Here is a 230,686-nt window from a genome sequence, read left to right on the forward strand (position 1 = left end):
CATTTCTATTACAACTATTATGTCTTTCAATATGCAACTGGTTTTAGTGCAGCTGCATCTCTTTCCAACCAGATTCTTGAAGAGGGAGACGAAGCAGTGAAACGCTATATTGACTTCTTGAAGGCTGGAAGCTCAGATTATCCAATTGAAGTGTTGAAGAAAGCTGGAGTCGATATGACGTCATCAAAGCCAGTTAGCGATGCGCTTGATGTGTTTGAGTCCATTCTTGATGAAATGGAAAGTCTTCTATTTGAATAAAACAAATGCCTTCTCCACTACGGAGAAGGCATTTCTATTGATCAAACCCGCGAAATTGATGTCTTGTATTAAATAGACTAACGGTAAACAGAATGGAAATAAACAATAGAGCCGCTCCAACGATTGTCGGGATAAATTTAAGAAGGCTCATGATGAAGAGAATGAAACTAACAGCAACAAAGGCAACACCTAGCAATAATAAGATTCGTGGCATATTATTACCTCCTCCTCTTAAACGTATGAAGATTTTTTTTCGTGTAGACCGTTAGAGGTTAGAGGACTGACAATCGTTACATACAGAAAGGGGAACGGAATAAGAAATTCCGTTCCCCTTTCTGTCATATATTACGTTATACATTAATCGTACGCCAGAAACAACCGTGTTTAACAGGTACTTTTTCTACCTTTTGTTTGAGAGCAAGTTTTTTCATTTCTGCATCTGCTTCTTCACAAGTTAAATCATAGACAACAGCAACTTCTTTTGTTGCCACGAAGTGATAGAGATTCATGAACTCCTCAAGTGAAGGGAGTGGTTTAGGTTCTGGCTTTGTTTTCAACATTTCGGTAAGAATTCGAACATATACTTCATAATCATAAACACCTGTAATTTTAAGACCTTCTTCTTCAATATTTTCATTAAAGAAGACGAGTGTAGGAAGTTCTTGAACTTCCATCTCAGTGGAAATTTTTAAATCACATTGTAGTGCTTTGACAGCTGCTTGGGAATGAAGGTCCTTTTTGAATTCATCTACATCAAGACCTGTTTCTCTTGCAGCTTGAATAAGGTTTTCTTCCTTTGTCATGTTTTGTTTTTGGATAAAGAGTAGCTCTCGCATTTTTCTGAGATAATGAAAACCTGGAAGCTTTCCCTGAAGCTCAGCAGCCTTAATGGCGATCGAAGCGATATAAGGGGTGTCCATAGGGTCTTCATACCATAAATCACCGTCACAGGACATGCCAGAGCGACTGGCAGTGCGTTCCCAACGCTGTGCAACGTCTGCGTGAGTCTTAATTCCTTCATTCTTTCTTTTAAAGGAATTAAAGGTTTGAATATTTCCACCAGCTAAATGCCTTAAGCGGAAAGTATGTCCATATTCTAGATGTAATTTTTTTATAATGGGTTCGAGCCCCCAGCAGTCAGGACAGAGCGGATCAATAAATGAATAAATTTCGATAGGCTTGCCCTTTTGAGATGGAGCCGAACAGGCTGAATCGGTTTGTCCATTTGGATTGTAAGAATCGCAATAGGAACCAACTACATTCGGTGTCAATTCGATTCTCCTTTCTCTTCCCGATCACTAGTGTTAACCATATGATGGGCAGTGAACGTCAATCTTGTTAGTAGATGTTCTTTTAGTTCTTTGTCTAATTCCACCTCATCCATTGCTTCTTGCATACACGCAAGCCAAGCGGTTGCTCTACTAGGTGTAATTTCGAATGGAAGATGTCTGGCTCTTAACATAGGATGCCCATGTTCTTCAGAATATAGAGAAGGTCCTCCAAGAAATTGGGTTAGGAATTGAGTTTGTTTTCTTGCCGTTTCAGTTAAATCATCTGGAAAAATTGTTTTCAATTCGGGATGTTGTGAAACGCGATTATAAAAAGCAGTCACGAGTTGTTCTAACTTCTGTGACCCGCCTAGATGATCATACATGTTTTGCTTCATAGTACTTTTCCCCTTTGGAAAGTAAAACCTTATTTCATGTTCATTTTAGCAACCTCCCTACGTAACAGCAAATAATCCGATTTGAAATGATTGGTAAACAAAAAGAACAGAGCTGTTTTAGCCCTGTTCTTGTGATGCGAGAAAGAAACGAAGAATTTTGTTTTTAGCGTTGCGTTCTTTAATATGATGTTGCTTTAGTAGGTTGTGGAAGGCACGCTTTCCTTCTTCATATTTAGTTACTTCGAACTCAAGCTCGAAATCTTCCCTATCGAGGTACTCACTACGATCAAGAACAAGTAGTCCTGATTCAATGGTTCGTTCAGCGCGATGTGTTGTTAAACTGCCAAGGTGTAATAGTTCAGAATGAACACCAAGGTTATGAAGCTGATCTTGAACTTCTCCTTCAGGCAGTTGTCCTTTGGACTTAATGAAATCAAATGTATCTTGTGTAATGGATTGGTGTGTCTCGAGTAACCCATCACTTGCTGGTTCTTTAAGCGTTAGAAAAAGTGTATGATTCTTACTTCTGACTCTGAGTGCAGCTCCTTTTTCACGTAAAAGAAACTCTTTCGTATCGAAATAGTCATTCGTTTGGGTTTTAATATCTTCTTTTCCTAGTTCATAAGCGGATAATAATGTATCGTATTCTTCTTGCGTCAACATATTTTTAAATTCGATTTCAACTTCCTGTGACATCTCTAAATCCTCCATTCGCGTAATCATAAGAGAATTATGGCATATGTGCGTATTCAGGACAACAACGATGAAATCCCCCCGTGCAGTGTGATAAACTAGTATAGAATACATAATGGATATAAAGAGAGGGGAGAGGTCATTGTGTCAGAACAATACTACATTATATCAGGGGAATTAACAGATCAAATGCTAACTTTTAATCTAAATGAGGAAGTCGATTTGACTACATATACAGCAACAGGAAATATGTTGGTGGATTCAGATTCGTTATCATTCGTTTATTTGCTTGACGGAGGAGAAGGCTATTCTTATATACGTTTTCAGGAAGAAGTTTGGCCAATGCTTAACAATATTCTAATCAATGATCTAAAAGTAATTGCTACTTCAGAAGGTGGGAATTCTCTGGAACTTATTGAAATGAAAGAGGAACTATCGTATTTAGTTGAGAATATAAAAGATAACTCCAATTATGGAGAAGAGATGAATCAAGCTGTTGAGAAAGTATTTCTAACAGCCTCATAATAGATATCGTCGGTGGTGGTTGGATGAGAAAAAATTGGGAAGAATTTTTAGCACCTTATAAACAGGCTGTAAACGAGTTGAAAGTGAAACTGAAAGGAATCCGCGAACAGTTTGAAAAAGCTGATGATCATTCGCCAGTCGAATTCGTTACAGGACGAGTAAAGCCGATTCCAAGCATACTTGATAAGGCAAAAAGGAAACAAATTTCAATGGACAGGCTACAAGAGGAAATGCATGATATTGCGGGCGTACGAGTGATGTGTCAGTTTGTTGAAGATATTAACAAAGTCATTCATCACCTTCGTGGGCGGAAAGACTTCGATATTGTAGAAGAACGTGATTATGTGACCAATCAGAAGGTAAGTGGATACCGTTCATATCACGTAGTAGTTCAATACCCTGTACAAACCATTCAAGGTGAACAAATTCTACTTGTAGAAATTCAGATCAGGACGCTCGCAATGAATTTCTGGGCAACGATTGAGCATTCTCTTAACTATAAGTACAATAAGAAAATTCCTGAAGAGGTTCAAAAGAGACTTCAGCGAGCAGCGATTGCTGCCTCGAAACTTGATGATGAGATGTCCGAAATTCGTGGTGAAATTAAGGAAGCTCAGAAAGTTTTTATGCAAAAGAAGGAAAATGAAAGAAAGAAAGCTGAAAACTAAAATAGACGAGGTGCCTAAATTGAAATTTGCAGTTAAGTCAAAAGGGGATCAAACTTCCAATCAGCTTCAGCAGCGCATTAAAAATTACTTACGTGATTTCGACCTAGTATATGATGAAGCAGAGCCGGATATTGTGATTTCAGTAGGTGGAGATGGTACGCTCCTTCACGCCTTCCACCATTATCAGGATCGACTTGCTGAAACGGCATTTGTTGGTGTACATACTGGGCATCTTGGTTTCTATGCTGATTGGACACCGGAAGAAGTAGAAAAGCTTGTTATTCACATTGCTAGAACACCATTTCAAATTGTAGAGTATCCATTACTAGAAGTGACAGTTCGCTATCTGAATAGCGCTAAAGAAAATCGGTATCTTGCTTTAAATGAATGCACAGTAAAAAGTGTAGAAGGCTCTCTCGTGATGAATGTGGAGATCAAAGGTGATTTATTTGAAACGTTCAGAGGAGACGGACTATGTATCTCGACACCATCTGGAAGTACTGCGTACAACAAGGCGCTCGGAGGAGCGATTATTCATCCAGCTCTTCCATCCATTCAGCTTTCTGAAATGGCATCGATTAATAACCGTGTCTTTCGAACTGTCGGCTCACCGCTTGTGCTACCACAGCATCATACGTGCTTGCTTCGACCAGTGAACGATGTTGACTTTCAAATTACAATCGATCACTTATTCTTGTTGCAAAAAGATGTAAAATCAATTCAATACCGAGTGGCAGAAGAGAAAGTGAGATTCGCTCGTTTTCGACCGTTTCCATTCTGGAAGAGAGTAAAAGAGTCTTTCGTGGACGAAGAATATTAATTGTAAGCAGTACTGTTCACTGGATGAACTGTACTGTTTTTTGTTTGAGGTTACTTATAGGATGTTCTCTAGCTATAATTAGGAATCGAAAGGGCGGAGTTGGATGTCATCTTTCATGATGAAATGGATTGTAAAACAAGAAGAGGAGGGGATGCTTGTAAGAGAGTTTCTTTTACAAGGAAAATCCCTTTCTAGAAGTATGCTGACGGATATTAAATTTAAAGGCGGGCGCATATGTGTGAATGGGGTTAGTTGTAATGTGCGTACCGTATTACACGATGGTGATAACGTCGAAATTACGTTTCCTGAAGAAGAGATAAGTGAAAGTATGACACCTATGGATTTACCACTTCACATCATTTATGAAGATGAGCATTTCCTGTTAGTGAATAAGGAAGCGAACCTGCCAACAATTCCTTCACGGCATTCAGTTGGTTCTCTTGCCCAGGCAGTGCTTTACTATTATAAGAAAATGAAGCTAAATCGCACAATTCATGCTGTAAATCGGCTCGATCGTGATACTTCAGGTTTAGTGTTATTTGCAAAGCACCGATTCGCTCATGATCTACTGTCAAAGCAGCAGCGCACTAAAGAAATGAAACGGATGTATCTTGCCTTTGTTCATGGTGGTTTGCATGGTAATGGTAAGGTTAATGCTCCAATTGGTCGACGTGAAGGGAGTATCATTGAACGAACTGTTCGATCTGATGGTCAACATGCTGTTACGGAGTACAACGTGATAGAAAGTGATGAAACTTATTCTTTACTCGAGTTATCCTTACAAACGGGAAGAACGCACCAAATCCGTGTCCATATGGCTTCAATTGGACATGCTCTTCTGGGGGATGATTTGTACGGAGGGACAAACGAGCTCATCTTAAGACAAGCTCTGCATAGTGCGAAGCTTGAATTTTATCATCCTTTTCTTGAAAGAAATCTTACATTTGAAGCAGATCTTCCAGAAGATATGAAGAAGCTTATTCAAAAGAGGTGAACTTTTCTTTTACAAGAGGCATCGAAGAAGAAACCGAAGTTGTTTTCAACTCTGGGTAGCTAATAGCAGTGAGCTTACCACCGAATACGCAACCTGTATCTATGTTAACAGTGTGGTTAACCCATCTCGGTTCTAGAACTGGCGTGTGACCGTATACGATCATTGAGGCACCTTTATAATTCGTAGCCCAATCTCTTCGTACAGGCATGCCATTTGGGTGAGATTCACCTGTGATATCTCCGTATAAAACAAACGTTTTAACTTTTTTATCTGTATCACCTATATAGTGCTCGGGAATGCCCGCATGAGCTACGATTAAATTCCCATCATCAAGGGACAAATATAGTGGTGCGCATTCATATAGGGAGATAAAGCTTTTATAAATGGCATCTCTTTCAGGATGATTAACACTATTTAATTCAGCTACTGTTGTTTCTAGGCCATGCTTTTGTTGCACGTTCCTGCCAAGCATATACCTGTACAATTTATTACAATGGTTTCCTGGGCAGTAATAAGCCTGCTTGGTTTTCACGAGTTCGAATACAACTTTCAGAACGGAGATAGAGTCTGGTCCACGATCCGTTAAGTCACCTAGAAAGACAAGCTTTCTTCCGAATGGATGAATAGGTATTCCATTCGTCCATTCGTAATCAAGACGCTCTGTTAGAGAGACCATTTCATCAAAACAACCGTGAATATCCCCAATAATATCAAACAATGGAATGTCCTCCTTTATCTTCGTGCGCTGGTCGACTATACGTTATTTTTATCTTTTCCCTTATTGAGTAGAAAGTATCATCGGAATTATTAATTATAGAATGGCTATGTTAATGAGTGAAACTAAGGTTTAAGGTTTCACTCGAATGAGTCAAAAATCGAGAAATCAACAATGGAAGCTAGCATAGCCTTCAGAATAAATAAATAACCTGCCAGAGGCAGGTTATTCGAACATATATGTCTTGGTACGTGAGCGAACGTTTAACACGAGCCCGACAGCAATCATATAGGTTAGTAGAGCACTTCCTCCATAGCTTACGAATGGAAGTGGTATTCCAGTAATCGGAAGGATACGTATTGTCATACCGATGTTCTGAAACACCTGAAATGTTAGCATCCCAATTACACCAGCACATAGGTAGCTTCCAAAAGACTCATTGCTTTCAAGAGCTGTATGAATCATTCGGTAAACGAGAAGGAAGAAGATTGAAATCGTAATACTTGCGCCAATAAACCCGAACTCTTCTCCAATAACCGCAAAAATAAAATCTGTGTGCGCTTCAGGGAAATAGACTGTTCCATCAGAATAACCTTTTCCTTCTAATTTCCCAGATCCTATAGCGAGGATTGCTTTTGTTGCCTGATATCCTGCATCTGCATATTCTTCAGGTGCAAGCCAGCCGTAGAATCGGGCGAGCTGATAGTCATCGAGAAGATGTTCTTTAAAGAAAGCAGGAAACTTGAAAAAGATAAAGACGAATGTTGCTATGCCTGCAACTCCTAGTAAGCTTAGGAGTGAGAGTAACCGCCAACGAACACCTGAAACGAGAGTGATACTAACCACAATGGCCGTAAATACCATTGCTGTTCCAAGGTCTGGTTGAGCCATTACAATGAGCAGCGGAAGTGCCGCTATACCAAAAATTTTTGCTAGTAGAATCAAATCCGTTTGGATCGTTTTGGTTTGGTGTTTTTCATGATGATTCACACTTGTCGAAGCAATGGTGATAATCAAGAAAATCTTCATAAATTCTGAAGGTTGAACGCTACCTAGACCAGGAAGGACAAACCAGCTTTTTGCCCCGTTTGTCACAGGAGCGATTTGATAGCTCCCTATGTATTCCGGCATTATGGCAAGAAGGATGAGAAGAAAGACACCAAATCCATATAAGTACCATGATAGCTGTTTAAAGCGATCGAAATCGATAACGAGCGTAAGAGAAAGAACAAATGCCCCAATGAAATACCAGGTTAACTGTCTTCCTGCGAAATTAAAGTTTTTTAACTCTCCTGGAAGTGAAGCTTGTGCACTATAGATTGCGACAGTGCTGATACACATCAGAAGAAATACAAAGAACAATAGAGTGAAATCTATTTGTTGCCATGGTGTTTGATTGTCATTGTTCATGATATAATCCTTTCTAAAGAAAAGCGTTACTGGCCATCACATTCCCTATCTTATCTGAAATCCTTCCGTTTGCAAATCGGTTACTGTATTTATTTTTGACAAAATAACTACACACCGACTAAGATAGGAAGGTAATTTTACTTTATTGACTCATTAAAGAACTGATTTGACTACCTTAAGGGAAGTTTATCGAACTATTAAGAGAAATGAAATAGCTATATTTGAGCATTTATGATCACTTTGTTTAAAAAACATCAGGGAGGTGTGCAGAGTGGCTTACCAGGAGCAAGAAACTCAAGCTTTGTACGATGCATTAATACATCACTTAGAACAAGAAAGAATTGATTCATTTCGAGAGTTGTTTCTCGATATCCATCCATATGAACAGTCACAATTCTTTCTTACCGTATCTGAAGAGATCAGACTACTTGTGTACACCTATTTATCACCGAGAGAAATGGCTGAGATCTTCCAGAACTTCGACATTGAGGAGCAGGAAGAATATATATCAGAAATGGAACCTACTTATGCAGCCAAGATGCTTGCTGAAATGTACGCGGATGATGCAGTTGACGTTTTAAATGAATTAAATCCCGAGCAAATTGCAAGCTACCTCACGATTATGGATGATGATGCAGCTGATGAAATTAAAGAACTGCTTCATTATGAGGAGAAAACAGCCGGAAGTATTATGACTACTGAATTTGTAGCCATCAGAGCCCACCAGACTGTGAAGCGCGCGATGCAAATTCTAAGGCAGGAAGCTCCGGAAGCTGAGACCATCTATTATATATTCGTACTTGATCAGCAAAAAAGGCTCGTCGGCGTCATTTCTCTTAGAGATTTAATTATTGCAGAGGAAGATACATTGATTGAAGACATCATGAACGAACGCGTTGTCTCCGTCTCTGTTGGAGAAGACCAGGAAGAGGCAGCAAGGATAATGAGAGACTACGATTTTCTTGCATTACCAGTTCTTGATTTCCAGAATCACTTGTTAGGTATCATTACACATGATGATATTGTCGACGTAATTGAAGAAGAAGCTTCTGAGGACTACTCTAAACTCGCGGCAATTTCAGACGATGGGACGCTTGATCGTAACCCTTTTTCATCTGCAAGAAAGAGATTACCATGGCTCATCATATTGTTGTTCCTTGGTATGATGACAGCGAGCTTGATTGGGCAATTTGAAGCAACGCTTGATAAAGTGGCTTTGTTAGCCGTTTTTATTCCGTTAATTGCAGGTATGGCTGGAAATACAGGGACTCAGGCGTTAGCCGTAGTTGTAAGAGGAATTGCAACTGGTGACTATGAGGAAAATAGCAAGTGGGCATTAATTTTAAGAGAAGCTGGCACTGGATTAATAACCGGTGCAACGTGTGGCGTTCTCGTTACAATTATTATCTTTTTGTGGAAGGGAACCTTTTTCCTTGGCATGCTTGTTGGATTTTCGTTATTATGTACATTGATTGTCGCAACTCTGGCAGGTGCTCTTGTGCCACTCCTAATGCATAAGTTAAATATAGACCCTGCAGTGGCTTCAGGTCCGTTTATAACCACGATTAACGATATTATAAGTATTCTTATTTATTTTGGAATGGCGACAGCATTTATGAGCCACCTCGTGTAGGTAGCAATGCAGTCGTTTTGAAGGAGGAAAGACATGGAACACGGTGCATCCGTATCATCACTAGTTATCGTAGTTGTTATCGCATTTCTCATACCGTTCATTTTACATCGTTTTAGACTAAATTTCCTACCGGTAGTAGTCGCAGAAATTATCGCTGGTATCTTTATCGGACAAAGTGGTTTAAACCTTGTTCAAGGAGATACATGGCTCGATACGCTGTCGACACTTGGATTTATCTTTCTCATGTTTTTGAGTGGACTGGAAATTGACTTTACTGTTTTTGCGAGTAAAAAGAAAAAAGTAAAGCTTCCGAGTGGTAAGTTAGAACCAAACCGTGTTTTTGTTTCATTCATTGTTTTTCTACTCGTATTTATTGTGTCCTATGCACTATCGCTCCTTTTTGTCGTGCTTGGTTACACTGATAATGCCTTCTTCATGACGTTGATTATTTCAACCATTTCATTAGGTGTCGTTGTACCAACGCTAAAAGATGCAAATATAATGAAAACGAGTATAGGTCAAACGATTCTTCTAATTGCTGTAATCGCTGACCTCGCCACAATGATCCTACTTGCGATCTTCGTCTCATTAAATTCAGGCGGGGAAGGCAATATGTGGCTGCTTCTTATCCTATTTGGAGCGGGGATTTTACTGTATTTCCTTGGAGCCTATTTCAGACACCTCTCATTTATTGAAACGATGTCTAAAGGTACCATTCAAATTGGTACAAGAGCCGTTTTCACGTTAATTATTGTACTAGTCGGTATATCTGAAACAGTTGGGGCCGAAAATATCTTAGGTGCCTTCCTTGCAGGTGCACTCGTATCCCTTCTCTCACCGAATACAGAGCTTGTTCAGAAGCTTGATTCATTTGGATATGGTTTTTTGATTCCAATTTTCTTTGTTATGGTTGGTGTGGAGCTTGATATATGGTCCCTATTTAAGGAACCGAAAGTACTTGTTCTCATTCCGATGCTACTAATTGCATTATTCGTATCAAAGCTTGTACCAGTTGTGGTTCTCAAAAAATGGTATGGTACAAAAACGGTGTTAGGTTCAGGTTTATTGCTTACTTCAACCTTATCGCTCGTTATTGCAGCAGCTGAGATCGGTGAACGTATTGATATTATTGATGATCAGTTCTCATCAGCACTCATTCTAGTTGCCATCATTAGTTGTATTCTCGGACCGATTTTGTTTAAGAAAATCATGCCGAAGCCTGAAGAGCGTTCGCACGCAAAGAAGCTTGCTATAATTGGAGCGAATCAAATTACGCTTCCGATTTCCCTTGAATTAAATCCGGCCAACTATGAAACGTCGATTTACCATACAAAACAAGAAAAAGTTGATTCTGAGAAGCAAAGTAGCCACTTTAGCGTTACGGAATTATCGGATTACAGCATAGACACTCTTAAGAAGAGCGAAGTGTTTGATGCAGATATCCTACTTATATCATCAGGTGACGATGAGACGAATTCCGATATCGCGGTATTTGCAAAAGAGTACGGTACTGAACGAGTGATTGCGCGAATTGAATTAACTGAAATTGCAGATCAGCTCCGCGAACTTAATATTGATGTTTTCTCAGTGTTCTTCTCAACGAAAGCTTTGTTAAAAGCTCTTATTGAATCACCAGGTGTGGTTAATATCTTTACAAGAGAAGAGAATGCCCTTTATCAAATCAATATGAACAATGTTGAATACAACGGTGTGCCGTTAAGAAGCTTTCCATATCTCGGTGATACGATCATTGTCCGCATTTTCCGTGGCAAAGACTCGATCGTTCCACATGGAGATACTGAGCTTCGCATAGGTGACAGATTGATTGTGACAGGTAGTAGTGAGAGTGTTGAAGAAGTTCGTACGCTTCTGAGCTACTAGCGAAAGAGACCTCCCTTACAAATTAAGTAAGGGAGGTCTTTGTTATTTACACGATTGAACACCTCTAAATGAATAATGAGAGGGATGAAGGTGATACTTCATATCATAAGAGAAGAGAGGAAGTGTGCGGATGATTAACGAAACACCACAAGTCATTTGTCCAGAATGCCATAAACAATTTACTTTGGAAGAGACGATTACAGCCCAGTCGAATCAAAATGTCATATTTGAATGTCCATCCTGCGGACATGAGAAACGTAATATTCAAACGAGTAAGGGATAATGAAATCCACATACGGTACGTAAAGCATGTTATAATTAGCACGTGGTGCTAATAACTAATAATAAATTCGAGGAGGAGCATGGATATGAACCTGTCTCTAGAAAACCGTACATATGTTGTAATGGGCGTTGCCAACAAACGAAGCATTGCCTGGGGAATTGCGCAGGCGCTTAGCAGTGCTGGTGCACGATTAATCTTTACTTACGCAGGGGAGCGTCTTGAGAAGAATGTTCGAGACCTTGCAGCGACACTCGATCGTGATGATTCGGTCATTTTGCCGTGTGACATTACAAACGACGAAGAGATCGATGCAACATTTAATCAGATCAAAGAAGAAGTTGGTGTGATTCATGGGCTAGCTCACTGTATCGCATTCGCTAAAACAGAAGAACTTAAAGGTGAGTACCTGGAAACAACACGTGAAGGGTTCATGCTTGCGCACAACATCAGCTCTTATTCCCTAACAGCTGTTTCCAAAGCTGCACGTCCACTTATGTCTGAAGGAGGAAGCATTCTTACAATGACTTACCTCGGTGGCGAGCGCGTCGTGAATAACTATAACGTGATGGGCGTAGCGAAAGCTTCTCTTGACGCAAGTGTTAAATACCTTGCTAACGATTTAGGTAAAGATAACATCCGCGTTAACGCAATCTCTGCAGGGCCAATCAGAACGCTTGCAGCAAAAGGAATTGGTGATTTCAACTCTGTTATTAAAGAGATTGAAGAAAAGTCTCCAATGCGTCGTACTGTGACGAAAGAAGATGTAGGAAATACAGCGTTATTCTTAATGAGTGATCTTTCTGGTGGAATTACTGGAGAGATGATTCACGTAGATAGTGGATATAACATTATTGCAACGTAATAAAGAAGACCATGTTTCAGCTTAGCTGAAACGTGGTCTTCTTTGATTGCAGAGCAAGATGTTCGGTTACTCCCAGTTTGGTGTAGCTTCATAGCCGAATTTAAGTAAAAGATGGTTAGCGTTTGCTTTGAATGCTAGCTTAATCTCACTGTCAAATTCTTGTTTCCATCCACCAATTTTCCCTGAACGAAAAGTATTGGAGGTTGAGGGGTTAATATTCTGAACAACTTGTGAATACATGTCTCGATAAGACATAGGGGGAGTAAGTCCTTCCCATAGAAATTCAATAATGTTCATTATGGCTTTTTCTTTGGATTGTTCGTTAATCACTAGTTCTTCATATGAAACATGGTGTGTTTCCGCATGGTTTAACCATTCATAGTAATGGTGGAAGTATGCATTAAACCCTGGCCACTTTCCAGGGACACCGTTAATAATCCCTAGATGTCGTTGTTTGTTCGTTTGAAATAGGGTATTGAAGTCATTATGAAGTGGATGGGTTTTCCATTTGTCTTTAATAAAATAAGACAATGAAACACACACATCTCTAGGATCTCGATAGATAAAAACATGTTTCATTTGCAGTTCTTTAAGTAGTTGAGCATAGGTTGAACTATACCGAATATGTCCTAAGCCGAACTCATTTTCTGGAAGTTGAGAAAGTCGGTTTTTATGATCATCTATATATGTTTCTGGCAAGAGGGAATTCGTGAAAAATAGTTTAGAGCGGGTTCGATCAGAAGAAATGCCCGGGAGACCTGTAAGAATTTGATGGAGCAAATAGGTGCCGCTTTTTGGAATGGAGCTCATTAAAAAGGGAGGTAAGCGATCATAGTGTTTTGGTTCAGTCATCCATCTCACCTTTCTTTAAGGCTATAAATACGTTTTTTAAATACATATTCTTATGTTAGTTAACATCAAAATTATGAAGTAGAAAAAAAAGACTGTTTTGGCTTGCGATGGTAATCCAAACCAGTCTTCGTAAGGTTAATAACTTTATTTAACGATTCTTATCGCTTGAATTTGTTTAGTGTCCGCCATAAAAGTGAAGTTCCCATCAAGAAATGTTGCAGTTGAACTATTTGAATCCATAGCAACGTATTTCAAATTAGTGAAATCCTGACCACTCATAACGAGGTCTATTATTGTTCCTGTTGATAATTTTTTTAGTTGCTCCGACATTGCTCCATTTTCGGGTTTTTTATCACAACACTTGTGATTGCTGCCCTTGTCTTCACATTTATGGTTTGACATTTTGTCTTTCTCCCACCCATCATCGCACTTATGCTTCGACTCTTTGTCGTACTCCCATTCGTCATCACATTTATGCTTTGACTTTTTGTGGCAGTACTCCCACTCATCATCGCAACGATAAGACTTTTTCTTACAACATTCCCAATCATGATTGAAAAGACTCACAGCCATCCTCCTTAGTTAAAGATTTACCCTATTTTCACAGCAAGGGGTTTATACACTATATTGAAGCTTGGCTCCATTGGTATAGTTAAAAACCTATCTTGCGCTAAAATGGTTCGTTCGCTCACAAGTATTCTAACTTTTTTTGTATGAACAAGTACGATTGTCCATTCATTGATTAAATTAATACATAAGAATGTAATAAGTCTTGTTTTATATTTTTTTAAAGAAAGGAGCGATCTCATGGCAAGTAAATTATTTGTTTTGCTACGAGGATACATTGGAAAAACATTCTCCGAAATGCGTTTTATTAACAGTGGAGAAGAAACGGTCTTAATGAATGCCACAATAATAAACGTAGGTAGCGACTTTGTCGTTGTAAGCCAACCTGGTTCTGGTGGTGACGGGGAAGTTACTGTTCCTCTACGTAACCTTGTAGCCTATTATGAATAATAAGTAGAAACTCCAATTCTATTGGAGTTTTTCTTTTAATTCTTTACTTTAAAGCTAAGGATTAGTTAAAAGAAGAAGGGATTTCTCATGATGGCGAGGGTAAAGCTCCTATTTATTACAAAAGATCATACGTTTCATATCGAGAAGAGTAGTGTTTATTTGATAGAGGAATTAAAGAAGCTTACCGATTTAACAGTTTGGTCAATGGATGGAAACATCAACGAGATCGTTTCCCAAATTGGCGAAAGACCTGATTTTATCCTCTTGAACGATTATAAGCCTGACTATTGTCCTGAAATCACTGGATTACAGGAGGTCGGGATTCCATATGGCCTCATAATGCATGATTTACAGTATAAAATGCATCAAAGAAGAAGGTTCATTAAACGGGAGAATGTTCAGCATATTTTTGTTAATTATCGTACGGCTTTCGAGAAATGGTATCCTGCCTACATTAATCGAATGATTTGGTTTCCTCATCATGTTCCACGTTCTATATACAAAAATCATCATTTAAGTAGAGACAATAATTATGTAATGATTGGGGCTATTTATAAAGAACTTTATCCATTAAGGGTTGCGATTCTAAATAAGTATCATAATCATCCTGATTTCACTTACTTTCCTCATCCAGGTTATCATGCAATGGACCATAGTAAGAGGGGGTATAAGGTAGGTGTGGATTACTCAAAAGAATTAAACAATGCCAAAATCTTTTTCACTTGTGACTCAAACTATCACTTTCCATTACTGAAATATTTTGAAGTTCTTGCATGTGGAACACTCCTTCTAGCTTCAGGTTCTGAAGAATTAAGGGAGCTAGGATTTATCGATGGCAAAACGTATGTGGAAATTAATCAAAGTAATTTCGCTGAAAAAGCAAAATACTACTTAGATAATGAGGAAGAGAGGATTACAATAGCTAAACGAGGAGAAGAGCTTATTCGAGAAAGACATTCTACAGAAATAAGGGCGCAGGAACTGATTGCCCATATTACAAAAATAATTAGTTAAAGAAAAAGGCGTACCAATTCAGGTACGCCTTTTGGATTACCCGATGGAAAAGCCGCTAAAAGTAATTGGGCCATTAACCTGTGCGTCAGCTAAGAGAAGGGAAGAATCAATCTCCGCTCTAACGGAATAAGAGTGAAAACCTGTCGGTGCGTTAGTTTCAATTGCTTCAAATGAAACAGTTTGAAAATCATTCAGACCTTCATCTAAAGTGATTCGTGTGGTAAATATAACTCCTGTATTTCTGTAAATTGTAAACAAAACCGTAGGTGTTAAGGCTGTCGCTTTTAAACCAATTGTAGCGTTTAGTTGAACTTTGTTAGCTTGATCAGGTACAAAGAGTCCGAAAGAGGCAAGTTTAATGGATTGTGGGGTCATAGGAATGGATCGATTCAGAGACTCACTTGAAGAGGTTGGCACACTTGAGCTATAATCAAAAATTTGTTTCGCCAAAAGAATTCTCCTTTCTTTATTAGAATAAGATAGGATATGGAATTGGCATATTTTTGTATAGACAAGCTCCCTAAATGATGCGTTTGATTTGGAAATGATAAAATAGCACAAAAGCTCGTCCAGTACATTAATAGATGGTAATCATATAATAGTGAAGTAGAAGGTTTGGAGGTTATTTGATGGTTAATAAAAATAATTCTACTTCATTGTTACCTTTTTTTATGTCATCCGTCCCTAAGAGTGGGACCCATTTGCTTCATCAACTCTTAAATGGACTACCTGATGTTTCGATGGATATTAAGGATGAGACAAAGAAGTTTTTTCTTGGTGCAGTTCTTGCTTCTGATTCTTACTATGCATCCTTATATCAAGATCATCGCTCTAGACTTAACCTGTTAAAAGAAAACGAATTTGGGTTGGGACATATCCGTTATTCCAGTAAATATGAAGAACTGCTTAAACAAACGAATATAAAGCATGTGTTTCTTTACAGAGACCCGAGAGATGTCCTGGTTTCACTCGCTTATTTCATTGGTGAGAAATGGTTATTTCACCCTCTACATCATCAGTTTCAAACCACAACAGATGTTAAAGATCGACTACGGATGCTCATTCAGGGAGTGCCAGGACTATGGCCAGACTTCAACACATATATTTCGAGCTTTTATGGCTGGGTGGATGTGGAAGATGTTCACAAGATTCGTTTTGAACAACTTGTTGAATCCTCTAAGTCAAGGAGAGTAGCATTAGGAAAGCTACTTGACTTTTTGTATGATCATGCTTTACGAGATCAATTAAAGGAGCAGATTGTGAATGATATGATAGCTAATATTAATACTAGCAAATCATTTACCTTTCGTTCAGGCAAGATCAGCGGTTGGAAGAGGGAATTTGATGAGGAACTTAAGGAGCTATTTAAGTCGAAGTCAAACTTACTATTAACGAACCTCGGTTATGAGACAGATGATAATTGGTAACAAAAAAACACCTTGGCAAGGTGTTTATTTTTGTACTCCAAGATCATTCATCATTTGTACGAAATTGGTAGAGTAGACGAGTGGGCTTAAGTGCTCTTGTACATAAGAGAGTCCAGCAGAGCGTATTCGTTCTCTAAGCAATTTATTCTTCATAAGAACAAAAGCTTGGTTTACTGCTTTATTTAATTGATCTTCATTGAAAAAAAGCCCTGTTTGCTCGTGCATTATGAAACTTCTTACACCATCTGAATCGGTGGTCAGTACAGGGCAACGGCAGCTAAGTGCTTCAACAATAGCGTAACCGAACCCTTCTACTTTCGAAGTTGAGCATAGGAAACCACCTGAGTCACCAATTCTAGAATAATAGTTGGCCATTTGGGAGTGGGGTACATTTGAACGAATGGTTAATTTATTTGTTAACCCATAGCTTGCTACAAGAAGCTGGAATTCCCTACGTTCTTTAGGAGAAGCAAGAGTCGCATCTTCAAATATCCAAAAGTGAATCGATGAATCCTGCTTAGAGATTAAGTTCGCAAGTTCAATAAAGCCACGCCAATTCTTGTTCAGCTCAAGACGACCTACCCACCCGATAATAGGTGATTCTTCCTTTTGACTAGCAAGGTAAGTAAAGTTTTCGGTGTCAAAACAATTATGGAAACAGAATTTTGGAGTGTGGGGAAAATACTTTATGCAAAGTTCTTTGAGATGTGATGTTTGCGGAAATAGCAGTGCGTCAGCATTTAAAGTAATAATATTTTGTGCATTTCTCAACCATTTATTTGCTTCAATCTTGGTTCCAAGTCCCTGAATTTCGTAAATGATTTTCCCTGAGTAACCAATTTTTTTCAGTCGAGGTAGAAAAGTGTGATCTGAACAAACAATTACTGCATCGAACAGCCCTCTCTCTAAAATGGCTTTGATTTCAAAGTCTTTATTTGTTATATGGATAGGCGTATTGACATTATTCTTCTTTCCTTCCCCGTCCTGAAGGTAAAGTAATTCACACTGTATTCCTTGCTGTTGGAGTGCAAAGCAACGCTGGCGGTTTAACGTTTCAACTCCTCCACTTGGCACATAAAAAACAAACAATAATTTCATAGCTAAGCTCCTTTTTGTTCGTTAGTGATAGCTTATGACGTGAGGTGAGAAAAGTAGATTGGTATTAGCCCGGGGAATCACCAAAATAAGAAAAAGCTGTTGATTTGGTTATAAAGACCAGTCAGGTACAAAAGGACAACATATACTATCTTAACTTGTGTAGAAAGGAGACTGTTTTGATTGCCTGTGTTTAATAATGAAAAAAATAAAATTCCTGGGTTCCTCTTAAACTCTGTTCCTAAAAGCGGTACACATCTTCTAAAACAAATTTTGTTAGGTCTTCCAGAAACGTTTCACATTCCAGGAAACGTAATCTATGAAGGACTAGAGAAAGATCATAATAAGCATTTACAGAAAATGAAAACACTTAGAGACAATGAAATCATAATGGGACATATTTATTATTCTGAACGATGGGCAAAATTGTTGTCAGATAATCAAATTAAGCAGGTCTTCATTATTAGAGATCTTCGGGACGTTGTCGTCTCTTTAACCTACTTTATAAAAAGTAAGCTTCCAGATCATCCTCTCTATCCTCTATTTACTCAATCTGGTACAACTCAAAAAGATTGTTATTTATCTCTTATAAATGGTGTGAAAACGAAAGACACAAAATATGGTAATATAGTTGAATTTTTTCACGATTTCAGAGGTTGGGTCAATCACAATGAAGTTCTGACTGTGACGTATGAAGAACTTATGGAGTCAGCTCAATCGCGCCATAAGAGTCTTAAGAATATTGCACAATACTTAACAAAGGAACTGAACTATCCACTATCTATAAATGAAATGATTAATCATATGGAAGCAAATATACTCCCTTCACAGTCCCCAACTTTCCGTAAAGGTAGCATAGGTAGCTGGAGAGAAGAATTCGATGATGAGGTAAAGGAAGCGTTCAAAAAGGTTGCCGGAGATTTACTCATTCAATTAGGTTATGAGAAAAATCATGTTTGGTAAGAAGGGACGTTTAGTGAAAATGTTGCAAAGTAAACCTCAACTTTCTGCGTTTCTAATGACATCCATGCCAAAAAGCGGAACACATTTAATGAAGCAGCTATTATTAGGTATTCCTGGGGTATCTCACGATTTAAAAGATAGATTTTACCCGGAGAAGACAACCATTCTGATGGAGAAGCTTAACCAAATCAATTCAAATCATTTTGGACAAGGGCACCTTTTCTTTTCAAAGGAATTGTCAAATTCTCTTTCGGACGCATCCATTAAACATATCTTTATTAGTCGTGATCTCCGTGATGTCGTTGTCTCCTTTGCCTATTTTATAGAGAGCAAATATCCAGCTCATCCTCTTCATTTTTTTTTCTCTGAGCCAACCACTACACAAAAAGATAAGTACATGGCACTGATAAAAGGTGTAGAGAAAGATGGTTTATCTTATCCCGACATTGCAACATGGGCAAGTTCGTATGAAGGATGGCTGTCAGATGACCATACGTTAACAGTAACGTATGAGGATTTAATGAGTTCGACTGAATCAATGGATCGTCAGTTAATACGAATTGTCACCTATTTATGGGAAGAAGATCTTCCTTCTTCATACCATTCTGTATTAATTCAATTGATGAAAAAAAATCTTGATCCATCTGCATCCCCAACTTTTCGTAATGGACATATAGGAAATTGGAAAGAAGAATTTGATGATGAATTGAAAAGTGCATTTAATAATGTGGCAGGAAAATGGCTGATTCGGAACGGATACGAAAAAAATCAAGACTGGCTATGAATGACCTTCAATAACAAAGTGACATTCTATCGGGTGAATGTCACTTTGTTCCATATTTGGACAGTAAACCATATCATGCTTGAATTCACTTACATAATCTATCAGTAAGCTGTCCAAGGAGATTCGTGAAAGGAGAGAAAGATGAAGATTGTAACTGTACTCGGTACAAGACCAGAAATCATTCGCTTAAGTCTAATTATTAAGAAGCTCGATCAATTAGCGGATCATCATGTTCTTGTGCATACCGGTCAAAATTTCACTCAAACCTTGAGTAATGTATTCTTTGAAGAACTAGATGTGAGAAAGCCTGATTATGTCCTTAACAATCAACAACAATCGCTAGGGAATCAATTAGCAACGATGTATAAAGAACTTGAGAAGATCTTCTTGAAAGAAAAGCCGGATAAAGTTCTTGTACTTGGCGACACAAATAGTGCACTTAGCGCTATCCTTGCTGAGAGAATGGGGATTCCTGTAGTCCACATGGAGGCTGGGAATCGCTGTTTCGATTGGTCTGTTCCAGAAGAGAAAAATAGAAGAGTTATTGATGCAATTTCAACATTTAACCTCCCATATACACCACAAAGTAGAGAGAACTTACTAAAAGAAGGAATGGCTAGCAACCGCATTTATGTGTCAGGTAATCCGATTTATGAGGTCTTGAAACACTATGATCATAAAATCGCTGTAAGCACGGTACTTGATAAATTACAACTAACAAAAGAATCCTATTTCCTTGTAACAGCGCACAGAGCAGAAAATGTAGATAATGAGAACCATTTATCAGAAATACTCAAAGCCCTTAACCTTCTTGCACAAACATACTCCAAAAGAGTGATTTGTAGTATTCATCCTAGGACGCAATCGAAGCTTAAACAGAGAGCTGATCTAACGATGGACTCTCTTGTAGAATTTCATGAACCATTTGGTTTCTTTGATTTCGTTAAGCTCGAGAAAAATGCTAGGTGTGTGTTGACTGATAGCGGGACTGTACAGGAAGAGTGTTGCTTATTTCATGTACCAACTGTGACCATTCGAAGAACGACAGAAAGGCCAGAGACAATCGCTTGTGGTAGCAATATTGTCACGGGATTAAATGCAAGTCACATTCTGCAATCTGTCAGCGTTATGGTGAGTCAATCACCACAGTGGTTATTTCCAGTAGGTTATACAGATGAGGATGTATCGGATAAGGTAGTTAAATTTCTAATGGGAGGGTTAACGATTGTTCCACAATAAAACAATATTAGTAACCGGAGGCACAGGTTCTTGGGGACATGAACTTGTGAAGCAGCTAGTAGACAAGCAGCCTAAAGAGATTCGTGTGTTCTCAAGGAACGAGTCAAGTCAGGTAGCGATGAAAAGAGAGTTTGACCAGCATAAAACATTAAAATTCATCATTGGTGACATTAAGGAAAAAGAAGCACTAATAGAAGCAACCAAAAACGTCGACTTTGTATTTCATCTTGCTGCTCTTAAACATGTACCAGTTTGTGAGGATCAACCGCTTGAGGCAATGAAAACCAATGTGATCGGAACGCAAAATGTGATCGATGCATCCATTTTAAATAATGTTGAGAAAGTTATTTATATTTCAACTGATAAAGCAGCAAACCCCTCTAATTTCTATGGATTTACAAAGGCGATGGGTGAACGACTTATCATTCATGCTAATGTTTTAAGATCCAACACGACTTTCGTTTGTGTAAGAGGCGGAAATGTTCTAGGTACGAATGGAAGTGTTATTCATGTGTTTAAAAACCATATTGAAGAGAAGGGTAAGATTGGGATAACGGATATGCGCATGACCCGCTTCTTTTTAACGATACAAGATGCCATTAAGTTACTATTTAAAGCAACTTATGAAAGCAAGGGCGGCGAAATTTTTGTAATGAAAATGCCTACTTGCAAAATAGTAGATCTTGCTAAAGTTCTAATTGAAGATTCTGGTAAAGAAAATGTGGACATCGAAGTCCTTGGCATCCGCCCTGGGGAAAAACTCCACGAGCTTTTATTCTCTGATTATGAAAGCCAAAGCACAGTCTATTATGATCATGAATATTTCGTCATTCTCCCGGCGATTTCAGTTGACGGTCTAAAAGAATATTATGCTTCCTTTAAACCTGTAGACCTAGAAAACTATAACTCTGGTGAAAACTTAATGTCTCGTCAGGAACTGAAAACATTGTTACAAAAGGGCGGGTTTATCTCATGAAAATGCTCGTCCTCGGTGGTAAAGGGATGGCCGGGCATGTCATTGTTAAGTATTTTAAGGAAAAAAAGGAATGGGATGTTGCTTATACCTCACGAGATCGAAACGATCTTGATGGTCTTTATTTGGACGTGTTTATGCAATCCAAATTAGAAGAACTAATTGATGATCTTAAACCGGATGTTGTTATTAATGCGATTGGATTATTAAATGATAACGCCAATCGGAATAAAGCAGCAGCTTTTAAAATAAACAGTCTTCTTCCTCATCAGATTTCTAAACTAACTGAGCGTTATGGGGGAAAGTTAGTTCACATTAGTACAGATTGTGTTTTTTCAGGCAAAAAGGGAGATTACACAGAGACGGATATGAGGGACGGCACTTCCATCTATGCGAAATCAAAGGCAGTAGGAGAGGTGATCAGTGATCGTCACCTTACGATTCGAACATCAATTATTGGTCCTGAACTAAAAGAAGATGGGATAGGATTGTTTAAATGGTTCATGGACCAAAGTGGTGAGGTTAAAGGCTATCAAAAAATGCTCTGGAATGGGGTAACAACTCTTGAGCTAGCAAAAGCGATTGACGTCTTGCTACAAGAACAAATCGTAGGACTATATCATCTTGGAGCAGATAAGAAAATTTCAAAGCATGATCTATTAATTACGATTCAGAACGTCTTTCAGAAAAACGATGTTGTGATTGTTCCTGATGACGAAGTTGTACTGGATCGCACGATAAAAAATACAAGAACGGACATTCACTATCATGTTCCTCCTTACAAAGAGATGTTGATTGAGCTGAAAAACTGGCTTGATCATGAATGAAGAATGCACCTACTATTCTTATAACGGGGGCATCAGGTTTCACTGGCCAGCATGCGTGTCAGCATTTCGTACAAAAGGGCTTTCACGTAATTGCGGTCGTACGAACACATCACTTTAATCTTACAAGGGTTAAAGTCTGTAAATGTAATGTTATTGATAAATGTGAGGTTACTGCATTAATTAGTAAAGAGCAACCTGATTTTGTCCTCCATCTTGCAGGACTAAATTCAGTTGCTGCATCCTGGGCGGACCCTGATCAATCGATTGAAGCAAATGTTCTATCCACGCTCTACCTTCTTGAAGCGATACGTAAAGAATCTCCCAATACGCGAATAGTGGTTGCTGGATCCGCATTACAACACGACTTCATTCAGGATGGACACCCGCCGCATCCTTATAGTCTTAGCAAATCGATGCAAATGATTATAGCAGAGAGCTGGGCTAGTTTATATCAGCTGAATGTAATCATGGCAAAACCTTCCAATTTAATTGGTCCTGGTAATTCGAATGGTGTTTGCTCTGTCATCGCTAGGAAAATCGTTCAAATGGAAGAGAATCAGCAAATGGCCGGGAAACTTTATTTGAATGATTTATCCATCCAAAGAGATTTTCTAGATGTTAGAGATGTTATTACAGCATATGATTTATTATTGCATTCTGGAGAAATTGGGAAAGTATATGAAATTGGGTCAGGCAATAGTCATTCACTTGAAGAAATTGTTACCCATATGAAAAACTTAACCAAAATAAACATCACAGTTGAAGCTAAAGAAAACAGAAATAACGAAAATAAAGTTAAGATGACCATTAAAGATATCAAAGCTCTAGGCTGGACTTCAACGCGATCACTACATTCATCACTTAGCGACACGTTGAACTATTATAGAAATCGTCCACTTGAGCAATAAGGAGGGGAAAGCGGTGGAAAAAGTATCAATTATTATTCCTTTTTATAATTGCGCTTACGTGGACCGAGCGATTAATTGTGCACTTGCGCAAACGTATACAAATATTGAAGTAATTGTCGTTAATGATGGATCGAAAGTAAACGAGGAGAAGCTAACACCTTTTTTGAACAAAGTTCGGTATATCAAGAAGGGGAATGGTGGCACTGGGAGTGCATTAAATACCGGTATTCGAGCAGCAACAGGTGAGTATTTTAGTTGGTTGAGTTCTGATGATTTGTATAGGCCAGACAAAGTAGAGAAACAATTGAACTTTATGAAACAACATCAAGCTTCTGTTAGTTATTCAAATTATGTTCTAATGGATGAAAATGATAAACCTAAAGGCGGTAATGTAGGTGTTTCGTTTCCAAGTCGACTTCAATTCTACAAAACGTTGAGAGCTGGATGCCCTATTAATGGCTGTACAGTTATGATGAAAATGAATATATTTCAAGAGGTCGGATTGTTTGATGAATCTCTTAAATATGCACAAGATTATGATTTATGGCTTAGAGTCGTACAAAAGTATGATTTTCATTACGTTGAAGAACCACTTGTGTTTTATAGAGTGCATGGAGAGATGGGTACCAAAAAGCATGCCGCTGATATTCCGAGAGAAATTAAGCTTGTTCGAAATCGACATAGAAAATCACTATTGGATCTGATCTCAAGGGAGACTTCACCATGAAATTCACATTTCCAATATTGACGCTTTGTAAAGGTGGTGCACAGCGAATGCTTGCTGAAGTGACTAACGGACTTGTTGATAAGGGACATGAGGTTATTATTCTCATGCCACCTCAAGGCGATGTTGAATTTAATATCAAAGCAAAACTAGTCAGGACAAAGTCCAGCATGATTAGCGAATCGGATTATCCTGTTAGTGATGTAATTGTCTCGAATTATTATTCAACGGTTCCTCAAGCTCAGCAGGCAAGCATAAATGGAAAAGGAGTGCATGTCCGTTTTAGCCTATGCTACGAGCCTGCTTTCTTGCCAGATAATCATATAACTTTCCCTACGTACCATGTAACGCCACGCATGATTGTTTTATCTAAATGGCACCATGATTTAATTAAGTTAAACCACGGTATATCAGGTGAAATTGTACCAGTAGGTGTTAGCTCTTCGTTTAAGAATTTGAACATAAGGAAACCAGACGATCGACTAGAGGTATCTGCTGTTATTCGTAAGGCTGAAGGAGGTTTTTCGTGGCATAGAGAGCAGGCTTACTTAATTCAACAGCTTGAAATGGTGAAAAACCGCTATAACCATATTCAAATCAACCTCTTTTGTCCTCCGGCCGAATTAGCTAGCTCATCTGATCTCCAAAAGCTGAAGAAAAACGGGAAATTTAGGTTCTATACACCAGCAGACGATACAGAACTATGCTATCACTACAATCAATCAGATATCTTTGTAAATTCATCAACTTACGACACAGCTTCACTACCTGGACTTGAATCGATGCGATGCGGAGCTGCACTTGCAACAACGTACGCAGGTGGGAATGCCGATTATTGCAAGCACGAACAAAATTGTCTCACTTCATATAGGTACGAAAATAAACTTTCAGAAGATATTTTGCGACTCATCCATAACCCTAAGTTGCGTGAAAAATTAGCTAAACAGGGAGAACAAGATGCTGCTGCATGGACCTGGACGAGAAGCGTTAATCTTTTCGAACAGGCGATTACTAAACTAGTTACGATTAAAAATTAAGTAGATGATAATTAAATCAGAATACCAGCAGAACAATCACCTTCCAATGCGAAAGGTGATATTTTTTGTTAATTAATAATCATTTAACCGTACTAGTAATGGATTAATCCTGTGAGGGCTTCCATGTTACTTTTCCACAGGATTTGCAGCCGGATTTTGGTATAGGTTTTGCGGATTGACCTCTTGGACGCCGCTTGGCTTGTTTATAAAGAGCTTGTATGTCCTTTTTCTTCACTAGGATCCTCCTTGTCAAAGAGTGTAATGGTACACAATAGTTTATTCAACAAGAAGGAACGGAGTGTCATAATGGTTATTTTTTATAATGGAACGGTTTGATGATTGATGTTTGTTTAGAGTTGTTCTGAAACTTGAAAGGGTTAAATTTCTCTTTATGATCGTTATCTTTTGGTTTAAATGGGTTAAAAGATTCTTCGTTATACTCTTCTTTCATCAGGCTACGGCTCTTTGAGGCAGAAGTTAAAGCAGACGGCGGTTCAGGCCATTCCTCCTTTACTTGCTTGTTAGGGTTTAGCAGAAAGTGAGCAAAATCAGCGTTAATCCCCAAAAGTACACTTGATACGAGTTCTTCATAATCTATAATCGAGATACCTGATACTGGTTGAAATGAAGAACGGAGGAAAGATTGAATAATTATATAACTCAGCCACTCGACAATGTGCTGCTTCTCTCTAGGATGAACGACAAAATTATAGGAAGAGCTTTCAACTGGTAGCCAAATCCTCTTATGGATAGCTTTCTGTAGATCAGCTGATTGCGTTAGCAAAGGTTTCATATTATAGGTCATGTTCATTATTGTAAAGGTGATTTGAGAAGTAGGAATATCCTCAAAAGAGACAGTAAGAGAAAGACTTAAATGTTGTTCTTGCTCTTCTCCAGACACGGATACGCCAGTGTGTTGAAGAGCAGTAGACACTTCTCTGATTACTTGCTGTTTCAATCCTCGAATTACAACATCACAATTTGCTAAACCGGGTAGAATTTCGTTTGTTTCTTCATCAAGCAATAGACCCCAATAAGGCAAGATGTAGCTGAGATCCACTTTCTTTTCCTCAGGCAGTGAAAGTATTCTTTTCTTTTTCCAATAAATCGGTATCATCAGTTATCCACTCCTTGATAATGGAAGTTGAATTGAACAAACGGTCAAAACACTAGAGATTCCTATATATTGATTGTTGAAAAGAAGACACAAGTAGACTTTTAGAAAATTTGGGCAGCCTATACAGTTGCAAATCTTAGCTATCTCCATAATATGTAGGGAATCAACCTATAATGTGAAAGAAAGGAAGGAACGATATGGGTCACAAACCACATAAGAAACGCACCGTAGCTACAGCTGCTAATAGCTTGCAGGACGAGTGCATTCGCGTTCAAAAAGTATACGACTGGGTGACCGATCAGCTTTCTGTAAAGAAGACGATTGAATTTACAGATAGGCAGCTTAAAGAGATCGAATGCGCCATGGAAGATCCCAGCCGACGTCCGCTTCGTATTGTATGCAATACACCTGAAGCGCCTCCATTGTTCCCATTAACAGGAAGCGAACACACTGGAGATGATTTCTTCTGTGAACAAATTGGAGAGAAGAGAGATGTTAGCGTACCTATTCCTGGAGGAGGGTTCGCAGATGCTCAGCTAGTTGATCTCCTCTTTACGACAGATGTGAAAGTTAAAGTTGTCGATCGTCATGGGAAGCTCGTTACCCATTTAGATTGCAATGCATCTGTGCTCGAATCATTTGTCCTTTGTTTCCCGAGCGGGACTCACCTTTACTGCAGAATTACGAAGATTGTTTGTCGAATTCCTTCAGGAACTGTGCTATTAAACTGTCCTGCTCCACAATCATTTGATCTTGAAGTTATCTTCTGTGTAGATATTCAAGTTGAAGCTGAAGTTAAGCTAGAAGTGCTTGCTAAATTCTGTTCACCTCGTGATAATGACTTGATAGCACCTGACTTAATCGATGAATGTCCGACAATTGAATTCCCAGAACAATGTCCTGATATTTTCCCGCGTCCAAACTGTGATTGCTCATTAAGTGGGGAAGCAAGTGGTGAAACGGACTCTGATGAAGAATCAGGTAACGTTACATTAAAAGTTAATATATGTGATGATTGTAGCCTGAATGGTAGCTCAATGAAGCTCAACTTCCATGATACAGACTCAAGTGATGGAAAGCGTGACTTTACTTTCACAGCTACTAGCTTCGATCAAGATACGCTTGAGTGTCATGAGTGTGGCGAAGGATTGAAGTTCATCATCGAAGGATCAGGAGAAACCGATCGCGGTCGAGAGCTTGATTTCAAATTAGCAGTTGTTGACTCTGAAGAAGATCAATGGTTCGAAGTGCATTTATTGAATCGTCGAGGCAAAGTTGTATTTAATTCTGGAACAGTTGAAGTTGAAGAAGGCGAACTAGCAGTTGACGATTGCATTAGTTTTGAAGACCTAAAGTACAAAAGGCAACCATAAATGAAAAGTGCAGGAGAACGTATCCTGCACTTTTTTGTTATGAAAAGAGACATTCCTTTCATACATATATAATAGCAGGTGAGCTTCGGGTAGGGAGGGGGAGGAACAATGCAGGGAGAAAAGCTTAGCTACTCTCGTCTTATCACACGTACAAAATACTTTCAGGAGAAGTCATTGGAGCTTGAGAAAGAGCTCATTTTTGCTAATGATCAAATTTCTTCGCTTGAAAAGCAAATCGAAACAAGCAAGGAAAATGATGATATCATTATTCACTTAAAAGAAGAATTGAGTATGCTTAAGAAGGAGCTCGAAAAACAGACCGGTGAGCATGCACTGTTACAGGCCGAATTAGAGGCAAAACAAGAGACTGTCTTCCAAAAAAACGGATCCGAATCTCAAGCGAAAATTAAAGGTTACGAAGACCTTCTTGCGGCAATGCAAATTGAAATTAATGATAAAGATAAACGCCTTCAGCATTATCAGGGCAGAATTAAAAATCTTGAAAAACGTGCTCAGTATCAGGAGAACCATCCTATAAATGAAGATGAAGAGCAAAATGAAACCGTAGATGATCTGTATGCGATCAGCTATTTTAATACGTCACTCATTCTGGATAAAAAACACTCCGTCATTATACGGGGTGATTTGCATATTGAGAACTGCGGAAAGAAGAATTTACGCAATCCACTAGTATGTTTCCGTTTTCGACCAACTGAAACGGCTGTATTAAAAGGGAAAATCTATCCGATTGAACAAGCTGAAACACGCTCACTTGACTACAAGGAAGGTGTTCAATGGGTATTTCCAGATCATGACTGGTTAGAAAAAGCAAAGGATAAAGGTGAAATCTGGATCTCACCACTTCATCCCGTTACGTTAGTGCCAGGAGAGCAAATTGGTATAAAGAGTTTTCAAATTCCAATCAGGTCTGAATTTAAAGAGCCTGTTATCGTTGAAGGATTTGTGTATTTCCAAAAAGAAAACTATCGAATTAAGGTTTCAAATCAAATTGTTATTAGTTTTTAAAAGAAAAAATGTGCCCATACCCAGCTCCGTCAACCTGCATAGGATACAGTGTATGAGGAGTATAATTCTGGGAGGGGAAAGCATGTCTGAGAAGAAACGAAAACCAAAGGTTATTCATGTAGATAAAGTGATTATTAAAGCAAATGAAGTTATTATTCAAGATGATAAGGATGATCACAGAGGAAGAGATGAGCGAGGTCAACGTCAAGATCCTTGGTGGTATTTCGGCGTTAATGATGTAGATAGTGAGGACGATCGTCACAGAGAATACAAAGATGAAGTCGCAGGAGAAACAGAAGAGAAAGAAGACAAAGGTGGTTTTTCTTGGTTTTAAGAGCAGAGTAATCTGCTCTTTTTTTGTTTTCTTTTAATCCAATTTCTGTATGTACACACCTTCATCCTGTTTCCACTCAAGAAGCAGCACTTCTTCAGGATGATCAATATGATGTTCTTTTAACGTTTTATAAAGCCACGCTTCATTTAAACCAGCTTCTTTAAGATTTCCATAGTCCACTTTTCCATCGGAAATGATAGACACAGATAAATACCCTCGAGTCGCTTTAAGATTAAAGTCCTGCTTAGTAGCTTCTTGATAATCCGATTTCTTTAAGATACTAATGCTTCCATTTGTTTCGAGTATGGCAAACTCCACTTCTCTCATCGAAAATACATCTTTCTGTCTTAGGAGATTTTGAAGTTGGTTAATATCGAGTTTATTCTTCTTAAGCTGTTCGCGTATGATTTTTCCATCATGAATGATGATTGATGGACTTCCTTCAAGAATAGAACGTGTACCGCGAAATTTCTGGGTCAGCCATTCCACGAAATAAATAAGCACTCCCCAAAGAAACACAGCGTACAAGATGGAGTAGATATTAACATGCTTATCGTAAATCGCATTTCCTACAAGCTCACCAAGAACGAGGGAAGAAATAAAGTCGAACGGTGTGATTTGTGTTATCTGCGTCTTTCCAAGAGCTTTAGTTAATATGAGTAATGCTAGGAAACCCACAAGCAGCTCCATGGTTATCGATCCAATATTCAAAGGATCACCTTCTCCGTTTCAATTTGCTTCCTTAGCATGTGCGAAAGAGAGGTGAAATACTTATGAAGCAGTTTTTTTTTGATTACCAAGAAACTTGAATGTAAACTGAATCAATTCAAAAAGGTGCTTAAATCGTTTAAAAAAGAGCGATAAAAAAAGACACTGGTATTCACCAGTGTCATAGCTCTTTCGTCATTGTAACGTGAGGAATACCTGCGTCCATAAATTCTCCAGAAACCGTTTCATATCCAAGCTTCTTGTAGAACCCGACCGCAGTCAATTGAGCGTTAAGCTTCGTTTTGGAAAGTTCCAATTTCTTTGCTTGTTTTTCAATTGTATTCATTAGCTCTTGGCCTAGTCCTGTCTTTCGATACGATCTCAACACGCAAATGCGTTCGACTTTAGCCTTTTGATCCAACACTCTAATACGACCAGCAGCCACTGGGGTGCTATGATCATAAGCTACGAAATGAATCGCATCTTTTTCATGCTCATCAATTTCAAGATCAGCCGGAACGTTTTGCTCTTCAACAAAAACGGTATACCTTACTTTGAAGGCATCATCTAACTCTTTTTTCGATTCAACAACCTTAATGACCATTAGCGCACTTTGCCGAGGTGGAACGTTTCAAAAACAGTCCACATTCCGTTCTCAAGCTGGTACAAAAGCTGGAATCGATCAATCAATTCTTCATGATTTACTTCTTTCATTTTCATACTGCCATATACGTCTGAATGCTCATCATCCGAAAGGTTTTGAGCGATTGTTATGTGAGGGACGAAGTTATAGTCCCTCTCTGACAACGCTTCTTCAGGATTCAACTGTCGATGTAAGTCATCTAGCACTTCGTTATCCTTCACTTTAAGGTAAATGACATTATTAACAGGATTAAAAGATCCAACTTTATAAACATGCAATGAAAAAGGTTTCGATTCGTCAGAAATTTTGTGTAGAACAGGTGTTAGTTTCTGAATCTCTTCTTCTGTTGCTTCAAAACCTTCCCTGAGCGTCAAGTGTGGTGGAATGAGCGCATAATGCGGATCATAACGTTTACGGTAGGAGTTAGCAACGTCTTGTAGTTTTTTCGATGGGAAAATTGCAATGCCGTATTTCATATTCCATTCCCTCCTGGTTGATGTACTCGATTGTCAAAGATGGACGAGTCATATAATGTTCCATTTATAATTATACCAAAAATTCAAAAATAAGAAATGGTAGAGATACTTACAGTTTAAACATGTGCATAAGCGCACGCTTCATGTCTGGCTGCCAATTCTTCCACAAATGGCCACCCTCAAATTCATCATAAAAGTAATCAAAACCCTTATCGTTAATAATCTGATTTAACTCACGATTTGGATCAATAAAGTTCTTAGTCTTACCATCAGTTGTAGGGACTTCCGTTTCCTCCGTTCCAATAATGTGATAGAGGTCTATTAGCTCGGGTTCAGAGAAATTCTTCACTTTCTCCATCATTTCCTCATTCACGAATGGCGAATGAAGAATGGCTTTCCCAAATGTACGCGGGTAATCAAGTGCAGCCCGTAATGCGACTGTTGCAGCGAGCGAATCACCAATTAAGGCTCTTCCATATCCAAGATGATATGTTGCATATTCCTTATCTAAATATGGAACAAGTTCATTCGCAAGAAAACGTAAGTAATCATCACTCTGCTCACCATCGGGGTGATACTTTCTCCAACGGTCTTCAACACTCTTATACGGTATGCCTATAATAATTAGTTCTTCAATCTCATCATTCTCAATTAGCTCATCAGCCGTGCGACCAAGTCTGCCTAATTGAAAGTAATCGCTACCATCATTTGCGATAAGAAAGGAATATTTATAAAGCGGTGAATAGTTGTAAGGTAAGTAGACCTGAAATGGAATTTCTTCTTTTAGATAATCACTGTATATCGTTTCATCTTTGTATGTACCTCTGTTCATGTCACTGCCTCCTGAATCGTCGTTGAAAATTTGACGTGAATTATAATCACATTAGATCAATAAAACAAGATGGATAAGTTGATAAAAACGTGCTAACATGTTTGGTTTGAAATTTTCACTTTATTTGACAATGCAAATTTCATAAGTGATATAATGATTTTAACATAGATGTATTATGTGTTTACAGAGAGGGGTTTTATCATGAAGAAACGTGTGCATAGTAGAGAGACAGAGGCAGCAGCGAAAGCCCTTATTAAAGAACGTGGCGTTACAATCGAAGATATTGCTGAGATTGTATTTGAAATGCAATCCCCTTATGTAGAAGATTTATCAATGGCTGACTGTACAGAAAGTGTGGAAGCTGTACTAACAAAACGAGAAATTCAACATGCGGTGCTTGTTGGAATTGAACTGGACAAGCTAGCTGAACAAGGAAAGCTTTCAGAACCGCTTCAATCCATTGTTGAAACGGATGAAGGACTATTCGGCGTAGATGAAACGATTGCTCTTGGTGCCGTATTTGGCTATGGTAGCATTGCCGTTACAACGTTTGGCCACCTTGATAAACAGAAGTTTGGTATCATCGAAAAGCTTGATACGAAAGAAGGCAATGGCGTTCATACTTTCCTAGATGACCTAATTGCTAGTATCGCAGCGAACGCTTCAAGTCGCCTTGCTCATAGATTAAGAGATCGTGAAGAAGCACTTGATAAAGAAGAGCGCGAGAAGAGAGATAAGGAAGAAAGAATTGGTTAAATAGATGAGGCTGGGACATAAGTAAATAACCATGAGAAAGACCCGAACAATTCATTTGAATCAGATCGGGTCTTTCGTAATTTACAGATAGGAAACAACCGCTTCGCCAACATACTGTGCTGTTCCCGCAGGAGTCTACGTATGTTGGCTACGCTAAGGTCTTACTCTTACCATTCAAATTCGCGATTTCCTTCATGTATTTTAGTTTTGTCCCAGCCTCATTATCATACTATATTATAAGAAAGTATTGACAGAAATTAAGTCTCTCAGGTATATTAATATATGTCTTAAATTGATCCGTTAGCTCAGTTGGGAGAGCGCTACCTTGACAGGGTAGAGGTCGTTGGTTCGAGCCCAATACGGATCACCATACATAACTATTTCAAGCGGTATTCCGATTATTTCGGGATGCCGCTTTTTTGCTAAAATTAAAACTCCGGCAAATGATCCAGATTATTTTCTTTTGTTCCATCTGGCTCGCTTCGAATAATATCTCGTCCGTATTTTTGAAAAACGTCAACTCCTGATAGTGTTCCATTTTTCGCTGCTTCTAACGCTTGTTTATAATCAAGCTCTTCCCCAGTATTTGTTTGAAACGCAATAAGATCACCATCGTCATTTTTTCGAACTGCTGTAATTCTCATGCCATCTTTATTCTCTATAGGTGTTATTTCTCTATGTTCATTACTTAGATAATCTTGATAAGCTTTGTCAAAGCGGTCCATCTTTTCATCTCCTTATGATTGATTAGCGATTTGAAGCAATGCTGATATATCAACTCGCCACCGACTCGATAGTGGATCCCGTTTAGCAGGAAGGTTTATGACTGTCGTAATCGTTCCGCTTTCTTCAATGTAGATTTCGACTTTGGCTACAACTTCATTGTGAAAGAGGTTTTTCTTCGAATGTATATTTTTCATCACCTTCCAATTAGTGACGTAAATACCAGATAGAGCTTGTAGATCCAACTGCTCATGTGGAACAATTTTACGTAAGAGCGAGGTATCGGTATTGTTAATGGCAATCATAAGCGAATCCACTAATTCTGAAGGGCTTTGTTTATTTAGATACTCATCTATTTTGCCTGCTGCTTTTAATACCATTAAGTTGTGTGCGGGATCAGGACTAGATGACCCATGAGTAGTACTGTTTAGGAAGTGCAAACAAAAATGCCCATTGAATCCATTGTCCAAAGCACCTGCTCCATGTGGCATGCCATTCATGGATGCAGCTATCATTTGGCCATCCATGACTACAATGGCAGCTCTCCTCTTCCAACTCCATTCTGGATATATTTCTTTCATTACTTCCGTATCCTTATTTGTTAATGGCTGAATATCAGCATGCTGACTGCCTGCTCTTCTTTGGACTTGAAAAGACTTGCCGCTTTCGACATCAACAATTGTGAAAATGGACTTACGTGGGATGATTTCATCTACTTCCTTCCAGTTAAGAAGCTTAATTTCATCATCGATTGGGAGCAATTGACTAACGTTTTCTTTGGCATATCCTTGGACGGGGACTACAAAAAGTAAGAGTACAACTAGTGCAAAAGCTGGTCGCTTCATTTTCCTCACCCTTAGTTTTAGAATCAATTCTTATTTTGTACAACCGTACATTCTCTATTCTTATTTAAGGTGTAAGAAGGTTTCAGTAATATTGAATTGTGATTGGAAGAGAAAATTTCAAATATTGCATAATAATCATCAGGTTTTTAACACATAAATGATATAATGACGCCAACGACACCAAAAGGAGACCGCCTATGGAACATAATGAGGAAGGAAAAGGGACTTTTTCCTTAAATGAAGACGGCTCTAAGGAAACAAGTGAACTACGAACCGAGCTAACCGAAAAAAATCGTAAGCTTCATCATATCTTTAATCATTCGAGAGATGGGATGACATTATCAAATCAAAATGGGACGCTGATTGAAGTAAATCAGGCATGCTGTGAAATATTTGAACTTGATAAAGCAACAATCAAAACGAAATTAATTGGATACCATGTAGCACCAGAAGGAAGAGAAGCATTTAAACAAATGAGAATCGATTTACAAAAGAAGGGGTATGTTGTAGAGAAACTGCCGATTATTCTGATGAATGGAAAACGGAAGGTTGTTGAACTCTCTATTACCCACCAAGCCTATAGAGACCTGAACTTATCCATCATAAGAGATGTTACTTCAGAAACCGATCTCTATAATAAAATGATGGATAATAAAGAGAAATTAGCAAGTGTTTTTGAGTGTGCTCTGGATGGTATTCTCCTATGGAACGAGGATCGTTGCATAGTTGATGCTAATCCTGCAGCGTGCGAATTATTTAATGTGAGCAGAGAGGAAATACAATCTTATAATTTGTTTGACTTCCTCGAAGGGACAAACATCTCAATTGGTAAATCGTTTCAAAAAATATTAGAAGAACGTGGAGAAATTCGAGGCGATATCCAATTTACGATGGCTGGCGGGAACAAAAAGGATCTTGAATTCACTTCGAAGAAAAGTATATACGGAAATCTATACATGACAATTTACCGTGATATTACCGAGACGAAAAGAATGATCGTTGATTTAAAAGAAAGTGAAGAACGGTTTCGGAGATTATTTGAAGGCGCACTGGATGGCATGGCAATATTAAATGAAGAGGGGATAATTGTTAACATTAATCGTGCGTGTTGTCGATTGTTTAGTCTTGATTCTAATTCTGTCATTCATTCTCATTATTCCGAAGTTGAGAATGACTGTGAGATTATCTGGGATCACTCATCGGAATATGGTATGAGCGGGGAAGGAAAGCGAGTCAATCCTGTTACCAATCAAACTCAAGTGTTTAATTTCACTTTAAGCTATCATATCTACCCGGGCCATCATCTTGTCATTATACGTGATGTGACTGAGATTAAAAATGCTGAAGAAAACCTTCGAAGGACCGAAACGAGTCATGTTCTTGGAGATTTAGCGGCAGGCGTTGCTCATGAAATAAGAAATCCACTATCAACGATTAAGGGATTTCTCCAACTTTTAGATGGGAACGATTCCGTTAATCAGGAACTTTTAAAGGTAGTTGAGGTTGAGATGGAGCAAGTTGAGGAAATTGTGAACGAGTTTCTTCTTCTATCAAAGCGGGAATTTTCTTCATATGAGTCAGTCAATATGAACATTCTTCTTAAAGAAGTTATTCAGCGTTTATCTACGAAGGCTGTAGATAATAGTATTGATATTGTAGAAGTATATGGAGATATAGACATTTATTGTGTGTGCATTCGTTCACATATTAAGCAAGTTCTTTCAAACATCATAGAAAATGGTATCGAATCGATGTCTAATGGTGGTGCCTTACGAGTTAAACTGAGTGAAAAAGGAAGCTTCGTTATGATTGAAGTTGAAGATAAAGGGAATGGAATTCCACTTCATCTCATTGATCGACTAGGTGAACCATACTATCAAATCTCCGAAAAGGGAACCGGCCTTGGCTTAATGGTAAGTTATAAAGTTGTCAAAGAGCACGGAGGGCATATTGATGTATCGAGTAAAGAGGGATTAGGGACCATCTTTCGAATTACATTGCCATCTAAAGTAGAGCAGAACAAGAATAGTATAGAAATGAGGAGAGACAAAATTGATTACGATTGAAAATCTTCATCATGTAAGTCTTGCTGTAACTGACCTTGAAAAAGCGAAATCTTTTTATCAAAACGTTTTATGCTTAAATGAAATAGAAAGACCTGATTTTGATTTCCCTGGTGCCTGGTATCAAGTAGGCAGTCAACAACTGCATCTTATCGTTTATCCTGAAGCCTCAACACTTAGAGGCACAGAAGAACTTACCTCGAAAGAAGGTCACTTTGCATTTCGGGTCAAGAGCTATGAAGAGTCGTTAAGATGGTTGAAAGCAACTGGAATCGATATTCACGAAAACTACTATAGTAAAAGTGGTTTCGCTCAAATATTTGTCTCCGATCCTGATGGGAATTTAATTGAATTAAATATCGAACGATAAGTAGAAAAGATGTCCCTCATCAATGATATGGGGCATCTTTTTTAATCATTCATTTGAAGGAAATTCATTGTGTTCACGCTGGGGATTCGCATTCTTTCTGAGCATCTTTCACTACCTTTTTAGCTTTCTCTGCTAGGTGCTGGTCTTCTTTCACTGCCTTTGCTTTATAGTATCCTCTTAACCAATCATACCCAACACTAAAAAAAATAACCTAATTTGCTGTTTATTCAGACATTTACTTCCTCGGACAATCATACCTTGATAGAAAAGAGTTTGAGGAGGTAGGTTATGGCATTAGTCATGCTCATATTACTCGTAATGTTTTTAGGACTGGCCTTATTTATGAATGTAATTTGGAATGGCATCAAAACGGATTCTGCTGCATATGATCGGGAGTTCTTGTGGATGGATTATGAGGAAATTATGAAAAAAGAGGATATTTTCTAACCCGCAGTGCGGGTTTTTTTAGTTTTATCATAATTAAAAAAGATTGAACTTATCAGCTAGATTGTATGTGTAACCTTGCACTAAAAGTAAGATTAAGAGGTTTCTTATCCACCCCTAAAACGAAGCATGTTTAGGGTTTTTAAATGATGATAATAGGGTATTTTAGAAATGAATTGAGGTGAAATAGTGATGGGAATTCGTAAAAAACTTAGAAAAAATCGCACACAGAAGAAAGGCATGCCTCCAGGCTCTCTTGTTTACATAGGTGACGAGAAAACAGAGAAAGTAACAGTTACAGCTGTTGAGTTTGATGACCAGGAAATAAACGAATATCAAGACATTTCAATGGACAAATTGAGCGAAGTGTTTCACTCAGAGAAAGTGACCTGGATTAACGTGGATGGTGTACATAACGTTCAATTAGTAGATGAAATAAGTAAAATGATCGGTTTACATCCATTAACGACAGAAGATATTTTAAATACGGAACATAGACCAAAGATCGATTTTTTTGAAGATCACTTACTAGCGATTGTAAAAATGCTTGATTTAGCACCAGATAGCACTGAGCTCGACATTGAACAGGTAGGCTTTATTCTAACAGAGAACACCGTTATTACTTTTCAAGAAAAACACGGAGATTTATTTGATCCTGTTAGACTTCAGTTAAAGGAAAGTAAAGGGAGAATAAGGAAGACAGGAGCGGACTTTCTCTTTTATTCTTTGATGGATGTGATTTTTGATCAGTATCTAATCATTATGGATGAGATGGATGATCGAATTGCTGAACTTGAAGGAATGATCATGGAAAATCCGGATAATCACTCTTTGCAGGATATTAATGAATATAAAAATACAATTTTACAACTTAAGAAAACGGTCTGGCCCGTTCGTGAAGTCGTTAATAAGTTAATTAATCGAAAAGTACCGTATATAAGAGAAAGTATTTCGTTCTATTTACAGGACATCCATGACCACATTGTTCAGGCAAACGACATGGTTGAAACTTCGAGAGGTCAACTTTATGGTTTACTTGATGTGTATTACTCTAGCTTAAGTATGAAAATGAATGAAATTATGAAAGTACTCACAATTGTATCCACGATTTTTATCCCTTTAACATTTATTGCAGGTATATATGGGATGAACTTTACAAACATGCCAGAGTTGGACTGGAAGTGGAGCTATCCAACGGTTTGGATTGTAATGATTATCATTACTGGCCTAATGCTTGTTTACTTTAAACGTAAAAATTGGTTTTAGGAGGAGCATATATGAAGGAAGTTGTGATTGTAACAGGCGCTGGTCACGGAATTGGAAGAGGAGTAGCAATTGCTTATTCCAATAGAGGTAGTCAAGTAATCTTAGCTGATGTAAATGAAGAAGGGTGTAAAGAAACTGCTAGTTTAATGAAAGGTGAATCTCCTGATATCATCCTGACAGATGTTAGTAATCCTGAACACATTCAACAATTAATGAACCAAACGGAGGAGAAATACGGTCGTCTAGATGTCCTTATTAACAATGCTGGTTTAACAGCTTTCAAACAAATGGATGAAATATCCATTGGAGAATGGGATCACATTATTAATACGAACTTAAGAAGTGTTTTTCTAGGCTCTCGTGCTGCTGCAGCACTCATGAGAAAGAGTGGAGGCGGCTCTATTATTAATATAGCTTCAACAAGAGCTTCAATGTCTGAACCGAATAGTGAAGCATATGCTGCTACAAAAGGAGGGATTGTTGCTCTTTCACATGCGCTAGCAATTTCACTTTCAAAAGATAATATTACAGTTAATTCTATCAGTCCAGGATGGATTGAAGTAGAAGATTATGATTCTTTACGAGATATAGATCACAAACAGCATCCTTCTAGAAGAGTTGGTAAACCGTCCGATATCGGAAGAGCTTGTCTCTTTTTATCCAACCCAGATAATGATTTTGTGACAGGAGAGAATCTGGTAGTTGATGGTGGCATGACACGAAAAATGATTTATGAGCATTAAGTGAGTAACAGTTAACGGACAATCCCCTTTCGTGTTACTATAATAAAAGACCTTCCTAATAGAAATAATACAAAGCGAATTATGCTTGAGGGGACGTTTTAAATGGCTAAACATATGGATTTACCTAATTTGTATGAAACAGGAATTGATGAACTCATCATTTCCGCAGAAAAAGTCGCGCATGTTCAACTAAATAACCCGTTGGAACACGCCATGCTTATTTTAATTAAATCCGGCTATTCTTCTATACCTGTTCTTGATACTCAGTATCGGTTAAAAGGATTAATTAGTCAGCCGCTCATTTTAGATTCCATTCTAGGCATCGAGCGAATCGAATTTGAGAAATTAAGTGAGTACGTAGTGGAAGATGTTATGAATACAGAAATTCCTTGTATTAATGAAAAAGAGGGCTTTTTTAAAGGATTAAAGCTTTCAATTGATCATCCTTTTTTATGTGTTGTTGATGATGAGTTTATATTCAAAGGAATCTTAACGAGAAGAGCGCTATTGAAATTTGTGAATCGTTATTTGCATGAATCTTCTGTTAGAGGATCTTAGAAATTTAACCCGGTAGTTACACCGGGTTTTTTACATATACGGAGTTGAAAATATGAAGCCGTTTACAAATCAAATTGTGCAAAGTTATAAGAGAAAAGAAACCAATCGACCACTTGTACTTGTTGCTATTATTATTGGTATGTTTATGGCTGCAATTGAAGGGACAATCGTTTCCACAGCAATGCCAGGAATTGTCGGTGATCTCGGGGGATTTTCAAAGTTCAGTTGGGTCTTTTCAGCTTATCTTCTTATGTCAGCAATAACCGTTTTGTTGTTTGGTAAACTATCAGATCTTTTCGGTCGTAAACCTATTTATACAATTGGTATTGTCGTCTTCCTGATCGGTTCATTATTGTGTGGATTTGCAGATTCGATGGAAGCACTCGTTATTTACCGTTTAATTCAAGGTGTTGGTGCAGGTGCTGTTCAACCTATTGCGCTTACAATCGTTGGAGACATGTATTCAATGGAAGAAAGGGCGAAGATTCAAGGTTATTTAGCTAGTGTGTGGGGGATTTCTGCTATAGCTGGCCCTGCTTTGGGTGGTCTTTTCGTTCAGTATATTGCTTGGTCATGGGTTTTTTGGATGAATATCCCACTTGGTATTCTATCACTTATTGGCATTTTGCTTTTGTTGCATGAAACAATTGATAAAGAAAAGAAATCAATTGACTATGCAGGAGCAGGGTTGTTACTCGTTTCGGTTAGCGCTTTAATGATTGTATTAATAGAAGGCGGAGTACACTGGGAGTGGACTTCGTTACCAATCATAGGGCTGATTACTTTATCGGTTGCTGGCATTTCGCTGTTTTTACATGTTGAAAAGAAAGCGAAAGAACCTTTAATGCCGCTTGGTATTTGGAGTAGTCCTATTATTGCTATTTCAAATTCTGTAACATTTACGACAGGGATCATATTAATTGGTGTCTCAAGCTTTTTACCTACCTTTGTACAGGGGGTGATGGAGCGTTCACCAATTGTAGCAGGTTTCACGTTAACAACAATGTCTATTGGGTGGCCGATTGCTTCAACAGCTGCTGGAAATCTAGTTATCAAAATTGGTTTCAGATCAACATCCGTACTCGGTGGCATTTCTCTTATCGTTGGGTCTAGCATTTATCTATTTATGACGCCTGCGCTAGGTCCTATTTTTGCTGGGGTGGGCTCTTTTTTCATAGGAGTTGGGATGGGATTAACATCCACTACATTTATTGTAGCAATCCAGGGCTCAGTATCATGGCAACAAAGAGGAATTGCGACAGCTACAAATATGTTTATGAGAACATTAGGAAGTGCAGTTGGTGCAGCTCTTCTTGGTGGTATCCTAAACAGCAGGCTTCAACACTACTTAACAGAAAGAGCGGGTAATCCAGATATTTCGATTAATACGGCTAATCAACTACTCGATGAAACAAAAAGGAAGTCACTTGATCCTTCCCTACTTGATCTTTTACAAAACGGTTTAACCATTTCACTTAAATGGGTATACGGTGGTGTGTTGGTACTTGCCCTTGTTAGTTTTGTATTGGTCCTGTTCATTCCAAAACCATCTAAGAAAGAAAACCCGGCTCGTACATGAGCCGGGTTTAAATGATTCGTGTTAGGAATTCAATTCGATTATCGAAAGGATCAAAGAAGGAAAACCGTTCATACCCTTCAATTTGGGTCTCTTGTTGAATGGGAACATTCTTCTTTTCTAGATGCTTTCTTGCTTCCTCGATATTCACTACTTCAAAAGCAGGGTGCCTTTTCCCTGGGACTCCCATTTTTTCTACGCCAATGTGTACTTCAATGTTTGCTACCTTTAACCAAAATCCACCGTTATTCCTTAATTGTTGAGGTTTGGTTATTTCTTGAAAACTAAGAGTGTTTAAATAGAAATCTCTTGCAACGTTTTCTTGATCGGGTGGTATGCAAATCTGGATGTGATGCAGACGTTTATACTGTATAGACATGTAACTCACTCCTAGAATTGTTTAGTGAAAATGTTATAACATACTTGGAAAATGAGAAGTATTGTCATGGATCGTAGTAACCAATTAACTTGACTAAGTGTAAGCTTTTCTGCAATCCTGACTGAAATTTGAGCACCTGTAATTGAGCCAATAGCAAGTGGAATTGCAATCATCATATTTAAATGGCCACTGAAGAAGTAGACGACAACCGCACCTGTACAACTTAGAAAGGTATTAAATCTAGTTAATCCGATTGAAGCAAGGTAGGAGATTCCAACATGGCGAAATAAATGCATTTGAAGCGTTGCTTGACCAGGACCAAATGTTCCATCGTACCAACCAATCATTCCAACGAATGGAAGTGCTCTTCTTGGAACAATTCTTGAGGAATAATTGGTTTTTGTCTTCTTTAAAAAAGATAGTCCAAGCGCTACAATAAGCATTCCACCTGCGAACAATTGAAGCGATTGTTGAGAGAGAGACGAAGCGAATAATCCTCCAAGTATACCTCCAGCAAGTGCAATCGGACCTGTTTTCATTGCTTCTTTGAACGCCAATTCTTTTCGTCTAAGCAGTACGTAAAAACTTGAAAAAGAGCTGAGCATATTAGAGAATTTATTAGCTGATATGATGGAATGAATTGGAAGGTCAAGTAACATCATAGCAGGTACATTAATCAACCCACCGCTTCCAGATAACGTTCCAACGAACGTTGCAATAACACCAATTCCGAATAACCATATCCATTCCATGAACATCATCCTTTAGTGGTTCTTACTACAGTATATTATCCTTCCAACGATAACGAAATTAGATTATAATGATGATTTGTGATAAGAATAACTTATGAATACATGTTGTAAAGGTAAGGGAGTGGTGATTGACCATGAGTTCAGAGTATCAAGTTCTTTCCATTTTGGCAGAAGAAAAGAATATGAGAAGAGCTGCTGAAAGGTTGTATGTGTCGCAGCCGGCACTTAGTCAAAGGCTTCAGTCAATTGAGAAAGCATGGGGGGTTTCGATTTTTCTAAGGTCTCAGAAAGGTCTTACGATTACGCCGGCTGGTGAGCGGATTATTTCATTCGCAAATGACACATTGCGTAGAGAAGAGAAGGTGTATGAAGCGTTAACTGCATTAAGCTCTGAAGTTCATGGAACCCTAAAGCTTGCAGTAGCCTCTATTATTGGGCAGTACTGGCTTCCTGCAGTTCTAAAGAAATTCGTTGAGCATTATCCTAGTGTGAAGATATCACTTGTAACGGGGTGGAGCAGTGACATATTACGTTACTTATATGAAGATGATATACATGTAGGAATCATTCGAGGTAAACCTGATTGGAGAGGAAAGAGTCAGTACTTACTTTCAGATGAACTGTACCTAGTTGATACTACGATACAATCCATTGATGAATTGCAAGTAACAGAAAAGCCTTTTATTCAATTTAAAAGCGATTCGACTTACTTTCAAGAAATTCAAGCTTGGTGGCAAACTCAGTCATTTGCTCCACCGAAAAAGACGATCGTAGTTGATCAAATTGAAACATGTAAGCAAATGGCATTGAACGGTATCGGGTATGCGATTTTGCCTTCTATTAGCATCACGGAGGATGATAAAGAGTTTTTCCGCATCCCGCTTTCAGATCGTGAAGGCGCTCCATTGAAAAGAGACACTTGGTTATTAACAAATGACACAGCGATGCAGCTTAAGCAAGTTCAGAAATTCATGGAATTGATTAATAACTAGCCTTTAGATTAGACTTCACGATTTCGATCATGTACGATAAAATGAGTAACATGCTGATGCAAAAGATAAGCACATGCATAATGATTAAAGGAGGAATTTACACCATGAAAATGATGGATGCAAACGAAATTATTAGCTTTATTCAAAACAGTGAGAAATCAACTCCTGTAAAAGTACATATTAAAGGAAACCTTGAAGGGATTGACTTTGGTAGCAACACTAAGTCTTTCATTACTGGTAATACAGGTGTTCTTTTTGGTGAGTGGAAAGAGATTAAGAAAGCACTTGAGTCTGAAGCTTCTAAGATTGAAGACTATGTGGTTGAAAACGATCGTCGTAATTCTGCCATTCCTATGCTTGATCTCAAAGGAATCCAAGCTCGTATTGAGCCGGGTGCTGTGATTCGTGATCAGGTTGAAATCGGCAATAATGCTGTCATCATGATGGGCGCGATGATTAATATCGGTTCTGTTGTAGGAGAAGGCACGATGATTGACATGAACGTTGTTCTTGGTGGACGTGCTACTGTTGGTAAAAACTGTCACATTGGTGCAGGTTCTGTCCTTGCAGGCGTAATTGAGCCGCCTTCCGCAAGCCCTGTTATTATTGAAGATGATGTTGTAATTGGAGCAAACGCGGTTGTTCTTGAAGGAGTAAAAGTTGGTAAAGGAGCAGTTGTAGCAGCTGGCGCAATTGTTACAGAGGACGTTCCTGAGTACACACTTGTCGCTGGTACTCCTGCACGTGTTTTGAAGAAGATCGACGATCAAACACGTTCTAAGACAGAGATCAAAAAAGAACTTCGTCAGCTTCAAAACGATTAATACTGATGGATAAGACTGTTGTACGAAGAGATTTGCACCGAATTCCTGAGATCGGCTTTAAGGAATTCAAGACGCAGCGCTATCTTCTTCAGTTTATTGAAAACCTTTCTCAAGAACGTCTTGAAGTGAAGACTTGGAAGACAGGGATCCTGGTTAAGGTTCGTGGACAAAAACCAACGAAAACGATTGGTTACAGGACAGATATAGACGGTCTTCCAATTGCAGAAGAGACAGGATACCCTTTTCAGTCAGAACACGAAGGATATATGCACGCATGTGGGCATGATTTTCATATGACAATTGCTCTATCGCTTCTGGAGTATTATTCAACACACGAGGTAAAAGACAATTTGTTATTTATTTTTCAACCGGCAGAAGAGGGTCCAGGTGGAGCGCTACCTATGCTCGAAAGTGAAGAGTTTAAAGCGTGGAAGCCAGACCAAATTGTTGCGCTTCACATTGCACCAGAGTATCCGGTTGGTACAATTGCTACGAAACCTGGTCTGCTATTTGCGAATACATCTGAATTATTCATCGATCTAAAAGGTAAGGGTGGCCACGCGGCTTACCCTCACCATACGCGTGATATGGTAGTTGCAGCCAGTCACCTTGTGACACAATTCCAGACTATTGTTGCGAGAAATATTGACCCACTTGATTCGGCAGTTGTGACGGTAGGTAAAATTGTTGGCGGTACAAAACAAAACATTATTGCTGAAACAGCAAGAGTAGAAGGCACAATACGCAGCCTCTCAGCAGAATCCATGACTCTTGTAAAGCAAAGGATTGAAGCAATCATAAAAGGGATTGAAGCTTCCTTTGAATGCACTGCGTCGATTGATTATGGATCAAACTACTACCAGGTTAACAATGATACTAACCTTGTAGTAAAGTTTATGGAAGAAACTAGGGATCTTTCTGATGTATCTGTGATTGAATGTCGAGAAGCAATGACCGGTGAAGACTTTGGATATTTCCTTAAAGAAATTCCAGGGTTTATGTTCTGGCTAGGTGTTAACTCGGATTCTGGTCTACATTCTTCTTCTTTAATGCCAGATGAAGCAGCAATAGATACAGCATTTCAAGTTATGACAAGTTACTTTAATCGTAGTGCGAATTAATGGTAATAACCCCCCCTGAGCATTGGCTCGGGGGGTTATTTATGTTGAAAGCATCGAAGTGGAATGAGAGTTTTATCCACTACATACATATTTTCCATAAATGTGGAGAAAATAATCTTGTTGGTAAAGATACATAATTGAAAGGAGTGAAGAGTATGAACAAGAGAATTGCTGTTGAAGATACGCTTTCTGACGTAGCACAGGCGCTTCAGGCGAAGGGATACGATGTGGTGTCATTGAAACAGGAAAGTGATGCTAGTGGATGTGACTGCTGTGTCGTTTCAGGACAGGATCAAAATGTAATGGGCATGCAATCGGTATCGACACAAGGTTCTGTTATTAACGCAGATGGAATGACAGCTGATCAGGTTTGTCAGCAGGTGGATAGCCGTTACCAGTAATACGATACAAAAATGCCCCTCTCATTAATGAGAGGGGCATTTATTAATTGCTTTTCTTTACCCAGTTTCCATTATCGTTCTTTTCATACTTCTCCTCAACAGCGCTCCAGGCTACTTTAAAAGCTGTTTTCTCTTGATCATACTGCTCGGAAGCAGAATTAAAAGCCTCTTTAAAGATATCCTGGGCATGTGCGGGCAAGTTGTCTTTCACTTGATCTGGTAAATCGTTTCGTGAATTGTAAGGCAAGATAGTCACTCTCCTTTGGAAGGTCTGTGATTACCTTACCCATGATGTAGACTGAATAAACGATTACTGTTCTTTCTTCTCCACATATACTTGATGGGGGAAAGGAATTTCAATGCCATTTGCATCAAGGGCTTCTTTAATTTCTTTGCGCAACTGTCGTTCCACGCCCCATTGTTCCATATTCTGAGTTCTGCAGAGGACGCGTAGTACAACGTCTGATGATCCCAAGTTTTGTACGCCAAGTACATCAGGGCCTTCGATAACAGCTTCGTTTGTAGCTGCTACGTTATCACAAACACCTTGAATCACTCGAATCGCGTCATCAATATTATCATCATATGAAATCCCGATATCAACAAGCGCGCGCATGTTTCCTCTTGAGTGGTTACTTAATGCACTGATTTCTCGGTTTGGTACATAGTTTAGTGTTCCGTCAAATGATCGAATATGTGTTGTTCGCAATCCAACTTCTTCCACGATGCCCCCAAATCCACCTGCAGTAACATAGTCTCCCACATCCATTTGTTTCTCAAGAAGGATGAAAAATCCGGTAACAACGTCACTTACAAGTCCTTGAGCACCAAAACCTACTGCAAGACCAATAATACCGGCGCCGGCAATGAGTGCTTTAATATCAAATCCGAACGTTTCAAATATAATAGCTGCTGCCATGAAAATGAGAACATAAGACAAGATGCTTTTCGCTAAATTCATAAGCGTATTCGCTCTTCCCTCACTCATATTCTGCTTTTCTGATACTTTTCCAAAAGTCCTTTCAATAAAGCGATTTCCAATCGCTTTTACGATCGCATAAACAATAAGAATTGCGATGAGCTTCAATAAGATCAAACCTGTCTGAACTAAAAGACCGGCCCAATCAATGTTTTCAAAAAGTTCCAATTAACTTCCTCCTTTATTTATCTATTACTTATGTACAAATAACACAAGTCAAAGTATATCGAAAATTGTTGTGTGAATTCAAGTAAAGTGTTGATACGAGACGAACATTAGGATTTTCGTTATACTTAAAGTACCCTGTTTATTTGCCTATAAACGTGGGTACGATAGAAAAGTCACGGTTATACCTTAGATTAAATTAATTATTATTTAACATTGACTAAAAATAACTCGTGTACTATAATGGCATTTGTGGGCGAAAGCCGCAGGATATTTTCTAGGAGGGATTTACACATGGTAGAACGCATGGTAGGTAAACAAGCACCTCGCTTCGAAATGGAAGCAGTTATGACAAACAAAGAATTCGGTAAAGTAAGTCTTGAAGAAAACATGAAAAACGATAAATGGACAGTGCTTTTCTTCTATCCAATGGACTTCACTTTTGTGTGCCCAACTGAAATTACAGCACTAAGCGATCGTTTCGAAGAATTCGATGATCTTGATGCAGAAGTAGTTGGTGTATCAACAGATACAATTCATACTCACCTAGCATGGATCAACACTGATCGTAATGAAAATGGTCTAGGCGACCTAAACTATGCACTTGCTGCAGATACAAACCACAAAGTTTCTAAAGAATACGGCGTATTTATTGAAGATGAAGGTGTTGCACTACGCGGACTATTCATCATCAACCCTGAAGGTGAACTTCAGTACTCTGTTGTTAACCATAACAATATTGGCCGTGACGTAGATGAAACACTACGTGTACTACAAGCACTTCAAACTGGTGGACTTTGCCCGGCTAACTGGAAGCCAGGTCAAGAAACACTTAAATAAATTTACAACTCATGCTCCAAGGAGGACAACCTCCTTGGAGTTTTTTTTATTAAATATAAGGCTATGTTAGCTCTTATTGTTGATTTCTCGATTTTTGGCTCATTCGAGTGAAACCTTAGTTTCACTCGCCTTTCAGCAGAGCTGAAAGGTCGTCCTGCGGTGACCAATCGTCTGAGCAAATGAATTTGCTCGAAGCGATTGGTCACCGCAGGGCGTAAATGAGCCAAAAATCAACACTGCTTACTAACATAGCCAAATATAAAGGAATATGCTTCAAAGATGATGAAGAATTTTAATCGAAGGAGTGACGGTATTTCATTTAAATAATTCCGAATTTTAGGTCTAATAGGTGGTTATTTATTTCGAAATCCGATATATTATGTATATTGTCATTTAATTTTAATTCTTTATTGTCAGAGGGTGGTGTCAGGATGGAAACATTTAAAAGGTTGAAAGAGTTCTATTGGCCATATAAAAAGCTTTTCCTTTGGTCAGTTTTCTCACTGATTTTTGTTACGGGAATCACGGTACTTTACCCCATGCTTTTACAGTTTACAATTGATGATGTCATTCTTAAGCAGGAATACAAATGGGTACCGTATCTTGCGTTTGGATTTATCGGCATCATGTTAGTGAAGGGAGTAGCGACGTTCTTTCAGCAGTACCTAGGGGATTTATTTGGCGTTACTGCAGTCTACCGTCTGAGAGAAGAACTTTACAAAAAACTTCAATATCTACCTTTCCGTTACTACGACAATGCTAAGACGGGGGATTTAATGTCAAGATTGACAGCGGATGTGGAAGGGTTTCGCTTTTTCCTTTCATTCGGCTTCGCTCAGGTAATCAACTTCATTCTACTCGTTAGTTTTAGCCTTGTCGTTATGTTCAGTTATTCTGTTCCGCTTGCATTCGTAACATTAGGAATGCTGCCGTTTCTTGGGGTTGCAGTTTATATGTTCGATAAACGTGTTCACCCGGCTTTTAGAGGTATACGAAAATCGATGGCAAGACTAAATACGAAAGTACAGGAGAACATCAGCGGTATAAATACAGTGAAATCTTTATCAAGAGAAGATTTTGAGATCGATAAATTTGTCGATAGCAATACAGATTACAGAGATAATTACTTAACAACTTCATATATATGGGCGAAATTCTTCCCATTGATGGAGTTTATCGGCAATCTTTGTGTTGTATTCCTTCTATCTTATGGAGGGTATCTTGTTTTTCAAAACCAGCTCCAACCTGGTGAACTCGTGGCGTTCTTTAGTCTTGTCTGGTATATCATATGGCCAATTATGAACCTTGGATTTGTGATCAATACGTTTTCACAGTCTAAAGCGTCAGGTGAACGACTGCTAGAAATACTTGATGAACCAGAAGATATATATAATCGAAAAGATGCGCTAGATATAGAGCGTATGGAAGGTCATGTTTCCTTTAATCAAATTACACACAAATATGCTTCAGAGGATGACGAAGCATTAAAAGATATTTCATTTGATGCGCCGAAAGGAACGACAATTGGTCTTCTTGGAGCCACAGGCGCTGGGAAAACAACCATTACTCAATTAATTGCACGTTTTTATGAGCCTACGAGTGGAGAGGTGCTAATTGATGGAAGAAACATCAATCAATACACTGTAAAATCACTACGTAGAAACATAGGTGTTGTATTACAGGAAACGTTCTTATTCTCATCTACGATTCGAGATAACATCGCCTATGGTGATCCGGACGTATCCTTTGAAACAATACAGGAAGCTGCGAAAAGAGCACAGGCGCATGAGTTTATAATGGAAATGCCTGATGGTTATGACACTGTTCTAGGGGAACGTGGGATGGGACTATCTGGTGGACAGAAGCAGAGAATTGCTATAGCGAGAGCAATCCTAACTGACCCTAGTATATTAATATTGGATGATGCGACTAGTGCAGTAGATATGCAAACTGAAGGGAAGATTCAGAAAGCATTTCAGGAAGTGATGAAAGGAAGAACTACATTTATTATTGCGCACAGAATTTCTTCATTGAAACACGCTGATGAAATTATCGTCTTAGATGAAGGGAAAGTTGTCGAGCGTGGTAAACATAGTGATCTTATTGAAGATGATGGCTACTATCGTAGTATCTATAACATTCAATATCAAGATCGGGAGGAAATCATGGCAAGGCAAACAGGTTGAAATGGGGTGAAGAGTTGAAACAAAATCGAAGAGCGAGGTTCCATTACTCGCAAGATACAGCTATAGAAAAACAATTTAATTGGAAGCAAATGACGCGTTTACTTGGTTACATGGATCCTTATAAAAAGAATTTGCTGCCAAAAGCAATTATCTCCATGCTGTTATCAACAGCGGTAAGGTTAATTGTCCCTATATTTATAGGGGTATTACTTTTTGATCATGCCATCAAGAATCAGAATAAAACGCTTTTAATTCAATTAATTATCGGAATTGCGGTCCTATACTTATTATCGTGGGTTGCTAACACCTATCGTATCAAATGGACGAATCAACTTGGTCAGTATATTATTTATGACATTAGACAGGGGCTCTTCAAGCATATCCAGCGATTGTCCCATGGTTTTTTTGATAAGCGATCTGCAGGATCCATTCTAGTAAGAATTATTAATGATGTGAACTCGATGCAGGAGCTATTCACAAGTGGCGTTATAAATCTTTTGATGGATATTGTTCTGCTGTTTGGAATTATTGTTATTATGTTTGTCCTTAGTCCTCAGCTAACACTAGCCATCATGATTATCCTGCCATTAATGTTTTTCATTTCAACAAGCTTGAGAAAAAGAATCCGCCGATCGTGGCAGCAAGTTCGAATTAAACAAGCGAAACTCAATTCTCACTTAAATGAAAGCATACAAGGAATTCGTGTTACGCAATCTTATACGCAGGAAAAAGGAAACATGGAATTCTTTGAAGGAGTTAATCACGAGAATTATGCTAGTTGGAAGGATGCAACAAAAAAAAGTGCATTCTTTAGACCTTTCGTTGAAATGTCCAATGCGATTGGGACTGCGATTTTAATTTGGTTTGGCGTCTATCTCATTCAGAATGGGATGGACTACGGTGTATTTGTTACATTTGCTTTCTATCTTGGGATGTTTTGGGAGCCTATTTCACGTCTTGGTCAAGTTTACAACCAACTGCTCGTTGCAATGGCTTCTTCAGAACGAATTTTTGAATTTCTAGACGAACAACCGAACGTACCTGAGAAGAAAAATGCAATTGAGCTTAAGGAAATGAAAGGCGAAATTACATTTGAGGATGTTGAGTTTTCTTATGATGAAAGTCGTAAAGCTCTTCATGAAATGAGCCTTAGAATGAAAGCAGGGCAAACTGTTGCGCTTGTTGGGCATACGGGTTCAGGTAAGTCGACAATCGCCAATTTAATTAGTCGATTCTACGACCCTACGAAGGGGACTGTACGGATTGATGGAACCGACCTAAAAGATGTTAAACTTGATAGCTTAAGAGAGAAGGTTAGCGTTGTTCTCCAAGATACATTCATTTTCTCCGGGACAATCATGGAAAATATTCGTTTCGGTCGGCCGGATGCAACCGATGAGGAAGTTGTTGAAGCGGCTAAAGCTGTTGGCGCTGATCATTTTATAAAACGTTTAAGTAATGGTTACGAAACGGAAGTGGAAGAGCGAGGCAATATCTTATCTGTAGGTGAACGTCAATTGTTGTCTTTTGCTCGCGCTCTTCTTGCCGATCCTAGGATTCTTATTCTTGATGAGGCAACAGCTAGCATTGATACAGAAACAGAGTTAAAAATCCAAAAAGCTTTGAACGTAGTATTAAAAGGTAGAACTGCTATTATGATTGCTCACCGTCTTTCTACAATTCGTGAAGCAGATAATATTATCGTGTTAGATCATGGCCGGATATTAGAACAAGGTAATCATAGCGAATTAATGCGAAGTGGTGGTACGTACTATGAGCTTGTTAAATCCCAATTTAATATGATGGACGCAGGATAAAGAAGCCGGTAGCGGCTTCTTTTTTTGCTTATGTTAATAAACAGTGTTGTTTATCGGCTCATTCGTACAATATGAGCTAACATGGCCAATAAAAAAGGGTCGCGCAATCATTGCGCGATCCTTTTTTAATAGGCTCTTTACTAAAAGATTGTTGCTTATGAAAGAATTTCTTATATTAAAAGCCACACTTCGCTGATTAGAGCGAAAGGATGCTCGACTCCTGCAGAACTAGCGGGACAGGTGAGACCACACTGGAGCGGAAATAAACTCGCAATAGCAACTATGTCTTCGAAAAGAGTCTAAATTATATACTTTGTGATACTTGTCACAAAGTTAGAGATAGGTCATAATAAGGTTATTAACAAGCATAATATTTCAATCGTTTCTATTGATAATAATGAGGGAAACAGAATAAGAGATAACTAGAAAACGGATTAAAAGGGGATGGACGAGTTGGAATTGGATTCAGCGATGCTAAGTCGTATGTTAACAAGCTTAACGCTCGGGTTTCATATTATATTTGCAACACTTGGTGTTGGTGTTCCATTATTAATTAGCCTAGCGGAATTTATCGGTATTAAACGAAATGATCCTTACTATACATTACTTGCTCGTCGATGGACGAGGGGATTTGTGGTAACCGTAGCTGTTGGTGTTGTAACTGGAACAGCAATAGGTCTACAATTATCTCTTTTATGGCCGAATTTCATGCAGCTTGCAGGACAGGTCATTAGTTTACCATTATTCCTAGAAACTTTTGCATTCTTCTTTGAAGCAATCTTTCTAGGAATCTATCTATATACTTGGGATCGGTTCAAGAAGCCAATTTATCACTGGATTATTTCAATACCGGTTATTATAGGGTCGACGCTTTCAGCAGTGTTTATATCAACAGTTAACGCATTTATGAATGCTCCGCAAGGATTTACAATGGTCGGTGGTGTTTTGACAGATATCGAGCCCCTCGTAGCTATGTTCAATCCAGCTACACCGACAAAAGTAGGTCATGTTGTTATGTCTGCTTATTTGACGTCTGCTATGGTCCTTGCCGCTATTACGGCATTTAGTATGCTTAAAGGTAAGAGGAGCATCTATTATAAAAAAGCTTTGAAACTTACAATGACTGCTGGATTTATTTTTGCCATTGGTACAGCAGTTATCGGAGACTTCTCTGGTAAGTTTCTTGCAGAATATCAGCCTGAGAAATTAGCAGCTGCAGAGTGGCATTTTGAAACGACGGAAAATGCTGATCTTGTCGTTGGAGGAGTTTTAGATCGGGAAACGGAAGAAGTTAAGTATGGTCTTGTTCTACCTAATTTCTTAAGTATTCTTGCTCATGGTGATCCCAATTCAGAAGTGATGGGGCTTGATCAAGTTCCTGAAGATGAAATTCCGCCACTATTTATTCATTATCTTTTTGATGGAATGGTAGGTATAGGAATGTTCCTTGCAGCACTAACCTTTTTCTACATGATTGCCCTACGCATAAAGCGATTTAACGTAGAGAATAAGTGGTTGCTTCGCTTAATTGTCCTTGCTGGACCACTTTCTGTGCTTGCTATTGAATTTGGCTGGATATTCTCTGAAGTTGGTCGTCAACCATGGATACTGTGGGATATACTCAGAACAGGACATGCTGCAACAACTTCTGATAGCGTTGGATTAATGTTTATCCTATTCTTACTGCTATACATCGTGCTAGGTACGCTTTGTGTAACAGTGCTTCGTAAAATGTTTAAATCGAATCCAGCTGAAAACGAGCTAGAGGACATTGCGAGAACGAAATAAGAAGAGGTCAGATCGAGAGGGGTGAAGCAATGGACATTCAATTAGTAGGAATAACGGTACTTTGGGTTTTCCTTTACGGGTATTTAATTACAGCTTCCATCGATTTTGGAGCAGGTTTCTTTGCCTACTATGGGGAGCTTACTGGACGTGAGCACATTATAAATAAAATTATTAATCGTTACTTATCACCGGTTTGGGAAGTAACGAACGTATTTTTTGTATTCTTTTTTGTTGGACTAGTCGGTTTTTTTCCAGATACAGCATATTATTACGGTACAGCTTTACTCGTACCAGGTAGCATCGCGATTGTTCTTCTCGCAATTCGTGGGTCCTTCTATGCTTTTGGTAACTACGGAGCGAAGAAAAGTAGAGTGTACACATTTCTATATGGTGTAACAGGGTTATTAATACCAGCATCTCTTTCAACAGCATTAACGCTATCTGAAGGTGGATTCATTGAGGAAGTAAACGGTAAGGTGGTTTTTCTAGCGGGTGAACTTTTCTCAAGCTTCTATTCCTGGTCAGTTGTGCTATTAGCAATTGTTTCTGTGCTCTTTATTAGTGCGGCCTTCCTTACGTATTATGCGAGTAGGGCAAATGACGAGCCGGCGCTAGAGTTGCTAAGAAAGTACGCTCTGTTCTGGAGTGCACCAACGATTCTTTCGAGTATACTCGTTTTCGTGGCGCTTCAGCAGCATAACCCAGTTCATTTTGAACGAACACTGGACTACGCGTGGTTTTTTATTGCTTCGTTATTATGTTTTTTAATTGCAACATACTTTATTTTTAATAAAAAGCGATATGGAACGGCATTTCTTTTCGTTATGTTACAGTTTTTCTTCGCGTTCTTTGGATATGGTATTTCACATTTACCATGGATTTTATATGATTACATCACAATTTACTCGGGGTATACAAATGAAACCACCGGTGTTTATCTTGTCGTAGCCTTTATAGCTGGCCTCTGCCTCCTGGTGCCGTCGCTTATTCTGTTAATGAGGTTATTCCTTTTCGATGCAGAATATGTAAAGGGTAATAAGTCATAGTCAACAGTATTGACACTGTTAATCAAAGTGGTAGGATAGAATGGATAGTGCACCGGCTTTCGTGCTGGTGGCGTTTCTTTCTGGATAAGTAGGAGGAGTGTACGTTGAAAAAGCAATTTGCTGTAATTGGACTCGGCCGTTTTGGAGGCAGTATATGCAAGTCATTAAGTCAGCAGGGGATGGAAGTTCTTGCGATTGATATGGATGAAGACAAGGTGAATGAATTCTCTTCTGTGGCCACACATGCTGTAATCGCTGACTCTACAGACGAGAGTGTCTTGAAGAATCTTGGAATTCGAAACTTTGATCATGTTATTGTTGCCATTGGAGATAACATTCAATCAAGTATCTTAACAACACTAATTCTAAAGGAATTAGGAGTTAGCAAAATTACTGTTAAAGCACAGAATGATTATCATGAAAAAGTGTTAAATAAAATTGGTGCGGATAAAATTGTCCACCCTGAACGTGACATGGGTGTTAGAATTGCGCACAACATCGTTTCAAATAGCGTATTAGATTATTTAGAGCTCTCAGATGAGCATAGCATCGTGGAGCTTATTGCTAACTCTAGAATGGACAACAAATCGATTATTGAATTGGATATACGTGCTAAGTACGGGGCGAATATCGTAGCGATTAAAAATGGTGATGAAATTATCGTTTCACCACAAGCGGACCAAAAGATCTATAAAGGTGATATTCTAATCGTTATTGGATCTGACCAGGATATTAACCGTATGGAACGCCAATTATTGAATCGGGATTAAAAATAAAGTAGTAAACGTACAAAACAGCCTGTCATTTTGACAGGCTGTTTTTTTCATTTATTAAATTTCCATAATGATCGGTAGGATCATTGGACGACGCTTTGTTTTTTCATATAAGAAAGGTGCTAGTGTATCTGTGATTTCATTTTTGATTTCTGACCACTGACTTGTGCGTTTTTCCATTACCCCGTTTAAATGCTTTGATAAAAGCTCTTGAGCATCATTAATAAGGTCACCAGATTCTCTCATGTATACAAACCCTCTTGAAATAATATCTGGTCCAGAAAGAATTTTGAACTCCTTCATGTTAATGGAAACAACAACAATGACAAGACCTTCTTCAGAAAGAATTTTGCGATCACGTAGAACGATATTTCCGATATCGCCAATTCCTTTTCCGTCTACATAAACAGAGCCGGATGGAATTTTTCCACTAATGGATGCTTCGTTTTCGCTAAGTGCAAGTACTTCACCATTATCCATGATAAAGGAGTGGTCTTGCGGAATGCCACAATCTTGTGCAAGCTTGGTATGCATTTTTAGCATGCGATACTCACCGTGGATCGGCATAAAGAATTTTGGCTTAATGAGACGAAGCATAAGTTTCTGCTCATCTTGACCACCGTGACCAGATGTATGAATGTCACTAAGCTTATGGTGAATTACGTCTGCACCAGCACGAGAAAGTTGGTTGATAATTCTCGAAACACTAACCTGGTTACCAGGAATAGGAGAAGAAGAGAATACAACCGTATCTCCAGGAATGATCTGAATTTGACGATGTGTTGCATTAGCAATTCTAGAAAGTGCCGCCATCGGTTCACCCTGACTACCTGTACAAAGGATCGTAACTTTGTTCTCCGGTAGTCGATTAATTTGGTGTGCATCAATAAACGTATCTTTAGGAGCGCGAATATAACCAAGCTCCTGACCAATTGTTATGTTTGCTTCCATGCTACGTCCAAATACAGCGACTTTACGGCCGTTTTCTACTGCAGCTTCAACAACTTGCTGTAGACGATGAATGTTTGATGCAAATGTTGCAAAAATAACTCGTCCATCCACTTTTCTGAAAATGTCCTGAATGGTTTCACCGACACGGCGTTCTGACATTGTGAAGCCAGGAACTTCACTATTCGTACTATCTGAAAGAAGAGCAAGAACGCCTTCTTTACCGATTTCAGCCATCTTTGTTAAGTTTGCAGGTTCTCCAACAGGAGTGAAGTCAAACTTAAAGTCACCTGTATGAACAATGTTTCCTGGTGGTGTCTTAACTACAACTCCATAAGAATCTGGAATACTATGAGTTGTTCTAAAGAACATGACAGATGTCTTTCTGAATTTAATAATGTCTTCTTCTGTAATTTCATTTAACGAAGCACCACGTAGAAGGCCATGTTCTTCAAGTTTATTACGAATAAAGCCAAGTGCTAGCTTCCCGCCGTAGATTGGTACATTGATTTCACGAAGCAAGTAAGGGATGCCGCCTATATGGTCTTCGTGACCGTGGGTTATGAATAACCCTTTAATCTTGTCTTGATTTTTTACAAGGTAAGAGTAATCAGGAATAACATAGTCAATTCCTAATAACTCTTCCTCAGGAAATTTAATGCCTGCGTCCACAAGGATAATTTCATCCTGGAACTGAATACCGTACATGTTTTTACCGATTTCTCCGAGTCCGCCTAATGCGAAAACGGCTGTTTGATGATTTTTAACAAATTTCATAGTCTATACATTCTCCAATTCAAAGTGCTCTGATTTTTGCTCAAACTCTAGAAATTCATCTTCTACGGTTTGAATAAATTCGATATTATGGTTACGTTCCTTTAATTTGTAACGAACTTCCCGTTCAGAATTAGCCTCAACGTACAGGCTCTTTGTTCGTTCTCTTACAGGAACCTCCTCTTTGGTGTCCTGATAAAAAACTTTATAAATCATTCTTAATCTCTCCTTAACTCAGACAATTTGTGTGCATCTCCGTTCATTATATAGGAAATTGGTTTCTTTTTCATGTTTCTAGTGATATTTCCATGATAAATAGGAGAATTCGCATGAATTTTTATGAAAAAATCATTATTCAATCGAGTGTTTAGGTTGTGGGAATAGCATATTTCTCCACGTTTGTTTTAACTTTCTCTTCATTTTTCGATACAATTTTCTCATCCTTTCTTTTTTAATAGCTATTGTTATTATTTATCAGTGATCTTGGAATTAGTTTGGGAAAAGATGGGAAAGTGTGCCGAGAGACAGAAGTTTGCATTTCCTGTAACATATATGAGGACGATTGTGTAGAGGAGTGGAGCCGTGAGACTTTATGCAGCACCAGTTTCATTAAGTTTAATTTGGGGCATGTCTTTCATGTTCATTAAGTTAATAGTACCTGTCGTTGGTCCGTGGGGAGTTGTATTCTATCGATGCCTACTTGGTGCTAGTGCAATCTTCATCTATCTTCTTGTAAGAGGAAGGATTGGAGAATTAAAGAATAAGCTACCGTGGGGGAGCCTTGTGCTTGTCGGGATAATGAACGCTCTCATTCCCTGGGGAATGATTGCATTAAGTGAAGAACGCATATCAAGCAGTCTTGCTGCAACATTGAATGCAACAACTCCACTTTTTACAACAGTTCTAGGTGCAATATTTTTTGGACGAATTTTAATAAGGAAACAATGGTCAGGAATTATTGTCGGTTTTATTGGAATTCTCTTTCTGATTGATCTCGATCTAACGACCTTACTTGAAGAAGATTGGCGCGGTATTTTTCCTATGTTGTTTGCTACTGGCTGCTATGGCTTTGCATCTCAATATACAAAGAAGAACCTTAAGGATGTCCCTGTAGATGTTCTCGCACTTGTTACACTTTCTGTTGGAGCGCTTGGGGGATTCGTTCTTATGTATTTAACGGGGCAAGGGAGCATGCAGTTTACGGTACTCTTTCAACGTGATATTCTGATATCGCTATTTGGTCTAGGGGTACTTGGCTCAGGCATAGCATACTTGCTGTTCTATTATATGATTCAAAAGGGAAGCGCTGAATTTGCGACGCTTGTAACCTACCTTGTTCCGGTTACCGCCTTGATTTGGGGGAGTGTCTATTTAAATGAAGACATTACCATACCAATGATTATTGGGTTGCTCTGTGTTTTTACAGGGGTGTACATGTCTGGTCGATCAGCGAAGGTTGAGCGGAAATCATATAGTAAATCTGCGTAATTAAACATTATAAAATAATAAAGTTAGGTGAAAAAAGTTGAACAATGAAAAAATTGTATTCTTTGATATCGATGGAACACTTTTAGATCATGATAAACAAATTCCGGCATCAACAAAAGATTCCCTGAAAAAACTTACTGAAAAGGGAATTCATGTAGCGATTGCAACAGGCAGAGCACCTTTCATGTTTGCCAATCTTCGTGACGATCTCGGAATTGATACATTTATTAGTTTTAATGGGCAATATGTAAAGCATAAGGAGAATGTTGTGCTTACAAATCCTCTTAGTAAAGAAGAAATTACTTCGTTAGAAGAAGCAGCTAAAGAGAATGGTCATCCAATGGTATTTCTTGATCATGAAGCGATGATGAGCAATCATGATCAGCATCCTCATATTATGAAGAGCATGGATGATCTCAAAATGCACTATCCTGGCTATGATCCATCTTATTATCACTCAAGAGAAATATACCAAGCGTTGTTATTCTGCGAAAGTAAAGAAGAGGCTAATTACCGTGATACTTACGGCAACCTTGATTTTATTCGTTGGCATGATTTCTCAATGGATGTGATACCTCCTGGTGGTTCAAAAGCAAGAGGGATTGAAGCTATGATTGAGCATCTTGGATTTAAACGTGAGAATACGTATGCTTTTGGAGATGCGTTGAACGACATTGAAATGCTAAAGTTCGCTGGAACAGGTATTGCGATGGGAAATGCATACGAAGAAGTGAAGAAGGTAGCGGATGTGATCACTGATCCTGTTGATCAAAACGGCATACGAAGTGGCCTTGAGAAAGTTGGACTACTTTAATAAAGTTCGTAGACATTGTTGCAGCTAGAGTAGTGATTAATCTTCGCTCCTACCATCTATGCGTGGTATTTATACAGTTTAAGAGCAACAATCTCTTTTAAAAAGCTATGTTAATGAATAGTGATGATTCATGGCTTATTTACGCCCTGTGGTTACCAATCAGCAGAGCTGAATGACACAAATAAGCCAAAAATCGATCAATATGAGCTAACATGGCCAATAAAAAAGGATCGCGCAATGATTGCGCGATCCTTTTTTTTATTGGCTGTTTTCTAAAAGATTGTTGCTATTGAATGATTTTTTATATAAAAAGCCACACTTTGCTAATTGGAGCGGTAATTAACCAACTCTTATAGCAGCAATGTATACGAAAAGAGCCTTTTAGTAAGATACTTATCGATTGAGGGGGGATAATTCACTAGCTTCCTCATTATTAATGCGATCATAAAACATGATCCCGTCAAGGTGATCAATTTCGTGTTGGACAACGATCGATGGTAGACCCTTTAATCTGACTTTTACAGTTTCACCCTCAGCGTCTATCCCTTTCACTGTAATTCTTGCAAACCTTGGTACTGCCCCTGGCACTTCACGATCAACAGATAGACAGCCTTCGCCTCCATCAAGAAATGTTTTCTCAACTGAATGACTGATGATTTTGGGATTCATTAATCCATAGCTATATAACGTTCCTCTATGGTCTGTTACATGTACAGCTATCATTCGTTTTCCAATACCAATTTGTGGTGCTGCAATTCCAATTCCTGAACGTAGCTCGTATTTTGAAGCAGTTTCTGGATCCTGACTATTAATTAGAAATTGCTGCATGTCGCGAAGAATTTGTTTCTCCTCATCTGTAGCTGGCAATTCAATCTCCTTAGCCTGCTCGGTTAGAATCGGATCTCCTTCTCTTTTAATATCTTTCATTGTTAACATGTACTGTTTCACTCCTATTCAAAACGGTCTTCCTACTATATAAGTATATTCAACTTTATTGAAGGAATAAAGGATAAAGTAATGAAATAAACTGATTAACCCCAATTTAACATATCAGCCAGAGGTATAAATGTTTTTGCAATTAGTAAGCGATTAAGTATCCTATTTATTTGAATATGTGAGAGCGTTGTTTCTGTGAAGGCGAATTAAAACAATATAATATGAAAAATGGACTGTTCTATTGGTTACCGTATTATGGTATAGTAATCAAGGTATAATTATATTGGAATCAATTGGATATGTGGGGGGACTTCTTTTGTTGCGTAAATATCGTTTAGGAATTATTTCTCTATTTTTCTGTTTTCTCATGGTTGGTTTAGCCGGTTGTCAATTTGGTAGTAGTACAGAGGAAAAAATGTACGACCACTTAGAGGAGACAGTTGCTCTCGAAGATCAGTTTAGAGAACAGCAAAAGCCATTGGCTAAAGCAGAAAAGAAAGAACAAGATATTTATAATGAAATTGTGGCACTAAGTATGGACGAGTTTGAAAAAATCGAGAAGCTTTCTAAAGAAGCTGAAGAATACACCGATAAAAGACTTGAGTACTTAAAGAAAGAAAAAGAAAGCATAGATGAAGCTTACAAAGAATTTGAGGAAATTAAAGACTTAAACGACGACCTTGAAGGCAAGGTAAAGGAAGATGCAAATACGCTTATCGACAAAATGGACAAGCGCTATAATGCATATAAAAAGTTACATAGTGAATATAAAGCTGGTATAAAAGAAGATAAGAAATTATATAGCTCACTTCAAGATAAAGAGCTTACTTTAGAACAACTTCAAGATCAAATTAAAGCAATCAACGAACAATACAGCAAAGTAGCTGAACAAAAAGACGCCTTTAATAAGTTCACAAAGGAATTTAATGATGCTAAAAAAGATTTTTATAAATCAGCAGAATTAGATGTTAACTACGGTGAATAATGATGGAAACCACTCAAATTGAGTGGTTTTTTTATTTCATAGGCTTTCGGACATTATCTATTTGCGTTTGATTATGTATATCTTTCCTATTATTTACACTAATACAGTTTCGGTAATTAGAATGTAACAGATAATATTTGGTAAGTAATATGTAAATAAGAAATCAATCAATTGACTTGAAACTTACTGTATTGTAAACTTAAAAACGAACTTACTCATGAAGAGAAGCACTCCCTTATTCTTACTGATACAGACTATTAAACGCAGTAATACATAGTACTAGGGATTATTTCTTCAGAAATAAGGGTATGACATTGAGTGATGTCTTAAGTAAAGCAATTTAATGAATGAAATATGTCATTTAATAACGTTGAAATGGACATGCTAGTTATGTCTGTAAACTGAACGACCCACTCACAATTGCTAATGCAATTAAATAATCTATCTCTTTATGAATGAAAGGATGAGGTGAAAGGTATGGGAACAAAAACCATCGAAAACATCGAAGGCCAATTTGAAATGTTCCAGATTCTAAATGAAAATGGCGAAATCGTTAACAAAGAAGCGATGCCTGAACTATCAGACGAGCAGCTTCAAGAATTGATGCACCGTATGGTGTACACACGAATTCTTGATCAGCGTTCAATCTCGTTGAACCGTCAGGGGCGTCTTGGTTTCTACGCGCCTACTGCTGGACAGGAAGCATCACAACTAGGAAGTCAATACGCACTTGATAAGGAAGACTGGATTCTTCCAGGTTACCGTGATGTTCCACAGATCATCTGGCACGGTCTTCCATTATATAAAGCATTCTTATTCTCACGTGGTCACTATGTAGGAAACCAGGCTGACGGCCTAAACGTGTTAAGCCCACAAATCATCATTGGGGCTCAAATCACGCAAACTGCTGGTGTTGCACTTGGACTTAAGAAAAAAGGCAAGAAAAACGTAGCAATTACTTACACTGGTGACGGTGGTGCTTCTCAAGGTGATTTCTACGAAGGAATGAACTTTGCAGGTGCGTATGCTGCTCCAGCAATCTTCGTTGTTCAAAACAACCGTTTTGCAATTTCAGTTCCAGTTGAAAAGCAATCTGCAGCGAAAACAATCGCTCAAAAAGCTGTTGCTGCTGGTATTCAGGGAGTACAGGTAGACGGTATGGACGTTCTTGCTGTTTATAAAGCAGTAACTGATGCTCGTGAGCGTGCAATTAACGGTGAAGGCCCAACTCTAATTGAGACAATGACTTACCGTTATGGTCCACATACAATGGCTGGCGATGATCCAACTCGTTACCGTTCTGAAGATCTTGATAGCGAGTGGGAAAAGAAAGATCCAATCGTTCGTTTCCGCAAGTATCTTGAAAGCAAAGACCTTTGGAATGAAGAGAAAGAAAACGAAGTTGTAGATAAAGCGAAAGCTGAAATTAAAGCTGCAATTAAGCAAGCTGATCAAACTCCGAAGCAGAAAGTAACGGACCTCATTTCTCATATGTATGAAGAGCTTCCTTACAACCTTCGTGAGCAATACGAACAATATAGTGCAAAGGAGTCGAAGTAAGCTATGGCGCAAATGACAATGATTCAAGCAATCACTGATGCGATGCGTACGGAGTTGAAAAATGACGAGAACGTACTCGTATTTGGTGAAGACGTAGGTCAAAACGGCGGCGTTTTCCGTGCGACAGAAGGACTTCAAAAGGAATTTGGTGAAGATCGCGTATTCGATACTCCACTTGCAGAGTCAGGAATCGGTGGCATGTCTATCGGTCTTGCATTAACTGGATTCCGTCCAGTACCAGAAGTTCAGTTCTTTGGATTTGTATACGAAGTAATGGATGCTATTTCCGGTCAAATGGCACGTCTTCGTTATCGTTCAGGCGGCTCTTTCCACGCCCCAATTACTGTTCGTTCACCATTCGGTGGTGGCGTTAAGACACCAGAACTTCACGCAGATAGCCTTGAAGGGCTTATGGCTCAACAGCCAGGACTTAAAGTCGTTATTCCTTCAAACCCATATGATGCGAAAGGTCTTCTTATTTCTGCGATTCGTGATAATGATCCAGTTATTTTCCTTGAGCACATGAAGCTTTATCGTTCTTTCCGTCAGGAAGTTCCTGAAGAAGAATACACAATTGAAATTGGTAAAGCTGAAGTGAAGCGTGAAGGTACTGACATTACAATCGTTACTTACGGTGCAATGGTACAAGCATCACTTAAAGCTGCAGAAGAGCTAGAGAAGGATGGCATTAGCGCTGAAGTAATCGATCTTCGTACGGTTAGCCCGCTCGATATCGATACAATCATTGCTTCTGTTGAGAAAACCAATCGCGCAATCGTTGTACAGGAAGCTCAGAAACAAGCTGGTATTGCTGCTAACGTCGTTGCAGAAATTAACGATCGCGCAATTCTTAGCCTAGAAGCTCCAGTGCTTCGTGTAACGGCTCCTGATACAGTATTTGCATTCTCGGCAGCAGAAGATGTATGGCTTCCAGATCACACTGACATCATTGAAAAAGCAACACAAGTTGTTAATTTTTAATTAATCGTTAATAAAAAAACATGAAGTGAAGCTGCGATCCGCGCTTCGCTTCAGAATTTATATAAGCTAAATTTTTCTACAATTAGGAGGCGAAGTCCCGTGGCATTTCAATTCAAGATGCCGGATATCGGTGAAGGTATCCATGAAGGCGAAATCGTAAAATGGTTTGTTAAATCCGGAGACGAAGTTAAAGAAGACGATATTCTTGCAGAAGTACAAAACGACAAAGCTGTTGTTGAAATTCCTTCTCCAGTAGACGGAACGGTTAAAGAAGTTCACGCAGAAGAAGGCGCGACTGTTATCGTTGGCGATGTAGTCATCACTTTCGACGCAGAAGGTTATGAAGATGCAGAAGAAGAACCAGCAGCTGAACAGCCACAAGCTGAAGAAGAAGCTCCTAAAGCAGAAGCTAAATCAGAAGCGAAAGAAGATAGCGCTGGATCTAAACCACTTCCTGAAGACGACGAAGAAACGGATCCAACAAAACGCGTCATCGCAATGCCTGCCGTACGTAAGTATGCTCGCGAAAACGGTGTTAGCATAACTAAAGTTTCTGGTTCAGGTAAAAATGGACGAGTTGTTAAAGAAGATATCGATAACCACGTTAATGGCGGCGGAGAAGCAGCACCTGAATCAACTGAAGCTCCGAAAGCTTCAGAAGAGAAGGCTGAGACATCTACTCAAGAAACAAAACAACAGCCTGCTGCAGCATCAGCACAGCCTGAAACACGTGAGAAGATGAAAGGTATGCGTAAAGCTATTGCGAAGGCAATGGTTAACTCTAAGCATACTGCACCACACGTAACGCACATGGACGAAGTTGTTGTAACAGACCTTGTAGCACACCGTAAGAAGTTCAAGCAATATGCTGCAGACAAAGATGTGAAGCTAACTTACCTTCCATATGTTGTTAAGGCACTTGTTTCTGCACTTCGTGAATTCCCAATGCTTAACGCGTCAATTGACGATTCAACTGACGAAATCGTACACAAGCATTACTACAACATCGGTATCGCTGCTAATACTGACGCTGGACTCGTTGTTCCAGTTGTGAAAGAAGCAGACCGTAAGCCACTTCTTAATGTTTCATCTGAAATTAATGAGTTGGCTAAAAAAGCTCGCGATGGTAAACTATCAGGGGACGATATGAAAGGTAGCACATGTACAATTTCTAACCTGGGTTCTGCTGGTGGTCAATGGTTTACACCAATCATCAACAATCCAGATGCTGCTATTCTTGGTATTGGTCGTATTGAGGAGAAGCCAGTTGTTATCGACGGCGAAATCGTTGCTGCACCTGTACTTGCTCTATCGATCAGCTACGACCACAGACTTATTGATGGCGTAACAGCACAACTTGCTCTTAACCACATCAAGCGTCTGTTGAACGATCCACAACTCTTAATGATGGAGGCGTAATAATATGGTAGTAGGAGATTTTCCAATCGAATTAGACACACTTGTAGTAGGAGCTGGACCAGGTGGATATGTTGCTGCAATCCGTGCAGCACAGCTTGGTCAGAAGGTTGCAATTGCTGACAAAGGTACTCTAGGCGGTGTTTGTTTAAACGTCGGCTGTATTCCTTCTAAAGCATTAATTAACGCATCTCATAAATACGAATCTGCAAAACATTCTGATGATATCGGAATTACTGCAGAGAACGTTAACGTCGACATGAAGAAAGTTCAAGAATGGAAATCTTCTGTAGTCGATAAACTTACCGGCGGTGTTGCTGGACTTATGAAATCAAACAAAGTCGATGTTATTAGCGGCGAAGTTTATTTCGTAGATAAGAACACTGTTCGTATTATGGACGAGAAGAACTCTCAAACATATACGTTTAACAATTGTATTATTGCAACAGGATCACGCCCTATTGAGCTTCCAAGCTTTAAGTGGAGCAAGCGCGTTCTTTCTTCAACAGGTGCACTTGCACTTGATGAAGTACCTAAGAAAATGGTTGTTATCGGTGGAGGTTATATCGGAATCGAGCTAGGTTCTGTTTATGCTAACTTTGGTACTGAAGTAACAATTCTTGAAGGTACTAAACAAATCCTTCCTGGATTTGAAAAGCAAATGAGCTCACTTGTTTCTCGTCGTTTGAAGAAGAAAGGTAATGTTGAAATCATTACTGAAGCTCTTGCTCAAGGCGTTGAAGAAACAGAAGATGGCGTAACAGTAACTGCAGAAATCAAAGGCGAAACAAAAACGTTCGACGCTGATTATGTACTAGTTACAGTTGGGCGTAAGCCGAACACAAATGAAATTGGTCTTGAAGAGCTTGGTATCGATATGACAGACAAAGGACTTGTTAAGATCGATAAGCAGTGTCGCACGAACTTCGATAATATCTATGCAATTGGTGATATTGTTGAAGGTCCTGCACTTGCTCACAAAGCTTCTTATGAAGGTAAAGTTGCTGCTGAAGCAATTAGCGGTGAGAATTCTGTCATCGACTATCTTGCGATTCCTGCGGTTGTCTTCTCTGAGCCTGAATTGGCATCAGTTGGCTACTCTGAACAGGAAGCAAAAGATGCAGGATTTGATGCGAAAGCTTCTAAGTTCCCATTCGGTGCTAACGGTCGTGCTCTTTCTCTAAACGATAGTGAAGGCTTTATGAAGCTAATCACACGTAAAGAAGATGGACTTGTTATTGGTGCACAAATTGCGGGGCCTAACGCTTCTGACATGATTGCAGAGCTTGGACTTGCAATTGAAGCTGGTATGACAGCTGAAGATATTGCACTTACAATTCACGCACACCCAACACTTGGAGAAATTACTATGGAAGCTGCAGAAGTAGCTCTTGGTACTCCAATTCATATTGGTTAATGCGAATACTAAGACCCGGTGAATTACTCACCGGGTCTTTTTTCTAGGTTCTTTTCATAAGTATAAGGCTCTTTTCTGAAAGTTTGTTGCTTTTGAAATAATTTTAAAAAGCACACTTAGCAAATTTGAGAGGAAATTAACCACAAATCTAATAGCAAAAAAGGCCTGCGAAAAAATTGTTGTTCTTGAAAGAGGTATTGTCTACGGAAATAGCTTTTTTCTATCTTTAATTTGTTGTTAAATTAGATAAAGACACATACTGAAGACTATTCCTGCATATATGTTCAGCGTAAGGAGGGAACCGCTTGCTAAGACATGGGGGAGTTCTATTCATTCAACTATGTATTTGGTTCGCATTTTTTCTTATTATCCACCAATCTGGACATGATCACTTATCATATAAAGTCATGCTATTCTTTGTATTTCTTTATCTAATTTGCACATTAACAGTTAGACTTATTTCTAAAAACAAAGTGATTCTCATATTGATGATTCTTTCTACTACACTTTATCTCATTACAGAACTAGTATTAGTCATTAGTTAACAGTCAATCATTGTACATAAAAGAGCCACCACCGAACAATCGGTGGTGGCTACTTGCCGTTAGTTAGAATTGTGTTCATCTTTCTTAGGACGTGGTGGAACTTTCTCTTCTTTGAAGGCTTTTATAAGTGAAATAATCATACCTATAATGATAATAGCGAATGGAAAAGCAGCTATTATTGATGCCGTTTGAAGCGCTCCGAGTCCACCAGACCAAAGGAGTACAGCAGCTGCAGAAGACTGAATAACTCCCCAAGTTAATTTCACTTTCGTGGAAGGATTCATGCTTCCATTTGTTGTTTGCATGCCAAGTACAAATGTTGCAGAATCGGCAGAAGTGATAAAGAATGTGCTAATTAGTAAAATCGCAATAATGGACATAACCGTACCTAATGGATATTGCTCTAACACTGCGAAGAGCGCTACTTCCATTCCCTGATTGTTAATGATGTCATAAATACCGGTACCAGCCATATCAAGTGAAATGGCAGATCCACCGAATACCGAGAACCACAAACCACCAAAGATTGTAGGGACTAATAGAACACCTAGAACAAATTCACGTATCGTTCTACCTTTAGATACACGTGCGATAAATGTACCAACAAATGGTGCCCATGCAATCCACCAGGCCCAGTAGAAGATTGTCCAACTTTGGATCCAAGATGAGCCTTCAAAAGGTCTCATGCGAAGACTCATGCTAGGCAAATTCTGAATATATGAACCTAACGTAGAAGTGAAGAGATCCATAATAAAGTTTGTTGGTCCTGCAAAAAGTAAAAAGAACATAAGCAATATCGCAAGAACGATATTAGTATTACTTAAATATTTTATGCCTTTTGAAATTCCAGTGGAAGCGGAAATCATGTAAAGCACAGTTACAATCAATATAATAATCAACTGTGTGTTAAATGAATTCTCTATTCCAGTTAAGTATGAGATTCCTCCACCGATTTGAGAAGCACCAAACCCGAGGGAAGTTGCCACACCAAATACGGTTGCGATAACAGCGATAACATCAATAATTTTACCGATCGGTCCATTAACACGATCACCGAGAATTGGATAGAAAATGGCGCTAATAAGACCAGGTGCACCTTTTCTAAATTTGAAGAAAGCAAGTGCTAGTGCAACTACCGTATAGATTCCCCATGGGTGTAATCCCCAATGAAAGAAACTGTACTGAAAAGCCAAACGAGCTGCTTCATCAGATTCGGGTCCTGCACCTGCTGGCGGGTCATAATAGTGGAACATCGGCTCTGCTACACCCCAGAATACTAAGCCTATTCCCATACCGGCTGAGAAAAGCATAGCAAACCAAGTAATCAGATTGTACTCTGGTACATCTGTTTCTTTTCCAAGACGAAGTCTGCCGTATTTCGAGAAAATGAGATAAATGGCAAAAATCAGAAATCCGGATGCTGCTAATAAATAAAACCAGCCAAACTTCACTTGTAGAAAACTTTGAAGTGAGGAAGTCGTAGAATCTAATGACTCTGGAGAAATTGTTCCCCATGAAATAAAGAGGACAGACAGTACGACAGAAATAATAAAGACTGCAGTAAGTTTATTCATATTACATCATTACCTTTCTAGATATTCTTTTTTTAGACGAGGCATTCATTTAAAGTACGATTTATATAAGATACTGTTCTAAATGTTGCCCGCTGTTGCCAAAACTATGCAATTTACCAGACCATTCCCAGTGATTTACAGAAACCTTATGAACTCAAGAAAAAAGGCACGTTCTCTAGTATATTTGTTGTAAACATTGATGTAAAGGGAAAACACATGGCAGCTCCTTAGTCAGAATTATAATTAAATTAAGCAACTTAGATGGTTAAATGTGACATTCTGCTCTTTATCCTACTCATTACTTGGTATATGATTGATAGAGACTATAGAGGGAGAGAGAGAGATGAAGAATTTACTGAAATGGGTCACACTAGCCACTTTGCTTTTCGTAGCAGCGTGTTCAACAAATACGGCTTCGGAAATAGACGAAACTAGTGATCAACAAACAAATAGCAAGGAAGAAACAAATGAGGTAACGGCTAGTAAAGATAGTGAGGAAACTAATAATAAAGACGAAAAAGAAAAAGAAAAAGAAAAAGAAAAAGAAGAGGTAGTAACGGAAGAGGAGGTAGCTCCTGAATATCGATTAAATGAAGCGTTTTGGGGGTTTGAACCGATAAACGATTCACCAGCTGAAGCTGTACTCCTCACAATCGATGATGCGCCAGATAACAATGGAGTTGAAATGGCAAAAACGCTTAAAGAACTTGATGCACCAGCTATCTTTTTTGTTAACGGTCACTTTCTTGATACAGAGGAAGAAAAAGCTCGTTTAAAGGAAATTCATGATATGGGATTTGCAATCGGAAATCACACGATGACTCATTCAGATCTTAAAACATTGTCTGAAGAAGAGCAAAGAGAAGAAATTGTGAAGTTGAATGACCTAATAGAAGATATTATAGGGGAAAGGCCAGAATTTTTCCGAGCGCCGTTTGGTTCTAATACTGATTACTCCAAATCTCTTGCAGAAGAAGAGGGAATGCTTGTCATGAATTGGACCTATGGGTATGACTGGGAAAAGCAATATCAGGAGAAGAATGCTATTGCAGACATTATGGTGAACACACCACTTCTTCAAAACGGTGCAAACCTCTTAATGCATGATCGCGATTGGACTGCAGCTGCACTAGAAGATATTGTAACTGGATTAAGAGAAAAAGACTTTCAGTTAATTAAGCCTGAGGAAATTGAACCGCTACAAAAATAAACAGCCCAACGGGCTGTTTATTTTTGTGAGTGCTGAATAACTCGTCCATTGAAAAGTGTCAAATTTGCCTTCAATTTAGTAGCAAGGAATTTACACAATTCATTCGCTTTCGCTTTATCTCCATGAGTTGATTGATCTGGCAGAACAACTTGAATACGCTTGTCTGATATTCCGATAATAATCATTCTGTAATTTTCATTTTTTCCTTTTAAGTAAAACCATGAATCTTCGGACTTTTCAACCAGGTCATATGGGTAGGCAGAGTCTCCATATGACCATGATAATTGCTCACCCGTTTTTTTCATTAGTTCTTCGTAATAGATGAGAAGAGCTTTGACTTTGTTAAGAGTGATGTCTTCTACTTCACTGGGAGCGAGATAAGCACTTTGAGGCATAGTATTCCCCCTTCTTCATAGGTATAGTGTACATCCAAATTAGTTTTCTGACAATTAACTAATTCCGAAACAAAGGAACACATAATGATCATAAAAAGAATATAATGTGATATACAATATAGTGTTGACAAAACAATTGTGACACACTATTATGGAATTAAGCGAAACGGAAGCGTTTTCAAAATTACTTAAGGGGTGTTGAGAATGGGTATTATTATTTGTTCTACTTGTGAGAAAACAATTGATCATGTAAATGAAGAGAAAGTAAGCACACTTTATAGCAGATGTCCGGAATGCAACAAGAAAGATAGAAAATAGGGTGAATAATAAGAGGCGGCCAACTGGCCGCCTCTTATTTAATTGCCTTATATTCTTTAATGACACGTATCATTTTTAATTCATCATCTTCAGGACCTTGTACAGGAAGACCAGCTTCAATATTCTCATCTATATATTGAAGGTTTTCTACTGTAATAACTTCACCTGGGATGAAGATAGGGATTCCTGGTGGATAAACCATAACGAATTCTGCAATCGTTCTACCTGCAGATTCTTTAAACGGAATGACTTCTGTTTCTGAGTAGAAAGCATCACGAGGTGAAACCGCTAGTACTGGAATGTCTGGAGCATGAACATCAAATTTCTTCGCTGTTCCTCCTCCTGATTCCCTGAATGCTTCCACCATATCTTTTAACGCATAAACAAGCGCACTTGTCGTTTCCTCAGTATCTCCTGGAGTGACAATGCAAAGAAGGTTATATAAATCAGAAAGCTCAACCTCAAGATTTGCTTCTTTACGTAACCATACCTCTGCTTCGTATCCTGTAATTCCAAGGTCATGTACAGAAATAATGAGTTTCGTAGGGTCGTAATCATACGTAGCATCTGTCCCTAGAATTTCTTTCCCTACACAATACAGTGGGGAGATTTCATTGATTTGATCACGCGCTTTTTCTGCAAGTTGAATGGACTGTTCCACAAGCTCATAACCGTCCATCACAAGTCTTTTTCTCGCTACGTCAAGTGAAGCGAGGAGAAGATAAGACGTAGAGGTAGTGGTTAACATGCTAATAATGGTTTGTACACGCTTTGTTGATACAAGACCTTCCTTAACATTTAGCACGGAACTTTGAGTCATCGACCCACCGAGTTTATGGACACTTGTAGCCGCCATATCAGCACCAGCTTGCATAGCTGAAAGAGGAAGACGATCATGAAAATGAATATGAACTCCATGAGCTTCATCCACTAATACTGGTACATCATAGTGATGGGAAATGGCAACAATTTCTTCAAGATTCGCTGATATTCCAAAATAAGTTGGATTGATCACAAGAACACCTTTAGCGTCTGGATGTTGTTCAAGAGCTTTTTTAACAGCATTCGGTGTAATACCGTGTGATATGCCAAGCTTTGGATCAATTTCAGGATGAATAAAAACTGGAGTTGCACCCGAAAAGATGATGGCAGACATAACGGACTTATGAACGTTCCTCGGAACGATAATCTTATCTCCTGGTGAACAAACCGTCATAACCATCGTCATAATGGCTCCGCTTGTCCCTTGTACTGAAAAGAATGTTGCATCTGCTCCAAATGCTTCCGCTGCAAGATCTTGCGCTTTCTTAATCATGCCATGAGGATGATGAAGATCATCCAGAGGTTGAATATTGATTAAGTCAATAGATAGGGCATTATCCCCAATAAAAGAACGAAATTCAGGATCCATCCCTTTTCCTTTTTTGTGACCTGGTATATGAAATTGAATCGGATTTTTAGTAGCATGGTTTACTAGACCGGTAAATAGTGGTGTTTCGTTTTGTTGCAAATCCAGCACCTCTTTATTTATACTTTAATAGATAAAGCTCTCCACAATAAGAAGTGGAAAGCCAGGTTTTTATGGAATTAAATATCATGTAGTATATCTTTATGCTACAGTGGCATTCTTACCTACGTATTCCTTAAACAAACTGAGTATAATCACCCCGAACACAATTTGCAAGTTTTATTTTCTTTGAGTACGTGATTACTAGTGCAAAGAGGACTTTTTATTCGATTCTCGAATTGTCTATAGCAAGGAGAGGATATGAATGATGTGGAATACTCGTCTTACTAACTTACTCGGAATCGAAAGACCAATTATCCAGGGGGGCCTCGCATATCTTGCTTACCATGAGCTTGCTTCTGCCGTAAGCAATGCAGGTGGTCTTGGACAACTAACTGCTATGTCTATGAACTCAGAAGAACAACTAAGGAAAGAAATTAAGCTTACTAAAAGAAATACAAATAAGCCTTTTGCAGTGAACTTTGCAATTGGGCAACACGGAAGGCCTTATGCACATATGATCGAAGCAGCATTGGACGAAGGGATCGGAATTATTTCTGTTACAGGTGGGAATCCAAAACCCGTTTTTGATCTTGTAAAAGGAACGGATGTAAAGGTTCTAGTTTTAACAGCAGGGAAGCGACAGGCGCTCAAAGCTGAGCAATTAGGTGCCGCTGCAGTCATGGTTGTTGGTCAGGAAGGTGGTGGTCACCTTGGGAAAGAAGACACTGGTACAATGGTTCTTGTTCCTCAAGTGGTGGATGCTCTTTCCATTCCTGTCATTGCATCAGGGGGAATTGCTAATGGTCGAGGATTGATGGCTTCTCTTGCACTTGGAGCTGAAGGTATTGAGATGGGGACAAGGTTTATTGCAACGAAGGAATGCACTCACGCTCATGCTAACTATAAGGAAAGAATTCTAGCGAGCAGCGAAACAGATACCGCTATTATTAAAAGAAGTATAGGCGCCCCGGCAAGAGTCATTCGAAATTCGTTCACTGATCGAATCAATAATATTGAGAATCATAGTGGCGACTATGAAAGTCTTAAACCATACATAAGTGGCGAAGCAAACAGGAAGTTTATTTATGAAGGAAGAGAAGACGAAGGATTTGCCTGGGCAGGTCAAGTAATTGGAGCCATTCAGGATGTGCCATCTGTTCAAGAATTATTTAATCGTATTGATTTTGAAGCAGAACAAATAATGTCAAAATGGACCTTATCGAGAGGAGAATGAAGATGGAAGTACAATACCCGATTTCGATCGATTGGAACAAAGAAGAGGTTATCAAGGTAGTTACTTTCTTCCAATTAATTGAAAAAGCATATGATAACGGTGCTAATAAAGGTGAATTAGTCAGTGCTTATCATGAATTTAAAGACGTTGTACCGTCGAAGTCCGAAGAAAAACAGTTGTTTAAACAATTTGACAAGGAAACAGGCTATTCAACTTATCATGCAGTAAAAGAAGCAAGGGAAACGGAACGTGACAAGGTGTTAATGAATAAATAGAACCAGGAGGCAATGCCTCCTGGTTCTATTTATCGTCAGTTAAAGAGAGTTTATAAATAGGCATCACCGTTTCAAAGGTTTCTTTAACAGCAGCTATAAATTTTTCTCCATTTTTTAGAATTGGGTCATGACTAGATAGATGACGGCCAACTAAGAACTCACCTTTCTTAACATCTCGAAAACGGGTGAGAATCTTTTCCAAATTTGCGTGTTTAACTGCTTCACTTGCACTTTTTTTAGTATGATCAGTAGAAATCATGTAGGATGCAGGAATTTGTTTGTGAAGATCATCCAGATGATCTAGGAACAAAGTGGCCATTTCTTGTTTTCCAGGCAATTCGTAAATAAAAGCTAACCAGATAAACACATGGTCATCGAACAATCCAATTTGGAAATGTGGAAGCATTTTATAACCGCGTTTTTTATGTGAAAACGCCATCCATGTATCAACAGGTGGATTTTTTGTACGTCGTGCATGCTTCGCAATGTGCAGGTGCATTTCATTACCTGTAAGTATTTCTAAATCACTTTGTACTTGTTTACTGATTTCTGCAAATTTTGGTTGAATTCGTTTCTGAATGGCTTCCATTCGGGACTCTAGACCTTCAATTTGGAATGACTCAAAATCGCTATGTGTAAAACCATTAAATGACATAATAACCTCCAATTAGACAATATATAATGGTGCTAGTTTACCATATAAAAGGGTTCAATATGAAAGTTGACGATTTATGTACATTGCTAGGTTTGAAAAATACGCAAAAGAGGAAAAATACTAACAAATAAAGAGGTTGCATAGTTGGAAGATAAGGCATAAGATATAGTAATCAAAGCAGAAATATCAGAATATTCAGTCTTGTGTTCTGGTATCAAATATACTGCTTAAATGAAAAGAAGAGGGGTGTAGGTTACCATGAAACAAGTGATTCAGTCATTGCAGAGAAACGAGGCAGAAAAACGGATTCCGGTGCTGAGAATGGAAATTGACTATGAACTGGCAACGCTACACGATGCAATGACGGCTAGTGATAAAGATGAGATGAAACGATGCAAAGTAAAGCTCGAACTGTTAAGACAGGAAATGATTCGACTAGAGGCATAATCAACGAACCTTGCAAAAAGGTTCGTTTTTTCTGTCTTTCCTGTCATAATAATAAATAGAATGAAATTTATGGTTAAAGGAGATCGAATCATGACACTAGAGTCCAACTGGAATCAGGTATACGAAGATGCAAAAGGGTGGATTCGGGAAGCGGGTAAAGAAATTATTGCCTCTTTCACTACCTCCTATGCTATTGATACGAAAAGTAACCCGAATGACCTTGTAACGGACATTGATAAGGAAACAGAGAAATTCTTTATTGAACGTATTAAGAGGACTTATCCAAACCATCGTATTATGGGAGAAGAGGGTTTCGGAGATAAAGTAGAAGATTTAAGCGGAGTGATCTGGTTTCTTGACCCTATTGATGGAACAATGAATTTTGTTCATCAACAAACAAATTTCGCAATTTCTATTGGGATTTATGAAGATGGAGTTGGGAAAGTGGCTCTTATTTATGATGTAACAAAAGATGAGCTGTATCATTGTTCAAAAGGGACAGGCTTATATTTAAATAATGAGAAATTAAAGCAACTTGAACCAGTAAAGCTTTCTGAGTCTCTTCTTGCTATTAATGCAACGTGGGTAACGGAGAACCACCGCATTGATCCTAGAACATTCTCCCCACTTCTTAAGAAGATTAGAGGAACGAGATCTTACGGAAGTGCCGCCATTGAAATGGCTTATGTTGCTGCTGGTAGGCTTGACGGGTATGTTTCGTTGCGACTTGCGCCTTGGGATTTTGCTGCTGGCAAGTTATTGATTGAAGAAGCTGGCGGAGTGTGTACAACAGTTGATAACAAATCCATTGACCTCCTAGATAAAAACACCATTTTTGTAGGTAATCATACATTCCATACTCAAGTGCAAAAGGAGTACATACAACCTGCACTCGACCAGAATTTCTACCTAAAGACCCCATCAAGTAGATGATTCGAGTTAATCGCAAACAGTTTGAAGGAAGCCTTGTAAATTACCTATACGATTGGACAAGGTCCGATCATAATTGGCTATTAGAGGAATTAGGCAGGTTACCTGGGGAGGAAGATTTGATTTCCTATATCCAGATGTATGAAGGGATGGGATGTGTTTTTCAAGTATGGCTTGAGAATAACAAACCAGTAGCGATAACAAGCGTACTTAACAAAGCACCATCTAATCATAAACCATGGATTGGTATGATCGTCGTTCGTCCTGAAAGTAGGAGGAAGGGGATTGGTCGAGAAGTCATGCGAGAAGTAACAGAGGAATTTGCAGGTGTCGTTTTTGCTGGCGTACCATATGATATGAATAACTGGAGTCTTTTTCTAGGTCAATGTGGATTTGAACAATACGGAATTGAGAAAGAAGAAAAAGGCAACTATTTAATTTTTGTTCACCCTGGTTAGGCAATCAATAAATAAAAAGAGCTGTTGCAAAAACAGCTCTTTTTATTGCTTATTGTTCTGCTTTTCGTTTAATTCGAAAGCCCATTCCCATAAAGAAACCTACTCCGATAAAAGAAAGAAGTCCGCCGATCCAGCTTTGTTCAGCTATAGATACCCCGATTGCGCACATGCTCGCAACCGCTAGAATGGCCATTAAGAGTAAAAGGAAATTATGTTTGTTCATGCGGAAAGCCCCCTTTATAATACTAGTGTACAATAACCAGGTTCAGGGTGAAAGAAGAGAAATTTCGCGTAACGCAATATATGTGTTATAATGGTCTAGTTATTGAGTTTATCGTCAGATATAAGACGAGAATACGAGGAGAGAATAATTAATGGCAATAAGAGAAGATATTCGTAACATCGCAATCATTGCCCACGTTGACCACGGTAAAACGACGCTGGTAGACCAAATGTTACATCAGTCCGGAACATTCCGCGACAACGAGCAAGTAAGCGAACGTGCGATGGATTCGAATGACCTTGAAAGAGAACGCGGGATTACAATCCTTGCTAAAAATACGGCAATTAACTATGAAGACAAACGAATCAACATTATGGATACACCTGGACACGCTGACTTCGGTGGTGAAGTTGAACGTATCATGAAAATGGTAGATGGCGTTCTTCTAGTTGTTGATGCTTATGAAGGCTGTATGCCACAGACGCGTTTCGTACTAAAGAAAGCTCTAGAACAGAAGCTAACTCCAATTGTTGTTCTTAACAAAATTGACCGTCCAGCAGCACGTCCTGCAGAAGTTGTCGATGAAGTAATTGATCTATTCATCGATCTTGGAGCAGATGAAGATCAGCTTGACTTCCCTGTAGTGTATGCATCTGCAATCAACGGTACAGCTAGCCTTGATCCTGAAGTACAGGATGACAATATGAAAGTTCTTATGAACACGATTATTGATAACATTCCTGCACCTCTTGATAACAGTGACGAGCCACTTCAATTCCAGATTACACTGCTTGACTACAACGATTACCTTGGAAGAATTGGAATCGGTCGTGTATTTAGAGGAACAATGAAGGTTGGTCAACAGGTTGCATTAATGAAGGTTGATGGAACTGTTAAGCAATTCAGAGTAACAAAACTCTTTGGTTTCATTGGTCTTAAAAGAGTGGAAATTGAAGAAGCCAAAGCGGGCGACCTTGTAGCGGTTTCTGGAATGGAAGAAATCAACGTAGGTGAAACAGTTTGTCCTTACGATCATCAGGAAGCACTTCCAATTCTTCGTATTGATGAGCCTACCCTTCAGATGACATTCCTAGTAAACAACAGTCCTTTTGCAGGTAAAGAAGGTAAATACATTACAAGTCGTAAAATCGAAGAACGTCTTAGAGCGCAGCTTGAAACTGACGTAAGTCTTCGTGTTGAAAACACAGATTCTCCAGATGCATGGGTTGTATCAGGACGTGGTGAGCTTCACCTTTCAATCCTGATTGAGAACATGCGTCGCGAAGGATTTGAGCTTCAAGTTTCAAAACCTGAAGTTATCGTTCGTGAAGTAAACGGCGTTGCAAGTGAGCCTGTTGAACGTGTTCAAATTGATGTACCTGAAGACTACACTGGTTCTGTTATGGAATCCCTTGGTGAGCGTAAGGGTGAAATGGTGAACATGGTAAACAACGGTTCAGGACAGGTTCGCCTTGAGTTTATGGTTCCTGCACGTGGATTGATTGGGTACTCTACAGAGTTCCTAACACAAACTCGTGGTTATGGTATTATCAACCATACGTTCGAAACTTACATGCCTCTTATTAGTGGCCGTGTTGGTGGACGTCGTGCTGGTGTTCTTGTTTCTATGGAAAAAGGAAAAGCATCAGAATACGGCATTATGGGCGTTGAAGATCGCGGTACAATCTTCGTAGCTCCAGGTACTGAAGTATACGAAGGTATGATTGTCGGTGAGCACACTCGCGAAAATGACATTACTGTTAATATCGTTAAAGTGAAGCAAATGACTAACATGCGTTCTGCAAACAAAGACCAAACGGTTTCAATGAAGAAGCCACGCGTTCTAACGCTTGAAGAAGCACTTGAGTACTTGAACGATGATGAGTACTGCGAAGTAACACCGGACTCTATCCGTCTTCGTAAGAAAATCCTTGATAAGAACGAACGTGAAAAGAACGCTAAAAAGAAAAAAACAGCCCAGTAAGGGTGTCTAAGGCGATTCAAAAGGGGCATCCTTTTGAATCGCTTTTTTATTAAAATGTAAACTGAAGTAAGGTACATACATCAAATAATCCGTAAAAAAGTCGATATTAATCCGGGGGTGTAAAAGTGAATACTGAACCTGCAATAGCATCTAATAACCTTTCCTTCTTTGCCAAGTTAGTAGGAATAGAAGACAATATGACGCTAGGCTTTTATTTACTCTATGCAATTATCGTTGTACTTTGTATAATCGTTTATCGTCTTGGTTTCGCTAAGAAACTACCAGTATTGAAAAATGCAATTGTCTACGCTGTACTTGTGATTGGCTGCTTCCCTTTAACCTTTTTTGGAATAGGTTTACCGGTAGCTGAAGGATTAGTTGCCTCTGCTGTCGTATTAATTATTTATAAGGTTAGATTACACCAGTCCAAGAAGAAAGAAGCTTAATGTCAAATACCCGGAGGGAACGTTTGAATCTTCAGGATGCGATGTACAACTGGCTTAGTATTAAAGTAGTTGCAGATAAGAGGAAGACAGATCAAGCAGCACAGGATACGAGTAGCTTTTTCGAGGAGATTTTAACAGAAGATCACGGGCTAACTGATATTGTGATCGAATTAACGCCTGATTATTATGTAGTGAAATATCAAAAGAATGACCAATTGGAGTCTAAGAAATTTCCGATTGAACTGATTGATGCGTTGTTACTTTCTATCCAGAATGAACCGAAATACAACCAATGAATGTAAAGAAAGACGTGCAGAGTGCACGTCTTTCTTGTAACACATTATTTTTCATTCATAGTGTACACCGCAAATAGGATCACTGCATAAATGGCATGTCCAAAAGTCCAATACCCGATTGAACTTAGATCCATCAAGTCCGGAGTTGGTTTAATAGCGAGGTAAGTTAATGGGAAGTAAAGAAAGACAGTCGGTAATGTGAGCATGTACGCTAAGACTGCTTGAGCTTCCTTTTTCCGTGGAAAGTACCGTGCGCAAGCTATACTATAAACAACACCAATAATTAGTGAAATAATAAGATGGAATCCGAATTCAATGATTTCTGGCCAATTAATGCTCCCAATAATCGGTATAAAGTCGATATTGAGGAGGAGTGTGTACACAAGGTTACCTGTTAACGCCTGAATTGCTTTTAAGATAAGGCCAAGTGCAATACCGGAAATTGTTCCAGCTATAAGTCCAAGCTTTACCTTACCATTCATCGTTTGACTCATCTTGATGGTAAAGCTTGAAATCACCTGTATCTTTCCGCTCCTTAGTTCGAGTTTCGATCCGTTCATTGCAGGAATCACACATATAGGTGTGGATCGGTCTGTTGCGAAGCTTCTTTGCAAGCGGGCTACCGCTATCAATATTTTCAATTTTATCACATAGGACACATTTTACTCGCATCGTAAACACCTCTCATTCCTTGTTGTTAGTATAGCATGAATAAATAGGGGATTTGCAGTGTAATGCGCGAGAAAGCATATTTAATTATGGAGGGATAATCATGCCAAATAAAGTGGATACAACACTTTCGAGTGAACTTTTAACTCTATTGAAAAGGGAACAATATGTTTTGCTTTCTACAATCGACCATGAAACCACAGGGCCGAATGTAAGTGCCATTTCATGGCTTTATGCGGTAAATGACCGTTCTATCGTTTTTGCGGTTGATAGCAAGTCGAGAATTGTTAAGAACATTAGTGCGAATGAAGAAATTACGATTACCTTAATCGGTAACGAGAGTACTTATTCAATTGGTGGTAAAGGCGTACTTGTTGAAGAGAGGATGGAGGGTGTTCCTCTTAAGCTTACGAAGTTTATGCTTCAAATTAAAGAAGTAAGAGATGTAATGTTCTATGGTGCTAAAATGTCCGTAGAACCAGCATATGAGAAAACATACGATCCTGAAGCTGCTGCTAAACTTGATCGATCTGTCATGTCTGAACTGAAAAAATCAAATGCACTAACATAGAAAAAAACGGCCGATTTGGCCGTTTTTCTATTGTTCAAGATCTTGTTTCTCTTGCTGCTCTTTCAACTGTTTCTCATTTTTACCAGGTAGTTGTTTATCATTTGAACGAACCGGCTCAGGCTCTGATTTATTCGATTTACTTGGAACCTCTGGCATAAGTCGTCCAACAATATCTGCTAATTCTTCCATCACACCTCCGACAGGATGCCCTCTTTTAATCTGAGTGGCTATTTCTTTAAGGCGATAGGTTGTATCAGCGTCTGCTGTAATGACGGCATTAGCACCGTAAGGATCTTTCTGTAACGCTTCCGCGACTGTGTATTTAATTGTACTTACACGTGATCGATCAAGTTTTTGATTCACATCGATGCCTACTACAGCATATTTCCCTGTCACTACAGCAGTTGCATCATTTACATTAGGTACTTGTTTTGCAATTGTTACGAGATGCTGAGCTATGTCGGTAGCAGAGCGGTTCTCATCTACCGGCGTCCGTACAGACTGCTTAACGTATTGCACTCGGTCTGTTTGCTCCTTTTTCTCTGCCACAGGTTCTTCGTTAGCTTGACAAGCTACGAGAAGACATATAATTCCGAGGAAACTCAATCCAACTTTCTTCATATCGATTACCTCCATAATAGGTTAGTCGTCTCAAATTAAATCATTTTGCTAATTATTTTCTGAATAACCGTCTAACTTTATGCACCTGCTCATAGATTATAAAAAACGTAGATAGTCCCAACTGCCATTCGTACTTGTGATAACAACTTAAATCTTGTCAGGAGGCGAAGTGTTGGATAAGGTTTACGTCCTAGACACTAACGTGTTACTACAGGATCCAAATGCAATTTATTCATTTGAAACGAATGAGATTGTTATTCCGGCTGTGGTTCTAGAAGAAGTGGATTCCAAGAAAAGGTATATGGATGAAATAGGTAGAAATGCAAGGCAAGTGTCACGTATGATTGATGGGTTTCGTGAACGTGGTAAACTTCACGAATCGATTCCCCTTGAAAATGGAGGCACACTCCGAATCGAGTTGAATCACCGATCATTTCAATATTTACAAGACAAGTTCGTGGAGAAAACAAATGATAATCGAATTCTAGCGGTTGCGTTAAATTTGTTCCTAGAAGAAGGGAAATTGAAGTCTGGCAGAACGGTAATTCTAGTCAGTAAAGATGCTCTAGTACGAGTAAAAGCGGATGCGATGGGGATTCAAGCTGAGGATTTTTTAAGTGATCGTGTTGTTGAATTTAACCAAATATACACGGGCTACGAAGAGCGTTACGTTGACGCTGAGTTATTAAAAAGCTTTTTTGAACATCATTTTATTGATCAAAAGCAATTAAAGGGCAGACCACTTTATCCAAACCAATATGTTATTTTAAAAGATCCGCTTCAAGCTTCTTCATCAGGAATTGGTAAAGTTGATATGAACGGAAAGCGTATTGAGAAAACAGCAATGGAAACAGAATACATGTGGGGAATTGGACCAAGGAATGTTCAGCAGCGAATGGCGCTTGACCTTCTGGTACGAAAAGACATTCCGCTTGTTACCCTTGTAGGAAAAGCAGGAACGGGTAAAACGCTTCTCGCTATGGCGGCAGGGTTAATGCAAACAGAAGATTTAAACCAATACAAAAAGTTGTTTATTGCAAGACCTATTGTACCTGTTGGAAAAGATATAGGTTTTCTACCAGGGGAGAAAGAAGAAAAACTTCGACCGTGGATGCAACCCATTTTCGATAATTTAGAATATCTATTTAACGTGAAGAAGACTGGAGAGCTTGAAAAGATTCTCTCAGGAATCGGTTCCATTCAGGTAGAAGCTCTAACGTATATTCGAGGGAGAAGTTTACCAGATCAGTTCATCATTATTGACGAAGCGCAGAATTTAACAAAGCATGAAGTGAAAACGATATTAACGAGGGTTGGTGAAGGCAGTAAAATTGTTCTACTCGGTGATCCTCAGCAAATCGATCATCCGTATCTTGATGAATACACAAACGGGCTGACATATGTAGTAGAGAAATTTAAAGAACAGCCGCTAAGCGGACATGTTAAGCTTGAGAAAGGTGAACGCTCCCTGCTTGCCCGAATTGCGGCTGATCTTCTTTAAACAATTGTAATGCTTGAAATATGCTTATATGGATCTTGCGCATTTGATCCATCTCCAAAATAAAAATGAACCGGTCCATCCTCTCTGAGCGGCTTTCCGTCTTTCGAAAAGCCAAGAAAGCCGTTCATTGCTTCTTCCATCGTAAGAATGTAATCATCACCATTCTCACTAGCTAGCTGGACATTAAGACCATTTTCAATCGGATCAGCATTGGATAAGAAAGGGGCAAGCGGGATCACGAAACTTCCTGTTAGTACGCGCTCTTTCTCAAACCGTTTAATACTCTTATTAACAGGAGGTTTAATTCCTGTACGCTCTCGTTCCCATCTTTCAGCTTGAGCCTTGATGTAATCGTTCTCATTCTTCTCTAAAGAATCGTCGAATTTTAGGAATTCCTCTAATTCAATTTTTCGATCATCAAAAATCCATACGCTCGCGTCTAATGTAATGGAATAATTGACTTTCCCCTTAATGGGTATAATCGTTTCCATCTTGTACACCCCACAATCAAAATCTTTTGCAAAACAAGTATACCCGTTATGCTTGCATTTGTCACATTTGGGGAACAGTATGGTGAGAGTCAATTCGTTAGAGCGGGAGGATTCAATATGAGATGTCGTACAGAAGAAGAATTAGTTGAACTAGTGAGACGAAATAAAGGCTATACGAAAGATGGTAAGGTAGCGGATTATATCCCAGCACTAGCAAAGGCAGAACCAGATAAATTAGCAATTGCCATTTATTCAAAAGAAGAAGGGTGTTTGTCGGCAGGTGATGTAGGTGAAATGTTTACACTCCAGAGTATTTCCAAGGTGCTTACACTTGCGCTTGCAATTATGGACGTAGGAGAAGAACAAGTTTTTAAAAGAGTAGGGATGGAGCCTACAGGAGATCCGTTTAATTCCATTGCAAAGCTTGAAACAATGGTTCCATCAAAACCTTTAAATCCAATGATTAATGCTGGGGCACTTGTAGTAACAAATATGATTCATGGGAGCTCAGTGGAAGAGAAAGTTGGACGTATTCTGCAGCTGATCCATGATATGACGAATAACTCAAGCATCCGAATTAATGACGAAGTTGCTGATTCAGAATACGAGTCTGCCAACCTTAATCGAGCGTTAAGCTATTTTATGAAACAGCATGGGATTATCGATGATAATGTCGAGATGTTGCTTGAAGCCTATACGAAACAATGTGCCATTGAAGTAAATTGCAAAGACCTAGCAAGAATTGGAATGGTTCTTGCGAATGAAGGGAAAGACCCTGAAACAGAAAGACCAATTATACCAAGATACATTGCAAGGATTGTGAAAACGTTCATGGTCACGTGTGGAATGTATAATGCGTCAGGAGAATTTGCTATTAATGTAGCAATTCCTGCAAAAAGTGGCGTATCTGGTGGTATTTTAAGCCTTGTACCTAATGAGATGGGGATAGGCGTGTATAGCCCGCCTCTTGACACGAAAGGGAATAGTATAGCAGGAAATAAGCTTCTTGAGAATTTATCTTCACAATATGAATTAAGTATCTTCTAATTACACTTACCCTGCTTTTTCTTGCAATTTTTTTGCATTCCTTTTATGATTATAGAAGGAATGGGAAAGGGAACGGAGGGATCAGATTTGTCAACTGGGATGGCAACAGGACATCGTGAAAAAGCATACGAGCTGTTAAAGGCCGATGCGCATAAGATCCTAAAACTCATCGAAGTACAAATGGAGAATTTGACTATGCCTCAGTGTCCTCTGTATGAAGAGGTTCTTGATACACAAATGTTTGGTTTATCTCGCGAAATAGATTTCGCTGTTCGTCTTGGCCTTGTAAATGAAGAGGATGGGAAGGAACTGCTTGAGTCACTTGAGCGGCAGCTTTCAGCTCTGCATGAAGCTAGTATAGGGAAATAACAGAAACTCAAACTATCCTCGATAGTTTGAGTTTTTTTTGTTGCCACTTACGAACCCAAACTTATAATATGATAGAATACGAGTAGGTCTTAATAGAATTCAGAAGATTTTAGGAGTAGATATGAATGAATGATTTGCTCATGGTGATCCTTGTCATTTCTCCACTCAGTCTTTTACTTCATGAGACAGGTCATACGCTAGCTGCGAACTTTTTTACTACTGCTGGTGTAAAACTTCACCTGGGCGTTGGTCCAAGACTATTTACCTGGAAACATGCTCGAGGAGAAGTAGCAGTTAACGCCATTTATTTCGCCGGTGGAATGACAATCAGTTCACAACCCGAAAAGGCTTACAGCAAGGTTGTGATTGCACTAGCTGGTCCTTTCGTTAATCTTTGTGTAGCTGTACTTACACCATTTCTTCCACTCCACCCGTCAATCATTGCTTGGGTTCTATTCTTTAATCTCTGGCTTGGAATAACAAATCTCATTCCGTTTAAATTCTTTGGAAAACAATCAGACGGCTGGACCGTAATGAAAGTTATCTTCCATAAACCCTAATTTACCCGGGACAGGCAGGTTTAACCCAAAAACCATCGAATCCTATACATACTTCGAAAAGCGAAAGTGGGCGTTTAGATACGCAAGGCACTGGAGTCTTTCAAAATGAACACGGTTTTTGTGTTCAGATTGAAAGGCGAAGTGACCAAGTATCTGCCCACTGTAGCTGGACAAAGAAAAGCGAAGACGAAGTTTCTGCGAGTCGTAGCTGGACAAAAGAAAAGCGGAGACGAGCGGTCAGAAAAGGCTGACGGTGTTGCAGTTGCACAACAATGATGGAGTTAATCAGTTGCTGGTACAAACTTCTCACGAGAAAATAAACAGGTAGGATGAAGTTTATGATTAAAAAACTATTTAAACATTATGATTATTCGTTAATCATTAGTGTATTACTCCTTTGCGGGTTTGGACTCGTAATGGTGTACAGTGCAAGTATGGTATGGGCCGTAATGAGACATGAAACGAACAGTGCTTTTTTCTTTAATAGGCAAATTATGTGGCTTGTCGTTTCCCTCGTTATGTTTTTTATTGCAATGCTTTTTCCTTATAAAGCATACCGAAAATTTATTGTACCAATTCTCGGGATTTCAATTTTTTTGTTAGTTCTTGTAAGGTTTGTAGGGTCAACCACGAATAATGCTCGAAGCTGGATCGAACTTGGACCGTTTAGTTTCCAACCTTCTGAATTCGTTAAGCTTGGTTTAATTATTTATTTAGCAGCAATCTACTCTAAAAAACAGGCTTATATTTCAAATTTTGTAAGGGGTGCACTTCCTCCCTTAATGGTCATTGGATTGATTTTCGCATTAGTAGCATCTCAACCTGACCTTGGAACAGCTATGATTATTGCGTTAACGTCTGGAATTGTCATTATTTGTTCAGGTATGAAATGGAAGCATATTTTTGGACTTGTAATCATTGGTGCTATTCTTTTTGCAGGTGCATGGATGTCGCTTTCGCCTGAGCAGGCATCAAGATTCACCGGAGCCTATAATCCATTTTCTGATCCAGAAGATAGTGGCTTTCACTTGATTAACTCTTATATTGCAATAGCGTCTGGAGGAATTACTGGCCAGGGATTCGGTCAGAGCATTCAAAAATACGGTTTTCTTCCTGAACCACATACGGATTTCATTATGGCGATTATTGCAGAAGAACTAGGATTGCTTGGCGTAGTTTTTGTAATAGGATTGCTCGGTTACATTGTTTTTAAAGGCTTTGTTCTCGGGATTAGGTGCAAAGATACGTTTGGAAGCCTTCTTGCCATAGGGATCTCTGGTATGATCGGTGTTCAGACTGTGGTTAACCTCGGTGCTATCACGGGCTGGCTTCCGGTTACAGGTGTGCCGCTTCCCTTCATAAGTTACGGCGGGTCTTCGTTAATCTTGCTCATGATTTCTGTTGGTATTCTAATTAATATCTCAGCTTTTGTTAACATAAGAAAAGAACAGAAAACAAGCTACATCAAGAAAGATAATGCAGTTCAAATGGAACTCTGACTTAGTTCAAGGAGGAATTTACATGACAGCTATTTCAAAAATACTTGTTGCCAATAGAGGCGAAATTGCGATTCGTATCTTTCGTGCATGTACAGAATTAAATATTCGTACTGTAGCGATCTATTCTAAAGAAGACAGCGGTTCTTATCACCGATATAAAGCTGATGAAGCTTATCTTGTGGGAGAAGACAAAAAGCCGATTGATGCTTATCTCGACATAGAAGGGATTATTGAAACAGCCAAAGCAAATCATATCGATGCCATTCATCCTGGATATGGTTTCCTTTCTGAAAATCTGCAATTTGCTAAACGTTGTCAGGAAGAAGGCATTATTTTCATTGGGCCTGAACTTGAGCATCTTAGAATGTTTGGTGATAAAGTAGAAGCCCGTAAACAAGCAATTTTGGCAGGATTACCTGTTATACCTGGCACGGATGGTCCAGTAGATGGTCTTGATGAGGTAAGGGATTTTGCGAATGAGAATGGATATCCCCTTATGATTAAAGCGGCCCTTGGTGGTGGCGGTAGAGGAATGAGAATTGTTAGAAGCGAAGAAGCGCTTGCTGATGCATATGAAAGAGCGAAATCTGAGGCTAAAGCTGCTTTCGGTCGAGATGAAATATACGTTGAGAAATTTGTTGAGAATCCAAAACATATTGAAGTGCAAATTCTCGGTGATAAACACGGGAATACCTTGCACTTATATGAAAGAGATTGCTCCGTCCAGCGTCGACATCAAAAGGTGGTGGAAGTTGCACCGAGCGTATCTCTTAGTGAACAAGCTCGTAAAGAGATCTGTGAAGCTGCTGTGAAGTTAATGGATAATGTTCAATATGTTAATGCAGGGACTGTTGAGTTCCTTGTTAATCAGGCTGGGGAATTTTATTTTATAGAAGTGAACCCTCGAGTTCAGGTTGAGCATACAATTACAGAGATGATTACAGGAATTGATATTGTGCAATCTCAAATTATGATTGCTGAAGGTGAACATCTTCATGGAGAGCGACTTGGTATTCCAGCACAAGAGAAAATCGACTGTCATGGTGTTGCGATTCAGTGTCGTGTGACTACAGAAGATCCTGAGAACAATTTCATGCCTGATACTGGTAAACTCATGGCTTACCGATCGGGCGGTGGTTTTGGAGTGCGTCTAGATGCTGGAAATGCTTACCAAGGTGCGGTGATCACTCCACACTATGATTCACTGCTCGTTAAGCTATCAACCTGGGCGCTTAGCTTTGATCAGGCTTCATCCAAAATGGTGAGAAACCTGAAAGAGTTTAGAATCAGAGGAATTAAGACCAATATTGCTTTCCTTGAGAACGTGATGAAGCATGAGAATTTCCGTTCAGGTGTTTATGATACTTCCTTTATTGACTCTTCACCAGAACTTTTTGTATTTCCAAAGCGAAAAGACCGTGGAACAAAGATGCTATCTTATATCGGAAACATCACAGTAAATGGGTTTCCAGGCCTTGATCGGAAGAAAAAGCCTGCATTTTCAAAACGAAGAATTCCACACCTAAAGTATAGTGAAGAAATTCCGAAAGGTACGAAACAAATTCTTGATGAACAAGGTGCTGAAGGGCTTGTGAATTGGGTGAAGGATCAGAAAAAGACGTTGCTAACAGATACTACATTCCGTGATGGACATCAGTCACTGCTTGCAACGAGAGTGCGTACAAATGATTTGCTTCACATCGCCGAGCCTACATCTCGAATGCTTCCAGAGTTATTCTCGATGGAGATGTGGGGAGGTGCTACGTTCGATGTTTCCCTGCGCTACTTGAAGGAAGATCCATGGGATCGATTAATTAAACTCAGAAGAAAAGTTCCTAATGTTATGTTCCAGATGCTACTTAGAGCATCGAACGCTGTTGGCTATAAAAATTATCCAGATAACTTGATTCGAGAATTTGTAGAAAAATCAGCTGATGCAGGAATAGACGTTTTCCGCATTTTCGACAGTTTAAACTGGGTTGAAGGTATGACCAAAGCCATAGAAGCTGTTCGTGAAACAGGGAAAGTGGCAGAAGCTTCAATCTGTTATACAGGTGATATTTCAGACTCATCCAAAACAAAATATGACCTTGCTTACTATCAAAGACTTGCAAAAGAGCTGGAACTTGCTGGGGCACATATACTCGGGATTAAAGATATGGCAGGATTGTTGAAGCCACAGTCTGCTTTTGAACTGATTTCTACACTGAAGGCAACAGTAGACATCCCTATTCATCTTCATACGCATGATACAAGTGGTAACGGAATCTATACATATGCGAAAGCCATAGAAGCAGGCGTTGATATCGTAGATGTAGCCGTAAGTTCAATGGCTGGATTAACTTCCCAGCCAAGTGCCAATTCACTATACTATGCGTTAGATGGATCTGAAAGACAACCAGACATTAACATTAAGGCTCTTGAAGAGCTTTCTCACTACTGGGAAGATACACGCAAATATTACAGTGGGTTTGAAAGTGGAATGACAGCTCCTCATACAGAGGTTTATGAACATGAAATGCCTGGTGGTCAATATAGTAATCTTCAACAACAAGCAAAAGGCGTTGGACTTGGTGAGCGTTGGGATGAAGTGAAGCGCATGTACCGACGTGTAAACGAGATGTTCGGCGATCTTGTTAAAGTAACTCCTTCTTCTAAAGTTGTAGGTGATATGGCTCTTTATATGGTGCAAAACAGCTTAACAGAAGATGATGTGTATGAAAGAGGCGAATCACTCGATTTTCCTGACTCTGTTGTTGAGTTGTTTCAAGGATACCTAGGACAACCATATGAAGGTTTCCCAAAAGAATTGCAGCAAATTATTCTTAAAGGCAGAGAACCGATCACAACAAGACCAGGAGAGCTTTTAGAGCCTGTTAATTTCACAGACTTGAAAGAGACGCTTTATCATAAATTAAATCGTCAGGTTACGAGTCACGATCTTATTTCATATGCGCTCTATCCTAAAGTTTATCTTGAGTATGAAGACGTAAGAGACATGTTTGGAGACGTTTCAGTTCTTGATACACCGACGTTCTTATACGGAATGCGTCTTGGTGAAGAAGTGGAAGTAGAGATCGAACAAGGTAAAACACTAATTGTTAAGCTCGTATCAATTGGTGAGCCGAATCTTGAAGGCAAGCGTACGCTTTATTTTGAATTGAATGGCCAACCTCGTGAAGTGGTAATTAAAGATGAAAACATTAAAACTGCGGTTGCATCTAAGCCAAAAGCAGATCGAACGAATGCTAATCACATTGGGGCGACGATGCCAGGAACAGTCATTAAAGTGCTTGTTGAAAAAGGCGAGAGGGTTAACAAAGGTGATCATTTAATGATTACAGAAGCAATGAAAATGGAAACAACTGTTCAAGCACCTCGAAGTGGTGTTATTGAACATATCCATGTATCGAACGGAGAAGGCATTGAAACAGGGGATTTACTATTAGAATTAAAAGAATAGCAAAAAAAGCTGCGCGGCTGCGCAGCTTTTTCTATTGTCTTCTACTACGAAGGGAAAGCATAACGAGATACAGTAATACTGTAAATAAACCTGAGATGAAAAGTCCGTGAAAAAGAGCAAGGAAAAGATTAAGGTTTGACACAACTACGAGAATTCCGCTAAGAGCCTGTAGACTAACAAATGTAAATGCAATAATAATTCCACGGCGCATCGTAACTTCATTTTTAAGCTCTTTCATTCCAATAATTAAGATATAAAGTAACCATACGAAGATAAGAACAGCAGCTGTTCGATGGAGCATTTGAATACCTTGCTGACCTGTAAACGCTAATAGTTGTCCGTCCGTACAGAATGGTACATTGTCACATGCCATGCTCGCACCGGTATGTCTGACAAGTGCACCGGAATAAACAACAATGTAAGAGTAAATGGTAACTCCGTAAAGATTGTAACGAATGCGTTTCGGTACAGTAGGCTTTTTCTGAGAACCTGATGCCTCAAATGCAAGAATCGTTAATAGAACAACACTAGCAAAGCTAGCTAGTGAGAATCCGAAATGAGACGCAAGAACAATATCAGATTGCCCCCATACAACGGCGGCAGCTCCAAGCAAGCCCTGAAACACAATCAAGAATACTGAGACAATTGCTAGAAATTTAGTCTCACGAATATGTCCAATTTTTTTCCACGACCAAATCGCGAGGATGATAACCAACAATCCGAGAGCGGCTGATACAACCCTATGACTGAGTTCAATAATGGTTTCCAGAGCTGGAGCTTCGGGCAGTACTTTTCCGTAACAAAGTGGCCAGGAGTTTCCACAGCCATCACCAGATCCTGTCTTTGTAACAACGGCTCCCATTAAAAGAACTAGAAGCATTCCGAGGGAAGTAATTATCCCGAACAATTTCAACAATTTATTCACAAATAACACCTTCTTATCATATTGTCGCTGATTCATAGTACAATGAATGTGTGATGAAGCAGACGATATTTACATCTTTCTACAAAAGAAAACACGAATCCTCACATTTAAACAACGTATACAAAACAATTAGATTCGTTTATAATGGATAAGGATTGCGGATACTGCTTCCTTTCACAAAACCAACATTATCTTACCATAGCTGTAACACACATTTAATAAGAAGATGTGAAGATTGAATTACATTTTCTAAACAGCTAGTAAGAAACCTGGAGGGGTAAACGTGATAACGAATAATCAACAAGGCTTATACAGTCTTCTTATAAGATTGTTTAACATGAACAATGGACAGACTGATCTTCTTCAGTCAAACGAAAAGGGAGGTGTATAGATTGAGTAAAACTAGAACGGCATACGAAGCCTCAAATCGAGTAATGGAGCCAGGTCCACTTTCGGAAGCTAATCCGTCAGGTACTTGGAAAGATTTTCTTACACTTACGAAGCTTGGTATTGTGTTTGATAATTTAATTACGGCATTCACAGGTTTGTGGGTTGCTTCCGTAGCTGCAGGGTTTGATCTATTCGCTAACCCGATGGTGCTCATTTTAACGATGTTGGGAACAGCGTTTGTTGTTGCCGGGGGAACATCTTTAAATAATTATATAGACCGTGACATTGATCAGGTTATGGCAAGGACAAATACAAGACCATCAGTTACAGGGAAAATCCCTGCAAACCAGGTGCTCTTTGTAGGTCTTGGATTATCTATAACCGGTACCATTATGCTTTTAATTGTTGAACCTATGGCAGCACTATTGGGTCTTCTAGGTCTTGTCATTTACGTTGTGCTTTACACAATGTGGACAAAGCGCACAACTTCATTGAACACAGTTGTTGGGTCATTTTCAGGTGCACTACCACCATTAATTGGTTGGGCTGCCATTGATCCAAATTTAAGTCCAGTAGCATGGGGAATGTTTTTAATCATGTTTATCTGGCAACCGCCACATTTCCTTGCTCTTGCGATGAAACGAGTGGATGATTACCGAGATGCAGGAATTCCGATGCTTCCTGTTGTGGCAGGATTTCCTATGACGAAGCGTCAAATTGTACTTTATACTGCAGCGCTTGTACCAGTTTCACTTCTGTTGTACAGCTTCGGTCCAGTTTACATTACAGTAGCAGCTATCCTTGGTTTTGGTTGGCTCGCAATTGGAATAGCTGGTTTCTTTATGAAGGATGATATTAAATGGGCACGAATTATGTTCGTGTACTCACTGAACTATATTACAATTCTATTTATTGTTATGATTGCAGTAAATATTAATCCTTAATAACAATGTACTAAGTATGGTCAGTCAATGCGGGTCTAGGCTCGCATTGACTTCCTATAACTCAATTTGAGTAAAAGCTACTAAGAAAGTGAGGTTTAAGGTGCAAATGAAACGTTGGAGAAATGCTTGGCGTTTTTTACCACTGCTATCGGTAATTGCGTTAACACTTACGGGTTGCGGTAACGAACAGCTAACGACTTTGCTCCCTAAAGGGGAAGGGTCTGAGATGCAATTTAATCTCATGATGTTAAGCCTTTACATCATGATTGGGGTTTTCGTTGTAGTAGCACTTATTTATACGATTGTGCTTGTTCGCTTCAGACGACGTGGTGAAAGCGACAATGAAATTCCAGAACAAACGGAAGGAAATGTAGTACTTGAGATTTTGTGGACAGTCGTTCCTATTATTCTTCTTTTAATCCTTGCCGTTCCGACAGTAATGGCGACGTTTGCATTAGACGAAGGGACTGAAAAAGTACCTGAAGGTGCAACCGTAGTCAAAGTAACAGCTCATCAATATTGGTGGGAGTTTGAGTATCCAGAATTAGGCGTGAAAACTTCTCAAGATTTGTACATTCCAACCGGAGAAAGAGTTTATTTTGAACTCGCTTCCAAAGATGTACTACATTCTTTTTGGGTTCCGACTTTAGGTGGGAAAATGGATACGAATACAGCTACAGTTAATAAAATGTGGCTAAATGCTCAGGAACCAGGTACATATTATGGTAAATGTGCTGAGCTTTGTGGCCCATCACATGCTTTGATGGACTTCAAAGTAGTTGCTCAAGAAAAGGAAGATTTTGAAGCCTGGGCAAAAAGCATGAAGGAAGCTGGTTCTAAAGCAGCTACCGATCAAGCAGCACAGGGAGAAGAAATTTTCGCTAACAGCTGTATTGGCTGTCACGCTGTAGGTGCTGATGGTGGAAATACAGGTCCAAACTTAACAAACTTTGGTGACCGAGAGAAAGTTGCGGGCATTCTTGACCACACAGATAAGAACATCAAAGCTTGGATCAGTAACCCATCTGATTATAAACCTGGTAACAACATGCCAGCGTTCCAAGACCAATTAAATGATGAAGAGCTTAATGCTCTTGTTGCCTATTTAAATGGTCTAAAGGTTGAAGAATAGTCATCGGAAATAAGGAGGTTTAATTCGTGTCAGCACATGCTTATAAAAAGAAAAATCCTATCTGGGATTGGCTTACAACCGTTGACCACAAGAAGATCGGGATTCTTTATCTCGCTTCCGGTGCTTTCTTCTTTCTAATTGGCGGTTTGGAAGCAATTCTACTACGGGTGCAGTTGCTATATCCAGAATTCAATTTTGTAGGCGCTGAAACATTTAATCAGTTGCTTACTATGCACGGGACGACTATGATCTTCCTCGCAGCCATGCCACTCATATTTGGATTCATGAATGCGATTATACCGCTCCAAATTGGAGCAAGAGACGTAGCGTTTCCATTCGTTAACTCACTCGGCTTCTGGCTGTTTACTGCAGGTGGTATTCTACTGAACCTTGGTTGGTTCCTCGGTGGAGCTGCTGATGCAGGCTGGACTGGTTATGCACCACTTTCAACAACAAGTCCTGGTAATGGGGTTGACTTTTATGTACTAGGACTACAGGTATCAGGTATTGGTACATTAATTGGGGGGATTAACTTCCTCGTAACGATTATTAACATGCGTGCACCAGGCATGACATTCATGCGTATGCCGCTATTTACATGGTCTAGTTTTATAACATCTGGTCTTATTCTTTTTGCATTCCCTGCACTTACAATTGGTCTTGCACTTCTTATGTTTGACCGTTTGTTTGGAACTCAGTTCTTTGCAGCTGAAGCAGGTGGTAATCCGATTATTTATGAACATCTATTCTGGATCTTCGGGCACCCAGAAGTTTACATTCTTGTGCTCCCAGCATTTGGAATGTTCTCTGAAATCATTGCAACATTCGCTCGTAAGCGTCTGTTCGGTTATTCAGCAATGGTATTCGCTACGGCACTTATTGGTTTCTTAGGATTCATGGTTTGGGTTCACCACATGTTTACTGTTGGACTTGGACCGATTGCGAACTCAATCTTCGCAGTTGCAACAATGTTAATTGCTGTACCTACAGGTGTAAAGATCTTTAACTGGCTCTTCACAATGTGGGGAGGAAAAGTGAGTTTCCCAACAGCAAACTTGTTTGCGGTTGGATTTATTCCGTCATTTGTACTAGGTGGTATGACAGGCGTTATGCTTAGTGTTCCGCCTGCTGACTATCAGTATCATGACAGTTACTTTGTAGTTGCCCATTTCCACTACGTTATCGTTGGTGGTGTTGTATTTGGTCTATTTGCAGGTATGTACTACTGGTGGCCAAAGATCTTTGGAACAATGTTAAACGAAGTTCTAGGAAAGCTTCACTTCTGGCTCTTCTTCATTGGATTCCATTTAACATTCTTCCCTATGCACTTCCTAGGTCTAATGGGAATGCCGCGTCGTGTATATACTTACCTATCTGGACAGAGTCTTGATGAGGCAAACTTTGCAGCGACTATCGGAGCATTCCTAATGGGACTTGCAACTATTATCATGGTTTGGAATATTATCCAAACTGCTGTGAAGGGTAAAAAAGCTGGAAATGATCCATGGGATGGTAGAACGCTTGAGTGGGCCATTTCTTCTCCAGCACCAGAATACAATTTTGCTCAAACACCACTTGTACGTGGACTTGATGCATGGTGGCTTGAAAAACGTGCAGGTAATAAAGCAATGGTTCCTGCTGAACCACTTGACGATATTCATATGCCAGATGCGTCTATCCTTCCGTTCTTATTGTCACTTGGCTTTTTCATAGCTGCTCTTGCAGCGATATTTGCTAATTGGACAATCGCAATTGGAGGACTAGTTATTGTCGCATTAGCGATGATTCTACGTTCTGTTATCGATTATCATGGATATCATATCCATAAAGAAGACCTGCCTGATGAAGGGGGGGAAGGCAAATGAAACCTGAATCAATGAACAAATTGCCTGCCAATCCAGAACGGGCTACATTAGAAGGAAAAAATAAATTTCTTGGTTTCTGGTTCTTCCTAGGAGGCGAAACCGTGCTTTTCGCCTCGCTTTTTGGGGTATACTTAGGACTAAGGAATGCAACAAATGGCGGAGTGACAGCAAATGAATTGTTTGAACTTCCGCTCGTATTTATTGCAACAATGCTCCTTTTAACAAGTAGTTTAACGTCTGTATTTGCAACGATGGCACTTAAAACAAATCATTTTAAGCGCATGATTGGATGGTTTGTGGTCACGGCACTTCTTGGCCTAGGTTTCCTTGGTCTTGAGATTTATGAGTTCACGCACTATGTACATGAATATGAACACACCATTCGTAGTAGTGCATGGGGCTCTGCGTTCTACACGCTAGTAGGAACTCACGGTGCCCACGTATTCGTAGGGATCTCCTGGATTACACTTCTTATTATTCGTAATTTAAGACGTGGAATGGACCTCTATACGGCACCTAAGTTCTACCTATTTGCCCTTTACTGGCACTTTATCGATGTTGTATGGATCTTTATCTTTACTGTTGTTTATTTAATGGGAAAGGTGGGTTAATTAAATGGCACATCATGAAGGCACAGAAACATTATCTGAGCACGATCAAAGTCACCTTGATATTCATCACAAGATCGCACATGAGAAGGAATTCAAACAGCAGATTGTATCCTTTGCCATGATGATTTTCTTAACTATGATTGCTTTTATCGCTGTGGCGAGTGACGCCATATCTGATGCATTCACAGTTGTTTTCATTATGATCCTTGCAGGGATTCAACTGGTTTTCCAACTTTATATGTTCATGCATTTAAGCCACAAAGGTCATCAATATCCTGCATGGGGAATCTTTTTTGGAGTCTTCGTTGCAGCGACTGCGATTATTGCTTTAATGGGAATGATCTGGTAAAACAACACAAACAAAAGAAGCTACTCAAATTGAGTAGCTTCTTTTTTGTTTAAAGTTTAAAATTGATTCGAATCAAACCTGCTTCTCGTGCTGAATTAAAAGCAATAAGTAGGATCGGACCTATAATAAAGCCCATAAATCCAAGGAGCTGCAGCCCTATATACATTGAAATTAACGTAGATAGAGGAGAGAGACCGATGTGCCGTCCCATTACTTTCGGTTCGACAGTTCGACGGATAATCAGAAGAACGACAGCAAGGATTGCCATTTGGCTACCAGTGGCAATATCGCCCGTGATTAAGTAGTAAATCGCCCAGGGACCAAGAATAACGATTGAACCTATAATTGGAATAAAATCAATAAGCCAAATAATAAACGCCATAAGGAGAGCGACTTTAGGTGTAATCATTAATAATCCAATTAAACTAACTACAAATATAATAATACTAACGAGAAATTGTGCTTTAAAAAATCCAAATATGACATAAGATAAGCGACCAGTCATAAACTGAACTTTTTCAGCAGTTTGTTCGGATAAGTAGGAATAGGATTTTTTCCTTAATTTAGGTAGTTCCATCAAGAATAAGAATAATGCAATTAAATACACCAGAATACTTACAAGATAATTTGGTATGCCGGTTACAATGATGGTGATGATTTTTAAATAGTCGATGCTACTAATTGTATTCTTCGTATTCTCAAGAAATCGGTCAACTTGATTAGTAAATTCCTCAACGAACTCTTTAGGAAAACTTTTCGAGACTGCTTCCATATTTGATTCCATACTGTCCCACATTTGGGTAATGTTCTGTATGTACACAGGTGAGTTCTCAACAAGTGCTATACCTTCGGTGATTACTTTGGTTACTAGAAAGTAGCCTAGAAGTGCAATAAGAATAACAAATAGGGTGAAAACAATAATAACTGGAAAATACCTCTTGAGCTTTGTGTTCTTTTGAATCAGTTTAACAGCTGGATCAAGAGCAAGTGCGCTGAAAAACGCCAGAATAAGAGGGATAGAAACAGGTAAAATCCAGAACGCTAAAACGGCTAAAAAAGCGATGACCAATATTATGAGCAAAAAGCGTTTTGAGAGGATCTTTGGCAATCTTGTTCTCCTTTCTAAGTCAAACCATCTATCCTTATTATAGTACGGACTATGGTGCTTTACCAGTAGGGAGAAACGAATTATAAAACGCATAATTCGTTTTTGTCTTCTCATATAGTAGGTATAGGGAAGGTTAAAAGGGGGAACATCATCATGAGAAAAGAAATCAATCAGGGAACCCTTGTTATTTCTGAGAGCGTAATCGACTTTATCCTGGATGTTGCTGTTAAAGAAACAGAAGGGGTTGAACTTATTGTTTCACCGGTAAAGCACACCCTTAGAAGAATAGTGGGGATTAGAAAGAGAAGTAGATCGCAGTATGAAGAAGGCATAGAAGAGACGGGGCTGTCCTTACGAGTAGAAGTAGCGATTGGTTTTGGAGAAATTATTCCATTTACGTGCTACATGCTTCAAGAGCGCATCAAACATGATGTTGAGAGAATGACTGGGCTTAATGTCGAAGAAGTTAATGTCATTGTCTCCAGGTTGATCTTACCTCAGGAACAAGATGAGACAGAAAGTGAATAATAAACTGAAAGATCCCCTCTCAATTGAGAAGGGATTTTTCTAGTTTATCCAACACCTAGGGCCGATTGTTTCAACTTACCATCAAAAGTATCACTTTATTTTGAAATAAACATTTGTGTCCAATAATGACCATAAGAGCCGCCTGAAACATATCCAACACCAATCTGAGTGTAGCCAGGGTTAAGGATATTCTTTCGGTGTCCTTCACTATTCATCCAAGCTTGTACTACTTCTTCTGGAGTAGATTGACCTGCAGCAATGTTTTCACCAGCACTACGATAGGAAACACCAAAATCTTTTAGCATTGTAAATGGAGATCCGTACGTTGGCGACTGATGTGAGAAGTAATTTTTGTCTCGCATGTCAGCTGACTTATATCTTGCAACTCTTGCAACCTGCCAATTCCAGGTTAATGGAGATAGACCATTTTTCGCTCTTTCCTGATTCGTTAAATCCATGACTTGCTGCCCAACATCTTTTGATTTGTTGATTGACGGGTTACCGGTTGGAACATTTACTCGATCTCCAGGATAAATTAAGTCTGGATTATTAAACTGAGGATTAGCGTTAATAATCTCTGTAAGTCCAATCCGATACCGTTTGGAGATTTTCCACAACGTGTCACCTGATTTAACAGTGTATGTAGTTTGTCCATATGCAGTTTCGGGTGAAAATAAGCTAGCTGCAAGAAGAAATACTACTAATAATGGGATATACTTTTTCATTACTTCATCTCCTTTCAATCGTAGTTTGACCAAAAGTGGTAATCTTACCCCATTTTTTTTGAAAAATGGCTATGTTAATGAGGCGAAAATCGAGAAATCAACAATAGAAGCGAACATAGCCAAAAAATTAATTATTTAAAATAACAACTGGAAACCATAATATAGAGGTGATTATCGAGCATAATGGTAAGTAAACATTGCAACTACAGTGCCCCTTATACTATTATTAGAGGGTGGACTTGTTGTGAAATACAAAGGAGGCAAACGAATAATGAAATTCGAAAACACTGGTCTGGAATCTACGATTGTTCAGTTTTCCATTTTAGACCATATCATGCATGAAAACGGTTTAGTACTTGCTGGCCAATGGGATTATGAGCGAGTTACATATGATTATAAATTTGAAGATATGACAAACGGTGACATTTATTATCTTCGAGTACCAGGCGTAGCAATTGAGGGAATGGTTGAATCAGCTCACGCTGTAATTAAACTGGGAAAGCCTTATGTTGGAAAGCACTATTACCCTCATGGTGTGGAGTATGATGAAGAATTTCCAGAAACCATTATTAGCACATGTAATAAGAAGCTAGAAATTGTTCGAGATCAGTTAGGAGCTGCACTCCAGCGAAGCATGGTATCTGTAGGTGAACTTGCTAAGCGTGTTACACCTTGTAAACCGTCCGATAGCGTATCTGTTGCTGCAGCTGTAATGAAAAAAGAGAACGTTACAATCGTTCCTGTTTGTGATGAGAACGAGCATTTAATGGGCATTGTCACGGACCGTGCTATTGCAGTTGGTGGGTTTGCGGATAATGAAGCTGGCACTACGAAGGTAGAAGAACTAGTGGAAAAGCCACAGGTCACATTGTCTCCGGATATGAAACCTGAACAGGCTGCAGAATTAATGAATGAATCCCGTCTAACGGAAGTGATTGTTTTAGATGGTGACCGTTTTGTTGGAATTGTTTCCTATTTCCTACTTAAAGAAAAAATTAATGCATAAATAAGAGGAGCCTGAGCGCTCTTCTTTTTTTGTGAGTTTTTGGCTTTTGACACATAGAAAAGGGACACAGGTATACGATATGTGGGCTGGAGTGTTAAACAATTGCGATACGGAGGATAGATAAGGCATAATAGATACAATGAAATGGAGGCGATCCGATGATTAGAAACATGCTTCGCTTCGTAATGCTAATCGTCTTAATAGTTATCGGAATGACTGTATATGAACGAATAGACTGGAATAAAGTTGTTCCAGAAGTTGAACGGATTATAACGGAGGAAAAGGCAGTACTTGATGAAACGACAAAAGATGAACCTGAAGTAACTAGTGAACCATTACCTGCACTAACGGGTATAGAAAAGTGGATTGGAAATAGTACGGAAGGTATTACTAAAGAGCTGGGTGAACCTGATCGAGTAGATCCCTCCGCCTATGGATATAAATGGTGGATTTATGAACAGTCAAGTTCAGAATATTTTCAAATCGGGATTGAAGATGGAAAAGTAGTAACCATTTTCTTTATGGGTAACGTTGAAGCTGGTGAGAACTATCCAATGGGAGAGCAATCTGAAACCGTTTTTAGTGAAATGAAACCACAAAAAGAAGTTCCACTCAAAGTGAATGGCTATGACTATCGCTTTCAACTTACGAGCGAAGAAGTACAGCAGAAACCTCTTGTAAAGATTCATGATAAATTATATGCGCAATATTACTTTGATAAATTCAATGGGAGCTTAAGAGCCGTAAGACTTGCTGAACCACATGTGCTTGTGAAGCAAAGGCCATATGCAGTCTCTTATCGAGGTGAGTTAATTGAAGCTGCCTCTCTTAGTAATAGTCAGTGGGAAGAAGTTCAAACGGCTATGGAGAAGCAAATCTTCGCTATGACGAATGTTCTTAGAAACCTTTCTGATAAAAAAACACTGTCTTATAATCAAGAAGTATCAAAAGTGGCTTTTGGTCATAGCAAAGATATGGGTGTGAACAATTACTTTTCACATACTTCTCCATCAGAAGGAGAACTTTCTGACCGATTGAAGAGTGGCGATGTGCTTTATAGCTATGCTGGGGAGAATATTGCAGCTAGGTACCCAGACGCAGGAGCATCCATGATTGGGTGGCTAAATAGTAAAGGGCATCGTGAAGCGCTCCTAAATGAAGAATTCACGGAAATAGGAGTTGGCGTTTATCGTGAATATTACACTCAGAATTTCATTAAACCTTTCTAGAGATAACCATAAAATTGCCCGTTGCGGTAGCGATCATTGTATCATCGTCACGAAATACGTCTGCTTTCACAACCCACCTAGTCTCACTTTTGAACAGTACATGTGAGCGGCACCTAAGTTCTTTTCCACTCCCTTTAGCGAGGTAGTAAATGTTCATCTCTGACGTAACTGCTGCTTTAATTGAGGGAAGAGACTGATGGACAAGTGAGCCCATTGCAATATCGATTAGAGAAGCTGTTATCCCTCCATGGACAATCTTGAGGGGATTATGAATAAGCTCTCTATTTGGTATAATACTTTCGTATGTATTCTCGTCAATGAGCTTACTCTTAATTCCCATGTAACCTGCTAAATAGGTTTTGTAGTGGTTACTTTGCTTTTTCTTTATTCCTTCTAGCAAAGAATAGAGATTTTTTCTTTCTTCATTGGTTGCCTCTTCAAGCATTTCTGATAGGAGCGCATGTATGTTCTCGTTTTCCATATAATGTTCCTTTCCTAAGCAAGTTCGCTATTTATTCATTTTACCAGTAATGGTCGTATGCACCAATAAATAGGCGCACAATTGTTAAAAGTCTAATTATTATGTAATAAGACCATTTATGGTTAGCAAGAAATGGAGGTGGCGAATTTGCCTGAAACACAAGCGAGTCAAAAAGTTCAGGAATTTAAAACATTCGTCAAAGCGAATCCTTATGTTCTTAAAAAGGTGAAGAGTGGTGAAAAAACACTTCAGGAGCTTTTTGAGGAGTGGATGCTTTTCGGTGAGGATGATCAAACCTGGTTTGACGATGAAGAGGATAAAGAGGAAGTTACTGATGATAAGAGCACAAAGGCAGGCGGAATGCTTTCTGCTATTAAACAAATGAATTTTGATGAGTTACAAAAAGGAATTGAACAATTTAGTGGAGCGGTCTATTCGATACAAGAGGTTCTCTCCCAATTCCGTAGCAAGCCAAAGCAACAAGCACCTTATATTCACTCCCATTCCCCATTTCCATTTCGTCATGATTAGGAGGGGATTTAATGCGTGAAGAAGTGCAGGCTTTCTTAGCTTCACGACAAGATTTGGTCTTTTTCTTAAGAAATCAACCTGTATGGTATCGACGCTTAAGCAGAGAGCCATATGCACTGAAGGAATTCGAAGAAGCCTCAAAAGTGTTTTACGGCCAAACGTTTCCACAGCGCGTCGATCGATTTCAAAACCAATTAAACATGGTAAATATGATGCTTGCATTAGTGACCCAATTGAAAAATTAGGGTCTTTTTTTGTACCACATTTTCCGCTCATTAAATTATTTGGTTTGGGCACACTGAAGAGCAAAGGAGTGTGAACAAAATGGAAGTGAGCAGGCGTGGTTGGAAACAAGTGTTTGTCATCTTATTGATGATTATTTGTTGTGTCCCTGTAGTTGGATTTAGTCAATCATTAGAGGAAAAGGTAACTTCAAGGACGAAAGCAGATCCTGTTGTCGTTAATCATCGCATAAAGAATAAAGATTTGTTTGTTGAATGCGTTATTCCCAATTTTTCATTTGATCAAGATAATGAGAAGAAAGACTATCATGGTTATATTGATGTATTCCTTGATGGTAAAAAGCATCAAACCGTCAAACAAGCTGCCTTTATTGTACAAAACCTTCCTGAAGGAAAACACTTAATACGTTTAGATATTATGCGAGAGGATGGTGGCAGGTACTTATCCCTTAAAGAAATTGAAGTGGAAATAAAATAAGTCTCTATAAAGAGACTCACTGATTATGATATACGTCGATAAGGTGTCGTTGGAGGAACGAGAGGTGGAAATTGATCCTGTAAATAGTTAAATATCATTTTTTCAATTTCAATTCCTTGTTGAACAAGCGCCTGGTTACCGAACAAACAATTAAATTCTAGAAAATAATACTTCCCGTTTGCAAAGACAACATCAAATCCAGCGTGGTCGATTCCTAGTGCTTTTGCTGTTTTGTCTACAAGTTGAAGCGCCTCATCAGGAATACTGTGAAAAGATAGTTTGCCACCCTGTGCTACGTTATTGAGGAAGGATTCTCCACCAATTCGCCAGTAGGCGGATACTACATCATTCCCAACGTAAACAACACGAAGATCTTTTTCGATTGGTAAATACTCCTGGACATATAGAACGTCATTTTGTTCAGCGTAAGCAAGGAAATCCTCTCGTGATCGAATTAGGAAAACACCATTTCCCATTGAACTGCGAACTTCCTTTGCGACAAATGGAAAAGGAAAAGTATCTAGAATCCGTTCGATCGTTTCTTTTGAACTGCCAGCTATTTCAGTATATGGCATAAGGTCAGGGCTAATTGACCAGAATGCTCTTGTCATTTCAACTTTATCAAACCCAAGTTGAATTGATTGAATCGAAGGGAAAATCTTTTTATTTAAGCCATAAACAAGTGAGTTCACTTGCCATTTTTCAGGAAAGAGAAGCACATCTGATGCGCGAATATCGTCAATTTTCTTAAACATATGATCTGGTTTAACGTAAGAAATACCTGGCATACCGAGTGTACGAAATGGATTAAAGGTAAGAAGTTTCACAGTTTTATTTGTCTTCCTTTCTAAGATGAAAACACATAAATCTAGAAAATTATAGATCTGAATACATAATAAGTCAATAACCAAATCGTGGGTATTCACTTTTGTTTGCTATAGAGGACTGGTCAGCGCCTTCCTTGAAGTGGTAAGATAAGGGTGGAGGTGTAAGTATGATTGCTACTCTCGATAGTGTTATGATTCTAGACCAGGCTGAGGAGCTTGGGTTTATGATAAAAGATTCAGAAGTTGCTCATGACTATCATGAGGCAAGAAAGAAATTAGCAAAGAATAAGGAAGCACAGGGACTAATTAAACGTTTCGCTGAATTAAAAGAACTATATGATGAGGTTCAGCGATTTGGAAGGTACCATCCTGACTTCATGACTATAACTGTGAAGGTCCGTGAAGCTAAGCGTGATATGGACCTACATGATGCTGTAGCGGAATTTAAGAAGGCGGAAACCGAGCTTGAATCATTGCTTGTTGAAGTATGTTCCCTTCTCGCTGGAGAAGTTTCACCTTCTATCAAAGTTCCATCAGGAAATCCTTTCTTTGATAATCAATCTTGTGGAGGCGGCTGCGGCTCAGGCGGTAGCTGTGGATGTGGTTAACCAGAGCAACATGCTCTGGTTTTTTTATTCTCTGAAGCGGATGCAATCAGGACAAAGGTTACCACAGCAAAACATTTTCTCCTGTGGAACAAGAAAACGTACACGATAGACCATATGTGATCGGTCTTCACGGACAAAGGAATATTCCATGCGTAACCGCTTACCTTTCATAACCTTAGCTGCTTCGATTTTTATTAAGGTTTCAATCGTATCTTTTCCTATGTTTGTACTTACTGTAAAATAAAGAAAGGGTATTCCGGTGATTTTCTTTTTGGAAACGGAGCTAACAGCATTTGATTTAGCTAATTCGCTTAGAAATGGCGTCCATATATCATCAAGGTTCATTGTATTGCATCCTTTCTCATACACAGTCTACTGTTATCCTAACCGAAACATATTCAAATGACCATCACTCTGTTCATTCTTGCGATCGAGCATCTTTCGTGCTAGGTTTGAACTAGAAGATTTCAAAAGCAAAGGGGAAGCGCGTCATGTTTGTAGAACGAGTTGGCTTAGCAGTCTATATTCAGTCACTAAAGCATGCCAAACAACTAAGAAGGTTTGGAAATGTACATTATGTTTCCTCGAAACAAAAGTATGTTGTTATTTATATTAATCTAGATCAGCTAGAGGTGACGAAAGAACGATTGAACTCCCTTCATTTTGTGAAGCGAGTGGAACCTTCTAAGCGTCCAGAGGTGCAAACTGAATACCAGAATGCAAAGCCTGATAAAGCAAAACAGTACGATTATAAAATGGGTCTATAGAAAGCCGTTCCTTTTAGTGGATGGCTTTTTTGTTTTGCTTCTATACAGAAATGCGGGTTTTACACAAAAGGTTACAGGGGGTTTAGGACCTCTAGCTCTTTTATTTTGACTTTTTTCTAAGTTGTATAAAGAATCATACTTAACTGATTGGAGCGGAAATCAGGCACTACTCTTAAGTAAAATAAGATGAGCAATTATAGTTAGTATGATCATGAATACATGAAAAAAGCAGGAGCCTGGACTTCTGCTTTTTTCGTGTATTTAGAGTTATGTATGGTGGCTAACTTAGAGGAGGAATTAGGTTATTTAGTCTAAGAATGCCGATAATATAGTTGTAGTAAAGCTCTTTTTCATTAAAATCAATCGAAGGCTTTACTTCAATAGGAATAATTGGCATCTCTAATGTCTCGCTAATCTCTTTGAACAGCTGCAATCTCTTAACAGATGGGTCTTTTGCAGGAATGCCTTCTCGGCAAATATAAAGTGGCTGAAGATTTCCTTCGCCAGCTGGCTTTAATACAACTACGGGCGATACGACTTCACGGTTTTTTGTAATCGTTTTGAGCAGTAATAGACGATGAATACGATTAGAATTGGTTCTCGCAAGTTCGACTAGTTCATAAATATCAGAATAGCCCTCTCCGAGTTCGATGAAACGTTGAATCATGATAGTGTACTCCTTTCACTCTGTTCAGAAATCCCCTCATAATGTAGCATGAATTCTTTATGATGGAAAGGATAAAGCGTTTGCATTAAAATGATAAGAAAGGAGGTTCTTCTATGGGATCGATTCTGCTTCTAGTTACGTTAGTAGGAGGTTTACTCTATTTGTACTGGATAGGAAGAAATGCTGAAGAGGAAACCATTGATAAAAAACTAATTCAGGGATTCATCATTGCTGACATTCTTGCTGTTCTTGTTCTTCATGGGGTTATTACTGCTGCTGAGGCAGAGTTACTTTCAAATCAATCCTTGTCAGACGTTGAAGACTATCTGTTTAACCACACGAGCATAACAGAAGATGGACTTGGAGATTGGATCCATCATGATTGGGATGGCATTCAAGTAACTGATCTACCATTTGATCTTGATCCAGGTTGATTTAAAAGATCTTTTCGTAAGGCTTTTTCGTGACTTTATTGCAATATTGAGCACCTTTACAACAATCTTAAAAAAAGCACTTTATTCTTAAGCGTTGTTGTTTATAAAAGAGATTTTGGATAAAAACTACACTTCGTTGTTGATTGTAGCGGAAGGAGGCTCATCGCCCGCCCCGCGGAAAGCGAACATCCTGGAGCGGAAATCAACTACCACTTAGCCATGTAATAAACAAAAAATACCCGCAGGAAATACTTCCTGCGGGTGCCTTAAGCCGTTAAGCTAAGGCAATGGGAGAGGAGAAACCGGAGGAAGATCTTATGGGGAAACGTAAGTCTTCTCCGTGGTAGCAGCACTGTTAACCTGAAACGATGCTGCTACGTTTAGTATCGCCATCAACTTTCGGTTTATACATTGATTTTAGCTTTCCCTTTTTTTGTGGTAGGATAAGTAGGAATATGGAATGGATAAGGTTGTGAGAGAGATGCGAATCATTGCAGGAGAGTGTAAAGGAAGGCATATTAAGCCTGTTCCTGGTATGTCGACAAGACCTACAACAGATAAAGTAAGAGAGTCCATCTATAATATGATCGGTCCTTTTTTCGATGGAGGACAAGCTCTTGATCTCTATGGTGGAAGTGGTGCACTAGGCATTGAAGCTTTAAGTAGAGGTATGAAAACATGTATTTTTGTAGATCGTGATAGCAAAGCGATTGAGACTATTAAGTGGAATCTCGATCAGACGAAATTCACCGAATCTGCAGAAGTATTTCGCAACGATTCAAAACGTGCTTTAAAAGCACTGAACAAACGAGAAATGACTTTCTCGCTTGTTTTACTTGATCCTCCTTATCATAAAGAACAAATTCTTTATGATCTTGAAAAACTATGTACTTATGAGCTTTTAGAGGATAACGCAACCATAGTAGTTGAACACAAGAAGGAAGTCACGCTTCCAGAAACGGTTGCTGGGTTGAAAATGACTCGCCAAGAAACCTATAGTGGTAAAACAACGATTTCGATTTATACATATGAACAGCAGGCTGTTGAGAAGGAGGAATAGTCATGGGTAAGATTGCGGTTTGTCCAGGAAGTTTTGATCCGGTTACGTTTGGTCATCTAGATATAATTAAACGAGGCGCGAGAGTATTTGATGATATTAAAGTCGTTGTCCTTAATAATCAAAGTAAATCCACTCTTTTTTCAGTAGATGAACGTGTAGAGCTATTAAAAGAAGCCACGAAAGATATTGGTAATGTAACAGTAGATTCGCATCGAGGATTATTAATCGAGTACGCAAAAGAAGTAGGAGCTTCTACGATCCTACGAGGGTTGCGTGCTGTTTCAGATTTCGAGTATGAGATGAAGATTGCATCGATTAACAGAAAGCTTGAAGATGAAATCGAAACGTTCTTTATGATGACAAACAACCAGTACTCGTTTCTAAGTTCTAGCATTGTAAAAGAAATAGCAAAATACCATGCTCCAGTTTCTGATCTTGTACCAGAAATTGTGGAAAATGCACTCAGACAAAAGTATGCTGAATCCCCGTTAGACTAACGGGGGTCTTTTTCTACCTAAAGAACTTAATGGCGTATAAGAATAACTAGCCGATTGTGCGACTTCTCCTAAAAGTCATCACAATAAAGATGACTAAGAATAAACATGTGATCCACGGACCTGTTTGTTGAAAAAAGAAGTACAGTGTTTCTGACAAGGTAAGTGGATCATTCCTATGGAAGACTGGAAGAGTCACTTTACCTGAAGACAAGAGGTTAATGTATATTGGCTTCCAAAGTGCTAATGTAAGAATAGCAGCAAATCCGCCATGGAGCAGTCGTGCAAAGAAGAAAGGTTTGAAACGGATATCAGTATCTGCCAGTATACTTGCTACTTGAGCCTGAACAGAGAATCCATTGAAAGCGAGAATGAAGCTTGTAATCATAGCTTGGGCTAGGAGCGGTGCTGTGCTCTCGCTTGAAAGTCTACTCCCAAGCGTAATCTCGAATAGTCCTGATAGAAGTGGAATATCCAATTCTGGAGGGAGCTGTAAAAGTATCAGGGCTGTCCTTAGAATACCAGCAAGAAATGCTGCCACACCAATAACGCCAATTAATTCATTGAGCACAGAAAATAAAATTATGAAGCCTCCAACCATAAGAAGGGTTTTGATTGATGAGTGGACAGCATCGCCCATCATTTTACCGAATGGACGATTATCAGTTACTCTTGTTTCATGAAGTGCTACAAAGGCTTGGGTGACTCTAGACTGGTTAGAGCGTTTCATGTCTCTATATTCTCTTTCTTCAGGGTGATGAAAGCGCATGACGAGACCTACGAGAATATTGCCAGCATAATGAGCAGCAGCAAGAATCACACCGAGTGCAGGATTATGGAAGAAGCCTACAGCAACTGCAGCGAAAATAAATAGAGGATTTGAACAGTTCGTAAATGATACGAGCCGTTCTCCTTCAATCGCTGTGATGTCTTTATTAAGCCGAAGGTGGGCAGTGTATTTAGCTCCTGCAGGAAAGCCTGAGGCGATTCCCATAGCCAGTACAAATGCTCCAGCACCAGGTACACGAAAAAGCGGTCTCATTAATGGTTCTAACAAAATACCAATAAAGCGGACTACCCCGATACTTATGAGAAGTTCAGAAATGATAAAAAAGGGTAATAAAGAAGGAAAAACAATATTCCACCACATTGAAAGGCCACTATTTGAAGCCTCAAGTGTATGTTCAGGAAATAATATGACGGCGAGAGCAACGACCGTTACAGACGTTGCAAGCAATAATGTTTTTACCACTTGAACGTTCACAGAGGCATTCCTCCCAAAGGCGTAATTCCATTAATAAACCTGTCCGATAATTAAAATATACGTATGTGTGGAACAATTAGACCATATGATTAAGCAGGGATAGACAGGGAGGCATTCATGATGAATCGTCCTAAAATTGGGTTGGCACTTGGTTCCGGTGGTGCGAGAGGATTCGCCCATCTCGGTGTATTAAAAGTATTGATTCAGGAAAATATTCCCATAGACTATATTGCTGGAAGCAGTATGGGTTCGCTTGTAGGTGCTATTTACGGTGTGGGTCATGACGTAGATTCGATGGTTAAAATGGCATCCCTTTTCAAACGGAAATATTATTTGGACTTTACAGTTCCAAAGATGGGATTCATTGCAGGCAATAAAGTGAGAAGTTTAATTGAAACTCTAACACATGGAAAGCAAATAGAGGATCTATCGCCTCCCCTTGCAATCGTTGCTACAGACATCATTAAAGGAGAAAAGGTCGTATTCAGGTCGGGTCCAGTTGCACAAGCAGTTCGAGCGAGTATTGCTATACCTGGTATATTAGTTCCAGAGCGGATTGGCGACCGCCTCCTTGTAGACGGGGGCGTCATTGACCGTGTGCCCGTTTCAGTCGCACGAGAGATGGGGGCAGATCTTGTTATAGCTGTTGACGTGTCAGATGTGAAAAAGGAACCTGATGTCACATCAATTATTGACGTTATCATGCAGAGTATTGATATCATGCAAAATGAAATGGTTCGCTTACATGAAATCAACGCAGATATCATGATTAAACCCAGACTGGAATCATTTCAATCAAGGGCATTTACGAATGTGGTTGATATTATCAAAATAGGAGAGGAAGCAGCCTACCGCCACCTTGATGAAATACATAAAGCGGTGGAGAATTGGAAGGAGCAGAATAAATGAACAGAGGCACCAAAAAATTTACTTTTATATGGGTCATGATTATTGTAGTAGTTGCAGCATTTACATTTATTGACCTTCCTTATTATGTCACTACCCCGGGAGAAGCTAGAGAATTAGATGAAGTTATTAAGGTCGAGGGGGGTTCAGAAGATAAAGGCGAATTTATGCTAACCACTGTCCGAGTAGGACAAGCGAACCTTATGCAGTATGTTTGGGCACAGTTCAATGAATACCATGAATTGATTCCTGAAGAATTAATTAAGCGTGAAGGTGAGACAGATGAGCAGTATCATCAACGACAGCTTGATGTAATGGCTAACTCTCAGACTAGTGCCACCATCGTTGCTTATCAAGCTGCAGGAGAAGGGATAGAGGTTACAAATAACGGCGTTCTCGTAACGGGTATTATTGAGGGAATGCCTGCTGATGGCAAATTAGAAATTGGTGATCTTATTACAAAGGTAGACGATAAAAACATCGAAACGACTGAGGAACTTCTCGATAAGCTAGGGACGTACAGTGAGTCAGAAACCGTAAATCTTACGTTCGACCGTGAAGGGACTAAAAAAGAGATAGAAGTCGGTTTTTCTCCGTTTCCAGAGCCATATAACACGGAAAAAGGAAAAGTCGGTGTTGGTATTACAGGTCCAGTAACCTCAACATCGATCGAGACAGATCCACCAATCGATATTAAAACGGATCAAATTGGTGGTCCTTCAGCGGGACTGATGTTCTCATTAGAAATTTATAATCAATTAACAAAAGAAGACTGGACAAAAGGGTATGAGATTGCTGGAACTGGAACGATTAATGAAAAGGGTGAAGTAGGTCCGATCGGTGGCATTAAACAAAAAATTGTTGCGGCTGATTCGTCTGGAGCAGAAATATTCTTGGCACCTGTTGCCCATTCTAATTATGATGACGCAATGGAAGCTGCGAAAGATATAAAGACTGAAATGAAAATTGTACCGGTTGAAACGTTTCAGGATGCGATTGACTATTTAAAACAATTAAAAGCAGAATAAATACAAAGCGCCGAGCAAGCATATCGATAAGCTTGCTGGGCGCTTGTTTTTATAAGCATTCTAAAAAATGATTGGAGACATTTTATGTTCCTTCATAAGAAATTCTTCTTGATGCTCATCTGTGAAGCCAAGTGCATAAGCCTGACTCACACGTCTTTCAATCGTCAGAAAGGGATGATTGAATTGATTGATATTAGCAACAAGTGGAACAGGGAGAGAACTTTTTATCTCATTTAAATAAGCTCTACCCGTACTAGACATTCCAAGCAGTCTTAAGTATGGAGCTTTATCTCCTTCTAGTGCTGGTCTCATCTCGTCTTTCGTTGTATCTGTTAAGATGTGAAGCGCAAAACGTTGAATGCGTGTCCATGTATACCGTTTCGTTTTGACAGCTTCCATAAAGCTCTGAAAGGTAGGAGCTCTTTTGGCAATTGAGATAAGACGATTTTCGAGCCCTTCTTCAGCTTCATAAATTAAAGCGAGCTTCGATGGAGAGGTGGTTAATAGTTTATACCTTAGTAGGTGATAAAGTTTGTGCCACCCATGAAATGTGCGGTATGTATTCATGTAATGCTGTAGCTCTTTGTATGTAGGATCAGGTACATAAGATTGAATACTTTCAAGTGGACTACCTTTCGAAAGTAACTCGTGACGTATCCCAGTCGCACTTGCAATCTTTGTATCGGTCAGTTGCTGATCATGATAGCCGGCTTTTGTTCGAAGAATTGTGGACGGTCTCATATGAGAATTTTGAGAATGAATCGCTTTGACATATTGAAAACCTAGAATGTTATTCGGTTGAGATAAATCAAGAACATCTTCATGTCCATCCAAACTTTGAAAAGCAAGAGAGGATGCTTTCGGGTAGCTATTTCCTTCACCCATGAAATATTTAATACGCTCGTTGTATTCTTTCTCATGAGAATCAATAAAAGAGACTGTGCTGAGAAATTCATGTATAGAACCAGACTCACTTCCAAAGCAAAGTTGGTCTACTCCCATTGAGGTAAGAAGTGAAACGGCTCCTTTTGCAAAGATTTCAGCTTTCTGGGTAGCATACACATAGGGAAGTTCAATCACGATATCGACACCATTTTGTAATGCCATGCGTGCCCTTGACCACTTATCAACAAGTGCAGGTTCTCCTCGCTGGAGAAAAGAGCCGCTCATTACAGCAATAACAACATCTGCATTTGTTGCATTTCTTGTTTCATTTAAATGATAGAGATGACCATTATGAAACGGATTGTATTCAACAATGACACCAGCAGTTTTCATGCAAATACTCCTTTCTGACAAATGATAATCGAGGATATAGGTAAATAACAATCAGTTTATCCTCTACTAAATCATCTTCATTTTAATTAGTTGAATTCAGTGTTTTTACTCTGGTATGATTAAGAGTATACCAATAATCCTTCCATAACAACTGGTGTAAAGAAAAAATATTGACATTTACGTATTTTGTAGCTATAATACTTTTGTTGCCTTGAGGTGATACACAGATGAAATGGTCAATTGAACAATTGAAGTCCTTTAAACTGAAAGGTCTTACAATTGACGAAGAAGTGAATGTAGAGGAACTGAAGGAACGTAATACGGATATCCGTGAAATTACGCCAGTTCATGTTACCGGTGAAACATCGTTTCACGGTAATAAGGTTACCTTTCATCTAACAGTGAAAGGCAAAATGGTTCTTCCATGTGCCAATACACTTGAAGATGTAGATTTTCCGTTCGTACTTCGCCCAATGGAGACATTTGTGCTTGAAGCAAACACAAATGGCGTTGATTTTGAAGTGGAAGATGAAGAAATTCATCAAGTTTCGGGAAATACGGTTGACTTAGTTCCGTATATTAAGGAAAATATACTTTTGGAGATTCCGATTCGAGTAGTGAAATATAGCTCTGAATCAGAAGAAATGCCAAAAAAATCCGGTAATGGATGGGATGTTATTACACGCGAGCAGCCGAAAGAAAAGGTTGATCCTCGTATGGCCGGTTTAGCTGATTTTTTCAATAAGGAAAATGAAGATAAATAATCGGTAGATATAACTTCCATGTAATTAGTTAACTTTTTAAGGAGGTGGAAACAATGGCAGTACCAGCTAGAAGAACTTCTAAAACGCGTAAAAATAAGCGTCGTACTCATTATAAATTAGAAGTACCAGGAATGGTAAAATGCCCTAATTGCGGCGAATTCAAACTTTCTCACCGTGTTTGTAAAGAGTGTGGAAATTACAAAGGTGAGAACGTAGTAAGCAAGTAATTCAGTGAAACAGAGAGAGAAATCTCTCTGTTTTTTTTATACCTAATTTTAGCAGGAGGTACATTATGTCCAGTCTATTAGAGGTAAGAAGAGATGGAGCTGCTATTCTTACAATAAACCGTTCTGAGCAGAGGAATGCCATCAACTATGATGTGATGGGTGAAATGTTAGAAGCTATCAGTAGAGCTGAGGATGATCCGTCTGTAAGCTATATCGTTGTGACTGGAAGTGGAGAGCGGGCTTTTTGTAGTGGAGGAGATGTTCGTGACTTTTACGATTTGAGAACAGAGGAAGAAGCCTATCCGATGCTGAGGAAGATGGGAGACGTGCTAGAACGTCTGTTTTTTTGTAAGAAACCGACAGTGGCGCTACTAAATGGTCATGCTGTTGGTGGAGGTTCAGAGCTTGCTATTGCTTGTGATTATCGTATTTCAAGAAGGGATGTACAAGTTGGGTTTATACAAGGCTCAATAGGGTTAACAACAGGTTGGGGCGGAACTGTATATGCACTTGAACGAATGAGTGCAGATCATGCACTTCAGATGTTAATGAGCGCAGATCGATATTCGGCAGATGAAGCATTGAAGAAAGGCTATATTACATACATAACAACAACAGCTAACTGGCAGTCGGAAGCCTATGAGTATATAAGTAATCTTTTCAAGAGATCTTCACCGATACTTTCTTCTTATAAGATGTACTGGTTGAATCGACTAGATGAAGGTAAAATCCGTGAGAGAATTGAGCAGGAAATTAGAAATTGTGCCATACTCTGGGCAAAAGATGAGCACCATACAGCTGTTGAGGCATTTCTGAATAAAAAGAACAAACAATCTTAATAAATTACCTATTTTTAAAATCTGAAAGTCTACTATATCTATCAAATGCATAAGATGACTGTAAAACGGTTATTGGGGGGATTGTTATTGGTACCAATTCGCCAGGATGCATGGTCAAAAGATGAAGATGTTCTACTAGCAGAGGTCGTATTACGTCATATTAGAGAAGCGAGTACACAACTAGCAGCGTTTGAAGAAGTGGGGAAGAAGTTGTCACGAACGCCTGCTGCTTGTGGCTTTAGATGGAATTCATTGATTCGAAAGCAATATGAAGCTGCGATTGCACTTGCTAAAAAGCAGCGGAAAGAGCAAAAGAAAAGCCAGCCAGAGAATAAACAAGAAATGGCATGTGAAGATCAAAGCATGGATTTCATTAATGAAGCCATTGATTTACTCATTAAGTCCAAATCTTATCTATCTAAAGTAGCTAAAAATGAGTCTTCATTACAAGAGACTCTTGCAGAAAATCTACAGCTTAAACAGCATCTTCATCAGCTAGAGAAAGAGTATATGACTGTTCAGGAAGATTACCAATCATTATTAGAGATTATGGAGAAGGCAAGAAAGATGGTCATTTTCCAGGAAGAAGATCAGGGAAGTATGCGTTTTCAGATGGATGCTAATGGAAATTTAGAGAAGGTAAAAAAATAGGAGCTGCCCGACGTGGGCGGCTCCTATTTCCTTTAGTTACTCCTGTTCTGAAACACCTTCCGGGTACCACACATATGGATTTTCCCCACGATCACGTTCAGGATGATACGTAACGGCTTCAAACCCCATCTTCTCCCAAAACTCTGCAGAGCCCTGCCTAGCATTTGTTTTCACTGGAACATTAAATGTTTTAGCGAAATTAACAAGTGTGGAACCGTAAGAACGGTTGTGATATTGCGGAAGCACTTCAAGCTTCCAAAGTTCAAGGTAATCCTGTGGAGGATCGAAATAGCGATCGTACTTCCCATCAATGCGATATAGGCTCATTCTAGCCACGAGCGTGTCTCCAAAATAAATTCCATAGAATGGAGATTCACTGTCATTTTCAATAATATTGTCCTGTAAATCTTCCATCATGGAAAGCTCTTGAATACCAAACTCTTTAAATTTCTTAAACTCTTCTAGAGTTTTGTAATTGATTACAAGTGGACGAACTGTCAAGTCTACCATAGCGGCCCCCTCCAAAAATTGCTTTTTGTCGTATCTGTGGTGAAATAAATAGAATCTTCACTATTCTATTATACCTGAAAACGCTAAACTTTTCTTCATTTCGAAAAACAAAGTCTAAAACGAATAATTTGAATATTTGTTGAAACGTGATGCTCATTTAATGATATGATAAATGTAAGGGTTTTCAACCCATCAATTTGTTAGTGTTATGAGAGGAGCGAAAACGTGAAAAAAATCCTAATTGCAAACCGTGGCGAAATCGTAGAACGAGTTATAAGAACATGTAGCAGGCTTGGTATTGAGACGGTTGCTGTTTATTCAAGTGCAGACAAAGATCTCCCATATGTAAAACGCGCAACGAGAGCATATGAAATCGGTGATCCACCTGCTGCGAAATCCTACTTAAATCAGGATGTTATTTTGAAAATCGCTCAGGATGAGAATGTTGATGCAATTCATCCAGGATATGGATTTCTTTCAGAGAATGCATCCTTTGTGAGGAAAGTAGAGGAGCAAGGTATTGCGTTTATTGGCCCATCAGCAGAAGTTGTTGAATCAATGGGGGATAAGATAACCGCAAGAAAAACAATGATAGAAGCCGGTGTTCCTGTTGTACCAGGCAGTGCTGAGATTGAAGATGTAACAGCAGCTATATCATATGCAAATGAAATAGGCTATCCAATTATGTTAAAAGCAGCAGCTGGCGGAGGCGGCATCGGTATGCAACGCTGTGAGAATGACCAGCAACTTGAAAAGGCATTCGCGTCCAGTCAGAATAGAGCGAAGGCTTATTTTGGTAATGGAGCTATGTTTGTTGAGAAGTTTATCGACCAGGCTCGGCATATCGAAGTTCAAATTGTTGGAGATAAACAAGGTAATATTGTTCATCTTTATGAGAGAGACTGCTCGATACAGCGAAGAAACCAGAAGGTTCTTGAGGAAACACCATCCCCATTTATATCAAGTGAAACTAGGTCAAAAATAGGTGAAGCTGCTATAGCAGCAGCAGAGCATGTGGATTATACAAATGCTGGAACTGTAGAATTTGTGATGGATCAAAATGAGAATTTCTACTTCCTTGAAATGAATACGCGGTTACAGGTCGAACATCCAATCACTGAAGAAACAACTGGAGTCGATTTAGTTGAATGGCAGCTTCTTGTAGCAGAAGGCCGATCCCTTCCGTTAAAGCAGGAGGACATATTGCCAACGGGTCATAGTATTGAATTCAGATTGTATGCAGAAGACCCAACGACGTTTATGCCATCACCAGGAAAGATAGAAACACTTCATTTTCCGGAAATGGAGAATGTTCGGATTGATTCAGGTTATGAGAGCGGGTCAAGCGTCTCTCCATTCTATGATCCGATGATTGCGAAAATCATTGTAAAGGGCTCAACACGAGATGAGGCAATCAAAACCGGTCAAGCATTTTTTGAAGACTTTTCATTAACGGGGATTAAACAAAATGGTCCTCTCTTTGCACAACTACTAGCAGAAGAGAAGTTTAAGCAAGGAGATTATTCAACGGCTTATTTAGCTGAGAATCTTACAGTCAAAAAATAAACAAAGAAAAGGAATGATAGATATGCAAGAAGTAAAAGCATCAATGGCAGGAACAGTATTAAATGTAATGGTAGCAGAAGGAGATTCAATTACTTCCGGTCAGGAACTCGTTATGCTTGAATCAATGAAAATGGAGATTCCCATTGAAGGAGTAGAAGATGGCACTGTAGCGGAAGTGAGTGTTTCGATCGGAGATTTTGTTAACGAAGGTGATGTACTAGTTAAGATTAAGTAGGAATCTATGCTGAACGAGCGCTCGATCTAAATGGAAATTGAAGGAGGATTCTTAATGAACCATCTTGAAGAAATGTTGCAAACAAAAGCGAACGAGATTGAATCTGGTGGTGCAGATAAATACCATCAGAAGCTTAAAGAAACGAATAAACTCTTTGTACGTGATCGCCTGAACCTCTTGTTTGATAATGGACAGTATACAGAAGATGGTAAATTTGCGAATAACCATGCAAGTGACCTTCCTGCGGACGGTGTTGTAACTGCGATCGGTAAGGTGAATGGCGAAAAGGTTTGTGTTATGGCAAATGATTCAACTGTAAAAGCTGGCTCGTGGGGTGCTAGAACAGTAGAAAAAATCATTCGCATTCAAGAAACAGCAATGAACCTTAAGGTTCCACTTCTTTACCTCGTAGATTCGGCAGGGGCACGTATTACTGATCAGCTTGAAATGTTTCCCAATCGACGTGGTGCAGGTAGAATCTTTCATAACCAAGTAAAAATGTCTGGAATGGTTCCTCAAGTTTGCCTTCTATTTGGTCCATCTGCAGCAGGCGGTGCATACATACCAGCTTTCTGTGACATTGTGATCATGGTTGATAAAAATGCTTCCATGTATCTTGGGTCACCGAGAATGGCTGAAAAGGTAATTGGTGAAAAAGTGACGCTTGAACAGATGGGTGGAGCTAGAATGCACTGCAGTACAAGTGGGTGCGGTGATGTTCTTGCTGAAAATGAAGAACATGCCATCGAACTGGGAAGAGCCTATCTTAGTTATTTTCCGGGGAATTTCAATAAAAGAACACCTCGTCTAGAAGGAACGCTACCTTCTCTAGAGAAATCAATTACTGACATTGTACCTGAGAATCAAAATGCTCCATTCAATATGTATGATTTAATTGATGCGCTAGTTGACGGAGAAAGTTTTTTTGAAATGAAGAAGCTTTTTGCTCCTGAATTGATAACAGGGTTCGCTAGAATTGATGGGCGTGTTGTTGGTCTCATTGCAAATCAGCCGAAGGTAAAAGGCGGCGTTCTATTCGTCGATTCTGCTGATAAAGGGGCGAAATTCATTCAACTCTGTGATGCGTATCATATTCCACTTGTTTTTCTAGCTGATGTACCAGGATTTATGATTGGAACAAAAGTCGAGACGGCTGGAATTATCCGACACGGTGCGAAATTAATTGCAGCTATGAGCTCTGCTACAGTTCCAAAAATCTCTGTTGTTGTTAGAAAAGCATACGGTGCTGGGCTATACGCTATGGCTGGGCCAGCATTTGAACCAGACTGCTGCATCGCGCTGCCAACTGCACAAATTGCGGTAATGGGACCAGAGGCTGCGGTGAATGCAGTATACGCTAATAAAATTAATGCCATTGAAGATCCGAAAGAACGGATAGAATATGTGAAAGCAAAACATCAAGAATACAAAGAGCACATTGATATTTATAAACTTGCTTCAGAGCTAATTGTTGATGACATTGTACCTGGCAGTGAACTTCGGGAAGTGCTAGTGGATCGTTTATCGTATTATGAGGCAAAAGATGTACCTTCTCCAGATAAAAAGCATCCAGTCTATCCTGTATAGAACCAGAGTAAATCCCTTAACTTAACTGTTAAGGGATTTTTTTAAATAAAGATGAAATACATATGCTAAACTTTAAGAAATGCAAGTTTCATTCGACCTATAAAGGTGGAGATAACGTTGAGGATAACGATAATAGGAGCTGGATCCATCGGATTGCTTTTAGCTGCAAAATTTACAATGTCGAATCATAATGTGACTGTTGTTTGCCACAAGGTTCAACAAGCCAATAAATTAAAAGCAGAAGGCATTCATTATAGAGGGACTCATGTCCGTCAAGTTTCAGTTCAATCAACATCTGTCCTTCAAGATGGCAAAGTAGATTTACTTATCATAGCTGTGAAATCACAACACGTTTCCTCTGTTGTTGAAACAATCAATGAGGTGTTTGGAGATGATATTCCAGATATGCTTTTCATTCAGAATGGGATGGGGCATATTCAGCATCTTAAGTCTATATCTCACAATATCTTAGTTGGGGTTATTAATCATGGAGCAAAAAAGCTTGATGATGTGACTGTACTACATACAGGAGAGGGCGCTATTGAAGTAAGTACTTATCGAGGAGTACCGATATCATTACATCATTTTTCAAGTGAAGACTTCCCAATTTATTATGTAAAAGACTGGTATCATATGCTAGCTAGAAAGCTCGTAGTGAACTGTGCAATCAATCCATTAACCGGAATCTTTGGTATAGATAATGGCGAATTGCTAACGAATGCAAGGTTTTACACGATATTAAGAGAATTAGTTAGAGAATCCTCTCAAGTGCTCGGACTAAACTATGAAGAGGCTCTTAGGAATGTTCAAGCTGTATGCAGCCAAACGGCAAGGAATACTTCATCTATGCTAGCTGATTTAAATGGTGGGCGCTTAACTGAAATTGATGCGATTACCGGAGTTATTCTTAAGCAAGCAGAATTAAAGGGGTTAGATGTTCCTTATTCGAGATTGGTATTTGACGGAATTAAAGGGCTTGAGAAGATGAGAAACTAATGAAGGGAGTGTACTTAAATGGAAAACGTTCTAGCGTGGATCGTGGCTACTGCTGTAACCTTACCACTTCTCGCCTGGTACCTTGTGTACATTGTGACTGTCAAAATGACCCGGAAGAAAAAATTTTCGTTTCGTCTGGCAGTGGATATCTCGACGATTTTTTTCATTCTAAGCGTGCATTTCATCATCGTAGAATTATTTGGTCACTCCTTTTTATGGGTGATTTTACTTCTAATGGTAGGTGCGGCAGTAGGATTTACAGTTCTTCACTGGAAAACAAAAGAAGACATTCACATTCACAAGATTATTAAAGGAGCGTGGCGTTTTAATTTCTTATTGTTTTCAACTTCCTATATCGTTCTATTGCTTATTGGGTTAGTACACCGTATCATAACGGTCTAACTCATAAGCTTTTTTTTTGGTAGGCGTCCGGAAGTTTGATATACTAACTAAGGATTAAAAAGGCGGAGTTCCGCATTTGTGTCAAGAAAGGAAGAAATTTTAATGAAACTCACTGAAACATTCCTTCCAGGATCAAATGTAATTGCAACAGATTACATCGCTGAGAAGAAAAACATCTCGGCTTTTTTTGACTATACATATCAGGATTCAACATCATATGAAGACAGATATAGGGAGCTGATGGAACGTGATTACGATCGTAAGTCTTTAACGGCTCATCTGAAAACATTCAATGCGAAGTATGATGCTAATGAGCGTGCGATGAAAAACATAGATCGTTTAAACCAGGCCGATGCAGTCACGATCGTGGCGGGACAGCAGGCTGGAGTCTTAACAGGACCTCTTTATACAATTAACAAAGCTCTATCAGTCATTAAACTTGCTGAAGAGAAAGAGGAAGCGCTTGGTGTACCTGTTATACCTCTATTCTGGGTTGCTGGTGAGGATCATGATTACCATGAAGTGAATCATATCTTCACGTATGATAAGAACCGTGAGAAAAAAGAGGCTGTTACTCAAAAGCAATTTACGAAGCAAGCATTATCTGACATAGCACTTGATCAAGAAAAGCTCGACGCTTGGACAAAGGAGATGCTTCAACGTTTTGGGGAAACTTCTTTTACAAAGGATCTTCAGAAATGGCTTGAAGATGTGACAAATAAGTCCAATACATTTGTAGATCATTTTTGTTTCATGATGTCAGAGCTATTCTCTAAGCACGGACTTGTGCTTGTGGATTCTGGCAATACTGAGTTTCGTGAACTACAGGTTGATGCTTTTAAGAAGATGATTGATCACAATGAGGCGATTAATGAAGCAGTCATAAAGCAGGCCGCTCAGCTTAAAGATCAAGGCTATCCAATTGGTGTAGAGCTTGACGAGCGCCAGGCAAATTTGTTTGCGCAAGTTAAAGGAGAACGGATTCTTCTAGAAAGAAACGGAGCTGGGTTTGAAGGCAAATCTGCCGCAGCGACTTTCACGAGAGATGACTTGCTCGAGCTTGCTCATTATCATCCAGATGAATTAAGCAATAACGTTGTAACTCGTCCAATTATGCAGGATGCTATGTTTCCTGTGCTCTCGTTTGTTGCGGGTCCAGGAGAGCTAGCTTACTGGGCACTACTAAAGCCTGCCTTCCGAATTTTTGATTTTAAGATGCCTGTTATCGTTCCTCGTTTAACATTTACGTTTGTTGAACGTCACATCCAAAAGCATTTATCTGACCTGTCACTAACGATTGAAGATGTATTAAAATCAGGTATTACATCTTTCAAAGACAACTATGTTAGTGATCTAGATGATGTAGGGATAGGTAGTACATTTAAAGATGCGAAAGCGAAAGTAGAAAGCATTCATCAGGAACTTCAAGATCTTACAAAGATAGTAGATAGTGGTCTTGAAAGCTACGCAGAGAAAAACGGACGTTTTCTTCAAAGGCAGCTTGATCTTCTTCAACATAAACTATACAGCTCAATTGAATACAAACATGAAAATGATCTATCCAAATTCGATGAGATTGGACTTGCCTTAAAACCAAATGGCGCACCGCAAGAAAGAAAATGGAATGCCGTCTACTTTTTAAACTGGCATGGACCGGATTTTGTTGATCGCCTAATGGAGCTTGATTTAACCTTTAATGAAAAACATAAAGTGGTTATTTTATGAAATTCAAAATAAATGAATCGTTTTAAATAAAAATCCTGCTGAACAGCAGGATTTTTGTGTTGTGGTACGAATTAATTTTTTAGTGGTGAAAAGTGGGGAGTTGTGGTAACTTAGAGGTAGAAAGTGGGAGAGGTGGAGAAAGCCATGTTTATGGGGGAATATCAGCATACTGTTGATGAAAAAGGCAGAATGATTATTCCCGCTAAGTTTCGTGAAGAACTTGGTGAAACCTTCGTCTTAACCCGCGGGCTAGATAAATGTATTTTTGGCTATCCGATGAATGAATGGGAAGTCCTCGAAGAGAAAATGAAGACACTTCCTTTTACAAAGAAAGATGCTCGTGCTTTTACCCGATTCTTTTTCTCTGGTGCTACTGAATGCCAATTGGATAAACAGGGCAGGGTAAACATTGCAGGTACTTTACGTCAATATGCCGGTCTTGAAAAAGAATGCGTTGTTATTGGTGTATCGAACAGGCTTGAAATTTGGAATAAGTCAGTTTGGGAAGAGTATTTCAATGCCTCAGAAGAATCGTTTTCTGAGATCGCGGAAAGCATGATGGATTTCGATTTGTAGAAGATCAATATGGAATGAAGGTTAAGGTGTAGCGATGTTTGAACACATTACAGTACTTAAAGAAGAAGCAGTAGATGCATTAAATATTAAAGAGGACGGCATTTATGTCGATTGTACGCTTGGTGGCGGTGGCCATTCGAAAGCGATACTGGACAAGCTCACTACAGGGCACCTGTATGCATTTGACCAGGACCAGTGGGCAATTGATAATGCCAAAACAACACTAGCAGGGTTTGAAAGCAAGCTGACCGTCATTGAACGGAATTTCAGCTTTATTAAAGAGGCGCTTTCTGACCTTGGTATTGACGGTGTTGACGGCATTTTGTTTGATCTCGGTGTTTCCTCTCCGCAGCTTGATAAAGGCGAACGGGGGTTTAGTTATCAGCATGACGCACAGCTTGATATGAGGATGGATCAATCTTCCAGTTTATCAGCTTATGAAGTAGTGAATGAGTGGGAGTACGAACGCCTCGTCTCGATTTTTTTCAAATTTGGTGAAGAAAAGTTTTCAAAACAAATCGCTCGCAAAATTGAAAAAGCAAGAGACCTTAAACCGATCGAAACCACATTCGAGCTAGTTGATATTATTAAGGATGCAATCCCAGCTCCTGCGAGAAGGAAAGGGGGACACCCGGCTAAACGGATTTTTCAAGCCATTCGAATTGCAGTAAATGATGAGCTTAAAGTATTCGAACAAGCTCTCATTGATGGCATGTCCATCTTGAATCCAGGCGGTCGAATCAGTGTCATTACGTTCCATTCTCTTGAAGATCGAATCTGTAAGACGACAATGAAGGAAGCAGCTTCAGGACCAGAACTTCCACCTGGAATGCCGATTATTCCGGATGCATATCAGCCTGAAATGAAGCTAGTGACAAGGAAGCCAATTCTACCATCTGAAGAAGAGCAAGAAGTAAATCGACGCGCAAGATCAGCCAAACTTCGCGTAGCAGAGAAAGCGTAAAGAGACAAATAAGAGAAGGTGTAAGGGGGAAAACAATGAGTAACCTGGCGTATAAGTATCAACAGCAGCAAACACAGAAAAAGCAAGTTGAGGTAAAGCAACAATCGGTATATATTGAACGTGGTCGTATAACTAAAGGAGAGAAATTGCTCTGGATGATGCTTGTACTTGCGTTTGTGACAGCGTCTATTTTTATGGTTTCGAATTATGCATCCATCTACAATTTGAATACGAGCATTCAAAAAGTGGAATCTGAGCAGCGTGCTCAATTGAAACAGAATGAAGAATTGCAGGTTCAAGTAACAGAGTTAAGTGCACCAGATCGAATTATGGATATTGCCCAGAATGAATTAGGCATGAAGCTAAATGATCAAAACGTAGAAGTAGTCAACAAGGGATCATAATTTCGGAGGTTTGCACTGAAATGAAAGAAACAAATAAGAACTCACATATTAATGTTGGAGCAGCGATTTTAATGTCACTATTTGTCCTGCTCTTTTTTGCTTTTATTGGACGTTTCTTCTATATCGAATGGACACATGCGGTATCAGGAGTGGATGGAGAAAAGGTAGATTTAATGGAACTTGGTCAAGAAAAATGGACGAGAAGCAAAATACTCGAAGCTGATCGAGGGACGATCTACGACCGTACAGGGGAAAATGAACTAGCAGCAGACATCCCCTCATTTACTCTAAGGGCAATTTTAGATGAGAATTATGATGAACACGTAGAAGACATTAACGAAACAGCGTCAAAACTTGCGCCGATTATTGAAATGAAACAGTCAGATATTAAAGAAATTCTGTCTAGAGAAGAAGTGTTTCAGGTCGAATTTGGATCTTCGGGAAAGAATTTAAGCCTTACTAAGAAAGAGAAAATTGAAGAACTCGATTTACCAGGGGTTGGATTTATTCCTACTAAGACGAGACTTTACCCTAATGAAGAGTTTGCGTCACACCTTCTCGGATTTACAAATGAGAATGAAAAAGGTGTACAAGAAGGACTTCTTGGCCTAGAGAAGCAATTGAACAAGTACCTTGTTCCACAGCCGGGTAAAGAAACGTACCAGAGTGACCGGCAGGGCTTTAGACTTCCTTATGGGAATGAGAACATTACACCTTCTAAAAGCGGAAACGATGTTTATTTAACCATTGATGAGAAAATTCAACTGTTCATGGAAAGAGCCATGAACGAAGCGCAGGAGAAGTATAACCCTGAGCGAATGACAGCGATTGTTGCTGATCCAGATACAGGTAAAATTCTTGCGATGGGAAATCGTCCAACGTTCGATCCGAATTTAAGAGATATTTCGAATTATACGAACATGGCTATTTCGTCATTTGAGCCAGGCTCAACGATGAAAATATTCACACTCGCTGCAGCAATTGAAGAGGGTGTGTATAACGGTGATGAATTGTATCAATCAGGTAGATATAAAGTACCTGGTGGAAGTGTACCCGATCACAACAATGGAGAAGGTTGGGGAGTGATTAGTTTCGATGAAGGAATTCGAAACTCTTCCAACGTAGCAGCTTCTATTCTTGTGAAAGAAAAGCTTGGATTCGATCGTTATAAAGACTATTTGTCAGAGTTCGGCTTTGATAAGAAGACTGGAATTGATTTACCTGGGGAAGGAACTTCGCAAATTACTTATAGGGGAGAGCTTGAGCGAATTTCTACTGGATTTGGACAGGGGTCGACAATCACTCCAATTCAGCAGATTCAAGCAGCGACCTCTATTGCAAACGGTGGAAAGATGATGAAGCCTTATGTAATTGAGAAAATCGTTGATCCTGATTCGAATAAAGTGAAGCTTAATCATGAACCGAAAGTAGTAGGAGAACCAATATCGAAGGAGACTGCTGCTCACACTCGAGAAATCCTTCGCTCCGTTGTTACAGATGGGACAGGAACCCCTTATAACATAGAGGGCTATACAATTGCGGGTAAAACGGGGACGGCCCAGATTTCTCAAGGGGCAAAAGGTTATATGAGCGGATATGGAAACAATGTCTTTTCATTCATTGGCATGGCTCCAGCTGAAGATCCCGAGTTAATTGTGTACGTGGCTGTGGATCGCCCACAGTTAGAATACCCAGAACTTGGGAGTGATCCAGTATCCCTAATCTTTAATACAATCATGAAGAATAGTCTTCAATATTTAAATATAGATCCAATTGAAAAGAAAGAAACGAATAATAAAAAACAGGTTGATGAAAATGGAGCTGTTTTAAAAGACGTTACTGGAATGGATGTTGAACAAGCTAAAAAAGAGCTTGGGGAAGATTTAAACGTCCTTGCACTTGGTAAGGGTGAAGTCATACGTCAATCTCCACATGCTGGTTCAAAAATTCTTGACGGTGAACGAATTATTTTACAGTCCAAAGAAAAGGTAACAATGCCAGATATCACTGGTTGGTCTCTTGCGGATGTTATGAAGTTGGTTGAATTGATGGATTTAAAACCTAACATGATGGGTTCTGGTTATGTAACGAAACAAGGAATTAAACCTGGTAGTGTAGTGAAAAAGGGAGACTATTTAGTCGCAGAATTGAAAACACCATCAGCTGAAGAAAAGCCAGCTGAAAAACCGGATGAAACGCCAGAAGCAATAACGGACTAGCAGGTATATCAAAGCTAAATAGGACATATAGTGGAACGAGCATAATCAGGGAGGATGAGTTTATGCGCGTTTCCAATGTCACTGTCCGAAGGAGACTTGTTCTTGTACTTGTCGTTGGATTATTTGTATTTGGTGTCGTAGTCGTTAGACTCGGTTACGTGCAGCTTGTTATGGGAAACTGGTTAAGTGAAAAAGCGAAAGACTCGTGGAGCAGAAACATACCTTTTGAACCTAATCGAGGCGAGATTCTTGATCGAAATGATGTCCCTCTTGCCACTAACATTAGTGCACCATCCGTTCTTATCGTTCCAAGGCAAGTACAAAACCCAGCAGCCACCGCTGAAGCTTTAGCTGCTTCCTTAAACACTAGCAAAGAAAAAGTGTACAAAACCATTACGAAATCGGAATCGATGGTTTGGATTCGACCAGAAGGAAAGAAGATGACGAACGAAAAGGCTAATGAAATTCGGAAGTTGAATTTAAATGGCGTTTACATTGCTGAAGACAATAAACGCCATTATCCTTATGGTGCTTATTTATCACACGTGTTAGGGTTTAGCGGTATTGATAATCAGGGGCTTACTGGAATTGAATCATACTATGATGAAGAGTTGAGTGGGGAAAAGGGCCAGGTAGAATACTATGCGGATGCTAAGGGTAAGCGGATGCCTGCTCTCGCAGATGATTATACCGAGCCTGTTGATGGACTTGATCTTCGCTTAACAGTAGACTCTAGAATTGAAACAATTATTGAGAGAGAGCTTGATATTGCTGAAGCTACCTATCATCCAGATGGCGCGGTAGCTGTTGCAATGGATCCGAAAACAGGTGAAATACTGGGTATGTCATCTCGCCCTAATTTTAATCCTGAAGAGTTTCAAGATGTATCACCAGATGTGTGGAATCAGAACAAGCCAGTATGGAGTACTTATGAACCCGGTTCGACTTTTAAAATCATTACCCTTGCTGCTGCTTTAGAAGAGGGGGAAGTTGATCTTGAGAAGGATCACTTCCATGATCCAGGTAGTATTGAAGTCGCAGGCACCAAGTTAAGGTGCTGGAAAGCAGGGGGACACGGTAGCCAGAGCTTCTTAGAAGGCGTTCAAAATTCATGTAACCCTGGTTTTGTTATGCTAGGTGAGCGTCTAGGGAAAGAAAAGCTATTCTCGTATATTCATAAATTTGGATTTGGGCAAAAAACAGGTATCGACCTCCAAGGAGAAGCGAGCGGCATCCTATTTGATGTTGATAATGTTGGACCACTGGAGCTTGCGACAACCGCATTTGGTCAGGGCGTTTCAGTGACACCCATTCAGCAAGTAACGGCGGTGTCCGCTGCAGTTAACGGTGGAACTTTATATGAACCATACATTGCTAAAGAGTGGTTAGATCCAGAAACAGGTGCCGTTATCAGTAAGAATACGCCAAAAGTGAAACGACAAGTTATATCAAAAGAAACTTCGAAAGAGGTTAGACATGCACTTGAAACAGTTGTGGCTTTAGGAACAGGTAAAAATGCGTATGTGGATGGCTATCGAGTAGGCGGGAAAACAGGAACAGCCCAGAAAGCTAAAGATGGTGCGTATTTAAAAAATAACCACATCGTTTCATTTATTGGTTTTGCCCCTGCCGATGATCCCCAAATTGTTGTTTATGTAGCAATAGATAACCCTAAAGATACACTGCAGTTTGGTGGTATTGTAGCTGCCCCAATTGTAGGTAATATTATCCATGATAGTTTGACGGTTATGGGTGTGGAGAAAAGGGAAGACCAGATTGAGAAAGAAAAGACATGGCTTGACGAAGAAATGATTGAAATGCCTGATTTAATTGGTATGTCAACAAAAGAAATTAGTCAAGCAATGTACAATTTGAAGATTGACTCGAGCGGTGAAGGTAATACAGTTGTGGCACAAGCACCTGATCCTGGAGTGAAATTACCTGCAGGTTCAGAAATTCGGCTTTATATGGGTGACAAATAGGCATCCTGTGAGTACAATAAGTATTGAACAAGCCAAGGCATATGCTCTTGGCTTGTTTTCTGAAAATAAGTCAGCAAACTAGAAAGGTTTGAAAGAGATGAAACTAAACGATCTACTTCATGCATTATTTACATATACGCAAAAAGGGGAAGGAAACCCAGACATTCTTTCCATTGAAAGTGACAGCAGAGCCGTGCAGGAAGGTAGTCTATTTGTATGTATTCCAGGCTATACAGTTGATGGGCACGATTTTGCTGAACAGGCTGTGCAACAAGGTGCTGTTGCGCTCGTTTCTGAGAAAGAGCTGAATGTGGCGGTTCCAGTTATTCTTGTTCGTGATGCTCATCGTGCACTCGCTGAGCTTGCGAATCGTTATTATCAAAATCCAACGAAGTCGTTCTCTCTCATTGGCGTAACAGGAACTAACGGAAAGACGACGGTTTCACATTTAATCGAACGCATCCATCGAAATGAATCTCAAAAAACCGGCTTAATAGGCACAATTAATATGAAAATTGGCGACGAAGAATATGAGACGAAGAATACAACGCCTGAACCGCTTTTACTTCAAAAGCAGTTTGCCAGAATGCGTGATCAGCACGTCGATACAGCCGTGATGGAAGTATCATCTCATGCGTTGACTCTTGGTCGTGTTAGAGGATGCGACTACGATATTGCAGTGTTTACCAACCTTACGCAGGATCATCTTGATTACCATGGGACAATGGAAGAATATCGCCTTGCGAAAGGTCTTCTTTTTTCACAATTAGGTAATACATATGATACAGGAAGAAAAAAGGTAGCCATCTTAAATGTCGATGATGAGGCATCTAGTACTTATGAGAAGATGACCTCTGCATATATTTTGAGGTATGGAATTGACAGAGAAGCAGACATTCAAGCCCATGATATTTCTTTTTCAGCTAATGGGACAAGATTCCGCTTGACTACTCCTGATGAAGAGCGTGAAGTGAAATTAAAGCTTACTGGTAAATTTAGCGTCTATAATGCACTTGCTGCGATTTCTGCAAGTCTTGCAAATGGGTTAGCACTTGATCGCATCCTAGAAAATCTTGAAGCCATTGAAGGTGTTCCAGGTCGGTTCGAGCTTGTTGATGAGGGGCAAAATTATCCTGTTATTGTTGATTACGCGCATACACCAGATAGCCTGGAAAATGTACTTGTCACCGTTAAAGATATGGCTGTAGGTAAAGTCTTTGCAGTTGTAGGTTGCGGTGGAGATCGTGATCGTACGAAAAGGCCACTTATGGCGAAAATTGCTTCCAAACTAGCTGATACTGCTGTTCTTACTTCTGATAACCCTAGAAGTGAAGATCCAGATCGAATACTTGATGATATGGTTGAAGGTGTGGAAGGAGAGTATGTGCGTATTACAGATCGCTCTGAAGCGATACATTATGCGATCTCACATGCAAAAAAGGGTGATATCGTATTAATTGCTGGAAAAGGTCATGAAACATACCAAATTATTGGAGATCAGGTGCTTGATTTTGATGATCGCACGACAGCGCGACAAGCTATAAAGGAGCGAAAATCATGAATTTTAAAGCAACATTAGTAAACGAATTCAGTCAGGGACCAGTTGATCATGAACTGGTCTTTGAAGGTGTGGCAACAGATACTAGAAAGGATTGTACGAATAAATTATTTGTTCCAATCGTTGGTGAAGTATTTGATGGGCATCGCTTTATTGACCGTGCCATTGAGAACGGCGCAACAGGCACGCTGTGGGAGAGAAGCAAACCATTCCCAAAGGACCTTGAAGGAAGAATTCAAGTTTATATGGTGGAAGATACAACAGTTGGTTTACAGGAACTTGCTAAGCAGATCCTGAAAGAGCAGAAACCGTATGTCATTGGCGTCACTGGAAGCAATGGAAAAACAACAGTGAAAGATATGCTAGAAGCTGTCTTGAGCCCTAAATATCAAACATACAAAACGCAAGGTAATTTAAATAATCATTGGGGACTTCCAATGACTGTTCTTGCTATGCCAGAAGGGACAGATGTTCTAATTCTCGAAATGGGAATGAGTTCTTCTGGAGAGATTTCACTTCTTACATCCATTGCGAAACCAGATATAGCCGTTATTACAAATATCGGTGAATCCCATTTACTTCAACTCGGAAGTAGAGAAAATATTGCGAAAGCCAAAATGGAAATCGCTGAAGGACTTAAATCAGACGGGTTGCTTGTTATTGACGGTGATGAGCCATTGTTAGCACCTGTTCATGAGGACGCGTTATCCTGTGGGTATAGCGAAACCAACGATCTCCAAATTGATAAAGTTGAAAAAAGAGAGAACGGTTATACGTTTACCTTGAAAAATGAGAATTCTCCGTTCGAAATCAATTTATTAGGCAAACATAATATTAAAAACGCAATCTATAGTATTGCAGCTGCCAGAAAGCTTGGCCTTTCTGAAGATGAAATTCATAAATCTTTATCTTCCTTAACTCTTACAGGTATGAGGTTAGAGAAATACCGTTTACCATCTGGTGCTTTGATTATTAATGACGCGTACAATGCGAGTCCAACTTCCATGAAAGCAGCTGTAGAAACGTTAGTCGAGCTAGAAGGGTTTGATCAAAAAATAGCTGTACTAGGTGACATGTATGAGCTTGGTGATGAAGAGGAAGCTCTTCACCGCGATATCGCTTCATCTGTAAGAGCGCCGATAACTGAGGTCATTACCGTAGGCGAAAAAGCAAAGTGGATTTATGATGGTTTGACAGAAGATAAAGCACAACAAGTCCCAGCTGTTTCCTTTGAAAACAAAGAAGAAGCCGCATCATATTTAGAAGGCAAGCTTGACGACAGGACGGCTGTCTTATTAAAAGCGTCAAGAGGACTTGGCCTTGAAACCATATTAAAGGCACTAGGGAATTAATTTTAAGGAGGCAGTACATTGATTGAACGTTTATTGATTTTTAGTTTATTAACATCATTTATTATAGCGGTGCTTGTATCACCGGTATTTATACCGTTTTTAAGAAGACTTAAATTCGGCCAAAGCATAAGGGAAGAAGGACCTAAATCCCATCAAAAGAAATCAGGTACACCTACGATGGGCGGACTCATTATTTTGCTTTCAATCATTCTAGGGACAGTAATCATTGCACTTAAGTATGATGAAATATCGATGCAGATTTGGTTGCTGTTGTTTGTAACAGTTGGCTATGGACTTATTGGATTTTTAGATGACTTCATCAAAGTTGTTAAGAAACGAAACCTTGGATTAACATCCAAGCAAAAGCTACTAGGTCAGGTTCTGATTGCCATACTTGTTTATTTTGGACTAAGAACTGTTGGCTTCGATACAGCGATTCGTGTACCTGGTACAGAGTGGAGCTTTGATATTGGAATTGGGTATATTATTTTACTCTTTGTCATGTTAGTTGGGGCATCGAATGCTGTTAACTTAACAGATGGTTTGGACGGCTTAGTTGCAGGTACAGCAGCCATTGCATTTGGAGCTTTTGCTATTCTAGCAGCAACGGCATATATGTATGATATAGCCATTTTCTCAGTAAGTGTTGTTGGTGCAGTACTTGGATTTCTTGTCTTTAATGCTCATCCTGCAAAAGTGTTTATGGGAGATACAGGTTCGCTAGCTCTTGGTGGTGCCCTTGCTGCTGTAGCGATCATGACGAAATTAGAACTTCTTCTTGTTATTATTGGTGGTGTATTCGTCATTGAAACGCTGTCTGTTATTATTCAGGTTGCATCGTTCAAATCGACAGGTAAACGTGTATTTAAGATGAGTCCTCTTCATCACCACTATGAATTATCGGGATGGACAGAATGGCGCGTTGTTGCTACATTTTGGACAGTGGGCTTGTTGTGTGCAACATTTGGAATTTATCTTGAGGTGTGGATGTAATGAAAAAAGTAAACTATTTTAATAAATCTGTACTAGTGATGGGTATCGCGAAAAGTGGTTTTGCAGCAGCAAAATTACTCGAATCTATGGGAGCTAACGTAACGGTAAATGATCGAGAAGAAGTAGCAAACAATCCTAAAGCGATTGAATTACAAGAAGCTGGTTTTACGGTTGTAGGTGGAGGACATCCGCTTGAATTATTAGATGGCATCGATTTAATCGTTAAGAATCCAGGCATTCCATATCATAATGAGCTATTAGTTGAAGCTGAGAAACGTAGCATCCCAATCGTAACGGAAGTTGAAATTGCAGGAGAAATCTCTGAAGCTCCCTTTATTGCGATTACTGGTTCTAACGGCAAAACAACAACAACAACTCTAATCGGTGAATTGTTAAGTGGAACATCGTTAGACCCTATTGTAGCGGGGAATATTGGTACTGTTGTGTGCGAAGTGGCGGCAGAGGCAACACCTAATCAAACGCTCGTTACAGAACTTTCAAGTTTTCAGTTACAAGGGACAGTTCATTTTCATCCTCATATTTCTGTTCTCTTAAACATATATGAAGCGCATCTTGATTATCACGGATCTAAAGATGCGTATGCTGCAGCGAAAGCACGGATATTCGCTAATCAGACAGCAAACGATTTTGCGGTCTATAATGCGGATGATTCAGTAGTTTCGTCCTTTGCAGAAGCATCGGAAGCTACACTCGTTCCATTCTCTACTACGTTAAAGCTAGATAATGGCGTAAGTATTCTCGATGGTTGGGTTGTATTCAGAGAAGAGAACGTGATTAAGGTTGAAGATCTTTCTATGAAACAGAATATCGAGAACACGCTTGCGGCCGTTGCTGTTGCTAAATTGTCTGGTGTCTCTAATGAGAAAATCCACAGTGAACTTACGAATTTTCATGGTGTGAAACATCGCCTTCAATTCGCAGGTGAAGTAAGCGGTCGTAAATTCTTTAATGACTCAAAAGCAACCAATTCGATAGCTACAAAAAAAGCGTTAGATTCATTTGACGAGCCTGTTATTTTGCTTGCAGGTGGACTTGATCGTGGCAATGGATTTGATGATCTCATTCCGTATTTCCAAACAAAAGTTAAACACTTAATTACTTTTGGACAAACTGCTCAGAAATTGAAAGATACAGCATTAATGGCAGGACTGAATTCTGTCACAGTTGTCGATAATGTAGAAAAAGCTGTTTTAACAGCATACGATCTATCCGAAACCGGAGATGTGGTTCTACTTTCTCCAGCGTGTGCTAGCTGGGATCAGTTTAAGACGTTTGAAGAGCGTGGAGACATCTTTATTGAGGCAATGCATAGACTCTAATGAGAGGTTGTCTTGCTTATCCGGTTCTATCGGTTAGGTAAAATCGACGATAACGGAGTGTGGGTCTATTGCCGAAAACAAAATCAACGCCAGACCTCGTTTTTTTAACTGCAACGCTTGTTCTGTTAGCGATTGGACTCATTATGGTATACAGTGCCAGCGCTGTATGGGCATCCTATAAATTTGACGATGCCTTTTTCTTCGCAAAAAGGCAGCTTCTTTTTGCGGGTATTGGCGTTGTAGCCATGTTCTTCGTCATGAACGTAGAATATTGGACGTGGAGAACATGGTCAAAAGTAGGTGTGCTCCTCTGTTTTATTCTCCTGGTCCTTGTACTTATACCTGGAATCGGACTTGTTCGAGGAGGCGCTAGAAGCTGGCTTGGTGTTGGTGCATTTTCAATTCAACCTTCTGAATTCACTAAACTTGCAATGATTGCGTTCCTTGCGAAATACCTTTCTGAAAACCAAAAGCGAATTACTTCTTTCAAGAAAGGCCTTGTCCCATCTCTTGGTATTGTGTTCATTGCTTTTGCAATGATTATGCTTCAACCAGACCTTGGAACAGGCGCAGTAATGGTCGGGACATGTGTGGTTATGATCTTCATATCCGGTGCAAGAATTTCTCACTTTGTTTGGCTTGGGATGCTCGGGCTAGCTGGATTTGCTGGTTTGATTTTATCAGCGCCATATCGTATTGCTAGAATAACATCGTATTTAGATCCTTGGAGTGATCCGCTCGGAAGTGGATTTCAAATCATTCAATCTCTCTATGCTATTGGGCCAGGTGGATTGATGGGACTTGGCCTAGGTCAAAGTCGACAGAAATTCTACTATTTACCAGAACCACAAACTGATTTTATTTTTGCCATCTTATCAGAAGAACTAGGATTTATTGGTGGGACGTTTGTGATTCTTCTATTTTCTCTTCTTTTATGGAGGGGGATTAGGATTGCTCTTAGAGCACCTGATTTATTTGGAAGTCTCTTGGCAGTAGGAATCATCGGCATGCTGGCCATTCAAGTTATGATTAATATTGGAGTTGTCACAGGACTTATGCCTGTAACAGGAATTACGCTCCCTTTCCTTAGTTATGGAGGTTCATCATTAACACTTATGCTGGTCGCGATGGGGGTTCTTCTCAATATCAGTCGATATGCTAAGTTTTAATTAGCAACCTTTATTATGCATTCTGAAACCATGGGCTTGATTAATTTGTTCGGAGTCAGGAGGTAATGATGAGTAAGTTATCACGGTTAGAGGAAGCGTTACGTAATGAAGATGTCGGAAGAATTCGTGTGAACGAGCCGATGTCCAAACATACGACCATTCGAATCGGTGGACCTGCTGATTTACTGATTGAACCGAAGAATACAGAATCACTTAAAAAAATAATCAGCGCCATTCACCAATATGATGTGAAATGGCGTGCTATTGGACGCGGTTCTAACTTGCTTGTAAGTGATAAAGGCATAGATGGCGTAGTCATTAAGCTAGGAAAAGGTATGGACGATATAGAGATTAATGGAACTGAACTGAGAGTTGCGGGAGGTTATTCTCTCATTAAGCTAGTTACAATCATCTGTAAAAAGGGATTGTCTGGTCTTGAATTTGCAGGAGGAATTCCGGGTTCAGTTGGCGGTGCTGTCTACATGAATGCTGGCGCTCATGGAGCCGATGTTTCAGACATCTTAATAAAAGCGTTAGTATTATTTAAAGATGGAAGTTTGGAATGGCTCACAAATGAAGAACTTAAATTCTCATATCGGACTTCCGTACTTCAGCAAAGAGCTGGCATTGTTGTAGAAGCCATCTTTGGTTTGAAAAAAGGGGACAAAGATACAATCATCGCAGAAATGAACAAGAATAAAGAGTACCGTTCAGATACCCAGCCATGGAAAGAGCCATGCTGTGGAAGCGTGTTTCGAAACCCGCTTCCGAATCATGCTGGCCAACTAATTGAACAGACGGGTTTGAAAGGTCACCAAATCGGAGGCGCACAAATTTCTAACCTGCATGGTAATTTCATCGTTAATGTAGGTGAAGCAAAAGCAGAAGATGTTCTTAACTTAATTAACTTGGTGAAAAAAACTGTAAAAGATCGATATGGAATCGATCTTCAAACAGAAGTAGAAATTGTATATGAGTAATAAAAAGAGTGCTTTTGATTTCAAAAGCGCTCTTTTTTTGATTTTTTCTCACAACTTGTTGTGTTCGAAAGAGGTAGTGTATCAAAAACCTATCAAAATGGTTTGAAAAACAAATTACTACTCTTATATTTACATTGTCTAAGAAAACTATCTTTCTTTTTGACTTGGCTATGTTCACTTACATTGTTGACTTCTCGATTTTTGACTTAAAGACAATACGAATGTGACAATAATTTTGTAGTTATGAATAAACCGACCGTCACATTTTTCAAGAGGTCGAACTCAAGATTTCACCATAGAACAGCGGAGCGATAAATCTAGTATGAATTTTCTTCGAGTGGATATTAAGTCCCGTATTTATGCTATAATAGGTGAAATGACTATTATGAGGTTTATCATGCCGTTCGGTTGCCATGATGAGCATAATCTGCACGTGATACAATTAGAAGTTTACTAACCGGAGACGGAGGCAAGACAATGGAAGATCGCAAAGTTGTCACAATTGAAGATCGGATTCCTACATTAAAGGCACAGCGCAAGCAGCGTGCGAATAGAAGGCTAATCGTCTATCTATCAATCTTTTTCTTTCTCATTTTGCTGATCATCTATTTCCAATCTTCCTTAAGTCATATTCGGAATATTGAAGTGTTAGGTAATAATTATGTTTCTCAAGAAGAGATTCAGAAGTTAAGTGGTGTGGATGAAAGCATTAGTTTCTGGAACATTAACACGAAGAAAATTGAAGAGAGCGTTGAGAAATCTAAAGAAATTTCAGAAGCTGTTGTTTCAAGAAAATTCCCTGCCACTGTTCTTATAGAAGTTACTGAGAATGAAAGAGTAGCTTATTTGAAAAAGGGAAGCAAATACTTCCCAATTCTACAGACAGGTTCAATTCTTGATGCGCTACCAAAAGGTGACACCCCTGTAAGTGCACCAATTCTTATGCAATGGAATGAAAGCACAGAGCTTTCAGATATGGCTGGAGAGCTTCGAAAAGTAAAGATGAGCGTAATTAACCGAATTTCAGAGATTCACTACACACCTGATGACAATAAGGCATTTAACCTGACTTTGTATATGACGGATGGGTACGAAGTGAGGACGAGTATTAGCACTTTTGCCGAGAAGGTTAACAACTATCCGCTCATTGTGAACAAACTAAAAGATAAGCCAAAAGGTATCCTTTACCTGAATGAAGGAAGCTGGCTTCAACCATATGAAGAAGTAAAGGTAGACGTAAAGCCAGAATCATAAGAAAGTTTGAAAAGACTTTTGATTAATGGACACGGAATGTACTTCTTTAACGAACGGTTATAAGCAGGGCATTTCATTGTATATAGTGCAGAAACTTATAAAAAATAGCCAAAATAGAGAAAAACTATCCGATTATTGAAACAGTGACTTTTCTACTGCATTGACATGGTGTAGACTGTTATTTACGTGCTTCTTTTTTTAATTTGCTTAAACTAGATTGGAAGATTGAAATGATTTAAGTTTTAGAAGTAAAAAATCAAGAAAATCTTGTGCAAAAGAAGGGAAATTAACGCATTTGTGGAATAGAGTCCTTATATCACATTCTTCCCGGGAGTTAGATAAATCAACCTTGAGGAAGTTTAGTTCTGTTGGTTGTTGTGTATATAAAGGTGTTGGACATTTTTTCAACCCTAATATAAAGAAATTACAAATACCTGAATATGGTAGTATTTTGAAGGAGGTGCCAGGAGAATGAACAGCAATGAGATATATGTGAGTCTAGACATCGGTACATCCAATGTGAAAGTAATCATTGGTCAGATGACAAACGATTCATTGAATATACTAGGAGTCGGCAGTGCGCCTTCTGATGGAATTCGCAAAGGATCAATTGTGGATATAGATGAAACTGTTCGTTCAATTAAACAGGCAGTAGAAAACGCAGAAAGAATGGTAGGTTTATCAGTTCGTTCTGTGATTGTAGGAATTAACGGCAATCATGTTCAGCTTCAGCCTTGTCATGGGGTAGTCGCTGTATCGAGTGAAGACCGTGAAATTCACGATGAAGATATTGCTAGAGTAATTGACGCAGCACAAGTTGTTTCTATCCCTCCTGAGCGAGAAATTATTGACGTAATTCCGGGACAATTCGTTGTCGATGGCTTAGATGACATAACAGATCCACGTGGCATGATTGGGGTCCGCCTTGAAATGGAAGGAACAATCATTACTGGTTCCAAAACGGTATTACATAATTTGTTAAGATGCGTTGAAAAAGCGGGGCTTGAGATTGCTGATATTTGTCTTCAACCGCTTGCGTGTGGAGCAATGGCCCTTTCCAAAGATGAGCGTAATCTTGGTGTGGCTCTTGTTAACATGGGAGCTGGTTCTACAACTATTTCAATCTTTGAAGAAGGCTCATTAAAAGCTACATCAGTTCTACAAATTGGTGGCGACCATGTAACAAAAGATATATCGATTGGTCTAAGAACAACGACTGAAGAAGCTGAGCGAATTAAGATTAAGCACGGTAATGCCTTCGTTGATCTTGCTTCAGAAGAGGAAGCTTTTACAGTATCGACTATAGGGAGTTCGGCTGAACAAGAATTTAATCAGTACGAATTATCTCATATTATAGAACCTCGGCTTGAAGAGATGTTAGAATTGATAGAAGACGAAATTAAGCGAATGGGAATTCGTGAACTGCCAGGCGGTTTTGTTCTAACCGGAGGTATGGTTGGAATGGATGGTGTACTAGAGCTTGCCCGTGATGTTCTGCAGCACAATGTACGTGTTGCTGTCCCTGACTATATCGGCGTACGCGAACCGCAATATACAACAGGCATTGGTCTTATCCAATTCACGTATAAAAATGTGAAAATTCAGGGGAAAGAAGTAGCAGCATCACTTAACCCTGAAGATGAAGTGAAGCCCAAGCGTAGAACAAAAGCCGAACCTCAACCAGGTGAGAAATCTTCACCAGGCATGAAAGAGAAAGTGAAGAATTTCTTTAATCTATTTGTTGAATAAAGGGCTATTACAAGATTAGGAGGACCTAAGATGTTAGAGTTTGATATGAATATGGAACAACTAGCGCAAATAAAAGTAATCGGTGTTGGAGGTGGCGGAAGCAACGCCGTTAATCGAATGATTGAGAATGGTGTACAAGGTGTAGAATTTATCGCTGTTAATACGGATGCACAAGCATTAAACCTTGCTAAAGCTGAAGTGAAAATGCAAATTGGTGGTAAATTAACAAGAGGTCTTGGAGCTGGAGCTAATCCGGAGATTGGTAAGAAAGCAGCTGAAGAAAGCAAAGAACAGATTCAAGAAGCGCTAAGCGGTGCAGATATGGTCTTTGTAACAGCAGGTATGGGAGGCGGAACAGGAACTGGAGCAGCTCCTGTTATTGCTGAAATTGCCAAAGAACTTGGTGCACTTACAGTTGGAGTAGTAACACGTCCATTTACATTTGAGGGTAAAAAGCGTTCAACGCAAGCTGTAACAGGTATTGCTATGCTTAAAGAAAAAGTGGATACATTGATTGTTATTCCTAACGATCGCTTGCTTGAAATTGTTGATAAAAATACACCTATGCTTGAGGCGTTCCGCGAAGCGGATAACGTTCTTCGTCAGGGTGTCCAGGGTATCTCAGATTTGATTGCAGTACCAGGGTTAATTAACCTTGACTTTGCCGATGTTAAAACCATTATGACTGAACGTGGTTCTGCACTAATGGGTATCGGAATTGCAACAGGTGAGAATCGTGCATCTGAGGCTGCTAAGAAAGCTATTTCAAGTCCGTTACTCGAGACTTCAATTGATGGTGCCAAGGGTGTTCTGATGAACATTACTGGAGGATCTAACCTTAGTCTTTATGAGGTAAATGAAGCAGCAGACATCGTTTCATCGGCGTCAGATGAAAATGTTAACATGATTTTCGGTTCTGTTATCAATGAAGATTTGAAAGATGAAATTCTTGTCACTGTCATTGCTACAGGATTTGATGAAAGTGAAAATAAAAAGAAAACCGCACCTCGTCCTTCTTCTCAATCGAAGCAAACTGCTCCGATACAGCAATCCAAGCAAGAAGAAGAAGAAGTGCAGCCAGAACCATCTAAATTCGGTTCTCGTGTAGATGAATCGAATGATACATTGGATATTCCTACTTTCCTTCGTAATCGTAAACGCAATAGACGATAAAGTAGTAAACCAGCTCTTTTTTAGAGCTGGTTTTTTATTTGTCTTAGAAAAAATCTCTGTTCTAAAAGATTGTCACTTTATGAAAAATTATTGAATTAAAAAATCCACACTTCGCTGATTGGAGCAGAAGGAGGCTCACCGCTCGCCCCCACGGAAAGCGAGCATCCTGGAGCGGGAATTAACCACCTAGCAACAATGTTTACGAACAGAACCTTGATAAAAAGAAAATAAATTCCTTTTTTTCTGAAAACGGTGTTGTGTTCCTCTCCTATCACACGTATAATGTCCATTATATAAAAACAAGTGTCCTCGTCAGAAGGACAAAGGAGTGGAGAATATATGAAGGATTGCGTATCAGTTGGATTGTTAGGGCTAGGGACAGTTGGAAGCGGTGTGGTACATATGATTGATTCTCACCAAAAAGAACTGCAGCAACGAGTTGGGTGCCAGGTTAAAGTGGCAAAAGTACTTGTAAGAGATATGGATAAGGATCGTAGCGTTGACCTAGATGATAGTGTGCTTACTCAAAATCCTGATGAAGTGATTAACAATCCAGATGTAGATGTAGTCATTGAGGTCATTGGGGGAATTGATCAGGCTAAGGAATTTATTCTTGCTTCACTCAATAATCATAAACATGTTGTTACTGCTAATAAAGATTTAATGGCAATTCACGGAAGAGAGTTATTGACAGCAGCTGTTGAGAATGAGAGCGATTTATTCTATGAAGCTAGTGTAGCCGGTGGGATCCCGATACTTAGAAGTTTAGTAGAAGGTTTATCTTCCGATCGGATTACGAAGCTCATGGGGATTGTAAACGGAACAACAAATTATATTCTCACAAAGATGACAAAAAACAACGTACCTTATGAGAGTGTATTGAAAGAAGCGCAAGATCTTGGCTTTGCTGAAGCAGATCCTACAGCAGATGTGGAGGGACTGGACGCAGCTAGAAAAATGGTTATCCTTGGCACACTAGGTTTTTCGATGAAAGTAGGCCTTGATGATGTAAAAGTAGAAGGCATTACACGCGTCGATGAAGATGATATTGCCTACAGTAAAAAGCTAGGATATACAATTAAACTTCTAGGGATTGCAAGCTCTACGAATGGATCAATTGAGCTATCTGTTCAACCAACATTACTTCCATCACGACATCCTTTAGCATCCGTTAATGATGAATATAATGCAGTTTATGTTTACGGCGAGGCAGTAGGGGAGACGATGTTTTATGGCCCTGGTGCAGGACAGCTACCAACAGCAACCGCCGTTGTATCTGACCTTGTAGCTGTTATTAAAAATATGAGACTTGGAGTCAACGGAAAAAGTGTCATCCTGCCTCAGCATGAACGTAAGTTGAAAGAAGATGAAGATATCAAGAGTAAACACTTCATTAGACTGATTGTTAAAGATGAACCAGGTGCTTTTTCAAAGATTTCACATCTCTTTCAAGATCGTGGGTTAAGTTTAGAGAAACTTATTCAGGAGCCTGTTGTGAACAATGGAACAGCTGAATTGGTCATCATCACCCATGAAACCAATCAAAAAGCTTTTGAGGATGTTCATAATCGATTGAGAGATCTTGATGTTGTTGTAGAAGTGAAAAGTCGCTACCGCGTGGAGGGAATGTAATGAATAGCTGGAATGGGCTTCTGAAACAATACAAAGATTTTTTACCAATAAGTGAAGACACACCAGCACTTAGTTTAAATGAGGGGAATACCCCTCTCCTGAAACTAGATCAACTCTCTCTTGAGCTCGGTATTTCCTTATACGTGAAGATTGAAGGAGCAAATCCAACTGGTTCTTTCAAAGATAGAGGCATGGTCATGGCTGTAGCGAAAGCGAAAGAAGATGGAAGTGATGCGATCATCTGTGCCTCAACAGGAAACACAGCAGCAGCAGCAGCGGCTTATGGAGCAAGAGCGGGCTTGAGGTGTATCATAGTCATTCCAAAGGGAAAAGTAGCGCTAGGAAAGCTTGCTCAGGCCATGATTTACGGTGCAGAAATCTTTGAAATTGACGGGAACTTCGATGAAGCGCTCAGAATGGTTCGAGATATTGCGGAAACTGAACCAATCGCACTTGTGAATTCTGTAAATCCCTATCGACTTGAAGGGCAGAAGACAGCAGCATTTGAAGTGTGCGATCAGCTTGGGAAAGCACCGGATGTGCTCGCTATCCCTGTCGGAAATGCAGGGAATATTTCAGCTTACTGGAAAGGGTTTAAAGAGTATCTAAACGAAGGAGAACGACCACAAATGCGTGGGTTTGAAGCAGAAGGTTCTGCAGCGATCGTACAAAAAAGAATCATCCCCAATCCCGAAACGATTGCAACTGCAATACGAATTGGTAATCCTGCAAGTTGGCATCTCGCTGAAGAAGCTGTTCTTGAGTCACTTGGAAAAATGGATAGTGTGACAGATGAAGAAATTCTAGTTGCCTATCAGGAACTCGCAAAAAAAGAAGGTGTTTTTGCTGAACCAGCTTCATGTGCTTCAGTGGCTGGCGTGATGAAACAGGTGGCTTCAGGAGAAATTGAAAAAGGAAGTAGCGTTGTTGCTGTTTTAACTGGAAATGGATTAAAAGATCCAGCAACAGCAATGGATAACGTCATGGCGAAACCGCGCGTTGTAGCAGCAGACAAGGAAAAGTTTATGGAAGAGTTAAAGGGATGTGTTAGCCATTGAGTCAAGAAGAACGGATTCATTTAAAAATTCCGGGAAGTACTTCAAATCTTGGCCCGGGATTTGATTCAATAGGTCTAGCAATAAATCGATACCTCCATGTTCAACTTGAACCTTCAACAGATTGGTCGTTCCATTACATTGGTTTTGACGAAACTTTTCCTTCAGGTAAAGAAAATATGGTTTATCAAGCGATTGAATATATTGAAGAGAAGTATGGCAATGGCAATTATGCGAAACCACATACTGTAACAATGGAAAGTGAGCTTCCTCTTGAGAGGGGGCTAGGAAGCAGTGCTGCAGCGATTGTCGCGGCGGTTGAGATAGCAGACTACACGATGGATTTAGGTTTAAGTCTTGATGAGAAGGTTCATATCGCAACGGAGTTCGAAGGTCATGCAGACAATGTTGCAGCATCGCTTTATGGTGGACTTGTTATTGCTTCAGGCCAAAAAGAGTTAGGGGCAATATCGAGTCAAGTTGAGAACCTAGAGATGATTGCCCTCATTCCGTCACATAAGTTAAAAACCACAGATTCTCGCTCTGTGCTTCCAGATCACTTGCCATATCAAGAAGCTGTTGAAGCGAGTAGCGTTGCGAATGTCTTTGTTGCAGCCGCTTTGCAGAACAATTGGAAGCTTGCGGGCAAATTAATGAAATATGATCGATTTCATGAACCATATCGTCAACATCTCGTTCCTGATTTAGCTTATGTAAGGAACTATGCAACACAATTCGGAGCGTTTGGAGTAGCATTGAGCGGTGCAGGTCCCACTTTGATTGTTTTTACTGGAGTGGGAACATCCAAGGAGCTTCGTCTAAAATTGGAAGAAGCATTTCCTACGTACCGCTGTGAAGTTTTATTACCCTCTGTCGGTGGGGTAGAAAGATCCAACTGTGCTTTTCAAAATCAATAGTTAAGAAGCCGTCCAAACATGGACGGCTTTTATTTACTTTGGCTATGTTAATGAACAGTGTTGATTTTTGGCTCATTGGAGTGAAACAGAGGTTTCACTCCAATGAGCCAAAAATCGAGAAATCAACAATATGAACTAACATAGCCTTAAATTTAAATAATGACGCATGACAAAACTAGTGATATTTATCCAAAATAACCTCGGTCTAAGCTGCACAATCTGACAGTTTTTCAATGCAATATAGTCTATACTAAGAATCAAAATCGCAAGGGGGGAGGCAACCGGTGGCAGTATACTTGGATGTGATCTGGCTGTTGAATTTTTGCTTTGATTACATGCTACTCGCACTAACGGCTTTACTCCTAAAGCGACAAGTTAAGAAAAGACGACTTGCGATCGGTGCACTTATTGCTTCCTTTTATGTTGTATTTCTGTTTATTCCAGGGCTCACTTTCATGGTAAATCCAATGATTAAATTGTTGTATTCTCTTGTCATTGTAAGTGTAACATTTGGATTCAACAGATTTCGTAGTTTTTTTCAATGCTGGCTGCTGTTCTATTTTGTAACGTTTATGATTGGTGGAGGAATGATGGGTGCCCATTATTTTCTGCAACAAGAAGTAACTGTCTATAACGGTGCAGTTGCTACACAAGGGACCGGATTTGGGGATCCGGTTAGCTGGCTTTTTGTTTTAATTGGATTTCCTTCGATCTGGTGGTTCTCAAAGAAAAGAATTGACAAGCTTGAAACGACAAAGATTCATTACGATCAACTAGCGAATGTGGTCATTCATATTGATGACCAAACGATTACAGCGGTTGCACTCATTGATAGTGGAAACCAATTACAAGATCCATTGAGCGGTTCTCCAGTGATGATTCTAGATATGACAGTCCATGCAGAACAATTTCCAACATCTTTTATTGAAAAGGCTAAGAACGTAACCGACTTTCAAGAAGAAGGAGAAGTGGATAAATGGGAACATAGACTTAGAATTGTCCCGTTCCGTGCTGTCGGACAAGATCATCAATTCTTATGTGCCATAAAGCCGGATGAAGTGATTATTTCCATGGACGATCATGCCATTACTGTAAAGAAAGTTCTTGTTGGTCTAAGCTTTCACACCATTTCTGGCGAAAAAGAGTATAGCTGTATCCTTCATCCGAAAATGTTGACAGGACATAAAGCCACTGCGTCTTAGAAGTGAAAAAAAGACAATCAGGGAGGAATTATGGATGGGGAAAATGAGAATTAAACTTGTGCTTTTGTGGCAACGATTATTAATGAGACTTGGAATTAAGCCAGACGAAATTTATTACATAGGAGGAAGCGAAGCGCTCCCTCCTCCTCTCTCGAAAGATGAAGAGGCGCATCTATTAATTCAACTTCCAAAAGGCGACAAGGCCGCTAGATCCATCTTAATTGAACGAAATCTGCGTCTTGTTGTTTACATTGCTAGGAAGTTTGAGAATACGGGGATTAATATCGAGGATTTGATTAGCATTGGTACAATCGGTTTAATTAAAGCAGTGAATACCTTCAATCCAGAAAAGAAGATTAAACTTGCAACTTATGCTTCGCGCTGTATAGAGAATGAAATTCTTATGTTTCTTCGGAGGAATAATAAAATCCGATCAGAAGTTTCATTTGATGAACCACTTAATGTTGATTGGGATGGCAATGAACTTTTATTATCTGATGTACTTGGGACAGATGAAGATATTATTACAAGAGGGATTGAAGCTCGGGTGGATCGACGCCTCCTTGTAAAAGCACTTGAAACACTGAATCCAAGAGAAAAGCAAATTATGGAGCTAAGGTTTGGGTTAGCAGGTGAAGAAGAGAAGACTCAAAAAGATGTAGCGGATTTACTTGGGATTTCTCAATCCTATATTTCAAGGCTTGAAAAACGCATTATTAAAAGGCTTCGAAAAGAATTTAACAAAATGGTGTAAGCATTCTAACATGACATATGCATAAAATTCCCACTCGCGGAGATACTTTACTTTGACAGCATCTCCGATGAGGAGGGAATGAGTTGACACGAAACAAAGTTGAGATTTGTGGAGTAGATACATCCAAACTTCCAGTTCTAAAAAATGAGAAAATGAGAATTCTTTTTAGACAGATGCAGGAAGGGGATATCTCTGCACGTGAAGAACTTGTGAATGGCAATTTACGCCTTGTTCTAAGCGTCATTCAGCGGTTTAACAATCGAGGAGAATATGTGGATGACCTTTTTCAGGTTGGTTGTATCGGCCTGATGAAATCCATAGATAACTTTGATTTAGGGCAAAACGTGAAATTCTCTACTTATGCGGTGCCGATGATTATCGGTGAAATCAGACGATATTTGCGTGATAATAATCCGATTAGAGTATCTCGATCATTACGCGATATCGCTTATAAGTCTCTCCAGATCAGAGATAAATTAATGACGAAGAATTCAAGAGAACCAAACCCAACTGAGATTGCAAAAGAGTTGGGTGTAACAAAAGAAGAAGTTGTGTTTGCACTCGATGCGATTCAGGACCCAGTTTCACTTTTTGAACCTATTTACAACGATGGCGGTGATCCTATCTTTGTAATGGACCAAATCAGTGACGATAAACAAAAAGATATTCAGTGGTTAGAGGATATTGCTTTAAAAGAAGCAATGACGCGATTGAATCAACGAGAAAATATGATTCTTCAAATGAGATTCTTCCAAGGAAAAACACAGATGGAAGTAGCAGATGAGATTGGAATTTCGCAAGCTCAAGTGTCTCGTCTCGAAAAAGCGGCCATCCATCAAATGAACAAAAATATTCAAAGTTAGAATGAGACCTGTGAAACAGGTCTTTTCTTTTGCCTGCTTTTCATATAATGAGATGAAAGGTGGGTGCGTGATGATAAAAATTTCTGAATTTCAAGTAAAAGATGTTGTGAACGTATCGAATGGAAGAAAACTTGGGCACATCGCTGATTTAGAAATTAACTTAACGACTGGAAAAATAGAAGCGATTGTGATCCCAGGACCCGGAAAGATGATGGGCTTATTCGCACGGGAAAGTGACGTCGTTATCCCCTGGCGTAACATCGTGAAAATCGGTTCTGATGTAATTTTGGTCAGGCATCAGGATACGTCTGATGGTGAACCGTACCAAAAAGAATCATAAGAGAGGAAAGATCTAGCAATCTATACCCCTTTGCTTCAACAAATTATGATAAAATAAGGTATAAACTTGTTCAGGCAATAAAGGGGTGTAATTGTGGCGAAAGAACCGTTTCAACAGACAACTGCTATAACATCACTGGCACTTGAATTTCCAGATCAAGCTGAGCGGGGAAGCAAGCTAAAAGCAGGCTTTACTACCCGTAGAAACGGAGTTAGCCAGGCTCCGTTTTCTAGCTTGAATCTCGGCTTCCATGTACCAGATCACGCTAACAACGTTCTAGCAAACCGTAATAAGCTTGCGGATGATGTAGGAATACCTCTCGAACAATGGGTTGTTGGTGAACAAATTCATGGTGCCGCACTAGCAAGAGTGACTTTGAATGAAAAAGGCAGGGGTACAAGAAGTCATAAAGATGCGATTAGCCAAGTAGATGGATTATATACAGATGAAAAAGACATTCTCTTAACAGCACTATATGCAGACTGTGTTCCACTATACTTCTATGCACCTGAAGTAGGAAGAGTTGGAATAGCCCACGCAGGGTGGAAAGGCACCACGAAGAATATTGCAGGAGAGATGATTAGTGCCTGGAATGAGGATGGAATTAAGAATGAGAATATTCAAGTTGCAATTGGTCCTTCAATAGGGAAATGCTGTTACGAAGTAGATGAAGGTGTAATCAATGAAGTCAGTAAGGTTACTGGCAACTCAAAGGGTCTTTTTGATGAAAAAGAAAATGGTAAATATCAGCTTGATTTAAAGAAAGTTAATAAAGAGCTTCTTCTCAAGTCTGGCATAAAAGAATACCACATAGTCGTTAGTCAATATTGTACAAGCTGCAGCAATTTGTTTTTCTCACACCGTAGTGAGAATGGCAAAACTGGTAGAATGATGGGATACATAGGACTTGAGGAGGTATGGCATTAACGTGAATGTAAGAGCGAATTTAGAAACGATTACACGCACTATTAACGAAGCTTGTGAACGATCATCGCGTGAATCAAAAGAAGTGAAAGTTATTGCAGTCACAAAATATGTGAGCGTTGAACGAACAAAGGAAGCGCTGGATGCTGGAGTCACGAACTTTGGAGAGAGTCGTGACGAAGGGCTTTTAGAGAAAGTAAATGCATTAGGAACTGACCCTTCTTGGCATTTCATTGGTACTCTGCAATCTCGTAAAGTGAAAGAGATTATTGAACATGTTGATTACATTCATTCACTTGACCGCCGTTCACTTGCGAAAGAAATAAACAAAAGAACAGAGCGAGAAGTAAACTGTTTCGTACAGGTTAACGTTTCCGGTGAAGAGTCAAAGCATGGATTATCACCTGATGAAACGATTCCGTTTATAGAGTCTATGAAGGATTTTCCTATGATAAAGGTTGTTGGTTTAATGGCTATGGCACCAAACACGGAAAACAGTGAGGAAATTCGTAATGTTTTCAAGACACTTCGTACCCTTAGTGAAACTGTACAAGATCTCTCATTAGATCATGCACCGTGCAGAGAACTTTCGATGGGCATGTCTAATGACTATGCGATCGCTGTTGAAGAAGGTGCAACATTTGTTCGAATAGGATCATCACTAGTAGGTAATGAAAAATAAAATAAGCTTGCCAGGAGGTGCAGGGAATTGGGCATCAAAACGAAATTCAAACAGTTCTTTGAACTTGACGATGAAACCATAGAATTAGGTGAGCAATATGAGCAAGATGAATATGTTGAAGAAGAGGAGCCTGCTGAATTAAGCAGGACTAACCGCAAACAAAACAAGCAAAATGTTGTAAGTCTCCAAAGCGTTCAAAAGAACTCAAGAGTTGTACTGGTTGAACCAAGAGTGTATGCTGAAGCTCAGGATATTGCCGATCACGTCAAAAATAGAAAATCTGTTGTCATGAACCTTCAACGCATTCCAAACGATCAAGCTAGAAGAATTGTGGATTTTCTAAGTGGTACCGTTTATGCAGTTGGTGGTGATATTCAGAAACTCGGTCCGGAAACGTTTTTATGTACGCCGGATAACGTTGAGATCTCTGGTAATATTACCGATGAAATTTATGAAGATTAGTCAATAAGGATGGTGAACGATTTGAACATTGCTTCAATTTTAGTTTCAGCAGTACAAATTTATACGTGGATTCTGATCATTTATATCTTCATGTCTTGGATTCCTAATGCTAGAGAATCTACGATAGGTCAGATGATCGCATCTATTGCAGAACCATATCTCGCACCGTTTCGAAAGTTTATCCCGCCAATTGGTGGCATGTTAGACATTTCTCCAATCGTTGCAATTTTTGCGCTCCAATTCGTTCAATATGGTATTTACGCTCTCTTTAGTATGATAGGCTAATGTCCATATATGATCATTTTCGTCCCGAAGAACGGACGTTCGTTGACCGTGTCTTGCAATGGCAAGATGAAGTCCAAGAAAGATATACACCTAAACTGACGGATTTTCTCGATCCACGAGAGCAGGATATGATTAAACAAATTATAGGGAACCATCCAGACATAGGTGTATCTTTCTCTGGAGGGGTGGAAGGAACAGAGCGAAAGCGTGCATTGCTCGTTCCTCCATACATAGAAGTTTCACCTGTTGATTTTGAGTTGACCGCTTTTGAAATTACATATCCAGCTAAGTTTGTTTCCCTATCTCACCCAGATTTGCTGGGTGCTATGATGGGACTTGGATTGAAACGTGATAAATTTGGGGACATTATCGTACAAGAAAGTAGTGCTCAATTAATTGTCGCGAAAGAGATAGCGGATTTTGTGAAAATGAACTTAACTCAGGCAGGAAAGGCATCTATTTCACCTGAAGAAATAGCATTATCAACATTACGTGTTTTTAAAGCGGAATGGGAAGAGCAAACTGGAACGGTGTCGAGTCTTCGATTGGATACCGTTCTTGCGGAAGTGTACAACCTTTCTAGATCAAAAGTGTCCACCATGATTGAACACGATCGAGCTAAACTAAATTGGAAAGTAATTTCTCAGCCTTCTTCAGAAGTTGCTGCTGGAGACTATTTATCTCTTAGAAGCTTTGGAAGAAGTAAGATTATTTCAATTGATGGTAAAACAAAGCGAGATAAATGGCGAATAACTTATCATATACGAAAATAATCTGTCATAATTAAAAGGAATTTCCAACTGATTGTCGAAATACGTTTAAGCCGGACATATGAATGAGAGTAAATCGGAGGTGGCTGAATTGCCTTTAACACCATTAGATATTCATAACAAAGAGTTTACTCGCGGATTCCGCGGTTATGATGAAGATGAAGTTAATGAATTCTTGGATCAGGTAATTAAAGATTACGAAACTGTTATTAGAGAAAAGAAAGAGCTTAATGAGAGAGTGAAGCTTCTCGAAGAAAGACTTGGCCATTTTTCTAATCTTGAGGAAACATTGAATAAGTCGATTCTTGTAGCACAGGAAACAGCTGAAGAAGTGAGACAAAATGCGAAGAAAGAATCACGTTTGATTGTGAAAGAAGCGGAAAAGAACGCTGATCGAATTATCAATGATTCACTTGCTAAAGCACGAAAGATTTCAATGGATAATGAAGAACTAAAGAAGCAAGCTGCTGTTTATCGCACTCGTTTTCGTATGCTTGTTGAAGCGCAGCTTGAAATGCTAAACAATGAAGATTGGGATGGGCTAGTTGCTCGTTTCGATGAAGAAGAAGAAGAACAACAGCAGGAACAAATCGAAGAAAAAGCATAAGGCAATTATATTTTATTCGTCATTTCCTTGACTTCTTAATTTTATTTACACTATACTTTGATTAATATCAATAACGATCGACTAAGAAGGGAAGAGTATCTGATTCTTACTTAACAAAGCGAGCTGGGGATGGTGTGAGCCTGGTGTTAAGCAATCAGAGAAGATCGCCCCTGAGTCCCGTGCTGAACGATAAGTAAGCCCCGGCGAATCATTCACGTTACGAATGCAAAGTGAGCGCATTGTGCGCTTAAGTTGGGTGGTACCACGGGAAAAACCTTCTCGTCCCTTTTAGAGGGATGAGAAGGTTTTTTTTATTGCTTTCTTATCTTTTAGACACATCGTTATAATTTGAAGGAGGAGACCCCATGAGCTTTAAAGAAACGCTCTTAATGCCAAAAACGAAATTCCCAATGAGAGGGAATTTACCTAATAAAGAACCTGATATGCAGAAAGAATGGGAAAGCATCAACCTTTATGGAAAGGTACAGGATAGAACGAAGGACCGCCCTCTTTTCGTTCTACACGATGGCCCTCCATATGCTAACGGCGATATTCATATGGGACATGCGGAGAATAAAGTTCTGAAAGACATTATTGTTCGTTACAAATCAATGAATGGCTTCAATGCGCCGTATGTACCAGGATGGGATACGCATGGTCTTCCAATTGAACAGGCACTAACAAAAAAAGGCGTTGATCGCAAAAAATTAACCGTTGCTGAGTTCAGAAAGAAATGTGAAGAATATGCACTAAAGCAAGTTGATCGCCAGCGCGAGCAATTCAAGCGTCTTGGAGTAAGAGGAGATTGGGATAATCCATACATTACGCTTGATAAAGGTTATGAAGCACAGCAAATTAAAGTGTTTGGTGAGATGGCTAAACGAGGATATATCTACAAAGATAAGAAAACCGTTTACTGGTCTCCTACTTCAGAATCTGCTTTAGCAGAAGCAGAGATCGAATATCAGGATAAGCGCTCTCCTTCCATCTATGTTGCATTTGACGTAAAAGATGGGAAGGGTGTACTTGAAGGTGATGAGAAATTTATCATCTGGACAACAACACCATGGACGATTCCATCAAACCTTGCAATTGCCCTTAACGAGAAATTTGAATACAGCGTTGTTGAAGCGGATGGCCAGAAGTATGTTGTTGCAACAGAGCTTGTTGATCAATTAAAGGAAGAGTTTGAGTGGAGCAGTGTTAATGAGCTTAAACGTGTGAAAGGGAGCGAGCTTGAGTATGTAACGGCTCAGCATCCAATTTATGATCGCGAGTCTCTCGTTATCCTTGGTGACCATGTTACGCTTGATGCAGGTACAGGATGTGTTCATACAGCGCCAGGACATGGTGAAGATGACTACATGATCGGACGAAAGTATAAGCTTGATATCCTTTGCCCTGTAGATGAGAAGGGTGTATTTACAGAGGAAGCACCTGGATTTGAAGGAATGTTCTACGATAAAGCGAATAAGCCAATTACAGAGAAACTTGAAGAAGTTGGTGCGCTCGTTAAGCTCACGTTCTTCACACACTCGTATCCGCATGACTGGCGTACGAAGAAGCCAATTATTTTCCGTGCGACAGAGCAGTGGTTTGCTTCTATTAAAGAATTCCGGCCTGAACTCCTTCAAGCTGTTGCCGATGTAAAGTGGTTCCCAACATGGGGTGAAATTCGTCTTCATAATATGGTTAAAGATCGAGAAGACTGGTGTATTTCGCGTCAGCGTGCATGGGGTGTTCCGATTCCGGTGTTCTACGGTGAGAATAACGAGCCAATTATTACAGATGAAACGATTGCTCATGTATCTGAACTGTTCCGCAAACATGGCTCTAACATCTGGTTTGAATGGGATGCAAAAGATCTTCTCCCAGAAGGGTTTACTTCAGAGCACAGTCCAAATGGAGAGTTCCGTAAAGAAATGGACATTATGGATGTTTGGTTTGATTCCGGTTCCTCTCACCAGGCTGTTCTTGAAGAGCGTGATGATCTAGCTCGTCCAGCTGATTTGTACCTTGAAGGATCTGATCAGTATCGTGGTTGGTTTAACTCGTCTCTTTCGACAGCTGTTGCTGTGACCGGTAAAGCACCATACAAAGCAGTTTTAAGTCATGGATTTATCCTTGACGGTGAAGGTAAAAAGATGAGTAAGTCGCTTGGTAACACAATGGTGCCAAACGATGTCATGAAACAGCTTGGCGCAGATATCCTTCGTCTATGGGTATCATCAGCTGACTATCAAGCTGACGTTCGCGTGTCGGATGATATCTTGAAACAGGTTGCTGAAGTATACCGTAAAATTCGTAACACATTCCGATTTATGCTTGGAAATCTGGAAGGGTTCGATCCAACTCAGCATCAAGTTGCATATGAGGAGCTAGGTGAACTTGATCAATATATGCTTGTAAAGCTTAATAACTTAATTGCCAAAGTGAAGAAAGCGTATGATGAGTACCAATTCTTAACAGTATACAATACAATTCATAACTTCTTTACAACAGAGATGAGTTCATTCTATCTTGATATTGCGAAGGATACGCTTTATATCGAACATGAAGATCATCCTAAGCGTCGAGCAATCCAGACTGTTCTTTATCAAACGGCTGTTGCTCTTACAAAGCTTCTTTCGCCAATCATTCCTCATACGGCTGAGGAAGTATGGCAGTTCGTTCCTGGTGAGAAGGAAGAATATGTTCAGCTTTCCGATATGCCTGAAGTTAGGAACTTTGAAGGTACATCAGATCTTGAGCAGAAATGGGATCATGTGATGGACCTTCGTGATGAAGTTCTTAAAGCTCTTGAAGAAGCTCGTAATGAGAAGAAAATCGGTAAGTCCCTTACTGCACAACTTCACATCTATGCAGAGCAAGGCACGAAAGAATTGCTTGAAGGCATTGGTAATCTAGAGAAGCTGTTTATTGTTTCAGCAGCATCTGTAGCTGGAACGAAGGCAGATGCTCCAGAAGAAGCGAAAATCTATGATGAGCTAGCGATCTTTGTTTCCCCTGCTGAAGGTGAAACTTGTGAACGTTGCTGGCAAGTGAAGAAAGACGTTGGGAAAGATTCTGACTACCCAACCCTTTGCGCGAGCTGTGCTGAAACGGTTAAAAATTATTATTAAGTAGAAGAAGGAGACGCTTTGCCTCGCAAAGCGTCTTTTTTGCTGCTCTATGTATAATGAAGGGGCTTCATTTCCAAACAGTTTCATGACGAAGATTGAGTTTGGATTGTCTGCTGAGGGAAGCTGTGCTAAACTTTCATAGGAAGTAACATTTGATCGGAGGAGCGCACGTGTGGAAATATCTTATAGCCATTGGCATCATTTTTCTTGATCAGGTCACAAAATGGCTAGTTGTAAAGTATATGGAATATGGGGAGAGCATTACGCTAATTAACGACTTTCTTTATCTGACCTCACATCGAAACAGAGGCGCAGCCTTTGGAATCCTTCAAGGACAGATGATTTTCTTTTATATCATTACGATTTTTGTTATTGGTGCGGTTATTTATTATATGCAGCAGTACAAGCATAGCCGTTTTGTGAGTTTAACGCTTGCACTTATACTAGGAGGCGCAATTGGGAACTTTATAGATCGAGTGCTAAGAGGAGAAGTGGTTGACTTTGTAAACACATTTATCTTCTCATATGACTTCCCGATCTTTAACGTTGCGGATGCATCTCTCGTGGTCGGAGTTATTCTCATTTTTATTGGTACAATTTTTGAAAGTAAGCAGGCTAAAGGGGAAAACTAATGGAAAAATTCACATTTAAAGTATCGGAAGAAGAAAAAGGAGAGCGAATTGATAAGCTCATCACCTCCTATGAAAGCGACTGGTCACGTAGCCAGGTCCAAACATGGATTAAGGACGAGAACATTCAAGTAAACGGTGCAGCCGTTAAAGGGAATTATAAAGCTTCTGGAGGCGACGAAATTGAAGTTACGGTTCCAGAACCTGAAGAACTCGAAATCGTAGCAGAAGATTTAAACCTTGATATTGTTTATGAAGATGCTGATGTACTCGTTGTCAATAAGCCGAGGGGTATGGTTGTCCATCCAGCGCCAGGTCATGCTAGAGGCACACTTGTTAATGGCTTAATGCATCAAGTAAATGATTTAAGTGGAATCAACGGTGTTGTGCGCCCAGGAATCGTTCACCGTATTGATAAAGACACGTCAGGGCTATTGATGGTAGCAAAGAACGATAAAGCGCATGAATCGCTCGTAAAACAGCTTCAAGCGAAAACAGTTAATCGACGCTATACAGCGATTGTCCATGGCAACATTCAACACGATGTTGGTACAATTGATGCACCAATCGGACGAGATAGGCAAGATCGCCAAAAGATGACGGTGACAGATGAGAATAGTCGTGATGCTGTAACTCATTTTAGAGTGCTTGAACGTTACCAGCAATATACGTATGTAGAGTGTCAACTTGAAACAGGTAGAACGCACCAGATTCGTGTGCACATGAAATATATCGATCATCCTGTTGCAGGTGATCCAAAGTACGGACCAAGAAGAAAGTCATTGCCAATTGACGGACAGGCACTTCATGCTGGCGTATTAGGATTTAGACATCCTGTAACAGATGAATGGCTCGAATTCTCTTGTCCAATTCCTGAAGATATTGAAAGACTTCTTAAAAGACTTAGACAAGATTAAGGTTGACTTAACCTTTGATCTCTGCCATACTTCTGTTAGACAATAGCATACCCTTTAACGACAGTCCCGTGAGGCTGCAAAGGAAAAATGGCTATGTACGTTCTGTACATCTGTATGCCCAAAACCCTTTTGCCCTCATGGCAAAAGGGTTTTTTTTACGAGGATGCTCACCACCCGCCCCGCGGAAAGCGAACATCCTTTAGCGGAAATCAACAGATGGCAACAATGTATTTCAAAACATCTTAACAGAATAAGCCCTTGTATAAAGAGAAAGGAGCAACCACCATGGATAACAAACGAATTCTACTTGATGATCAAGCGATACGAAGAGCGCTAACCCGGATTGCGCATGAAATTCTAGAACGAAACAAGGGAATTGAAAATACGATGCTTGTTGGTATTAAGACAAGAGGCATTTATTTAGCAGAGCGTTTGGCTGAACGAATTGAACAGATTGAAGGTTCTGCTATATCTGTTGGAGAGGTAGACATCACGATGTATCGAGATGATCTTACCCACAAAAATGAGGATCAAGATCCTCATATAAAAGGAACGAGCATCTCAAAAGATGTAACGGATCAGAAAGTGATCCTAGTTGATGATGTACTCTACACAGGTAGGACAGTACGCGCAGCAATGGATGCACTTATGGATCTAGGTCGTCCATCACAGATTCAACTTGCAGTGCTTGTTGATCGGGGACATAGGGAATTACCAATTCGCCCCGATTATGTAGGTAAAAACTTACCAACATCTAGTGAGGAAATTATTGAAGTCGCCCTGACAGAAGTCGATGATTTTGATCAGGTAAGCATTACACAATCGTAAATCGTGCTCCCTTTAAACTCGTCCAGAGAGACGGCCAAGGGAGGAGACGCGTTCCACTTAGGATACGCGTGTACCTCCTTGCGGCCATGCAAGGAGTTTTTTTATGGCCGGGAAGCACATCCAAGGAGGAAACAACATGAAAGAAGTATTAGGTATTAGAGACGTTCCGAAAGCATCCAGCTGGCTAACGCTAAGCTTACAGCACTTATTCGCCATGTTTGGCGCAACGATATTAGTTCCCTTTCTAGTAGGACTCGATCCAGCAGTAGCCCTTGTCTCAAGCGGACTTGGTACACTTGCATATCTACTAATAACGAAAGGAAGAATCCCGGCGTACCTCGGCTCATCATTTGCCTTTATCGCCCCGATTATTTCGGCTGTATCCCTGCACGGTCCGGAAGGTGCCATGATTGGTAGCTTCTTTGCAGGAATTGTTTACGGACTTGTAGCGATTGGAATTCGTGCACTAGGGTTGAACTGGTTATTGAAACTTCTACCGCCAATCGTCGTTGGACCGGTTATTATGGTAATAGGACTTGGACTTGCAGGAACTGCCATTGATATGGCGATGAACAATCCAGAAACGCAAGCCTATAGTGGAGCACATTTTACTGTAGCGCTTGTGACACTTGGAGTAACGATTCTTGCTTCGATGTTTCTAAGGGGATTTTTCAGCCTAATCCCAATTTTAATCGGAATCGTTTCAGGCTACACTTTCGCCTACTTCATGGGGATCGTTGATTTGACACCAATTCGTGAAGCAGCAGTGTTCCAAATGCCAGACTTCATCATTCCATTCAAAGATTACAACCCTGCAAGTGTGTTCTCGTGGGAAATTCTCTTTATCATGGTACCAATTGCAGTTGTAACAATTGCAGAACATATTGGAGATCAAATGGTTCTAAGTAAAGTAGCGGGAAAGAATTTCCTGAAAACACCTGGTCTTCACCGCTCAATTCTTGGCGACGGTGTTGCAACGATGATCGCTTCTTGCCTTGGTGGACCACCAAACACAACTTACGGTGAGAACATTGGTGTACTTGCGATTACGAGAGTTTTCAGCGTGTTTGTTATCGGTGGAGCGGCAGTACTAGCCTTGATTTTCGGATTCATTGGTAAAGTGACGGCCCTTATCTCAACAATTCCAACTGCTGTCATGGGCGGGGTATCCATTCTCCTTTTCGGTATTATCGCTTCATCTGGATTACGTATGCTGATTGACAACAAGATTGATCTTGGAGAAAAACGAAACCTGATTATCTCGTCCGTTATCCTTGTGATCGGAGTGGGTGGTGCGTTCATTCAAGTAAGTGATAACCTTCAGATTGCTGGCATGGCACTTGCAACAGTCATAGGCATTGTTCTTAACTTGATTCTACCTGGTGGCGCTACTCAGCAGTCAGTTGAGAAAATGTTCGAAGAAGATCTTGATAATACAGATACAGCTGCATAAGATCATCCTTTAAAAAGGTACAGAGAGACCTTTAAGGGTGGGGAAGAGGCGCACTACACGTCTACCTTTCTGCACCCTGAGACACTCTCAGGGTGCTTTTTTTATGAAAATGTGAGCTTATAAACTAATAACTGGGGAGTGAGCGACGTGAAGCATTTACTTGATATGACTTCTCTAGAACTAGATGAGATATACGGAATTCTCCAACAGGCTGAGCATTTCCGAAATGGGAAAGTGATACACGATTCTGAAATGAAGTTCGTCGCAAACCTATTCTTTGAACCTTCAACGAGAACACGATTTAGCTTTGAAGTGGCAGAGAAAAGGTTAGGATATGAGGTTATGAATTTTGAAACATCCTCTTCTAGTCTGCAAAAAGGTGAGAGTCTCTACGATACCATAAAGACTCTTGAAGCAATTGGAGCAAATGCTGTTGTTATTAGGCATCAAGATGAACGGTATTTTGAGCCCCTTCTTAATCACACTTCTCTTTCTATTATTAATGCCGGAGATGGATGTGGTCACCATCCAACTCAATCGCTTCTTGACCTGTTCACAATTCAAAAGGAATTCAACAAATTCGAAGGTCTCGAAGTTGTTATAGCTGGCGACATAAGGCACAGCAGAGTAGCGCGATCAAATGCGAGTGTATTGAAAAGACTAGGTGCTCACGTCACATTTTCTGGTCCACCAGAATGGCAGGATGAGAGAATGTCAGAATTTCCATATATCACAATGGATGAAGCTGTAGAACAGGCAGATGTACTGATGTTGTTACGGATTCAAAATGAGCGACACAGTACGAAAAGCAACACATTCTCTACTTATTTAGAATCTTACGGATTAACAATTGAGCGAGAAAAGCGAATGCAGCAACACAGCATCATCATGCACCCTGCCCCTGTTAATAGAGGAGTAGAGATTGATACAACACTAGTTGAATGCGAACGGTCGCGAATTTTTAAACAAATGGAAAATGGGGTTTATGTTCGTATGGCTTGCCTAAATTTACTCTTACAAAACACTCAGAAAGGATTGGTCGTGTGATGCTAATACAAAATGCAAAACTCATTAATGAAACTGGAGATTTGGTAAAGCAGGACGTGCTTATTTCGAAAGAAGGAACAATTGAGGAGATTGCAAGCGAGATTGATCCTGCAGGTCACGAGGCATTTGACGCAAAAGGAAATTTGCTTGTACCAGGACTCGTGGATCTACACGTTCATTTAAGAGAGCCTGGCGGCGAGCACAAAGAAACGATTGAAACGGGGTCAAAAGCAGCTGCGAAAGGCGGATTTACAACCATTGCAGCGATGCCTAATACGAGACCCGTGCCTGATTCTGTAGAAACAATGCAACAGTTAGTTAAGAGAATAGAAGATACTGCACAAGTTCGTGTTCTTCCATATGGCGCAATAACAACAAGACAACTTGGAGAAGAGCTTACTCATTTTGAAGCATTGAAAGAAAGCGGAGCATTCGCACTGACGGATGACGGTGTAGGTGTACAGAGTGCTGGAATAATGCTAGAAGCAATGAAACGTGCAGCGGCTAGCAATCTATCAATTGTTGCACACTGTGAAGAAAACACACTCATCAACGGTGGGAGTGTACATGAAGGTCGATTTTCGAAAGAGAACAGACTAAATGGCATCCCATCAGTATGTGAATCGGTACATATTGCTAGAGACGTTCTACTAGCGGAAGCAGCGGGTGTTCATTACCATGTCTGCCACATTAGTACGAAAGAGTCTGTCCGAACGGTGCGTGATGCAAAAAGAGCAGGAATTAACGTTACAGCAGAAGTAACGCCGCATCACTTGCTTCTTTCAGAGGATGATATCCCAGGGCTTGATACGAATTACAAAATGAATCCTCCTCTTCGATCGAAAGAAGATAGAGAAGCTCTTATCGAAGGCCTTTTGGATGGAACGATTGATTTCATTGCAACAGATCATGCGCCACATTCTGCTGAAGAGAAATCACATTCGATGGAAAAGGCACCGTTTGGCATCGTAGGACTTGAAACCGCCTTTCCACTTTTGTATACGAACTTTGTTGAAAATGGAACATTTACATTAAAGCAGCTTGTTGACTGGTTAACGATTAAGCCGGCTACTGCATTTGGACTTGACTATGGAACGTTAAGAAATGGTGTGAAGGCAGACATCACGATCATTGAATTAACACACGAGGAAGAAATCAATCCTGAAACATTTCGATCAAAAGGAAGAAACACCCCCTTTGCCGGATGGACTTGCAAAGGATGGCCAGTTAATACATTTGTAAGCGGGAAAATGGTATACGCGAAAGGGAGCGATCAATGATGAAGAGACAGCTAATTCTAGAAGATGGATCTATTTTTGTAGGAAAAGCATTTGGTAGCGACATGGAGAAAAGTGGAGAAGTTGTTTTTAATACAGGAATGACTGGCTATCAAGAAATCTTATCTGATCCATCATACTGTGCCCAGATTGTAACGTTAACATATCCTCTTATCGGTAACTATGGCATCAATCGGGATGATTTCGAATCAATTAACCCTTCGGTTCATGGTTTAATCGTGAAAGAAGCTACAGAAGTACCAAGCTACTGGAGAAACGAAATGACGCTTGATGAGCTACTCAGAGTAAAAGGGATTCCTGGGTTACAAGGAATTGATACTAGAAAATTAACGAAGCTTATTCGTGCAAACGGCACACTTAAAGGGAAAATGTGTGGCATGGACGTTGATCCTGAGAAAATAGTTCGTGACTTACGAGAGACACCGCTTAAACGTAATCAAGTGGAACAGGTATCAATAAAAGCCCCATACGCAAGTCCTGGCCGAGGTTATCGTATCGTCTTAGTTGATTTCGGAATGAAGCACGGCATTCTTCGGGAACTAACGAAAAGAAAGTGTGATGTCGTCGTCGTTCCTTATCATACATCAGCAGAAGAAATTCTTCGCCTGAACCCAGATGGGGTGATGTTAAGTAACGGACCTGGAGATCCCAAAGACGTGCCAGAAGCAATTGAGATGATCCAAGGTATTCTAGGTATTATCCCTCTGTTTGGTATTTGTCTCGGACACCAGCTGTTCGCTCTAGCATGTGGGGCTGACTCAGAGAAAATGAAGTTTGGCCATAGGGGTTCCAATCACCCAGTTATGGATATAAGAACCGGTCGCGTTGCCATCACTTCACAAAACCATGGATACACAGTGGAAGCGAAGTCACTTGAAGCAACAGATCTTGAAATTACACATATTGCAGTTAATGACGAAACGATAGAAGGTGTGAAGCACAGTGTCCACGCCGCATTCAGCGTCCAATATCATCCAGAAGCGTCTCCAGGACCTGAAGATTCGAATGCGCTGTTCGATGATTTCATCACATTGATTACAACTTTCAAGGGGGAAAAAACATATGCCTAAACGTACAGATATAAAGAAGATACTTGTCATCGGATCAGGACCGATTGTGATTGGTCAGGCTGCGGAGTTTGATTACGCAGGTACTCAAGCTTGTCAGGCTCTTAAAGAAGAGGGTTACGAAGTGATTCTAGTTAATTCTAATCCAGCTACTATTATGACTGATACAACAATTGCAGATGAAGTATACATTGAACCGCTAACCCTTGATTTTGTTAGTAGAATTATACGAAAAGAACGACCTGATGCTCTTCTTGCAACGCTTGGTGGACAAACTGGACTTAACCTTGCGATGGAGCTATCACAAGCAGGCGTTCTTCGTGACTATAAGGTTGAATTGCTTGGTACAAGTCTTGAAGCAATTCAGCAGGCAGAAGACCGAGATCAATTTAGAACATTAATGAATGAGTTAAACGAACCAGTCCCTGAAAGCGACATAATTCATACCCTTGAGGAAGCCTATACGTTCGTTAAGAGAATTGGCTATCCTGTTATTATTAGACCTGCCTACACATTAGGTGGAACAGGTGGGGGTATTGTTAACAACGATGAAGAGTTGGAAGAGATCGTGAGCAGTGGTTTAAAGTATAGCCCTGTTACACAGTGTCTAATTGAGAAAAGTATTGCTGGATTCAAGGAGATTGAATACGAGGTAATGCGAGATGGACAGGATCAGGCAATCGTCGTTTGTAATATGGAAAACATTGATCCAGTCGGCATTCATACAGGTGATTCGATTGTTGTAGCTCCAAGTCAGACCTTATCAGATCGCGATTACCAGATGCTTCGTAACGTTGCACTTAAGGTTATTCGCGCCTTGAAAATTGAAGGAGGCTGTAATATTCAGTTAGCGCTTGATCCTTACAGCTTTCAGTATTACATCATTGAAGTCAATCCAAGAGTTAGTCGATCTTCAGCACTAGCGTCGAAAGCAACCGGGTACCCGATTGCGAAACTTGCAGCCAAAATAGCCGTGGGATTGTCACTTGCAGAAATGAAAAATCCTGTAACAGGTAAAACATATGCAAGTTTTGAACCAGCTCTTGATTATGTTGTGTCCAAAATCCCAAGATGGCCATTTGATAAATTTGAAAGTGCAAATCGTAAGCTCGGGACTCAGATGAAAGCGACTGGGGAAGTAATGGCAATAGGTCGCACGTTAGAAGAATCACTTCTTAAAGCGGTTCGCTCTCTTGAATCGAATGTGAGTCATCTAGCAATCCCATCGTTAGGAGCGCTTGATGATGAGACGATCGAGGCACGAATTCGAGTAGCGGATGATGAGCGTATCTTTGTTGTAGCAGAAGCGTTCAGACGTGGAGTAACAATTAAAGAAATTCATGATTGGAGCGCAATTGATTATTACTTCCTAGTAAAGATAAAGGGAATCATCGCACTCGAAGAGAAGTTAAAAGAGAACAAAGGAAATTTAGATCTTTTATTTGAAGCGAAACAAAAAGGGTTCTCAGATGAAATCATTTCAAAACTTTGGCATCAAACCGAGCTTGAAATTTATGAACTGCGTATGAGAGAAGCTATTCAGCCTGTATACAAAATGGTAGATACATGTGCTGGCGAATTCGAGTCGGAAACACCGTACTATTACTCGACTTATGAAGAAGAAAACGAATCATATAATACAAATAAAGAGAGTGTTCTTGTACTTGGATCAGGACCAATCCGGATTGGTCAGGGAATTGAGTTTGATTACGCGACCGTTCACAGTGTTTGGGCTATTCGAGAAGCAGGATATGAAGCCATAATCATTAATAACAATCCTGAAACTGTTTCGACAGATTTTAGTATCTCAGATAAGCTATACTTCGAACCGCTAACGGTGGAAGATGTGATGCACGTGGTTGAGCTTGAGAAGCCAACGGGTGTAATCGTACAGTTTGGTGGACAAACGGCTATTAATCTAGCAGATGAGCTGTCAGCACGCGGCGTGAATATCCTTGGAACTTCGCTTGAAGATATGGACCGAGCAGAGGATCGTGACAAATTTGAAATGACGATGGCTGAACTTAACATCCCTCAACCGGAAGGGAAAACAGCAACATCGATTGACCAGGCAATCACAATTGCAACAAGAATTGGCTACCCGGTTCTTGTGCGCCCATCCTATGTACTTGGTGGAAGAGCGATGGAAATTGTTTATAAAGAGAGTGAGCTTCTTCACTACATGGAGAACGCTGTTAAAGTGAATCCACAGCATCCCGTTTTGATCGACCGCTACCTAATGGGGAAAGAGATCGAGGTTGATGCCATCTCAGATGGTGAGACTGTCTTTATTCCAGGAATTATGGAGCACATTGAACGTGCAGGTATCCACTCAGGCGATTCAATCGCAGTGTATCCACCTCAGAGCTTATCAAAAGAAGTGAAAGAAACATTAATTGAGGAGACGATTACACTTGCAAGAGGGTTGAGAATTAAGGGGCTTCTTAATATCCAGTTTGTAATTCAGAATGAGCAGGTTTATGTGCTTGAAGTCAATCCAAGATCAAGCCGGACGGTTCCGTTTTTAAGTAAAATTACGGGGGTACCAATGGCGAACTTAGCAACAAAAGTAATCCTTGGAAAGACGTTAAACGAACTTGGTTACACCACAGGCTACGGAGAAGAAAGATCGGATGTGTATGTAAAGGTACCGGTTTTCTCCTTCGCCAAACTACGCCGTGTTGACATTACACTCGGACCGGAGATGAAATCCACAGGCGAGGTAATGGGGCGTGATTATACGCTTGAAAAAGCGCTTTACAAAGGACTAGTCGCATCAGGGATGAAGATTCCAACACATGGTTCTGTCTTGTTTACGATTGCTGATAAAGACAAAGATGAAGCAACAGATATTGTGAAACGATTCCATGCAATTGGCTATCATATTCTTGCGACAGAAGGTACGGCGCAGCTCATTCGTGACATGAACATCCCGGTTACGGTTGTTAATAAAATTGGAGCGGAGAAACCTAACTTACTACATGTGATTCGAGAAGGACACGCTCAGTTTGTTATCAATACGCTAACAAGAGGAAAGCAGCCAGCAAGAGATGGCTTCCGAATTCGAAGAGAATCAGTTGAAAATGGTGTCGTATGCTTTACCTCACTCGATACTGCGAAAGCATTATTGCGCGTCATTGAAACAATGACGTTTACAAGCACCAGCATGCCAAAATTCCATGAAAATGAAGTGGTTCATTCATGAGACAACTAAAAGCTGAACTTGTTTCACAAACAAAAATCGCTTCTTCCATTTTTGAAGCGGTTGTTTACCACGAAGCGATCGATGAGAAATTTCAGCCCGGCCAATTTGTACATGTGAAAGCAGGCTTTGGATCGGATCCACTTTTAAGAAGACCGATAAGTATATGTCATGTTAACTCTGAAAAGCATTTATTAACGATGATTTATCGTGCTGAAGGAAAGGGTACACGTGTGTTATCTGAGATGGTCCCTGGGGTCGAAGTTGACCTTCTAGGGCCACTTGGTCAGGGCTTTCCAGTTGAAAGCTTAGGAGCGGGAGACACAGCATGGCTTGTTGGCGGTGGCATTGGTGTTCCACCACTTTATTATCTCTCACAGGAACTTACGAAGCGTGGTGTAACAGTGAAGCATGTTCACGGCTTTCAGACAGAATCAGTTGTTTTCTATGAAGAGAAATTCAGGGCATTTGGACCTGTTACAATTACAACTGCAGATGGAAGCTACGGGGAGGAAGGGTTTGTAACAAATCAGCTTAATCAAGATGCTGACTACTTATTTGCATGCGGCCCCTCTCCAATGCTTCGTGCACTCGAAAGTTTTCCAGCGAAGAAAGGCGTTTACTTGTCCCTGGAACAGCGAATGGGGTGTGGCATTGGAGCATGTCTTGCCTGCGTCTGTCATGTACAAGGAGATGAAACAGGACTCGCCTATCGAAAAGTGTGCAGCGATGGACCAGTATTCCAGGCAGGGGAGGTCGTCTTATGAATCGATTACACGTTAAGCTTCCTGGTCTTCAGTTACAAAACCCAATTATGCCTGCGTCTGGTTGCTTTGGATTCGGTCGAGAGTACAGTCAGTTCTATGAGTTGGATCAGCTTGGCGCCATTATGGTGAAGGCTACGACAGAGGAACCTCGCTTCGGCAATCCTACACCGCGTGTAGCAGAGACAACTTCAGGCATGCTAAACGCCATTGGTCTTCAGAACCCGGGACTTGAAAAGGTGATGAGTGAAGAACTCCCATGGCTATCTCAGTATGATGTTCCGATCATTGCAAACGTTGCAGGATCGACGATTGAAGAGTATGTTGCAGTAGCAAAACGAATATCAACTGCATCGAACGTTCATGCACTCGAATTGAATATATCCTGCCCGAATGTGAAAGAGGGGGGGCTTGCATTTGGAACTGTTCCAGAAACAGCTTATGAAGTAACCAAAGCGGTGAAGGACGTATCAAATGTTCCGATATATGTGAAGCTTTCGCCAAATGTGACGGACATCGTTCAAATAGCAAAGGTTGTTGAGAAGGCAGGTGCCGATGGACTTACTATGATCAATACCCTTCTCGGAATGCGGATTGATTTGAAAACAGGGAAGCCAATTCTTGCTAATGGAGCAGGTGGATTATCAGGACCAGCCATTAAACCTGTTGCCATTCGAATGATTCATCAGGTCAGTCAGAAGGTTAGTATACCAATTATAGGCATGGGTGGCGTTCAGTCGGCGGAAGATGTTATAGAATATTTTCTTGCTGGAGCAAGTGCTGTCGCAGTTGGAACTGCAAACTTCGTAGACCCATTCACTTGTCCATCAATTATTGAATCACTACCTGCACTTCTTGATGAGTTAGGTGTTAATCATATTTCGGAGCTAACAGGAAGGAGCTGGAAAAAGGAATGGAACCTTCAATCATCCTCGCATTAGATTTCTCAAAGAAACAGGACTTAGATGAATTTCTAACAGTAGTTAAAGAAGAGCACCTTTTTGTAAAAGTAGGAATGGAGGCGTTCTATCAGTACGGACCGAAGTTAGTTGATGAGTTGAAGCAACGTGGTCATAGCGTCTTTCTGGATTTGAAGTTACACGATATACCAAATACCGTTAACAAGGCAATGAAAGGTCTAGCAGGACTTGGTGTGGATCTTATAAATGTCCATGCAAGCGGCGGCTCGCGTATGATGGCTGCAGCGATGGAAGGGTTAGAAGCAGGAACAAGAGCAGGAGAGAAACGCCCAATGTGTATAGGCGTAACACAACTTACGAGTACATCCGAAGAAATGCTACGTAAAGAATTACAAATCTCGTTAAATATGAAGGATAGTGTTGTTACACTAGCAAGTTTAGCGAAAGAAAGTGGCCTTGATGGTGTGGTGAGTTCTGCGCTTGAAGTCCCGATGATTAAAGACGTTTGTGGAGACGAATTCTTAACTGTTACACCTGGAATCAGGCTAGAAGGCGATCTAGCAGGTGATCAAAATCGTGTTTGTTCACCAACGAAAGCCCGCGCATTAGGTAGTGATTATATTGTAGTTGGGCGTAGCATTACTGCTTCACCGGATCCATTAGAATCCTACGTTAAACTTAAAACAGAATGGGGGATGACTCATGAAGTCCATCGCTAAAGCATTACTTGATATTGAAGCAGTTAGCCTTCAGCCGAAGCAACCATTTACCTGGTCATCTGGACTCCTATCACCTATTTATTGTGACAATCGCTTAACGCTTTCCTATCCAAAGGTAAGAAAAGAAATTGCTCAAGGTCTAGTTACGATTATTAGAAATCATTATCCTGAAGCAGAAGTCATTGCCGGAACAGCAACGGCTGGTATCCCACATGCTGCATGGGTTAGCGATAGCATGGAATTACCGATGGTGTATGTGAGAGGTAGTGCAAAAGGGCATGGTAAAGGAAATGTAATCGAAGGAAAAGTGTCAAAAGGACAGAAAGTCGTTGTCATTGAAGATCTAATATCAACAGGTGGAAGTGCGATCGAGGCTGTTAAGCAATTACAATCTGCTGGTGCTGAGGTGCTTGGTGTAGCTGCAATTTTTACATATGGTATGGAAAAGGGAACAGAGCAGTTTGCGAAAGAACAAATTGCATGGCAAACGCTCACCAATTTCGATGAGCTGTTAACAAGTGCAGTTGAAACGGGTATGATTGAGAAAAGAGAGGTTCAATCACTGCTTGACTGGCGTGACAATCCAAGTTCGAAAGACTGGCTTGAGCAGTTGAAAAATCTCTCCGTTTAGGAGGGGTAAGATGAGAAAAATGCAGGGAGAAGAGTTTGATTCGCTCGTATCCTTTTTTGATGATATGGCAAGAACAAAATGGTTAGGTGGAATACACGATGAATTAAAAAAAGCCTCCGGGTCTTGGAAAGACTTATCCGTTCTCGATGTGGGATGTGGTACTGGAAGACTGTTGCTTCGAGGTGTAGAGGAAGCTTCAATGCTTTCTGGCGTTGATTTATCTTCTGAAATGGTGAAAGCGAGCAAACAGAATTTTTTCTTTATTAATCGATCAAACAAAAGCCATTTTTCAGAGGGGGATGCCTGTAATCTTTCTTTCGAAGACAATACGTTCGATCTGTCATTGTCTACTTGTGTCATGTTTCTTTTGCCTGAGCCAGAGGCAGGGATGAAGGAAATGATCAGAGTGACAAAAGAAGGTGGGAAGATTGTCATGTTAAACCCTTCTCTACAAATGGATCAAATGGCTGCTTTTCAATATGCAAAGGAGCAAGGGATGAGTGGGTTTGAACAAACTTCACTTTTGAAATGGTCGAATGTGTCGACAAGAAGGCATCGCTATTCTCCGGAAGATCTAAGTGAAAAGCTGAAAGGATTAGGTGCGAAGGAAACAAAGCATATAGAAGTGCTTAATGGATTAGCGATTATTACGGTTGCAGTTTTATAAAAAAAGCTGTTGTCGTAAACGTTTTGCTATAAGTGTGGGGGATTTCCGCTCCAGGATGCTCGCTTTCCGCGGGGCGGGCGGTGAGCCTCCTCGGCACAAAAAACATTGCGCCTGTGGGGTCTCACCTGTCCCGCTAGTCCCGCAGGAGTCGAGCATCCTTCCGCTCCAATCATCTAAGTTTGAATTTTTAAACAAAAATTCTTTTAAGAGCAATAATATTTGATAAAAGAGTCTAATAAATAACAGGTTCCCGCTAATTACATTAGAGGGAACCTTTTTGATATGAAAAAGGTTGAAATCTATTATGATTCTAGGCAGAGCAAAAATCAAAAATGTTCACTAACATGACATTAAAAAAAAAAATTATATGTTGTATAATTGTAAATTTCATAACGAGATCATTAAAATTTTAACGGTTTTTTACTTTAATGTAATGTATAAAACAAAAATTTACAAAAAGATTAAGCTATGGTAATCTAGTAAATTGAGTCCTAATATGTTATAAAAAGGTTTTTATTCCAAAAAGATGGTTGGTTTAATTGTATAAAATATCCTAAGTGATTTAGAAAAGATGGAGTATAACAGTGGACTCAATATCATAGATAAAGGTGAAATGTCATGAAAAATAAAATATCAATTATCATTCCGGTGTACAATACAGAAGTTTACTTGGAGAATTGTATTGAATCATTAATCAATCAAGCCTATTCCAATTGGGAGGCTATTTTGATTAACGATGGTTCAACGGATAATAGTCTATCGATTATTAGGAATTATGAAAAACAAGATTCTCGAATAAAATCAATAGATTTAAAAGTTAATAAAGGAGTAGCGCATGCCCGAAACACTGGATTAGATGTGGCGGCAGGAGAGTTTATCTACTTTTTAGATAGTGACGATAGTTTAGATCAATATGCTCTAGGTCTTCTTATTAGCAACATCACCCACCATGAAGTTATATTTGGTTCATTCAACAAACAAAATAAAAAAGCCAACCTCACTTTACCTGTTAAACATCGAATTAAATATTCAAAATCAAAATTTCGAAATGAATCTGTACTTAATCGATTGTTTAGACGTACGTTAGTTGATGAACTAAATCTACGTTTTGATGAGGACTACAGATACTATAGTGATTTAACATTTTTGTTACCTCTCCTTGACTATTTCAAAACCGTACCTACGATAACAGGCTATATTTATAAAAAACAATGGCGAAAAGACCCAGATTCTCCCGAGTCATTAACACAACACGATGACGTAGCTAAAATAAAAGAATATGTGGAGAGATTTCACAAACTAACAGAAGTGTACTCAGAGAATCCAAAAGCCGTTAAATTTCTATGCAATCAGTTCGTTTCTTATTATTGTCAATACGTGATCTTCGTTCTTCAAGAACAAGACATCTATTCAGAAGTCCTGGAGGATTTATCGTCAGTAGTCGAATTTATAGATATTCATTCTTATTCTAGAAGAATTAGTTTCTTTATTAAAAGAGAGCTAAAAGCGATCAAAAATAAAGATGAGAAAAAGCTTAGGAAGCTACTGAAACTGCATAAAGTTTTAAGAATAACTTCAAGATCACTAAAAGGTCGCCAAAAACTTTATCGAACGTTATACAACTATGTATTTACTAAGCTACCAATGCAAAACAAAACAATCGTATTTGAAAGCTTCTTAGGAAAAAATTATTCAGATAGTCCTAAAAACATTTATGAAGAGCTCATTAACGAAAATAAGGACTATAATTATATTTGGGTTTTCGCTAAACCTGGTAAAGAAATACCGGGTAATGCTAAGCAAGTGAAACGATTATCATTAGCTTATTTCTATTATATGGCGCGGGCAAAATATTGGGTTTCGAATTCTCGGATTCCAAAAGCTTTAAAGAAACGAGAAGGAAATATCTACCTTCAAACGTGGCATGGCACACCATTAAAGAAATTAGTGTTTGATATGAATGATGTTCATTCAGCCAATCCAAATTATAAAGCGGACTTTTATGAACAATCTAGAAGATGGGATTATTTAATTTCAGCAAATTCTTATTCCAGTGAGATATTTCAGCGTGCGTTTAAATTTAACAATCACATGTTTGAATATGGCTATCCTAGAAATGATATATTACACAGTGATAACAAAACACAGCTTATGGAAAGATTTAAAACGCAGTTAAATATTCCATTAGATAAAAAGGTCATATTATATGCGCCTACTTGGCGCGATGACGAATTTTATAAACCTGGTCAATACAAGTTTTCGTTAAGATTTGATCTTGAGCGATTGCAAGAAGAATTAGGTGATGAGTATGTGGTGCTTCTTCGAACACATTACTTTATAGCAGATCATCTTAATACTGAAGATTTTGAAGGATTTGCTTTCAATGTTTCTAAGTATGATGATATCTCAGAATTATATCTCATAGCCGATATCTTAATCACAGATTATTCATCCGTGTTCTTTGACTATGCAAACTTGAAACGACCAATTCTTTTCTTCACATATGATTTAGAAAAATATCGTGATACCTTAAGGGGATTTTATATTGATATGGAGTCTGAATTACCTGGGCCGTTAGTGTTTACAAACGATGAGATTATTGATTCGATTAAAAACATTGATCAGGTAAAAGAACAATATCAAGCGAAATATGATCAATTCTATGATCGTTTCTGTGGGTGGGAGCATGGAGATGCTTCTAAGAGAATTTCTGGAGAAGTATTCAGCTGATACTCTGAACTTCTAACTCAATATAGAAGATTAATTTAAGTGAAATTGAGTACTCCTGGTAATAGAAGAAATCTTTTAGTATGAATAAAAAAAGAAGGGCTGATTGCTATACAATTGCAATCAGCCCTTCTTTCGTTATGAATTTGAAATTACTTCTTCATCCTAAATATCAAATCCTGATCTGGTGTTACATAAAGAGTGTTTTGTTGATCATACGTCACAAACCCTGGCTTGGCACCGTTTGGTTTTTTGACATGACGTACTTCGGTATAATCAACCGGCACTGAACCAGATTCGCGTGCTTTACTGAAATAGGCGGCAAGGTTGGCGGCTTCAAGGAGCGTTTCCTCCGTGTATTCTTTACTTCGGATGACAACGTGAGAACCAGGAATATCCTTCGTATGAAGCCACGTTTCACTTCTTGCAGCGAGTTTGTTTGTTAAATACTCATTCTGCTTATTGTTTTTTCCAACAAGTATTTCAGTTCCATCTGTTGATTCATATACATCAAGCTGTGGTTTAGTTGGTTTAGATTTTTTCTTTTTGCGAGACCGTTTCTTAATATATCCTTCCTCTTCAAGCTCCTCACGAATCTCTTCAATATCACGTGGAGAAGCAGCGGTTAGCTGTTGGATAAGCTGGTCAAGGTAAGCAATCTCTTGATGGGCCATTTCAATTTGCTCTTGTAGTACAGAAATAGAATTCTTCGCTTTGTTGTACTTTTTAAAATAAGCTTGAGCATTTTCAGATGGTGATTTTTGAGGATTTAACTCAATCTCAATCATACCACCATCTTCATCATAGTAATTCTGTACGGAAACCTTTTTATCACCGCGTTTTACCATGTGCATGTTCGCAGTCAGAAGCTCACCAAGCAGTTGGAATGTATCTGCTTCCTGTGCCTGTTTAATTGTGCGTGAAAGCTTTTCGATTTTCTTCTCGTTCTTTTTTAATTCATTCGAAAGAAATCGTTCAAGATCATTCGACTGTTGCTTCACACGGTCTCGATCAGCTTTCCCGTAATAAAAGCGGTCGAGAAGCTCACTACTTGAATCAAATGTTCTTGATTCCCCGCTTAAATGAGTTAACGGCACAACTGAAAAGTATTCTTTCGACGCAGTGACCATTTGTGGTGTGTAGTGGTGATTACCTAGCTGATTGAATACATCAAAAAAAGATTCGGGTAGCGTAGAGCGATTTGCAAGACCGGCTCTATGCACAACTTCATTCGCAATAAGTGGAGACACCCCTCCAAACGCTTGGACAAGTTGTTTACTAAGTTTCCCAGCATTAAAGTCAATCTGTCTTAGAAAGTCTTCCGTACTTAATCCGAATGGCGATACTTTATTCTGAGCTGGTGGAGCTACATAATCCTGACCAGGGAGCACTGTTCTGTACCGGTTAACAGATGGTGGAAGGTGCTTAATGCTATCAAGTATCATGTTCGATTCATTTAATAGAATAACGTTACTATGACGACCCATAATTTCAGCGATTAATGTCCTTGTCGTTAAATCGCCTAGATCATTGCGAGCTTTGAACGTCACATGGATAATTCGTTCGTTATCGATTTGTTTAATTTCCTCGATAATGCTTCCTTCAAGATGCTTCCTAAGGAGCATGCAAAACATTGGCGGTTCCTTCGGGTTTGCATAGGATTCCTTTGTTATTTGTATTCTTGCATAAGATGGATTCGCCGATAATAGCAGCTGATGATTTTTACCACCAGAGCGAACAACGAGCAATAAATCAGTCGCATAAGGCTGATAGATCTTTGTTACTCGTCCACCTTTTAACAATTCATTTGTTTCGTGCGCAACGGCTCTCATAACCATTCCGTCAAAAGACATATTGTTCACCTACATTCCTATCAATAGACATCGCTCTTAGTATAGCATTTTTTTAAGCTTGTCTGAATATAGATGAACTAAAAGCGAGATAACGTGCAGGATCGGGGTGTAATTCATGAACTGGTATAACATGACGACAAAAGAAGTAGCAGAGGAATTAGAAACAGATCGTGAGACTGGCATTCGTTCAGACGAGGCGGTACAGAGAAGAAAAATCTTCGGACCTAATCAATTGGACGAGGCAGAACGACCATCGATGATACTAATGTTTCTGGCTCAATTTAAAGATTTCATGGTTGTTGTATTACTTGCAGCAACACTTATTTCAGGATTGCTTGGGGAATATCTTGATGCGATTGCGATCATCCTGATAATTCTTGTTAACGGAGTGCTTGGGTTCGTACAAGAACGAAAAGCTGAAAAGTCGCTACAAGCATTAAAGCAATTATCCTCACCCAAAATGAAAGTATTGCGAAATGCCCAGTGGATCACAATACCAGCAAAGGAAGCTGTCATAGGTGATGTCGTTCGGATAGAAAGCGGAGACCGCATTGGAGCGGACGTTCGATTCCTTACCTGTCAAGATTTATTAATAGAAGAATCAGCTCTGACAGGAGAGTCTTTGCCGGTAAATAAACACCCAGATCCGATAGCAGATGAACATCCAGGACCTGGTGATCAACATAACATGGGATTTATGGGAACTCTTGTCACGAAGGGGAACGGGACTGCAATCGTAACTGCAACCGGAATGAAAACAGAGATGGGAAAAATTGCCCATTTAATTCAGTCAGCAGATACGATGGAGACGCCGTTACAGCATCGCCTTGAACAGCTTGGTAAAATCCTAATTGCTGCCGCATTGTTATTAACCGCTTTAGTGGTCGTGCTTGGAATTATTCAGGGGCGTGATGTGTATAGCATGTTCTTAGCAGGAGTGTCACTTGCTGTTGCAGCCATCCCTGAAGGCCTTCCGGCGATTGTAACGATTGCTCTTGCAATCGGAATGCAGAAGATGAGCAAGCGGAAAGCGATTGTAAGAAAGCTCCCATCAGTTGAAACACTCGGCTGCGCGACTGTTATCTGTTCAGATAAAACCGGTACGCTAACACAAAACAAAATGATGGTAACAAAGTTATGGGCGGGTGGTGAGACGTGGGACGTTACAGGATCAGGGTATGAGCCATACGGAGATTTTTTCAAAGGAAATACGCGTGTCTATTCAGATGAAGAACGCTCATTGAAACAGCTTCTAACATTTGGTCTGCTCTGTAGCAACGCCAGAGTTATTGAACAGAAAGGCGAATATATATTAGACGGTGATCCAACAGAAGGTGCTCTCGTTGCAGCAGCAATGAAGGCTGGACTGACAGATGAAGTAAGAGAGGAAGAATTTAAGATTATTCAAGAGTTTCCATTTGACTCGAATCGGAAAATGATGAGTATGATTGTGGAAGACACACATGGCAAAAGATATGTAATTGCTAAAGGGGCTCCAGATATCGTTCTGAAACAATGTGAATCTCTTCTCTGGAACGAAAAGAAGGCATCACTTCGTAAAAGCTACGAGAGGCAAATACAAGAGCAACTCACTACCTTTGGTGAATCGGCTCTTAGAACGATCGCAGTTGCCTTTAAACCTATCCAGAATGAAGAGAAGATGCTTCACAGCGTACAAGCCGAATCGAGGCTAACGTTTGTTGGTTTGGAAGGGATGATTGATCCTCCAAGAGAAGAAGTGAAGCAAGCTGTAGCTGACTGTAAAGAAGCTGGAATTAAAACGATTATGATTACAGGTGATCACATAACAACAGCAACTGCGATCGCTCGTAATCTAGGTATCCTACCTGAAGGGGGGAGAGTGATAGAAGGAAGTAAACTTTCCTCCCTGACTGTTGAGGAGCTTGAGAGTCAAGTTGAAGACATCTATGTATTTGCTAGAGTTTCACCAGAACATAAATTAAAGATTGTCAAGGCCCTCCAAAATAGAGGGCATATTGTTGCAATGACTGGTGACGGTGTAAATGATGCACCAGCCATTAAAGCCTCCAATATTGGAATTTCGATGGGACAATCTGGCACAGATGTATCAAAAGAAGCATCTTCTCTGATTCTTAGTGATGATAATTTCGCAACAATTCGAGCTGCAGTTGAAGAGGGCCGAAACATTTATGAGAATATACGAAAGTTCATTCGCTATTTGCTCGCTTCAAATGTAGGTGAGATTCTTGTGATGCTGTTTGCTATTCTTTTAATGCTGCCACTCCCACTTGTGCCAATCCAAATACTTTGGGTGAACCTTGTGACTGATGGACTCCCTGCTATGGCGCTCGGGCTTGATCCAGCAGAAGGTAACGTCATGAAAAGAGATCCGCGTAAACCAAAAGAAGGTGTTTTCGCTAGGGGCCTTGGATGGAAGATCATATCACGTGGCATTATGATTGGTGTGTGTACACTTGCTGCGTTTATGATTTGTTATGGCGAGAATCCAGATGATTTAGTAAAAGCACAAACAGTCGCATTTTCAACACTTGTACTTGCACAATTAATCCATGTTTTCGACTGTAGAAGTGAACGGTCTGTATTCCATCGAAATCCTTTCGAAAACAAAGCTCTCGTTTTAGCGGTGCTATCTTCTGTAGGATTACTGCTCGCAGTAATTTATTATGAACCGCTTCAGCCGATCTTCCATACTACGTATCTCTCTATGAGAGAATGGATGTTAATCATTGTCTTCTCATGTATTCCAACCTTTCTTCTTGCAGGTTCTGCCTTATTTAAGAAAAAACATAGTATGAACAGAGGATGAAACAGATCCTCTGTTTTTTCTTCGTTAGCACTTTACTTTAAGAGAGATATCCCTTTGTTTCAGTTTGATGAAGTGGTACAATTGGTTAGAATAGCAATTGGATGTGATAAAATGATTAAGAGCATGACTGGATATGGAAGAGCATCGTATGAACACAACGACGTTCAACTAACTGTCGAAATTAAATCCGTGAATCATCGATACTTCGATGGCTCATTTCGCATGCCTAAAGCGCTCCTGTCTTTAGAAGGAGATATAAAAAAAGCAATCCAAAGCTACCTATTACGTGGGAAAGTTGACCTGTATGTAACGATAGAAGGTGCAGGGTTTAACTCGAAAAAAGTGACGGTAGATTGGGAGCTGTTTGATCAGTACATAAAAATAGTAAAGCAGGCTAAGGATCGCTATAGCTTAGATGACTTAGCTACCTCACAAATTCTTCATCTAGAGGATGTTTTTCAAGTACAGGTGACAGAAAGCAATCTAGAACAATTCGAAGACATTTTCTTTACAACGCTTGATCAAGCCATCCAGGCTCTTATTGAGATGAGATGTAAAGAAGGCGAAGCTCTCGATCAAGATATTCGTGAGAAGTTATCACGAATGCAAGTTGGCATCTTATCCATCTCAGAACTTTCACATGAAGTAACTGAGTCCTTTGAGAAGAGAATTCGCAGTCGACTAGAAGGATTTAAAGAGCTCGAATCAGTTGATGAAGGACGTATTTTGACTGAAGTTGCTCTTCTTGCGGATAAAGCGAGTGTAGACGAAGAAATCACGCGGCTCCATAGTCATCTAGCACAATTCCATGATATTCTTACTAATGATGGTGTCGTAGGAAGGAAGCTTGATTTCTTAGTGCAGGAAATTAATAGGGAGCTGAATACGATCGGTTCCAAGTCTTCACACCATAAGATTAGCCAGCACGTTGTTGATCTTAAGAGCGAAGTGGAAAAGATTCGTGAGCAGGTTCAAAATATTGAATAGCCTGTGAGACTTGTTTAAAATCACCTTACTGGTGTAAAAATAGAATTGAGATTCCCGGGAGGAACAACCATGAGTATTAAATTAATTAATATCGGATTTGGGAACATTGTTAATGCGAATCGAATAGTCTCAATTGTTAGTCCAGAATCGGCACCAATCAAACGAATAATAACAGTTGCGAGAGATCGCAATATGCTTGTAGATGCAACGTATGGACGTAGAACACGCGCTGTTATTATTTCTGACAGTGATCATGTTATTCTTTCAGCTGTTCAGCCTGAAACAGTAGCTCAACGTCTTGTTAATAAAGATGAGCTATCAGACGAGTAAGATCTATAAAGTGGAGGTTAGTATGGAAAAAGAACGTGGATTATTAATTGTTCTTTCTGGCCCTTCAGGAGTTGGAAAAGGAACGGTAAGGAAAGCTTTCATGCAGAACGCGGAGGAAGTGCAGTATTCAATCTCTGTCACAACCCGTAAGCCACGTGAAGGTGAAGTGAACGGTGTAGATTACTTCTTTAAATCACACGATGAGTTCGAAAGTATGATTGAAAACAATAAACTACTTGAATACGCTCATTATGTAGGAAACTACTATGGTACTCCAGTTGATTATGTGGAAGAAACACTGCAATCAGGGAAAGATGTTCTCCTTGAAATTGAAGTACAGGGAGCCAAACAAGTAAGAAAGCATTTTCCCGAAGGAGCATTTATTTTCTTAATGCCCCCAAGTCTTTCTGAACTTCGAAATCGCATTGTCAATCGCGGAACAGAATCAACAGATTTGATTGATAACCGCATGGGTGTTGCGAAAGAAGAGATTGAATTAATTGATCAATATGACTATATCGTCGAAAATGATCAAGTTGAGTTAGCTTGTGAGCGAATTCATGCTATCATTACAGCAGAACACCTAAGACGTGATCGCCTTGCACATAAATATAAGAATGTAACGGAGGTTTAATTATGATTTTATATCCATCGATTGATTCATTAATGGACAGAATTGATTCTAAATACACACTTGCAACGCTATCTGCAAAAAGAGCACGTGTGATTCAACAGACTGGTAATGTTTATGTGGACCGTCCTAAGTCGGTCAAAGCTGTTGGTAAAGCACTTGAGGAAGTAATGGATGGCAAATTGCTTGCTGACGGAATGATAGAAGATTGATGTAGAAGTAACAACCTATGAGAATAGGTTGTTATTTTTTTCTTGCTTCTCATATTACCCGAAGTTGATTTTGTGCTCATTTACACCATGTTTGTCAGAATCGATTAGAGCAAATAAATTTGCTCATTCGATTCTGCCAAACATGGTGACCTTTCAGCAGAGCTGAAAGGCGATTGAAACTTAGGTTTCAATCGAATGAGCCCAAAATCGAGCAATAATAATAGGCTCTTTTCTAAAAGATTGTTGTTTTATGATTTTTTTATAGAGAACCTCACTTCGTAGTTGATTGGAGCGGAAGGTGCTCGACTCCTGCGGGACTAGCGGGACAGGTGAGACCCCACAGGAGCGGAAGTCAACCGCACCTCTTATAGCAACAAAGTTTACGAAAAGAGCCTAATAATATTAATTAAAATTTCAAAAAAAGATAACCATAACCACATTATGTTAACTATTGAGATGGAAGGTGATGTTTGATGAGTCTCAAAGGGAAGAAGATATTGCTTTGTGTAAGTGGGGGGATTGCTGTGTTTAAGGCAGCTGCGCTTACTAGTAAATTGTATCAAACAGGTGCTGAGGTGAAGGTGTTGATGACAAATTCCGCTAGTGAATTTGTAACGCCGCTTACTTTTCAAACCCTATCTCGAAATGATGTATACCGGGACACTTTTGAAGAAAAAGACCCATCGTCAGTTGCACATATCGATATTGCAGACTGGGCAGATCTCGTTCTAATTGCACCTGCAACAGCAAATATGATAGGTAAGTTAGCAAATGGTATAGCCGATGATATGATGTCGACAACCTTACTTGCGACTGAGGCACCAGTGTGGGTTGCCCCTGCTATGAATGTACATATGTATGACCATCCCGCTGTGAAGAAAAACATGGATACATTAAAGTCTTTTGGATGCCATTTTCTTGAACCTGGAGAAGGTTTACTTGCATGTGGATACGTTGGTAAAGGCCGGATGGCAGAACCTGAAGATATCCTTTCAACGCTTGGAACGTACTTTAAAAGTGTAACGAACGATTTAGAAGGAAAGCAAATCGTTATAACAGCTGGTCCAACGCGAGAAGCGGTAGATCCAGTGCGCTATTTTACAAATTACTCATCTGGCAAAATGGGGTTTGCACTAGCTGAACAGGCTGCAAAACGCGGAGCGGAAGTTACGCTGATTGCAGGACCTGTGTCACTTCCGACTCCAGAGAACGTAAAGCGAATTAACGTTGTCACAGCCGATGATATGTTTCAGGCAGTGATTAAAGCAGCGGATTTAGCGGATGTCGTTATTAAAGCAGCGGCGGTAGCTGATTATCGACCAGCGCTCGTCTCTTCTGAAAAAGTGAAAAAGTCTGAAGATGCGATTGCGATTGAAATGGAACGAACAAAAGACATTTTATGGACGCTTGGACAGATGAAAACAAATCAAATTCTGGTTGGGTTTGCTGCTGAATCTGAGCGACTAGATGAGTATGCACAGAAAAAACTCGAGAAAAAGAACCTGGATCTTATTTGTGCGAACAACATTAAAGCAGAAGGGGCCGGATTTGATAAAGATACGAATGTGATGACGCTTATGAGAAGAGACGGTGAGCGTGTCGAACTTCCACTTCAGTCTAAACATGAAGCGGCTAATCGAATATTAGATGAAGTGAAACGATTGGACGTGGACCATACATGATTGCAAAAGTCATAGTCGACGTACCGGCGAATCAGACCGATCGCCTGTTTGATTATGCAATTCCAGAAGCGTGGGAAGAAATGATAGAACCTGGTATGCGAGTTGTTGTGCCGTTTGGACCTAGAAAAATCCAAGGGTTTGTTATTTCCGTCGTTAGTGAATCGGAACACGCGAAGTTAAAGGAAATTAGTGAAGTAAAAGATGTTACACCAGTTCTGACGAAAGAATTATTGGATCTCGGTTTCTGGTTAACAGAAAAAACACTATGTTATGCAGTTTCAGCTCTTCAGGTCATGCTTCCTGCTGCGATGAAAGCGAATGTGACTAAAAGGGTTGTGCTTGGAAATAAAGTGAATCATGAGGCAGCATGGTTTAGAATGATCGAAAATAGTGGCTTGAAATGGGATGAGTTTCTCTCTCATTTCAGCCATAAAGAATTAAATCGTGCCATCAAAAATGACGAGCTTGAAGTGCGATATGATGTGAAAGAGAAAACGGCACCGAAAACAATTCTCTCCGTTTCTGCTGCCCTTACAAAAGATGAACTTCGAAACGAGAAGGAGAAGATGGGCAACCGTGCAATGAAACAGCAGGATATTATTAGCTTCTTTATTCATAACGGTGGAGCTGTTTCATACAAAGAGCTAATGGAAGTGTTGGATACAACACGTTCTACGATTAAATCGCTCGTTTCTAAAGGTATTCTGAAAGAAGAAGAAGTCGAGCTTTATCGAGATCCTTATAAAGGTCGAAGCTTTAAGCCTTCTCGGGCGCTAGAGCTGACAGATCTTCAACAAAATGCGATTTCTCCCATTCTAGAAAGCATTGAGAATCAATTCTATGGAACGTTCCTTATTCATGGTGTAACTGGAAGTGGAAAGACCGAGATTTATTTACAGTCGATTCATCGCGTTCTTGAGCAAGGCAAGGAAGCAATTGTACTTGTTCCAGAAATCTCATTAACACCTCAAATGGTGACCAGGTTTAAAAGTAGGTTTGGATCAGAGGTAGCTGTATTACACAGTGGACTTTCACGAGGTGAAAAATACGATGAATGGCGTAAAATTCATCGCAAAGAAGTAAAGGTCGTAGTGGGGGCACGATCTGCTGTTTTTGCTCCATTTACGAATCTTGGTATCATCATTATCGACGAAGAACATGAAAGTAGTTATAAGCAAGAGGAGAACCCCCGTTACCACGCAAGGGACGTTGCCATCAAAAGGGGTGAGCATTACCAGTGTCCAGTTGTATTAGGTAGTGCAACACCTTCACTAGAATCGTATGCAAGAGCGTCTAAAGGAGTTTATACGCTTATTGAACTCCTACAGCGTGTTAACAAACAGGCGATGCCGGAAGTATCGATTGTTGATATGAGAGAAGAGCTCCGTTCAGGAAATCGATCAATGTTTTCAAATGAACTATTCGATAAACTGAAGGATCGACTGGAAAAAAAGGAACAAACGGTGCTCTTTTTAAATAGACGTGGCTATTCAACATTTGTTATGTGTCGTGATTGTGGTTTTGTCGTTGAATGCCCTCACTGTGATATTAGTTTGACTTACCATAAGAATAACGGAACGATGCGCTGTCATTATTGCGGGCATGAAGAACGATTCCCTAGTAACTGTCCTGAGTGTGAAAGTGAGCATATTCGTTTCTTCGGCACTGGAACACAGCGTGTTGAAGAGGAGTTAACAAAGATTTTACCAGAAGCACGAGTTGTTCGAATGGACGTGGATACAACAAGACGCAAAGGTTCCCATGAGAAGCTTTTAAATCAGTTTGGAGAAGGAAAAGCTGATATTCTACTTGGGACACAGATGATTGCAAAAGGGCTGGATTTTCCAAACGTTACACTCGTTGGAGTTCTTGCAGGTGATGCGATGCTTCACTTACCTGACTTTAGAGCTTCAGAGAAAACGTTTCAGCTCCTCACGCAGGTAAGCGGTAGAGCTGGGCGTCATTTACTTCCAGGTGAAGTAATCGTTCAGTCTTATACACCTGAGCATTACAGCATTGAAATGGCAGCTGAACACGATTTCCAGTCGTTTTATAAGCGCGAGATGGTAACAAGAAAGCAATTTGGTTACCCTCCTTTTTATTTTCTTGCGATGGTAAACGTGTCACATGAGGAGTTAACAAAAACGGTAGACGTAACAGAGAAAATCACAAGCTTTTTGAAGAATAAGCTATCAAATGCTAGTGTTGTGCTAGGTCCGGTGGCATCTCCAATTCCAAGGATCAAAGATAGATATCGCTATCAATGCATGATAAAATACAAAACTGAACCTAATTTAAATGATTATCTAAAAGAAATCCAAAAGCATTTTTCAAAAGACATTAGCCGTGGAGGATTGCAGCTGACAATCGATACACAGCCTTATATGATGATGTAGATAAGTGGGAAAGGGAGAATAACGTTGGCCATTAGAAAAATAGTATTGCACCCAAATGAGGTGCTTGAAGTAGAATGTAAGCCCGTAGATACGTTTGATAAAGCGCTACATGAACTGTTAGATGACATGTTTGAAACGATGTATGACGCAGAAGGAGTAGGGCTTGCTGCTCCTCAAATTGGAATTGATCAACAAATTGCTGTCGTGGATACACGCGAAGAAGAAGCGCTAGAACTAATTAACCCTGAGGTAATAAAGTCGTCAGGTAAAGAGGTTGATCTAGAGGGTTGTCTTAGTTTTCCTGGGTTATTTGGTGAGGTAGAACGTCCGTATCGCATTACAATCAAAGCTCAAAATCGCTTTGGTAAAGAGTTTAAGTTAAAAGCGGAAGGTTTCTTTGCAAGAGCCATTCAACATGAAATCGATCACTTGCATGGCATTCTTTTTACTGAGAAAGTCATTCGTTACATCGAGCCAGAGGGAGATGAAGAATAAGTATGACGAAAATTGTATTTATGGGAACGCCTGATTTCTCTGTTCCTGTGCTTGATATGTTAGTTGATGAAGGATATACGATTGTCGGAGTTGTTACGCAGCCTGATCGACCAAAAGGCAGAAAGAGAGTGATGACACCTCCACCAGTTAAAGTTGCAGCAGAAAGACACGGCCTTCCTGTTTTGCAGCCTGAGAAAGTGAAAGACCCAGAACAACTTCAGCACATCCTTGATTTAAAACCTGATTTAATCGTTACGGCAGCTTTTGGACAAATTCTTCCGAAACAGCTTCTGGATGCGCCTGAATATGGATGTATCAATGTGCATGCTTCCTTACTACCTGAACTTCGAGGGGGCGCGCCGATTCATTACTCCATTCTGCAAGGGAAGAAAGAAACAGGTATTACAATTATGTATATGGTTGAGAAGTTAGATGCTGGTGATATACTAACGCAATCTGTCGTTCCGATTGAGGAGCGCGACAACACGGGAAGTCTTCACAATAAGTTAAGTGTATCAGGCTCACAGTTATTAAAAGATACGCTTCCTAAGCTATTAAATGGTGAACTGACACCTGTGAAGCAAAATGATTCTGAAGCAACTTTCGCGCCGAATATTAAGCGTGAACAAGAGAAGATTGACTGGACAAAGTCTGGCGAAGAAATCTACAACCATATACGCGGATTGCACCCATGGCCAGTGGCTTTTACGGAGTACGAAGGCAAAGTAATGAAGATCTGGTGGGGTGAGAAAATCGAAAGCACACCAGAAGCAGATCCAGGAACAGTTCTATACACAGATTCCGATGGTCCAGTTGTTGCAACTGGAAACGGAACCGCAATTAAACTGACTGATATCCAACCAGCTGGAAAGAAACGCATGACATCCGCTCAGTACTTACAAGGGCGTACATTTGAGAAAAATGAAAGATTTGGTGAATAACATGGCAAACGTAAGAGAAGCAGCACTTGATGTAATTGAAAAGATTAATAAAAACCAAGCTTATAGTAACCTTTTATTAAATGAAACGATTAAGAAGCACCAGCTAAGCCGTAAGGACACAGGCTTATTAACTGAAATCGTGTACGGTACGATACAACGTAAGCAGACACTCGATTTCTACTTAGATGATTTCCTAACAAACCGGAAGAGAATTCAGACGTGGGTGATATCTCTCTTACAACTTTCCCTTTACCAAATGATTTATCTTGATCGTGTACCTGATCGTGCAATTATCCATGAAGCTGTCGAAATCGCTAAAAAACGTGGGCACAAAGGCATTAGTGGAATGGTGAATGGCGTTCTTCGAAATACTCAACGAAAAGGACTTAGAAATCCTGAGGATATTGAAGACGTTGCTGAGCGCATCTCTATCGCGAAAAGTCATCCGCTTTGGCTTGTGAAACGCTGGATTGATCAACTCGGGGTTGACGCAACAGAAGCAATGTGTGAAGAAAATCTTCTTGCACCATATGTGACAGCACGGGTAAATGTATCAAAAACATCTATAGATCAAGTAATTAAGGATCTTGAAAAGGAAGGCGTACAAGCTGTTCCAGGAAGCCTTTCAGAGGATGGGGTTAAGGTCCTTGAAGGGAAACTTCTTGAAACAAGCGCGTACAAGCGCGGTGATTTAACCATTCAAGATGAAAGTTCAATGCTTGTAGCCAGAGCGCTTGGAATTGAACCAGGTCAGAAAGTTCTCGATGCCTGTGCTGCTCCTGGTGGGAAGTCAACGCACATTGCAGAGCGATTAAATGGATCTGGACATGTGAATTCTCTTGATTTGCATGCTCATAAAGTAAAGTTAATAAAGAAGCAGGCACAACGTCTAAATTTACGTGCAATTGAAGCAGAGACGCTCGACAGCAGAAACGTGGCAGAACGGTTTAAAGCAAAATCCTTTGATCGTATTCTTGTTGACGCACCGTGTACAGGATTCGGTGTCCTTCGCAGAAAGCCTGATATTAAGTGGTCGAAGCAAGAGGAAGATATCAATCGCATCACGAGTGTCCAAAAAGGAATTCTTTATGCTCAAGCAAGTCTTTTAAAACCAGGTGGAAAATTGGTTTATAGTACGTGTACAATAGAAGAGGCGGAAAACCAAGAAGTGGTAAAACAGTTTCTGGCAGACCACCCAGAATTTAAACTAGATGAGACGCTTATGAACAGGTTGCCTGAAAAGGTATCTGAGTATTGCGATGGTGGACAACTACAACTTCTACCGCAATACTTTGGCACAGATGGCTTTTATATTGCGTGCTTAGTTAAAAAATAAGGCTTTAACGTAGAGGTTGTTGCTAGGAGTTGATTTCCGCTCCAATTAGCGAAAGGTGGTTTGTAAAGCCCTTCCAAACACAACAACCTTGCTAGAAAAAGCCAAGTATAAAAAACGGCGCAGGCGGGTTGCTTCCTTAGGAAGCAATCTTCGCCGCGTCATTATTGTAGAGGAGACGGGGTGTCCACATGCAAGCTGTAACATTGACAGACCAGGGACAAGTAAGGGCATACAATGAAGACAGTACGAATGCAGTGCAGAATAGCCTGGGAGAATATTTAGTTGTTGTAGCGGACGGAATGGGTGGCCATCAAGCTGGTGATGTCGCTAGCGCACTGGCTGTTGAATCGCTTCAACTCAGCTGGGAAGAAGAAGAAGCTGGTTTTCGCCCGGGAAGAGCGGAAGCATGGCTCCTACATACCATCCAACAAGCAAATGAGACAATTCTATCTTTGTCTAAAGAGAAACCACAATATGCTGGAATGGGCACAACGCTTGTTGCAGCAGTATGTACGAATGAGTTTATTACGATTGCACATGTCGGTGATAGCCGTGCATACTTAATCGGAAATAGTAAACTATCTCAAAAAACAAGCGATCATTCTCTTGTTAACGAACTAGTCAAAAATGGACAGCTTTCAGAAGAAGAAGCGGAAGATCATCCAAGAAAAAATGTGTTGCTTCGCGCACTCGGAACGGATTTGAATGTGAAGGTAGATGTTCATACGTTTGAATGGGATGAAGAAGAAGCAGCTCTCTTTTGTTCAGATGGCTTAACGAATAAAGTGTCAGATACACAGCTTGAAGTCGTGATGAACTCAGATCAGTTGCTCGCGGAGAAGGCGGCTGAACTTATTCGTTTAGCAAATGAGGCAGGCGGAGAAGATAATATCACTGTAGCTATTATTGAAAACTCACCTTCTTCAGGAAGTGAAGTCTAATGTTAGGAAAACACATAAATGGGCGTTACAAACTGCTTGAAATCATCGGTGACGGTGGGATGGCGATTGTGTATAAAGCTACTGATTTAATCCTTGATCGAACAGTAGCCGTTAAATTACTACGCCCCGAATTCTCACGCGACGATGATTTTATTAAACGGTTTCGAAGGGAAGCAGAGTCTGCTACAAGTTTAGCTCACCCAAATATCGTTTCTATTTATGATGTTGGAGAAGAAGAAGATATTTATTATATCGTGATGGAACATGTTGAGGGGGCTACCCTTAAGCAGAAAATCCGTAACCGAGGTGCACTCCCGATAGAAGAAGCTGTTGATATTATGAAACAAATGACTTCAGCTATCGACCATGCTCATGAAAACCACATTATACACAGAGACATTAAACCTCATAATATACTGATTAATGAATATGGGGAAGCGAAAGTAACGGATTTTGGTATCGCAATCGCCATGACGTCAGCTACGATAACCCATACCAATTCTGTTCTTGGTTCCGTTCATTATTTTTCCCCTGAACAGGCTCGTGGAGGCTTGGCTAACGAACGATCTGATATTTATTCGCTTGGGGTTTGTTTCTATGAAATGGTTACTGGTGTTCTGCCTTTCTCGGGGGACTCTCCAGTATCTGTAGCTCTTAAGCATTTGCAGGATCGTTTCCCTAAGCCGAGTTTGATCAATACGTCTCTGCCTAAAAATGTTGAGAATATCATATTAAAAGCAATGGCAAAGGAACCCTCTTTGCGTTTTCAAAATGCACAGGAATTATTTGACGCACTGGAAGTGGCGCTAGATCCAACGAAGGTTTATGATAAGCCCATAGAGTCAACAGATGATGAAGCAACCAAAATTCTAGGTCCAGTACTACCTGATCGCTCTGAAAAGACGCAAGAATTAAAGCCACTTGGCCCAGTTCAGAAACAAGAAACTGAGCCAGAGCCAAAGAAAAAAAAGGCAGGTAAAATAACTGCAATCGTATTTTTAATTCTACTTCTTCTTGGTGGAGCAGGAGCTTTAGCCTTTGTCTTCATACCAGGTTTATTCTATGTTAGTGAAGTTGAAGTACCGGACGTAACAGGTATGTCCTATGAAGAAGCAAGAACGACGCTTATTGATCAGAAGCTTGATGTGAAAAAGGAAGAGCAATTTGACGATGAAATAGAAGAGGATGACGTTATCAGTCAAGACCCTGGCGTAGGTGTTATGGTGAAGGAAAATAGCACAGTAACGCTCTATGTAAGTATGGGAGCTGAAAAGACAGAACTTGATGATTTCATTGGTAAATCAAAAGACGAAGTGCAAGCACTGTTAGATAAGCAAGGCTTTACAAATGTGAAATACGAAGAGGAGTACCGGGACGAACCTGAAGGTGAAATTTACGATCAGAACCCTGAAGCTGGAAAGATGGTTCTTCCAACCGAAGATCGGATCGTTATCTGGTTTAGCCTCGGACCTGAACCAACTCTCATGGAAGATATAACTGGATTAACGAAAGAAGAAGCTGAGACATATGCGAGTGAGAGAGGTTTAACGATTGTTTATGAAGAACCTGAATTTAGTGATTCAGTGGAAGAAGGAAGCGTTTTGGATCAATCACCTAGGACGGCAGCTAAGGTAGAAGAAGGCGATGAAATTAAGCTTACCCTTTCAAAAGGGAAAGAGCCGGAGCCAGAACCAGAACCGGAACCTGAGCCTGAGCCATCTCCAGAAGATCAGGCAATTGTTGTTCCAAGCTCATACACGTATGATGTGAAAGAGGGAGAAGAACACCTGATTGAAATTCTATATAAAGATTCAACAACCAAAGGTGAAGAAATCTCAGAGAAAATAACTGAAACGAAAGAATTCAACTTTGACTTAACCATCTATCCAGGTGAAGAAGCATCTTATAAGGTCCTTGTTGATGGCAAAGAGAAAAAGAAGGATTCAAAAACAATTACCTATGAAAAGGCTAAACAAAAATACGAAAAAAACGAGTAAGGAGTCCTACATGGCAGATGGAAGAATTATTAAAGCGTTAAGCGGCTTTTACTACGTGCAGGATGAAGCGAACAAAGAAATCTATCAGTGCAGGGGAAGAGGGAATTTCCGGAAGCGGAAAATCACTCCGCTTGTTGGAGATTATGTTGTGTATGAAGCAGAAAATAAAACAGACGGCTATGTTTTAGAGGTTAATGACAGGGAGAATGAGTTAGTTCGGCCTCCCATTGCTAATGTCGATCAAGCTTTTCTTGTTTTCTCTGCTACACAACCTACTTTTAATACCCAGCTTCTTGATAAATTCCTCGTTCATATTGAAGCGAGTGATATTAAAGCTATCATCTGCATCTCTAAGATTGATCTCGTTTCAGCTTCAGAGGAAAATGAAATCATGGCGTATGCAGACAATTATAAAGAAATTGGGTATGACGTGCTTGTCTCTTCTGCCCAAAGTCTATCAGGCGTGGCAGAAATTGAGCCTTATTTTCAGGAGAAAGTCACCGTGTTTGCAGGACAGTCAGGTGTTGGAAAGTCCTCACTCTTGAATGCGATTAAGCCAGAACTTGAGCTTGATACGAATGATATTTCAACACATCTTGGACGTGGTAAACATACAACGCGCCATGTTGAGCTTATTCCATTTGGTTCAGGTCTCGTCGCTGATACACCTGGATTTAGTTCTCTAGATTTTAGAGGGATAGAAGCAGATGATTTGTGGCTTTATTTCCCTGAGATAAGAGAAAAAAGCAATCAGTGCAAATTTAGAGCATGTACGCATCAAGCAGAGCCTGGCTGCGCTGTGAAAGAAGCGGTTGAGAACGAAGAAATCAAAGCATACCGTTACGATCACTATTCTTCTTTCTTTCAAGAGATTAAGGACCAAAAACGGAGGTACTAATATGATAAAAATTGCACCCTCAATTCTGGCTTCAGATTTTGCCAGATTAGGTGAAGAAGTAAAAGATGTTGAAGCTGCTGGTGCTGATTATATCCATGTTGATGTTATGGACGGGCATTTTGTTCCGAACATTACTATTGGGGCGCCGATCGTACGTGCGCTTCGCCCTGTTACCACGCTTCCTCTAGACGTTCATCTTATGATCGAAAATCCTGATCAGTATATTGAGGAATTCGCAGAAGCAGGTGCAGATATCCTAACCGTTCACGCAGAAGCGTGTCCACACTTGCATCGTACGATTCAGCTTATAAAGAGTAAAGGCGTTAAAGCGGGAGTTGTAATCAATCCTGGAACGCCTGTAGATGCTATTAAACATGTTATTGAAGATGTAGATCTTGTTCTTTTAATGACAGTGAATCCAGGCTTTGGTGGTCAGGCATTCATAGAAAGAGTGCTGTCTAAAATAACCGAGACGAAGCAGTTGGCATCTTCTCTTGGTGTTTCACCTGAAATAGAGGTAGACGGTGGTGTAAACGCCGAAACAGCACGTTTATGCATAGAAGCTGGCGCGACGGTTTTAGTGGCAGGATCAGCCATTTATAATCAATCTGACCGAAAAGCAGCAATCGATCAGATTCGCCACTCATAAAGCAGCGGGGGATATTCCCGCTGTTTTTTTATAAGGTAGTAACACTTGTAAATTAGACTAAATCGTCAATTCATTGATAGAGAAGACGATGTTAATGGGGGATTAACTCTTTATGAAGAAAAATAATAGACTCGTCCTACTTGTTGAAATAGCTTTAATGGCAGCAGTGGGTGTTATTCTTGATTTGTTATCGCTACGTCTATGGCCGAACGGTGGTTCAATCTCGCTTGCTATGGTTCCAATTTTCCTCATAGCTTTTCGACGGGGGACAGGACCTGGGCTCATTACTGGTTTACTAGTTGGTATCTTACAACCTCTTCTGATTGCACCATTTTATGTCCATCCCATTCAGTTTATCCTTGATTATCCTGCTGCGTTTATGGTAGTTGGATTAGCGGGATTGTTTCATGTTTCGGTAGAAACGAATAAGCGGAAGCGACTGACAATGATTGCAATTGGCTGTGTTGTGGGTTCTCTCTTTCGATTAGTGAGTCATTTTATATCAGGCGTGATCTGGTTCGGAGATATGGCACCAGAGGGTACACCTGTAGCTCTTTACTCCTTCCTTTATAATGCATCCTATTTACTCCCAACAGCAGTGGTTTCTATTATCGTACTTGGCCTCCTCTCCAATACTGCTCCAAAGATGGTGCATTACGAATGAAGTCAAAAGAAATATATATTGTGGCAGGAGGACCTGTAGAAGATCTTCCCCAAAACTTGCTTGAAGAAAGAGATGTTCGTTGGATTGGCGTCGATCGTGGTGTCTATACCCTGTTGCAAAACGCTATTCTGCCTGAACACGGTTTTGGTGATTTTGATTCTGTTACTTCAAAGGAAAGGGCATGGATGGAATCACACGATCTTCCGTTTACAGTATATCCTTCTGAGAAAGATCATACAGATCTTGAAATTGCACTAGATTGGGCCATTAACGAAAATCCAGAAGCAATCACGATGTTTGGTGTAACAGGAGGAAGACTTGATCATAGCTGGATGAATGTCCAAATGTTAATTAAGGGTGTTAAATCGAATGTGAGCCTTGCGTTAGAAGATCGGTTAAACCGTCTTGAAATGAAAGAACCAGGCTCTTTTGGAGTAATAAAAGATGAGCGTTTTCCATATATGTCATTTCTCGCATTTACACCAGAGGTAAAGGGTTTAACGCTAGATGGATTCCGATATCCTCTAAGGGATCAAACCATTTCGTGGGGCTCAAGTCTTTGTATTAGTAATGAACTGGTTGAGGAAAAAGGGTCTTATTCATTCACTGAGGGCATACTATTGGTGGTAAGAAGTTCGGACGCCGAACAGCAGCTTTAGGTACTATTTTATTTTCGGCGAATATAATAGTAATGCATCTTATATTCTCATATTGTTCATCCGGAGGTCCATCTTTGACTTTCTGAGGAGGGGGAAATATGAAATTTTATACGATTAAATTACCAAAGTTTCTCGGTGGTTTTGTGAGGGCTGTGCTGGGGTCTTTCAAAAAGAATGAGTAGCAACAAAAAAGCACCCTCAAGGGGTGCTTTTTTGTTTGTTATTATACGCGTTCAACTTTACCTGATTTAAGAGCACGAGCAGATACATAAACTTTCTTAGGTTTACCATCTACCATGATGCGTACCTTTTGAAGGTTAGCACCAAATTTACGTTTTGTTGTATTCAACGCGTGAGAACGCTTGTTACCAAACGAAGTCTTGCGTCCAGTGATTGCACATTTAGCCATTGTTTCTACCTCCTTACTGTCCTACATTGCACAAAAAGTGCAGGATAAATCCTCCACTATAGTATCACGTAGGTTTAGTGATTGCAAGATGTTTAACTAGTGATATCAAGAAAAAAACTTAACAGTAAAACCTGAGTATAATAGAGGTTTTAAAGGATGAACTTTTATTATGAGTAATATTGTAGTAAAATAACGTTAGCTCTGCAAATAATTTATTTCACTTATAACATTTATCTTGAATTCTGAATTAGGATAGACTGATCTTCAGGTTAGCACCCAAATCGCTAAGGGAGGAAATACAATGGCAATTGAAATGAAAACCCAATATGGACAAATTGATATTTCGACGGAAGTGGTAGCTGCGATTGCAGGTGGCGCGGCGATTGACTGTTATGGTATCGTAGGTATGGCTTCTCAGAAGCAACTGAAAGATGGCATTACTGAACTGTTGGGGAAAGATAACTTTAGCAGAGGGATTGTCGTTCGAAGAGAAGAAGACGAACTTAACATTGATATGTATATAATTGTGAGCTACGGAACGAAAATTTCTGAAGTTGCTCATAATGTTCAAACTAAAGTAAAGTATCAGCTTGACCAGATGCTCGGACTTTCAGTGGATTCAGTAAATATCTACGTGCAAGGGGTCAGGGTAACCAACCCTTAAGTGGAGTTAGGAGGAACAGTTAGTGACGATTGAAAAGATTAACGGTAGAAAGTTTGCGCAAATGGTTCTTGAAGGAGCGAACAACCTTTCAAAGAACGCTAAGATGGTTGATGCGTTAAACGTATTCCCTGTGCCCGATGGGGACACAGGAACGAATATGAATTTAACCATCACATCTGGCGCAACCGAAGTGAAAACAAGTAATTCTGATAAAGTGGGAGAAGTAGCATCCCTTTTTGCAAGAGGATTACTTATGGGAGCGCGCGGTAATTCAGGCGTCATCCTTTCACAATTATTTAGAGGTTTTTCTAAATCAGTAGAAGGCAAGTCTGAGATCACTTCAATAGAACTTGCTGCGGCTTTTGAGAATGGTGTGGATTCAGCGTATAAAGCTGTTATGAAGCCAGTTGAAGGTACCATTCTAACAGTTGCGAAGGATGCTGCTAGAAAAGCTGTTAAATCAGCTAAAAAGATGCCAGATGTTGTTGAATTGATGCAAGAAGTTGTGAAGGAAGGGAAGGCATCTCTTGATCGCACACCAGACCTTCTCCCTGTTTTGAAAGAAGTAGGGGTAGTGGATTCAGGTGGACAGGGTCTTCTTCTTATTTACGAAGGATTCTTAGCGGTGCTTGAAGGCAGAGAAACGCCGGATTCTTCCGTAGACGAAGAAAAGATGGAAGAACTAGTTCGTGCAGAGCACCACAAAAGTGCTCAAGGACATATGAAGACAGAAGATATTGAATTTGGGTATTGTACAGAATTCATGGTCCAGTTCGAGGGTGATAAGCTTGCGAAATCTCCATATGATGAGGAAGCATTCCGTAATGAACTCGATAAGCACGGGGATTCTTTACTAGTAGTGTCTGACGACGATATCGTTAAAGTACATATGCATACAGAATATCCTGGAGAAATTATGACGTATGCACAGAATTACGGTAGCTTGATTAAAATTAAAATTGAGAATATGCGAGAACAGCATACAACGATTCTTAAACAGGATCAAACTGCTCCTGTTAAGAAAGAGAAACCAGCTGAACGTAAAAAGTATGGAATTATAACTGTCTCAATGGGAGATGGGATTGCAACTTTATTTGAAAGTCTTGGCGCAAGCTATGTAATCCCTGGTGGACAGACGATGAATCCAAGTACAGAGGATATTATTAAAGCAATTGAAGAAGTGTATGCAGAGAATATTATTATCCTACCGAATAACAGTAATATTGTCATGACAGCACAACAGGCTGCCTCTGTAGTGGAAGAGAATGTGATTGTGATTCCTTCCAAAACAGTCCCACAAGGAATTTCAAGTCTTCTTGGTTTCAACCCTTCTGTTGAGCCTGATGCAAACGAAGAAGCAATGAAAGATAGCTTATCTGCAGTGAAATCTGGTCAAGTGACGTTTGCTGTAAGAGATACAAAGATTGACGGTATTGAAATCGCAAAAGATGATTTCATGGGCATCTCCGATGGTAAAATTGTCGTATCTGAACCTGGTCGATTAGAAGTTGCGAAAGCCCTTCTTCAATCAATGATTACAGAAGAAGATGAGATTGTTACGATCATCTTTGGTGAAGATGCAGAACAAAAAGAAGCAGAGGACCTAGTTAGCTTTGTTGAAGGTCAGTTCAAAGATGTAGAAGTTGAGCTTCATGAAGGAAATCAGCCGGTTTATGCTTATATTGTAGCAGTCGAGTAGATTTATAATGACGGAAAAAGAAACGTGGCATGTGCCAGGTTTTCTTTTTCTGTTAAGATAAAGTGCATTAGAAGAAAGGTGGAGTCAGTGTGAAGTTTCGCAGCGTTTTTGACATTATTGGTCCTGTCATGATTGGCCCTTCAAGCTCACATACTGCTGGAGCAGCAAGAATTGGACGAGTTGCAAGGCACCTCTTTGGGCGTGAACCAAAAAGCATTACGATTTCACTATACGGTTCCTTTGCAAGAACGTACAAAGGACACGGTACTGATGTAGCACTAATCGGTGGCGTTCTTGATTACGATACTTTTGATGAGCGAATCGTGAATGCGCTTACAATAGCGAAGGAGAAAAGGATTAAGGTTCGATTCAACGAAGAAGACGCTATAACAGATCATCCGAACACCGCTCGTGTTCATTTAAAAGATGATCAGGGGGAACTTGAATTAGTCGGAATTTCAATCGGTGGCGGCAAAATAGAAGTAATTGAATTGAATGGTTTTGCGCTAGGACTTTCAGGAAATAGTCCAGCTATACTCGTTGTACATAATGATCGTTTTGGAGCGATTGCAGGTGTATCAAATACACTTGCCAAACATGAAATCAATATCGGTCATATGAACGTATCTAGAAAAGAAAAAGGAAAAGAAGCGTTGATGACAATTGAAGTGGACCAAAACATTCCACAGATCGTTCTTGATGAAGTGGAATTGTTACCAAATATCATTCAAGTTGCTAAGATAAGTGACTAACAGATAATGGAGGAATGGCAATGTTTCGTAATGTAGCAGAATTAGTAGAGATCGCTCAATCTAAAAATATGCCAATTTCAGAGATCATGATAGAACAGGAAATGGATTTTAGAGGCAGTACTCGTGAACAAGTTTATAACCAAATGAAGAACAATCTTGAGGTAATGGAACAAGCAGTAGAACGAGGCATAAATGAAGATGTTCGCTCTCATTCCGGATTAACTGGTGGAGATGCAGTACTTCTCCAAAACTATATGAAAACTGGAAACTCTCTATCAGGTCATACAATGCTTGATGCAGTTAGTAAAGCCATTGCAACAAATGAAGTAAATGCGGCAATGGGTACTATTTGTGCAACGCCTACCGCAGGTTCTGCTGGTGTTGTTCCTGGCACCTTGTTTGCTATTCGTGAGAAAGTTAAACCAACTGAAGAGCAGATGGTTAGATATTTATTTACTTCAGGTGCCTTTGGTTTTGTCGTTGCAAACAATGCATCGATTTCTGGCGCTGCTGGTGGCTGTCAGGCTGAAGTAGGTTCCGCTACTGGGATGGCAGCTGCCGCCATCGTAGAATTGATGGGTGGAACGCCAGAACAGTCATCTCATGCATTTGCTATTGCGCTTAAAAACATGCTTGGTCTTGTTTGTGATCCAGTAGCAGGTCTTGTAGAAGTTCCATGCGTGAAGCGGAATGCGATGGGTGCATCCAATGCCCTCGTAGCAGCTGATATGTCACTTGCAGGTATCACAAGTCGTATCCCATGTGATGAAGTAATTGATGCGATGTACAAAATTGGTCAAACGATGCCATCTGCATTACGTGAAACAGCTCAAGGTGGTCTAGCCGCCACGCCTACTGGCCGAGAGCTAGAAGCAAAAATATTTGGAGTATCTCTTGATAGGAAATGAGTGAGAATCAATGGACGATCGGATCACACAAATAAAAGGGATTGGTGATGAAAAAGCGGCCTCCCTTTCATCAATCGGTATAAACAAAATTACGGATCTAATTGAATATTTTCCATTTCGTTATGAAGATTATGAGCTTAAAGACCTTGCGGATGTTAAGCATGAAGAGCGCGCAACGCTCGAAGGCAAAGTTCATAGCGAACCGGTCGTTCGCTTTTATGGCAAGAAAAAATCACGTTTGTCTGTAAGGCTGTTAGTAGGAAAGTTCCTCATAACAGCCGTTTTTTTTAATCGTGCATTCCTGAAGAAGCAGTTTACACTTGGGCAAATTGTGACAGTTACCGGTAAATGGGATCAGCATAAAATGACGCTTTCTGCCAATGAAATTACGTTTTCAAGTCACAATCCAGATGGAACGATCGAGCCGATTTATCCGGTTGGTGGCGATGTGACAGTGAAAGCGATGAAGCGTTACATCCAACTTGCACTGAAGCAATTTGGCGATGAAATTGAAGAAAACCTTCCACGACAAATGCTAGAAAGATATAAGCTAATGCCAAGGAAAGAAGCTGTTTTGATGATGCATTCACCTGTTTCTCATGAAGGGCTTAAACAGGCAAGGAGACGTTTTGTTTATGAAGAGTTGCTTCAGTTTCAATTAAAAATGCAGATTTTCAGAAAAAGAGAGCGAGAAAGCACGCAGGGAGCAGCGCAACGGTATGAGAAAGAGAGGTTGGATGAGTTCGTTCAAAGCCTTCCATTCCCACTGACAGGTGCACAGAACCGGGTTGTCGGCGAGATTCTAAACGATATGGAAAGTACATATCGAATGAATCGCTTACTTCAAGGGGATGTTGGTTCAGGAAAAACAGTTGTTGCAGCCATAGGTTTATATGCTAGTTACCTTGCTGGTCACCAAGGAGCATTGATGGTACCAACAGAAATTCTAGCGGAACAGCATTATGAATCATTTCAAGATCTTCTTGGAGATCGGTTGAAAGTTGAACTTCTTACAGGATCTGTGAAAGGGAAAAAGCGCAGAGAGATACTAGAACGGCTCGCTGATGGTGAAGTTGATCTTTTAATAGGCACTCATGCTTTGATTCAGGAAGAAGTCGTCTTTAAAAACCTTGGACTCGTTATTACAGATGAACAGCACCGTTTTGGTGTTGGGCAGAGAAGAGTATTGAGAGAAAAAGGTCTAAGTCCTGATGTTCTTTACATGACAGCAACTCCAATTCCAAGAACGCTTGCCATTTCGGTATTCGGAGATATGGATGTTTCTACAATTGATGAAATGCCTGCCGGTCGTAAGCCTATAGAGACATACTGGGCGAAGCCAGATATGCTTCCACGCGTCATTGATTTTGTGAAAAAGGAATTGGATCAGGGTTTGCAGGGTTATGTTATTTGTCCGTTAATTGAAGAATCAGAGAAGCTTGACGTTCAAAATGCGATTGACGTTCATTTTCAAATGCAAACCGCTCTTCCAGATTATCAAGTTGGGTTAATGCATGGACGCTTAAGTTCAGAGGAAAAAGAAGAAGTTATGGATGAGTTCAGTACAAATAATGTACAGCTTCTCGTTTCAACCACCGTAGTAGAAGTTGGTGTAAACGTTCCAAATGCAACGATTATGGTCATTTATGATGCTGAGCGTTTTGGGCTAGCTCAACTTCACCAACTTCGTGGTCGCGTTGGTCGGGGCAGTGAACAATCTTATTGTGTGTTGCTTGCTGATCCTAAATCAGAAGTTGGGAAAGAGCGAATGCAAATTATGACGGAATCCAACGATGGATTTGTCCTGTCGCAGCGTGACCTCGAACTCCGGGGACCCGGAGACTTTTTTGGTCGGAAGCAAAGTGGTTTGCCTGAGTTTAAAGTGGCAGATCTTGTTCATGATTACCGCGTTCTTGAAGTGGCGCGAAATGATGCTGCTGCACTCGTTGATTCCAGTGCTTTCTGGGAAGATGCCACATATAGTAGTCTCAGAAACTACCTTACCGAACAAGGCGTATTGAGCGGAGAGAAGCTTGATTAGCTTGCATAATCAATCAGCTCGGTATATACTACCTTTTAGGACCTAGTCATAAGACTGAGATAAAGAGGATCTAATGATCCTCTTTATCCGTTTATTAATGCTAGATAGGCGGCGGTAGTGAATGAAAAGGAGTAAAAAGGATCGGCAGAAGCAACTAAAAGAAACGATTGAAAGTACGCCATTTATTACGGATGAAGAACTCGCAGATAAATTTAAGGTGAGTATCCAAACCATAAGACTGGATCGGCTCGAACTTTCAATACCAGAATTAAGAGAGCGTATTAAGTATGTTGCTCAGCAACAGCTTGATGAAGTTAAAGCATTACCAATTGATGAAGTTATTGGACAAATCATTGATTTGCAGCTGGATGAAAGTGCAATTTCGATTCTAGATATTCGACCTGAGCACGTATTTTCTAGAAATAAGATTGCTAGAGGGCATCATTTATTCGCACAAGCAAATTCGCTTGCAGTTGCAATTATTAATGATGAACTAGCACTGACTGCGAGAGCGAATATACGCTTTTCAAGTCAGGTAAAAGAAGGAGAGCGAGTGGTAGCTAAGGCAAACGTCACTGACCAAAGTAAGGACAGAACAACGGTGGAAGTTAATAGTTTCGTTCACAATGAGAATGTCTTTTCTGGTGAGTTTGTTATGTATCGCTCCACTAAATCCTGAAGGGAAGTTGAATGAATATGAGACTTGCGATAGATGCAATGGGCGGCGACAATGCGCCTCACTCCATTATTGATGGCGTATACGAAGCGATTGAAGCTTTTTCTGATCTTTCCGTTACCATTGTTGGAGATGAAGAAAAACTTAAACCGCTTCTTAAAGGTAACAAAGATCGTATTTCAATTTTACACACAGAAGAATACATATCATCGGAAGATCAGCCGGTAAGGGCAGTCCGAAGAAAGAAAAAGGCATCAATGGTGCTTGCTGTTAATGAAGTGAAGGAAGGACGGGCCGATGCAGCTATTTCTGCTGGGAACACTGGGGCATTGATGGCAGCTGGTCTGTTGTATATCGGTCGCATTGAAGGAATAGATCGTCCTGGTCTTGCACCTACACTTCCAACCATTGATGAAAAAGGGTTTGTCTTGCTTGATGTAGGGGCTAACATGGATGCAAAACCAGAACACTTGCTACAATATGCCCATATGGGTTCCATTTACGCCGAGAAGGTTCGGGGAGTAAACAATCCCCGTGTTGGTCTTTTAAACATTGGAACAGAAGAAGGAAAAGGAAATGAACTAAGTAAAGAAGCATTTACTCTCCTTCAAGATAGCGGTCTTAACTTTGTAGGGAACGTCGAATCACGAGATATTCTGTTTAATGAAGCCGACGTTGTGGTGTGTGATGGATTTTCAGGAAATCTGGTTTTGAAGACGATTGAGGGAACAGCTCTTACAATGTTTAAAATGTTAAAAGAAGAGCTAACCAGTTCATTGACGAGTAAAATGGCAGCGGGCGTTCTGAAACCTAAATTGAAGAATTTAAAAAGCAAACTTGATTACTCAGAATACGGCGGGGCTGGACTATTCGGTCTTCGCGCTCCGGTTATTAAAGCACATGGGTCATCCAATGGTCGTGCTGTTTTTAGTGCTATTAAACAGGCACGTATGATGGTGACTGGTAATGTTGTATCAGCTATTCAAACATCGCTCAAACAGGAAGGGGATCAATAATGGGTAAAACAGCATTTTTATTTCCAGGACAGGGTTCACAGGCTGTCGGGATGGGGCAAGCTTTTATGGAAGCTTACTCAGTATCGAAGGATGTTTTTACTGAAGCAGACAACCGATTGGATTACGAATTAACCAAACTTATTATGAATGGCCCGATCGAAACGTTAACAAGAACTGAAAATACACAGCCTGCTCTCGTAACAGCAAGTGTTGCTGTGCTTGAAGCTCTTCGTGAAAAAGGGATTACAGCAGACTACACAGCAGGACATAGTCTTGGAGAATACTCGGCCCTTGTCGCTTCTGGAGCTCTTTCGTTTTCAGATGCTGTTTTCGCTGTTCGAAACCGTGGATTGTATATGGAGGAAGCAGTTCCTTCTGGTGAAGGTGCAATGGCAGCAATCATGGGAATGGAACGAGAGGCACTACAACAAGTTGTTGATGATGTATCTGCTTCAACTGCTACTGTTCAACTCGCTAACTTAAATAGTCCAGGACAGATTGTTATTTCAGGTGCTAAAGAAGGCGTTGAGAAAGCATCAGAGGTTGCGAAAGAAAAAGGAGCAAGACGGGTCATCCCGTTGCAAGTTAGCGGACCTTTTCATTCTAGTTTAATGAAACCCGCTGCTGATAAACTTTCAAGCATATTAGAAGGTATTGAAATTAAAGATGCTTCGATTCCTGTTATTGCGAATGTAACAGCAGAACCTTCTACTTCGGCAGAAGAAATTCATGATCACCTTTTAAAGCAAATTTATTCACCAGTATTATGGGAAGATACAGTACGTAAACTCATGGATCTTGGAGTAGACACATTTATTGAAGTTGGACCCGGAAATGTCTTATCTGGATTAGTGAAAAAGGTAAACCGTCGTGCATCTGTTCATGCAGTTAGTACACCGGAACAGCTTGATCAACTAATTGAAAAGTTAGGGGAGGAATAACAAATGGCTGAAAATAAAACGGCACTTGTTACAGGTGCTTCTCGTGGAATTGGACGAGCAATTGCTCTTGAACTTGCTGCGCAAGGGATGAATGTAGCTGTAAACTACGCTGGAAGTGAAGCGAAAGCGATGAGCGTTGTTGAAGAAATTAAGGCAGCAGGTGGACAAGCCATAGCGATTAAAGCAAACGTTGCTAGCATGGAAGAAGTTCAGAGTATGATTAAAGAAGTTGTAGGAACATTTGGTAGCCTTGAAGTGCTTGTCAATAATGCGGGGATTACACGTGATAATCTTATTATGAGAATGAAGGAAGAAGAATGGGACGCAGTCATTGACACCAATTTAAAAGGCGTATTTAACTGTACGAAATCAGTAACGCGTCAAATGATGAAGCAACGTTACGGTAGGATCGTCAATGTAGCTTCAGTTGTTGGTGTAGCTGGTAATGCTGGTCAAGCTAACTACGTTGCTGCGAAGGCTGGGGTTATTGGGTTAACGAAAACAACTGCGAAAGAGCTTGCAAGCCGTAATATCACAGTGAATGCTCTTGCGCCAGGTTTCATTGAAACAGATATGACAGATGAACTTTCGGATGATGTGAAAAGTGGCATGAAAGGCCAAATTCCTCTTGGAAGACTAGGAGCTGCTGAAGATATCGCGAAAGCTACTAAATTCCTTGTATCTGATGATGCTAATTACATTACAGGCCAAACGCTTCATATAGACGGCGGCATGGTAATGTAACTTTTCGTTCAATGTCTAGTTTTTTTACTTTATATATCCTATAATAGCTTGAGGGGAGGTGAGTCTAATGGCAGATACACTAGAGCGTGTAACAAAGATTATTGTTGATCGTCTTGGAGTTGAAGAATCTGAGATTAAACCAGAAGCTTCTTTCAAAGACGACCTTGGTGCCGATTCCCTTGATGTAGTGGAATTAGTCATGGAACTTGAAGATGAATTTGATCTTGAAATTTCTGATGAAGATGCTGAGAAAATTGTAACAGTTGGCGATGTAATTGATTACATAAACAGCCATCAATAATCTTCAGGGTATACCTGAAGTTGTGGAGTAAGCCCCGCTCGCCGGGGCTTTATTCCCTTTCATGAAAGAGAATCTCAATCAACTAAGATGATATTGATAAGTCGTGGAGGTATCTATGTCCAAATCTAAACAATCACCAAAAACGAGAGCAAGACGTTACAAACCTAAGCATTCACGACAACTCGTGGTTGGAGACGCGACTAGATCGCAATTCGCTGCATTTCAAGAGGAAATTGGTGTATCGTTCGAAAATGAGCAGCTGCTATTTCAGGCTTTTACCCATTCATCCTATGTGAATGAGCATCGACTGCATCCGCAAATGGATAATGAACGTCTTGAATTTCTTGGAGATGCTGTACTTGAGCTCACAATATCAAGATACTTATATGAGAAATACCCGAACATGAGTGAAGGGCAACTAACAAAGCTCAGGGCTGCAATTGTTTGTGAACCATCACTTGTTCAATTCGCGAACGATTTAAATTTCGGACATCTTGTCCTTTTGGGTAAGGGTGAGGAAATGACAGGAGGAAGAATGAGGCCTGCACTACTCGCTGATGTGTTCGAATCATTTGTCTGCGCACTGTATCTTGATCGAGGTCTTGAAGTCGTCTTTGAATTTCTTGAGAAGTTTGTCTATCCGAAGATTAATGCCGGTGCTTTTTCTCATGTGATGGATTATAAAAGCCAACTTCAAGAAGTCATTCAACGTGAAGGACTTGGAGGAATTGATTATGTCATTACCGACGAAAAAGGTCCTGCGCACAATAGAGAGTTTTCTTCAAAAGTCATGTTGAATGGAAATGATCTTGGTGTTGGAATTGGGCGCTCAAAGAAAGAAGCCGAACAAATGGCAGCACAAAAAGCACTTTTGAATTTAAAAGAACGCAACGAAAAAGAATCCTGATGCTAGCTCAGGATTCTTTTTCGTTACAATGGAAGTGAGCCATTACTTATTGGTCATCTTCTAAAGTGAATAAGGAATTTAATTATGATACGCGCATTTTACCAAGTTCAGCTAGCAACGCTTGCATCTCAGCAACGCTAAGAGAATCCTTCTTGTTTACCATGACGTAAATTTCATGAATATCTTCATATGAAGATAGATCGAATGATTCTGGTTGAATCATACCAGCGTTGATAACCTGCATTTTTTCTTTAATTCCTTCGACCATAAATGCTAGATTTTCTTCTGATTTAATTGAAAGATCCATGAATACCACCTGCCTTATTAGTCATTTAAAACGATAGATAACACAATGTGTTATTACGTTATGTATAGAGCCATGCGACTCTCATGATAACTGAACCGCTTGGGCTTTTCTAATTGTAACATGTCTTAGCTCGGTATCGTAGAGGGCATTGTTTTATGATAAAATAAGACAGTTAGTGAAAGTATTATACTTGATTTGCATACATAGATGAAACAGATGAGGGGGAAAGATGATGTTCCTCAAACGATTAGATGTAGTCGGCTTTAAATCATTTGCCGATCGTATTTCAGTTGAGTTTGTCCCAGGAGTAACATCAGTTGTCGGACCAAACGGTAGCGGCAAAAGCAATATTAATGACGCCATTCGGTGGGTACTTGGTGAACAATCAGCCAGGTCACTTAGAGGCGCTAAAATGGAAGATATCATTTTCGCAGGTAGTGATACAAGGAAAGCTGTAAATCTGGCAGAAGTAACACTAACCCTAGATAATACAAATCAATACCTACCAATTGATTATAACGAAGTAAGCGTAACAAGACGTGTTTACCGTTCCGGAGATAGTGAGTATTTATTAAATAACCAAACATGTCGTCTTAAAGATATTATTGAACTCTTTATGGATTCCGGTCTTGGAAAAGAATCGTTTTCAATTATTGGACAAGGTAGAATAGAGGAAATCCTCAGTAGTAAGTCAGAAGAGCGTCGCAAAATCTTTGAAGAAGCGGCGGGTGTTCTGAAATACAAAACCCGTAAAGTGAAAGCGGAAAATAGGCTTAAGGAAACGGAAGATAACCTGCATAGAGTAGAGGACATTCTCTATGAACTTGAAGATCAAGTAGAGCCGCTTCGAATGCAAGCATCCATTGCAAAGGATTACTTACAAAAGCGTGAAGATCTTGAGAAATTTGAAGCTGCGCTCACTGTACATGAAATTGAAGAGTACCATAAGGCGTGGAAGCAGAAAACAGCAGAGCTCGACTCACTGAAGAATAAAGAAAGTCATCTAGCAGCATCTGTTCAAGAGAAGAAGAACGAGCTTACTGATGCAAGAGTGAAGCTTGATCAATCAGAACGTGATCTGGAAATGTACCAGCAAAAGCTCCTTGATACAAGTGAAGAACTTGAGAAACTCGAAGGTAAAAAGGAAGTTCTGAAGGAACGAAAGAAAAACGCTCACCAAAATCGCACGAATCTGAAAGAACGAATAACCTTTTTGAATGAGAAAAAGAGTTATTACGAACAAGAGATTGACCATCATCGAAAAAGATTTGAGCAACAAAGGAAAGAACTTGGCGATCTGAAAAGTAAGCTTAGAAAAGAAACAGAGCTTCTTTCTGATATTGAGCAAGATATCGAGTTAGAGCTTGACCGCCTTAAGTCCGATTATTTCGAGCTTCTGAACGAACAAGCATCGATTCGGAACGAAAATCGTTATCTTCAAGATCAACTGGCGGTTCTTACTCAGCGGAAACAGCGGCTAGATGGTGATAACCATAAGTATATTGAAGAGCGTAGCACTGTGGATGATAAAAAGAAGAATCTTTCAAATGAACTGACCGAATCCAAAAAACAACTTGAAGCACACGTGTCTCGCTTTTACAAAAGTAAGCATGATGTGGAAGAGAAGAAAAAGTCACTAGGTGAGAAAGAATCCAAGCTCTACCAAGCATATCAGTATATTCAGCAGTACAAATCAAAGAAAGAAATGCTTGAGGAAATGCAGGATGATTATGCGGGGTTCTTCCAGGGCGTTAAAGAAGTACTCAAAGCGCGAGAAGACCTTGAGGGTATTGAAGGCGCCATCGCTGAGCTTATCACAGTGCCAAAAGAAGTAGAAACAGCACTTGAAACTGCCCTTGGTGGTGCTATGCAAAATGTGGTTGTACGTGATGAAGCTGCTGGACGAAAAGCCATCACTTTTCTGAAGAATAATCGTTCAGGTCGAGCAACGTTTCTACCATTAACTGTCATCAAGTCTAGAAGAATTTCTGGATATGATCTCGAGCGAATCAAACAGCATGATGCTTTTGTAGGTGTAGCTTCTGATCTTATTAAATTTGATCCGAAGTATGAAGCTGTTATCGAGAATCTACTAGGTTCAGTTCTTATCGCAAAAGAATTGAAAGGCGCAAACGAACTTGCAAAAATAATGCAATACCGAACGCGTATCGTAACACTTGAAGGTGATGTGGTTAACCCAGGCGGATCGATGAGTGGAGGAAGTGTTAAGCAAAAATCTTCTTCACTTCTTAGTCGTCAGCGTGAACTTGAAGTGCTTGAGAAGAAACTTGCTGATATGCAGCAAAAAACGGCAGTAGTAGAGCAAGAAATTAAACAGGAAAAAGTGCATTTAAGTGAACTTGAAGAGAACCTTGATGCTATGCGAGAGCAAGGAGAAAACCTAAGGCTTCAAGAGCAATCCCTTCTCGGTGACCTAAGAGCTATCGAAAGCGAAGAGCGAAACACAAATGAGCGACTTCAACTTTATGATCGCGAGAAAAAAGCAATAGATGAAGAGGAAGAAACGCACCAGAATCGAAACGTTTACCTGTCTGAACGATTGGAAACAATCACAAATCAGGCAGCGTCGCTAGAAGAGAAAATTGAGAATCTGACTGCTAAAAAACAAACCCAGCAATCATCTCGTGAAACGATTCAAGCGGAAATTACTGAGTTAAAAGTGAAAGTAGCTGAACATCAACAATTATTCCAAAACCAAAAGGAGACGCTTGACCGATTAACGTCAGAACAAAATGAAACGATAGAACAGCTACATGACACGACTGAAGAGCATACCCTTTTATCTGAAGCCATGTCTTCCAATTCGAATGGTGAGGAAAAGCTCGATCAGAATATTGTCACCTATCGAGCTCAGAAAGAAGATCTCCTCATAACTCTTCAACATGAACGTGAAGTGAAACTTACTTTACAGAGTGATATCTCAGTAATAAGTAGCAATCTCGATAAATTAGTAGCTGAAGAAAAGCAATTGTCAGGTCTCATGCAGGCTGTAGAAGTGCGAATTAATAGGCTTGATGTAGAACTAGAAAATCGATTAACAATTTTGAGTGAAGAATATGAGTTAACGTATGAGGCAGCCAAAGAAAAGCACGTTTTAACAGTAGAGCCTGATGAAGCGAAACGAAAGCTTAAGCTTATTAAGATTGAAATTGATGAACTTGGTACAGTGAATCTTGGTGCGATCGATGAATATGATCGCGTAAATGAACGGTTTACGTTCCTCAGTGAGCAACAATCAGACCTTCTTCAAGCAAAAGAGACGCTTTATCATGTTATTGATGAAATGGATCAGGAAATGAAGAAACGATTTGAAGAAACGTTTACAAAAATCCGCTATCATTTCCAAATTGTGTTTAAAGAGTTGTTTGGTGGAGGAAAGGCAGACCTTGTTTTAACAGATCCAGATAACCTTCTAACGACGGGTGTGGATATTCTAGCGCAACCGCCAGGTAAAAAGCTTCAGCATCTAGCGCTTCTTTCGGGTGGAGAACGAGCATTCACAGCTATTGCTCTTCTGTTCTCAATCTTGAAAGTCCGCCCTGTGCCTTTCTGTGTATTAGATGAAGTGGAAGCTGCACTCGATGATGCGAATGTTGGCAGATTTGCGAAATATTTAAAGCAGTTTAGTGAGAAAACCCAATTTATTGTCATTACTCATAGAAAAGGTACGATGGAAGAGTCTGACGTGCTTTATGGGGTAACAATGCAGGAGTCGGGTGTATCAAGACTCGTATCGGTTAGACTGGAAGAATCGAAACAATTGATATCGCAATAACAAACAAGGGGGATCATTTATGAGTTTTTTTAAGAAGTTAAAAGATAAATTCACAACGCAAACTGATGAAGTAACTGAGAAGTTTAAAGGTGGCCTTGAAAAGACGAGGACTTCTTTCTCTACAAAAATGAACGATCTTGTAAAAAACTACCGTAAAGTGGATGAGGATTTTTTCGAAGAACTTGAAGAACTTTTGATTAGTGCTGACGTTGGTGTAGCTACCGTAATGGATCTCATTGATGTGTTAAAAGATGAAGCGAGAACACGAAATATTAAAGATACGAAGGAACTTCAGAGCGTGATTTCAGAAAAGCTAGCTGAGTTGCTTCACAAATCGGAAGAAGATGGTTCCCTAAATGTACAGGAAGACGGTCTATCTGTATTCCTATTTGTAGGTGTTAACGGAGTAGGAAAAACAACGACGATCGGCAAGCTTGCTCATAAATACAAACAAGAAGGTAAGAAAGTGGTGCTTGCTGCAGGAGATACGTTCCGTGCTGGTGCTATTGAACAATTAGACGTGTGGGGAGAAAGAGCAGGCGTTGATGTAATTAAACACCAAGCGGGTTCCGATCCAGCGGCAGTAGTATTCGATGCTGTTCAATCTGCTAAATCAAGGCAGGCTGATATTCTTCTTTGCGATACGGCAGGGCGACTTCAAAACAAAGTGAACTTAATGAATGAACTTGAAAAAGTGAAGCGTGTCATTCAACGTGAAGTGCCATCTGGTCCACATGAAGTCATTCTCGTCCTTGATGCAACGACAGGCCAGAATGCTATGAGTCAGGCAAAGCAGTTTGGGCAATCAACAGACGTCACCGGAATTGCGCTAACAAAGCTTGATGGTACTGCAAAAGGCGGTATTGTTCTTGCTATTCGACATGAACTTGATATCCCTGTTAAACTCGTAGGGCTTGGGGAGCAGATAGACGATTTGCATGAATTTGATCCTGATACATTTGTGTATGGTTTATTCTCATCGATCATTGAAGAAGAGGAAGAAAACGAGGAATAAATCAACGTTAAAATGTGTTAAGAAAAAATCTTGACAAATAAAATGACGCATAGTATTATAATTAACGTAAAGGTGATTACCTTAACAAGGGGCTGTTAACAATGCTAGAAAAAACGATGCGAATTAACTCGTTATTCGACTTTTATCAGTCGCTTTTAACACCAAAACAACGTAATTATATGGCATTGTATTATCTGGATGATTATTCCCTTGGTGAAATCGCGGAAGAATTTCAAGTTAGCCGTCAGGCTGTCTATGATAATATTAAGCGAACAGAACAAATGATAGAAGAATATGAAGCAAAACTGTTGCTATTCGAGCGATATGTCAAACGGCAGGAGCTATTAGAAAAGCTCAGGGACACGGTTATGAGTGAGAATGAGAACTCTAAGGCGCTGCCATTGATTAACTCTCTTGAAAAACTGGATTAGGAGGCGGCGAACATGGCATTTGAAGGGTTAGCCGACCGACTGCAAGACACCCTGCAGAAGATTCGTGGTAAAGGGAAAGTAACGGAAGCAGACGTAAAAGAAATGATGCGTGAAGTAAGGCTCGCTTTGCTTGAAGCAGACGTTAACTTTAAAGTCGTAAAACAGTTTATTAACAAGGTCAAAGAGCGCGCGGTTGGACAGGAAGTAATGAAGAGCCTGACGCCGGGACAGCAGGTCATTAAAGTTGTTAATGAAGAGCTGACAGCGCTTATGGGTGGCGAACAGAGCAAAATCGCCGTATCAAGTCGCCCGCCTACTGTTATTATGATGGCCGGTCTTCAAGGTGCAGGTAAGACGACAACTGTCGGTAAGCTTGCAAACCACTTACGTAAGAATCATAATCGCAAACCATTGCTAGTAGCAGCGGACATTTATCGTCCTGCCGCAATCAACCAGCTTGAAACATTAGGTAAGCAACTCAGTATGCCGGTGTTCTCAATGGGTGATCAAGTTAGCCCGGTTGAAATTGCTTCAAAAGCGATTGAAAAAGCGAAAGAAGAACATCTTGACTATGTCATTATTGATACAGCAGGGCGCTTGCATATCGATGAAAATCTTATGCAGGAGCTAAAAGATGTAAAAGAAGCTGTTACACCTGATGAAGTTTTCCTTGTTGTCGATTCGATGACAGGACAGGATGCCGTGAATGTAGCTGAAAGCTTTAATGATGCACTTGATATAACAGGTGTTATCTTAACGAAGCTTGATGGAGATACACGCGGTGGTGCTGCGCTTTCAATCAAGTCTGTGACTGACAAACCAATCAAGTTCGCAGGTATGGGCGAGAAGCTTGATGCTCTTGAACCATTCCACCCTGAACGAATGGCGTCACGCATTCTAGGAATGGGAGATGTGCTAACACTCATTGAGAAAGCACAAACTTCTGTGGATGAAGACAAAGCGAAAGAACTTGAGAAGAAGATGCGAACGATGAGCTTTACGTTCGATGATTTCCTCGATCAGCTCGGTCAGGTTCGTAGCATGGGACCGCTAGATGAATTGATGGACATGATTCCTGGTATGAATAAGAAAGCCATGAAAAATGTAAGTGTTGATGAGAAACAAATTGGTCGAGTGGAAGCTATTATTCAATCGATGACAACACGTGAGAAAGAAGAACCTGATATCATCAATGCGAGTCGCAAAAAAAGAATTGCCGTTGGAAGTGGAACATCTGTACAAGACGTCAATCGTCTCTTAAAGCAATTTGAAGAGATGAAGAAAATGATGAAGCAGATGACCAACATGTCTAAAGGCGGCAAGAAAAAGGGTAAAGGCATGAATTTCCCATTCATGCAATAAAAATGAAGTAAATTTTCTCTTTACAAGAGTATAAATTTATGATATTATATTTATTTATGTGAATATTTTTGGAGGTGAAAGACATGGCAGTTAAAATTCGTTTAAAGCGTATGGGTGCTAAAAGAGCTCCTTACTATCGCGTAGTTGTTGCTGATTCACGTGCACCACGTGACGGACGTTTCATCGAGGAAATCGGAACTTACAATCCGGTTGCTAATCCTGTTGAAGTGAAAATCAACGAAGAGAAAGCTCTTGATTGGATGCTTAAAGGCGCTAAGCCTTCTGATACAGTACGTAACTTATTCTCCACTGCAGGACTTATGGAGAAGCTTCACAACGCAAAAAACACAAAGTAATTTGACACCTTAGAGGAGGCTTTCTTGAAAGCCTCCTTTGGTGTATCTAGGTCCATCATTTCATTAAAGGTGGGATATCATAATGGAAGCCCTGGTAGAAACAATTGTAAAAGCTCTTGTGGATCATCCTGAAGATGTTCGGATTGAAAAAGAAGAAATGAACAGTTTGGAAATATACAAGCTTCACGTTCATGCTAATGATACGGGTAAAGTCATTGGAAAGCAGGGGAAAGTTGCGAGATCAATTCGTACTGTGATGAACGCTGCTGCTGTTCAGTCCAATAAACGTGTACAGTTGGAGATACTTTAGGGGGGAGATGAAACTCCTCTTTTTTGTTTTTTTAGCTCCTCATGTGCGTTTAGGCTCTTTCCGATGATAAAGAAGAAAGAACTAATCCGAAAGCTCTCCCTTTTAAAAACCTGCCAAGAAACCAGGTTTTTCTATTGCTTGGTTTATATCATGTGATAAACAGAACCTACTTACATATGGAGGGACAGCGCGATGAAAATCATTGTAAAGTATGAAGTGAAACAGATTCTAACCGAAAAAAGCCGTGCTTCCTATCTAGACAAGTGCCAAAAAGAGTATGCCTCTCTCCTGCAGGAGCGGGAACATCTCCAATTCGAAATGAAACGATTGCAAAAAAAACGTCCTTCTGATCAAAAGTGGATAGCAGATCAATTTGATAAAGAATTACGGTCAAGATCTGAACGGATGTCGTTCCTTGATTTTCAGATGGATCAACTCGATCAACTATCATTAGGATCAGAAATTCATGATGGAGAAATACAATCCGTTCAGGAACTTCAAATTGGGGATGAGTGGCATGGAAGAGAGCAAAAAGGTAAAATAGTTGTAAAAGATGGGATTGTGCAAAGCATCTTCCCTGACTCAACAGGAAAGGATATCATGATATGACAGAATGGCTTAATGTTGGCAAGATCGTTAATACCCACGGCGTGCGAGGAGAAGTACGCGTAATTTCTAGAACGGATTTCCCTGAGGAACGTTATGCAACAGGCAACAAGTTATACTTATTTAAGAATGACGAGCCTGTCGCATTAACGGTTTCATCTCACAGAAAACATAAGCAGTTTGATTTGCTTACATTTGAAGGTTTTCACAATATAAACGAAGTAGTGCATATGAAAGAAGGCATTTTGAAAGTAAAAGAAGATCAAGGCGGAAAGCTTTTAAAAGAAGAATTTTATTACCGTGATATTATCGGACTTGAAGTTCACACTGAAGAAGGCGAATATCTTGGGAAGGTCAAAGAAATTCTGTCACCAGGAGCAAATGATGTCTGGGTTGTTCAAAGTGCTAGCGGTGGTAAGGATCTTTTGTTACCGTACATCGAGCAAGTAGTAAAGCAAGTTGATTTAGATGAGGGGAAGATTACCGTTCATTTAATGGAAGGACTTCGTGATTAACATGAAGATTGATGTTCTTTCCTTGTTCCCTGAAATGTTTACAGGCGTTTTTAATCACTCTATTCTAAAACGTGCACAGGAAAACGGTGCTGTAACGTATCAGGTGACAAATTTTCGAGACTATAGTACGAACAAACACAAAAACGTCGATGATTACCCATACGGAGGCGGTGCAGGAATGGTTTTGACACCACAGCCGGTTTTTGATGCAGTTGAAGATCTTTCAGGTAACGAAAAGCCTCGCGTCATTCTGATGTGTCCTCAAGGGGAGCGGTTTACTCAGAAGAAAGCAGAAGAGCTTTCAAAAGAAGATCACCTTATTTTTGTTTGCGGTCATTATGAAGGCTACGATGAACGAATTCGTGAGAATCTCGTAACCGATGAAATATCAATTGGTGACTTTGTGTTAACTGGCGGTGAACTTGGTAGTATGGTTGTCATTGATAGTGTAACAAGGCTGCTGCCAGGTGTCCTAGGCAATGACACGTCTGCGCCCATGGATTCGTTTAGCAGCGGATTACTTGAGCACCCCCATTACACGCGACCGTCTGAATACGATGGGATGAGTGTGCCTGATGTCCTGCTGTCAGGTAATCATTCGGCCATTGCTAAATGGCGTCTTAAAGAATCACTTAGACGTACATGGAGTAGAAGACCTGATCTACTCGAAGAGAAGGATCTGACAAAAGAAGAACAGAAATTACTTCAAGAAATTAAGGATGAAAACAACTGATTTCTTTCTTGTAATCTAAATAATGCTATGCTATGATATCAGTTGTGGCATAAGTCACGTATTACGATGTTCCGCTGTAATGAAAGCTTATTTATAAGAGCATCTGTGTGGAAGGAGGGTTACTTGATGCACAAGTTAATCCAGGATATCACAAAAGACCAACTTAAGTCGGATCTTCCAACTTTCCGACCAGGAGATACTGTTAAAGTTCACGTTAAAGTTGTCGAAGGCACTCGTGAGCGTATTCAGGTATTCGAAGGTGTTGTGATTAAACGACGTGGTGGCGGAATCAGCGAAACGTTTACAGTTCGTAAGATTTCTTACGGTGTAGGTGTTGAGCGTACATTCCCTGTACATTCACCGAAAGTTGCTAAGCTTGAAGTTGCTCGTCGCGGTAAAGTTCGCCGTGCTAAGCTATACTACTTGCGTGCACTTCGTGGTAAAGCCGCTCGTATTAAAGAAATTCGATAAAGTTACACGTGGAAAAGGAGCTTGCACAGTCAGGCTCCTTTTTTCTATTGTATAAATTCATATGAAATAGAAAACACATTATGGTAGAATATAGCGGTACATACAGGTTTCTTAGCGTGTATTTGAGGGGAAAAATAGTTAAAAAGACCTTTTTGTAGGAGGAACGAGCATGAATAGCTCTAAATCAGCTGAGAAAAAAGACTCATGGGAATGGATCCGTGCTCTTGTCATTGCTTTTATTCTTGCCGGAGCCGTACGCTATTTTATTTTTGCTCCAATTGTTGTAGATGGTGAAAGTATGATGCCAACGCTCCAGGACCGTGATCGAATGATTGTAAACAAGATAAGTTATAATATTGGAGATGCTGAGCGTTTTGATATCGTTGTATTTGAAGCGCCAGAAGGGAAAGATTATATTAAACGAGTGATCGGCTTACCAGGAGATACGGTTGAATATAAAGAAGATACCCTCTATGTAAATGGGGAGCCAATTGAAGAACCGTATCTCGAACCATACAAAAACGATCTTCTAGACGGTAACTTAACATATGATTTCGACTTATCAGGTGTGACGGGTCAAAAAACCGTACCTGAGGGTCAATTGTTTGTAATGGGTGACAATCGTCAGCACAGTAAAGATAGCCGTTCAATTGGCTTTGTACCAATAGAGAAAGTAGTAGGGGAAGCGAACGTAATCTTCTGGCCGCTAAACGATATTCAAGTAATGCAATAGAAAGAATAGGGTGAGATGGTATGACGATTCAATGGTTTCCTGGACATATGGCAAAAGCACGCCGGGAGATTACCGAAAAGCTTAAGATGATCGATGTTGTAATTGAACTAGTAGACGCAAGAATTCCTCTTGCTTCGCGTAATCCGATGATTGACGAAATCGTTTCTTCTAAACCAAGACTAATTTTGCTAAATAAAGCAGATATGGCGGATGATCAGAAAACAAATGAGTGGAAGAACTATTTTCAATCACTAGGGCATAAAGCATTACCGATTGACTCGCAATCAGGTAAAGGTGTTAAAGCAATACCAGGGGCTGCTAGAGAGCTTATGAGTGATAAGATTGATCGAATGATTGAGAAGGGCATGAAACCTCGTGCTGTACGAGCACTTATTCTTGGAATTCCAAACGTGGGTAAATCAACACTGATTAATCGACTAGCTGGTAAAAGAATTGCCAAAACAGGGGATCGACCTGGTATTACAAAAAAACAGCAGTGGATAAAAGTTGGCGATGAAATGGACCTTCTTGATACACCAGGGATTTTGTGGCCTAAATTTGAAGATCAGCAAACAGGATATAAGCTGGCCGCTACAGGTGCGATCAAGGATGAAATTCTAGATTTTCAAGATATATCTGTTTTTGTTCTTAAATTTCTTAGCGTACACTATCCAGAGCGATTAATGGATCGGTATAAGCTTGAGGCAATTCCTGAAGATGTTGTTGAGCTATTTGATGAAATAGGCAAAAAACGCGGCTTCTTAATGAGCGGAGGCTGGATTGATTACGACAAAACAGCTGAAACCGTTCTTCGTGAGCTTCGAAGTGGGAAACTGGGGGATGTTACGCTAGAAACGCCCGAAAGGTAAGGCCAACAGTGCCTTGCCTTTTTTCAATTAGAAAGAGAAGAGAGAGGGAGACAATTGAAACCGAAATGGTCCATTAAAGAAATTGGAGAAATAATTAAGAACGGGTATTCAGAAGAGGAATGGGAAGAGTTTAAAAAGGATGAACGTAAAGGAGTAGAGCGACTACTTGCGAAAGAGGAAAAGAAAAAACAAGAAAAGCAGAAACTAATTGACATGCATGTCGATATGAGCGTATTTGAAGCTCACTATAGAAGTGAAGGATACCAATCAATAGCAGGAGTCGATGAAGTTGGTCGAGGCCCTCTCGCAGGCCCTGTAGTCGCTTCAGCAGTCATCTTAAACCCTGATGCTCCTATTCTTGGGTTACAAGATTCCAAAAAGCTTTCCACATCAAAGCTTCATGAGCTATTTGAAGAAATTAATGAATATGCTTTAGCTATTGGTGTTGGTGTCATAAGTCCTGCAGAGATAGATGAGTTAAACATTTATCAAGCAACAAAACAAGCGATGCAAAAAGCGGTTAAGGCGTTAAATGTGCAAGCAGATCTGTTACTAGTAGACGCGATGCAGTTGCCAATTCAAATCAAACAAGAATCGTTAATAAAAGGTGATACAAGAAGTGTTAGCATTGCCGCAGCATCAATTGTTGCGAAGGTTACACGTGATCGAATGATGACGGAATTAGCAGAAAAATACCCTCAATATGGATTCAATCGTCACGTTGGGTATGGGACGAAAGAACACTTAGCAGCACTAGAAGAACACGGTGTTACAGAAGTTCACCGAAAGTCTTTTGCACCTGTTCGAAATCGTATTGGTATGCTTTAGTATGATTGCTGTAAAATAGATGATACTATACTTATTCCAGAAAGAAGGGGCAATCATCCGTGAATGATCCAGGACATCCAGAAAGAAATAATTCATTTTATGAAGAAGCAGGCGAGGAATTTGGTGTCTACACACCAGCTGCTGCAAGAGAATTAACCATTACAGACCATCAAAAGAGAGAGCAGCAGGAAGGTAGTTCGCAATCGAAAAAAGCAGGTAGAGAAGAACAGGAAGACGGGAGATAACCCGTTTTCCTGTTTTTTGAATTTAGTAGCCTTTCTGGAATTGAGACTTACCAAAAAAGCTGGTTATAAATAAATATTTAATGGCTTCCAATACTTTACTCTAATAAAAGAAGAGTGACTTTTTGCAAAAGGGTAGACAATCGGTGTGAATTTTCTATACAATGAAAACGTCGTCAAAGATTTGATTGACTAGGATAGGAGGATGAGAGAATGAATATCCATGAATATCAAGGAAAAGAAGTCCTAAGAAGCTACGGGGTATCAGTCCCTAACGGACAAGTCGCATACTCCGCGAAAGAAGCTGTAGACGTTGCTAAACAATTAGACAGCAGTGTTTACGTTGTGAAAGCTCAAATCCACGCAGGTGGTCGAGGAAAAGCTGGCGGTGTTAAAATTGCCAAGAACCTTGATGAAGTTCGTACATATGCCGAGGAAATTCTCGGAAAAACGCTCGTTACTCATCAAACGGGACCAGAAGGTAAAGAAGTAAAGCGCTTACTTATCGAAGAAGGTTGCGATATCGAAAAGGAATATTACGTAGGTCTTGTTCTTGACCGTGTGACTTCACGTGTTGTAATGATGGCATCTGAAGAAGGCGGAACTGAAATTGAAGAAGTGGCTGAGCATAGCCCTGAGAAAATCTTTAAAGAAGTGATTGATCCTGCCGTTGGTCTTCAAGGTTATCAAGCTAGAAGACTAGCATTCAACATTAATATTCCGAAAAAACAAGTAAACAAAGCAGTGAAATTCATGCTTGGTTTATACAAAGTATTTATCGAAAAAGACGCATCCATTGCAGAAATTAATCCACTAGTTACAACAGGTGACGGTAATGTAATGGCTCTTGATGCAAAGTTGAACTTTGATCCAAATGCGCTTTATCGTCATAAAGATATTCTTGAACTTCGCGATCTTGACGAAGAAGATACAAAAGAAATCGAAGCTTCTAAATATGAGCTAAGCTACATCGCTCTTGAAGGTAATATTGGTTGCATGGTTAATGGTGCAGGCCTTGCTATGGCTACAATGGATATTATCAAGCATTACGGCGGCGATCCCGCTAACTTCCTTGACGTTGGGGGCGGCGCAACTGCAGAGAAGGTTACAGAAGCCTTCAAAATTATTCTTTCCGACAAGAACGTTAAAGGCATCTATGTAAATATATTTGGCGGTATTATGAAGTGTGATGTTATCGCTGAAGGTGTTGTAGAAGCTACGAAACAAGTTGGACTTGAAATTCCACTTGTTGTACGTCTTGAAGGAACAAATGTAGATCTAGGAAAACAAATCCTGAATGATTCAGGATTAAATATTACCGCTGCTGAGTCTATGGCTGACGGCGCGGAAAAAATCGTTTCATTAGTTAAGTAGAAAGGCGGGACTAGGAATGAGCGTATTCATTAATCAAGATACAAAAGTCATCGTTCAAGGTATTACTGGATCAGTTGGTTTATTTCATACACAGCAAATGCTTGAGTATGGTACGAAGATTGTTGGCGGCGTAACGCCAGGTAAAGGCGGCACTGAAGTTGAAGGCGTTCCTGTATTTGATACAGTTGAACAAGCTGTTCAAAAGACTGGCGCAAATGCTTCCGTTATCTATGTTCCTCCTGCTTTTGCTGCAGATGCAATCATGGAAGCGGTTGACGCTGAGATGGACCTTGCTATTTGTATTACTGAGGGAATCCCGGTAATCGATATGGTTAAAGTGAGTCGTTATATGGAAGGGAAGAAAACACGCCTTGTTGGACCAAACTGTCCAGGTGTTATTACTCCTGAAGAATGTAAAATTGGCATTATGCCTGGTTACATTCATAAGAAAGGTCACGTGGGCGTAGTTTCTCGTTCTGGTACATTAACGTATGAAGCTGTTCATCAGCTTTCAGAAGCTGGAATAGGCCAATCTACTGCTGTCGGTATCGGTGGCGATCCGGTTAATGGAACAAACTTCATCGATGTATTGAAAGCTTTTAATGAAGATGACGATACGTATGCAGTTATTATGATCGGCGAAATTGGCGGTACGGCTGAAGAAGAAGCCGCTGAATGGGTTAAAGCAAACATGACGAAGCCAGTTGTTGGATTTATCGGTGGTCAAACGGCACCTCCAGGAAAGCGCATGGGTCATGCTGGTGCGATTATTTCTGGCGGTAAAGGAACAGCCGATGAGAAGATCAAAACAATGGAATCATGTGGGATTAAAGTCGCACCAACTCCTGCAGTTATGGGCGATACACTAATCTCTGTTCTAGAAGATAAAGGTTTACTTGAGAAGTGCACAACACATAAGGCTTAATGGTAATAGCTCCCGATCGGGAGCTATTTCTCTTATACATAACAAATTACACTCAAAATTTTGTTTCTGATAGGAGAGATCGATGTTTGATAACGTTTAGAAGCCGGTTAATACAGTTGCATCAGTGTCGAGGTACAGACTGGAAGCTGCTTCAATCATTTCTCATATTTGACCCAACGCTTCAAAGCATATATGATATGTCTGCTACTCAGTTAAAGCAGTTTGGACTATCAAGTGACCTAGCAGGTCTTTTATATGAAGATCTTCATATGAGTAAACCGTGGAGAATATCTAATGTTAAAGCAGGCGATATTAGAGCCATAACAAGATTTGATGAAGCATACCCTGAAAGACTATCGCATATTTATGATGCACCGTGGGTGATTTATTGTTTAGGGAATATAAAGCTTCTTAATGATAAGAAATCTTTAAGTGTTGTTGGCTCTAGGAATCACTCAGCAGATGCAGAACCGATGATGAAGTATATTTTAACTCCAATCGTATCTAGTGGGTGGACAATTGTCAGCGGTCTTGCGCTCGGGATCGATACACTTGCACACCAGCTTGCGCTCGATTATCATGCAGGAACTATTGCCGTGCTTGGAAGTGGATTCAAACATATCTATCCTAAAGAAAACAATATGTTAGCATCCATTATTGCTCAAAATGGTCTTCTCCTAACAGAATACCCACCTGATCGTCGACCTGAAAAACATCAGTTTCCTGAACGCAATCGAATTATTAGCGGATTGTCTGCAGGAACACTGATTGTAGAGGCTAGAAAACGAAGCGGTTCGTTGATTACAGCTGATCAGGCGATGGAGCAGGGTCGCGATGTATTTTGTTTACCTGGAAGAATAACAGATCTGCATGCAGAGGGGACAAATCGTCTCATTCAGCAGGGGGCAAAGCTTGTCATGGAAGCGAAAGATATTCTGGACGAAATACCGAATATTCACGAAAAATCAAACTAGCACTATTTGACAAACGAGTTTTGACTATTTAATAATAAGGAAGATTTTAAAATATACCTCAATGGGGGGAGGAAACGTATTGTGGCAGATTATCTAGTTATTGTTGAATCTCCCGCTAAAGCAAAAACAATTGAAAAATATTTAGGGAAGAAATATAAGGTGAAAGCCTCATTAGGTCACGTCATTGACCTGCCAAGAAGTCAGATGGGCGTTGATGTGGAGAATAACTATGCACCTAAATATATAACAATTCGCGGGAAAGGCCCTGTACTGAAGGAAATTAAAGATGCTGCTAAAAAAGCAAAGAAAGTCTATCTCGCAGCTGACCCCGATCGCGAAGGGGAAGCAATTGCGTGGCATCTTGCTCACAGTTTAAAAATTGATGAGCAAGCAGAGTGCAGAGTCGTATTTAATGAAATTACGAAAGACGCTGTAAAAGATGCGTTTAAACAACCTCGACCGATTAATATGGATCTCGTAGATGCTCAACAGGCACGTCGTGTTCTTGATCGTCTCGTTGGTTACAACATAAGTCCTTTATTATGGAAGAAAGTGAAAAAAGGGTTAAGTGCTGGTCGAGTTCAATCGGTAGCTGTACGTCTCATTATTGAAAGAGAGAAAGAAATCCAGAACTTTGAAGCAGAAGAATACTGGAAAATTAAAGCCTCTTTTGAAAAAGATGGAGAACAATTCGATGCTGGTTTCTATGGTATTGATGGTAAGAAAACAGAGCTCCACTCAAGAGAAGATGTAGACAATGTTTTAAAACGGATCGAGGGAGATCAGTTCAACATTCAGTCCGTTCAAAAGAAAGAACGTAAACGAAACCCTGCTAATCCATTTACAACGTCGTCTCTTCAACAAGAAGCGGCACGAAAATTAAACTTTCGTGCAAAGAAAACCATGATGCTTGCACAGCAGCTTTATGAAGGAATTGCAATTGGTAAACAGGGAACAGTCGGTTTAATTACGTATATGAGAACAGATTCAACTAGAATCTCTGAAACGGCAAAAGATGAAGCAAAAGAATATATCCAAGGAAAGTATGGCGAGTCCTACTTATCTGGTAAAAAAACCGCTAAGAAACAGTCTGGTAAATCGCAGGACGCACACGAAGCTGTCCGTCCTACCTCAGTTATGCGTGATCCATCTGAGATGAAGGCATACTTGAAGAGGGATCAATTGCGATTGTATAAGCTGATCTGGGAACGGTTCGTTGCAAGTCAAATGGCACCTGCCATTATGGATACGATGAGCGTAGATCTTGAGAATAATGGAACAATTTTCCGTGCTACAGGCTCAAAGGTGAAATTTAAAGGATTTATGAAAGTGTATGTAGAGGGTAATGATGACAACAAAAAGGAAGAAGATAAGATGCTTCCTGATCTTGAAGAAGGTATGAATGTTGATTCATCAGAAATTGATCCTACTCAACACTTTACACAACCGCCGCCAAGATATTCTGAAGCGCGTCTTGTTAAAACGATGGAAGAGCTCGGTATTGGGCGTCCATCTACTTATGCGCCTACGCTTGATACGATTCAGCGTAGAGGCTATGTTGCACTAGAGGACAAGAAATTTGTACCAACTGAGCTTGGAGAAATAGTTCTTGAGCTTATTCTAGAGTTTTTCCAGGACATTATTAATATCGAATTTACCGCCGGTCTTGAAAATGATCTTGACAAAATTGAAGATGGAGATGCAGAATGGATTTCTGTCATCAACGAGTTTTATCAAAATTTCGAACAGCGACTAAAAGTTGCTGAAGAAGAAATGAAAGAAGTCGAGATCAAAGATGAGCCTGCTGGGGAAGATTGTGAGAAGTGTGGTTCTCCTATGGTGATTAAGATGGGCCGTTACGGTAAATTCATGGCTTGCTCGAACTTCCCAGACTGCCGAAATACTAAACCAATTCTGAAAGAAGTTGGAGTTACCTGTCCTAAATGTAAAGAAGGTAACGTTGTTGAACGTAAGAGTAAGAAAAACCGACTTTTCTATGGTTGTGATCGATTCCCAGAATGTGATTTCCTTTCATGGGATAAGCCAATCAAACGACCATGTCCTAAATGTGGCGATTTGCTTGTTGAGAAGAAGACAAAGAAGAAAAAAGAGATCAAATGTGTAAACTGTGATTTCATCGAAGAAGAAAACTAGTAAGGAGTTTTAGCAATGAGTAATCATGTTACGGTTATCGGAGCTGGACTAGCTGGAAGTGAAGCAGCATGGCAACTGGCAAAACGAGGGGTAGATGTTCATCTTTATGAGATGCGCCCTAAGAAGCAAACGCCAGCCCACCATACTGATAAATTTGCCGAGCTTGTTTGCAGTAACTCGCTACGTGCAAATACACTAACAAACGCTGTTGGTGTATTAAAAGAAGAAATGCGTAAAATGGATTCGGTTATTATTAAATCTGCGGATGAATGCGCAGTCCCTGCTGGCGGTGCGCTAGCAGTTGACCGTCATGAATTCGCAGCTAAAGTAACTGAAAATGTGAAAAACCATCCGAATGTGACCGTTTTTTCTGAGGAATGTACGAAAATTCCTGATGGTCCAACGATCATTGCGACAGGACCTTTAACATCAAAGGACCTATCTGATCAATTAAAAGCGCTTAGTGGCGAAGAGTATTTATACTTCTATGATGCAGCTGCTCCAATCATTGAAACAGAAAGCATCGATATGGATAAAGTATATAAAAAATCCCGTTATGATAAAGGGGAAGCAGCTTACTTAAACTGTCCAATGACAGAAGAAGAGTTCAACACGTTTTATGAAGCGCTAATCTCAGCTGAAACGGTGCCGCTGAAAGAATTCGAAAAAGAAATTTTCTTCGAAGGTTGTATGCCAATTGAGGTAATGGCGCAGCGTGGACAGAAAACAATGACGTTTGGCCCGCTAAAACCAGTTGGTCTTGAAGATCCGAGAACAGGAAAGCGTCCATATGCTGTTGTTCAATTAAGACAAGACAATGCTTCAGGTACACTTTATAACATTGTTGGTTTCCAAACACATCTCAAATGGGGTCCTCAAAAAGAAGTGATTCGTTTAATACCAGGACTTGAAAATGCAGACATTGTGCGATATGGTGTGATGCATCGAAACACGTTTATCAATTCTCCGAATCTATTAAGAGCAACTTATCAGTATAAAGAGAGAGATAACTTATTTTTCGCAGGTCAAATGACAGGCGTTGAGGGGTATGTAGAATCTGCAGCATCAGGTTTAATTGCTGGGTTTAATGCAGCTCGTTATATGAATGGTGAGGAGCCGGTTGTGTTTCCTGAAGAAACAGCGCTTGGTAGCCTAGCGAATTATATAACAACGGCAAACCCTGATAACTTCCAGCCGATGAATGCGAATTTTGGGTTATTCCCACCTCTAGAAACACGAATTAAAAGTAAGAAAGAGCGCAATGAAACAATAGCTAACAGAGCGCTAGAAACAATTCAGAATTTTGTAAAAAGATTGTAAATTTCTATTGCTTAGGCTTCTAGATTGTGATACGATTTAGAAGCCTTTTGAGGTGATAACTATGAATGACAATCAGCAAGCTCATATTCAGTCATTTTCTGAATATCTTCAGATTGAAAAGAATTGTTCACCACATACGATCTCAGGTTATTTACAGGACATTGAGCACTTTAAGTCTTTTATGAAGCAGCAGACTATTGATGTCCTTGCTGCTGTTTCTTATGTAGACGTTAGGGTTTACTTAACGGAACTTCATGAGAGAGGCTATGCAAGGAAAACGGCCGCGAGGAAAATCTCGACGTTAAGGAGCTTATATCGCTTTCTTTTAAGGGAAAACATTGTAGAGATAAACCCTTTTACAATGAGTTCACTGCCGAAGCAAGAAAAGCGTCTTCCACAATTTCTCTATGAGCAGGAATTGAGTCAATTATTTGAAGCGCCTAATTTGGACACCCCACTAGGACAGAGAGACAAAGCACTGCTCGAAGTACTATATGGATGTGGGATTCGTGTTAGTGAATGCGTAGACCTTGATTTAGAAGATATTGATTTTGCAATCGGCACGATCTTTGTTACGGGTAAAGGGCGTAAAGAAAGGTACGTACCAATTGGTAGTTTCGCTATAGATGCAATTAAAGAGTATATTAACGATGGGCGCTCGAAACTCCTTTCGTCAGCAAAGGAACCTACAAAGGCTCTGTTTTTGAACTTTAGAGGTGTTAGAGTAACAGCAAGAGGTGTCCGCACAATCCTTAATAAGATTGTTAAAGACGCTTCATTGCATGTACATATAAGCCCGCATGTGATGAGACACACATTCGCAACACATTTGCTGAATGAAGGAGCCGACTTACGGTCGGTTCAAGAACTTTTAGGGCATTCGAATCTTTCGAGCACACAAATTTATACGCATGTCACAGGGGATCGACTGAAAACAATATACATGAACCATCACCCAAGAGCTTAATCGCTCGGGAGGAGGAACTTATGGGAGACTTTCATTCAACGACAATTTTTGCTGTGCGACATAATGGTGAATGTGCAATGGCAGGAGATGGCCAGGTAACATTCGGAAATGCTGTTGTAATGAAACATACAGCCAAAAAAGTTAGACGACTTTTTCATGGCAAAGTAATTGCAGGATTTGCTGGGTCAGTAGCAGATGCATTTACCCTATTCGAGAAATTTGAAAGCAAGCTTGAAGAATATGGTGGCAACCTTCAGAGAGCTGCGGTAGAACTCGCTAAAGAATGGCGAAGTGACCGCGTGCTAAGAAAATTAGAAGCAATGCTTATTGTGATGAATAAAGATGAGCTACTCCTTATTTCTGGAACAGGTGAAGTAATTGAACCTGATGACGGCATCCTTTCCATTGGGTCAGGATCAAATTATGCGCTTTCGGCAGGTAGAGCACTTAAACGATACAGCGAAAGCAAGAGTGCGGAAGAGATTGCGAGAGCATCAATGGAAATAGCTTCAGAAATTTGTGTATATACGAACGATCAAATTATCGTCGAAACCATTTAGTATCAAAACTGTATCTTTTGGAGGAGATCGTATGTCTAATCCATTAACACCGAGACAAATTGTTGAAAAACTAGATCAATATATTGTTGGTCAGAATGATGCAAAGAAAGCTGTAGCAGTAGCGCTAAGAAATCGATATCGCCGTGGTCTTTTAAGCGATAAACTGAAAGATGAAGTGAACCCGAAGAATATTTTAATGATTGGTCCTACAGGAGTAGGTAAAACAGAAATTGCAAGACGACTGGCTCGCCTTGTAAATGCTCCTTTCATTAAAGTAGAGGCAACAAAATTCACTGAAGTAGGTTATGTCGGACGAGACGTTGAATCAATGGTTCGCGATCTTGTTGAGACATCGATCAGACTTGTCAAAGAAGACCGAATGGAACAGGTGAAAGGCAAAGCTGAGGAGAATGCTAATAAGCGTATTGTGGAATTACTTGTACCATCTAGTAAGAAACAGACACAATACAAAAATCCGCTCGAAATGTTATTTGGTAATCAAGGGCAAGAAGAGTCGAACTCACAGTCGACTTCTGAAGATCAATCGATCGCTTCTAGAAGGAAGCAAATTGCACAGCAACTTGCACTTGGAGAATTAGAAGATCGGATGATTACAGTTGAGGTTGAGGAACAAAACAATTCGATGATGGATATGTTTCAAGGCGCTGGCATGGAGCAGATGGGTATGAACATGCAGGATATGCTGGGTAACTTTATGCCAAAGAAAAAGAAAAAACGTAAACTACCAGTTTCTGAGGCGCGGAAAGTACTAACTCAGGATGAAGCTGCTAAACTTGTGGATATGGATGAAGTTGCACAGGATGCTGTTTCGAAAACGGAGCAAACGGGAATTATTTTTATTGATGAAATTGATAAGGTTGCTGGAAAAAGCCAACAATCTGCAGATGTTTCAAGGGAAGGTGTCCAAAGAGACATTCTACCAATTGTAGAAGGCTCAACAGTGACAACCAAGTATGGTCCTGTAAAGACCGACCACATCTTGTTCATGGCAGCTGGAGCATTTCACATGTCAAAACCTTCTGATCTCATTCCGGAGCTCCAAGGGAGATTTCCGATTCGCGTCGAGCTTAATAGCTTAACAATTGATGACTTCAAACGCATTTTAACAGAGCCCGATAATGCACTTGTGAAACAGTATACAGCTTTGTTAGAAACTGAAGGTATAAAAGTTGAATTTTCAGACGATGCTATTCATAAAATTGCTACAATTGCCACGGAAGTGAATCAGGATACTGACAATATTGGGGCGCGTAGACTTCATACCATTCTAGAAAAACTTCTAGAAGATTTGTCGTTTGAAGCACCAGATATTAATCTTGAAAGCATTACGATTACACCAGAGTATGTTGAGGAGAAGCTAGCTTCTATCGCGAAGAACCGTGACCTCAGCCAGTTCATCTTATAACAATTGCAGGAGGAAAAAACTATGAATTTACTTGAAAAAACAAGAAAAATCAATGGAATGCTTCAAAAATCAGAAGGACCAGTTAACTTTACAGATATGGCAGAAACACTTCGTGACGTTATTATGGCAAATGTCTATGTGGTTAGTCGTAGAGGGAAGCTACTTGGAATTGCAATCAATCAGGAAATCGAGAATGAGCGCATGAAGAAGATGTTTTCTGAGCGTCAATTCCCTGAAGAGTATACCCAAAACCTATTCAATATTAATGAGACGTCATCAAACCTTGATATTACAAGTGAGTACACAGCGTTTCCAGTAGAGAATCGTGACTTATTTGAGAAAGGTCTTACAACGATTGTTCCAATCGTAGGTGGTGGAAGCCGTCTAGGTACGCTAATCCTTTCTCGTTTAAGCGATTCTTTCTCAAATGATGACCTATTGTTAGCTGAATATGGTGCGACAGTAGTAGGTATGGAAATTCTACATGAGAAAGCAGAAGAAATTGAAGAAGAAGCAAGAAATAAAGCTGTTGTTCAAATGGCGATTTCTTCTCTATCTTACAGTGAGCTAGAAGCGATTGAGCACATCTTCGAAGAGCTTGAAGGGAATGAAGGCCTTCTAGTTGCTAGTAAAATAGCTGACCGCGTCGGTATCACTCGTTCAGTAATCGTGAACGCACTTCGTAAGCTAGAAAGTGCAGGCGTTATTGAGTCTCGCTCACTAGGTATGAAAGGGACTTATATTAAAGTCCTTAATGATAAGTTTCTAGTAGAGCTTTCAAAACTTAAAACACAATAATACTTACGCTCCGGTTTATCCGGAGCGTTTACTATTTAAATTACTTTAGGCACAAGCGGATTTTGTAATTTAAACTTGCGGCATTATATTCTATATGTTATATTAATCAACGGTGTTAATCACACACGCTTGTTGATTTGGGAAGTGGTGCTGCGACTGCAGTTTTTCTCAGATAAGATGCAAGCGGAGGCTAAAAAAACCATTAGGAGGAACACAATCATGGCAGTAATCTCTATGAAACAGCTTCTTGAAGCTGGGGTACACTTCGGTCACCAGACTCGTCGTTGGAACCCAAAAATGAAACCTTATATCTTCACTGAAAGAAACGGTATCTACATTATCGATCTTCAAAAAACAGTGAAGAAAGTCGAAGAGGCTTATAACTTCGTTCGTGACATCGCTCAGGACGGTGGTAAAGTTCTTTTCGTTGGTACGAAAAAGCAAGCGCAAGATTCCGTTAAGGATGAAGCGATCCGTGCTGGACAATACTACATCAACCAACGCTGGTTGGGTGGAACACTTACGAACTTTGAAACAATTCAAAAGCGTATTAACCGCCTGAAGAGCCTTGAGAAGATGCAAGAAGACGGCACTTTCGAAGTACTACCTAAGAAAGAAGTTATCCTTCTTAAAAAAGAAATGGATCGCCTTGAAAGATTCCTTGGTGGTATTAAAGACATGAACGGCGTTCCAGACGCATTGTTCGTAATCGACCCTCGTAAAGAGCGTATCGCTATTGCTGAGGCTCGTAAGCTTAATATCCCAATCGTTGCGATCGTGGATACAAACTGTGATCCAGATGAGATCGACTATATTATCCCTGGTAACGACGATGCAATCCGCGCTGTGAAACTTCTTACTGCTAAAATGGCTGACGCTGTTATCGAAGTTAGCAAAGTAGAAGAAGAAGCAGAAGTTGAAGCGGTAGAAACTGAAGAAACATCTGTATAAGAACACAAAGGGGTGATAAAGGGGAACTCAAACCCCTTTATCACCTTTTTTTAACCCAAAAGGGTATGATTACATATCATAATTCAAGGAGGAATTACTAATGGCAGTAACAGCTCAAATGGTAAAAGAATTGCGCGCACAAACTGGTGCAGGTATGATGGATTGTAAAAAAGCTCTAACAGAAAACGACGGTGACATGGACAAAGCGATTGACTGGCTTCGTGAGAAAGGTATCTCTAAAGCAGCTAAGAAAGCTGATCGCGTAGCAGCAGAAGGTCTTGCAACGATCGCTGTTGAAGGAAACAAAGCAGTAATCGCTGAAATTAACTCTGAAACTGACTTCGTTGCAAAGAACGAGAGCTTTACTTCACTAATCAATGATATCTCTCATCACCTCCTTAAAGCTAGCCCAGAGTCTGTTGACGCAGCTCTTGAAAGCAAAATGGAAAACGGACAAACAGTTACTGAATTCCTAAACGATAAAATTGCTAAGATCGGTGAGAAAATTTCTCTTCGTCGCTTCCAAATTGTAGAGAAAACTGATGCAGATGCATTCGGTGCATACCTTCACATGGGAGGACGTATTGGCGTTCTAACTCTTCTTGAAGGAACAACTGATGAAGAAGTTGCAAAAGACGTAGCAATGCACACTGCTGCTGTTAACCCTCGTTTTGTATCTCGCGATGCTGTTCCAGCTGAAGAAGTTGAGCGCGAGCGCGAAGTACTTAAGCAACAGGCTCTTAACGAAGGTAAGCCAGAGAAAATTGTTGAGAAGATGGTAGAAGGTCGTATCAATAAGTTCTTCGAAGAAATTTCTCTTGTTGACCAGCCGTTTGTTAAAGATACTGACCAAAAAGTTGGAAAGTATGTTGAATCTAAAGGCGCTACTGTTAAAGGCTTTATCCGCTACGAAGTTGGAGAAGGCATGGAGAAGCGTGAAGATAACTTCGCTGATGAAGTTATGTCTCAAGTGAAGAAGTAAAACAATGATAGGGAACACGTTGTGTTCCCTATTTTTCAAGAATAAATAATGAAAACATGCTGGAGGGTTAAAATGAGCGGAGCCAAGTATGAACGCGTTGTGTTAAAATTAAGCGGAGAAGCATTGTCTGGTGGAGAAGGTCAAGGGATTTCACCAACAATTGTTCAGTCTATCGCATCACAAGTGAAAGAAATTCACGAAATGGGTGTTGAAGTAGCCGTTGTTGTTGGTGGTGGAAACATCTGGCGTGGTAAAGTAGGCAGTGAAATGGGCATGGACCGTGCTACAGCTGATTATATGGGCATGCTTGCAACGGTTATGAACTCACTTGCAATGCAGGATAGCCTTGAAAGCATTGGGGTTGAAACGCGTGTTCAAACTTCAATCGAAATGAGACAGGTAGCAGAACCTTACATCCGCCGTAAAGCAATTCGACACTTAGAGAAAAAACGCGTTGTTATTTTTGCTGCAGGAACAGGTAACCCTTACTTCTCAACAGATACGACGGCAGCTCTTCGTGCAGCCGAAATTGAAGCTGACGTTATTTTAATGGCGAAGAATAACGTTGACGGAGTATACACAGCAGATCCGTCGATCGATGCAACTGCGAAAAAGTATGATACCCTTTCATACCTTGATGTACTTAAAGAAGGTCTTGCAGTTATGGATTCCACAGCATCTTCACTTTGTATGGATAATGATATCCCGCTCGTTGTCTTCTCCATTATGGAAGAAGGTAACATTAAACGTGCCATTTGTGGCGAAGAAATCGGAACAGTTGTAAAAGGGAGAGATTAAGAATGCCAAAAGAAATTTTAAAAAACGCTGAAGAACGTATGCAGAACGGAATTACAAGCTTGAAGCGTGAGTTAGCTACATTAAGAGCTGGAAGAGCAAACGCTTCTCTTCTAGACAAAATCCAAGTAGAGTACTACGGTGCACCTACTCCCGTTAACCAGCTTGCTGGTATTACAGTGCCAGAAGCTCGTATGCTCTTAATTCAACCATACGATAAGTCATCTGTAGGGGATATTGAGAAAGCAATCCTTAAATCAGATCTTGGTCTAACACCTTCAAACGATGGTAACGTGATTCGCCTCACAATCCCAGCTCTAACTGAAGAGCGCCGTAAAGATCTAGTTAAGCTTGTTAAGAAATACGCGGAGGAAAGCAAGGTTGTTATCCGTAACATCCGTCGCGATGCTAACGATGATCTTAAGAAAAAGGAAAAAGATGGCGATATTACAGAAGACGAACTTCGTCGTAGCAATGATGATGTGCAGAAGCTAACGGATAAATATGTAGCTGAAGCGGAGAACGTTGCTGCAGATAAAGAAAAAGAAATCATGGCAGTCTAATTCAATAACATGTAAAATAAGATAATAAAAGAACCCTCTTTTCCCACAGGGGGTTTTTTTGTTAAGTAAGTGACACAATGGAGGATTTGCAATGCTTGGGAAGTTCTCGAACTGGATGAGAAAGAATGAAGATGAGGAACATTTTGAAATAAACACATCTGCTAATATCCCAGGACATATTGCGATCATTATGGATGGCAATGGACGCTGGGCGAAGAAACGAGGTCTCCCACGTGTGGCTGGCCACCGTGAAGGTGTGAAGGTCGTTAAGAAGATTGTAAGAAAGGCTAACGATCTTGGAGTTAATTACCTGACGCTTTATGCCTTTTCAACAGAGAATTGGAAGCGACCGAAAGAGGAAGTAGACTTTTTAATGAAACTCCCAGAACAGTTTCTACTTAGCCATCTGCCAGAATTAATTGAGCAGAATGTACAAGTTAGAATAATGGGAGAACGAGAGCAACTACCCCCCCACACGTTCAAAGCCATAAGTAAGGCAGTTGAAGACACGAAAGACAATACTGGACTCATTCTTAATTTTGCGCTGAATTATGGAAGTCGACACGAAATGAAAATGGCTATGCAAAGGTTATTAAGTGACGTTAGAAAGGGGATACTGACTGAGGAAGACATTTCTGAAGAAAAGATTTCTTCGTATTTACTCAGTAGCCAATATCCTGATCCTGACCTATTAATACGGACAAGCGGCGAAATTCGCTTAAGTAACTTTATGCTCTGGCAACTAGCTTATACTGAACTGTGGTTTACTGAAGTGTTGTGGCCAGATTTTACAGAGCATCATTTTCTTGAGGCTGTGCAGGAATATCAGCGACGAGGAAGACGTTACGGTGGGGTGTAAGTGTAGGAGGACATTAACGTAATGAAACAACGTGTTATTACGGGTGTGATTTTTGGCGCCCTATTGTTAGGTATGATCATTTTGGGAGACTGGCCGTTCATTATTCTAATGGCACTTGTAGCTACAATTGGAATGATTGAACTGCTATTAATGAAGAAAATCACTTTAGTATCACTTCCAGGCTTACTGGCTATTACGGGGACCTGGGTTCTAGTAATGCCTGATTCCTGGATTGCAGCCCTTACATCATCCGTCTTTACTAAAATCGATTTGCTATTCTTTGGCTTGCTCATCCTTCTAGCGATGACTGTTCTTACAAAGAATAAATATAGCTTTGATGAAAGTTCATTCATCATGATGGCATCCCTGTATGTTGGTCTAGGTTTCTATTATTTTACAGCCACACGTTATTTAGGAGATAGCAATTTGGATGGTATGGTGCACCTGTTTTTTATTATCTTTCTAATATGGGCATCTGATTCTGGTGCGTACTTTGTAGGGAGATCATTAGGAAAGAAGAAACTTTGGCCACATATATCTCCTAATAAGACCGTTGAAGGAGCAATTGGTGGAGTTGTAATGGCGTTAGTGGTAGGAGTTGTTTTTCAGCTAATCTACCCAGTTTATGAATCAATGATTACGGTCATTGTCGTCTCTGTTCTAACGTCTGTTTTTGGTCAAATTGGTGACCTCGTTGAATCTGCTTTTAAACGCCATTATGGTGTGAAAGATTCTGGCAGCATTTTACCCGGACATGGAGGGATACTTGATCGATTTGATAGCCTTATTTTCGTTCTCCCCCTTCTTCATTTACTTAACTTAGTTTAAAACTAAGTAGATTGGAGGAACAGGTCGTTTGAAGAAAATCAGCTTACTAGGAGCATCTGGTTCCATTGGAATTCAGACTCTTGATATCGTGAGAATGCACCCTGACTTGTTTTCCCTAGTTGCCGTTTCGGTAGGAAAAAACGTTGAAAAAGCAGTTGAAATTGCAGAAGAATTTCATCCAAAGTTACTATCGGTTCAGCACAGGGAAGATGCGGAATCACTTAGGAGAATTATTTCAAGAAAAACAAAGATTGTTTTTGGAGAAGAAGGTCTGTTAGAAGTGGCCTGTCATCCTGATACAACAGTTCTTGTTAACGCCATTCTAGGTAGTATTGGTCTTTCACCGACACTTTCTGCTATAGAACAAGGTAAAACCATCGCAATTGCTAACAAAGAAACACTCGTAACCGCGGGACATTTAGTAACGGAAGCAGCAAAGCGACATGGATCAGCATTACTTCCTGTCGATAGTGAACATTCAGCTCTTTTTCAATGTTTGAATGGAGAAAAGCAGGAGCAAATGGAGCGTTTGATTTTGACAGCTTCTGGCGGTAGTTTTCGCGACAAAAAACGAGATGAATTAGAAGGTGTAAGCGTACATGACGCGCTGAATCATCCTAACTGGTCAATGGGAGCAAAAATTACGATTGACTCAGCTACAATGATGAATAAAGGGCTTGAAGTGATTGAAGCACACTGGTTGTTTGGAACACCATATGATCAGATAGATGTTCTTCTTCACAAAGAAAGCATTATACACTCAATGGTAGAGTACATAGACGGTAGTGTAATGGCCCATCTAGGTACTCCGGATATGCGAATTCCGATTCAATATGCACTAAGCTATCCTGATCGACTTGAAATCAGAAATGCAAAACGGTTAAACTTATGGGAAGTTGGCAAGCTTCACTTTGAAAAAGTGGATTTTGACCGATTCCGTGCGTTAAAGCTTGCTTACGAAGCTGGCCGTACTGGTGGTTCATTACCAGCTGTCCTAAATGCAGCTAATGAAACCGCTGTTGCAGCATTTCTCGAAGGTAAAATTGATTTCTTAACGATCGAAGAGCTCGTAGAACAAGCGATGGAAAATCATAATAGCATTCAACATGCTTCGCTTGACGAAATTCTTGAAATTGATTCTGAAACAAGATTGCGAGTTCAGTCATTAATTAAATAAAGGTGGTACGTGGGTATGAATACTGTGATTTCGATCATTATCATATTCGGAGCGCTTGTCTTTTTCCATGAATTGGGTCATTTGCTCCTTGCAAAACGCGCAGGAATCCTATGCCGAGAATTCGCGATAGGCTTCGGACCAAAGCTATTTACAATCAAAAAGGGCGAAACGGTTTATACAATAAGATTATTGCCTCTTGGTGGATTTGTTCGTATGGCCGGAGAAGATCCCGAAATGATCGAACTGAAACCCGGACAGCGTGTCGGGCTATTGTTCAATAACGCTAATAAAGTTGAAAAGATTGTCATCAATCAAAAATCAGCTTACACAAATTTAAAAGAAGTAACGGTAGAAGAAGCCGATTTAGAGCGTGGACTTTATATCAAAGGATATGAAGGTGAAGATGAGCCTGCGGTGACCTACCAGATCGATGAAATTTCACATTATGTGATGGATGGATCTGAATTTCAAATCGCTCCAATTGATCGTCAGTTTGGTTCAAAATCCCTATGGGATCGCTTCCTAGCTATTTTTGCAGGTCCAGTGATGAACTTCTTATTGGCAATTGTTATATTCATTGCGCTAGGATTATTACAAGGAACACCAACCAACCAGGTTAGTGAAGTTGTAGAAGGTAGTCCAGCTGAACAAGCTGGAATGATGAATGGTGATGTAATTACAGAAATTAACGGCACGGAAATAACGAGCTGGGACAAAATGACTTCAATCATTCAAGACAATGCTAACAACCAGCTTGGGTTTAAAGTGGATCGAGAAGGCGAAGCCGTTACGTTATCCATTACACCTGAGAAGCAGAAGCTTACAGAAAATCAATCTGTTGGTCGAATTGGTGTTGCCCCTTCTTATGAAGTGAATTTCTTTGATTCTATCGCCTTTGGTTTTTCCTCAACGATCGAGTTTTCAAAAGCCATTTTCGTTGGGCTAGGACAATTGGTTACAGGTCAGCTTTCCATTGATGCGTTCAGTGGACCTGTTGGAATTTATAGCTACACAGAAGAAGCTGCATCTGGAGGTCTTTATGTCCTAATGAGATGGGCAGCCTTCTTAAGTATTAACCTTGGTATCTTTAATTTGCTTCCGCTTCCAGCACTTGATGGAGGAAGACTTCTATTTATAGGGGTTGAAGCATTAAGAGGAAAGCCAATAGATCCACAAAAAGAAAGTCTTGTACACTTTATAGGGTTTTCGTTCCTAATGTTACTCATGCTTGTCGTAACATGGAATGATATCCAACGGTTCTTTTTATAAGTGAGTAGCAAAACCCGTTTTGAAGAATGAAATGAGGTGCAGTTTATGAAACAATCTAAATACTTTAATCCAACCCTTCGAGACAATCCAGCTGATGCCGAAATTAAAAGTCATCAGCTCCTTGTCCGAGCGGGTTTTATACGTCAAAATGCTTCAGGCATTTATTCATATTTGCCACTAGGTAAAAAAGTATTAACGAAAATTGAACAAGTTATTCGAAAAGAGTTGGATGATGCAGGCGCTCAGGAGTTGTTAATGCCTGCCATTCAGCCAGCTGAGCTT

The 230,686-nt window shown here is 39.9% G+C and carries 243 protein-coding genes, 1 tRNA gene, 1 pseudogene and 1 other annotated feature (2 of these 246 cut by a window edge); of the genes and pseudogenes, 199 read left to right on the forward strand and 46 right to left on the reverse strand.

Features of this window, described 5'->3' with window-relative positions; translation table 11 throughout:
* Positions 1–258 carry the 3' portion of an oligoendopeptidase F gene (gene pepF / locus JI666_RS00585; RefSeq protein ID WP_206887777.1) on the forward strand. The gene continues 1,557 nt to the left of window position 1, outside the view, so 258 of the gene's 1,815 nt are visible here — the last part of the coding sequence; its start codon lies beyond the left edge, outside the window; its stop codon occupies positions 256–258.
* Positions 259–292: 34 nt separating this feature from the next.
* Here pepF and JI666_RS00590 read toward each other — a convergent pair whose 3' ends face one another.
* From JI666_RS00590 to JI666_RS00605, 4 genes are all read right to left on the reverse strand, one after another.
* Positions 293–472 carry a hypothetical protein gene (locus tag JI666_RS00590; protein WP_206887781.1) on the reverse strand — a complete coding sequence of 60 codons (180 nt, stop codon included), beginning with the start codon at positions 470–472 and terminating at the stop codon, positions 293–295.
* A 136-nt stretch (positions 473–608) separates the two neighbouring features.
* On the reverse strand, positions 609–1,433 hold the full coding sequence (locus tag JI666_RS00595; protein WP_349769295.1) for a ClpXP adapter SpxH family protein: 825 nt from the start codon (positions 1,431–1,433) through the stop codon (positions 609–611).
* Between the two features lie 92 nt (positions 1,434–1,525).
* On the reverse strand, positions 1,526–1,924 hold the full coding sequence (locus JI666_RS00600) for a globin domain-containing protein (RefSeq protein WP_206887787.1): 399 nt from the start codon (positions 1,922–1,924) through the stop codon (positions 1,526–1,528).
* A 117-nt stretch (positions 1,925–2,041) separates the two neighbouring features.
* Positions 2,042–2,620 (reverse strand): CYTH domain-containing protein, encoded by a 579-nt coding sequence (locus tag JI666_RS00605; protein ID WP_206887788.1) that lies wholly within the window; start codon positions 2,618–2,620, stop codon positions 2,042–2,044.
* Between the two features lie 141 nt (positions 2,621–2,761).
* Between JI666_RS00605 and JI666_RS00610 the strand changes: the two genes are divergently transcribed.
* From JI666_RS00610 to JI666_RS00625, 4 genes are all read left to right on the forward strand, one after another.
* A complete protein-coding gene (locus JI666_RS00610; RefSeq protein ID WP_206887790.1) occupies positions 2,762–3,142 on the forward strand; it encodes a UPF0738 family protein in 381 nt (126 codons plus the stop codon).
* Between the two features lie 23 nt (positions 3,143–3,165).
* Positions 3,166–3,810: a GTP diphosphokinase gene (yjbM, locus tag JI666_RS00615; protein WP_206887792.1), complete on the forward strand. Its 645-nt coding sequence runs from the start codon at positions 3,166–3,168 to the stop codon at positions 3,808–3,810.
* 19 nt (positions 3,811–3,829) lie between these two features.
* On the forward strand, positions 3,830–4,630 hold the full coding sequence (locus JI666_RS00620) for an NAD kinase (RefSeq protein WP_206887794.1): 801 nt from the start codon (positions 3,830–3,832) through the stop codon (positions 4,628–4,630).
* Positions 4,631–4,733: 103 nt separating this feature from the next.
* Positions 4,734–5,624 carry an RluA family pseudouridine synthase gene (locus JI666_RS00625; protein ID WP_206887796.1) on the forward strand — a complete coding sequence of 297 codons (891 nt, stop codon included), beginning with the start codon at positions 4,734–4,736 and terminating at the stop codon, positions 5,622–5,624.
* Here JI666_RS00625 and prpE read toward each other — a convergent pair.
* Together prpE and JI666_RS00635 are read right to left on the reverse strand one after the other, a co-directional pair.
* On the reverse strand, positions 5,608–6,342 hold the full coding sequence (gene prpE / locus JI666_RS00630; protein ID WP_206887799.1) for a bis(5'-nucleosyl)-tetraphosphatase PrpE: 735 nt from the start codon (positions 6,340–6,342) through the stop codon (positions 5,608–5,610). The two genes, JI666_RS00625 and prpE, sit on opposite strands and share 17 nt — an antisense overlap.
* 222 nt (positions 6,343–6,564) lie before the next feature.
* Positions 6,565–7,749, reverse strand: coding sequence for an FtsW/RodA/SpoVE family cell cycle protein (locus tag JI666_RS00635; RefSeq protein ID WP_206887802.1), 1,185 nt, complete (start codon positions 7,747–7,749; stop codon positions 6,565–6,567).
* Between the two features lie 271 nt (positions 7,750–8,020).
* Here JI666_RS00635 and mgtE point away from each other — a divergent pair, with 271 nt between their 5' ends.
* From mgtE to fabI, 4 genes are all read left to right on the forward strand, one after another.
* Positions 8,021–9,382, forward strand: coding sequence for a magnesium transporter (mgtE, locus tag JI666_RS00640; RefSeq protein WP_206887805.1), 1,362 nt, complete (start codon positions 8,021–8,023; stop codon positions 9,380–9,382).
* Positions 9,383–9,415: 33 nt separating this feature from the next.
* A complete protein-coding gene (locus JI666_RS00645; protein WP_206887808.1) occupies positions 9,416–11,263 on the forward strand; it encodes a monovalent cation:proton antiporter family protein in 1,848 nt (615 codons plus the stop codon).
* A 130-nt stretch (positions 11,264–11,393) separates the two neighbouring features.
* Positions 11,394–11,546, forward strand: coding sequence for a hypothetical protein (locus JI666_RS00650; protein WP_169525158.1), 153 nt, complete (start codon positions 11,394–11,396; stop codon positions 11,544–11,546).
* Positions 11,547–11,631: 85 nt separating this feature from the next.
* Positions 11,632–12,408 carry an enoyl-ACP reductase FabI gene (gene fabI, locus JI666_RS00655; protein WP_206887811.1) on the forward strand — a complete coding sequence of 259 codons (777 nt, stop codon included), beginning with the start codon at positions 11,632–11,634 and terminating at the stop codon, positions 12,406–12,408.
* A gap of 66 nt (positions 12,409–12,474) precedes the next feature.
* On the opposite strand, the gene JI666_RS00660 is transcribed toward fabI, so the two are convergent.
* Both JI666_RS00660 and JI666_RS00665 read right to left on the reverse strand, forming a co-directional pair.
* Positions 12,475–13,260 (reverse strand): sulfotransferase domain-containing protein, encoded by a 786-nt coding sequence (locus JI666_RS00660; RefSeq protein ID WP_206887813.1) that lies wholly within the window; start codon positions 13,258–13,260, stop codon positions 12,475–12,477.
* Positions 13,261–13,404: 144 nt separating this feature from the next.
* Positions 13,405–13,827: a hypothetical protein gene (locus JI666_RS00665; RefSeq protein WP_206887816.1), complete on the reverse strand. Its 423-nt coding sequence runs from the start codon at positions 13,825–13,827 to the stop codon at positions 13,405–13,407.
* 240 nt (positions 13,828–14,067) lie between these two features.
* Between JI666_RS00665 and JI666_RS00670 the strand changes: the two genes are divergently transcribed.
* On the forward strand, positions 14,068–14,277 hold the full coding sequence (locus JI666_RS00670) for a hypothetical protein (protein WP_206887819.1): 210 nt from the start codon (positions 14,068–14,070) through the stop codon (positions 14,275–14,277).
* An 87-nt stretch (positions 14,278–14,364) separates the two neighbouring features.
* Positions 14,365–15,291 carry a glycosyltransferase gene (locus JI666_RS00675; protein ID WP_206887822.1) on the forward strand — a complete coding sequence of 309 codons (927 nt, stop codon included), beginning with the start codon at positions 14,365–14,367 and terminating at the stop codon, positions 15,289–15,291.
* Between the two features lie 36 nt (positions 15,292–15,327).
* On the opposite strand, the gene JI666_RS00680 is transcribed toward JI666_RS00675, so the two are convergent.
* Positions 15,328–15,741, reverse strand: coding sequence for a hypothetical protein (locus JI666_RS00680; RefSeq protein WP_206887824.1), 414 nt, complete (start codon positions 15,739–15,741; stop codon positions 15,328–15,330).
* A gap of 179 nt (positions 15,742–15,920) precedes the next feature.
* Between JI666_RS00680 and JI666_RS00685 the strand changes: the two genes are divergently transcribed.
* Positions 15,921–16,718, forward strand: a complete 798-nt coding sequence (locus JI666_RS00685) for a sulfotransferase domain-containing protein (protein WP_206887827.1) — start codon at positions 15,921–15,923, stop codon at positions 16,716–16,718.
* Positions 16,719–16,742: 24 nt separating this feature from the next.
* Here JI666_RS00685 and JI666_RS00690 read toward each other — a convergent pair whose 3' ends face one another.
* On the reverse strand, positions 16,743–17,816 hold the full coding sequence (locus tag JI666_RS00690; RefSeq protein ID WP_206887830.1) for a glycosyltransferase family 4 protein: 1,074 nt from the start codon (positions 17,814–17,816) through the stop codon (positions 16,743–16,745).
* A 186-nt stretch (positions 17,817–18,002) separates the two neighbouring features.
* Between JI666_RS00690 and JI666_RS00695 the strand changes: the two genes are divergently transcribed.
* From JI666_RS00695 to JI666_RS00730, 8 genes are all read left to right on the forward strand, one after another.
* On the forward strand, positions 18,003–18,776 hold the full coding sequence (locus tag JI666_RS00695) for a sulfotransferase domain-containing protein (RefSeq protein WP_349769296.1): 774 nt from the start codon (positions 18,003–18,005) through the stop codon (positions 18,774–18,776).
* 19 nt (positions 18,777–18,795) lie between these two features.
* Positions 18,796–19,560 (forward strand): sulfotransferase domain-containing protein, encoded by a 765-nt coding sequence (locus JI666_RS00700; protein WP_286170563.1) that lies wholly within the window; start codon positions 18,796–18,798, stop codon positions 19,558–19,560.
* Positions 19,561–19,701: 141 nt separating this feature from the next.
* Positions 19,702–20,799 carry a non-hydrolyzing UDP-N-acetylglucosamine 2-epimerase gene (gene wecB, locus JI666_RS00705; protein WP_206887838.1) on the forward strand — a complete coding sequence of 366 codons (1,098 nt, stop codon included), beginning with the start codon at positions 19,702–19,704 and terminating at the stop codon, positions 20,797–20,799.
* Positions 20,786–21,775 (forward strand): polysaccharide biosynthesis protein, encoded by a 990-nt coding sequence (locus JI666_RS00710; RefSeq protein WP_206887841.1) that lies wholly within the window; start codon positions 20,786–20,788, stop codon positions 21,773–21,775. Before wecB ends, JI666_RS00710 begins: the two co-directional genes overlap by 14 nt.
* On the forward strand, positions 21,772–22,599 hold the full coding sequence (locus tag JI666_RS00715; protein WP_206887844.1) for a dTDP-4-dehydrorhamnose reductase family protein: 828 nt from the start codon (positions 21,772–21,774) through the stop codon (positions 22,597–22,599). The genes JI666_RS00710 and JI666_RS00715 overlap by 4 nt, the downstream gene beginning before the upstream one ends.
* Complete coding sequence (locus JI666_RS00720) at positions 22,596–23,507, forward strand: SDR family oxidoreductase (RefSeq protein ID WP_206887847.1); 912 nt, start codon at positions 22,596–22,598, stop codon at positions 23,505–23,507. Before JI666_RS00715 ends, JI666_RS00720 begins: the two co-directional genes overlap by 4 nt.
* A 13-nt stretch (positions 23,508–23,520) precedes the next feature.
* Positions 23,521–24,234 (forward strand): glycosyltransferase, encoded by a 714-nt coding sequence (locus JI666_RS00725; protein ID WP_206887851.1) that lies wholly within the window; start codon positions 23,521–23,523, stop codon positions 24,232–24,234.
* Positions 24,231–25,268: a glycosyltransferase family 4 protein gene (locus JI666_RS00730; RefSeq protein ID WP_206887854.1), complete on the forward strand. Its 1,038-nt coding sequence runs from the start codon at positions 24,231–24,233 to the stop codon at positions 25,266–25,268. The genes JI666_RS00725 and JI666_RS00730 overlap by 4 nt, the downstream gene beginning before the upstream one ends.
* A gap of 310 nt (positions 25,269–25,578) precedes the next feature.
* On the opposite strand, the gene JI666_RS00735 is transcribed toward JI666_RS00730, so the two are convergent.
* The gene (locus tag JI666_RS00735; RefSeq protein ID WP_206887856.1) at positions 25,579–26,385 is read right to left on the reverse strand and encodes a hypothetical protein; all 807 of its coding nucleotides are present in this window, start codon (positions 26,383–26,385) and stop codon (positions 25,579–25,581) included.
* Between the two features lie 197 nt (positions 26,386–26,582).
* Here JI666_RS00735 and JI666_RS00740 point away from each other — a divergent pair, with 197 nt between their 5' ends.
* The 3 genes from JI666_RS00740 to JI666_RS00750 all read left to right on the forward strand — a co-directional run bounded on the left by JI666_RS00740 (position 26,583) and on the right by JI666_RS00750 (position 29,118).
* Complete coding sequence (locus JI666_RS00740) at positions 26,583–27,758, forward strand: BMQ_0737 family morphogenetic spore coat protein (RefSeq protein ID WP_206887858.1); 1,176 nt, start codon at positions 26,583–26,585, stop codon at positions 27,756–27,758.
* Positions 27,759–27,866: 108 nt separating this feature from the next.
* The gene (locus JI666_RS00745) at positions 27,867–28,784 is read left to right on the forward strand and encodes a hypothetical protein (RefSeq protein WP_206887860.1); all 918 of its coding nucleotides are present in this window, start codon (positions 27,867–27,869) and stop codon (positions 28,782–28,784) included.
* An 82-nt stretch (positions 28,785–28,866) separates the two neighbouring features.
* Positions 28,867–29,118 (forward strand): hypothetical protein, encoded by a 252-nt coding sequence (locus JI666_RS00750; protein WP_206887863.1) that lies wholly within the window; start codon positions 28,867–28,869, stop codon positions 29,116–29,118.
* A 33-nt stretch (positions 29,119–29,151) separates the two neighbouring features.
* On the opposite strand, the gene JI666_RS00755 is transcribed toward JI666_RS00750, so the two are convergent.
* The 4 genes from JI666_RS00755 to JI666_RS00770 form a co-directional block, all read right to left on the reverse strand.
* A complete protein-coding gene (locus JI666_RS00755; RefSeq protein WP_414635124.1) occupies positions 29,152–29,808 on the reverse strand; it encodes a DUF421 domain-containing protein in 657 nt (218 codons plus the stop codon).
* Between the two features lie 199 nt (positions 29,809–30,007).
* Positions 30,008–30,430, reverse strand: a complete 423-nt coding sequence (locus JI666_RS00760) for a GNAT family N-acetyltransferase (protein WP_206887868.1) — start codon at positions 30,428–30,430, stop codon at positions 30,008–30,010.
* Positions 30,430–30,945, reverse strand: a complete 516-nt coding sequence (locus JI666_RS00765) for a YjcG family protein (RefSeq protein WP_206887870.1) — start codon at positions 30,943–30,945, stop codon at positions 30,430–30,432. The genes JI666_RS00760 and JI666_RS00765 overlap by 1 nt, the downstream gene beginning before the upstream one ends.
* A gap of 109 nt (positions 30,946–31,054) precedes the next feature.
* The gene (locus tag JI666_RS00770; RefSeq protein WP_206887874.1) at positions 31,055–31,777 is read right to left on the reverse strand and encodes an alpha/beta hydrolase; all 723 of its coding nucleotides are present in this window, start codon (positions 31,775–31,777) and stop codon (positions 31,055–31,057) included.
* 201 nt (positions 31,778–31,978) lie between these two features.
* On the opposite strand from JI666_RS00770, the gene JI666_RS00775 reads away from it, so the two are divergent.
* Together JI666_RS00775 and JI666_RS00780 are read left to right on the forward strand one after the other, a co-directional pair.
* Positions 31,979–32,533, forward strand: coding sequence for a phosphatidylglycerophosphatase A family protein (locus tag JI666_RS00775; protein WP_206887877.1), 555 nt, complete (start codon positions 31,979–31,981; stop codon positions 32,531–32,533).
* A gap of 294 nt (positions 32,534–32,827) precedes the next feature.
* Positions 32,828–32,903: transfer RNA gene (locus tag JI666_RS00780), tRNA-Val, on the forward strand.
* Between the two features lie 58 nt (positions 32,904–32,961).
* On the opposite strand, the gene JI666_RS00785 is transcribed toward JI666_RS00780, so the two are convergent.
* Together JI666_RS00785 and JI666_RS00790 are read right to left on the reverse strand one after the other, a co-directional pair.
* The gene (locus tag JI666_RS00785) at positions 32,962–33,258 is read right to left on the reverse strand and encodes a DUF3892 domain-containing protein (RefSeq protein WP_206887882.1); all 297 of its coding nucleotides are present in this window, start codon (positions 33,256–33,258) and stop codon (positions 32,962–32,964) included.
* A 12-nt stretch (positions 33,259–33,270) separates the two neighbouring features.
* The gene (locus JI666_RS00790; protein ID WP_206887885.1) at positions 33,271–34,101 is read right to left on the reverse strand and encodes a hypothetical protein; all 831 of its coding nucleotides are present in this window, start codon (positions 34,099–34,101) and stop codon (positions 33,271–33,273) included.
* A gap of 197 nt (positions 34,102–34,298) precedes the next feature.
* Between JI666_RS00790 and JI666_RS00795 the strand changes: the two genes are divergently transcribed.
* The 7 genes from JI666_RS00795 to JI666_RS00825 all read left to right on the forward strand — a co-directional run bounded on the left by JI666_RS00795 (position 34,299) and on the right by JI666_RS00825 (position 41,124).
* Positions 34,299–36,167 (forward strand): PAS domain-containing protein, encoded by a 1,869-nt coding sequence (locus JI666_RS00795; RefSeq protein WP_206887887.1) that lies wholly within the window; start codon positions 34,299–34,301, stop codon positions 36,165–36,167.
* Positions 36,154–36,534 (forward strand): VOC family protein, encoded by a 381-nt coding sequence (locus JI666_RS00800; protein ID WP_206887890.1) that lies wholly within the window; start codon positions 36,154–36,156, stop codon positions 36,532–36,534. Before JI666_RS00795 ends, JI666_RS00800 begins: the two co-directional genes overlap by 14 nt.
* Positions 36,535–36,822: 288 nt before the next feature.
* Entirely contained in the window at positions 36,823–36,981 is a 159-nt protein-coding gene (locus JI666_RS00805) for a hypothetical protein (protein ID WP_206887893.1), read from the forward strand.
* Positions 36,982–37,170: 189 nt separating this feature from the next.
* Positions 37,171–38,244, forward strand: a complete 1,074-nt coding sequence (gene corA / locus JI666_RS00810; protein WP_206887897.1) for a magnesium/cobalt transporter CorA — start codon at positions 37,171–37,173, stop codon at positions 38,242–38,244.
* Positions 38,245–38,255: 11 nt separating this feature from the next.
* Complete coding sequence (locus tag JI666_RS00815) at positions 38,256–38,987, forward strand: SDR family NAD(P)-dependent oxidoreductase (protein ID WP_206887900.1); 732 nt, start codon at positions 38,256–38,258, stop codon at positions 38,985–38,987.
* A gap of 102 nt (positions 38,988–39,089) precedes the next feature.
* Positions 39,090–39,545 (forward strand): cyclic-di-AMP-binding protein CbpB, encoded by a 456-nt coding sequence (cbpB, locus tag JI666_RS00820; protein ID WP_286170527.1) that lies wholly within the window; start codon positions 39,090–39,092, stop codon positions 39,543–39,545.
* Between the two features lie 52 nt (positions 39,546–39,597).
* Entirely contained in the window at positions 39,598–41,124 is a 1,527-nt protein-coding gene (locus JI666_RS00825; protein WP_206887903.1) for an MDR family MFS transporter, read from the forward strand.
* Positions 41,125–41,131: 7 nt separating this feature from the next.
* Here the strand turns inward: JI666_RS00825 and JI666_RS00830 are convergent, their stop codons facing one another.
* Together JI666_RS00830 and JI666_RS00835 are read right to left on the reverse strand one after the other, a co-directional pair.
* Positions 41,132–41,500 (reverse strand): VOC family protein, encoded by a 369-nt coding sequence (locus tag JI666_RS00830; protein WP_206887906.1) that lies wholly within the window; start codon positions 41,498–41,500, stop codon positions 41,132–41,134.
* Positions 41,501–41,511: 11 nt separating this feature from the next.
* On the reverse strand, positions 41,512–42,252 hold the full coding sequence (locus JI666_RS00835) for a sulfite exporter TauE/SafE family protein (protein ID WP_206887909.1): 741 nt from the start codon (positions 42,250–42,252) through the stop codon (positions 41,512–41,514).
* Between the two features lie 134 nt (positions 42,253–42,386).
* Here JI666_RS00835 and ccpC point away from each other — a divergent pair, with 134 nt between their 5' ends.
* From ccpC to JI666_RS00855, 4 genes are all read left to right on the forward strand, one after another.
* Entirely contained in the window at positions 42,387–43,244 is an 858-nt protein-coding gene (gene ccpC / locus JI666_RS00840) for a transcriptional regulator CcpC (protein ID WP_206887912.1), read from the forward strand.
* Positions 43,245–43,348: 104 nt separating this feature from the next.
* Entirely contained in the window at positions 43,349–44,068 is a 720-nt protein-coding gene (gene dapD / locus JI666_RS00845) for a 2,3,4,5-tetrahydropyridine-2,6-dicarboxylate N-acetyltransferase (RefSeq protein WP_206887915.1), read from the forward strand.
* Between the two features lie 5 nt (positions 44,069–44,073).
* On the forward strand, positions 44,074–45,189 hold the full coding sequence (locus JI666_RS00850) for an N-acetyldiaminopimelate deacetylase (protein WP_206887918.1): 1,116 nt from the start codon (positions 44,074–44,076) through the stop codon (positions 45,187–45,189).
* 155 nt (positions 45,190–45,344) lie between these two features.
* Positions 45,345–45,590: a YkuS family protein gene (locus JI666_RS00855; RefSeq protein ID WP_206887921.1), complete on the forward strand. Its 246-nt coding sequence runs from the start codon at positions 45,345–45,347 to the stop codon at positions 45,588–45,590.
* A gap of 43 nt (positions 45,591–45,633) precedes the next feature.
* Here JI666_RS00855 and JI666_RS00860 read toward each other — a convergent pair whose 3' ends face one another.
* Together JI666_RS00860 and JI666_RS00865 are read right to left on the reverse strand one after the other, a co-directional pair.
* Positions 45,634–45,837: a ChaB family protein gene (locus tag JI666_RS00860; RefSeq protein ID WP_206887924.1), complete on the reverse strand. Its 204-nt coding sequence runs from the start codon at positions 45,835–45,837 to the stop codon at positions 45,634–45,636.
* Between the two features lie 63 nt (positions 45,838–45,900).
* Entirely contained in the window at positions 45,901–46,737 is an 837-nt protein-coding gene (locus tag JI666_RS00865) for a mechanosensitive ion channel family protein (RefSeq protein ID WP_206887927.1), read from the reverse strand.
* A 291-nt stretch (positions 46,738–47,028) separates the two neighbouring features.
* Here JI666_RS00865 and JI666_RS00870 point away from each other — a divergent pair, with 291 nt between their 5' ends.
* The 6 genes from JI666_RS00870 to JI666_RS00895 all read left to right on the forward strand — a co-directional run bounded on the left by JI666_RS00870 (position 47,029) and on the right by JI666_RS00895 (position 55,181).
* Entirely contained in the window at positions 47,029–47,574 is a 546-nt protein-coding gene (locus JI666_RS00870; protein WP_206887929.1) for a peroxiredoxin, read from the forward strand.
* A 431-nt stretch (positions 47,575–48,005) separates the two neighbouring features.
* Positions 48,006–49,760: an ABC transporter ATP-binding protein gene (locus tag JI666_RS00875; protein WP_206887932.1), complete on the forward strand. Its 1,755-nt coding sequence runs from the start codon at positions 48,006–48,008 to the stop codon at positions 49,758–49,760.
* 14 nt (positions 49,761–49,774) lie between these two features.
* Entirely contained in the window at positions 49,775–51,577 is a 1,803-nt protein-coding gene (locus JI666_RS00880; RefSeq protein WP_286170528.1) for an ABC transporter ATP-binding protein, read from the forward strand.
* Positions 51,578–52,030: 453 nt separating this feature from the next.
* The gene (locus JI666_RS00885) at positions 52,031–53,365 is read left to right on the forward strand and encodes a cytochrome ubiquinol oxidase subunit I (protein ID WP_286170529.1); all 1,335 of its coding nucleotides are present in this window, start codon (positions 52,031–52,033) and stop codon (positions 53,363–53,365) included.
* Between the two features lie 29 nt (positions 53,366–53,394).
* Positions 53,395–54,411, forward strand: coding sequence for a cytochrome d ubiquinol oxidase subunit II (locus JI666_RS00890; RefSeq protein WP_206887938.1), 1,017 nt, complete (start codon positions 53,395–53,397; stop codon positions 54,409–54,411).
* Between the two features lie 104 nt (positions 54,412–54,515).
* Positions 54,516–55,181: a potassium channel family protein gene (locus JI666_RS00895; RefSeq protein WP_206887941.1), complete on the forward strand. Its 666-nt coding sequence runs from the start codon at positions 54,516–54,518 to the stop codon at positions 55,179–55,181.
* Positions 55,182–55,241: 60 nt separating this feature from the next.
* Here the strand turns inward: JI666_RS00895 and rnjA are convergent, their stop codons facing one another.
* A complete protein-coding gene (rnjA, locus tag JI666_RS00900) occupies positions 55,242–56,909 on the reverse strand; it encodes a ribonuclease J1 (RefSeq protein ID WP_136945678.1) in 1,668 nt (555 codons plus the stop codon).
* Positions 56,910–56,912: 3 nt separating this feature from the next.
* Positions 56,913–57,122, reverse strand: a complete 210-nt coding sequence (gene rpoY, locus JI666_RS00905; RefSeq protein ID WP_048309974.1) for a DNA-directed RNA polymerase subunit epsilon — start codon at positions 57,120–57,122, stop codon at positions 56,913–56,915.
* Between the two features lie 366 nt (positions 57,123–57,488).
* Here rpoY and JI666_RS21875 point away from each other — a divergent pair, with 366 nt between their 5' ends.
* Positions 57,489–58,394, forward strand: coding sequence for a DMT family transporter (locus tag JI666_RS21875; RefSeq protein ID WP_206887943.1), 906 nt, complete (start codon positions 57,489–57,491; stop codon positions 58,392–58,394).
* 37 nt (positions 58,395–58,431) lie between these two features.
* Positions 58,432–59,208 carry a Cof-type HAD-IIB family hydrolase gene (locus JI666_RS00915; protein ID WP_206887946.1) on the forward strand — a complete coding sequence of 259 codons (777 nt, stop codon included), beginning with the start codon at positions 58,432–58,434 and terminating at the stop codon, positions 59,206–59,208.
* 393 nt (positions 59,209–59,601) lie between these two features.
* Here JI666_RS00915 and def (JI666_RS00920) read toward each other — a convergent pair whose 3' ends face one another.
* Positions 59,602–60,144 (reverse strand): peptide deformylase, encoded by a 543-nt coding sequence (def, locus tag JI666_RS00920; protein ID WP_206887949.1) that lies wholly within the window; start codon positions 60,142–60,144, stop codon positions 59,602–59,604.
* A gap of 283 nt (positions 60,145–60,427) precedes the next feature.
* Here def (JI666_RS00920) and JI666_RS00925 point away from each other — a divergent pair, with 283 nt between their 5' ends.
* From JI666_RS00925 to JI666_RS00950, 6 genes are all read left to right on the forward strand, one after another.
* Positions 60,428–61,129 (forward strand): YkyA family protein, encoded by a 702-nt coding sequence (locus tag JI666_RS00925; protein WP_206887952.1) that lies wholly within the window; start codon positions 60,428–60,430, stop codon positions 61,127–61,129.
* 477 nt (positions 61,130–61,606) lie between these two features.
* Positions 61,607–62,689, forward strand: coding sequence for a pyruvate dehydrogenase (acetyl-transferring) E1 component subunit alpha (gene pdhA / locus JI666_RS00930; protein ID WP_206887955.1), 1,083 nt, complete (start codon positions 61,607–61,609; stop codon positions 62,687–62,689).
* A gap of 3 nt (positions 62,690–62,692) precedes the next feature.
* On the forward strand, positions 62,693–63,670 hold the full coding sequence (locus JI666_RS00935; protein ID WP_206887957.1) for an alpha-ketoacid dehydrogenase subunit beta: 978 nt from the start codon (positions 62,693–62,695) through the stop codon (positions 63,668–63,670).
* Between the two features lie 99 nt (positions 63,671–63,769).
* A complete protein-coding gene (locus JI666_RS00940) occupies positions 63,770–65,089 on the forward strand; it encodes a dihydrolipoamide acetyltransferase family protein (RefSeq protein WP_206887959.1) in 1,320 nt (439 codons plus the stop codon).
* A 4-nt stretch (positions 65,090–65,093) separates the two neighbouring features.
* Complete coding sequence (lpdA, locus tag JI666_RS00945) at positions 65,094–66,503, forward strand: dihydrolipoyl dehydrogenase (RefSeq protein WP_206887961.1); 1,410 nt, start codon at positions 65,094–65,096, stop codon at positions 66,501–66,503.
* A 305-nt stretch (positions 66,504–66,808) separates the two neighbouring features.
* On the forward strand, positions 66,809–67,048 hold the full coding sequence (locus JI666_RS00950) for a hypothetical protein (RefSeq protein WP_206887963.1): 240 nt from the start codon (positions 66,809–66,811) through the stop codon (positions 67,046–67,048).
* Between the two features lie 59 nt (positions 67,049–67,107).
* On the opposite strand, the gene JI666_RS00955 is transcribed toward JI666_RS00950, so the two are convergent.
* Entirely contained in the window at positions 67,108–68,622 is a 1,515-nt protein-coding gene (locus tag JI666_RS00955; protein ID WP_206887964.1) for a glycine betaine uptake BCCT transporter, read from the reverse strand.
* 343 nt (positions 68,623–68,965) lie between these two features.
* Here JI666_RS00955 and JI666_RS00960 point away from each other — a divergent pair, with 343 nt between their 5' ends.
* On the forward strand, positions 68,966–69,832 hold the full coding sequence (locus JI666_RS00960) for a polysaccharide deacetylase family protein (RefSeq protein WP_206887967.1): 867 nt from the start codon (positions 68,966–68,968) through the stop codon (positions 69,830–69,832).
* Positions 69,833–69,849: 17 nt separating this feature from the next.
* On the opposite strand, the gene JI666_RS00965 is transcribed toward JI666_RS00960, so the two are convergent.
* Positions 69,850–70,227, reverse strand: a complete 378-nt coding sequence (locus JI666_RS00965) for a DUF1885 family protein (protein WP_206887970.1) — start codon at positions 70,225–70,227, stop codon at positions 69,850–69,852.
* Between the two features lie 204 nt (positions 70,228–70,431).
* Between JI666_RS00965 and JI666_RS00970 the strand changes: the two genes are divergently transcribed.
* On the forward strand, positions 70,432–70,545 hold the full coding sequence (locus tag JI666_RS00970) for a GapA-binding peptide SR1P (RefSeq protein WP_206887973.1): 114 nt from the start codon (positions 70,432–70,434) through the stop codon (positions 70,543–70,545).
* A 34-nt stretch (positions 70,546–70,579) separates the two neighbouring features.
* Here the strand turns inward: JI666_RS00970 and JI666_RS00975 are convergent, their stop codons facing one another.
* The gene (locus JI666_RS00975) at positions 70,580–72,055 is read right to left on the reverse strand and encodes an aminotransferase class I/II-fold pyridoxal phosphate-dependent enzyme (RefSeq protein WP_206887975.1); all 1,476 of its coding nucleotides are present in this window, start codon (positions 72,053–72,055) and stop codon (positions 70,580–70,582) included.
* 262 nt (positions 72,056–72,317) lie between these two features.
* Between JI666_RS00975 and JI666_RS00980 the strand changes: the two genes are divergently transcribed.
* Complete coding sequence (locus JI666_RS00980; RefSeq protein ID WP_206887976.1) at positions 72,318–73,289, forward strand: NAD(P)H-dependent flavin oxidoreductase; 972 nt, start codon at positions 72,318–72,320, stop codon at positions 73,287–73,289.
* 2 nt (positions 73,290–73,291) lie between these two features.
* Positions 73,292–73,564 (forward strand): UPF0223 family protein, encoded by a 273-nt coding sequence (locus tag JI666_RS00985; protein WP_206887978.1) that lies wholly within the window; start codon positions 73,292–73,294, stop codon positions 73,562–73,564.
* Positions 73,565–73,589: 25 nt separating this feature from the next.
* Here the strand turns inward: JI666_RS00985 and JI666_RS00990 are convergent, their stop codons facing one another.
* Complete coding sequence (locus tag JI666_RS00990) at positions 73,590–74,219, reverse strand: YktB family protein (protein WP_206887980.1); 630 nt, start codon at positions 74,217–74,219, stop codon at positions 73,590–73,592.
* 258 nt (positions 74,220–74,477) lie between these two features.
* Here JI666_RS00990 and JI666_RS00995 point away from each other — a divergent pair, with 258 nt between their 5' ends.
* The 3 genes from JI666_RS00995 to JI666_RS01005 all read left to right on the forward strand — a co-directional run bounded on the left by JI666_RS00995 (position 74,478) and on the right by JI666_RS01005 (position 76,054).
* Positions 74,478–74,666: a YkzI domain-containing protein gene (locus JI666_RS00995; RefSeq protein ID WP_206887982.1), complete on the forward strand. Its 189-nt coding sequence runs from the start codon at positions 74,478–74,480 to the stop codon at positions 74,664–74,666.
* Between the two features lie 90 nt (positions 74,667–74,756).
* Entirely contained in the window at positions 74,757–75,599 is an 843-nt protein-coding gene (locus tag JI666_RS01000) for an inositol monophosphatase family protein (RefSeq protein ID WP_206887984.1), read from the forward strand.
* 116 nt (positions 75,600–75,715) lie between these two features.
* Complete coding sequence (locus JI666_RS01005) at positions 75,716–76,054, forward strand: GNAT family N-acetyltransferase (RefSeq protein WP_206887986.1); 339 nt, start codon at positions 75,716–75,718, stop codon at positions 76,052–76,054.
* A 49-nt stretch (positions 76,055–76,103) separates the two neighbouring features.
* Here JI666_RS01005 and JI666_RS01010 read toward each other — a convergent pair whose 3' ends face one another.
* Positions 76,104–76,277, reverse strand: a complete 174-nt coding sequence (locus tag JI666_RS01010; protein WP_206887989.1) for a DUF5325 family protein — start codon at positions 76,275–76,277, stop codon at positions 76,104–76,106.
* A 151-nt stretch (positions 76,278–76,428) separates the two neighbouring features.
* On the opposite strand from JI666_RS01010, the gene typA reads away from it, so the two are divergent.
* The 3 genes from typA (at position 76,429) to JI666_RS01025 (ending at position 79,003) form a co-directional block, all read left to right on the forward strand.
* Positions 76,429–78,261, forward strand: coding sequence for a translational GTPase TypA (typA, locus tag JI666_RS01015; RefSeq protein ID WP_206887994.1), 1,833 nt, complete (start codon positions 76,429–76,431; stop codon positions 78,259–78,261).
* A gap of 197 nt (positions 78,262–78,458) precedes the next feature.
* Positions 78,459–78,707 carry a YlaH-like family protein gene (locus tag JI666_RS01020; protein WP_206889246.1) on the forward strand — a complete coding sequence of 83 codons (249 nt, stop codon included), beginning with the start codon at positions 78,459–78,461 and terminating at the stop codon, positions 78,705–78,707.
* Between the two features lie 23 nt (positions 78,708–78,730).
* Positions 78,731–79,003 carry a hypothetical protein gene (locus JI666_RS01025; protein WP_206887996.1) on the forward strand — a complete coding sequence of 91 codons (273 nt, stop codon included), beginning with the start codon at positions 78,731–78,733 and terminating at the stop codon, positions 79,001–79,003.
* Positions 79,004–79,047: 44 nt separating this feature from the next.
* Here JI666_RS01025 and JI666_RS01030 read toward each other — a convergent pair whose 3' ends face one another.
* Positions 79,048–79,485 carry a hypothetical protein gene (locus tag JI666_RS01030; protein ID WP_206887999.1) on the reverse strand — a complete coding sequence of 146 codons (438 nt, stop codon included), beginning with the start codon at positions 79,483–79,485 and terminating at the stop codon, positions 79,048–79,050.
* Positions 79,475–79,675: a YlaI family protein gene (locus tag JI666_RS01035; protein ID WP_206888001.1), complete on the reverse strand. Its 201-nt coding sequence runs from the start codon at positions 79,673–79,675 to the stop codon at positions 79,475–79,477. The genes JI666_RS01030 and JI666_RS01035 overlap by 11 nt, the downstream gene beginning before the upstream one ends.
* Before the next feature lie 100 nt (positions 79,676–79,775).
* On the opposite strand from JI666_RS01035, the gene JI666_RS01040 reads away from it, so the two are divergent.
* Positions 79,776–80,243, forward strand: coding sequence for a pyridoxamine 5'-phosphate oxidase family protein (locus JI666_RS01040; RefSeq protein ID WP_206888003.1), 468 nt, complete (start codon positions 79,776–79,778; stop codon positions 80,241–80,243).
* Between the two features lie 27 nt (positions 80,244–80,270).
* Here the strand turns inward: JI666_RS01040 and JI666_RS01045 are convergent, their stop codons facing one another.
* On the reverse strand, positions 80,271–80,864 hold the full coding sequence (locus JI666_RS01045; protein WP_206888005.1) for a YhcN/YlaJ family sporulation lipoprotein: 594 nt from the start codon (positions 80,862–80,864) through the stop codon (positions 80,271–80,273).
* A 172-nt stretch (positions 80,865–81,036) separates the two neighbouring features.
* On the opposite strand from JI666_RS01045, the gene JI666_RS01050 reads away from it, so the two are divergent.
* Positions 81,037–82,365: a PhoH family protein gene (locus JI666_RS01050; RefSeq protein ID WP_206888007.1), complete on the forward strand. Its 1,329-nt coding sequence runs from the start codon at positions 81,037–81,039 to the stop codon at positions 82,363–82,365.
* On the opposite strand, the gene JI666_RS01055 is transcribed toward JI666_RS01050, so the two are convergent.
* Positions 82,362–82,856, reverse strand: a complete 495-nt coding sequence (locus tag JI666_RS01055) for a peptidyl-prolyl cis-trans isomerase (protein WP_206888009.1) — start codon at positions 82,854–82,856, stop codon at positions 82,362–82,364. The genes JI666_RS01050 and JI666_RS01055 overlap by 4 nt on opposite strands.
* 117 nt (positions 82,857–82,973) lie before the next feature.
* Between JI666_RS01055 and glsA the strand changes: the two genes are divergently transcribed.
* The 6 genes from glsA (at position 82,974) to pyc (ending at position 89,794) form a co-directional block, all read left to right on the forward strand.
* On the forward strand, positions 82,974–83,903 hold the full coding sequence (gene glsA / locus JI666_RS01060) for a glutaminase A (RefSeq protein WP_206888011.1): 930 nt from the start codon (positions 82,974–82,976) through the stop codon (positions 83,901–83,903).
* Between the two features lie 99 nt (positions 83,904–84,002).
* Positions 84,003–84,272 (forward strand): Fpa/YlaN family protein, encoded by a 270-nt coding sequence (locus JI666_RS01065; protein WP_369810606.1) that lies wholly within the window; start codon positions 84,003–84,005, stop codon positions 84,270–84,272.
* Positions 84,273–84,397: 125 nt separating this feature from the next.
* The gene (locus tag JI666_RS01070; protein ID WP_206888014.1) at positions 84,398–84,832 is read left to right on the forward strand and encodes a site-2 protease family protein; all 435 of its coding nucleotides are present in this window, start codon (positions 84,398–84,400) and stop codon (positions 84,830–84,832) included.
* Positions 84,833–84,937: 105 nt separating this feature from the next.
* A complete protein-coding gene (locus JI666_RS01075) occupies positions 84,938–85,108 on the forward strand; it encodes a hypothetical protein (protein ID WP_206888017.1) in 171 nt (56 codons plus the stop codon).
* A gap of 62 nt (positions 85,109–85,170) precedes the next feature.
* Positions 85,171–86,331 carry a putative lipid II flippase FtsW gene (ftsW, locus tag JI666_RS01080; protein WP_206888020.1) on the forward strand — a complete coding sequence of 387 codons (1,161 nt, stop codon included), beginning with the start codon at positions 85,171–85,173 and terminating at the stop codon, positions 86,329–86,331.
* 22 nt (positions 86,332–86,353) lie between these two features.
* On the forward strand, positions 86,354–89,794 hold the full coding sequence (gene pyc / locus JI666_RS01085) for a pyruvate carboxylase (protein WP_206888022.1): 3,441 nt from the start codon (positions 86,354–86,356) through the stop codon (positions 89,792–89,794).
* A gap of 31 nt (positions 89,795–89,825) precedes the next feature.
* On the opposite strand, the gene JI666_RS01090 is transcribed toward pyc, so the two are convergent.
* Entirely contained in the window at positions 89,826–90,719 is an 894-nt protein-coding gene (locus JI666_RS01090; RefSeq protein ID WP_349769288.1) for a COX15/CtaA family protein, read from the reverse strand.
* Between the two features lie 392 nt (positions 90,720–91,111).
* On the opposite strand from JI666_RS01090, the gene cyoE reads away from it, so the two are divergent.
* The 5 genes from cyoE (at position 91,112) to JI666_RS01115 (ending at position 96,010) form a co-directional block, all read left to right on the forward strand.
* On the forward strand, positions 91,112–92,053 hold the full coding sequence (gene cyoE / locus JI666_RS01095; protein ID WP_206888027.1) for a heme o synthase: 942 nt from the start codon (positions 91,112–91,114) through the stop codon (positions 92,051–92,053).
* Between the two features lie 106 nt (positions 92,054–92,159).
* Positions 92,160–93,185: a cytochrome c oxidase subunit II gene (gene coxB, locus JI666_RS01100; protein WP_206888030.1), complete on the forward strand. Its 1,026-nt coding sequence runs from the start codon at positions 92,160–92,162 to the stop codon at positions 93,183–93,185.
* A 26-nt stretch (positions 93,186–93,211) separates the two neighbouring features.
* The gene (ctaD, locus tag JI666_RS01105) at positions 93,212–95,050 is read left to right on the forward strand and encodes a cytochrome c oxidase subunit I (RefSeq protein WP_349769289.1); all 1,839 of its coding nucleotides are present in this window, start codon (positions 93,212–93,214) and stop codon (positions 95,048–95,050) included.
* Complete coding sequence (locus JI666_RS01110) at positions 95,047–95,661, forward strand: cytochrome c oxidase subunit 3 (RefSeq protein WP_206888031.1); 615 nt, start codon at positions 95,047–95,049, stop codon at positions 95,659–95,661. The genes ctaD and JI666_RS01110 overlap by 4 nt, the downstream gene beginning before the upstream one ends.
* Before the next feature lie 4 nt (positions 95,662–95,665).
* Positions 95,666–96,010, forward strand: coding sequence for a cytochrome C oxidase subunit IV family protein (locus JI666_RS01115; RefSeq protein WP_206888033.1), 345 nt, complete (start codon positions 95,666–95,668; stop codon positions 96,008–96,010).
* Positions 96,011–96,059: 49 nt separating this feature from the next.
* On the opposite strand, the gene ytvI is transcribed toward JI666_RS01115, so the two are convergent.
* Positions 96,060–97,118: a sporulation integral membrane protein YtvI gene (gene ytvI / locus JI666_RS01120; RefSeq protein ID WP_206888036.1), complete on the reverse strand. Its 1,059-nt coding sequence runs from the start codon at positions 97,116–97,118 to the stop codon at positions 96,060–96,062.
* 153 nt (positions 97,119–97,271) lie between these two features.
* Here ytvI and JI666_RS01125 point away from each other — a divergent pair, with 153 nt between their 5' ends.
* Complete coding sequence (locus JI666_RS01125; protein ID WP_206888037.1) at positions 97,272–97,646, forward strand: Asp23/Gls24 family envelope stress response protein; 375 nt, start codon at positions 97,272–97,274, stop codon at positions 97,644–97,646.
* A gap of 95 nt (positions 97,647–97,741) precedes the next feature.
* Here JI666_RS01125 and JI666_RS01130 read toward each other — a convergent pair whose 3' ends face one another.
* Positions 97,742–98,371, reverse strand: a complete 630-nt coding sequence (locus JI666_RS01130) for a YkwD family sporulation-associated protein (protein WP_206888040.1) — start codon at positions 98,369–98,371, stop codon at positions 97,742–97,744.
* A 271-nt stretch (positions 98,372–98,642) separates the two neighbouring features.
* On the opposite strand from JI666_RS01130, the pseudogene JI666_RS21570 reads away from it, so the two are divergent.
* The 3 genes and pseudogenes from JI666_RS21570 to JI666_RS01140 form a co-directional block, all read left to right on the forward strand.
* A pseudogene (locus tag JI666_RS21570) lies at positions 98,643–98,984 on the forward strand (YugN family protein); the annotation flags it as partial.
* A gap of 21 nt (positions 98,985–99,005) precedes the next feature.
* Positions 99,006–99,377 (forward strand): CBS domain-containing protein, encoded by a 372-nt coding sequence (locus tag JI666_RS21575; RefSeq protein ID WP_286170566.1) that lies wholly within the window; start codon positions 99,006–99,008, stop codon positions 99,375–99,377.
* Between the two features lie 158 nt (positions 99,378–99,535).
* The gene (locus JI666_RS01140) at positions 99,536–100,606 is read left to right on the forward strand and encodes a CAP domain-containing protein (protein WP_206888046.1); all 1,071 of its coding nucleotides are present in this window, start codon (positions 99,536–99,538) and stop codon (positions 100,604–100,606) included.
* Here JI666_RS01140 and JI666_RS01145 read toward each other — a convergent pair.
* The gene (locus tag JI666_RS01145; RefSeq protein WP_206888049.1) at positions 100,593–101,087 is read right to left on the reverse strand and encodes a PaaI family thioesterase; all 495 of its coding nucleotides are present in this window, start codon (positions 101,085–101,087) and stop codon (positions 100,593–100,595) included. The two genes, JI666_RS01140 and JI666_RS01145, sit on opposite strands and share 14 nt — an antisense overlap.
* A gap of 147 nt (positions 101,088–101,234) precedes the next feature.
* Here JI666_RS01145 and ylbD point away from each other — a divergent pair, with 147 nt between their 5' ends.
* The 3 genes from ylbD to JI666_RS01160 all read left to right on the forward strand — a co-directional run bounded on the left by ylbD (position 101,235) and on the right by JI666_RS01160 (position 102,338).
* Positions 101,235–101,618, forward strand: coding sequence for a spore coat protein YlbD (gene ylbD / locus JI666_RS01150; protein ID WP_206888053.1), 384 nt, complete (start codon positions 101,235–101,237; stop codon positions 101,616–101,618).
* 11 nt (positions 101,619–101,629) lie between these two features.
* The gene (locus JI666_RS01155; RefSeq protein ID WP_206888056.1) at positions 101,630–101,863 is read left to right on the forward strand and encodes a YlbE-like family protein; all 234 of its coding nucleotides are present in this window, start codon (positions 101,630–101,632) and stop codon (positions 101,861–101,863) included.
* Positions 101,864–101,942: 79 nt separating this feature from the next.
* Positions 101,943–102,338, forward strand: coding sequence for a hypothetical protein (locus JI666_RS01160; RefSeq protein ID WP_206888059.1), 396 nt, complete (start codon positions 101,943–101,945; stop codon positions 102,336–102,338).
* A gap of 23 nt (positions 102,339–102,361) precedes the next feature.
* On the opposite strand, the gene JI666_RS01165 is transcribed toward JI666_RS01160, so the two are convergent.
* Entirely contained in the window at positions 102,362–103,165 is an 804-nt protein-coding gene (locus JI666_RS01165) for an ATP-grasp domain-containing protein (protein WP_206888062.1), read from the reverse strand.
* Between the two features lie 167 nt (positions 103,166–103,332).
* Between JI666_RS01165 and JI666_RS01170 the strand changes: the two genes are divergently transcribed.
* Positions 103,333–103,773, forward strand: coding sequence for a YlbF/YmcA family competence regulator (locus JI666_RS01170; protein WP_206888065.1), 441 nt, complete (start codon positions 103,333–103,335; stop codon positions 103,771–103,773).
* A gap of 24 nt (positions 103,774–103,797) precedes the next feature.
* Here the strand turns inward: JI666_RS01170 and JI666_RS01175 are convergent, their stop codons facing one another.
* Complete coding sequence (locus JI666_RS01175) at positions 103,798–104,118, reverse strand: hypothetical protein (protein ID WP_206888068.1); 321 nt, start codon at positions 104,116–104,118, stop codon at positions 103,798–103,800.
* A 146-nt stretch (positions 104,119–104,264) separates the two neighbouring features.
* Here JI666_RS01175 and JI666_RS01180 point away from each other — a divergent pair, with 146 nt between their 5' ends.
* A complete protein-coding gene (locus JI666_RS01180; RefSeq protein ID WP_136945629.1) occupies positions 104,265–104,540 on the forward strand; it encodes a YlbG family protein in 276 nt (91 codons plus the stop codon).
* A gap of 280 nt (positions 104,541–104,820) precedes the next feature.
* Here JI666_RS01180 and JI666_RS01185 read toward each other — a convergent pair whose 3' ends face one another.
* Entirely contained in the window at positions 104,821–105,207 is a 387-nt protein-coding gene (locus tag JI666_RS01185) for a DUF7147 family protein (RefSeq protein ID WP_206888071.1), read from the reverse strand.
* Positions 105,208–105,320: 113 nt separating this feature from the next.
* On the opposite strand from JI666_RS01185, the gene JI666_RS01190 reads away from it, so the two are divergent.
* The 3 genes from JI666_RS01190 (at position 105,321) to coaD (ending at position 107,198) form a co-directional block, all read left to right on the forward strand.
* Positions 105,321–105,641 carry a hypothetical protein gene (locus JI666_RS01190; RefSeq protein ID WP_206888073.1) on the forward strand — a complete coding sequence of 107 codons (321 nt, stop codon included), beginning with the start codon at positions 105,321–105,323 and terminating at the stop codon, positions 105,639–105,641.
* Between the two features lie 481 nt (positions 105,642–106,122).
* Entirely contained in the window at positions 106,123–106,701 is a 579-nt protein-coding gene (gene rsmD, locus JI666_RS01195; protein WP_206889252.1) for a 16S rRNA (guanine(966)-N(2))-methyltransferase RsmD, read from the forward strand.
* 2 nt (positions 106,702–106,703) lie between these two features.
* A complete protein-coding gene (gene coaD, locus JI666_RS01200) occupies positions 106,704–107,198 on the forward strand; it encodes a pantetheine-phosphate adenylyltransferase (protein WP_136945626.1) in 495 nt (164 codons plus the stop codon).
* A 46-nt stretch (positions 107,199–107,244) separates the two neighbouring features.
* Here the strand turns inward: coaD and spoVV are convergent, their stop codons facing one another.
* Entirely contained in the window at positions 107,245–108,459 is a 1,215-nt protein-coding gene (spoVV, locus tag JI666_RS01205; RefSeq protein WP_206888076.1) for a dipicolinic acid transporter SpoVV, read from the reverse strand.
* A 120-nt stretch (positions 108,460–108,579) separates the two neighbouring features.
* Between spoVV and JI666_RS01210 the strand changes: the two genes are divergently transcribed.
* Both JI666_RS01210 and JI666_RS01215 read left to right on the forward strand, forming a co-directional pair.
* Positions 108,580–109,368, forward strand: coding sequence for a patatin-like phospholipase family protein (locus JI666_RS01210; RefSeq protein WP_206889255.1), 789 nt, complete (start codon positions 108,580–108,582; stop codon positions 109,366–109,368).
* Positions 109,365–110,393 carry a SepM family pheromone-processing serine protease gene (locus tag JI666_RS01215; protein ID WP_206888079.1) on the forward strand — a complete coding sequence of 343 codons (1,029 nt, stop codon included), beginning with the start codon at positions 109,365–109,367 and terminating at the stop codon, positions 110,391–110,393. Before JI666_RS01210 ends, JI666_RS01215 begins: the two co-directional genes overlap by 4 nt.
* A gap of 60 nt (positions 110,394–110,453) precedes the next feature.
* Here the strand turns inward: JI666_RS01215 and JI666_RS01220 are convergent, their stop codons facing one another.
* Complete coding sequence (locus JI666_RS01220; protein ID WP_206888084.1) at positions 110,454–111,671, reverse strand: nucleotidyltransferase; 1,218 nt, start codon at positions 111,669–111,671, stop codon at positions 110,454–110,456.
* Between the two features lie 227 nt (positions 111,672–111,898).
* Between JI666_RS01220 and JI666_RS01225 the strand changes: the two genes are divergently transcribed.
* The 4 genes from JI666_RS01225 (at position 111,899) to JI666_RS01240 (ending at position 114,152) form a co-directional block, all read left to right on the forward strand.
* Positions 111,899–112,435 (forward strand): YceD family protein, encoded by a 537-nt coding sequence (locus JI666_RS01225; RefSeq protein WP_206888087.1) that lies wholly within the window; start codon positions 111,899–111,901, stop codon positions 112,433–112,435.
* 53 nt (positions 112,436–112,488) lie between these two features.
* Positions 112,489–112,662: a 50S ribosomal protein L32 gene (gene rpmF, locus JI666_RS01230; protein WP_048309912.1), complete on the forward strand. Its 174-nt coding sequence runs from the start codon at positions 112,489–112,491 to the stop codon at positions 112,660–112,662.
* Positions 112,663–112,727: 65 nt separating this feature from the next.
* The gene (locus tag JI666_RS01235) at positions 112,728–113,501 is read left to right on the forward strand and encodes an enoyl-CoA hydratase/isomerase family protein (protein ID WP_206888092.1); all 774 of its coding nucleotides are present in this window, start codon (positions 112,728–112,730) and stop codon (positions 113,499–113,501) included.
* Between the two features lie 87 nt (positions 113,502–113,588).
* Positions 113,589–114,152 (forward strand): RsfA family transcriptional regulator, encoded by a 564-nt coding sequence (locus JI666_RS01240; RefSeq protein WP_206888095.1) that lies wholly within the window; start codon positions 113,589–113,591, stop codon positions 114,150–114,152.
* 36 nt (positions 114,153–114,188) lie between these two features.
* On the opposite strand, the gene JI666_RS01245 is transcribed toward JI666_RS01240, so the two are convergent.
* Positions 114,189–114,662 carry an N-acetyltransferase gene (locus tag JI666_RS01245; RefSeq protein ID WP_206888097.1) on the reverse strand — a complete coding sequence of 158 codons (474 nt, stop codon included), beginning with the start codon at positions 114,660–114,662 and terminating at the stop codon, positions 114,189–114,191.
* 225 nt (positions 114,663–114,887) lie between these two features.
* On the opposite strand from JI666_RS01245, the gene JI666_RS01250 reads away from it, so the two are divergent.
* The 48 genes from JI666_RS01250 (at position 114,888) to JI666_RS01485 (ending at position 169,373) form a co-directional block, all read left to right on the forward strand.
* Entirely contained in the window at positions 114,888–116,228 is a 1,341-nt protein-coding gene (locus tag JI666_RS01250) for an acetyl-CoA carboxylase biotin carboxylase subunit (protein ID WP_206888101.1), read from the forward strand.
* 22 nt (positions 116,229–116,250) lie between these two features.
* Positions 116,251–116,463, forward strand: coding sequence for a biotin/lipoyl-binding carrier protein (locus JI666_RS01255; protein ID WP_206888104.1), 213 nt, complete (start codon positions 116,251–116,253; stop codon positions 116,461–116,463).
* 54 nt (positions 116,464–116,517) lie between these two features.
* Positions 116,518–118,050, forward strand: a complete 1,533-nt coding sequence (locus JI666_RS01260) for an acyl-CoA carboxylase subunit beta (protein ID WP_206888107.1) — start codon at positions 116,518–116,520, stop codon at positions 118,048–118,050.
* A 117-nt stretch (positions 118,051–118,167) separates the two neighbouring features.
* Positions 118,168–119,046 carry a 2-dehydropantoate 2-reductase gene (locus JI666_RS01265; RefSeq protein WP_206888111.1) on the forward strand — a complete coding sequence of 293 codons (879 nt, stop codon included), beginning with the start codon at positions 118,168–118,170 and terminating at the stop codon, positions 119,044–119,046.
* Between the two features lie 18 nt (positions 119,047–119,064).
* On the forward strand, positions 119,065–119,448 hold the full coding sequence (locus JI666_RS01270; RefSeq protein ID WP_206888115.1) for a DUF3397 domain-containing protein: 384 nt from the start codon (positions 119,065–119,067) through the stop codon (positions 119,446–119,448).
* 102 nt (positions 119,449–119,550) lie between these two features.
* The gene (gene bshC, locus JI666_RS01275) at positions 119,551–121,173 is read left to right on the forward strand and encodes a bacillithiol biosynthesis cysteine-adding enzyme BshC (RefSeq protein ID WP_206888118.1); all 1,623 of its coding nucleotides are present in this window, start codon (positions 119,551–119,553) and stop codon (positions 121,171–121,173) included.
* A 144-nt stretch (positions 121,174–121,317) separates the two neighbouring features.
* Positions 121,318–121,749, forward strand: coding sequence for a division/cell wall cluster transcriptional repressor MraZ (mraZ, locus tag JI666_RS01280; RefSeq protein ID WP_048309899.1), 432 nt, complete (start codon positions 121,318–121,320; stop codon positions 121,747–121,749).
* Between the two features lie 34 nt (positions 121,750–121,783).
* A complete protein-coding gene (rsmH, locus tag JI666_RS01285) occupies positions 121,784–122,713 on the forward strand; it encodes a 16S rRNA (cytosine(1402)-N(4))-methyltransferase RsmH (RefSeq protein WP_206888120.1) in 930 nt (309 codons plus the stop codon).
* A gap of 35 nt (positions 122,714–122,748) precedes the next feature.
* A complete protein-coding gene (gene ftsL, locus JI666_RS01290) occupies positions 122,749–123,117 on the forward strand; it encodes a cell division protein FtsL (protein ID WP_206888124.1) in 369 nt (122 codons plus the stop codon).
* Between the two features lie 20 nt (positions 123,118–123,137).
* A complete protein-coding gene (locus JI666_RS01295) occupies positions 123,138–125,336 on the forward strand; it encodes a PASTA domain-containing penicillin-binding protein (RefSeq protein ID WP_206888126.1) in 2,199 nt (732 codons plus the stop codon).
* Positions 125,337–125,398: 62 nt separating this feature from the next.
* On the forward strand, positions 125,399–127,318 hold the full coding sequence (locus JI666_RS01300; protein ID WP_206888128.1) for a stage V sporulation protein D: 1,920 nt from the start codon (positions 125,399–125,401) through the stop codon (positions 127,316–127,318).
* A gap of 97 nt (positions 127,319–127,415) precedes the next feature.
* Positions 127,416–128,879 (forward strand): UDP-N-acetylmuramoyl-L-alanyl-D-glutamate--2,6-diaminopimelate ligase, encoded by a 1,464-nt coding sequence (locus JI666_RS01305; RefSeq protein WP_206888130.1) that lies wholly within the window; start codon positions 127,416–127,418, stop codon positions 128,877–128,879.
* On the forward strand, positions 128,876–130,228 hold the full coding sequence (locus JI666_RS01310) for a UDP-N-acetylmuramoyl-tripeptide--D-alanyl-D-alanine ligase (protein WP_206888132.1): 1,353 nt from the start codon (positions 128,876–128,878) through the stop codon (positions 130,226–130,228). Before JI666_RS01305 ends, JI666_RS01310 begins: the two co-directional genes overlap by 4 nt.
* A gap of 18 nt (positions 130,229–130,246) precedes the next feature.
* Positions 130,247–131,221, forward strand: a complete 975-nt coding sequence (gene mraY / locus JI666_RS01315) for a phospho-N-acetylmuramoyl-pentapeptide-transferase (RefSeq protein WP_206888134.1) — start codon at positions 130,247–130,249, stop codon at positions 131,219–131,221.
* Positions 131,221–132,561, forward strand: coding sequence for a UDP-N-acetylmuramoyl-L-alanine--D-glutamate ligase (murD, locus tag JI666_RS01320; RefSeq protein WP_206888136.1), 1,341 nt, complete (start codon positions 131,221–131,223; stop codon positions 132,559–132,561). Before mraY ends, murD begins: the two co-directional genes overlap by 1 nt.
* 68 nt (positions 132,562–132,629) lie before the next feature.
* Positions 132,630–133,730 carry a stage V sporulation protein E gene (spoVE, locus tag JI666_RS01325; protein WP_206888140.1) on the forward strand — a complete coding sequence of 367 codons (1,101 nt, stop codon included), beginning with the start codon at positions 132,630–132,632 and terminating at the stop codon, positions 133,728–133,730.
* A gap of 68 nt (positions 133,731–133,798) precedes the next feature.
* Positions 133,799–134,710 carry a UDP-N-acetylmuramate dehydrogenase gene (gene murB / locus JI666_RS01330; protein ID WP_206888143.1) on the forward strand — a complete coding sequence of 304 codons (912 nt, stop codon included), beginning with the start codon at positions 133,799–133,801 and terminating at the stop codon, positions 134,708–134,710.
* Positions 134,711–135,187: 477 nt separating this feature from the next.
* Positions 135,188–135,964, forward strand: a complete 777-nt coding sequence (locus JI666_RS01335) for a cell division protein FtsQ/DivIB (RefSeq protein WP_206888147.1) — start codon at positions 135,188–135,190, stop codon at positions 135,962–135,964.
* Between the two features lie 471 nt (positions 135,965–136,435).
* On the forward strand, positions 136,436–137,713 hold the full coding sequence (gene ftsA, locus JI666_RS01340; protein WP_206888149.1) for a cell division protein FtsA: 1,278 nt from the start codon (positions 136,436–136,438) through the stop codon (positions 137,711–137,713).
* A 30-nt stretch (positions 137,714–137,743) separates the two neighbouring features.
* On the forward strand, positions 137,744–138,886 hold the full coding sequence (ftsZ, locus tag JI666_RS01345) for a cell division protein FtsZ (protein WP_206888152.1): 1,143 nt from the start codon (positions 137,744–137,746) through the stop codon (positions 138,884–138,886).
* Between the two features lie 339 nt (positions 138,887–139,225).
* On the forward strand, positions 139,226–140,518 hold the full coding sequence (locus tag JI666_RS01350) for a homoserine dehydrogenase (RefSeq protein ID WP_206888154.1): 1,293 nt from the start codon (positions 139,226–139,228) through the stop codon (positions 140,516–140,518).
* Complete coding sequence (gene thrC / locus JI666_RS01355) at positions 140,518–141,576, forward strand: threonine synthase (RefSeq protein ID WP_206888158.1); 1,059 nt, start codon at positions 140,518–140,520, stop codon at positions 141,574–141,576. The genes JI666_RS01350 and thrC overlap by 1 nt, the downstream gene beginning before the upstream one ends.
* Complete coding sequence (gene thrB / locus JI666_RS01360; protein ID WP_206888162.1) at positions 141,573–142,490, forward strand: homoserine kinase; 918 nt, start codon at positions 141,573–141,575, stop codon at positions 142,488–142,490. Before thrC ends, thrB begins: the two co-directional genes overlap by 4 nt.
* A gap of 284 nt (positions 142,491–142,774) precedes the next feature.
* Positions 142,775–143,692: a sigma-E processing peptidase SpoIIGA gene (spoIIGA, locus tag JI666_RS01365; RefSeq protein ID WP_206888165.1), complete on the forward strand. Its 918-nt coding sequence runs from the start codon at positions 142,775–142,777 to the stop codon at positions 143,690–143,692.
* A 34-nt stretch (positions 143,693–143,726) separates the two neighbouring features.
* Positions 143,727–144,446, forward strand: coding sequence for an RNA polymerase sporulation sigma factor SigE (gene sigE, locus JI666_RS01370; protein ID WP_206888168.1), 720 nt, complete (start codon positions 143,727–143,729; stop codon positions 144,444–144,446).
* Positions 144,447–144,529: 83 nt separating this feature from the next.
* On the forward strand, positions 144,530–145,309 hold the full coding sequence (sigG, locus tag JI666_RS01375; protein WP_048309880.1) for an RNA polymerase sporulation sigma factor SigG: 780 nt from the start codon (positions 144,530–144,532) through the stop codon (positions 145,307–145,309).
* A 70-nt stretch (positions 145,310–145,379) separates the two neighbouring features.
* Complete coding sequence (locus JI666_RS01380) at positions 145,380–145,649, forward strand: YlmC/YmxH family sporulation protein (protein WP_048309878.1); 270 nt, start codon at positions 145,380–145,382, stop codon at positions 145,647–145,649.
* Between the two features lie 93 nt (positions 145,650–145,742).
* Entirely contained in the window at positions 145,743–146,576 is an 834-nt protein-coding gene (pgeF, locus tag JI666_RS01385; RefSeq protein WP_349769290.1) for a peptidoglycan editing factor PgeF, read from the forward strand.
* Position 146,577: 1 nt separating this feature from the next.
* Positions 146,578–147,255: a YggS family pyridoxal phosphate-dependent enzyme gene (locus JI666_RS01390; RefSeq protein WP_206888171.1), complete on the forward strand. Its 678-nt coding sequence runs from the start codon at positions 146,578–146,580 to the stop codon at positions 147,253–147,255.
* A gap of 27 nt (positions 147,256–147,282) precedes the next feature.
* A complete protein-coding gene (locus tag JI666_RS01395; protein WP_206888174.1) occupies positions 147,283–147,717 on the forward strand; it encodes a cell division protein SepF in 435 nt (144 codons plus the stop codon).
* A gap of 9 nt (positions 147,718–147,726) precedes the next feature.
* Positions 147,727–148,002 carry a YggT family protein gene (locus JI666_RS01400; RefSeq protein WP_136945591.1) on the forward strand — a complete coding sequence of 92 codons (276 nt, stop codon included), beginning with the start codon at positions 147,727–147,729 and terminating at the stop codon, positions 148,000–148,002.
* A complete protein-coding gene (locus JI666_RS01405; protein ID WP_206888176.1) occupies positions 148,002–148,775 on the forward strand; it encodes a YlmH family RNA-binding protein in 774 nt (257 codons plus the stop codon). The genes JI666_RS01400 and JI666_RS01405 overlap by 1 nt, the downstream gene beginning before the upstream one ends.
* Before the next feature lie 88 nt (positions 148,776–148,863).
* Complete coding sequence (locus JI666_RS01410; RefSeq protein WP_206888179.1) at positions 148,864–149,379, forward strand: DivIVA domain-containing protein; 516 nt, start codon at positions 148,864–148,866, stop codon at positions 149,377–149,379.
* Between the two features lie 74 nt (positions 149,380–149,453).
* Positions 149,454–149,669 (forward strand) — a binding site (T-box leader).
* A gap of 75 nt (positions 149,670–149,744) precedes the next feature.
* Positions 149,745–152,501: an isoleucine--tRNA ligase gene (ileS, locus tag JI666_RS01415; RefSeq protein WP_206888182.1), complete on the forward strand. Its 2,757-nt coding sequence runs from the start codon at positions 149,745–149,747 to the stop codon at positions 152,499–152,501.
* A gap of 170 nt (positions 152,502–152,671) precedes the next feature.
* Positions 152,672–153,133 carry a signal peptidase II gene (lspA, locus tag JI666_RS01420; protein WP_206888185.1) on the forward strand — a complete coding sequence of 154 codons (462 nt, stop codon included), beginning with the start codon at positions 152,672–152,674 and terminating at the stop codon, positions 153,131–153,133.
* Entirely contained in the window at positions 153,133–154,047 is a 915-nt protein-coding gene (locus tag JI666_RS01425) for an RluA family pseudouridine synthase (RefSeq protein ID WP_206888189.1), read from the forward strand. Before lspA ends, JI666_RS01425 begins: the two co-directional genes overlap by 1 nt.
* Positions 154,048–154,332: 285 nt before the next feature.
* On the forward strand, positions 154,333–154,875 hold the full coding sequence (gene pyrR, locus JI666_RS01430) for a bifunctional pyr operon transcriptional regulator/uracil phosphoribosyltransferase PyrR (RefSeq protein WP_206888192.1): 543 nt from the start codon (positions 154,333–154,335) through the stop codon (positions 154,873–154,875).
* A 103-nt stretch (positions 154,876–154,978) separates the two neighbouring features.
* Positions 154,979–156,328: a solute carrier family 23 protein gene (locus JI666_RS01435; protein WP_414635119.1), complete on the forward strand. Its 1,350-nt coding sequence runs from the start codon at positions 154,979–154,981 to the stop codon at positions 156,326–156,328.
* A gap of 147 nt (positions 156,329–156,475) precedes the next feature.
* Complete coding sequence (locus tag JI666_RS01440) at positions 156,476–157,375, forward strand: aspartate carbamoyltransferase catalytic subunit (RefSeq protein WP_206888199.1); 900 nt, start codon at positions 156,476–156,478, stop codon at positions 157,373–157,375.
* Positions 157,375–158,655, forward strand: a complete 1,281-nt coding sequence (gene pyrC, locus JI666_RS01445; RefSeq protein ID WP_206888201.1) for a dihydroorotase — start codon at positions 157,375–157,377, stop codon at positions 158,653–158,655. Before JI666_RS01440 ends, pyrC begins: the two co-directional genes overlap by 1 nt.
* Positions 158,655–159,743 (forward strand): carbamoyl phosphate synthase small subunit, encoded by a 1,089-nt coding sequence (locus tag JI666_RS01450; protein WP_206889261.1) that lies wholly within the window; start codon positions 158,655–158,657, stop codon positions 159,741–159,743. The genes pyrC and JI666_RS01450 overlap by 1 nt, the downstream gene beginning before the upstream one ends.
* Positions 159,736–162,945 carry a carbamoyl-phosphate synthase large subunit gene (gene carB, locus JI666_RS01455; RefSeq protein WP_206888204.1) on the forward strand — a complete coding sequence of 1,070 codons (3,210 nt, stop codon included), beginning with the start codon at positions 159,736–159,738 and terminating at the stop codon, positions 162,943–162,945. Before JI666_RS01450 ends, carB begins: the two co-directional genes overlap by 8 nt.
* Positions 162,942–163,709, forward strand: coding sequence for a dihydroorotate dehydrogenase electron transfer subunit (locus JI666_RS01460; protein ID WP_206888207.1), 768 nt, complete (start codon positions 162,942–162,944; stop codon positions 163,707–163,709). Before carB ends, JI666_RS01460 begins: the two co-directional genes overlap by 4 nt.
* On the forward strand, positions 163,706–164,647 hold the full coding sequence (locus JI666_RS01465) for a dihydroorotate dehydrogenase (RefSeq protein ID WP_206888209.1): 942 nt from the start codon (positions 163,706–163,708) through the stop codon (positions 164,645–164,647). Before JI666_RS01460 ends, JI666_RS01465 begins: the two co-directional genes overlap by 4 nt.
* Positions 164,620–165,345, forward strand: a complete 726-nt coding sequence (pyrF, locus tag JI666_RS01470) for an orotidine-5'-phosphate decarboxylase (RefSeq protein WP_206888213.1) — start codon at positions 164,620–164,622, stop codon at positions 165,343–165,345. The genes JI666_RS01465 and pyrF overlap by 28 nt, the downstream gene beginning before the upstream one ends.
* The gene (pyrE, locus tag JI666_RS01475; protein WP_206888216.1) at positions 165,329–165,976 is read left to right on the forward strand and encodes an orotate phosphoribosyltransferase; all 648 of its coding nucleotides are present in this window, start codon (positions 165,329–165,331) and stop codon (positions 165,974–165,976) included. Before pyrF ends, pyrE begins: the two co-directional genes overlap by 17 nt.
* A gap of 10 nt (positions 165,977–165,986) precedes the next feature.
* Complete coding sequence (locus JI666_RS01480) at positions 165,987–166,643, forward strand: class I SAM-dependent methyltransferase (RefSeq protein ID WP_206888219.1); 657 nt, start codon at positions 165,987–165,989, stop codon at positions 166,641–166,643.
* 618 nt (positions 166,644–167,261) lie between these two features.
* Positions 167,262–169,373 (forward strand): bifunctional glycosyltransferase/CDP-glycerol:glycerophosphate glycerophosphotransferase, encoded by a 2,112-nt coding sequence (locus JI666_RS01485; RefSeq protein ID WP_206888222.1) that lies wholly within the window; start codon positions 167,262–167,264, stop codon positions 169,371–169,373.
* A gap of 149 nt (positions 169,374–169,522) precedes the next feature.
* Here the strand turns inward: JI666_RS01485 and JI666_RS01490 are convergent, their stop codons facing one another.
* The gene (locus JI666_RS01490) at positions 169,523–171,223 is read right to left on the reverse strand and encodes an Rqc2 family fibronectin-binding protein (protein WP_206888225.1); all 1,701 of its coding nucleotides are present in this window, start codon (positions 171,221–171,223) and stop codon (positions 169,523–169,525) included.
* A gap of 115 nt (positions 171,224–171,338) precedes the next feature.
* Between JI666_RS01490 and JI666_RS01495 the strand changes: the two genes are divergently transcribed.
* The 17 genes from JI666_RS01495 (at position 171,339) to spoVM (ending at position 189,032) form a co-directional block, all read left to right on the forward strand.
* Entirely contained in the window at positions 171,339–174,032 is a 2,694-nt protein-coding gene (locus JI666_RS01495; RefSeq protein ID WP_206888228.1) for a calcium-translocating P-type ATPase, SERCA-type, read from the forward strand.
* Between the two features lie 111 nt (positions 174,033–174,143).
* Positions 174,144–175,019, forward strand: a complete 876-nt coding sequence (locus tag JI666_RS01500; RefSeq protein WP_206888231.1) for a YicC/YloC family endoribonuclease — start codon at positions 174,144–174,146, stop codon at positions 175,017–175,019.
* Between the two features lie 69 nt (positions 175,020–175,088).
* Positions 175,089–175,349, forward strand: coding sequence for an extracellular matrix/biofilm regulator RemA (remA, locus tag JI666_RS01505; protein ID WP_159782328.1), 261 nt, complete (start codon positions 175,089–175,091; stop codon positions 175,347–175,349).
* A gap of 22 nt (positions 175,350–175,371) precedes the next feature.
* The gene (gmk, locus tag JI666_RS01510) at positions 175,372–175,983 is read left to right on the forward strand and encodes a guanylate kinase (RefSeq protein ID WP_206888235.1); all 612 of its coding nucleotides are present in this window, start codon (positions 175,372–175,374) and stop codon (positions 175,981–175,983) included.
* Positions 175,984–175,985: 2 nt separating this feature from the next.
* Positions 175,986–176,192, forward strand: a complete 207-nt coding sequence (gene rpoZ / locus JI666_RS01515; protein WP_211201399.1) for a DNA-directed RNA polymerase subunit omega — start codon at positions 175,986–175,988, stop codon at positions 176,190–176,192.
* Positions 176,193–176,665: 473 nt separating this feature from the next.
* Entirely contained in the window at positions 176,666–177,874 is a 1,209-nt protein-coding gene (gene coaBC, locus JI666_RS01520) for a bifunctional phosphopantothenoylcysteine decarboxylase/phosphopantothenate--cysteine ligase CoaBC (protein WP_206888239.1), read from the forward strand.
* Positions 177,871–180,270 carry a primosomal protein N' gene (gene priA, locus JI666_RS01525; RefSeq protein ID WP_206888240.1) on the forward strand — a complete coding sequence of 800 codons (2,400 nt, stop codon included), beginning with the start codon at positions 177,871–177,873 and terminating at the stop codon, positions 180,268–180,270. Before coaBC ends, priA begins: the two co-directional genes overlap by 4 nt.
* 24 nt (positions 180,271–180,294) lie before the next feature.
* Positions 180,295–180,765 carry a peptide deformylase gene (def, locus tag JI666_RS01530; protein ID WP_206888242.1) on the forward strand — a complete coding sequence of 157 codons (471 nt, stop codon included), beginning with the start codon at positions 180,295–180,297 and terminating at the stop codon, positions 180,763–180,765.
* 2 nt (positions 180,766–180,767) lie between these two features.
* Positions 180,768–181,706, forward strand: coding sequence for a methionyl-tRNA formyltransferase (gene fmt, locus JI666_RS01535; RefSeq protein WP_206888245.1), 939 nt, complete (start codon positions 180,768–180,770; stop codon positions 181,704–181,706).
* A 1-nt stretch (position 181,707) separates the two neighbouring features.
* Complete coding sequence (gene rsmB / locus JI666_RS01540; RefSeq protein WP_206888246.1) at positions 181,708–183,042, forward strand: 16S rRNA (cytosine(967)-C(5))-methyltransferase RsmB; 1,335 nt, start codon at positions 181,708–181,710, stop codon at positions 183,040–183,042.
* Between the two features lie 188 nt (positions 183,043–183,230).
* Positions 183,231–183,983 (forward strand): Stp1/IreP family PP2C-type Ser/Thr phosphatase, encoded by a 753-nt coding sequence (locus tag JI666_RS01545; RefSeq protein WP_206888248.1) that lies wholly within the window; start codon positions 183,231–183,233, stop codon positions 183,981–183,983.
* Positions 183,983–185,980 carry a Stk1 family PASTA domain-containing Ser/Thr kinase gene (gene pknB, locus JI666_RS01550; RefSeq protein WP_206888250.1) on the forward strand — a complete coding sequence of 666 codons (1,998 nt, stop codon included), beginning with the start codon at positions 183,983–183,985 and terminating at the stop codon, positions 185,978–185,980. Before JI666_RS01545 ends, pknB begins: the two co-directional genes overlap by 1 nt.
* A gap of 10 nt (positions 185,981–185,990) precedes the next feature.
* Positions 185,991–186,878, forward strand: a complete 888-nt coding sequence (gene rsgA, locus JI666_RS01555; protein WP_206888251.1) for a ribosome small subunit-dependent GTPase A — start codon at positions 185,991–185,993, stop codon at positions 186,876–186,878.
* Position 186,879: 1 nt separating this feature from the next.
* Positions 186,880–187,527 carry a ribulose-phosphate 3-epimerase gene (gene rpe / locus JI666_RS01560; RefSeq protein WP_206888254.1) on the forward strand — a complete coding sequence of 216 codons (648 nt, stop codon included), beginning with the start codon at positions 186,880–186,882 and terminating at the stop codon, positions 187,525–187,527.
* 112 nt (positions 187,528–187,639) lie between these two features.
* A complete protein-coding gene (gene thiT / locus JI666_RS01565) occupies positions 187,640–188,191 on the forward strand; it encodes an energy-coupled thiamine transporter ThiT (RefSeq protein WP_206888257.1) in 552 nt (183 codons plus the stop codon).
* Entirely contained in the window at positions 188,188–188,850 is a 663-nt protein-coding gene (locus JI666_RS01570; RefSeq protein WP_206888260.1) for a thiamine diphosphokinase, read from the forward strand. The genes thiT and JI666_RS01570 overlap by 4 nt, the downstream gene beginning before the upstream one ends.
* A gap of 98 nt (positions 188,851–188,948) precedes the next feature.
* A complete protein-coding gene (spoVM, locus tag JI666_RS01575; protein WP_048309835.1) occupies positions 188,949–189,032 on the forward strand; it encodes a stage V sporulation protein SpoVM in 84 nt (27 codons plus the stop codon).
* A gap of 41 nt (positions 189,033–189,073) precedes the next feature.
* Here spoVM and rpmB read toward each other — a convergent pair whose 3' ends face one another.
* Positions 189,074–189,259 carry a 50S ribosomal protein L28 gene (gene rpmB / locus JI666_RS01580; RefSeq protein ID WP_206888263.1) on the reverse strand — a complete coding sequence of 62 codons (186 nt, stop codon included), beginning with the start codon at positions 189,257–189,259 and terminating at the stop codon, positions 189,074–189,076.
* 301 nt (positions 189,260–189,560) lie between these two features.
* Here rpmB and JI666_RS01585 point away from each other — a divergent pair, with 301 nt between their 5' ends.
* The 11 genes from JI666_RS01585 to rnc all read left to right on the forward strand — a co-directional run bounded on the left by JI666_RS01585 (position 189,561) and on the right by rnc (position 199,908).
* Positions 189,561–189,923: an Asp23/Gls24 family envelope stress response protein gene (locus tag JI666_RS01585; protein ID WP_206888266.1), complete on the forward strand. Its 363-nt coding sequence runs from the start codon at positions 189,561–189,563 to the stop codon at positions 189,921–189,923.
* 22 nt (positions 189,924–189,945) lie between these two features.
* Positions 189,946–191,622 (forward strand): fatty acid kinase ATP-binding subunit FakA, encoded by a 1,677-nt coding sequence (gene fakA, locus JI666_RS01590; RefSeq protein ID WP_206888268.1) that lies wholly within the window; start codon positions 189,946–189,948, stop codon positions 191,620–191,622.
* A gap of 89 nt (positions 191,623–191,711) precedes the next feature.
* On the forward strand, positions 191,712–192,374 hold the full coding sequence (gene sdaAB, locus JI666_RS01595) for an L-serine ammonia-lyase, iron-sulfur-dependent subunit beta (protein WP_206888270.1): 663 nt from the start codon (positions 191,712–191,714) through the stop codon (positions 192,372–192,374).
* A gap of 20 nt (positions 192,375–192,394) precedes the next feature.
* On the forward strand, positions 192,395–193,282 hold the full coding sequence (gene sdaAA, locus JI666_RS01600) for an L-serine ammonia-lyase, iron-sulfur-dependent, subunit alpha (protein ID WP_206888272.1): 888 nt from the start codon (positions 192,395–192,397) through the stop codon (positions 193,280–193,282).
* A 10-nt stretch (positions 193,283–193,292) separates the two neighbouring features.
* The gene (recG, locus tag JI666_RS01605; RefSeq protein WP_206888274.1) at positions 193,293–195,323 is read left to right on the forward strand and encodes an ATP-dependent DNA helicase RecG; all 2,031 of its coding nucleotides are present in this window, start codon (positions 193,293–193,295) and stop codon (positions 195,321–195,323) included.
* A gap of 121 nt (positions 195,324–195,444) precedes the next feature.
* Positions 195,445–196,002, forward strand: a complete 558-nt coding sequence (fapR, locus tag JI666_RS01610; protein WP_206888276.1) for a transcription factor FapR — start codon at positions 195,445–195,447, stop codon at positions 196,000–196,002.
* A 17-nt stretch (positions 196,003–196,019) separates the two neighbouring features.
* On the forward strand, positions 196,020–197,015 hold the full coding sequence (plsX, locus tag JI666_RS01615; RefSeq protein WP_206889264.1) for a phosphate acyltransferase PlsX: 996 nt from the start codon (positions 196,020–196,022) through the stop codon (positions 197,013–197,015).
* Positions 197,015–197,956, forward strand: a complete 942-nt coding sequence (gene fabD / locus JI666_RS01620; RefSeq protein ID WP_136945553.1) for an ACP S-malonyltransferase — start codon at positions 197,015–197,017, stop codon at positions 197,954–197,956. The genes plsX and fabD overlap by 1 nt, the downstream gene beginning before the upstream one ends.
* Positions 197,957–197,959: 3 nt before the next feature.
* A complete protein-coding gene (fabG, locus tag JI666_RS01625) occupies positions 197,960–198,700 on the forward strand; it encodes a 3-oxoacyl-[acyl-carrier-protein] reductase (protein ID WP_136945552.1) in 741 nt (246 codons plus the stop codon).
* Positions 198,701–198,767: 67 nt separating this feature from the next.
* A complete protein-coding gene (acpP, locus tag JI666_RS01630; RefSeq protein ID WP_048309824.1) occupies positions 198,768–199,001 on the forward strand; it encodes an acyl carrier protein in 234 nt (77 codons plus the stop codon).
* Between the two features lie 115 nt (positions 199,002–199,116).
* The gene (gene rnc, locus JI666_RS01635; RefSeq protein WP_206888278.1) at positions 199,117–199,908 is read left to right on the forward strand and encodes a ribonuclease III; all 792 of its coding nucleotides are present in this window, start codon (positions 199,117–199,119) and stop codon (positions 199,906–199,908) included.
* Positions 199,909–199,990: 82 nt separating this feature from the next.
* Here the strand turns inward: rnc and JI666_RS01640 are convergent, their stop codons facing one another.
* The gene (locus JI666_RS01640; protein ID WP_206888281.1) at positions 199,991–200,215 is read right to left on the reverse strand and encodes a DUF1128 domain-containing protein; all 225 of its coding nucleotides are present in this window, start codon (positions 200,213–200,215) and stop codon (positions 199,991–199,993) included.
* Positions 200,216–200,447: 232 nt separating this feature from the next.
* On the opposite strand from JI666_RS01640, the gene smc reads away from it, so the two are divergent.
* The 32 genes from smc to JI666_RS01800 form a co-directional block, all read left to right on the forward strand.
* Positions 200,448–204,011: a chromosome segregation protein SMC gene (gene smc / locus JI666_RS01645; protein ID WP_206889267.1), complete on the forward strand. Its 3,564-nt coding sequence runs from the start codon at positions 200,448–200,450 to the stop codon at positions 204,009–204,011.
* Positions 204,012–204,030: 19 nt separating this feature from the next.
* Positions 204,031–205,026 (forward strand): signal recognition particle-docking protein FtsY, encoded by a 996-nt coding sequence (gene ftsY / locus JI666_RS01650; RefSeq protein ID WP_206888282.1) that lies wholly within the window; start codon positions 204,031–204,033, stop codon positions 205,024–205,026.
* Positions 205,027–205,127: 101 nt separating this feature from the next.
* Complete coding sequence (locus JI666_RS01655; protein ID WP_206888285.1) at positions 205,128–205,457, forward strand: putative DNA-binding protein; 330 nt, start codon at positions 205,128–205,130, stop codon at positions 205,455–205,457.
* Positions 205,458–205,469: 12 nt separating this feature from the next.
* Entirely contained in the window at positions 205,470–206,819 is a 1,350-nt protein-coding gene (ffh, locus tag JI666_RS01660) for a signal recognition particle protein (RefSeq protein WP_206888287.1), read from the forward strand.
* 83 nt (positions 206,820–206,902) lie between these two features.
* Entirely contained in the window at positions 206,903–207,175 is a 273-nt protein-coding gene (gene rpsP, locus JI666_RS01665; protein WP_098443358.1) for a 30S ribosomal protein S16, read from the forward strand.
* Positions 207,176–207,257: 82 nt separating this feature from the next.
* On the forward strand, positions 207,258–207,485 hold the full coding sequence (locus tag JI666_RS01670) for a KH domain-containing protein (RefSeq protein WP_206888289.1): 228 nt from the start codon (positions 207,258–207,260) through the stop codon (positions 207,483–207,485).
* A gap of 192 nt (positions 207,486–207,677) precedes the next feature.
* Complete coding sequence (locus tag JI666_RS01675) at positions 207,678–208,094, forward strand: YlqD family protein (RefSeq protein ID WP_206888290.1); 417 nt, start codon at positions 207,678–207,680, stop codon at positions 208,092–208,094.
* Positions 208,091–208,606, forward strand: coding sequence for a ribosome maturation factor RimM (rimM, locus tag JI666_RS01680; RefSeq protein ID WP_206888292.1), 516 nt, complete (start codon positions 208,091–208,093; stop codon positions 208,604–208,606). The genes JI666_RS01675 and rimM overlap by 4 nt, the downstream gene beginning before the upstream one ends.
* A gap of 1 nt (position 208,607) precedes the next feature.
* The gene (gene trmD / locus JI666_RS01685) at positions 208,608–209,339 is read left to right on the forward strand and encodes a tRNA (guanosine(37)-N1)-methyltransferase TrmD (protein WP_206889269.1); all 732 of its coding nucleotides are present in this window, start codon (positions 208,608–208,610) and stop codon (positions 209,337–209,339) included.
* A 126-nt stretch (positions 209,340–209,465) separates the two neighbouring features.
* Positions 209,466–209,810 (forward strand): 50S ribosomal protein L19, encoded by a 345-nt coding sequence (gene rplS, locus JI666_RS01690; RefSeq protein ID WP_206888294.1) that lies wholly within the window; start codon positions 209,466–209,468, stop codon positions 209,808–209,810.
* Between the two features lie 169 nt (positions 209,811–209,979).
* Complete coding sequence (gene lepB, locus JI666_RS01695) at positions 209,980–210,543, forward strand: signal peptidase I (protein ID WP_206888296.1); 564 nt, start codon at positions 209,980–209,982, stop codon at positions 210,541–210,543.
* Between the two features lie 20 nt (positions 210,544–210,563).
* On the forward strand, positions 210,564–211,412 hold the full coding sequence (ylqF, locus tag JI666_RS01700) for a ribosome biogenesis GTPase YlqF (protein ID WP_206888300.1): 849 nt from the start codon (positions 210,564–210,566) through the stop codon (positions 211,410–211,412).
* 54 nt (positions 211,413–211,466) lie between these two features.
* Positions 211,467–212,240, forward strand: a complete 774-nt coding sequence (gene rnhB / locus JI666_RS01705; RefSeq protein ID WP_206888303.1) for a ribonuclease HII — start codon at positions 211,467–211,469, stop codon at positions 212,238–212,240.
* A gap of 59 nt (positions 212,241–212,299) precedes the next feature.
* Positions 212,300–212,485, forward strand: coding sequence for a hypothetical protein (locus JI666_RS01710; RefSeq protein WP_136945539.1), 186 nt, complete (start codon positions 212,300–212,302; stop codon positions 212,483–212,485).
* Positions 212,486–212,695: 210 nt separating this feature from the next.
* Complete coding sequence (gene sucC / locus JI666_RS01715) at positions 212,696–213,856, forward strand: ADP-forming succinate--CoA ligase subunit beta (protein ID WP_136945538.1); 1,161 nt, start codon at positions 212,696–212,698, stop codon at positions 213,854–213,856.
* Positions 213,857–213,872: 16 nt separating this feature from the next.
* Positions 213,873–214,781 carry a succinate--CoA ligase subunit alpha gene (sucD, locus tag JI666_RS01720; RefSeq protein ID WP_206888306.1) on the forward strand — a complete coding sequence of 303 codons (909 nt, stop codon included), beginning with the start codon at positions 213,873–213,875 and terminating at the stop codon, positions 214,779–214,781.
* Between the two features lie 86 nt (positions 214,782–214,867).
* Entirely contained in the window at positions 214,868–215,755 is an 888-nt protein-coding gene (gene dprA, locus JI666_RS01725; protein ID WP_206888308.1) for a DNA-processing protein DprA, read from the forward strand.
* Between the two features lie 81 nt (positions 215,756–215,836).
* Positions 215,837–217,909, forward strand: a complete 2,073-nt coding sequence (topA, locus tag JI666_RS01730) for a type I DNA topoisomerase (protein WP_206888311.1) — start codon at positions 215,837–215,839, stop codon at positions 217,907–217,909.
* 15 nt (positions 217,910–217,924) lie between these two features.
* Entirely contained in the window at positions 217,925–219,229 is a 1,305-nt protein-coding gene (gene trmFO / locus JI666_RS01735) for an FADH(2)-oxidizing methylenetetrahydrofolate--tRNA-(uracil(54)-C(5))-methyltransferase TrmFO (RefSeq protein ID WP_206888314.1), read from the forward strand.
* 61 nt (positions 219,230–219,290) lie between these two features.
* Positions 219,291–220,196 carry a tyrosine recombinase XerC gene (xerC, locus tag JI666_RS01740; protein ID WP_206888317.1) on the forward strand — a complete coding sequence of 302 codons (906 nt, stop codon included), beginning with the start codon at positions 219,291–219,293 and terminating at the stop codon, positions 220,194–220,196.
* 20 nt (positions 220,197–220,216) lie between these two features.
* Positions 220,217–220,756, forward strand: coding sequence for an ATP-dependent protease subunit HslV (hslV, locus tag JI666_RS01745; protein ID WP_206888320.1), 540 nt, complete (start codon positions 220,217–220,219; stop codon positions 220,754–220,756).
* Positions 220,757–220,787: 31 nt separating this feature from the next.
* Positions 220,788–222,182, forward strand: coding sequence for an ATP-dependent protease ATPase subunit HslU (gene hslU / locus JI666_RS01750; RefSeq protein WP_206888323.1), 1,395 nt, complete (start codon positions 220,788–220,790; stop codon positions 222,180–222,182).
* 21 nt (positions 222,183–222,203) lie between these two features.
* Positions 222,204–222,980: a GTP-sensing pleiotropic transcriptional regulator CodY gene (gene codY / locus JI666_RS01755; RefSeq protein WP_206888326.1), complete on the forward strand. Its 777-nt coding sequence runs from the start codon at positions 222,204–222,206 to the stop codon at positions 222,978–222,980.
* A 219-nt stretch (positions 222,981–223,199) separates the two neighbouring features.
* Positions 223,200–223,931: a 30S ribosomal protein S2 gene (gene rpsB / locus JI666_RS01760; RefSeq protein WP_159782362.1), complete on the forward strand. Its 732-nt coding sequence runs from the start codon at positions 223,200–223,202 to the stop codon at positions 223,929–223,931.
* Between the two features lie 100 nt (positions 223,932–224,031).
* Complete coding sequence (tsf, locus tag JI666_RS01765; protein WP_206888329.1) at positions 224,032–224,913, forward strand: translation elongation factor Ts; 882 nt, start codon at positions 224,032–224,034, stop codon at positions 224,911–224,913.
* Positions 224,914–224,985: 72 nt separating this feature from the next.
* Positions 224,986–225,711, forward strand: a complete 726-nt coding sequence (pyrH, locus tag JI666_RS01770; RefSeq protein WP_206888332.1) for a UMP kinase — start codon at positions 224,986–224,988, stop codon at positions 225,709–225,711.
* A 2-nt stretch (positions 225,712–225,713) separates the two neighbouring features.
* Positions 225,714–226,271 (forward strand): ribosome recycling factor, encoded by a 558-nt coding sequence (frr, locus tag JI666_RS01775; RefSeq protein ID WP_206888335.1) that lies wholly within the window; start codon positions 225,714–225,716, stop codon positions 226,269–226,271.
* A 91-nt stretch (positions 226,272–226,362) separates the two neighbouring features.
* A complete protein-coding gene (gene uppS / locus JI666_RS01780) occupies positions 226,363–227,130 on the forward strand; it encodes an undecaprenyl pyrophosphate synthase (RefSeq protein ID WP_206888340.1) in 768 nt (255 codons plus the stop codon).
* 21 nt (positions 227,131–227,151) lie between these two features.
* Positions 227,152–227,958: a phosphatidate cytidylyltransferase gene (locus JI666_RS01785; RefSeq protein ID WP_206888344.1), complete on the forward strand. Its 807-nt coding sequence runs from the start codon at positions 227,152–227,154 to the stop codon at positions 227,956–227,958.
* Positions 227,959–227,986: 28 nt separating this feature from the next.
* Positions 227,987–229,135, forward strand: a complete 1,149-nt coding sequence (locus JI666_RS01790) for a 1-deoxy-D-xylulose-5-phosphate reductoisomerase (RefSeq protein WP_206888347.1) — start codon at positions 227,987–227,989, stop codon at positions 229,133–229,135.
* 15 nt (positions 229,136–229,150) lie between these two features.
* Positions 229,151–230,404 (forward strand): RIP metalloprotease RseP, encoded by a 1,254-nt coding sequence (rseP, locus tag JI666_RS01795; RefSeq protein WP_206888349.1) that lies wholly within the window; start codon positions 229,151–229,153, stop codon positions 230,402–230,404.
* 45 nt (positions 230,405–230,449) lie between these two features.
* Positions 230,450–230,686: the start of a proline--tRNA ligase gene (locus JI666_RS01800; protein ID WP_206888350.1), read on the forward strand. It continues 1,380 nt past the right edge of the window; 237 of the gene's 1,617 nt are visible here — the first part of the coding sequence; the start codon lies at positions 230,450–230,452; the stop codon falls past the right edge of the window.

Origin of the sequence: Bacillus sp. NTK071, from assembly GCF_017303315.1 — a bacterium.
Lineage (GTDB): Bacteria > Bacillota > Bacilli > Bacillales > Guptibacillaceae > Guptibacillus.

What these genes read in the sequence shown, in the direction of transcription:
- JI666_RS00590 (WP_206887781.1), bottom strand. Translation starts at nt 472, where the DNA reads ATGCCACGAATCTTATTATTGCTAGGTGTTGCCTTTGTTGCTGTTAGT.
- JI666_RS00600 (WP_206887787.1), bottom strand. Translation starts at nt 1,924, where the DNA reads ATGAAGCAAAACATGTATGATCATCTAGGCGGGTCACAGAAGTTAGAA.
- JI666_RS00605 (WP_206887788.1), bottom strand. Translation starts at nt 2,620, where the DNA reads ATGTCACAGGAAGTTGAAATCGAATTTAAAAATATGTTGACGCAAGAA.
- yjbM (WP_206887792.1), top strand. Translation starts at nt 3,166, where the DNA reads ATGAGAAAAAATTGGGAAGAATTTTTAGCACCTTATAAACAGGCTGTA.
- JI666_RS00625 (WP_206887796.1), top strand. Translation starts at nt 4,734, where the DNA reads ATGTCATCTTTCATGATGAAATGGATTGTAAAACAAGAAGAGGAGGGG.
- JI666_RS00635 (WP_206887802.1), bottom strand. Translation starts at nt 7,749, where the DNA reads ATGAACAATGACAATCAAACACCATGGCAACAAATAGATTTCACTCTA.
- JI666_RS00645 (WP_206887808.1), top strand. Translation starts at nt 9,416, where the DNA reads ATGGAACACGGTGCATCCGTATCATCACTAGTTATCGTAGTTGTTATC.
- JI666_RS00650 (WP_169525158.1), top strand. Translation starts at nt 11,394, where the DNA reads ATGATTAACGAAACACCACAAGTCATTTGTCCAGAATGCCATAAACAA.
- fabI (WP_206887811.1), top strand. Translation starts at nt 11,632, where the DNA reads ATGAACCTGTCTCTAGAAAACCGTACATATGTTGTAATGGGCGTTGCC.
- JI666_RS00660 (WP_206887813.1), bottom strand. Translation starts at nt 13,260, where the DNA reads ATGACTGAACCAAAACACTATGATCGCTTACCTCCCTTTTTAATGAGC.
- JI666_RS00670 (WP_206887819.1), top strand. Translation starts at nt 14,068, where the DNA reads ATGGCAAGTAAATTATTTGTTTTGCTACGAGGATACATTGGAAAAACA.
- JI666_RS00675 (WP_206887822.1), top strand. Translation starts at nt 14,365, where the DNA reads ATGATGGCGAGGGTAAAGCTCCTATTTATTACAAAAGATCATACGTTT.
- JI666_RS00685 (WP_206887827.1), top strand. Translation starts at nt 15,921, where the DNA reads ATGGTTAATAAAAATAATTCTACTTCATTGTTACCTTTTTTTATGTCA.
- JI666_RS00690 (WP_206887830.1), bottom strand. Translation starts at nt 17,816, where the DNA reads ATGAAATTATTGTTTGTTTTTTATGTGCCAAGTGGAGGAGTTGAAACG.
- JI666_RS00700 (WP_286170563.1), top strand. Translation starts at nt 18,796, where the DNA reads ATGTTGCAAAGTAAACCTCAACTTTCTGCGTTTCTAATGACATCCATG.
- wecB (WP_206887838.1), top strand. Translation starts at nt 19,702, where the DNA reads ATGAAGATTGTAACTGTACTCGGTACAAGACCAGAAATCATTCGCTTA.
- JI666_RS00715 (WP_206887844.1), top strand. Translation starts at nt 21,772, where the DNA reads ATGAAAATGCTCGTCCTCGGTGGTAAAGGGATGGCCGGGCATGTCATT.
- JI666_RS00720 (WP_206887847.1), top strand. Translation starts at nt 22,596, where the DNA reads ATGAAGAATGCACCTACTATTCTTATAACGGGGGCATCAGGTTTCACT.
- JI666_RS00730 (WP_206887854.1), top strand. Translation starts at nt 24,231, where the DNA reads ATGAAATTCACATTTCCAATATTGACGCTTTGTAAAGGTGGTGCACAG.
- JI666_RS00735 (WP_206887856.1), bottom strand. Translation starts at nt 26,385, where the DNA reads ATGATACCGATTTATTGGAAAAAGAAAAGAATACTTTCACTGCCTGAG.
- JI666_RS00740 (WP_206887858.1), top strand. Translation starts at nt 26,583, where the DNA reads ATGGGTCACAAACCACATAAGAAACGCACCGTAGCTACAGCTGCTAAT.
- JI666_RS00745 (WP_206887860.1), top strand. Translation starts at nt 27,867, where the DNA reads ATGCAGGGAGAAAAGCTTAGCTACTCTCGTCTTATCACACGTACAAAA.
- JI666_RS00750 (WP_206887863.1), top strand. Translation starts at nt 28,867, where the DNA reads ATGTCTGAGAAGAAACGAAAACCAAAGGTTATTCATGTAGATAAAGTG.
- JI666_RS00755 (WP_414635124.1), bottom strand. Translation starts at nt 29,808, where the DNA reads ATGGAGCTGCTTGTGGGTTTCCTAGCATTACTCATATTAACTAAAGCT.
- JI666_RS00760 (WP_206887868.1), bottom strand. Translation starts at nt 30,430, where the DNA reads ATGGTCATTAAGGTTGTTGAATCGAAAAAAGAGTTAGATGATGCCTTC.
- JI666_RS00765 (WP_206887870.1), bottom strand. Translation starts at nt 30,945, where the DNA reads ATGAAATACGGCATTGCAATTTTCCCATCGAAAAAACTACAAGACGTT.
- JI666_RS00770 (WP_206887874.1), bottom strand. Translation starts at nt 31,777, where the DNA reads ATGAACAGAGGTACATACAAAGATGAAACGATATACAGTGATTATCTA.
- JI666_RS00775 (WP_206887877.1), top strand. Translation starts at nt 31,979, where the DNA reads ATGAAGAAACGTGTGCATAGTAGAGAGACAGAGGCAGCAGCGAAAGCC.
- JI666_RS00785 (WP_206887882.1), bottom strand. Translation starts at nt 33,258, where the DNA reads ATGGACCGCTTTGACAAAGCTTATCAAGATTATCTAAGTAATGAACAT.
- JI666_RS00790 (WP_206887885.1), bottom strand. Translation starts at nt 34,101, where the DNA reads ATGAAGCGACCAGCTTTTGCACTAGTTGTACTCTTACTTTTTGTAGTC.
- JI666_RS00795 (WP_206887887.1), top strand. Translation starts at nt 34,299, where the DNA reads ATGGAACATAATGAGGAAGGAAAAGGGACTTTTTCCTTAAATGAAGAC.
- JI666_RS00805 (WP_206887893.1), top strand. Translation starts at nt 36,823, where the DNA reads ATGGCATTAGTCATGCTCATATTACTCGTAATGTTTTTAGGACTGGCC.
- corA (WP_206887897.1), top strand. Translation starts at nt 37,171, where the DNA reads ATGGGAATTCGTAAAAAACTTAGAAAAAATCGCACACAGAAGAAAGGC.
- JI666_RS00815 (WP_206887900.1), top strand. Translation starts at nt 38,256, where the DNA reads ATGAAGGAAGTTGTGATTGTAACAGGCGCTGGTCACGGAATTGGAAGA.
- cbpB (WP_286170527.1), top strand. Translation starts at nt 39,090, where the DNA reads ATGGCTAAACATATGGATTTACCTAATTTGTATGAAACAGGAATTGAT.
- JI666_RS00825 (WP_206887903.1), top strand. Translation starts at nt 39,598, where the DNA reads ATGAAGCCGTTTACAAATCAAATTGTGCAAAGTTATAAGAGAAAAGAA.
- JI666_RS00830 (WP_206887906.1), bottom strand. Translation starts at nt 41,500, where the DNA reads ATGTCTATACAGTATAAACGTCTGCATCACATCCAGATTTGCATACCA.
- JI666_RS00835 (WP_206887909.1), bottom strand. Translation starts at nt 42,252, where the DNA reads ATGGAATGGATATGGTTATTCGGAATTGGTGTTATTGCAACGTTCGTT.
- ccpC (WP_206887912.1), top strand. Translation starts at nt 42,387, where the DNA reads ATGAGTTCAGAGTATCAAGTTCTTTCCATTTTGGCAGAAGAAAAGAAT.
- dapD (WP_206887915.1), top strand. Translation starts at nt 43,349, where the DNA reads ATGAAAATGATGGATGCAAACGAAATTATTAGCTTTATTCAAAACAGT.
- JI666_RS00850 (WP_206887918.1), top strand. Translation starts at nt 44,074, where the DNA reads ATGGATAAGACTGTTGTACGAAGAGATTTGCACCGAATTCCTGAGATC.
- JI666_RS00855 (WP_206887921.1), top strand. Translation starts at nt 45,345, where the DNA reads ATGAACAAGAGAATTGCTGTTGAAGATACGCTTTCTGACGTAGCACAG.
- JI666_RS00870 (WP_206887929.1), top strand. Translation starts at nt 47,029, where the DNA reads ATGGTAGAACGCATGGTAGGTAAACAAGCACCTCGCTTCGAAATGGAA.
- JI666_RS00875 (WP_206887932.1), top strand. Translation starts at nt 48,006, where the DNA reads ATGGAAACATTTAAAAGGTTGAAAGAGTTCTATTGGCCATATAAAAAG.
- JI666_RS00890 (WP_206887938.1), top strand. Translation starts at nt 53,395, where the DNA reads ATGGACATTCAATTAGTAGGAATAACGGTACTTTGGGTTTTCCTTTAC.
- rnjA (WP_136945678.1), bottom strand. Translation starts at nt 56,909, where the DNA reads ATGAAATTTGTTAAAAATCATCAAACAGCCGTTTTCGCATTAGGCGGA.
- rpoY (WP_048309974.1), bottom strand. Translation starts at nt 57,122, where the DNA reads ATGATTTATAAAGTTTTTTATCAGGACACCAAAGAGGAGGTTCCTGTA.
- def (WP_206887949.1), bottom strand. Translation starts at nt 60,144, where the DNA reads ATGTTAACAATGAAAGATATTAAAAGAGAAGGAGATCCGATTCTAACC.
- pdhA (WP_206887955.1), top strand. Translation starts at nt 61,607, where the DNA reads ATGGGAACAAAAACCATCGAAAACATCGAAGGCCAATTTGAAATGTTC.
- JI666_RS00935 (WP_206887957.1), top strand. Translation starts at nt 62,693, where the DNA reads ATGGCGCAAATGACAATGATTCAAGCAATCACTGATGCGATGCGTACG.
- lpdA (WP_206887961.1), top strand. Translation starts at nt 65,094, where the DNA reads ATGGTAGTAGGAGATTTTCCAATCGAATTAGACACACTTGTAGTAGGA.
- JI666_RS00955 (WP_206887964.1), bottom strand. Translation starts at nt 68,622, where the DNA reads ATGAATAAACTTACTGCAGTCTTTATTATTTCTGTCGTACTGTCTGTC.
- JI666_RS00960 (WP_206887967.1), top strand. Translation starts at nt 68,966, where the DNA reads ATGAAGAATTTACTGAAATGGGTCACACTAGCCACTTTGCTTTTCGTA.
- JI666_RS00965 (WP_206887970.1), bottom strand. Translation starts at nt 70,227, where the DNA reads ATGCCTCAAAGTGCTTATCTCGCTCCCAGTGAAGTAGAAGACATCACT.
- JI666_RS00970 (WP_206887973.1), top strand. Translation starts at nt 70,432, where the DNA reads ATGGGTATTATTATTTGTTCTACTTGTGAGAAAACAATTGATCATGTA.
- JI666_RS00980 (WP_206887976.1), top strand. Translation starts at nt 72,318, where the DNA reads ATGATGTGGAATACTCGTCTTACTAACTTACTCGGAATCGAAAGACCA.
- JI666_RS00985 (WP_206887978.1), top strand. Translation starts at nt 73,292, where the DNA reads ATGGAAGTACAATACCCGATTTCGATCGATTGGAACAAAGAAGAGGTT.
- JI666_RS00990 (WP_206887980.1), bottom strand. Translation starts at nt 74,219, where the DNA reads ATGTCATTTAATGGTTTTACACATAGCGATTTTGAGTCATTCCAAATT.
- JI666_RS00995 (WP_206887982.1), top strand. Translation starts at nt 74,478, where the DNA reads ATGAAACAAGTGATTCAGTCATTGCAGAGAAACGAGGCAGAAAAACGG.
- JI666_RS01000 (WP_206887984.1), top strand. Translation starts at nt 74,757, where the DNA reads ATGACACTAGAGTCCAACTGGAATCAGGTATACGAAGATGCAAAAGGG.
- JI666_RS01010 (WP_206887989.1), bottom strand. Translation starts at nt 76,277, where the DNA reads ATGAACAAACATAATTTCCTTTTACTCTTAATGGCCATTCTAGCGGTT.
- typA (WP_206887994.1), top strand. Translation starts at nt 76,429, where the DNA reads ATGGCAATAAGAGAAGATATTCGTAACATCGCAATCATTGCCCACGTT.
- JI666_RS01020 (WP_206889246.1), top strand. Translation starts at nt 78,459, where the DNA reads ATGACGCTAGGCTTTTATTTACTCTATGCAATTATCGTTGTACTTTGT.
- JI666_RS01030 (WP_206887999.1), bottom strand. Translation starts at nt 79,485, where the DNA reads ATGAATGGTAAGGTAAAGCTTGGACTTATAGCTGGAACAATTTCCGGT.
- JI666_RS01035 (WP_206888001.1), bottom strand. Translation starts at nt 79,675, where the DNA reads ATGCGAGTAAAATGTGTCCTATGTGATAAAATTGAAAATATTGATAGC.
- JI666_RS01040 (WP_206888003.1), top strand. Translation starts at nt 79,776, where the DNA reads ATGCCAAATAAAGTGGATACAACACTTTCGAGTGAACTTTTAACTCTA.
- JI666_RS01045 (WP_206888005.1), bottom strand. Translation starts at nt 80,864, where the DNA reads ATGAAGAAAGTTGGATTGAGTTTCCTCGGAATTATATGTCTTCTCGTA.
- JI666_RS01055 (WP_206888009.1), bottom strand. Translation starts at nt 82,856, where the DNA reads ATGGAAACGATTATACCCATTAAGGGGAAAGTCAATTATTCCATTACA.
- glsA (WP_206888011.1), top strand. Translation starts at nt 82,974, where the DNA reads ATGAGATGTCGTACAGAAGAAGAATTAGTTGAACTAGTGAGACGAAAT.
- JI666_RS01065 (WP_369810606.1), top strand. Translation starts at nt 84,003, where the DNA reads ATGGCAACAGGACATCGTGAAAAAGCATACGAGCTGTTAAAGGCCGAT.
- JI666_RS01070 (WP_206888014.1), top strand. Translation starts at nt 84,398, where the DNA reads ATGAATGATTTGCTCATGGTGATCCTTGTCATTTCTCCACTCAGTCTT.
- JI666_RS01075 (WP_206888017.1), top strand. Translation starts at nt 84,938, where the DNA reads ATGAACACGGTTTTTGTGTTCAGATTGAAAGGCGAAGTGACCAAGTAT.
- ftsW (WP_206888020.1), top strand. Translation starts at nt 85,171, where the DNA reads ATGATTAAAAAACTATTTAAACATTATGATTATTCGTTAATCATTAGT.
- pyc (WP_206888022.1), top strand. Translation starts at nt 86,354, where the DNA reads ATGACAGCTATTTCAAAAATACTTGTTGCCAATAGAGGCGAAATTGCG.
- coxB (WP_206888030.1), top strand. Translation starts at nt 92,160, where the DNA reads ATGAAACGTTGGAGAAATGCTTGGCGTTTTTTACCACTGCTATCGGTA.
- JI666_RS01110 (WP_206888031.1), top strand. Translation starts at nt 95,047, where the DNA reads ATGAAACCTGAATCAATGAACAAATTGCCTGCCAATCCAGAACGGGCT.
- JI666_RS01115 (WP_206888033.1), top strand. Translation starts at nt 95,666, where the DNA reads ATGGCACATCATGAAGGCACAGAAACATTATCTGAGCACGATCAAAGT.
- JI666_RS01125 (WP_206888037.1), top strand. Translation starts at nt 97,272, where the DNA reads ATGAGAAAAGAAATCAATCAGGGAACCCTTGTTATTTCTGAGAGCGTA.
- JI666_RS01130 (WP_206888040.1), bottom strand. Translation starts at nt 98,371, where the DNA reads ATGAAAAAGTATATCCCATTATTAGTAGTATTTCTTCTTGCAGCTAGC.
- JI666_RS21575 (WP_286170566.1), top strand. Translation starts at nt 99,006, where the DNA reads ATGGTATCTGTAGGTGAACTTGCTAAGCGTGTTACACCTTGTAAACCG.
- JI666_RS01140 (WP_206888046.1), top strand. Translation starts at nt 99,536, where the DNA reads ATGATTAGAAACATGCTTCGCTTCGTAATGCTAATCGTCTTAATAGTT.
- JI666_RS01145 (WP_206888049.1), bottom strand. Translation starts at nt 101,087, where the DNA reads ATGGAAAACGAGAACATACATGCGCTCCTATCAGAAATGCTTGAAGAG.
- JI666_RS01155 (WP_206888056.1), top strand. Translation starts at nt 101,630, where the DNA reads ATGCGTGAAGAAGTGCAGGCTTTCTTAGCTTCACGACAAGATTTGGTC.
- JI666_RS01160 (WP_206888059.1), top strand. Translation starts at nt 101,943, where the DNA reads ATGGAAGTGAGCAGGCGTGGTTGGAAACAAGTGTTTGTCATCTTATTG.
- JI666_RS01170 (WP_206888065.1), top strand. Translation starts at nt 103,333, where the DNA reads ATGATTGCTACTCTCGATAGTGTTATGATTCTAGACCAGGCTGAGGAG.
- JI666_RS01175 (WP_206888068.1), bottom strand. Translation starts at nt 104,118, where the DNA reads ATGAACCTTGATGATATATGGACGCCATTTCTAAGCGAATTAGCTAAA.
- JI666_RS01180 (WP_136945629.1), top strand. Translation starts at nt 104,265, where the DNA reads ATGTTTGTAGAACGAGTTGGCTTAGCAGTCTATATTCAGTCACTAAAG.
- JI666_RS01185 (WP_206888071.1), bottom strand. Translation starts at nt 105,207, where the DNA reads ATGATTCAACGTTTCATCGAACTCGGAGAGGGCTATTCTGATATTTAT.
- JI666_RS01190 (WP_206888073.1), top strand. Translation starts at nt 105,321, where the DNA reads ATGGGATCGATTCTGCTTCTAGTTACGTTAGTAGGAGGTTTACTCTAT.
- rsmD (WP_206889252.1), top strand. Translation starts at nt 106,123, where the DNA reads ATGCGAATCATTGCAGGAGAGTGTAAAGGAAGGCATATTAAGCCTGTT.
- coaD (WP_136945626.1), top strand. Translation starts at nt 106,704, where the DNA reads ATGGGTAAGATTGCGGTTTGTCCAGGAAGTTTTGATCCGGTTACGTTT.
- JI666_RS01210 (WP_206889255.1), top strand. Translation starts at nt 108,580, where the DNA reads ATGAATCGTCCTAAAATTGGGTTGGCACTTGGTTCCGGTGGTGCGAGA.
- JI666_RS01215 (WP_206888079.1), top strand. Translation starts at nt 109,365, where the DNA reads ATGAACAGAGGCACCAAAAAATTTACTTTTATATGGGTCATGATTATT.
- JI666_RS01220 (WP_206888084.1), bottom strand. Translation starts at nt 111,671, where the DNA reads ATGAAAACTGCTGGTGTCATTGTTGAATACAATCCGTTTCATAATGGT.
- JI666_RS01225 (WP_206888087.1), top strand. Translation starts at nt 111,899, where the DNA reads ATGAAATGGTCAATTGAACAATTGAAGTCCTTTAAACTGAAAGGTCTT.
- rpmF (WP_048309912.1), top strand. Translation starts at nt 112,489, where the DNA reads ATGGCAGTACCAGCTAGAAGAACTTCTAAAACGCGTAAAAATAAGCGT.
- JI666_RS01235 (WP_206888092.1), top strand. Translation starts at nt 112,728, where the DNA reads ATGTCCAGTCTATTAGAGGTAAGAAGAGATGGAGCTGCTATTCTTACA.
- JI666_RS01245 (WP_206888097.1), bottom strand. Translation starts at nt 114,662, where the DNA reads ATGGTAGACTTGACAGTTCGTCCACTTGTAATCAATTACAAAACTCTA.
- JI666_RS01255 (WP_206888104.1), top strand. Translation starts at nt 116,251, where the DNA reads ATGCAAGAAGTAAAAGCATCAATGGCAGGAACAGTATTAAATGTAATG.
- JI666_RS01260 (WP_206888107.1), top strand. Translation starts at nt 116,518, where the DNA reads ATGAACCATCTTGAAGAAATGTTGCAAACAAAAGCGAACGAGATTGAA.
- JI666_RS01270 (WP_206888115.1), top strand. Translation starts at nt 119,065, where the DNA reads ATGGAAAACGTTCTAGCGTGGATCGTGGCTACTGCTGTAACCTTACCA.
- bshC (WP_206888118.1), top strand. Translation starts at nt 119,551, where the DNA reads ATGAAACTCACTGAAACATTCCTTCCAGGATCAAATGTAATTGCAACA.
- mraZ (WP_048309899.1), top strand. Translation starts at nt 121,318, where the DNA reads ATGTTTATGGGGGAATATCAGCATACTGTTGATGAAAAAGGCAGAATG.
- rsmH (WP_206888120.1), top strand. Translation starts at nt 121,784, where the DNA reads ATGTTTGAACACATTACAGTACTTAAAGAAGAAGCAGTAGATGCATTA.
- ftsL (WP_206888124.1), top strand. Translation starts at nt 122,749, where the DNA reads ATGAGTAACCTGGCGTATAAGTATCAACAGCAGCAAACACAGAAAAAG.
- JI666_RS01295 (WP_206888126.1), top strand. Translation starts at nt 123,138, where the DNA reads ATGAAAGAAACAAATAAGAACTCACATATTAATGTTGGAGCAGCGATT.
- JI666_RS01300 (WP_206888128.1), top strand. Translation starts at nt 125,399, where the DNA reads ATGCGCGTTTCCAATGTCACTGTCCGAAGGAGACTTGTTCTTGTACTT.
- JI666_RS01305 (WP_206888130.1), top strand. Translation starts at nt 127,416, where the DNA reads ATGAAACTAAACGATCTACTTCATGCATTATTTACATATACGCAAAAA.
- JI666_RS01310 (WP_206888132.1), top strand. Translation starts at nt 128,876, where the DNA reads ATGAATTTTAAAGCAACATTAGTAAACGAATTCAGTCAGGGACCAGTT.
- murD (WP_206888136.1), top strand. Translation starts at nt 131,221, where the DNA reads ATGAAAAAAGTAAACTATTTTAATAAATCTGTACTAGTGATGGGTATC.
- murB (WP_206888143.1), top strand. Translation starts at nt 133,799, where the DNA reads ATGAGTAAGTTATCACGGTTAGAGGAAGCGTTACGTAATGAAGATGTC.
- JI666_RS01335 (WP_206888147.1), top strand. Translation starts at nt 135,188, where the DNA reads ATGGAAGATCGCAAAGTTGTCACAATTGAAGATCGGATTCCTACATTA.
- ftsA (WP_206888149.1), top strand. Translation starts at nt 136,436, where the DNA reads ATGAACAGCAATGAGATATATGTGAGTCTAGACATCGGTACATCCAAT.
- ftsZ (WP_206888152.1), top strand. Translation starts at nt 137,744, where the DNA reads ATGTTAGAGTTTGATATGAATATGGAACAACTAGCGCAAATAAAAGTA.
- JI666_RS01350 (WP_206888154.1), top strand. Translation starts at nt 139,226, where the DNA reads ATGAAGGATTGCGTATCAGTTGGATTGTTAGGGCTAGGGACAGTTGGA.
- thrC (WP_206888158.1), top strand. Translation starts at nt 140,518, where the DNA reads ATGAATAGCTGGAATGGGCTTCTGAAACAATACAAAGATTTTTTACCA.
- sigE (WP_206888168.1), top strand. Translation starts at nt 143,727, where the DNA reads ATGGGGAAAATGAGAATTAAACTTGTGCTTTTGTGGCAACGATTATTA.
- JI666_RS01380 (WP_048309878.1), top strand. Translation starts at nt 145,380, where the DNA reads ATGATAAAAATTTCTGAATTTCAAGTAAAAGATGTTGTGAACGTATCG.
- JI666_RS01400 (WP_136945591.1), top strand. Translation starts at nt 147,727, where the DNA reads ATGGTGAACGATTTGAACATTGCTTCAATTTTAGTTTCAGCAGTACAA.
- JI666_RS01405 (WP_206888176.1), top strand. Translation starts at nt 148,002, where the DNA reads ATGTCCATATATGATCATTTTCGTCCCGAAGAACGGACGTTCGTTGAC.
- ileS (WP_206888182.1), top strand. Translation starts at nt 149,745, where the DNA reads ATGAGCTTTAAAGAAACGCTCTTAATGCCAAAAACGAAATTCCCAATG.
- JI666_RS01425 (WP_206888189.1), top strand. Translation starts at nt 153,133, where the DNA reads ATGGAAAAATTCACATTTAAAGTATCGGAAGAAGAAAAAGGAGAGCGA.
- pyrR (WP_206888192.1), top strand. Translation starts at nt 154,333, where the DNA reads ATGGATAACAAACGAATTCTACTTGATGATCAAGCGATACGAAGAGCG.
- JI666_RS01435 (WP_414635119.1), top strand. Translation starts at nt 154,979, where the DNA reads ATGGCCGGGAAGCACATCCAAGGAGGAAACAACATGAAAGAAGTATTA.
- pyrC (WP_206888201.1), top strand. Translation starts at nt 157,375, where the DNA reads ATGCTAATACAAAATGCAAAACTCATTAATGAAACTGGAGATTTGGTA.
- JI666_RS01450 (WP_206889261.1), top strand. Translation starts at nt 158,655, where the DNA reads ATGAAGAGACAGCTAATTCTAGAAGATGGATCTATTTTTGTAGGAAAA.
- carB (WP_206888204.1), top strand. Translation starts at nt 159,736, where the DNA reads ATGCCTAAACGTACAGATATAAAGAAGATACTTGTCATCGGATCAGGA.
- JI666_RS01460 (WP_206888207.1), top strand. Translation starts at nt 162,942, where the DNA reads ATGAGACAACTAAAAGCTGAACTTGTTTCACAAACAAAAATCGCTTCT.
- JI666_RS01465 (WP_206888209.1), top strand. Translation starts at nt 163,706, where the DNA reads ATGAATCGATTACACGTTAAGCTTCCTGGTCTTCAGTTACAAAACCCA.
- pyrF (WP_206888213.1), top strand. Translation starts at nt 164,620, where the DNA reads ATGGAACCTTCAATCATCCTCGCATTAGATTTCTCAAAGAAACAGGAC.
- pyrE (WP_206888216.1), top strand. Translation starts at nt 165,329, where the DNA reads ATGAAGTCCATCGCTAAAGCATTACTTGATATTGAAGCAGTTAGCCTT.
- JI666_RS01480 (WP_206888219.1), top strand. Translation starts at nt 165,987, where the DNA reads ATGAGAAAAATGCAGGGAGAAGAGTTTGATTCGCTCGTATCCTTTTTT.
- JI666_RS01485 (WP_206888222.1), top strand. Translation starts at nt 167,262, where the DNA reads ATGAAAAATAAAATATCAATTATCATTCCGGTGTACAATACAGAAGTT.
- JI666_RS01490 (WP_206888225.1), bottom strand. Translation starts at nt 171,223, where the DNA reads ATGTCTTTTGACGGAATGGTTATGAGAGCCGTTGCGCACGAAACAAAT.
- JI666_RS01495 (WP_206888228.1), top strand. Translation starts at nt 171,339, where the DNA reads ATGAACTGGTATAACATGACGACAAAAGAAGTAGCAGAGGAATTAGAA.
- JI666_RS01500 (WP_206888231.1), top strand. Translation starts at nt 174,144, where the DNA reads ATGATTAAGAGCATGACTGGATATGGAAGAGCATCGTATGAACACAAC.
- remA (WP_159782328.1), top strand. Translation starts at nt 175,089, where the DNA reads ATGAGTATTAAATTAATTAATATCGGATTTGGGAACATTGTTAATGCG.
- gmk (WP_206888235.1), top strand. Translation starts at nt 175,372, where the DNA reads ATGGAAAAAGAACGTGGATTATTAATTGTTCTTTCTGGCCCTTCAGGA.
- rpoZ (WP_211201399.1), top strand. Translation starts at nt 175,986, where the DNA reads ATGATTTTATATCCATCGATTGATTCATTAATGGACAGAATTGATTCT.
- coaBC (WP_206888239.1), top strand. Translation starts at nt 176,666, where the DNA reads ATGAGTCTCAAAGGGAAGAAGATATTGCTTTGTGTAAGTGGGGGGATT.
- priA (WP_206888240.1), top strand. Translation starts at nt 177,871, where the DNA reads ATGATTGCAAAAGTCATAGTCGACGTACCGGCGAATCAGACCGATCGC.
- fmt (WP_206888245.1), top strand. Translation starts at nt 180,768, where the DNA reads ATGACGAAAATTGTATTTATGGGAACGCCTGATTTCTCTGTTCCTGTG.
- rsmB (WP_206888246.1), top strand. Translation starts at nt 181,708, where the DNA reads ATGGCAAACGTAAGAGAAGCAGCACTTGATGTAATTGAAAAGATTAAT.
- JI666_RS01545 (WP_206888248.1), top strand. Translation starts at nt 183,231, where the DNA reads ATGCAAGCTGTAACATTGACAGACCAGGGACAAGTAAGGGCATACAAT.
- pknB (WP_206888250.1), top strand. Translation starts at nt 183,983, where the DNA reads ATGTTAGGAAAACACATAAATGGGCGTTACAAACTGCTTGAAATCATC.
- rsgA (WP_206888251.1), top strand. Translation starts at nt 185,991, where the DNA reads ATGGCAGATGGAAGAATTATTAAAGCGTTAAGCGGCTTTTACTACGTG.
- rpe (WP_206888254.1), top strand. Translation starts at nt 186,880, where the DNA reads ATGATAAAAATTGCACCCTCAATTCTGGCTTCAGATTTTGCCAGATTA.
- thiT (WP_206888257.1), top strand. Translation starts at nt 187,640, where the DNA reads ATGAAGAAAAATAATAGACTCGTCCTACTTGTTGAAATAGCTTTAATG.
- JI666_RS01570 (WP_206888260.1), top strand. Translation starts at nt 188,188, where the DNA reads ATGAAGTCAAAAGAAATATATATTGTGGCAGGAGGACCTGTAGAAGAT.
- spoVM (WP_048309835.1), top strand. Translation starts at nt 188,949, where the DNA reads ATGAAATTTTATACGATTAAATTACCAAAGTTTCTCGGTGGTTTTGTG.
- rpmB (WP_206888263.1), bottom strand. Translation starts at nt 189,259, where the DNA reads ATGGCTAAATGTGCAATCACTGGACGCAAGACTTCGTTTGGTAACAAG.
- JI666_RS01585 (WP_206888266.1), top strand. Translation starts at nt 189,561, where the DNA reads ATGGCAATTGAAATGAAAACCCAATATGGACAAATTGATATTTCGACG.
- sdaAA (WP_206888272.1), top strand. Translation starts at nt 192,395, where the DNA reads ATGTTTCGTAATGTAGCAGAATTAGTAGAGATCGCTCAATCTAAAAAT.
- recG (WP_206888274.1), top strand. Translation starts at nt 193,293, where the DNA reads ATGGACGATCGGATCACACAAATAAAAGGGATTGGTGATGAAAAAGCG.
- fapR (WP_206888276.1), top strand. Translation starts at nt 195,445, where the DNA reads ATGAAAAGGAGTAAAAAGGATCGGCAGAAGCAACTAAAAGAAACGATT.
- plsX (WP_206889264.1), top strand. Translation starts at nt 196,020, where the DNA reads ATGAGACTTGCGATAGATGCAATGGGCGGCGACAATGCGCCTCACTCC.
- fabD (WP_136945553.1), top strand. Translation starts at nt 197,015, where the DNA reads ATGGGTAAAACAGCATTTTTATTTCCAGGACAGGGTTCACAGGCTGTC.
- fabG (WP_136945552.1), top strand. Translation starts at nt 197,960, where the DNA reads ATGGCTGAAAATAAAACGGCACTTGTTACAGGTGCTTCTCGTGGAATT.
- acpP (WP_048309824.1), top strand. Translation starts at nt 198,768, where the DNA reads ATGGCAGATACACTAGAGCGTGTAACAAAGATTATTGTTGATCGTCTT.
- rnc (WP_206888278.1), top strand. Translation starts at nt 199,117, where the DNA reads ATGTCCAAATCTAAACAATCACCAAAAACGAGAGCAAGACGTTACAAA.
- JI666_RS01640 (WP_206888281.1), bottom strand. Translation starts at nt 200,215, where the DNA reads ATGGATCTTTCAATTAAATCAGAAGAAAATCTAGCATTTATGGTCGAA.
- smc (WP_206889267.1), top strand. Translation starts at nt 200,448, where the DNA reads ATGTTCCTCAAACGATTAGATGTAGTCGGCTTTAAATCATTTGCCGAT.
- ftsY (WP_206888282.1), top strand. Translation starts at nt 204,031, where the DNA reads ATGAGTTTTTTTAAGAAGTTAAAAGATAAATTCACAACGCAAACTGAT.
- JI666_RS01655 (WP_206888285.1), top strand. Translation starts at nt 205,128, where the DNA reads ATGCTAGAAAAAACGATGCGAATTAACTCGTTATTCGACTTTTATCAG.
- ffh (WP_206888287.1), top strand. Translation starts at nt 205,470, where the DNA reads ATGGCATTTGAAGGGTTAGCCGACCGACTGCAAGACACCCTGCAGAAG.
- rpsP (WP_098443358.1), top strand. Translation starts at nt 206,903, where the DNA reads ATGGCAGTTAAAATTCGTTTAAAGCGTATGGGTGCTAAAAGAGCTCCT.
- JI666_RS01670 (WP_206888289.1), top strand. Translation starts at nt 207,258, where the DNA reads ATGGAAGCCCTGGTAGAAACAATTGTAAAAGCTCTTGTGGATCATCCT.
- JI666_RS01675 (WP_206888290.1), top strand. Translation starts at nt 207,678, where the DNA reads ATGAAAATCATTGTAAAGTATGAAGTGAAACAGATTCTAACCGAAAAA.
- rimM (WP_206888292.1), top strand. Translation starts at nt 208,091, where the DNA reads ATGACAGAATGGCTTAATGTTGGCAAGATCGTTAATACCCACGGCGTG.
- trmD (WP_206889269.1), top strand. Translation starts at nt 208,608, where the DNA reads ATGAAGATTGATGTTCTTTCCTTGTTCCCTGAAATGTTTACAGGCGTT.
- rplS (WP_206888294.1), top strand. Translation starts at nt 209,466, where the DNA reads ATGCACAAGTTAATCCAGGATATCACAAAAGACCAACTTAAGTCGGAT.
- lepB (WP_206888296.1), top strand. Translation starts at nt 209,980, where the DNA reads ATGAATAGCTCTAAATCAGCTGAGAAAAAAGACTCATGGGAATGGATC.
- ylqF (WP_206888300.1), top strand. Translation starts at nt 210,564, where the DNA reads ATGACGATTCAATGGTTTCCTGGACATATGGCAAAAGCACGCCGGGAG.
- sucC (WP_136945538.1), top strand. Translation starts at nt 212,696, where the DNA reads ATGAATATCCATGAATATCAAGGAAAAGAAGTCCTAAGAAGCTACGGG.
- sucD (WP_206888306.1), top strand. Translation starts at nt 213,873, where the DNA reads ATGAGCGTATTCATTAATCAAGATACAAAAGTCATCGTTCAAGGTATT.
- trmFO (WP_206888314.1), top strand. Translation starts at nt 217,925, where the DNA reads ATGAGTAATCATGTTACGGTTATCGGAGCTGGACTAGCTGGAAGTGAA.
- xerC (WP_206888317.1), top strand. Translation starts at nt 219,291, where the DNA reads ATGAATGACAATCAGCAAGCTCATATTCAGTCATTTTCTGAATATCTT.
- hslV (WP_206888320.1), top strand. Translation starts at nt 220,217, where the DNA reads ATGGGAGACTTTCATTCAACGACAATTTTTGCTGTGCGACATAATGGT.
- hslU (WP_206888323.1), top strand. Translation starts at nt 220,788, where the DNA reads ATGTCTAATCCATTAACACCGAGACAAATTGTTGAAAAACTAGATCAA.
- codY (WP_206888326.1), top strand. Translation starts at nt 222,204, where the DNA reads ATGAATTTACTTGAAAAAACAAGAAAAATCAATGGAATGCTTCAAAAA.
- rpsB (WP_159782362.1), top strand. Translation starts at nt 223,200, where the DNA reads ATGGCAGTAATCTCTATGAAACAGCTTCTTGAAGCTGGGGTACACTTC.
- tsf (WP_206888329.1), top strand. Translation starts at nt 224,032, where the DNA reads ATGGCAGTAACAGCTCAAATGGTAAAAGAATTGCGCGCACAAACTGGT.
- pyrH (WP_206888332.1), top strand. Translation starts at nt 224,986, where the DNA reads ATGAGCGGAGCCAAGTATGAACGCGTTGTGTTAAAATTAAGCGGAGAA.
- frr (WP_206888335.1), top strand. Translation starts at nt 225,714, where the DNA reads ATGCCAAAAGAAATTTTAAAAAACGCTGAAGAACGTATGCAGAACGGA.
- uppS (WP_206888340.1), top strand. Translation starts at nt 226,363, where the DNA reads ATGCTTGGGAAGTTCTCGAACTGGATGAGAAAGAATGAAGATGAGGAA.
- JI666_RS01785 (WP_206888344.1), top strand. Translation starts at nt 227,152, where the DNA reads ATGAAACAACGTGTTATTACGGGTGTGATTTTTGGCGCCCTATTGTTA.
- rseP (WP_206888349.1), top strand. Translation starts at nt 229,151, where the DNA reads ATGAATACTGTGATTTCGATCATTATCATATTCGGAGCGCTTGTCTTT.